The 206247-nt window shown below is 35.3% G+C and carries 191 protein-coding genes, 2 tRNA genes, 1 other RNA gene and 1 pseudogene (1 of these 195 only partly in view); 77 read left to right on the forward strand and 118 right to left on the reverse strand.

Going from position 1 to position 206247, the window contains the following annotated elements:
• The 9 genes from AC2A1G_RS09605 to AC2A1G_RS09645 form a co-directional block, all read left to right on the forward strand.
• Window positions 1-143, forward strand: partial view of an L-dopachrome tautomerase-related protein gene (locus AC2A1G_RS09605; protein ID WP_484046700.1) — the final stretch only. It extends 931 nt beyond the left edge of the window; only the last 143 of its 1074 coding nucleotides appear in the window; the start codon falls outside the window, past its left edge; its stop codon occupies window positions 141-143.
• A 54-nt stretch (window positions 144-197) separates the two neighbouring features.
• The gene (locus tag AC2A1G_RS09610; protein ID WP_484046701.1) at window positions 198-1133 is read left to right on the forward strand and encodes an NADP-dependent oxidoreductase; all 936 of its coding nucleotides are present in this window, start codon (window positions 198-200) and stop codon (window positions 1131-1133) included.
• Between the two features lie 174 nt (window positions 1134-1307).
• Window positions 1308-2438 carry an L-dopachrome tautomerase-related protein gene (locus AC2A1G_RS09615; protein WP_484046702.1) on the forward strand — a complete coding sequence of 377 codons (1131 nt, stop codon included), beginning with the start codon at window positions 1308-1310 and terminating at the stop codon, window positions 2436-2438.
• 12 nt (window positions 2439-2450) lie between these two features.
• A complete protein-coding gene (rclC, locus tag AC2A1G_RS09620; RefSeq protein WP_484046703.1) occupies window positions 2451-3011 on the forward strand; it encodes a reactive chlorine resistance membrane protein RclC in 561 nt (186 codons plus the stop codon).
• Between the two features lies 1 nt (window position 3012).
• The gene (locus AC2A1G_RS09625; protein WP_484046704.1) at window positions 3013-3426 is read left to right on the forward strand and encodes a cupin domain-containing protein; all 414 of its coding nucleotides are present in this window, start codon (window positions 3013-3015) and stop codon (window positions 3424-3426) included.
• A gap of 41 nt (window positions 3427-3467) precedes the next feature.
• Window positions 3468-4268, forward strand: a complete 801-nt coding sequence (budA, locus tag AC2A1G_RS09630) for an acetolactate decarboxylase (RefSeq protein WP_484046705.1) — start codon at window positions 3468-3470, stop codon at window positions 4266-4268.
• Window positions 4269-4288: 20 nt separating this feature from the next.
• A complete protein-coding gene (locus AC2A1G_RS09635) occupies window positions 4289-5284 on the forward strand; it encodes a YhdH/YhfP family quinone oxidoreductase (protein ID WP_484046706.1) in 996 nt (331 codons plus the stop codon).
• 1463 nt (window positions 5285-6747) lie between these two features.
• Window positions 6748-8007, forward strand: coding sequence for an NAD(P)/FAD-dependent oxidoreductase (locus tag AC2A1G_RS09640; RefSeq protein WP_484046707.1), 1260 nt, complete (start codon window positions 6748-6750; stop codon window positions 8005-8007).
• 305 nt (window positions 8008-8312) lie between these two features.
• Complete coding sequence (locus AC2A1G_RS09645; protein ID WP_484046708.1) at window positions 8313-9770, forward strand: OmpA family protein; 1458 nt, start codon at window positions 8313-8315, stop codon at window positions 9768-9770.
• Window positions 9771-9837: 67 nt separating this feature from the next.
• Here AC2A1G_RS09645 and AC2A1G_RS09650 read toward each other — a convergent pair whose 3' ends face one another.
• Both AC2A1G_RS09650 and AC2A1G_RS09655 read right to left on the reverse strand, forming a co-directional pair.
• A complete protein-coding gene (locus tag AC2A1G_RS09650; RefSeq protein WP_484046709.1) occupies window positions 9838-10293 on the reverse strand; it encodes a hypothetical protein in 456 nt (151 codons plus the stop codon).
• An 89-nt stretch (window positions 10294-10382) separates the two neighbouring features.
• Window positions 10383-10835: a PA2169 family four-helix-bundle protein gene (locus AC2A1G_RS09655; protein ID WP_484046710.1), complete on the reverse strand. Its 453-nt coding sequence runs from the start codon at window positions 10833-10835 to the stop codon at window positions 10383-10385.
• Window positions 10836-10977: 142 nt separating this feature from the next.
• On the opposite strand from AC2A1G_RS09655, the gene AC2A1G_RS09660 reads away from it, so the two are divergent.
• The 11 genes from AC2A1G_RS09660 (at window position 10978) to AC2A1G_RS09710 (ending at window position 16249) form a co-directional block, all read left to right on the forward strand.
• The gene (locus AC2A1G_RS09660; RefSeq protein ID WP_484046711.1) at window positions 10978-11148 is read left to right on the forward strand and encodes a lmo0937 family membrane protein; all 171 of its coding nucleotides are present in this window, start codon (window positions 10978-10980) and stop codon (window positions 11146-11148) included.
• Window positions 11149-11172: 24 nt separating this feature from the next.
• Window positions 11173-11643 carry a DUF2383 domain-containing protein gene (locus AC2A1G_RS09665; protein ID WP_484046712.1) on the forward strand — a complete coding sequence of 157 codons (471 nt, stop codon included), beginning with the start codon at window positions 11173-11175 and terminating at the stop codon, window positions 11641-11643.
• Entirely contained in the window at window positions 11615-11842 is a 228-nt protein-coding gene (locus AC2A1G_RS09670; protein WP_484046713.1) for a hypothetical protein, read from the forward strand. The genes AC2A1G_RS09665 and AC2A1G_RS09670 overlap by 29 nt, the downstream gene beginning before the upstream one ends.
• Before the next feature lie 14 nt (window positions 11843-11856).
• Window positions 11857-12126, forward strand: coding sequence for a hypothetical protein (locus AC2A1G_RS09675; protein WP_484046714.1), 270 nt, complete (start codon window positions 11857-11859; stop codon window positions 12124-12126).
• Window positions 12127-12140: 14 nt separating this feature from the next.
• Complete coding sequence (locus AC2A1G_RS09680) at window positions 12141-12488, forward strand: hypothetical protein (protein ID WP_484046715.1); 348 nt, start codon at window positions 12141-12143, stop codon at window positions 12486-12488.
• Window positions 12489-12510: 22 nt separating this feature from the next.
• Window positions 12511-12939 carry a hypothetical protein gene (locus tag AC2A1G_RS09685; RefSeq protein WP_484046716.1) on the forward strand — a complete coding sequence of 143 codons (429 nt, stop codon included), beginning with the start codon at window positions 12511-12513 and terminating at the stop codon, window positions 12937-12939.
• Between the two features lie 24 nt (window positions 12940-12963).
• Entirely contained in the window at window positions 12964-13149 is a 186-nt protein-coding gene (locus AC2A1G_RS09690; protein ID WP_484046717.1) for a hypothetical protein, read from the forward strand.
• A gap of 769 nt (window positions 13150-13918) precedes the next feature.
• Window positions 13919-14317: a CinA family protein gene (locus AC2A1G_RS09695; protein WP_484046718.1), complete on the forward strand. Its 399-nt coding sequence runs from the start codon at window positions 13919-13921 to the stop codon at window positions 14315-14317.
• 120 nt (window positions 14318-14437) lie between these two features.
• Complete coding sequence (locus AC2A1G_RS09700) at window positions 14438-15031, forward strand: hypothetical protein (RefSeq protein ID WP_484046719.1); 594 nt, start codon at window positions 14438-14440, stop codon at window positions 15029-15031.
• Between the two features lie 357 nt (window positions 15032-15388).
• The gene (locus tag AC2A1G_RS09705; protein ID WP_484046720.1) at window positions 15389-16000 is read left to right on the forward strand and encodes a DUF4142 domain-containing protein; all 612 of its coding nucleotides are present in this window, start codon (window positions 15389-15391) and stop codon (window positions 15998-16000) included.
• A gap of 21 nt (window positions 16001-16021) precedes the next feature.
• Window positions 16022-16249 carry a hypothetical protein gene (locus AC2A1G_RS09710; RefSeq protein ID WP_484046721.1) on the forward strand — a complete coding sequence of 76 codons (228 nt, stop codon included), beginning with the start codon at window positions 16022-16024 and terminating at the stop codon, window positions 16247-16249.
• 211 nt (window positions 16250-16460) lie between these two features.
• Here AC2A1G_RS09710 and AC2A1G_RS09715 read toward each other — a convergent pair whose 3' ends face one another.
• Window positions 16461-17213, reverse strand: a complete 753-nt coding sequence (locus AC2A1G_RS09715; protein ID WP_484046722.1) for an NUDIX hydrolase — start codon at window positions 17211-17213, stop codon at window positions 16461-16463.
• A gap of 579 nt (window positions 17214-17792) precedes the next feature.
• Here AC2A1G_RS09715 and AC2A1G_RS09720 point away from each other — a divergent pair.
• The 5 genes from AC2A1G_RS09720 (at window position 17793) to AC2A1G_RS09740 (ending at window position 27367) form a co-directional block, all read left to right on the forward strand.
• The gene (locus AC2A1G_RS09720; protein WP_484046723.1) at window positions 17793-20060 is read left to right on the forward strand and encodes a TonB-dependent receptor; all 2268 of its coding nucleotides are present in this window, start codon (window positions 17793-17795) and stop codon (window positions 20058-20060) included.
• A 9-nt stretch (window positions 20061-20069) separates the two neighbouring features.
• The gene (locus AC2A1G_RS09725) at window positions 20070-22361 is read left to right on the forward strand and encodes a glycoside hydrolase family 3 protein (protein ID WP_484046724.1); all 2292 of its coding nucleotides are present in this window, start codon (window positions 20070-20072) and stop codon (window positions 22359-22361) included.
• A gap of 423 nt (window positions 22362-22784) precedes the next feature.
• Window positions 22785-23663, forward strand: a complete 879-nt coding sequence (locus AC2A1G_RS09730; RefSeq protein ID WP_484046725.1) for an alpha/beta hydrolase — start codon at window positions 22785-22787, stop codon at window positions 23661-23663.
• A 206-nt stretch (window positions 23664-23869) separates the two neighbouring features.
• Window positions 23870-24898, forward strand: coding sequence for a nucleoside hydrolase (locus AC2A1G_RS09735; RefSeq protein ID WP_484046726.1), 1029 nt, complete (start codon window positions 23870-23872; stop codon window positions 24896-24898).
• A 12-nt stretch (window positions 24899-24910) separates the two neighbouring features.
• Window positions 24911-27367, forward strand: coding sequence for a glycoside hydrolase family 3 C-terminal domain-containing protein (locus AC2A1G_RS09740; protein ID WP_484046727.1), 2457 nt, complete (start codon window positions 24911-24913; stop codon window positions 27365-27367).
• 319 nt (window positions 27368-27686) lie between these two features.
• Here AC2A1G_RS09740 and AC2A1G_RS09745 read toward each other — a convergent pair whose 3' ends face one another.
• From AC2A1G_RS09745 to AC2A1G_RS09770, 6 genes are all read right to left on the reverse strand, one after another.
• A complete protein-coding gene (locus tag AC2A1G_RS09745) occupies window positions 27687-28382 on the reverse strand; it encodes an ABC transporter ATP-binding protein (protein WP_484046728.1) in 696 nt (231 codons plus the stop codon).
• Window positions 28376-29722 (reverse strand): DUF3526 domain-containing protein, encoded by a 1347-nt coding sequence (locus AC2A1G_RS09750; protein WP_484046729.1) that lies wholly within the window; start codon window positions 29720-29722, stop codon window positions 28376-28378. Before AC2A1G_RS09750 ends, AC2A1G_RS09745 begins: the two co-directional genes overlap by 7 nt.
• A complete protein-coding gene (locus tag AC2A1G_RS09755) occupies window positions 29722-31167 on the reverse strand; it encodes an ABC transporter permease (RefSeq protein WP_484046730.1) in 1446 nt (481 codons plus the stop codon). Before AC2A1G_RS09755 ends, AC2A1G_RS09750 begins: the two co-directional genes overlap by 1 nt.
• A gap of 185 nt (window positions 31168-31352) precedes the next feature.
• Window positions 31353-31706, reverse strand: a complete 354-nt coding sequence (locus tag AC2A1G_RS09760; protein ID WP_484046731.1) for a hypothetical protein — start codon at window positions 31704-31706, stop codon at window positions 31353-31355.
• Window positions 31707-31937: 231 nt separating this feature from the next.
• The gene (locus AC2A1G_RS09765; RefSeq protein WP_484046732.1) at window positions 31938-32279 is read right to left on the reverse strand and encodes a hypothetical protein; all 342 of its coding nucleotides are present in this window, start codon (window positions 32277-32279) and stop codon (window positions 31938-31940) included.
• 15 nt (window positions 32280-32294) lie between these two features.
• Complete coding sequence (locus AC2A1G_RS09770; protein ID WP_484046733.1) at window positions 32295-33155, reverse strand: GLPGLI family protein; 861 nt, start codon at window positions 33153-33155, stop codon at window positions 32295-32297.
• Between the two features lie 212 nt (window positions 33156-33367).
• Here AC2A1G_RS09770 and AC2A1G_RS09775 point away from each other — a divergent pair, with 212 nt between their 5' ends.
• From AC2A1G_RS09775 to AC2A1G_RS09795, 5 genes are all read left to right on the forward strand, one after another.
• The gene (locus AC2A1G_RS09775) at window positions 33368-34060 is read left to right on the forward strand and encodes a DsbA family oxidoreductase (RefSeq protein ID WP_484046734.1); all 693 of its coding nucleotides are present in this window, start codon (window positions 33368-33370) and stop codon (window positions 34058-34060) included.
• Between the two features lie 20 nt (window positions 34061-34080).
• Window positions 34081-34689, forward strand: a complete 609-nt coding sequence (locus AC2A1G_RS09780; RefSeq protein ID WP_484046735.1) for a DUF1877 family protein — start codon at window positions 34081-34083, stop codon at window positions 34687-34689.
• A gap of 78 nt (window positions 34690-34767) precedes the next feature.
• A complete protein-coding gene (locus AC2A1G_RS09785; RefSeq protein ID WP_484046736.1) occupies window positions 34768-35361 on the forward strand; it encodes a 5'-methylthioadenosine/S-adenosylhomocysteine nucleosidase family protein in 594 nt (197 codons plus the stop codon).
• An 84-nt stretch (window positions 35362-35445) separates the two neighbouring features.
• The gene (locus AC2A1G_RS09790) at window positions 35446-35958 is read left to right on the forward strand and encodes a DUF7935 family protein (RefSeq protein WP_484046737.1); all 513 of its coding nucleotides are present in this window, start codon (window positions 35446-35448) and stop codon (window positions 35956-35958) included.
• 25 nt (window positions 35959-35983) lie between these two features.
• Window positions 35984-36595 (forward strand): inorganic pyrophosphatase, encoded by a 612-nt coding sequence (locus AC2A1G_RS09795; RefSeq protein WP_262147541.1) that lies wholly within the window; start codon window positions 35984-35986, stop codon window positions 36593-36595.
• Between the two features lie 50 nt (window positions 36596-36645).
• Here the strand turns inward: AC2A1G_RS09795 and AC2A1G_RS09800 are convergent, their stop codons facing one another.
• A complete protein-coding gene (locus tag AC2A1G_RS09800; protein WP_484046738.1) occupies window positions 36646-37785 on the reverse strand; it encodes an aminotransferase class I/II-fold pyridoxal phosphate-dependent enzyme in 1140 nt (379 codons plus the stop codon).
• A gap of 79 nt (window positions 37786-37864) precedes the next feature.
• Between AC2A1G_RS09800 and AC2A1G_RS09805 the strand changes: the two genes are divergently transcribed.
• Complete coding sequence (locus AC2A1G_RS09805) at window positions 37865-38923, forward strand: M28 family metallopeptidase (RefSeq protein ID WP_484046739.1); 1059 nt, start codon at window positions 37865-37867, stop codon at window positions 38921-38923.
• A 248-nt stretch (window positions 38924-39171) separates the two neighbouring features.
• On the opposite strand, the gene AC2A1G_RS09810 is transcribed toward AC2A1G_RS09805, so the two are convergent.
• From AC2A1G_RS09810 to AC2A1G_RS09830, 5 genes are all read right to left on the reverse strand, one after another.
• A complete protein-coding gene (locus tag AC2A1G_RS09810; protein ID WP_484046740.1) occupies window positions 39172-39396 on the reverse strand; it encodes a hypothetical protein in 225 nt (74 codons plus the stop codon).
• A 33-nt stretch (window positions 39397-39429) separates the two neighbouring features.
• Window positions 39430-40290 carry an FAD-dependent monooxygenase gene (locus AC2A1G_RS09815; protein ID WP_484046741.1) on the reverse strand — a complete coding sequence of 287 codons (861 nt, stop codon included), beginning with the start codon at window positions 40288-40290 and terminating at the stop codon, window positions 39430-39432.
• 76 nt (window positions 40291-40366) lie between these two features.
• Entirely contained in the window at window positions 40367-40957 is a 591-nt protein-coding gene (locus AC2A1G_RS09820) for a hypothetical protein (RefSeq protein ID WP_484046742.1), read from the reverse strand.
• A 214-nt stretch (window positions 40958-41171) separates the two neighbouring features.
• Window positions 41172-42038 (reverse strand): sigma-70 family RNA polymerase sigma factor, encoded by an 867-nt coding sequence (locus tag AC2A1G_RS09825; protein WP_034757900.1) that lies wholly within the window; start codon window positions 42036-42038, stop codon window positions 41172-41174.
• Window positions 42039-42853: 815 nt separating this feature from the next.
• Window positions 42854-43645, reverse strand: coding sequence for a S1/P1 nuclease (locus AC2A1G_RS09830; RefSeq protein ID WP_484046743.1), 792 nt, complete (start codon window positions 43643-43645; stop codon window positions 42854-42856).
• A 172-nt stretch (window positions 43646-43817) separates the two neighbouring features.
• On the opposite strand from AC2A1G_RS09830, the gene AC2A1G_RS09835 reads away from it, so the two are divergent.
• The 3 genes from AC2A1G_RS09835 to AC2A1G_RS09845 are packed head-to-tail and all read left to right on the forward strand — an operon-like array spanning window position 43818 to window position 46882.
• Window positions 43818-44759 (forward strand): type VI secretion system baseplate subunit TssG, encoded by a 942-nt coding sequence (locus AC2A1G_RS09835; protein WP_484046744.1) that lies wholly within the window; start codon window positions 43818-43820, stop codon window positions 44757-44759.
• A gap of 60 nt (window positions 44760-44819) precedes the next feature.
• A complete protein-coding gene (locus AC2A1G_RS09840) occupies window positions 44820-45731 on the forward strand; it encodes a TssN family type VI secretion system protein (RefSeq protein ID WP_484046745.1) in 912 nt (303 codons plus the stop codon).
• A 5-nt stretch (window positions 45732-45736) separates the two neighbouring features.
• Window positions 45737-46882 carry a hypothetical protein gene (locus AC2A1G_RS09845; RefSeq protein WP_484046746.1) on the forward strand — a complete coding sequence of 382 codons (1146 nt, stop codon included), beginning with the start codon at window positions 45737-45739 and terminating at the stop codon, window positions 46880-46882.
• A 34-nt stretch (window positions 46883-46916) separates the two neighbouring features.
• Here the strand turns inward: AC2A1G_RS09845 and AC2A1G_RS09850 are convergent, their stop codons facing one another.
• Complete coding sequence (locus AC2A1G_RS09850; RefSeq protein WP_484046747.1) at window positions 46917-47570, reverse strand: metal-dependent transcriptional regulator; 654 nt, start codon at window positions 47568-47570, stop codon at window positions 46917-46919.
• Window positions 47571-47652: 82 nt separating this feature from the next.
• On the opposite strand from AC2A1G_RS09850, the gene AC2A1G_RS09855 reads away from it, so the two are divergent.
• Window positions 47653-48684, forward strand: coding sequence for a threonine aldolase family protein (locus AC2A1G_RS09855; RefSeq protein ID WP_484046748.1), 1032 nt, complete (start codon window positions 47653-47655; stop codon window positions 48682-48684).
• 40 nt (window positions 48685-48724) lie between these two features.
• Here AC2A1G_RS09855 and AC2A1G_RS09860 read toward each other — a convergent pair whose 3' ends face one another.
• Window positions 48725-49225, reverse strand: coding sequence for a hypothetical protein (locus tag AC2A1G_RS09860; RefSeq protein ID WP_484046749.1), 501 nt, complete (start codon window positions 49223-49225; stop codon window positions 48725-48727).
• A 344-nt stretch (window positions 49226-49569) separates the two neighbouring features.
• Entirely contained in the window at window positions 49570-50595 is a 1026-nt protein-coding gene (locus AC2A1G_RS09865) for a rod shape-determining protein (protein WP_484046750.1), read from the reverse strand.
• A gap of 241 nt (window positions 50596-50836) precedes the next feature.
• Between AC2A1G_RS09865 and AC2A1G_RS09870 the strand changes: the two genes are divergently transcribed.
• Window positions 50837-51487 carry an NAD(P)H-binding protein gene (locus tag AC2A1G_RS09870; protein WP_484046751.1) on the forward strand — a complete coding sequence of 217 codons (651 nt, stop codon included), beginning with the start codon at window positions 50837-50839 and terminating at the stop codon, window positions 51485-51487.
• Window positions 51488-51545: 58 nt separating this feature from the next.
• Here AC2A1G_RS09870 and AC2A1G_RS09875 read toward each other — a convergent pair whose 3' ends face one another.
• From AC2A1G_RS09875 to AC2A1G_RS09935, 13 genes are all read right to left on the reverse strand, one after another.
• Complete coding sequence (locus AC2A1G_RS09875) at window positions 51546-54392, reverse strand: VIT domain-containing protein (RefSeq protein ID WP_484046752.1); 2847 nt, start codon at window positions 54390-54392, stop codon at window positions 51546-51548.
• A gap of 88 nt (window positions 54393-54480) precedes the next feature.
• Window positions 54481-54978, reverse strand: a complete 498-nt coding sequence (locus AC2A1G_RS09880; RefSeq protein WP_484046753.1) for a hypothetical protein — start codon at window positions 54976-54978, stop codon at window positions 54481-54483.
• A 32-nt stretch (window positions 54979-55010) separates the two neighbouring features.
• Entirely contained in the window at window positions 55011-55937 is a 927-nt protein-coding gene (locus AC2A1G_RS09885; protein WP_484046754.1) for a DUF6438 domain-containing protein, read from the reverse strand.
• A 74-nt stretch (window positions 55938-56011) separates the two neighbouring features.
• A complete protein-coding gene (locus AC2A1G_RS09890; protein WP_484046755.1) occupies window positions 56012-57355 on the reverse strand; it encodes a S1 family peptidase in 1344 nt (447 codons plus the stop codon).
• Window positions 57356-57444: 89 nt separating this feature from the next.
• Window positions 57445-58698: a pyridoxal phosphate-dependent aminotransferase gene (locus AC2A1G_RS09895; protein ID WP_484046756.1), complete on the reverse strand. Its 1254-nt coding sequence runs from the start codon at window positions 58696-58698 to the stop codon at window positions 57445-57447.
• A gap of 63 nt (window positions 58699-58761) precedes the next feature.
• Window positions 58762-60477, reverse strand: coding sequence for a phospho-sugar mutase (locus AC2A1G_RS09900; protein WP_484046757.1), 1716 nt, complete (start codon window positions 60475-60477; stop codon window positions 58762-58764).
• 77 nt (window positions 60478-60554) lie between these two features.
• Window positions 60555-61178 (reverse strand): ATP-binding protein, encoded by a 624-nt coding sequence (locus tag AC2A1G_RS09905; protein ID WP_484046758.1) that lies wholly within the window; start codon window positions 61176-61178, stop codon window positions 60555-60557.
• A complete protein-coding gene (locus tag AC2A1G_RS09910; protein WP_484046759.1) occupies window positions 61179-61883 on the reverse strand; it encodes a GIN domain-containing protein in 705 nt (234 codons plus the stop codon).
• Window positions 61883-62266, reverse strand: a complete 384-nt coding sequence (locus AC2A1G_RS09915) for a hypothetical protein (RefSeq protein ID WP_484046760.1) — start codon at window positions 62264-62266, stop codon at window positions 61883-61885. The genes AC2A1G_RS09910 and AC2A1G_RS09915 overlap by 1 nt, the downstream gene beginning before the upstream one ends.
• Window positions 62267-62271: 5 nt before the next feature.
• Window positions 62272-63222 carry a glycosyltransferase family 2 protein gene (locus tag AC2A1G_RS09920; RefSeq protein ID WP_484046883.1) on the reverse strand — a complete coding sequence of 317 codons (951 nt, stop codon included), beginning with the start codon at window positions 63220-63222 and terminating at the stop codon, window positions 62272-62274.
• A gap of 23 nt (window positions 63223-63245) precedes the next feature.
• Window positions 63246-63677 (reverse strand): type II toxin-antitoxin system VapC family toxin, encoded by a 432-nt coding sequence (locus AC2A1G_RS09925; protein WP_484046761.1) that lies wholly within the window; start codon window positions 63675-63677, stop codon window positions 63246-63248.
• Window positions 63677-63925, reverse strand: a complete 249-nt coding sequence (locus AC2A1G_RS09930; RefSeq protein WP_484046762.1) for a DUF6364 family protein — start codon at window positions 63923-63925, stop codon at window positions 63677-63679. The genes AC2A1G_RS09925 and AC2A1G_RS09930 overlap by 1 nt, the downstream gene beginning before the upstream one ends.
• 52 nt (window positions 63926-63977) lie before the next feature.
• Complete coding sequence (locus AC2A1G_RS09935) at window positions 63978-64574, reverse strand: DUF4199 domain-containing protein (RefSeq protein WP_484046763.1); 597 nt, start codon at window positions 64572-64574, stop codon at window positions 63978-63980.
• Between the two features lie 131 nt (window positions 64575-64705).
• On the opposite strand from AC2A1G_RS09935, the gene ffs reads away from it, so the two are divergent.
• Window positions 64706-64802: signal recognition particle sRNA small type (gene ffs, locus AC2A1G_RS09940), an RNA gene on the forward strand.
• A gap of 64 nt (window positions 64803-64866) precedes the next feature.
• On the opposite strand, the gene AC2A1G_RS09945 is transcribed toward ffs, so the two are convergent.
• From AC2A1G_RS09945 to gyrA, 5 genes are all read right to left on the reverse strand, one after another.
• Window positions 64867-65553, reverse strand: coding sequence for a metal-dependent hydrolase (locus AC2A1G_RS09945; RefSeq protein WP_484046764.1), 687 nt, complete (start codon window positions 65551-65553; stop codon window positions 64867-64869).
• Between the two features lie 75 nt (window positions 65554-65628).
• The gene (gene menA, locus AC2A1G_RS09950) at window positions 65629-66561 is read right to left on the reverse strand and encodes a 1,4-dihydroxy-2-naphthoate octaprenyltransferase (RefSeq protein ID WP_484046765.1); all 933 of its coding nucleotides are present in this window, start codon (window positions 66559-66561) and stop codon (window positions 65629-65631) included.
• Between the two features lie 67 nt (window positions 66562-66628).
• Window positions 66629-67465, reverse strand: a complete 837-nt coding sequence (locus AC2A1G_RS09955) for a 1,4-dihydroxy-2-naphthoyl-CoA synthase (RefSeq protein ID WP_484046766.1) — start codon at window positions 67463-67465, stop codon at window positions 66629-66631.
• 355 nt (window positions 67466-67820) lie between these two features.
• Window positions 67821-68849 carry a tetratricopeptide repeat protein gene (locus tag AC2A1G_RS09960; RefSeq protein WP_484046767.1) on the reverse strand — a complete coding sequence of 343 codons (1029 nt, stop codon included), beginning with the start codon at window positions 68847-68849 and terminating at the stop codon, window positions 67821-67823.
• A gap of 21 nt (window positions 68850-68870) precedes the next feature.
• Entirely contained in the window at window positions 68871-71450 is a 2580-nt protein-coding gene (gyrA, locus tag AC2A1G_RS09965) for a DNA gyrase subunit A (RefSeq protein WP_484046768.1), read from the reverse strand.
• Between the two features lie 147 nt (window positions 71451-71597).
• On the opposite strand from gyrA, the gene AC2A1G_RS09970 reads away from it, so the two are divergent.
• On the forward strand, window positions 71598-71912 hold the full coding sequence (locus AC2A1G_RS09970) for a DUF4286 family protein (protein ID WP_484046769.1): 315 nt from the start codon (window positions 71598-71600) through the stop codon (window positions 71910-71912).
• A gap of 44 nt (window positions 71913-71956) precedes the next feature.
• Here the strand turns inward: AC2A1G_RS09970 and AC2A1G_RS09975 are convergent, their stop codons facing one another.
• From AC2A1G_RS09975 to uvrA (AC2A1G_RS10000), 6 genes are all read right to left on the reverse strand, one after another.
• On the reverse strand, window positions 71957-72247 hold the full coding sequence (locus AC2A1G_RS09975; protein ID WP_484046770.1) for a hypothetical protein: 291 nt from the start codon (window positions 72245-72247) through the stop codon (window positions 71957-71959).
• Window positions 72248-72355: 108 nt separating this feature from the next.
• A complete protein-coding gene (locus tag AC2A1G_RS09980) occupies window positions 72356-72850 on the reverse strand; it encodes an N-acetyltransferase family protein (protein ID WP_484046771.1) in 495 nt (164 codons plus the stop codon).
• 3 nt (window positions 72851-72853) lie between these two features.
• Window positions 72854-73366, reverse strand: a complete 513-nt coding sequence (locus AC2A1G_RS09985) for a DUF421 domain-containing protein (RefSeq protein WP_484046772.1) — start codon at window positions 73364-73366, stop codon at window positions 72854-72856.
• An 89-nt stretch (window positions 73367-73455) separates the two neighbouring features.
• Window positions 73456-73860 carry a hypothetical protein gene (locus AC2A1G_RS09990; protein ID WP_484046773.1) on the reverse strand — a complete coding sequence of 135 codons (405 nt, stop codon included), beginning with the start codon at window positions 73858-73860 and terminating at the stop codon, window positions 73456-73458.
• 237 nt (window positions 73861-74097) lie between these two features.
• Window positions 74098-74277, reverse strand: coding sequence for a hypothetical protein (locus tag AC2A1G_RS09995; RefSeq protein ID WP_484046774.1), 180 nt, complete (start codon window positions 74275-74277; stop codon window positions 74098-74100).
• 37 nt (window positions 74278-74314) lie between these two features.
• A complete protein-coding gene (gene uvrA, locus AC2A1G_RS10000; protein ID WP_484046775.1) occupies window positions 74315-77143 on the reverse strand; it encodes an excinuclease ABC subunit UvrA in 2829 nt (942 codons plus the stop codon).
• Window positions 77144-77339: 196 nt separating this feature from the next.
• Here uvrA (AC2A1G_RS10000) and AC2A1G_RS10005 point away from each other — a divergent pair, with 196 nt between their 5' ends.
• The 3 genes from AC2A1G_RS10005 (at window position 77340) to AC2A1G_RS10015 (ending at window position 79046) form a co-directional block, all read left to right on the forward strand.
• Window positions 77340-77909 (forward strand): Crp/Fnr family transcriptional regulator, encoded by a 570-nt coding sequence (locus AC2A1G_RS10005; protein ID WP_484046776.1) that lies wholly within the window; start codon window positions 77340-77342, stop codon window positions 77907-77909.
• A 139-nt stretch (window positions 77910-78048) separates the two neighbouring features.
• The gene (locus AC2A1G_RS10010; protein ID WP_484046777.1) at window positions 78049-78729 is read left to right on the forward strand and encodes a type 1 glutamine amidotransferase domain-containing protein; all 681 of its coding nucleotides are present in this window, start codon (window positions 78049-78051) and stop codon (window positions 78727-78729) included.
• 17 nt (window positions 78730-78746) lie between these two features.
• On the forward strand, window positions 78747-79046 hold the full coding sequence (locus tag AC2A1G_RS10015; RefSeq protein WP_484046778.1) for a putative quinol monooxygenase: 300 nt from the start codon (window positions 78747-78749) through the stop codon (window positions 79044-79046).
• Window positions 79047-79113: 67 nt separating this feature from the next.
• Here the strand turns inward: AC2A1G_RS10015 and AC2A1G_RS10020 are convergent, their stop codons facing one another.
• The 11 genes from AC2A1G_RS10020 to amaB form a co-directional block, all read right to left on the reverse strand.
• Complete coding sequence (locus AC2A1G_RS10020) at window positions 79114-79494, reverse strand: hypothetical protein (RefSeq protein WP_484046779.1); 381 nt, start codon at window positions 79492-79494, stop codon at window positions 79114-79116.
• A gap of 29 nt (window positions 79495-79523) precedes the next feature.
• Window positions 79524-79600 (reverse strand) — tRNA-Ala (locus AC2A1G_RS10025).
• Window positions 79601-79795: 195 nt separating this feature from the next.
• Window positions 79796-81208, reverse strand: coding sequence for an efflux transporter outer membrane subunit (locus AC2A1G_RS10030; protein WP_484046780.1), 1413 nt, complete (start codon window positions 81206-81208; stop codon window positions 79796-79798).
• 20 nt (window positions 81209-81228) lie between these two features.
• The gene (locus AC2A1G_RS10035) at window positions 81229-84375 is read right to left on the reverse strand and encodes an efflux RND transporter permease subunit (RefSeq protein WP_484046781.1); all 3147 of its coding nucleotides are present in this window, start codon (window positions 84373-84375) and stop codon (window positions 81229-81231) included.
• The gene (locus tag AC2A1G_RS10040; protein ID WP_484046782.1) at window positions 84375-85559 is read right to left on the reverse strand and encodes an efflux RND transporter periplasmic adaptor subunit; all 1185 of its coding nucleotides are present in this window, start codon (window positions 85557-85559) and stop codon (window positions 84375-84377) included. The genes AC2A1G_RS10035 and AC2A1G_RS10040 overlap by 1 nt, the downstream gene beginning before the upstream one ends.
• Before the next feature lies 1 nt (window position 85560).
• Complete coding sequence (locus AC2A1G_RS10045) at window positions 85561-86016, reverse strand: transcriptional regulator (RefSeq protein ID WP_484046783.1); 456 nt, start codon at window positions 86014-86016, stop codon at window positions 85561-85563.
• A 122-nt stretch (window positions 86017-86138) separates the two neighbouring features.
• Window positions 86139-86657, reverse strand: a complete 519-nt coding sequence (locus AC2A1G_RS10050; protein ID WP_484046784.1) for an N-acetyltransferase family protein — start codon at window positions 86655-86657, stop codon at window positions 86139-86141.
• A gap of 178 nt (window positions 86658-86835) precedes the next feature.
• The gene (locus AC2A1G_RS10055) at window positions 86836-87066 is read right to left on the reverse strand and encodes a DUF2007 domain-containing protein (RefSeq protein ID WP_056079956.1); all 231 of its coding nucleotides are present in this window, start codon (window positions 87064-87066) and stop codon (window positions 86836-86838) included.
• Between the two features lie 63 nt (window positions 87067-87129).
• Window positions 87130-88455: an L-lysine 6-transaminase gene (lat, locus tag AC2A1G_RS10060; protein WP_484046785.1), complete on the reverse strand. Its 1326-nt coding sequence runs from the start codon at window positions 88453-88455 to the stop codon at window positions 87130-87132.
• A 1-nt stretch (window position 88456) separates the two neighbouring features.
• Window positions 88457-88945 carry a hypothetical protein gene (locus AC2A1G_RS10065; protein WP_484046786.1) on the reverse strand — a complete coding sequence of 163 codons (489 nt, stop codon included), beginning with the start codon at window positions 88943-88945 and terminating at the stop codon, window positions 88457-88459.
• A 6-nt stretch (window positions 88946-88951) separates the two neighbouring features.
• A complete protein-coding gene (amaB, locus tag AC2A1G_RS10070; protein ID WP_484046787.1) occupies window positions 88952-90502 on the reverse strand; it encodes an L-piperidine-6-carboxylate dehydrogenase in 1551 nt (516 codons plus the stop codon).
• A 137-nt stretch (window positions 90503-90639) separates the two neighbouring features.
• Here amaB and AC2A1G_RS10075 point away from each other — a divergent pair, with 137 nt between their 5' ends.
• A complete protein-coding gene (locus tag AC2A1G_RS10075; RefSeq protein WP_484046788.1) occupies window positions 90640-90837 on the forward strand; it encodes a hypothetical protein in 198 nt (65 codons plus the stop codon).
• A 1-nt stretch (window position 90838) separates the two neighbouring features.
• Here AC2A1G_RS10075 and AC2A1G_RS10080 read toward each other — a convergent pair whose 3' ends face one another.
• Complete coding sequence (locus AC2A1G_RS10080; RefSeq protein ID WP_484046789.1) at window positions 90839-92701, reverse strand: endonuclease; 1863 nt, start codon at window positions 92699-92701, stop codon at window positions 90839-90841.
• A gap of 188 nt (window positions 92702-92889) precedes the next feature.
• Here AC2A1G_RS10080 and AC2A1G_RS10085 point away from each other — a divergent pair, with 188 nt between their 5' ends.
• From AC2A1G_RS10085 to AC2A1G_RS10110, 6 genes are all read left to right on the forward strand, one after another.
• Window positions 92890-94029 (forward strand): acyl-CoA dehydrogenase family protein, encoded by a 1140-nt coding sequence (locus AC2A1G_RS10085; RefSeq protein ID WP_484046790.1) that lies wholly within the window; start codon window positions 92890-92892, stop codon window positions 94027-94029.
• 255 nt (window positions 94030-94284) lie between these two features.
• Complete coding sequence (locus tag AC2A1G_RS10090) at window positions 94285-97218, forward strand: reprolysin-like metallopeptidase (protein ID WP_484046791.1); 2934 nt, start codon at window positions 94285-94287, stop codon at window positions 97216-97218.
• Window positions 97219-97414: 196 nt separating this feature from the next.
• Window positions 97415-97882: a pyrophosphohydrolase domain-containing protein gene (locus AC2A1G_RS10095; RefSeq protein WP_484046792.1), complete on the forward strand. Its 468-nt coding sequence runs from the start codon at window positions 97415-97417 to the stop codon at window positions 97880-97882.
• Window position 97883: 1 nt separating this feature from the next.
• Complete coding sequence (locus tag AC2A1G_RS10100) at window positions 97884-98456, forward strand: thioredoxin family protein (RefSeq protein ID WP_484046793.1); 573 nt, start codon at window positions 97884-97886, stop codon at window positions 98454-98456.
• A complete protein-coding gene (locus AC2A1G_RS10105; protein ID WP_484046794.1) occupies window positions 98453-99058 on the forward strand; it encodes a DUF4230 domain-containing protein in 606 nt (201 codons plus the stop codon). The genes AC2A1G_RS10100 and AC2A1G_RS10105 overlap by 4 nt, the downstream gene beginning before the upstream one ends.
• A gap of 13 nt (window positions 99059-99071) precedes the next feature.
• Entirely contained in the window at window positions 99072-99254 is a 183-nt protein-coding gene (locus AC2A1G_RS10110) for a hypothetical protein (RefSeq protein WP_484046795.1), read from the forward strand.
• Between the two features lie 15 nt (window positions 99255-99269).
• Here the strand turns inward: AC2A1G_RS10110 and AC2A1G_RS10115 are convergent, their stop codons facing one another.
• Window positions 99270-100244, reverse strand: a complete 975-nt coding sequence (locus tag AC2A1G_RS10115; RefSeq protein WP_484046796.1) for a dipeptidase — start codon at window positions 100242-100244, stop codon at window positions 99270-99272.
• A gap of 140 nt (window positions 100245-100384) precedes the next feature.
• Here AC2A1G_RS10115 and thrS point away from each other — a divergent pair, with 140 nt between their 5' ends.
• From thrS to AC2A1G_RS10150, 7 genes are all read left to right on the forward strand, one after another.
• Window positions 100385-102322, forward strand: a complete 1938-nt coding sequence (gene thrS, locus AC2A1G_RS10120; RefSeq protein ID WP_484046797.1) for a threonine--tRNA ligase — start codon at window positions 100385-100387, stop codon at window positions 102320-102322.
• A gap of 170 nt (window positions 102323-102492) precedes the next feature.
• Window positions 102493-102993: a translation initiation factor IF-3 gene (infC, locus tag AC2A1G_RS10125; protein WP_484046798.1), complete on the forward strand. Its 501-nt coding sequence runs from the start codon at window positions 102493-102495 to the stop codon at window positions 102991-102993.
• Between the two features lie 146 nt (window positions 102994-103139).
• Window positions 103140-104918 (forward strand): glycosyltransferase family 39 protein, encoded by a 1779-nt coding sequence (locus AC2A1G_RS10130; protein WP_484046799.1) that lies wholly within the window; start codon window positions 103140-103142, stop codon window positions 104916-104918.
• Window positions 104919-105002: 84 nt separating this feature from the next.
• The gene (rpmI, locus tag AC2A1G_RS10135; RefSeq protein WP_027385360.1) at window positions 105003-105200 is read left to right on the forward strand and encodes a 50S ribosomal protein L35; all 198 of its coding nucleotides are present in this window, start codon (window positions 105003-105005) and stop codon (window positions 105198-105200) included.
• A gap of 119 nt (window positions 105201-105319) precedes the next feature.
• Window positions 105320-105664, forward strand: coding sequence for a 50S ribosomal protein L20 (gene rplT / locus AC2A1G_RS10140; protein WP_262147379.1), 345 nt, complete (start codon window positions 105320-105322; stop codon window positions 105662-105664).
• Window positions 105665-105755: 91 nt separating this feature from the next.
• The gene (locus AC2A1G_RS10145; protein WP_484046800.1) at window positions 105756-106916 is read left to right on the forward strand and encodes a M28 family peptidase; all 1161 of its coding nucleotides are present in this window, start codon (window positions 105756-105758) and stop codon (window positions 106914-106916) included.
• 32 nt (window positions 106917-106948) lie between these two features.
• Window positions 106949-107878: a M28 family metallopeptidase gene (locus AC2A1G_RS10150; RefSeq protein ID WP_484046801.1), complete on the forward strand. Its 930-nt coding sequence runs from the start codon at window positions 106949-106951 to the stop codon at window positions 107876-107878.
• 46 nt (window positions 107879-107924) lie between these two features.
• Here AC2A1G_RS10150 and hisIE read toward each other — a convergent pair whose 3' ends face one another.
• From hisIE to AC2A1G_RS10210, 12 genes are all read right to left on the reverse strand, one after another.
• Window positions 107925-108512, reverse strand: coding sequence for a bifunctional phosphoribosyl-AMP cyclohydrolase/phosphoribosyl-ATP diphosphatase HisIE (hisIE, locus tag AC2A1G_RS10155; RefSeq protein WP_484046802.1), 588 nt, complete (start codon window positions 108510-108512; stop codon window positions 107925-107927).
• Window positions 108509-109261, reverse strand: coding sequence for an imidazole glycerol phosphate synthase subunit HisF (gene hisF / locus AC2A1G_RS10160; protein ID WP_484046803.1), 753 nt, complete (start codon window positions 109259-109261; stop codon window positions 108509-108511). The genes hisIE and hisF overlap by 4 nt, the downstream gene beginning before the upstream one ends.
• Before the next feature lie 120 nt (window positions 109262-109381).
• A complete protein-coding gene (gene hisA / locus AC2A1G_RS10165) occupies window positions 109382-110104 on the reverse strand; it encodes a 1-(5-phosphoribosyl)-5-[(5-phosphoribosylamino)methylideneamino]imidazole-4-carboxamide isomerase (protein ID WP_484046804.1) in 723 nt (240 codons plus the stop codon).
• 106 nt (window positions 110105-110210) lie between these two features.
• Window positions 110211-110789, reverse strand: coding sequence for an imidazole glycerol phosphate synthase subunit HisH (gene hisH / locus AC2A1G_RS10170; RefSeq protein ID WP_484046805.1), 579 nt, complete (start codon window positions 110787-110789; stop codon window positions 110211-110213).
• Window positions 110790-111884, reverse strand: coding sequence for a bifunctional histidinol-phosphatase/imidazoleglycerol-phosphate dehydratase HisB (hisB, locus tag AC2A1G_RS10175; RefSeq protein WP_484046806.1), 1095 nt, complete (start codon window positions 111882-111884; stop codon window positions 110790-110792).
• Window position 111885: 1 nt separating this feature from the next.
• The gene (hisC, locus tag AC2A1G_RS10180; protein WP_484046807.1) at window positions 111886-112911 is read right to left on the reverse strand and encodes a histidinol-phosphate transaminase; all 1026 of its coding nucleotides are present in this window, start codon (window positions 112909-112911) and stop codon (window positions 111886-111888) included.
• 4 nt (window positions 112912-112915) lie between these two features.
• Window positions 112916-114190 (reverse strand): histidinol dehydrogenase, encoded by a 1275-nt coding sequence (hisD, locus tag AC2A1G_RS10185; protein WP_484046808.1) that lies wholly within the window; start codon window positions 114188-114190, stop codon window positions 112916-112918.
• A 1-nt stretch (window position 114191) separates the two neighbouring features.
• Entirely contained in the window at window positions 114192-115049 is an 858-nt protein-coding gene (gene hisG / locus AC2A1G_RS10190) for an ATP phosphoribosyltransferase (RefSeq protein ID WP_484046809.1), read from the reverse strand.
• A 247-nt stretch (window positions 115050-115296) separates the two neighbouring features.
• Complete coding sequence (locus AC2A1G_RS10195; RefSeq protein WP_484046810.1) at window positions 115297-116394, reverse strand: glycosyltransferase family 4 protein; 1098 nt, start codon at window positions 116392-116394, stop codon at window positions 115297-115299.
• Window positions 116378-117052, reverse strand: coding sequence for a glycosyltransferase family 32 protein (locus AC2A1G_RS10200; protein WP_484046811.1), 675 nt, complete (start codon window positions 117050-117052; stop codon window positions 116378-116380). The genes AC2A1G_RS10195 and AC2A1G_RS10200 overlap by 17 nt, the downstream gene beginning before the upstream one ends.
• A gap of 10 nt (window positions 117053-117062) precedes the next feature.
• Entirely contained in the window at window positions 117063-117875 is an 813-nt protein-coding gene (locus tag AC2A1G_RS10205) for a 2,3,4,5-tetrahydropyridine-2,6-dicarboxylate N-succinyltransferase (protein WP_055986992.1), read from the reverse strand.
• A 108-nt stretch (window positions 117876-117983) separates the two neighbouring features.
• Entirely contained in the window at window positions 117984-118538 is a 555-nt protein-coding gene (locus AC2A1G_RS10210) for a C40 family peptidase (RefSeq protein ID WP_484046812.1), read from the reverse strand.
• A gap of 775 nt (window positions 118539-119313) precedes the next feature.
• On the opposite strand from AC2A1G_RS10210, the gene mobC reads away from it, so the two are divergent.
• Window positions 119314-121314, forward strand: a complete 2001-nt coding sequence (gene mobC / locus AC2A1G_RS10215) for a conjugal transfer protein MobC (RefSeq protein ID WP_484046813.1) — start codon at window positions 119314-119316, stop codon at window positions 121312-121314.
• Between the two features lie 185 nt (window positions 121315-121499).
• On the opposite strand, the gene AC2A1G_RS10220 is transcribed toward mobC, so the two are convergent.
• The 7 genes and pseudogenes from AC2A1G_RS10220 to AC2A1G_RS10250 form a co-directional block, all read right to left on the reverse strand.
• Window positions 121500-123353, reverse strand: a complete 1854-nt coding sequence (locus tag AC2A1G_RS10220) for an alkaline phosphatase family protein (RefSeq protein ID WP_484046814.1) — start codon at window positions 123351-123353, stop codon at window positions 121500-121502.
• Between the two features lie 82 nt (window positions 123354-123435).
• Window positions 123436-124104 (reverse strand): phosphonatase-like hydrolase, encoded by a 669-nt coding sequence (locus AC2A1G_RS10225; protein WP_484046815.1) that lies wholly within the window; start codon window positions 124102-124104, stop codon window positions 123436-123438.
• A 3-nt stretch (window positions 124105-124107) separates the two neighbouring features.
• A complete protein-coding gene (locus tag AC2A1G_RS10230; RefSeq protein WP_484046816.1) occupies window positions 124108-125262 on the reverse strand; it encodes a TIGR03364 family FAD-dependent oxidoreductase in 1155 nt (384 codons plus the stop codon).
• Between the two features lie 10 nt (window positions 125263-125272).
• On the reverse strand, window positions 125273-126589 hold the full coding sequence (locus AC2A1G_RS10235; RefSeq protein WP_484046817.1) for a DUF5690 family protein: 1317 nt from the start codon (window positions 126587-126589) through the stop codon (window positions 125273-125275).
• 4 nt (window positions 126590-126593) lie between these two features.
• Entirely contained in the window at window positions 126594-129419 is a 2826-nt protein-coding gene (locus AC2A1G_RS10240) for a TonB-dependent receptor (RefSeq protein WP_484046818.1), read from the reverse strand.
• 338 nt (window positions 129420-129757) lie between these two features.
• Window positions 129758-130333 (reverse strand): helix-turn-helix domain-containing protein, encoded by a 576-nt coding sequence (locus AC2A1G_RS10245; protein WP_484046819.1) that lies wholly within the window; start codon window positions 130331-130333, stop codon window positions 129758-129760.
• Between the two features lie 143 nt (window positions 130334-130476).
• Window positions 130477-131043, reverse strand: a pseudogene (locus tag AC2A1G_RS10250) (recombinase family protein).
• Between the two features lie 942 nt (window positions 131044-131985).
• Between AC2A1G_RS10250 and AC2A1G_RS10255 the strand changes: the two are divergent.
• Window positions 131986-132255 (forward strand): helix-turn-helix domain-containing protein, encoded by a 270-nt coding sequence (locus AC2A1G_RS10255; protein WP_484046820.1) that lies wholly within the window; start codon window positions 131986-131988, stop codon window positions 132253-132255.
• 315 nt (window positions 132256-132570) lie between these two features.
• Here the strand turns inward: AC2A1G_RS10255 and AC2A1G_RS10260 are convergent, their stop codons facing one another.
• From AC2A1G_RS10260 to AC2A1G_RS10275, 4 genes are all read right to left on the reverse strand, one after another.
• Window positions 132571-133908: a tyrosine-type recombinase/integrase gene (locus AC2A1G_RS10260; protein ID WP_484046821.1), complete on the reverse strand. Its 1338-nt coding sequence runs from the start codon at window positions 133906-133908 to the stop codon at window positions 132571-132573.
• Between the two features lie 271 nt (window positions 133909-134179).
• A tRNA-Ser gene (locus AC2A1G_RS10265) sits at window positions 134180-134264 on the reverse strand.
• 130 nt (window positions 134265-134394) lie between these two features.
• Entirely contained in the window at window positions 134395-135195 is an 801-nt protein-coding gene (locus AC2A1G_RS10270; RefSeq protein ID WP_484046822.1) for a Cof-type HAD-IIB family hydrolase, read from the reverse strand.
• A 118-nt stretch (window positions 135196-135313) separates the two neighbouring features.
• Window positions 135314-136186 carry an AraC family transcriptional regulator gene (locus AC2A1G_RS10275; RefSeq protein WP_484046823.1) on the reverse strand — a complete coding sequence of 291 codons (873 nt, stop codon included), beginning with the start codon at window positions 136184-136186 and terminating at the stop codon, window positions 135314-135316.
• A gap of 157 nt (window positions 136187-136343) precedes the next feature.
• On the opposite strand from AC2A1G_RS10275, the gene AC2A1G_RS10280 reads away from it, so the two are divergent.
• The gene (locus tag AC2A1G_RS10280; RefSeq protein WP_484046824.1) at window positions 136344-136940 is read left to right on the forward strand and encodes a hypothetical protein; all 597 of its coding nucleotides are present in this window, start codon (window positions 136344-136346) and stop codon (window positions 136938-136940) included.
• Window positions 136941-137028: 88 nt separating this feature from the next.
• On the opposite strand, the gene AC2A1G_RS10285 is transcribed toward AC2A1G_RS10280, so the two are convergent.
• The 4 genes from AC2A1G_RS10285 to AC2A1G_RS10300 form a co-directional block, all read right to left on the reverse strand.
• Window positions 137029-139659 (reverse strand): glycoside hydrolase family 3 C-terminal domain-containing protein, encoded by a 2631-nt coding sequence (locus tag AC2A1G_RS10285; protein WP_484046825.1) that lies wholly within the window; start codon window positions 139657-139659, stop codon window positions 137029-137031.
• A 60-nt stretch (window positions 139660-139719) separates the two neighbouring features.
• Window positions 139720-141195 (reverse strand): xylulokinase, encoded by a 1476-nt coding sequence (locus AC2A1G_RS10290; RefSeq protein WP_484046826.1) that lies wholly within the window; start codon window positions 141193-141195, stop codon window positions 139720-139722.
• Between the two features lie 14 nt (window positions 141196-141209).
• The gene (locus tag AC2A1G_RS10295; protein WP_484046827.1) at window positions 141210-141932 is read right to left on the reverse strand and encodes an NUDIX hydrolase; all 723 of its coding nucleotides are present in this window, start codon (window positions 141930-141932) and stop codon (window positions 141210-141212) included.
• Window positions 141933-142422: 490 nt separating this feature from the next.
• Entirely contained in the window at window positions 142423-143565 is a 1143-nt protein-coding gene (locus AC2A1G_RS10300) for a pseudouridine synthase (RefSeq protein ID WP_484046828.1), read from the reverse strand.
• Between the two features lie 100 nt (window positions 143566-143665).
• Between AC2A1G_RS10300 and aroB the strand changes: the two genes are divergently transcribed.
• Window positions 143666-144712: a 3-dehydroquinate synthase gene (aroB, locus tag AC2A1G_RS10305; RefSeq protein WP_484046829.1), complete on the forward strand. Its 1047-nt coding sequence runs from the start codon at window positions 143666-143668 to the stop codon at window positions 144710-144712.
• A 252-nt stretch (window positions 144713-144964) separates the two neighbouring features.
• A complete protein-coding gene (locus AC2A1G_RS10310; RefSeq protein ID WP_484046830.1) occupies window positions 144965-145657 on the forward strand; it encodes a porin family protein in 693 nt (230 codons plus the stop codon).
• Window positions 145658-145742: 85 nt separating this feature from the next.
• Here AC2A1G_RS10310 and purF read toward each other — a convergent pair whose 3' ends face one another.
• The 6 genes from purF to AC2A1G_RS10340 form a co-directional block, all read right to left on the reverse strand.
• Window positions 145743-147242 carry an amidophosphoribosyltransferase gene (gene purF, locus AC2A1G_RS10315; RefSeq protein ID WP_484046831.1) on the reverse strand — a complete coding sequence of 500 codons (1500 nt, stop codon included), beginning with the start codon at window positions 147240-147242 and terminating at the stop codon, window positions 145743-145745.
• An 84-nt stretch (window positions 147243-147326) separates the two neighbouring features.
• Complete coding sequence (gene purC / locus AC2A1G_RS10320) at window positions 147327-148049, reverse strand: phosphoribosylaminoimidazolesuccinocarboxamide synthase (protein ID WP_484046832.1); 723 nt, start codon at window positions 148047-148049, stop codon at window positions 147327-147329.
• Window positions 148050-148115: 66 nt separating this feature from the next.
• Window positions 148116-148814, reverse strand: a complete 699-nt coding sequence (locus AC2A1G_RS10325; protein ID WP_484046833.1) for a DUF3307 domain-containing protein — start codon at window positions 148812-148814, stop codon at window positions 148116-148118.
• Between the two features lies 1 nt (window position 148815).
• On the reverse strand, window positions 148816-149421 hold the full coding sequence (locus tag AC2A1G_RS10330; protein ID WP_484046834.1) for a SatD family protein: 606 nt from the start codon (window positions 149419-149421) through the stop codon (window positions 148816-148818).
• A 214-nt stretch (window positions 149422-149635) separates the two neighbouring features.
• A complete protein-coding gene (locus tag AC2A1G_RS10335; protein WP_484046835.1) occupies window positions 149636-150352 on the reverse strand; it encodes a DUF2490 domain-containing protein in 717 nt (238 codons plus the stop codon).
• A 74-nt stretch (window positions 150353-150426) separates the two neighbouring features.
• The gene (locus tag AC2A1G_RS10340) at window positions 150427-152238 is read right to left on the reverse strand and encodes a TonB-dependent receptor plug domain-containing protein (RefSeq protein ID WP_484046836.1); all 1812 of its coding nucleotides are present in this window, start codon (window positions 152236-152238) and stop codon (window positions 150427-150429) included.
• Window positions 152239-152652: 414 nt separating this feature from the next.
• Here AC2A1G_RS10340 and uvrA (AC2A1G_RS10345) point away from each other — a divergent pair, with 414 nt between their 5' ends.
• The gene (gene uvrA / locus AC2A1G_RS10345) at window positions 152653-155439 is read left to right on the forward strand and encodes an excinuclease ABC subunit UvrA (RefSeq protein ID WP_484046837.1); all 2787 of its coding nucleotides are present in this window, start codon (window positions 152653-152655) and stop codon (window positions 155437-155439) included.
• Between the two features lie 118 nt (window positions 155440-155557).
• On the opposite strand, the gene AC2A1G_RS10350 is transcribed toward uvrA (AC2A1G_RS10345), so the two are convergent.
• The 4 genes from AC2A1G_RS10350 to AC2A1G_RS10365 form a co-directional block, all read right to left on the reverse strand.
• A complete protein-coding gene (locus AC2A1G_RS10350) occupies window positions 155558-156310 on the reverse strand; it encodes a LytR/AlgR family response regulator transcription factor (RefSeq protein WP_484046838.1) in 753 nt (250 codons plus the stop codon).
• Window positions 156303-157943 carry a sensor histidine kinase gene (locus AC2A1G_RS10355; RefSeq protein WP_484046839.1) on the reverse strand — a complete coding sequence of 547 codons (1641 nt, stop codon included), beginning with the start codon at window positions 157941-157943 and terminating at the stop codon, window positions 156303-156305. Before AC2A1G_RS10355 ends, AC2A1G_RS10350 begins: the two co-directional genes overlap by 8 nt.
• 288 nt (window positions 157944-158231) lie before the next feature.
• Window positions 158232-160052, reverse strand: a complete 1821-nt coding sequence (locus tag AC2A1G_RS10360) for a T9SS type A sorting domain-containing protein (RefSeq protein ID WP_484046840.1) — start codon at window positions 160050-160052, stop codon at window positions 158232-158234.
• 626 nt (window positions 160053-160678) lie between these two features.
• Entirely contained in the window at window positions 160679-163978 is a 3300-nt protein-coding gene (locus AC2A1G_RS10365; protein WP_484046841.1) for a cytochrome c biogenesis protein, read from the reverse strand.
• A gap of 248 nt (window positions 163979-164226) precedes the next feature.
• Here AC2A1G_RS10365 and AC2A1G_RS10370 point away from each other — a divergent pair, with 248 nt between their 5' ends.
• From AC2A1G_RS10370 to AC2A1G_RS10380, 3 genes are all read left to right on the forward strand, one after another.
• Complete coding sequence (locus AC2A1G_RS10370; RefSeq protein ID WP_484046842.1) at window positions 164227-166746, forward strand: FtsK/SpoIIIE family DNA translocase; 2520 nt, start codon at window positions 164227-164229, stop codon at window positions 166744-166746.
• 205 nt (window positions 166747-166951) lie between these two features.
• Window positions 166952-167599 carry an outer membrane lipoprotein periplasmic chaperone LolA1 gene (gene lolA1 / locus AC2A1G_RS10375; RefSeq protein WP_484046843.1) on the forward strand — a complete coding sequence of 216 codons (648 nt, stop codon included), beginning with the start codon at window positions 166952-166954 and terminating at the stop codon, window positions 167597-167599.
• A 96-nt stretch (window positions 167600-167695) separates the two neighbouring features.
• Window positions 167696-168124: a hypothetical protein gene (locus tag AC2A1G_RS10380; RefSeq protein ID WP_484046844.1), complete on the forward strand. Its 429-nt coding sequence runs from the start codon at window positions 167696-167698 to the stop codon at window positions 168122-168124.
• A gap of 52 nt (window positions 168125-168176) precedes the next feature.
• Here the strand turns inward: AC2A1G_RS10380 and AC2A1G_RS10385 are convergent, their stop codons facing one another.
• Entirely contained in the window at window positions 168177-170735 is a 2559-nt protein-coding gene (locus AC2A1G_RS10385) for a M4 family metallopeptidase (RefSeq protein ID WP_484046845.1), read from the reverse strand.
• A gap of 207 nt (window positions 170736-170942) precedes the next feature.
• Here AC2A1G_RS10385 and AC2A1G_RS10390 point away from each other — a divergent pair, with 207 nt between their 5' ends.
• On the forward strand, window positions 170943-172397 hold the full coding sequence (locus AC2A1G_RS10390) for an LptF/LptG family permease (RefSeq protein WP_484046846.1): 1455 nt from the start codon (window positions 170943-170945) through the stop codon (window positions 172395-172397).
• 277 nt (window positions 172398-172674) lie between these two features.
• Here AC2A1G_RS10390 and AC2A1G_RS10395 read toward each other — a convergent pair whose 3' ends face one another.
• The 12 genes from AC2A1G_RS10395 to pepE form a co-directional block, all read right to left on the reverse strand.
• Window positions 172675-173145: a DUF3347 domain-containing protein gene (locus AC2A1G_RS10395; RefSeq protein WP_484046847.1), complete on the reverse strand. Its 471-nt coding sequence runs from the start codon at window positions 173143-173145 to the stop codon at window positions 172675-172677.
• A gap of 6 nt (window positions 173146-173151) precedes the next feature.
• Complete coding sequence (locus tag AC2A1G_RS10400; protein ID WP_484046848.1) at window positions 173152-175356, reverse strand: TonB-dependent receptor plug domain-containing protein; 2205 nt, start codon at window positions 175354-175356, stop codon at window positions 173152-173154.
• Between the two features lie 41 nt (window positions 175357-175397).
• Entirely contained in the window at window positions 175398-175916 is a 519-nt protein-coding gene (locus AC2A1G_RS10405; protein WP_484046849.1) for a hypothetical protein, read from the reverse strand.
• Between the two features lie 72 nt (window positions 175917-175988).
• Window positions 175989-176798 carry a 3-deoxy-8-phosphooctulonate synthase gene (gene kdsA / locus AC2A1G_RS10410; protein WP_262147239.1) on the reverse strand — a complete coding sequence of 270 codons (810 nt, stop codon included), beginning with the start codon at window positions 176796-176798 and terminating at the stop codon, window positions 175989-175991.
• A gap of 40 nt (window positions 176799-176838) precedes the next feature.
• Window positions 176839-177366 carry a DUF1697 domain-containing protein gene (locus AC2A1G_RS10415; RefSeq protein ID WP_484046850.1) on the reverse strand — a complete coding sequence of 176 codons (528 nt, stop codon included), beginning with the start codon at window positions 177364-177366 and terminating at the stop codon, window positions 176839-176841.
• 1 nt (window position 177367) lies between these two features.
• Entirely contained in the window at window positions 177368-178270 is a 903-nt protein-coding gene (locus tag AC2A1G_RS10420; RefSeq protein WP_484046851.1) for a hypothetical protein, read from the reverse strand.
• Complete coding sequence (radC, locus tag AC2A1G_RS10425) at window positions 178267-178944, reverse strand: RadC family protein (RefSeq protein WP_484046852.1); 678 nt, start codon at window positions 178942-178944, stop codon at window positions 178267-178269. Before radC ends, AC2A1G_RS10420 begins: the two co-directional genes overlap by 4 nt.
• A 14-nt stretch (window positions 178945-178958) precedes the next feature.
• Window positions 178959-179534: a murein L,D-transpeptidase catalytic domain-containing protein gene (locus AC2A1G_RS10430; protein ID WP_484046853.1), complete on the reverse strand. Its 576-nt coding sequence runs from the start codon at window positions 179532-179534 to the stop codon at window positions 178959-178961.
• Window positions 179535-179537: 3 nt separating this feature from the next.
• The gene (locus AC2A1G_RS10435; protein WP_484046854.1) at window positions 179538-180206 is read right to left on the reverse strand and encodes an ABC transporter ATP-binding protein; all 669 of its coding nucleotides are present in this window, start codon (window positions 180204-180206) and stop codon (window positions 179538-179540) included.
• Between the two features lie 69 nt (window positions 180207-180275).
• Window positions 180276-181442, reverse strand: a complete 1167-nt coding sequence (locus AC2A1G_RS10440) for a sensor histidine kinase (RefSeq protein WP_484046855.1) — start codon at window positions 181440-181442, stop codon at window positions 180276-180278.
• 3 nt (window positions 181443-181445) lie between these two features.
• Window positions 181446-182819 (reverse strand): D-alanyl-D-alanine carboxypeptidase/D-alanyl-D-alanine endopeptidase, encoded by a 1374-nt coding sequence (gene dacB, locus AC2A1G_RS10445; RefSeq protein WP_484046856.1) that lies wholly within the window; start codon window positions 182817-182819, stop codon window positions 181446-181448.
• A gap of 85 nt (window positions 182820-182904) precedes the next feature.
• Window positions 182905-183597, reverse strand: a complete 693-nt coding sequence (pepE, locus tag AC2A1G_RS10450; protein ID WP_484046857.1) for a dipeptidase PepE — start codon at window positions 183595-183597, stop codon at window positions 182905-182907.
• Between the two features lie 152 nt (window positions 183598-183749).
• On the opposite strand from pepE, the gene fsa reads away from it, so the two are divergent.
• Entirely contained in the window at window positions 183750-184403 is a 654-nt protein-coding gene (gene fsa / locus AC2A1G_RS10455; protein WP_484046858.1) for a fructose-6-phosphate aldolase, read from the forward strand.
• A gap of 129 nt (window positions 184404-184532) precedes the next feature.
• Here the strand turns inward: fsa and AC2A1G_RS10460 are convergent, their stop codons facing one another.
• Together AC2A1G_RS10460 and era are read right to left on the reverse strand one after the other, a co-directional pair.
• On the reverse strand, window positions 184533-184961 hold the full coding sequence (locus tag AC2A1G_RS10460; protein ID WP_484046859.1) for a DoxX family protein: 429 nt from the start codon (window positions 184959-184961) through the stop codon (window positions 184533-184535).
• Between the two features lie 68 nt (window positions 184962-185029).
• Window positions 185030-185905: a GTPase Era gene (gene era, locus AC2A1G_RS10465; RefSeq protein ID WP_262147215.1), complete on the reverse strand. Its 876-nt coding sequence runs from the start codon at window positions 185903-185905 to the stop codon at window positions 185030-185032.
• 287 nt (window positions 185906-186192) lie between these two features.
• Between era and AC2A1G_RS10470 the strand changes: the two genes are divergently transcribed.
• From AC2A1G_RS10470 to AC2A1G_RS10480, 3 genes are all read left to right on the forward strand, one after another.
• Window positions 186193-186756, forward strand: a complete 564-nt coding sequence (locus AC2A1G_RS10470) for a Crp/Fnr family transcriptional regulator (protein ID WP_484046860.1) — start codon at window positions 186193-186195, stop codon at window positions 186754-186756.
• Between the two features lie 129 nt (window positions 186757-186885).
• Entirely contained in the window at window positions 186886-187212 is a 327-nt protein-coding gene (locus AC2A1G_RS10475) for a DMT family transporter (protein ID WP_056030142.1), read from the forward strand.
• Between the two features lie 76 nt (window positions 187213-187288).
• Window positions 187289-187996 carry a T9SS type A sorting domain-containing protein gene (locus tag AC2A1G_RS10480; protein WP_484046861.1) on the forward strand — a complete coding sequence of 236 codons (708 nt, stop codon included), beginning with the start codon at window positions 187289-187291 and terminating at the stop codon, window positions 187994-187996.
• Window positions 187997-188049: 53 nt separating this feature from the next.
• Here the strand turns inward: AC2A1G_RS10480 and AC2A1G_RS10485 are convergent, their stop codons facing one another.
• The 5 genes from AC2A1G_RS10485 to gpmI form a co-directional block, all read right to left on the reverse strand.
• Window positions 188050-188817, reverse strand: coding sequence for a class I SAM-dependent methyltransferase (locus AC2A1G_RS10485; RefSeq protein ID WP_484046862.1), 768 nt, complete (start codon window positions 188815-188817; stop codon window positions 188050-188052).
• A 60-nt stretch (window positions 188818-188877) separates the two neighbouring features.
• Window positions 188878-189687 carry a type I methionyl aminopeptidase gene (map, locus tag AC2A1G_RS10490; protein ID WP_484046863.1) on the reverse strand — a complete coding sequence of 270 codons (810 nt, stop codon included), beginning with the start codon at window positions 189685-189687 and terminating at the stop codon, window positions 188878-188880.
• A 92-nt stretch (window positions 189688-189779) separates the two neighbouring features.
• Entirely contained in the window at window positions 189780-190208 is a 429-nt protein-coding gene (locus tag AC2A1G_RS10495; protein WP_262147206.1) for a BT0820 family HAD-type phosphatase, read from the reverse strand.
• Window positions 190209-190307: 99 nt separating this feature from the next.
• Window positions 190308-191288 (reverse strand): acyl-ACP desaturase, encoded by a 981-nt coding sequence (locus tag AC2A1G_RS10500; RefSeq protein WP_056030155.1) that lies wholly within the window; start codon window positions 191286-191288, stop codon window positions 190308-190310.
• A 140-nt stretch (window positions 191289-191428) separates the two neighbouring features.
• Window positions 191429-192970, reverse strand: a complete 1542-nt coding sequence (gpmI, locus tag AC2A1G_RS10505) for a 2,3-bisphosphoglycerate-independent phosphoglycerate mutase (protein WP_484046864.1) — start codon at window positions 192968-192970, stop codon at window positions 191429-191431.
• A 152-nt stretch (window positions 192971-193122) separates the two neighbouring features.
• Between gpmI and AC2A1G_RS10510 the strand changes: the two genes are divergently transcribed.
• A complete protein-coding gene (locus AC2A1G_RS10510) occupies window positions 193123-193590 on the forward strand; it encodes a hypothetical protein (RefSeq protein WP_484046865.1) in 468 nt (155 codons plus the stop codon).
• 62 nt (window positions 193591-193652) lie between these two features.
• Window positions 193653-193976 carry a translation initiation factor gene (locus AC2A1G_RS10515; RefSeq protein WP_262147200.1) on the forward strand — a complete coding sequence of 108 codons (324 nt, stop codon included), beginning with the start codon at window positions 193653-193655 and terminating at the stop codon, window positions 193974-193976.
• 1 nt (window position 193977) lies between these two features.
• Here the strand turns inward: AC2A1G_RS10515 and AC2A1G_RS10520 are convergent, their stop codons facing one another.
• The gene (locus tag AC2A1G_RS10520; RefSeq protein ID WP_484046866.1) at window positions 193978-194874 is read right to left on the reverse strand and encodes a leucine-rich repeat domain-containing protein; all 897 of its coding nucleotides are present in this window, start codon (window positions 194872-194874) and stop codon (window positions 193978-193980) included.
• Between the two features lie 52 nt (window positions 194875-194926).
• Entirely contained in the window at window positions 194927-197575 is a 2649-nt protein-coding gene (locus AC2A1G_RS10525) for an alkaline phosphatase PhoX (RefSeq protein ID WP_484046867.1), read from the reverse strand.
• A 463-nt stretch (window positions 197576-198038) separates the two neighbouring features.
• On the opposite strand from AC2A1G_RS10525, the gene AC2A1G_RS10530 reads away from it, so the two are divergent.
• Window positions 198039-198251 (forward strand): hypothetical protein, encoded by a 213-nt coding sequence (locus AC2A1G_RS10530; protein WP_484046868.1) that lies wholly within the window; start codon window positions 198039-198041, stop codon window positions 198249-198251.
• Between the two features lie 143 nt (window positions 198252-198394).
• Here AC2A1G_RS10530 and AC2A1G_RS10535 read toward each other — a convergent pair whose 3' ends face one another.
• Complete coding sequence (locus AC2A1G_RS10535) at window positions 198395-200242, reverse strand: cytochrome-c peroxidase (protein ID WP_484046869.1); 1848 nt, start codon at window positions 200240-200242, stop codon at window positions 198395-198397.
• Between the two features lie 134 nt (window positions 200243-200376).
• On the opposite strand from AC2A1G_RS10535, the gene AC2A1G_RS10540 reads away from it, so the two are divergent.
• The 3 genes from AC2A1G_RS10540 to AC2A1G_RS10550 all read left to right on the forward strand — a co-directional run bounded on the left by AC2A1G_RS10540 (window position 200377) and on the right by AC2A1G_RS10550 (window position 201893).
• Entirely contained in the window at window positions 200377-200751 is a 375-nt protein-coding gene (locus AC2A1G_RS10540) for an Ig-like domain-containing protein (protein ID WP_484046870.1), read from the forward strand.
• A gap of 18 nt (window positions 200752-200769) precedes the next feature.
• Window positions 200770-201624, forward strand: a complete 855-nt coding sequence (locus AC2A1G_RS10545; protein ID WP_484046871.1) for a nucleoside phosphorylase — start codon at window positions 200770-200772, stop codon at window positions 201622-201624.
• A 68-nt stretch (window positions 201625-201692) separates the two neighbouring features.
• Complete coding sequence (locus AC2A1G_RS10550; RefSeq protein ID WP_484046872.1) at window positions 201693-201893, forward strand: hypothetical protein; 201 nt, start codon at window positions 201693-201695, stop codon at window positions 201891-201893.
• A gap of 64 nt (window positions 201894-201957) precedes the next feature.
• On the opposite strand, the gene AC2A1G_RS10555 is transcribed toward AC2A1G_RS10550, so the two are convergent.
• A complete protein-coding gene (locus AC2A1G_RS10555; protein WP_484046873.1) occupies window positions 201958-202791 on the reverse strand; it encodes a hypothetical protein in 834 nt (277 codons plus the stop codon).
• Window positions 202792-202873: 82 nt separating this feature from the next.
• The gene (locus tag AC2A1G_RS10560) at window positions 202874-203701 is read right to left on the reverse strand and encodes a hypothetical protein (RefSeq protein WP_484046874.1); all 828 of its coding nucleotides are present in this window, start codon (window positions 203699-203701) and stop codon (window positions 202874-202876) included.
• Window positions 203702-203935: 234 nt separating this feature from the next.
• Here AC2A1G_RS10560 and AC2A1G_RS10565 point away from each other — a divergent pair, with 234 nt between their 5' ends.
• On the forward strand, window positions 203936-204235 hold the full coding sequence (locus AC2A1G_RS10565) for a hypothetical protein (protein ID WP_262147109.1): 300 nt from the start codon (window positions 203936-203938) through the stop codon (window positions 204233-204235).
• 121 nt (window positions 204236-204356) lie between these two features.
• Window positions 204357-205166 (forward strand): enoyl-ACP reductase FabI, encoded by an 810-nt coding sequence (locus AC2A1G_RS10570; protein WP_056079442.1) that lies wholly within the window; start codon window positions 204357-204359, stop codon window positions 205164-205166.
• A 309-nt stretch (window positions 205167-205475) separates the two neighbouring features.
• Here AC2A1G_RS10570 and AC2A1G_RS10575 read toward each other — a convergent pair whose 3' ends face one another.
• On the reverse strand, window positions 205476-206207 hold the full coding sequence (locus AC2A1G_RS10575) for a hypothetical protein (RefSeq protein ID WP_484046875.1): 732 nt from the start codon (window positions 206205-206207) through the stop codon (window positions 205476-205478).
• Window positions 206208-206247: the final 40 nt, after the last annotated feature.

Raw genomic sequence — 206247 nt, forward strand, 5'->3', positions numbered from 1 at the left:
TATGGATTGATGACAATGGATATCTATGGATTCCGACAGGTCAGCTGAATCGTTTGGCGGCATTTCAAAACGGAAAAAGTAAAGTGAAATTTCCTGTTGTGATTTATAAGCTAAAAATCAATGCAAAACCACAACGAAATTGAAATTATTTCAAGATTTAAATTCAAAAATAAATAACATTAAAAAATCCCAACATTATGAAAGCAATTGTATTAAAAGAAGCCGGAAACGTAGAAAATTTAGAATACGTAAAAGTGGTAAAACCAACCATTAACGAAGGCGAAGTTTTAGTAAAAGTTAAAGCCATCAGCATCAATCCTGTAGATGTAAAAAGCCGTGCCGGAAAAGGCGTTTACGGAAGAATAAAAACAGAAAATCCATTGATTTTGGGTTGGGATATTTCAGGAATTGTGGAAGAAACTAAAAGCTCAGATTTTAAAGTGGGCGACGAGGTTTTCGGAATGGTCAATTTTCCCGGACACGGAAAAGCGTATGCAGAATATGTTGTTGCTCCAGCCAATCAACTGGCTTTAAAACCTAAAAATATCTCTTTTAAAGACGCTGCGGCTTCCACTTTGGTTGCGCTTACGGCGTATCAGGCTTTGGTTCACAATGCGAATATTCAGGAAGGTCAAAACGTCTTGGTTCACGCAGCTTCGGGTGGAGTGGGACATATCGCAGTGCAGATTGCCAAACAGCTAGGGGCGAAAGTGACAGGAACTTCTTCCTCAAAAAATAAAGATTTTGTCTTGAGTTTAGGCGCAGATTCCCATATCGATTATCACGGTTTTGAATGGAAATCAGCGGGCAGAACTTTTGATTTTGTGTTGGATACAATTGGCGGTGACAATATCGACCATTCTCTTGAAGTGACCAAAGAAGGCGGTTCTATCATCAGTATCCCGACAGGTTTGAATGAGCAGGTGACATCAAAGGCAGAATCTAAAGGCGTAAAAGGCTATTTCATTCTCGTACAATCCAGCGGTGAAGATATGAAACAAATTGCTTCTTTATTGGAAAGTGGAGCTGTAAAACCTCACGTTTCAAAAATATTTCCTTTCGAACAAATGAGAGAAGCGCATCTGGAACAAGAAACAGGAAGAACCGTTGGTAAAATCGTGGTGACTTTGTAATGTCATAATTTTTTATTTGGGCAACTAATCCGCCTTCCACTCCCGCTTTTTTGTTATTGCGAATCAAGTGAAGTCATTCGTTGAACGAGTTGGCAATCGCAATAACAAAAAGAGCTCCGTTCAAGTCGGGTTGCTGCAATTCGACGTTTTAAAATTAATAATAAAATCATCAAAATGAACTTAAAAAATATAGCAGTATTAGCAATGGCATTGGTTTCATTGGCCGCCTGTAAAGAATCTTCCAAAAAACCTAAACAAATATCTAATAATGAAATTTCAACAGAAAAAAGTGCACAGTTAGAAGAGGTTTTTTCTGACAGCTTGTATCAGTTAACGGGTGTTGCCGTTGCAAAAGATAATCGGGTTTTTGTGAATTATCCTTATTGGCTGGACACACATTCTTATTCAGTGGTTGAGGTGAAAGATGGGAAACAGGTTCCCTATCCCGATGCAGAATGGAACAGCTTCAAAAAAGGCGAAGACGGACAAAACAAATTTGTAACTGTACAGTCTGTAGTTACCGATGACAAAGGATTTCTTTGGGTAGTAGATGCTGCCGGAATCGGACTTGGAAAAGTGTATCAGCATAGCAGTAAAGTAGTCAAAATCAATTTAGCCAACAACAAAATTGAGAAAATTTACAGATTTCCTGAAAATGTGGTGAGCGAAGATGTTTACATCAATGATATCCGCGTGGATAATGAAAATGGTTTTGCTTATTTAAGCAATTCAAATATAGGTGGAATCGTGGTTTTGAATATTAAGACAGGAGAATCGAGATTGGTTTTATCCAATTCTCCTTCCGTAAAATCTGACCCGAATTATCATTTTTCTCCTTTGGGAACAGAGCTTAAAAAAGGTGATGGTTCTTTATTAAAAGTGAATTCAGATGGTATTGCACTGACTCCAGATAATCAATATGTATACTACAAACCACTTTCAGATAACCGTCTGTACAGAATTAAAACCGATTTGTTGAGAGATTTTAAAACAAATGAAGCCGTTTTAAACAAAAATGTAGAAGATTTAGGCAAATTCATCACGACAGACGGGATGATTTTCGATAAAAAAGGAAACCTGTATTTGGGAGATTTGGAGAAAAATTCAATTGTAAAAATCACGCCGGATTTGAAAATGCAGACGATTGTAAAAGATGATGAAAAACTGATTTGGCCGGACAGTTACAGTATTTCTGATGATGGATATTTATACATTTCCAATTCTCAGATTCAGCTGATGCCTTGGTTTCACGATGGGGCAGCGCAGTTTAAAAAGCCTTTTAAAGTGTTTAGAATTAAAATTTAAAATGCATTTAAAATGAAAAATGTATTACAAATCATAGCTGATAGCCAAAGAGCGTTTATCAACTTTCTTAGAGTAGGGATTTTCGTTGTGATGGCTTGGATTGGCGGTTTGAAAGCTTTCCAGTACGAAGCAGATGGCATTGTTCCCTTTGTGGCAAACAGTCCGGTGATGAGTTTTTTCTATAATCATCCTGACGAATACAAAACGCACAAAAATAAAGAAGGCGAAGTAATTTCTGCCAACATCAAATGGAATTCAGAAAACGGAACTTACACTTTTGCTTACGGATTGGGAACTGCAATTGTTGCCATCGGTTTACTGACTTTGCTGGGAATCTGGTTTCCAAAAATAGGTTTGGCAGGTGGTCTACTCACTTTTGGAATGTCTCTGGTCACACTCTCGTTTCTCATTACAACGCCTGAAGCTTATGTACCAAACCTGGGAAGTTCTAAGCACGGATTTCCTTACCTGTCGGGTGCAGGAAGATTGGTCATCAAAGATATTATTATGCTTGCGGGCGGATTAGTGATTGCTTCAGATTCGGCGAAGAAAATTTTAAATAACAATCAATAAAATGAAAACTATATTATTAAACATAAGCCTGTTTTTTACAGCAACAGTTTCTGCACAGAACGTTCAGACATTTACCTTAAAAGAATTACCGACAAAACCGGTGAACGAGCTTCTCACAAGAGAAATGATTTCCGGAGAACAGGGAACTATCGGATATTTTACCTATAAAAAAGGAGCGGTGGTTCCGACGCATCAGCATTCCAATGAACAGTATTCTCTGATTACTAAAGGAAGCGTAAAAGTGAATATTCTGGACAAAGAATATATCGTAAAAGCCGGAGACGGAATTATCATTCCACCGAATGTTCCGCACGGTTTTACAGCGTTGGAGGATGATACCATCGATATCGATTTTTTCAGTCCGGCAAGAAAAGACTGGATTGAGGGAAAGGATAATTATTTTGAGAAAAAATAGATTTTTATCAAAAATTTTAGAAAACATCATTCCCAATTATTATGAAAAAAACAGTTTTTAATTTGTCTCTTTTGGTTTTGTTCTTTTCCATTTCGGGTAATGCACAACAGCATCCTGTTAAAATCAAGAAAAAATCTAAGGAGGAAAGAATCTGGCACTATTCGATGATTGACGCTATGCGCAGAGGAATTTATGAAGGAACTCATAGTGTGAAAGAATTAAAATCGCACGGAGATTTCGGATTAGGAACCTTTAATCATCTCAACGGAGAACTTGTTGCCCTGGATGGAATTATTTACAGGATTCCACCCAATGGAAAAGTAGAAGTAGTATCAGAAAACCTAAAATCCCCATTTACTTCGCTCACTTATTTTAAAGCTGATACTGAGAAAACCTTATCTTTCACGGGGAGTTTCGATAAATTGCAAGATAAAGTTCAGGAATTATTAACTACTCAAAATCTGCCTTATGCCATTAAAATTCAGGGAACTTGGGCAGAGATTACGGTGGGAGGGGCAGATCCCGTTTCTCCGGATGATACGACTGAGCTTGCGACATTAATGAAAGTGAGACCTCAGTACAAGGCAAAAAATATTAAAGGAACTATGGTGGGCTACTTTACCCCATCTTTATTAAGTAATGTTGATCTTTCTCCGTTCCATTTTCACTTTATTTCAGATGATAGAAAATTTGCTGGGCATCTGATGTCCGGAAATCTTGTAAACGCCGAAATTAAAATTTATTTTAATGAAAAAAGTGGCTATGATATCGAATTGCTTCGCGAAAACAATCGCTTTCGTCATTTGAAGTTTGAAGGTAAAGAAACTTCTTCTGTTTATTAAATTAATACAAAAAAATTATTATGATAAAAACATATCAGGCTTTAGAAACTGCAGAGCAGGAAGATGGCACGTACAGCTCAAAAATTGTAGATAATCAAATTGAAGATATTCCTGATGGAAAAGTATTGATAAAAGTAGAATACAGTTCGCTTAATTACAAAGATGCATTATCTGCAAAAGGAAATAAAGGGGTAACTAGAAAATATCCCCATACTCCCGGGGTTGATGCAGCCGGAACGGTTGAAGTCTCTTCTTCGTCACTCTGGAAAAAAGGAGATCATGTTTTGATAACAGGTTTTGATTTGGGAATGAATACCAACGGAGGATTTGGGCAGTACATAGTTTTTCCTGAAAGTTGGATTATCAAATTACCCCAAGATCTTTCTGCTGAAGAAGCTATGATCTATGGAACCGCAGGTTTTACGGCAGGTCTTTCTGTACAAGCATTATTTCGAAATGGAATCACACCTCAAAAAGGAATTGTTGCGGTAAGTGGATCTACAGGAGGAGTTGGTTCTGTGGCAGTTGCTATTTTAGCGAAATTGGGATTTCGGGTGGCGGCAATCAGCTCAAAAGAAGAAGCAATTCCTTTTTTGAAATCATTGGGTGTCTCTGAAATTATTTCAAGACAGGATTTTGAAGATAAAAGCGGAAAGGCTTTGCTTAAACCTCGCTTTTCGGCGGCTATTGATACGGTTGGAGGAAATATTCTGGCAACATTAATTAAGAGTCTCCATTATGAAGGAGTCGTTACAACCTGCGGAATGGTGGGCGGAGGAGAACTTAATACAATTGTTTTTCCTTTTATTCTTAAAGGTATTCAATTAATCGGAATTGACAGTGTGGAAATTCCTTTGGAAAAAAGGCTTCCTGTATGGGAAAATCTGGGAACTGATTGGAAGCCTCAACAACTTAATGATTTAGTAAAAGACATAAGTCTTGAAGAACTGCCCGAATTTATTGATAGAATATACAACGGGCAAATGCAGGGCAGAGCAGTGGTTAAAATTCAGTAATTTAATTATTATCGAAGCCATTAAATGGTATTTAAGATATAAAAATGAAAATAAGAAATATTATTTGATGCTTTAGAAATGAATCTTAAATAAAAGACAAGGAAACTAAAATTATATTAGAATTGTTTATTTATTATCAAAAACTTAAAATAAGCCAAAGGAGAAAAAACACTAGAAACTTAATGAGATTTCAAGCCACGCTTAGAATGCAAATGAAATCTATATATATTAAATTCTTGCACAATTAAAACCGACCATCTTAATCTTACTTAAAAAACTGAACTATTCGGTAACCTAAAAATAAAAGAACTACCGAAAGCTTCTAAACAGTTGATTTTCTAAAAAGAACAGATCCCTTTCGAACAACATATTTTTTATTTTCGTAACTTTTATTTCTAACTACGCATCCTTTTAATTTTATACATCTATTAGATTTATTTTATTACTTCAAATGCGTTGAAGAAAATAATAATATTTTGCCCACTTATGCTTATATTTCTGTAAATTTGATGAAACAAATTGAATCAAAAACCTACAAATTTGTCGGTGCGTAATTCGGTGAGTAGTATAGGCGTTTTATTTATAAAGTATTGAATATTAAAATATTTGAAGAATAGGTGGTGATCCCACTCTCTCCGCTAGTCGGAAGACCAAAATTCAGCAAAAGCCTTTAAATAATATTATTTAAAGGCTTTTTTGTTTTTTTTAGTATTAAAATAAAAGAGATTATGGCTCAATGACAAAACTTGAGGGTCTAGGCAAAAAGTTTTAATAATCTGAGCGGGAAAATGCAGTGAATGGACAAATTCTGCATATATTCCATATTCTGGATTTAAAAAAAGAAGCCGGTGCAGTAGGATAGTATAATGGCGAATTTATGGAAAATCAATTGGTTTTAAGAGGAGCTTCAAAAGCAACACAAAAAGTATTCAATAGAAATAACTACCGTAATTTTTTTCTACAAATCTGCAGTGGCAATTCATGGAGTTGGATTGGCAAAATAGAGAGAAATTCTAATTAAGTTTCTTAAAAACGCAGAAAATATATTTCCTGCGTTCTAATTTTATAAAATTCAAATTGTTAATTTCATGGATTTTCTTAGCCTCCGGCAACTCCGTAAATTTGTCCGGTAGTAAAAATGGCATCCTCAACTGCGAGTTGCACAAATGTTGATGCCAGTTCGTCTGGTAAACCCGGACTTCCAAAAACAGAATTTCTCCAAAGTTAACGGGTTTATCTTGTAGCTGACCTCTGCTCACTTCCAAGGAAGATCAAACCGGTTCGGGAGCAACACCGTTTACTCTTCTTCCTTTCGGGCCTAACTGTTTTGAATTGGTTGTCGTCACCTTCGTTAAGGCATAGAGCTTCTCAATTTTACTGTGTAATACCACATCTGAATTTATTTTACGGTTTAGTTTAATGATGGTCTTATTTTGGATTTATCTCATTTAAATAAATGTAATATGGAAAAGCATATTGTAATTGTAGGAGGAGGTTTTGCGGGTTTAAATCTCATAAAATCCATAGGAGACAACGAAAATTTCAGAATAACATTGGTAGATCGTAATAATTACCATTTTTTTCCTCCACTCATCTATCAGGTCGCAACTGCGTTTATAGAGCCTTCGCATATTTCGTATCCTTTCCGGAAACTTTTTTCAAAATATTTTAATGTAAATTATTTCATGGGCAGCTTAAAAAGCATTAATGCGGAAGAAAAGAAAATCATTACTGACGAAGGAGAACTCTATTATGACGAGCTGGTTTTAGCTTTAGGAACTGAAACGAATTTTTTTGGTCTTGAAAATGTGAGAAAGTATGCTTTACCAATGAAAACCATTGATGAAGCTCTGTATATTCGAAATCATATTCTTCAGCAACTGGAAGATGCGGTAAGGAGATCTAAGAAAGAAGACATTAAAAGTTACCTGAATATCGTTATCGCAGGCGGTGGTCCTACTGGAGTAGAATTGGCCGGTATGATTGCAGAAATGGCAGGATATGTGGGAGAAAAAGATTATCCTGAAATCGAATTTGGTCTTTCAAACCTTTATCTTGTCGATGCTTTGCCAACACTTCTTTCCCCAATGAGCGACAAAGCTAAAAAAACTGCTTACGAAAACCTTAAAAAGCTCGGGGTGAATATCAAACTTAACGTCTCAGTAAAAGATTATGTAGATGAAAAGGTGATTCTCTCGGATGGAAGCCATATCCCGACTAAAACTTTGATATGGACTTCAGGAGTTGTTGGAAGATCCGTTGAAGGGATTCCTGAATATTGCATAGGCAAAGGAAAGAGACTTATTGTAAATTCCTATAATCAGGTTGCCGGTCTCGATAATGTATATGCAATCGGTGATATCTGCTTCGATAAATACGATTCTGAATTTCCAAATGGTCATCCCCAGGTTGCTCAGGTAGCGATACAGCAGGCAAAAAATCTCGCCCGAAACTTTAAACTTTTATTTCATAAAAAACCATTAAAACCTTTCAGGTATAACGATAAAGGAAGTATGGCAATTATTTCCAAATATAATGCGGTTGTAGATTTGCCCAAATTTTCATTTAACGGTTTGTTGGCATGGTTTACATGGCTGTTCATTCATATTATTCCACTTACGGGATTCAGGAACAGGTTTCGTTTGGCTTTAGAATGGTTAAGGCTTTTCATAACAAACAATGCTTCTATCAGAATGATTATGAAGCCCAGAAAGGAAAATTGAATTATCATTAGAAAAAAAATAATTAATTATGATTTAATTTTTGATAAGTGTTATTAACCAATTGATAAACAGCTGTTTTTTTAATACATATTTTTAAATTTTTCTTAATTCTACCCATAAATAAACGTTTTTACAACTGTCTTATCATACCACAAACACATTTTTGGTATGCTAATTGAATAAAACATGACACATATGTAAAATGTGCTGATAAAGCACAATTTAACAAATTCTTATAAAGAACTCTCGTATCGTTCTCTCTGAATTTTACTTTATCGAATAATCAATAAATAATACATTATTATATGAAATCTACATTAGCATTTTTATCGCTTGCAATGGCGGTACCTGCTTCGCTGTGTGCTCAGGAAAACATAACAGCTGATTCTTTGAACGGATATCCAAACACATTCAGCTCTGGTTCTGCCAATGTGCAGAAGTTTACTCAATCGTCAAAAAGATTTAATGACTGGTCAATCTCTGCGGGTGCAGGTGTTCCATTGTTGCAGTCTGCAGACCTTACCTCAATTAAAAATGGAAATGGTAAGAATCTTTTCGGTTATTCAGCATACGTGAGTATTGATAAAGCATTATCTCATGCTTTCGGATTTAAACTTCAGTATGACAGAGGTGAAACAAGGCAGGGGTTTTTCAACACCAAAGATGCTGCTCCATCTAATGCAGCTGCTTTACAGCAAGTGGGAGCAAGAACACAATATGACGCAATTTCTATCTTAGGAGATATCAATTTCTCAAATCTAATGAGAAGAGTTGATAATAAATCTCCTTACAGATGGGCATTACACGGATATGCCGGGATAGGAACATTAGCGTACAGAGCATATCAGAAAGATGAGTTTGGTCAGCGACTAATGACCGAAGTTAAACCATTTAAGTTAAATTCTTTATTTGCGCAGGCTGGTGCTGGTCTTAAATACAAAGTAAGCAACAGAATCGATTTGGAAGGAAGGGTAATGTATGTAGTGACCACAGATGATCAATTTGATGGAGGTGGTGCTCAATACAGTGATATCAATAAGAGAGAAGATCAGGTTTCTGATAATTTCATTAATGCTACATTGGGTTTGTCTGTAAATTTAGGAAAACACGATTCACATCTGATGTGGCACGATCCACTTCAGGAAATCTATTATAAAATGGATGTTTTAGCAGAAAAAAATCAGGATATTACAGTTTGTAAGAAAGGAGATCTTGATAATGACGGTGTATGTGATGACTGGGACAGACAACTGGATACTCCTGCAGGAGCGAGAGTAGACGGGTCTGGTGTTGCTCTTGATGTAGATATGGATGGTGTAATTGACCTTTATGATAAATGTGTAACCGTTCCCGGACCTGTAGAAAACGAAGGTTGTCCTACAACAAGTCAGGGAAATGGTGCTGTTACAGAATCTGAAACTAAAATGGAAGGAATTGAATTCGATTTAAATTCAGACAGAATTCTACCTTCAAACACACCGATTTTGAATAATGCTGTTACTTACATCAATTCATCAGCAGGTTCTTATACAGTAATTGGAGCTACCGATACAAGAGGCTCAGATGCAGTAAACCAAAATCTTTCTGAAAGAAGAGCGGGTAGCGTAAAAGATTACCTTATCAAAAACGGAGTAGAGGCTTCTAAACTGAATGCTGTAGGAAAAGGAAAAAATGATCTGAAATATCCGGAATGTGATCCTGCATCAAAATGCCCGGAATGGAAAAACAGAGCAAATAGAAGGGTGTATTTTGAAGCAAAATAAAAATAATTAACTTTCTAAATTTGAGAGCTGTCACAAATATTTGTGGCAGCTTTTTTTTGTTTGAAAATTACTCTTTACACATAAAGACAACCTGATGACCCTGTATTTTTTCTGTGGGTTCTTTAACAAGAAAACGATGTTTATCTCTATCATATTTGATTACTGAAGCCCCATCCTTTACTTTCAGATACTCTATCTCAAAATTGTTGTTTACAAGTTCTTTTTTAAGCTGAAGAACTTCATTCTCAAAATGACTCACAACAGAAAAAACATGGCAGCCGGAATCTTTTAAAAATACTGTCAGTACAATTATTTTTTCTTCACTTCTGTGTAGGTTGCTGTAAACTCTCACATTTTCTTCCTCTACGTCACGATGACGGAACAAATCAAAATGCAGAGAAAGTTTATCATCAAGATGCTGAATATTGGAGGAAGACAGATTTTGAAGAGTATTAATGCTCAGTAACTGAGCAGAAGTATAGAGTCCTGCCTGTAAAGCCAAAAGAAGTAAAAATTTTTTCATATCAAAATGGTAAATTAATTAAATTTAATACTATGTTAAAATGACTGAAATCATAAAAAAAGCCGACTTCTAAAAGCCGGCTTACACATTTAATTTTTTAAATCCTCAAGATTTTCAAACTTATCATGAGATGCTTTAAGATGATGGAGCTGATCGAGAACTACTCTTGAACTTTCCGGGCAGAGACCGCCACCGTCTAAAGCGCTTTGATATGCGTTGATAGCAGCGTTTTCTCCGTATACTACATTGCCGAGTGTTGCATCTGCATTATCTCCGGCAAAGGTGTTTTTCACATCAATCCAAGCTCTATGAATTGCTCCTGCTGCAGATCCTGAATTATCAGGAGTTCCGCCACGTTCTGTGATGAGGTCGGAAAGTTCGTTTTTCATAGTAAGTGACTGCGAAACCATCTCGTCGTAATCACTTCTTAAAGCAGGATAATAATCCCACACTTTGTCTTCCACTTTAGAAAATCCTTCAATTCTGTCGTTGGTGATGTTCAGTAAGTCATTCAGTACTGAAACCGTTTTAGTATTGTCCATATTGATATTTTTTGGTATTCATCAATTTACAATTCGCATGCCCCAAAATGCCAAAAATACGCCTTGTGGTATATAAAGTTTTTATTTAAACCTAAAAAGGCAGACTAATTGTACAAGACAAATCATACCGAAAAAAAATATTATGAGAAGTTTACTTTGGCTTGTAGCCGTGATTTGTATCGTTGTCTGGATTTTGGGAATGGTAGGTATCGTTCCGGGAATGGATACCGGTAATTTAGTTCATGTTTTACTTGTTATTGCCATTATTGTAATCCTTATCAATCTTTTTACAGGAAGAAAACCATTAAAATAATTTTTAACTCTTAAAATTACAAAAATGGAAACAGCAGAAAATCAGGCAATCCTGAAAGATTTAGTTCAGATTACAAACGATAGAATTACAGCATTCGAAAAGGTTGAGGGTAAAATTTGGGAAGCTTATCCCGACATCAAGTCTGAATATGATAAGATGATTACCCAATCTAAGATTATGAAAAATGAGTTGATTGATATATTAAGGGAAAACGAAAAAGAGTACGACAGCGATTCCTCCACCATCAGAGGAAATCTACACAGAACGTGGATTGATATTAAAAATGCATTTCTGATAAACTCAATTAATTCTACGCTTGAAAATGTGGTTTTTGGCGAAAAAGCAGCTGTAGATTCTTACAGAGAAGCTTTAAAGAATAACGATTTAACTTCTTCAACAAAGAAAATTCTTGAAGATCATCTTCACGATTTGACGCAGACTTTAGAATACAGAAAAAATAATCAGGATGAACTATCAGGAAGCACTCAGGCATAAAAATAAATCCATAAAGGATGCAGATGAATCTGTTACGAAATTATATCACATTCTTATTGCACCTTCTGATACAAAGGAGAGCGTAGATTATATTCATCATTTTCTGAAAAATCCGAAAGCATGTAAAGACGATTCCTGCAAAGAATTTTCATCTGACGGAAATTTTGAAGTTGTAAGTGTGAGAAAAGATGATAATTAATAAAAATTTTAAAAATGGAAATAGATCAACACCTTAGAGCAGATTTACTAAAACCTTTAGAAAGCATCCAACTAATCGAAGTGAAATACGCCAAAAAAGAAAATTATGAAGGAAAGATTTTTGTTCTGGAGCAGGTTCCTTTAAAATTGATTCTTTCACAAAGAAATCCGAAAAATGCAGAAGAAAAATATCACGAAATTGACTTTGAAAAAGCACAGCAAATCGTGATCAGATTTTCAGATGACAAAATCAGCGTACATGAGGATAGTAATTTCACCAACTAAAATCCAGATATGTGATGAATCAAAAAGCATTTTTTAGAAAACAAACTGACATCGAAAGCCAGAAAGTAGATTTTGAAGATTTTTATGCTATGCATTCCTCAAAAGTTTATGGATGGATTCTTCAGTGGACAGATGATAAAAACACAGCAGAACAAATTTTGATTCTTACTTTTTGCAAAATGTGGAAAGCACGAAATTCGTTTGCTGATAAAGAACTGATGAAAGAATTATTTTACATTCCGTTTATTATTCAGGCAGGTAAAGATTTTTTTGGTGAAAGGAATATTGAATACAAATTTAAGTATAAACAGGGCTGCAGAATAAATTTTGCTGATAATAATGTGAGTAAAGAAACAATTTAATAAACTACTAAAATAATAAGAAATGCTGTACAACAAAATTGAAAAAATAGATTTCCTGCGGTTTTTTATAGGCAGTTCTCATGGAAAAAGTGCTGAACTGATTATCGATAAAGGTATATTTTACATAAGTGAATATTTCGGGTATTTTAAAGAAATCCTGCAGAATCCTGACAAAAAGTTTTCGGGAGACTATGAAAAAAAACTAATTTCTACTTTAGAAGAAATTGATATAAAAACCTGGAAAGAGAATTATTTTAATGACGCGATTTTCGACGGAACCGAATGGGAGCTTGAAATGAAAATTAATAATGAGCAGAAACATTATCACTATTCGGGTTATGAAGAATATCCGTCTGGAAAAGGAAAGTCTGATGTAATGAAATATTCGGCAGAATTCAGACAACTTCTCAAAACGCTGAATTCAATTTCAAACAGTGCCTGTTTTGCTTAAATAGACCATTAAAATAATTAAACAATGAACGTTAAAAGAACATTCGGTACAATTCTTACCATTCTTGGAATTATAGGATTAATGTACACAGGATATCAGCTGATACAGAAAAATGAAGCTTACACTACAATGGTAGTTATAGGAATTATAGGGCTTATTTTTTTCTTCTCAGGAATCGGGCTCGTAAAAAACACAAAAGATGAAAGCTGATTTGTTTTCATTAACAAAAAAAAATGTAGTATGAATTTTATAGAATTTACAAAAGAAAACCGGTTCTTTGATCCCGTTAATCTGCGGGTTAATTTCTAGAAGACTTTCGCATTATTTTTATAAAAATTAAAGCATCTTACAATCTGTAGGATGCTTTAATTATAATACAAACTTTAGTTAGTAGGATGAAAATACTTAAAAACTATTTAGAAATATATGACTTAGGCCATTCGTTTCTTAGTAAATATTTTATTAGAAGACAAACCAATTATTGATGGTTCAAATTTTTAAACATGGTTTATAGAACTTTGTGAGGATAATCATAAAAAATTGATATAAAAAACAGGTAGATTTGATAACAACTAAACACTAAAATCAAATTTATATGAAACTTTTATCTAACATTTTTTACCATACACAGATTTTTGAGATTCGATAATTTATAAAAATCAAATCTTTATCATTTTTCTTTATCTACCCTTGCTATCTTTTTATTCTGCTGTCTGTACCTGAAATCCAATAAGATTTAAAGATTATTTAGCCATTAGTTTACTGAATTATCTATCACAAATGATGTAAATTATTAAAACATCGAATAATGTGTGAGAATAGAACTTGATTTTTCAAATGATCTGAAAAACTCATCAGTCAGGCTTTTAGAAATTGAATTTAGTAACACGGTTAATATTTTAAAAGTATAAAATATTCATACTCAGTATATTTCACTGATTGAAATTTAAAATCAATCACTCAAACAAAATATTTAGTTATGGAACTCGATCAAAAATTATTGGAATTCATTGGGCATTCACTTATTGCTGCCAATGAAAGTATATCTGTCGCAGAAAGTGTTACCTCTGGTTGTCTCCAGCTCGCTTTTTCGCAAATGCAAACACACTCTTTGTTTTATAAGGGAGGAATCACAGCATACACTTTAACTGAAAAAATTAAGCTTCTTAACATCACCGAAGGCAATACTGTGGAATGCGATGGTGTCTCGGAAAATGTTGCGCAGGAAATGGCGTTAAATGTAGCAAAGCTTTTCGGTAGCGATTGGGGAATTGCCACAACAGGATATTGCAGTCCTGTAAGAAAATCTTCTTATAAAGTTTACGCTTACTTTTCTTTCTCGTATAAAGGTCAGATTATCAGTACAAAAAAAACTTGAACTTCACGATAAAACCGAGCAATTGTCGGCACAGCTGTATTTTTCAGAATTTATTCTAGGATGCCTGAAAAGCCGTCTCAATCAGAGTCTGATGTTAAAATAATTTCAAATAACATGATGATGCCTAAAAAAATACAAGGTGTTCCCAAACAACTGAACGGAAGCTTTCATGATACAGAAAGTGTAAAATATTATAAAAATCAAGATGCTGAGCTTGCATTTAACATTCTCAGACAACGGTTTTTAAATATCAATGAGTGGCAGAAATACTGTAGTGAGAGTTTTTCGGATTTCAAATTGTGTGATGATGCGGGAAAAATCGTCGAACGGCTTCCTGAAGTTGGAGATTATATAAGAATTGATGTTCCGGGCTTGGGAGGAAGTGAAGGTGATTCTTACGATTGGGTGCAGATTGTGATGTTGGATACGGCAGTACCTGATATGATGATGATGCAGTGCAAACCTTGCCAAAAGCCCATTGGAAGCAATGGTAGAGTAGCTCATTTTTATTCAAAATCCAGCACTTCAACATTTATAATTTCAAAAGGAAGAGACTATATAAAAGCGGGAATTTATGGAAGGAATGAAAAAACAAATGAAGGTGACGGTTTTTTTGACTGCATCAGAAATTTTTTCCTCTCTATCGGAGGAATGTTGGGTTTATCTAAAATGCAGTGGAAATGTCTTACAAAGGGATGGCTGGATTTTGAATAGAAAGTTGTAATATTTTATAAAAAACAGACCGTTGTAAATGAAATGAACGAATTATGAGATAAAATGTGAGCATAATTGTGTTGAGAGTAGCTTATTCAGAAAAATAATTCAAAATATTATTTAAGGCATAATAGTTATTAAAAGGAAATCAACAATTTTAAACCATTATCGCACTATATGAAAAATCCCAAAGTTGATTTAACTCTGGAATTTTATTTTTTTTAAATTTCTGAAATATTTTTTCTTAAAGTAACAAAATATACCACAAAAATCGTTTCTTCATTTCTTTGGCAGATTAATTGGTTATAAGAAACTTAACTATCGTTCGGTAGTCAACAACCACCAAATATAAAATTTATGAAAAATTCAATCATGACATTGCTTGCAGTCGCTTTTTTAGTGTCTTGCAACAAGAAAGAAACAACATCAAATGATGCTTCAATGGATAGTACTTCATCTTCCGGAATGTTAGATTCAGGTACTATGGTTGGTGATTCTGCAAATGTTTCTTCTACTACTTCGGCATCATCAGCGTTGAGCGATAAAGACAAAATGTTTGTGGACGCAGCCGCAAAAGGCGGAATGATGGAAGTAATGATGGGAGATCTTGCTGCTTCCAACGCATCAAACCCTGCCGTAAAATCTTTGGGGATGATGATTGCTCAGGATCATAAAAAAGCAAACGATGAGCTGAAAGCATGGGCAAGTTCTGTAAACTATATGCTACCAACTTCTATGGATGCAGACCAGCAGAAAAAACATGATGAGCTGAAAGCAAAAAAAGGTGCTGATTTTGATAAAGCCTATACCATGATGATGGTTGAAGATCACAAAAAAGATATTGCAGCTTTCCGTAAGGAAGTAAGTGAAGGAAGCGATGCATCAGTAAAAGGTTTTGCAGAAAAAATTCTTCCAACTTTGGAAAATCATTTAAAAGAATCTGAAAAGGCTTGGGCTGCAGTTAAGTAAGTCAAAAAGAGAAATTAGATTATGGAAAATCACTCAGAAAATATCAAAACAGCCTCTAAGTGGTTGCATGATAAAATGAAAGAGAAATTTGACAGAGATTTTAATCTTGAAAGAGAAGTGACGATGCACGAAGAAAACGGAGACGTGAAAATTGCACTCACCCCCGATTCTTCCACGGTTTCACAAGAGGAACTACTTAGTCTTTCTCTTTTTGTAAATCAAATCAATAACAAGGAGGTCGATTTATAAAATTTAAATCGTACCGTTCAAAGAATTAATTTTAAAAATAGAAAACGAATGGAAATATTTTCATTCGTTTTTTTTAGCTTAAACCAAATCAGACACAAAAAATGTTTTTTTTAAATACAAATTGTAAACGTGGTGTTTTGAATTTAATTTTAAATGTTTTCCAACGCCTTCATCATATCAATTCCCTTTAAAGAAATTACTTCCCGTTTTTCTACCAATTACTGAGTCCATTTTCTAGAGCTTTGTTGTAGTTTTCTTCATCGAAAGAGTAGAGGTCTGGAGCTTTATGTGCCCCACCCATTCTTTTTTCATCCAATTTTCTCAAAATTTTCAAATTTTTTATTTTTCTGTAGAAATTTCCTCTGTTCAGTTCTTTTCCAAGAATAACTTCATACAATTTCCGAATTTCAGAAAGGGTGAATTTTTCCGGCAGAAGGTTATAACCAATCGGTTTATGTGAGATTTTTTCTCTTAAAGTCAACAGGGCTTTTTCAATAATTTCATAATGATCCATAGCCAAATCAATTTCCGGAAGTTTGCTTAAATATACCCATTCGCAGGCTTCGCTGAATTCATCAGCAACCAGATTGAAATTATCCGGATTATATAATGCATAATACCCTATAGAAACAAATCGCTGCTTATGAAAAAGGGTTTCATCAAAATCTTCAAAGTAAAATTCACTTCTGTTTTTCTTTCCAAAAACCCCAAACTGCTGTAAGTATAGATCTGCAACGACTCCTGCACGGTCTTTTAAAATTCTTACAACGGCTTCACTCAGATCTTCATCTTTTCTCACATATCCTCCAGGTAAAAGCCACATTTTTCTGTAATTCATTTTGATCAGCAGTACTTTCAATTCATTTTGATCAAATCCGAAAATTACGGGATCAAGGGATAAATTAGGTAAAAAGAGTTCTTTCGCCTCGTTCGATTTGTTAATTAATTGTTGTTTAGAATCCATTCAAGAGTTTAGAAAAAGCTTAGTAGACAAATTTAATGATAAAATTCTCAAAGATGTTCTAAAAATGGATTCTTGATTAACTTTTTGGGGACTGAATTGAATGATTTTTATCATTACTTCGTATAGAATCAATAAATTATTTATTGAGAATTGAAAAATAAATTATTGATTAACAATTGATTAATTCAAATATTAATTTTTATTAACATTTTTTTTGGTAAATCAGCTGAAAGAATGTACTATTGTAATGATTCGAAAAGAATCAATGAAATTAAACACTTTCTGAGAAAGAAATTACTTTCAAGAATTGCTCTTTTGGAGCAAAATGATTAACAGGCAACCCGTCTGTAATCGAAATATTGCGGCATATTGTAAGAGTTACTTTTAATTAAACTGCGATAAAATGAATGCTGACAAAAGCCGGCTAAAATAACAATCAATCCGGTGTTGAAATTTAGAAACGGTCATCCAACAAAAAATTGGATGCAGGTATTTTTATGTTTTAATCTAAAAAAAAATAATTAAAACTAAAACGCTGAAAATTAAAGAATTAAAACTATATAAAGAACGACTTATACAATGAGAAAATCAACTTTAAAAATCTCAGCATTAGGGCTTTTGCTTTCCTTTGCAACAGCATTCGGACAAGAAAAAACTGATACTCTTGCAGTAAAAAATGCCATAAATGCCGCAACCAAAACTGAAGAAGGCTTAAAAACCGTGACCTCATCTTCCAAAGAAGACAACAACAGAAACGTCATGTTGAACGCAGCCAATAACACAAGTCCGAGAGACGTGAACATCGGTCTTCCATCAACTGTGGGCGGAATTACAATTCTTGAAAACGATTTGCCTGCAGTATATTTCTTCTGGCCAGAACTTCCCAACAAAACGTGGAGACAAAGTGTAGGCTTGGAAAAAACGGGACTTTTGAAAATGGATCAGCTGGCAAATACAATGGGAGACCTTGGTTTTGCAGTGAACTCGTATTCTCAAATAGGAACTAAAGATTTAAAAGTCAAAGGGAAATTCACGACCAGTACTTTTGGATGGTTGCAGGGCGATGTGAATGTTTCCGGACCGATTTCTAAAAACGGCTGGACTTACACTGTTGGCGCTTTTGCAAACTTCGACCCGAGTACTTACAAACTTGGTTTTACTAGAAATGTTGACGAAACTAAAATTTTCCGAGCAGGTGCTACCAAATATTTTAACGATGACAAAGGAAAGATTTCAATTCAATATAAATACGCAGATTCTTACAGTATTACCAATTATGCAGTTTTCCAGTACGGAGAAAACGGAAAAGTAACCGAACTTGATAATTTCAGAATTGGTAGAGATTCTTACGTGGTAAGAGATGGGCAAATCAAAATGAAAGACATTCTTTCCGGAAATACCTATTGGGCAAATATGGATGGAAATGACAGTAGAAATACGTCTCATAACATCGATATCTTCGGTAACTATTTGCTAGATAATGGATGGAATTTCAAATTCTCAACAAGAGCACACTTTGCTACAGCGAAATCTTCTAATATCATTCCATTAAGTATTTTTAATGCTAATGCGGCTTCAGGTTACACGATTGCGTCAACAGGTCAGGCTTACACCGGAGCGGTCGGAACTCAGTTGGCGATGCACACGCCAGCGACTCCGATTACCAATATTGCAGGACGTTTTTCTTTGAACAAACAATTAGGAAATCACAATGTGACGTTTGGAGTTTTAGAACAGTATTATAACATCGATAAATTCACGTCCAACAGGTCATTTTTCTTCCAGACCGTCGAGCCGCAACCTCAAAGATTGATTGGTTTAACTACGGATGCAGATGGTTTCTACAACTACAATGCAGGTGGAGAATTCCACAGCGGAACAGAAAATAAGCTATCAGTTTACGGAACCGATGAATGGAAAGTTTCAGATAATTTCAACTTGAGCTACGGTTTACATTTGAAAAATCACATCATTGACGGAGAATATTCTTTGACTCCGAGAACAGTTGGATTTAATTTTACAGACCCAAGTCAGTTTAATCAGATTAGCCAAAGCTTTTTCCAGATTGGTGGTAGTTTGAATGCAACTTATAACATTACTAAAAACTTTGGAGTTATCGCAAACGCTTTATACACCGAAGAAAACAGAAGACTGGAAAGTTATTCTCAAGCCTTCGAGCCAAACACCAACAAAATTAAAAGTCCGTTGGGAGCTTTGGGAGTTTTCTGGAATACAGATTACATTCAGTTGATTTCTCAGGCGACTTATCTTAAAAAGAACAACAACCTAAACAGATACAACTTGGTGAATCCGGCGAATACGACTCAGGCTCAAAACGTTACGGTTTACTATGATATTCAGACGATTGGATGGACAACCGATTTTGTGGTGAAACCTTTCAAAGGATTTAATCTGCACTATTTATTGACTTTACAGAATCCGGTGTATAAAAAATTCAATTTTAATGCGTTCGGAACGGCTTACGATTACAATGACAACAATGTTTTGGGAGTTGCCAAAGTGTTGATGGAAATCGACCCAAGTTATACCATTGATAAATGGAGATTCTGGGCAAGTTTCAGATATTTCTCAAAACAATATGCCAACCTTACCAACGCTTTATACTTCGCACCAAGATGGGAAACTTTCGGTGGGGTAAGTTATACAGTGAATAAAAATATCAACCTTGGCGCAACAGTTATCAACTTTCTGAACCAAAGAGGAGCAAGCGGAACTATCAACGGTGCCGAATTGATTACAGACGCCAATCCATACTACGGAAAACTGTTGACGGGAACTTACATTATGCCATTAACAGGTCAGTTCTCTGTAAGCTTTAATTTCTAAAATGAAAAAATGAAAAAATCAGTATTCAATATAGCCGCATTATTTCTAGGCGTAACTGCTTTTTCTCAAAATATCCAAACCGTGACCAATTCCAAAGGTCCGGTATTGGGGTATTCTGCAGATTCTGGTGTCAAGATTTTGACGGTTGGCGGAAATAAATTTAAAGATTTAAATAAAAACGGAAAGCTCGACAAATACGAAGACTGGAGACTTCCTGTTGACGAAAGAGCAAAAGATTTAGCTTCAAAAATGTCAGTTGAGCAGATTGCAGGATTGATGCTTTACAGCAGCCACCAATCTGTTCCGGCTCCTGCAGAAGGTTTCAGAGCAGGAAAATACAACGGAATGTTCTACAAAGAAAGTGGTGCAAAAGCTTTTGATTTGACAGACCAACAAAAGAAATTCCTAAAAGACGATAATCTTCGTCACGTTTTGGTAACAACTGTAGAATCTCCCGAAATTGCTGCAAAATGGAGCAATAATATTCAGGCTTACATCGAAGGTTTAGGTTTAGGAATTCCGGCCAATAACAGTACAGACCCAAGACATTCTGCAACGGTAACGGCAGAATTTAATGAAGGAGCAGGCGGACAGATTTCACTTTGGCCAGATGGTTTAGCAATGGGTGCAACTTTCGACCCTGAATTGGTAAAAAAATTCGGAAACATTGCCGCGCAGGAATACAGAGCGTTAGGAATTTCAACGGCTTTATCTCCCCAAATCGATTTAGGAACAGAACCTCGTTGGTACAGAATCGCTTATGTTTTTTCTGAAAGTCCGGAATTGACAGCAGATTTAGGAAGAGGTTACATCGACGGTTTCCAGACAACCATTGGAAGTAAAAATGGTTGGGGAAACAAAAGTGTGAATGCAATGGTAAAACATTGGCCTGGAGGCGGACCTGAAGAAGGCGGTCGCGACGGTCACTGGGCGATGGGAAAATACGCAGTTTATCCGGGAAATAATTTCCAGAATCACGTAAAACCTTTTACGGAAGGAGCATTCAAGCTCAACGGCGGAACCAAAGAAGCTTCTGCGGTAATGCCTTATTACACGATTAGTTTTAATCAAGATACCAAAAACGGAGAAAACGTCGGAAACGGTTACAGCAAATATTTAATCACCGATTTACTTCGTGGAAAATATAAATATGACGGTGTAGTTTGTACGGATTGGTTAATAACAGCAGACGAACCAAAATCTCCGGGAGGATTTGCGGGAAAACCTTGGGGAGCAGAAAAGTTATCAATTTCTCAACGTCATTATAAAGTTTTGGAAGCGGGAGTTGACCAGTTCGGAGGAAACAATGACAAAGTTCCTGTTTTGGAAGCGTATCAAATGGGCGTGAAAGAACACGGCGAAAAAGCATATCGTGCAAAATTTGAGCAGTCAGCCGTTCGTTTGTTGAGAAATTTCTTCAGAACCGGATTGTTTGAAAATCCTTACGTAAACACAGAAGAAACCAAGAAAATCGTTGGTAATCCTGAATTTATGAAAGCAGGTTACGAAGCTCAGGTAAAATCTATCGTAATGTTGAAAAACAAAGCCAATATTCTTCCAATTAAAGAAAGAAAAACGGCTTACATTCCAAAGAGATATTCTCCGGCAACGTTCAACTGGTGGGGAATTTACACCGGTCCATCTTTGGAATATCCTGTCGATATCGAGAAAGTGAAGAAACATTTTAACGTCACAGACGACCCTGCAAAAGCAGATTTCGCATTGGTTTTCGTGAAAAGCCCGCACAGTGAAGAAGGCGGTTACAGCGACGTCGACGCCAAAGAAGGCGGAAACGGTTATGTCCCGATTTCTCTTCAATATCAGACTTATACAGCAACCGAAGCTCGTGAAAAAAGTATCGCAGCAGGCGACCCTGTTGTTGCGCCAAATGTACACGACAGAACCTTCAAAAACAAAACTTCTACAGCAACCAATTTCACAGATTTGTTGGCCATAGAAAATGCTTACAAAGCAATGAACGGAAAACCTGTAATCGTTTCCATCACCGCTTCAAAGCCAATGATTTTTAACGAATTCGAAAAACACGCAGACGCAATTCTGATGAATTTCAATGTGTCAAATCAGGCAGTTGTAGATATCGTAACCGGAAAATACGAACCTTTAGGATTGCTTCCGCTTCAGATGCCTGCGAATATGGCGACGGTCGAAAAGCAGAAAGAAGATGTTCCTTATGATATGGAAACACACAAAGATTCCGAAGGTCACAACTACGATTTCGGGTACGGAATGAACTGGTCAGGTGTGATTAAAGACGTCAGAACTCAAAAATATCATAAGTAATAGTTCATCAAAAAATTAGTTAATTGATTTCTTGAGACCGGGCATTACGTTCGGTCTCATTTCTACAGTAATAATTTGGGCAGCTATTTCCGCCTTCCACTCCCAAACCTAACGAAGTGGTTCGACGAAGTCAATCTTTTTTGCAAGACGATTTCAGTTAAATAGAGCTTAAAGTTTATGCAAAAAAGGATTTTCGTTCAAGTCGGGCTGCGTGAGATTCGCTGTTAAAACTGACATTCAAAATCAACCGCATTTTTGTCTTTCCGTAGGAATCTCAATAATGATATTGGAATGTACGTCTAGATTCCTACGGAATGACAAACAACTGTCTTTGCTGAGTGAAACGCCTTTGCTAACTTAAAAACGACGAATCAAATAAAGAAAAACCTTTGCGCTCTTTGCGTTAAAAAATTTAAAATCAAAATGAAAAAATTCATCATAGCAAGTTTATTTCTTGCAGGATTAACGAGCACCAACGCTCAAAAACAAATTCCATTATACAAAGGAAAAGCTCCGGGAACAGAAAACTGGACGCAGAAAGAAGCACAGCAATTCAATGAATTGTTCAAAACAGAAGTTGTTTTCAATGTTACGCAGCCTTCAATTTTAGTTTTTGAAGCTGATAAAGCAAAAGCGAACGGAACGGTTATCGTTATCGCTCCGGGCGGTGGTTTCCAAAGTTTATCAATTAATCGAGAAGGAATTGATGTTGCCAAAAAACTAGCAGAAAACGGAATCACGGCAATCGTTTTAAAATACCGATTATTGGAAACAAAATCCAACGACCCTGCCAAAGAAATGATGGAAGGCATCAAAGACCGAAAAGCATTCGACGCAAAAACAGCTCCAATCAAAGTAATGGAAGGAGAGGACATCAAAACAGCAATTTCCTACATCAGAACCCACGCAAAAGAACTGAATATCAATCCTGAAAAATTAGGCGTTATCGGATTTTCTGCAGGTGCAAGTGTAATTTTGGAAAGTGTTCTTCACAGCAAAGATGCTACTACATTACCCAACTTCGCAGCTTCGATTTATGGCGGACCAAGTCAGGAGATTTTAGATACTGAAATTCCAAAATCATCTCTTCCAATGTTCATTTGTGCTGCAAGTGATGACCAATTAAAGTTAGCTCCAAAATCAGTCTTGTTATACAGCAAATGGCTGGAAGCAGGACAACCAACCGAACTTCATATCTACGAAAAAGGTGGTCACGGCTTCGGAATGGGAAAACAAAACCTTCCTGTTGACAAATGGTCTGATGTATATCTGGATTGGCTGAAGTTCCACAAATTTTTATAGCATTTGATTAAATCATAAAGATTGTACTGACTTCAATCTCACGCAGATTGAGCAAATTTTGCAGATAATAAAATTAAGAAATCTGCTTTATCTGAATAATCTGCGAGAGATTCAAAATACCATTTTGTACAGTCCCGAAGGGACGATTTTCTAAAGGATAGGATAAAATCCTATAAAAAAATCATCACCATTTTTTTAAATAAGCAATGAAATCAATTTTTAATATAGTTTCTTTTTTTGCGGCAATGGCTGTGTCCGCACAGTCTACTGCCGTGATTTCAGAAATGGATAAATATGTAAAACCTCGTTATCGTGTCATCGTCGACAATGATTTTAGCGGCGACCCGGACGGATTGTTTCAACTCGTTCATCAGATTCTTTCGCCTTCTGCGGAAATCAAAGGAATTATCGGCTCACATTTAAAACCGAATGACCCTTTTGATAAATCAAATATCACTGCCGAAAATGCGGTAAAAAGAGTGAATGTAACGTTAGAAGTGATGAATCTTAAAAACAAATTCAATGTTTTTCAAGGTTCAAATGACCAATTAAAAGATATCAAAACGCCAAACATTTCTGAAGGTGCAAAAGCAATCGTTGCCGAAGCGATGAAAGCCGATGAGAAAAATCCTTTGTTCGTGGTTTGTGGCGCAGGTTTAACGGAAGTTGCAAGTGCTTATCTTATGGAACCAAAAATCGCCGACAAAATAGTTGTCGTTTGGATTGGCGGTCCAGAATATCTGGATTTATCAACTCCGCCTCCTGGATTTACACCTTTAGAATACAATCTCGGAATCGATATTAAAGCGGGACAAGTCGTTTTTAACGAATCCAATTTAAACATCTGGCAAATCCCGAGAAATGCTTACAGACAAACTTTGATGTCTTACGGAGAACTTGTAACCAAAGTAAAACCAGAAGGAAAAACCGGAGCTTACTTAACCAAGAAAATCGAAGATTTAATGGAAAGAGTTCAAAAACTGAATTTCCATATCGGTGAAACTTATATTATGGGAGATTCCCCTTTGGTTTTGGTTACGGCTTTACAGTCTTCATTTGAAGCAGATTCTTCATCAAGTTCTTATGTCTTGAAAAACGCTCCGAAAATCGATGACAACGGTTTGTATCAATACAATCCAAAAGGAAGAAACATCAGAGTTTATACTCAGCTCGACACAAGATTGATGTTCGAAGATTTCTACACAAAACTTAAATTATTCAACAACAAAAAATAAAAATATAGAATTATGAAGAAGAATATATCAACGCTGATAGGACTTTCTCAGAAAGCAAAATATGCAGGAATGTTCGTGGCATTATTAGCAGCAACTCCTTTAGCAAAAGCTCAAAATAATCCAACCGTTACAGTTGGTGGAAAAACATTTAAAGATTCTAACAAAAACGGAAAACTGGATGTTTGGGAAGATACAAGACTTTCGGTAGACAAAAGAATTGATGCGATTATCAAGCAAATGACCAATGAGGAAAAAGTAAATCTCTTGATTGGTACTGGAATGCCCGGAATTGAAGTTCTGACTGGTCCTGTTGGAGATTCAAAACAAGGTTTAGTTCCCGGAGCAGCTGGTGGAACGGATTCTTTTGACAGATTCGGGATTCCTGCGACGATTGTTGCGGACGGACCTGCAGGTTTGAGAATTCAGCCAACCAGAGAAAATGATTCAAAAACCTATTACGCAACAGCTTTTCCTGTAGGAACAGCTTTAGCTTCAACTTGGAACAAAACTTTGTTGGAGCAGGTTGGAAAAGCGATGGGAAATGAAGTGAAAGAATATGGTGTTGACGTTCTTTTAGCGCCGGCTTTGAACATTCAAAGAAATCCATTGAACGGAAGGAACTTTGAATATTATTCTGAAGACCCTTTAATTTCAGGGAAAACTGCAGCTGCGGTTGTGAATGGAATTCAGTCTCAAGGTGTGGGAACTTCTATCAAACATTTTGCTGCGAATAACGAAGAAACCAATCGTTTAACCATCAATGCTCACGTTTCTGAAAGAGCAATGAGAGAATTATATCTGAGAAATTTTGAAATCACCGTTAAAGAATCTCAGCCCTGGACGGTAATGTCTTCTTACAATAAATTGAATGGTGTTTACACTTCAGATTCTAAAGATTTACTGACTCAGGTTTTGAGAAACGAATGGGGTTTCAAAGGAATTGTAATGACCGATTGGTTCGGAGGTTTCCCAGGATTTGAATCCATCAAAGACGGCGGACTTTCTGATGTGGTTAAGCAAATGAACGCAGGAAATGACTTGTTGATGCCGGGAATTCCAGCTCAGAAAAAAGTATTGTTGGAAGCTTTAAACTCAGGGAAATTATCTCAGGAAGTTGCTAATATTAATGCAAAAAGAATCTTGGAATATGTTTTCAAAACACCAACTTTTGCACAATACAAATACAGTAACGAACCTAATTTAGCTCAAAATGCTGAAGTGACGAGAAATGCTGCCGCTGAAGGAATGGTTTTACTTAAAAATGAAAAAAATGCTTTGCCTTTTGCTAACAAACAGAAAGAAGTTTCCTTATTCGGAGTAACTTCTTATGCTTGGATTACAGGTGGAACGGGAAGTGGAAGTGTGAACAACAAACATACGGTTTCACTTTTAGAAGGTCTGAATTCGGCAGGTTACAAATTAGACAAAGAACTGGTTGATTTGTACAAACCTCACGCAGAAAAAGAAGCAGCCGCAGAATTAATCGAAAGAAAGAAAAAAGGAATTCTTGGTCTTCCGGGAAGATTGTCTGAAATGAAAATTGATGATGCTTTCCTTGCTAAAAAAGCAGAAACTTCAGAAATTGCTTTTGTAACTTTAGGCAGAAACTCTGGTGAAGGCGGTGATAGAGTAGTGAATGAAGATTTCAATCTGGCGACAGAAGAAATCGAAATGCTGGACAAAATCTCAAAAGCGTTTCACGCAAAAGGAAAGAAAGTGGTTGTGATTTTAAACATCGGAGGTGTAATTGAAACTGCTTCCTGGAAAGATAAAGTGGATGGCATTTTATTAGCTTGGCAACCTGGTCAGGAAGGCGGACATTCTGTTGCCGACGTGATTTCAGGAAAAGTAAATCCTTCAGGAAAACTGACAATGACTTTCCCGGTAAATTATTCAGACCACGCTTCTGCAAAGAATTTCCCTGGAATTCCTGCGGATAATCCGAAAGATGTGACGTATCAGGAAGGTGTTTATGTTGGATACCGTTATTTCAATACGTTTGGTGTGAAACCTTCTTATGAATTCGGTTATGGGAAGTCTTATACGGATTTTGCTTATTCAAATACTAAAACAAATTCTAAGACTTTTAATAACAAATTAGAAGTTACGATTGATGTGAAAAATACAGGAAAAGTTTCCGGAAAAGAAGTGGTAGAACTTTACGTTTCAGCTCCAGGAAAAAATATCGACAAACCAAAATCTGAGTTGAAAGCTTATGCAAAAACCAAAGATTTGAAACCGGGAGAAACTCAAACGATTACTTTGACTTTGAATCCAAAAGATTTAGCATCATTTGAAACTGCAAAATCAGCTTGGATTGCAGAAGCTGGAAATTATAAAGTTTCTGTTGGAGCATCTTCTTTAGATATTAAACAAACTGTGGAATTCTCTGTTCCAAAGGAATTGGTGGTGGAGAAAGTTCAGCATATTTTGCCTGCTGATGATAAGTTTGAGGATTTGAAACCGTAAAGAGACACTTCTACAAGCTCAGTTTGACATCGCTAATACTAAGTTTTTTAGCAATGTCAGTCTGAGCGGAGTCGAAGACTTTTCAATTTAGAAAAAAAATCAATATTAAAATTGACTTTTAATGATAATGAAATTTTTTGAGGATTTATCGATAGTTATAAGATGTTAATCAGACTTAATTTTCAGTTTGAAAAATAGAAAAGTGCCACTTTAAGAAAAGTGGCACTTTTTTTTATCGAAAAAAAGTATCAACAAATAACTTGTAAATGATTTTACAGCATTAAAGCTTCAACTTATATCAAAAATTTTAAGATGAGTTTTAAATAGTTTTTAAATACAATTCCTGCAATTCCTCAGCAGAAAAGGCTTTTGACGGAAGATTTTGCACCAGTTCACCCTGTTTCATAATTCCGATATTGGTAGCGACACTCACAGCGTTGAAAATATCGTGGGTTGCCATTAAAATTGTGCGTCCTTCTTTTCCCAATTGACGAATGATTTCTGTAAATTCTGCAGTAGCAATCGGGTCAAGTCCGCTGGTAGGTTCGTCCAAAAGAAGAACTTTGGCATCTTTGGCGAGTGCGATGGCAATTCCTACTTTCTGTCTCATTCCTTTTGAATAACCGCCGAGAGGTTTTTCGTGAGCGATTTCCTGCAAACCGGTACGTTTTAATAATGTCGAAAGTTCGTTATTATTATAATTAAAACCTGCAATTTTTGAGAAGAAATCAAGATTTTCAATTCCGGTAAGATTCTGGTAGAGCAATACGGTTTCGGGAATATAAGCCAGATGTTTTTTGATTTTTTCAGGATGTTCCTTCACTGAAATATTATTGATAAATGCATCACCTGTAGTAGCTTTAATTAAACCTAACAGAATATTTATGGTTGTACTTTTTCCTGCGCCGTTTTGACCAAGAAGAGCGAAGATTTCACCTTCCTGAATTTCGAGATTTAAAGATTTTAAAGCTGTAAAATCGTTGTATTTTTTATGTAGATTGATGGTTTTTAACATAGCTTTCTGAATTTGATTTGTGAAAGAATTAAGAATAATGAAATGAAAATAAAGTAAGGAAGAAACACACCTAAAAGATTCGGTTTGCCAGAATCTGTAAAGGTTTTCACGGTTTGTTTAGTCCAGTCGATGGTTTTTCCGTTTACATTTTCAAAAATGGATGGATAGAAATACAGTCTTTGCTTTTCGTGGAAATTTTTCAAACCAATGGCATAGTTTAATTGGTTTTCCATTGCGGTTTTCGCAATTTCGCTTTGAATCAACTGTGTTTGAATGTTTGGTAAAAAATAACCTAAACAAATTGCAACATTGTTTCTTCGAAGCATTTTTTCATGATACTGTTTGGATGATTTTTCAGATTCCACATCTGCCATATGTTGCATTGCATAGTACCAGATGTAAGAATAACCGCTGTTTTCAGCAATTGTATATTGACTGAACTGCGGATAAATCGTATGGAATTTTTGCATCGTAGGAACTTTTGCTTCATCCCATTTGTTGTGATAACCTTCACGCTGTTCAATTTGCGCCTGCAAACCTTCATTCACCGGAATAAGTTTCTGAATCAACATATTTCCCGTCATTGGAATGATGAAATTCATCCCCATCCAGAAAATAACCAAAGCTAAGGCATTCCAGGAAGAAGATTTTTGATAACCTATTATCCAACGGCAAAGTGCAAACCAGAAAATAAGATAAAGTAAACCTGCCAAAGTGAAGAAAATAAAAGCTGAATCTACGGGAATTTTAATGTAAATAACGGCAACGATTAACAATAAAAAATAAACCGAACTTACTGCCATTAAACGAATCAAGAGTTTAGCATCAATCAGTTTTCGTAGATTTTGACTTTGAACAGAAAGCAGTTTCCAGGTTCCTTTTTCCTGATCTTCAGAAATGATGTTGTAACAAAACGCAATAATAACGAGCGGAAAAAGAAAAACCAGCACAAAAGAAAAGTCGAAATTCCCGACCGCTGCATTTGCCGGATTGAAAAAATCCGAATTGTTTTTCTGTTCCTCCAAATTCCGTATCGTCACGCCTTGAATAGAGGGATTTAAATCTCTTAAACCGATATTCAAAGCGGCCAGTTTTGGCATTTCATTCACCAGATTAAATTTCACATAATACAGCAAGAGACCAATATCGTCGCTGTGCAACGCTATATTTTTATCAAGGCTGTTTTTTTGATACGTTGCACTTTTCGCAATGATATCTTCGTTTCTGTCGAGGAATTTCTTACCGGTGTACAAAGAACTTAAACCTGCAAAAAGCAGAATCAGCAAAGAAATAAGGTAGGCTTTGTTGCGGTAAAACTGTTTATATAAATAATGTTTCATTAGATTAATTTTAAATTTTTAGCGCTTAATTCAACCATCAAAACACAAACTGTAAACCAGAAAATAATCGCCGCCAACGGAAGATGCTGATTGCTTAAACTTTCTTGTAGTGAAGTGAATTCATACTGGAAATCGGGAAATTTCTGCCAGTTCTCGTGACCTACCATAGCTGGTTTTTCGTCTTCTTTTGGTTTAATGTTGCTGATGTGTTCAATCTGAAGGTCATTCATCTGTTGAGCGAGTTTGTAACGGTAACTTTCCGCTTGATTCTGAAATTGCTGATACGCAAAATAATCTGTACCAGAAGCGGTCATCGAAACATTTTTTATCGCCATCACAGGATTCATAAATCCAAAAATTTCATTCAGCTTCTGCTGTTGATTATATTGATTCTGAAGCTTTTTCAAATGGTCAACATATAGTTTCGCACTGATTCTTTCGCCCTCTTTCATCACAATTCCGCCATAATTGACAGGAAGTTCGTCGGTAGTTTTTACATTGTATTTCGCCAGTAAAGAATCTTTAATATGTTTAAAATGCGGATCGTTGGGATTATGACTGTCGCCAACTTTCAAAACATCTTCTTCCACCTGCGTTTCAAAGGCAATTCTTGATGGAGTAGGATAAAGATTCTGCGCGGCGAACTGAACTCCTTTAGGTAAAAAAATCACGAGAATCAACCACGAACCAATTAAGCTAATTAAAGCCGATGAAGAAGCTTTACTTTGTGCAGAAATTAGAACCGTCAACGTACAGAAAAAGAAATAATATACCATATACGCCAGAAAAATCACCAATAATCTTGATAAAATATCAGCAAAATCACTGGCTTCTGCTATCGTTCCAATAATGAGGATAACCGGAATCACAGGAATTAAAAATACTAAAGAAAACTGCCAAAGTCCGAGAATTTTCCCCCACAAAATGGCTCTTGGAGAAGCGCCTTGAACAGTCAGGATTTTCAATGTCGCATCTTCTCTTTCACGGACAATCAATCCAAATCCAAGAAATAAAATAATCAAGGGAACGATTGCCTGAAGAATAAATGCCGAACTGAATGCTCCGAAACGAACGAGAATTCCTGAACTTCCCGCTTCAGAAAGATTGGCGGTATTTTGTTTGTGAGCTTCAAGGAAAATAACGTTTCCGAGATAATCATCCAGACCATTATCAAAAATACTCATCGGATGCCCGATTCTGAAGACCAGATAGCCGTAATGCGCCATTCTGTGTGGGTGTTTGTCGGGTCTGTGTTCCCAGTTTTCGCGCGTTTCTTTGCGGTATTCTTTTACTTTGGAAAAAGTTTCCGTGTATTTTGTAAATCCGATTCCGATGCTCAGAAAGCAAAACAGGAGAGCGGTAACGGCGATGAGCAGGTTTTGTTTGCTTTTAAATAAATCCTGCCGGGTTTTTCTTACAATGAGTTTCAAGTTTGAAAAAGCCATAGTTTAAAATTAAATCAGTTGTTTATAAAATGAATATATAGCTGAAATATATCCAGATATGATTAATCACGTAATGTAGATAGTTGGTTTTCAATAAATAAATAGAGTTTGTATTTCAGAAAATTGAAATACAGAAAACATCTACAAAATCTAAAAAGATATACTGAAAAGTAGCAGTTAAGAAATTAAGCTACAGAAATTGAAAAGCTGGGTGGTGCTCTCGATGAGAAATAATCGAGGAGGCAGCGATAGGTTTTTGCCTTTGCTTGAGGCGTTTCACTTTTGTTCAGTGTATTGAAAGCGAAATCCAGATTTTGAATTTCAGGAAGAAGACTTGCAGTCATATGTAAGTGCAAATCACACTGACATTCATCGTCCTGAGAAATAGTTTTCGATTTTTCTCCTTTAGAATGTTTTTTGTCAGCAGTTTTAGTGATCGAATGATTGGCGTGCTCTAAACAAACACTGATTCCGCTGACATTCGATAGAAAGATCAGCAACAGTGAAAAAACAAAAAAGGTTTTCAGTGTTTTCGGCATAAGAAGCAACAAAAGTAGGAATTATATTTTAGAATGCTTCTTTTGTAAACAAAAAATAATCTAATTAAAATCATAGTATTTACTATCGGCTTTACTTACTTCCTGATATGATTTCAGTTAGAAAAAAGCTGTAATTTAATTAATTACAGCTTCGTTTTGTCTTTTGCAAATTTTGAAATTTTGATTCAGAATGAGCGTTATGATTTAATGTATATGAGATGCAGAATTTTCTTATAAAGTCAGCTTCTTTGTTTTCGTATTAAAAACCATGTAATCTTCATCTTTTTTTGAATCTAGTTTTTCTAATTCGTTGAGTTGTATTAGTTTTAAATTTTTTGGCTTGTAAATTTTCACATCATTGGTCACATAATCCACAATTACTTTTTCTGCTTGATTAAAAGTAAGGTTGGGTGAAGCAAAACTAACGTTGCAAGTATAAATTACAGTGCTATCTTTTTTATTTACAACTCCCGAGTCTCCTGTGATTTTAAGTGAATCATCTTCTTTCTCCTGTGCAAAAATCAAAGTCGAAACAGTAATCATCACACCTCCCAAAAGTAGTTTGACATTCATCATAAATAAATATTTTTAAGGTTTATATAATTCAAGGTTTAAAAAATTGTTGGTCTTTTTAAGGCCTTCTTTTCTGCCCTTTTCAGCTTCTCTCATCATCTCTTCCTGAGAATAGCTTTTGCCATTAAAACTCATCGATGCAACCACACCTCCAGAATTGGATCCCATCGTTTGGCGCATATCCTTTACAGGATCTTTCTTATAATCCTGCCAGAATTTTTTGAATTTTTCTTCGTCTAAAGCAATTTCTTTTCCCAATCTGGCTTTTCTTTCAGGTTCATCAGAAGAAACTTTTTTGGTTCCAATCAAAACAAATGAATGATCAGTTTTAGAATCTTCAATCTTTACAATGAGCCCGGGAAGTCCGTAAAATTGGTGAGGACCATCCTGAATTGGCAGTTCGGGAGCAAACCATGCAATCCATTCTCTACCTGCAAATTTTGTTGTCGCTTTCTGTACTTTATAACCTAAAACTTCAGATTTTTCTGTGGAAACTTTCCATTCCGGTTTTTTTGAAATAGTAACAGCCAATGGGGTAGAGCCCGGTGTAGTTTTATAAACTGTTTCATAAGAAGGATATTTTTTGGTAACCTCAGACCTCACTACAGGCTGTGGCGTTCCTCGCATATCGATATGATTTCCTCCACCTGCCATCATTTGTTTTACAGAAGCATTCAGAATAGAGTCTGAGGCGATTTTTTTCTGACTTACAAATCTTGAACCTTCAGGTTTTGTTTCAAGAACCATGTTTTCAACAGTTACTTTATCTCTGTTGAGAGAATCTATTTTAAATTTGTATTCGTAAATAAATTGAGTAGACTGAGCAGAGAGCATTCCTGTCATCAAACAAAAAACTGCAGTAGAAAGTATTTTCATATAATATTTTTATATCACTTTAATTAGGAATAAAAGTAAAAAATTATTCCAGCAAAATCACTGTTCATTGAAAAAATAACAAATTTTAACCTTTAACTTAAAAATTTTAGAAAAACAGTATTGAAATTTAACAAATACCACACAAGTCATTTTGAAAAAACCGTGAATCCAGCAACATTATTTTTATCTTTACCTTTTAAAAATTTAAATAAATGAAGATTGAAATCTGGTCAGACGTGATGTGTCCGTTTTGCTACATTGGAAAAAAGAATTTTGAAAATGCTTTGGCTGAACTTCCGTTTAAAGATAAAATTGATGTTGAATGGAAAAGTTTTCAGCTTGATCCAAGTCTCGAAACAGGTGTGGCTACTACAACTGCAGAATATTTCAGAGATAAAAAAGGCTTTCCTGAAGCGCAGGCAAAACAGATGACCGCTCAGGTTACCGAAATGGGAAAATCTGTGGGGATTGACTTTAATTTTGAAAATGCTATCATTACCAATACTTTTCCTGCACATAAGCTCATTCATTTAGCTAAAAAAAACAATTTAGGAGCTGAAATGGAAGAAGAGTTATTTAAAGCTCATTTTCTTGAAGCAAAAAATATTGGCGATGAAAAAATACTTATCGGTTTGGGCGAAAATTTAGGTTTAAAATCTGAAGATATTTCAGCAGCACTTTCCAGCGAAGAAATAGATTTAGAAGTAAAACATGAGATCATCGAAGCCTCCCAGCTCGGCATTTCCGGTGTTCCCTTTTTTGTAATTGATCAAAAATATGGCGTTTCGGGAGCACAGCCTGTCGAAACTTTTAAAGAAGCAATTACACAGGCTTACAACGAAATCACAGTTACTCTGAGCAACAATAATGATGCTTCCTGTGGCGAAGACGGCTGTGAAATTTAAATTTGTGAAGCATAATAAACATGGGACTTGACTTGACACTGTTCTCAATTTCAAACAAAGCTAATTTTGTAATTGATAAAGCAAAATTGAATGTTGACTATGCAAACGATTTTGACAAAATTCAAGATACTGAACTTTTGAGATTGCATCTTAAAATGGTTCAAACAAACTCTGATGAAAATATAGAGCATGTTTTGTTAGAGCTCATCGAAGATTCCAAAATCGTTTTGTCGCATTATCCAAACAATAAAATTCAAAGTTATCAATTCTACAGTAAAACCAGAGGTTACGAAACCTTGAATTACCTTCTTGCTGAGTATTTCAAAGAAAATGGTGTCAATTTTATCTATGAAAAAATATTCTATTCTGGAATTGAGATCAATGAAGACCAGTATTCGAATCTCCAATATTTCGACAGTTTTAAAACTGAGGAAATTTCAAACATACTTCAACCAATAAATTTTTCAGATATTGAAAAGTTTTACGATTATCATAAAATTGAAGAAATGGTTTATAAAGCCACCCCGCCTGAAAAATTAGAAGATTTAAAAGCTGAATACGAAGATTTAAAGACATTTTTTAAAAATTCAACAGAAATGAAAGCTTTCCTTGTTATTAAGATCGATTAATACTTTAAAACCGACATATATTCATAATCTTATTTAAAATAAACTTCACCTTAACCTTAGCCTCTGCCTCAACCTAACATGATTCAATTTAATAAAGACCATCAATATCCTTTAGAAGATATTCTTTTTGTCTTCGCACTTGAATTCGAAGCCAAAGAAATGTTTAATCATACCCGAAAACTCATCACAGGAATCGGGAAAGTGACAGCTGCCATCAATCTCACGAAAGCCATTCACGAAAAACGACCGAAACTGATTGTAAATCTCGGATCTGCGGGCGGTTTTGGTTTTAAAAAAGGAGATGTGGTTTGCTGTACAAAGTTTATCCAGCGCGATATGGATGTGCAGGGACTTGGTTTTAAAAAATTTGAAACACCGCTTTCCAATATTCCAGTAATTCTTGAAAACGGTATCGAAATCGAGAATCTTCCGATCGGAATCTGCGGAACCGGCGACAGTTTTGAGACCAATCACATCAACACAGAATACAACGTCATCGACATGGAAGCTTATTCACTTGCTTTGATTGCGTGGCAGGAAAATATTCCGTTCATTTCACTTAAATATATTTCTGATGATGCCAACAGCGATGCCGCCGACGATTGGGCTGTGCAGGTACATCTTGCTGCGGAAGCTTTTAAGAATATTTTATTCAGGGAAGAACTGCTATAAATCTCAATTCAACTGATCTTTCGGGGCAAATAAATCAATTACTCATTTTTAAGAGAAAATATCGTAATTTTGTACCCTCAAATTATGACTGGACTTATAGAATATTTACCGTACGCTTTTGCTCTGATTGTAGCGATACCTTTTTTGGTTTTGCTGAGGCAGTTTGTGTACACTTACATCAACCTTAAAAATAAGGAATTACAGATGTTGAGCATAAAATCAAATTCAGAAAACAAATCACATTCTTATGAAAGAATGACGCTTTTTCTGGAAAGAATAAAACCTTCCAATCTCATTCAGAAATTTGATAAAGATTTGGCGATACACGAGTTTATCTTTCTTACAGAAAAATCTATCACAGAAGAATTTGAGTATAACGCTTCTCAGCAGCTTTACATCACAAAAAATTCATGGAAGAATATTGTTGATTCTAAAAATGCTGTTATAGAGCTTCTCCACAAAACTTACGACGGCATAAATAATAATGCCTCATTAAGCGACTATAAAACTGTTTTTCTGATGAATTTCATGGGCGAAAACGACTACATCGCCGATACCATCGAAGATCTCAGAAAAGAAATCATACTTATTGCATAAACTAAAAAATAATAAATTTATAATAATGACTCAAAAATTTACTGCACACCCTTGGCATGGAATTTCTGCAGGGGAAAATGCACCTGAAACCGTAAATGTTTTTGTAGAAATCGTTCCTTCAGATACAATTAAATACGAAATCGACAAAGAAACAGGTTTCATGAAAGTAGACAGACCTCAGAAATTTTCAAATATCATCCCTGCGCTTTACGGTTTTGTTCCACAGACGTACTGTGACCAAAGAGTGATGAAACTTGCTGTTGAAAGCGGTTCAACAGACGTTACAATGGGAGATCACGATCCTTTGGATATTTGTGTTTTAAGTTCGCACAATTTCAGTTCAGGAGGGATTCTGATGGAGGCAAGACCAATCGGTGGTTTTAAAATGATCGACGGCGGCGAAGCTGATGATAAAATTGTAGCAGTTTTGTTGGGCGATCATGCTTTTGGTCATTTCACAGATATTTCTGAACTTCCGGAAGCTGAAGTGAACAGATTGATGCACTACTTTTTAACCTACAAAAACTTACCAAACGAACCTGCAAAATGCAGAATTGATCAAGTGTATGGAGCTGTAGCTGCAAAAGAAGTTATAAACGCTTCAATGGAAGATTACAATGATAAATACGCAGGTTAATCTCTGATATTAAATATTTAAAGCAGGCAGTATTTGTCTGCTTTTTTTGTTTAAAGATTTGATTTCAAATGTTGCATTGCATCAATAATAATCTCATCTTTTTTCACAAAACTAAACCGTATAAAATCTGAATCCTTCTTATTTTGATAAAACGCAGACAAAGGCAAACACGACACTTTTTTTTCAACAGTAAGCCATTTTGAAAACTCTACATCGGTCATTGTTTTGGAAATATTTCTGAAATTAACAGTCTGAAAAAATCCTCCCTGTGATTTTTCATTTAAAATAAATGGTGTTTCGGCAATCATTTCACAAAAAACATCTCTCTTATTCTGCATAATTTTTCGGTTAACTTCCGGATCAAAAACATCGAGGTATTTTGCAATTGCGTACTGACACGGCGCATTGGTACTGTATGAAATATATTGCTGATGATTTCTAAATTTTATAAGTAAATCTGGCGCGGCCAAAAGATAACTCACTTTCCAACCCGTTGAATGAAACATTTTCCCGAATGAAAAAATGCTGAAAGTTTTTTTTCTTAATTCAGGATGTAAAAAAGCGCTGTAATGTGAATGCTCATCATAGCAGTAAATATCATAAATTTCTTCAGAAATCACGTAAATATTTCTCTCTTTTATTAAATCATAAAGATTTTGCCAATCATCTTTACCCCAGATTTTTCCGGTAGGATTTTGAGGTGTGTTGACGATGATTGCTTTTGTTTTTTCAGAAATAAGAAGCTTTAATTTCTCCCAGGAAATACTGAAATCATCTTCAACTTCATAAAAAACCGGAACGCCACCGTTAATCACGATTGAAGGAGCATAAGTGTAGTAAGAAGGCTGAATAATAATCACTTCATCCCCAAAATTTAAAATTGACTTTAAGGATGTGTACAGGGCAAAAGTAGAGCAGGGAACAATATTCACTTCCTCTTTCGAAATCAATACAGGATTTTGTCTGGAAGCATTAAATACAACAATTTTCTCGATAAGTAAAGGGTTTCCGGCAAGAGATTCATAGCTGTGTGAAATGCTGTCGGCAGATTCCTTTAAATAAAATCTGAGTCTTTCATCCACCTCAAAATCGGGCAATCCCAGAGACAGGTCGTAGCTTTGATTTTGCTTAGCAAGAAGCGACATCTCTGTAAAAAACGAATAATCAGTAAATTGTAAATTTGTTTCCATAGTTTCAATCAAATATATAAAAAAACTTAAGTTGTATAAGATTTTAGATATTTTTCTTAATTTTAGACAAATATTTTACATGAATAAAATTCTCTTGCCGCTTTTTTTTGCGGTTGTTCTTTCCTCTTGTGGCAGTACAAATTCTACTGCAGTAAAAACTGATTCCGCAACTGCTTCTGTAAGTACACCTAGTGGAAAAGAAGGCAAAGCTTATAAAACGGCATATCAGAGCATCAGTTTAGAAAGCCTTAAAAAAAATCTTACAGTGATTGCTTCTGATGAGATGGAAGGCCGTGATACCGGAAGCAAAGGACAGAAGAAAGCCGGCGAATACATGATTAATTTCTATAAGCAAAACGGAATTTCTTTCCCAAAAGCGCTTGGATCATTTTATCAGAAAGTTCCTGCGGCATACATGGCAAAGCGTGGTGGCGGAAGTCTTCCTGATTCTGAAAATATTTTAGCCTTCATCGAAGGAAGTGAAAAACCTGAAGAAATCATCGTGATTTCGGGACATTACGATCATGTTGGAAGCAGAAATGGGGTAGTGTACAATGGTGCCGATGACGACGGAAGTGGAACAGTTGCCGTAATGGAAATTGCAAAAGCCTTTAATGAGGCAAAAAAAGCAGGACACGGCCCGAAACGTTCTATTTTATTTCTTCACGTGACAGGAGAGGAGCACGGACTTTTCGGTTCTGAATTTTATACCGATAATCCTGTTTTTCCTTTAGCGAATACGGTTGCAGATTTAAATATCGACATGATCGGTCGTGATGACCCTGAGAATCGTGGCAAACAGTACGTTTATGTTATCGGTTCAGAAATGCTGAGCTCACAGCTGAAAGTGATCACTGAGGCGGCAAATAAAAACACCAACAGCCTTGAATTAAATTACAAATACGACGATCCTGCTGATACTGAAAGATTATATTACAGATCAGATCATTATAATTTTGCGAAAAACAATATTCCGGTAGCATTTTTCTTTGATGGAATTCACGAAGATTATCACAAACCAACTGATGATGTTGAGAAAATCGATTTTCCTTTGCTTCAAAAAAGAACTCAGCTTGTTTTTGCTACGGCTTGGGAACTGGCGAACAGAAAAGACAGAATTATAGTAGATAAAAAATAATAGTTTTTTAAGTATATAATTAAAGATGGATGTCCGTTTTAAATCACAAATATAAAATTAACATTCACTTTGTCATTGACTACGTCGAATCTTCGATTTCCGTAGGAATCTCAACGCACTTGAAAATAAAGCAGTTTAGATTCCTGCGGAATGACAAATAAACTGCTAAAACTATGATATTATTAGTAGTAGACATCACTTCAAATAAGTCTGTAAAATAAATTTTGCAGACTTTATTTTTATTTAAATTACAATTCCAGCGTCAGTATTTTCTCAATCATTTTCTGATTTAAACTTTCAGGCATAGAACGCATCAGGAAATTTCGAAGAGAATTACCTTTCACCCACTGCGAAATTTTTCCAATCTTCCAGCTGTTTTTGACAATGTAATCGACCTTTTTTCTTCTGATTTTCTGAAATTCATCAAAAATCAAATTTAAATCCTGACTTTTTTCCAAAAGTTTTCCAATCACATAAGCATCTTCCACCGACTGGCAGGCGCCCTGTCACATATTCGGGGTCGTGGCGTGAGCTGCATCGCCAATCAGACAGAGATTTTCAGCATACCATTTTGGAATAGGAGTGAGGTCGATAATATCGTTTAGAATTACATTTTCAGTTTTTGTTGATTCTAAAATTTCTAAGACTAAGGGATTGAAATCTTTAAATTCTTGAGTGAGATTATGGTTTACTTTAAATTGATTTTCATTGACCAAAGCATACCAGTATACCAGATTTCCCGAAAGTTTCACAAAACCGAAACGTTTTCCTTTACCCCAAATTTCCAAAGCATGATGATGGTCTTTTTCAGGAAGTTCAAAAGTGGTCAGTCCGCGCCAGCATTTTTGCCGAGCATTTCTGATGTTTCCCGTTTTTAAAATCTGGTTCCTGACTTTTGAGTGAATGCCGTCTGCTCCAAAAACAATTTTACTTTCAACCGCATTTCCGTTTTCAAATTCTAAATGATAATTTTCTTTCCTTGAAATCTGTTTTAAAGAATGATTTAATTTTATCTTTTCAATGCCAATATTTTCAGCTAAAATTTTCTGAAGTTCTGCCCTGTGAATCGCAACATTGCAGGAATTGAATTTCTTTTCCAAAGCCAAAACATTCGTCGTAGAAATAGTTTTCAGCTTTTCATCGGTAATCGAAATTCCATGAATTTTGTTTCCGGCATTTTCAATTTTCTCTTTTAAACCTAATTTCTCAAAGATCTGCATCGCATTTACAGCCATCATAATTCCGGCTCCGACAGGTTTTATTTCAGGAGCAGATTCGTAAATGGTAAAATCAAGATTGTGTTGCTTTAAGATATTACCTAAAGTTAAGCCACCAATTCCTGCTCCGATGATTGAGATCTGATTCATTTAATAATTTTCATTCTTTGTTTAGATGCCACGAATGCACGAATAATTTATAAAAATTCGTGCATTCGTAGCAAAATTATTTTAAATCTTTCAATTCGTCTAATAACTGATTTTGTTTATTGATAAAATTATCTAAACTGTCCGTTTTTAAAGGATGAGCATTTTGATATTTTTCGATTTCTGGAAGTGTTTTTCTGATTTTGAAGATAGTATGCTGATCTTGAATAATGCTTGTATTCTTATTAATTTGTACAATTAAATCTTTAATTTTCTTTGTTTTTAAATCATATCTTTCAGAACTGAATTTTATATCTCTCTCAATTTCTTTCTTTACCAAAGAATCAGTAATCGATCTGGTAAGCTGTTCTGCGTCATTATAATAACTGTCAGATTTATTGATTATATTTTCATATTCAGAAATAACAACATTTGTATTTTTAAATACATTTTCAATTTTTCGCTCCAAATCCTGCAACTTTTTATCATTTTTCAGCATTTCAGAATAAATATCCAAAACCAGATTTCCCTTTCCACGAGAACCTTTCAACGAAATTGAAGATGATGATTCTACATTTTCTACAACATTATCTTCTGAAGGTTTATTTTCAGGTTTTTCGGAACAGGAAAGTACTAATAAAAATAGGGCAGTTGAAAGTAATTTCTTCATGATTAATATTTTTAAAATATGGTTTAAAATTGTATATTTTCTCGCAAATCTTTCAAATCATGGAAATTTTCTCACAATAAAAAAATCTGCAAAATCCTAAAAATCTGCGTGAGACCTCAAGATATCCAAATTAGTTGAACAAACTTCAAAAATTGTTACAAAAAAACGGAGCCTGAAAAATTCAGACTCCGCTTAATAGTTATAAAAACTAAAATTATTTACCCAAATAAGATTTCAAAATCTTACTTCTGGTATTGTGTTTCAGTCTTTTAATTGCTTTTTCTTTAATCTGACGAACTCTTTCTCTCGTAAGATCAAAAGTTTCACCAATTTCTTCCAAAGTCATTGGATGTTTTCCGTTCAATCCGAAATACAGTCTTACCAAATCAGCCTCTCTCGGCGTCAAAGTGTTCAAAGCTCTTTCGATTTCAATCTGAAGCGATTCAAGCATCAAATCCTTATCTGGACTTGGAGATTCACCTGAACGCAAAACGTCGTATAAGTTAGAATCTTCACCTTCCACCAACGGAGCATCCATAGACAGGTGTCTTCCGGAGTTTTTCATTGATTCTTTGATGTCTTCCTCGCTCATATCCAAAACTTCAGCCAGCTCTTCGGGTGAAGGTGGTCTTTCGTTTTCCTGCTCAAGGTGTGCGTACGCTTTGTTGATTTTGTTGATCGAACCGATTTTGTTCAATGGCAATCTTACAATTCTCGACTGCTCTGCCAAAGCCTGTAAAATCGACTGACGGATCCACCAAACCGCATAAGAGATAAATTTGAAACCTCTGGTTTCGTCATATCTTTTTGCAGCTTTCATTAATCCTAAATTCCCTTCGTTGATCAAATCGGGAAGAGAGAGTCCTTGGTTTTGGTACTGTTTAGATACAGAAACTACGAAACGAAGGTTGGCTTTAATTAATTTCTCCAATGCGACTCTATCGCCTGCACGGATTTTTTGTGCCAAATCTACTTCTTCGTCTGCTGTAATCAGTTCTACTTTACCAATTTCCTGCAAATACTTGTCTAATGAAGCGGTTTCCCTGTTGGTAACCTGCTTGGTTATTTTTAGTTGTCTCATTTATTTTATGCTCAAAAATAGAGTTGCTATTATATTATACGTTTGAAACAATAAAAAGGTTACACCAGTTACAAAAATATTTTATTTAATTAAATTTTAGTACGAAAATAAGTTGTAAATTATTACGCTTAGAATATCTCAACCCTTCTTAATACTGAGTTTAATTTTTAGGAGCTTTATCCCGCTATCCACTGTATCTTTTTGGTGGCCGCCTCCATTGCATTCCGTCATCCACCAAAAAGGATGTCGCTTCTATCGGGGCTAGTTACAGTGGGATCTCAGAATTACATAAGTTTCAATCTACACTGATAATAAATAATTTTTTTGTTGAAAGCAAATAGGCTTTAGATAAATTCATTATTCATAGAATATCCACCCAGTTTGTCATCCTGTAAGGATCTAAAATTGAATCTCTAATACTATGTTGAGATGCTTTGACTTCGTCGAACCCAAAGGTTTCAGCATGACAAAGCATGCGTAAAATCATTACTTGAAAAAAAAGCGAAACCAAAGTTCCGCTCTATAATTTAAAAGTAAATTTAAATCTACTTTTTTAAATTCAACTTTCATAAAATATCCACAAGGTTTGTTATCCTGTAAAGATCTAAAATTGAATCTCGAATACTGTGTTGAGATGCTTCCAGCATGACAAACTAAGTGAAAAATTGTTACATTTAAAGCAAAAAAGCGAAACCGAAGTTCCGCTGTAATATTTTAGTGATAATTTAAAATTCACCATTGAGAATTCTCTATTCACTTTTTAATCATTCAAAATTGAATATTGACAATTGACAATTCACCCTTAAAATTCACTTTTAAAAAAGATCATTCAACAATTTTGCAAGTCTCAAACCTCCTTTCAGAAGCTGAACTTCCATAATATCATTAAATTTATACTGATAATCGTAAGACAATTTTGAGTCATTTTGCGTTTGTGCATAGATTTTATTGGCAATCTGATGAGAATCATACAACCAGTTTTCTAAAGTTCCAGACTGAATTTGTTTTACTTCATCCCTGGTTTTAATATCCAAAAGTTTTGCATACTCTGTGTAGCTGTATTTTTGAGAATCTACCAGTTTTCCATCCCAAACCGAATGTAGATTTGTTTTTTCTCCAAAATAAGTAACATTGATTTTGTTTCCTCCCAAATCTTCAGATCTTCCGGTGTGCATCGGCTGAGCTAAATCTCCCATCATGTGAATCAGGAAAATCAAAGCAATTTTTCTGTCCTTTTCAGACGTTTTTGCATCTTTAATCTGGCTTGATAAAACTTTAATTTGTGAATACAAATTTGCTCCTGCCTGAGCTTTCAAATCTTTTTCAAATGCTGTAAAATCTGTTTTAGGATCGATGTTTACGTAATGCCAGGCTGAAGCCTGCTTCCATGCTCCTGTTGTATCAGATTTAATAAAATCTGGCCAATTTGCCCAATATGCCATTCTTTCCTGTCCCAACATTTTTCTGAGTTCTCTTTTCGCCTTTCCGGAAAGATGATTTTCTGCAATCTCTGCAATCACTCGGTGCCCCGTCAATCCCCATGCATACGAATAGACCGAACTTGCAACGAATGCCAAAAGCAAAACTTTAGAATAAATACTTTTCATTTCTTAATTATTTTCAGACTGCAAAGATAATGTTCATCAAATTAATATTCACCGCATGAATAAAAATTCACAGTAAGATTAATTATTTGAAAAAATTTAGAAAAAAAATAATCTAAACATTTTTTAAATTTAGAACTTATCTTATCTTTACGATACCAAACCCAACTATAAAATGTATGAACACGGCATTCTGGAAATGCAATACAATAAACTGCAGACTGACTTCAGAGCTGAGGCTGTTGCGGTAAATCTGATGAAATACCACAACTCACTTTCTCTGGTTTTTGTAGAGCGCCTCGGAATTAATGACAGAGCTTATCTCAAAGATATCAAGACCATCACTAAACAGTATCTTGGTTTCGATGATGAAATTTACAATATAAAAACCTACAGAGAAGGGATTTACGACTATTTACCTGAAGGGATTTTTCATCCGCCATCACTCAATTCAAAACGAAGTAATGTAGAAAGTGTCGTAAAAGAAATACGTCGCCAAAAAAAGGTTGAGGATGATGCACGTAAATTTTTCCGGCCTTTTGAACTTGAAGTTTTCTTTACAGAAATTACCGCTTTACTGAAAGAGCAGGAGTTTGATCTCAGCAGTCAAACCGATTCTCTGATCAAAACATTCAGCGAACTTTGGCCTCTTATAAAATCACTCGACAGAAATTCAGCATGTATTTTTGTGTACATTCTTCCTTTTATGCACAAAATAAGGGGCGACAAAAAACTTTTTGAGCAATGTCTCAGTGCATTTTTGGAAATTCCCGTTGAAGTAACTTTTCAGGCAAGGATTTTAGAGAAAATTGAGGAAGAAAACAATTCTGTTTTTCTGGGAAATTCCCGTTTAGGATTAGATTACATTCCAAGTGGAAGACATTTCGACGGAGAACGGAACTGGGTGGTCAATATTGGTCCTATACCATACGATCGAATGAAAGATTTTGTGGAGGGAAGCCGTTTCAAGAAAATTCTTACCGCATTTTATGAATATTGTCTGCCTTTGAATACAGATTTTAAAGAAAATTTTGTAACAGAAAAGCAACAGTTTTCATTTGTGCTGGATGAGGAAGAAGAAAACCAGACGAGGCTGGGATATTCTACATTTCTCTGATTTTATTTACTATATTTACAAGACCAACAATACACAAACTTAAAATTTGAAAAAGAAATTATGGACGTTTCTTCAGTAAAGGGTATTTTTTTACGATACATTCTATTGCCGCTCATTGCGGTCATTATGATGTTTATTCTGGGTATTATTACCAGAAACAAACCTGCGGTAAAGATTCGTACCGTTATTATTTACATTCTTCTGTGCAGTCTCTGCCTTGCACTTCCTGGTTTCTTAGGTTATGCAGGCAACACATTTAATCCTTACGGATATTTAATCTCTCAACTGATTTATTTGCTTTTAGGGATTCTTCATGTCAATCTTCTGCACCGTTTTTTCAGAAAACACTTAAAATCAAATCTGTTTATTATTCTTTTTGAGAGTATTTTGTCTTTGACCTGTACTTTAGCTGGAGGTTATTTATTTGTATTGCTTTTCAGATGGGTGAGCAAAGACACCGGTTATCCGATTATGTCGGCTACCAGCTTGATCACATTCTATGTTCCACTGGTATTTTATTATTGCTATGTACAGTTAATCAGCATTCCGGTGGATATTTACAGAACGTGGCATTACAGTCCGGACCAGAAACTGCCGGATTTTGACGGCGTAGATTTTGACCGTCTCATGGTTTTAAATGTGGAGCTAAGCAAAAATCTTGAAGACAGCAACAGATTCAGAATTAAAGCTAAAACACTTCCTACAGGCATACATTTTGGTGATTGGTTCTACAGGGTTGTGGATGATTATAACCATAAAAATCCGGGATCTGTTATTCATTTAACTGATACTTCAAGGGAACCTTATTACTGGATATTTTATATTAAAAAATCATTTTTCAGCTTTAGAAAATATGTTGATTTTGAAAATGATATCAACACCAATGGTATCAAAGAAAACGATGTAATCATCTGTAAAAGAGTGATACAGCATCAGGAAGAAGGCAAGCTAAATAACAACACAAAATATTAATCACAATGATACAGCCAATTAAACATCCTGCCATCAATTGGGTAGACGGCATGAAGGTTTCGCAGAGACATCTTAATGAGCAGGATAACCATCTTTTAGATAATATCAGAGATTCCAATTCAATAAAAATCAGCAATTATAATTACGGATTGCTTCCGATTTCTAATGAATATACAGATAAAACGGTTTTTGATGTTCATAATACTGCAACAAACGACGTTCAGCTGACCATCAAAAACTGCAGCGCAGTTACCGCAGCCGGTTACCGTATTGAACTGAAAGACAGAAAAGTAAGCGTGAAATCTCTTGCGAAATTTATTAATTTTGAAGAAAACAATACTGACGGAGAATTTTATATATTGGTATCGGTAAATCCTTTTGATAAAGTACCTTTCGGAGATATTGATGCAGAAGAAATACCACCAAGACATCCTTATTCTCAGCCTAATTATCATATTGAGCTTTTGCCTTTACAGTCAGTAAATCAAGGGTTTGCCGGTGGTAATTATCTGGTGATCGGAAAGGTAAACCTAAAAGGAAATATTGCTCAGGTTGACAGCAATTTCATCCCGCCGTGTACTTCTGTTCAGAGCCATCCATCATTGCTGGAATACTACAATAGTTTTGCAAAATACATTGGTAATCTGCAGCAGTATTCATTTAAAATCATTCAGAAATCTTCACATAAAAACGCCAATACAGCATTGGCAATCAACGTGAAAAATCTGTGCACAACGATGGTCAATACATTTGCTGATGTGTATTTTCAGTTTAGAAATGTAGTTCCTTATGAGTCGCCGATATTTTTAACTGAAGTTTTCTCCAAACTGGCTCTTAAAATTTACAATTCCACTCAGATGATTGTTCCCGCAGAACTTGAAGAAATGCTGAACTACAGTCTGGAATGGAGCGAAATTGCACCGCACACACTTTTAAATCAGCTCTCCATCGTTGCTGAAATCAATTACGATCATCATAATTCCGGTGAGCATCTTCAGCAGATCCAGCTTTTGATGAGAAGTCTGGATACCATTTTCTCTAAACTCAGCGAATTGGAATACATCGGTCAGCGCAAGGAAAATATTATTGTTACCGAGCAGGAAGTCAGCTCAAACAACAATCCGAAGCGGGGTTGGAGTGTTTTAGACTAAATAAAATAACAGGGGCATTTGTAAAAAATGTCCCTTACTTTTTGACCAGAATTTTTTCAGTTGCCTGTCTGCTCAGAATTTCTTTAGAATTATTGATTTCAATCGTCATTGATTTGTCGAAATTTTCTATTTTGAGAACTACAATTTCGGTAGTCAGCAATAAATTCTTGTCTGTAAGATAGGTCAGAAATCCATCATCAGATAAAGTCAGGGATGTGAAAATTACTTTATCTCCAACCACACAATTGGACAGTTGCATTAAATCCTGAGCAATAATATTTCCCTGTTTGTCGGGAATTGGCTCGCCGTGCGGATCGTACTTAGGATAATTCAGAATTTCATCCATTTTATCGAAAAAAACCTGTGAGTGTACATGTTCCAGTTGCTCGGCAATTTCGTGCACATTTTCCCAGCCAAAATTCATTTTCTGTACCAAAAACATTTCTGTAAGACGGTGTTTTCTTACAATCAATGCAGCTTCACGCATCCCGGTTGGCGTTACGCTTAACGGCTTGTACGTTTCATAGATAACCCAGTTTTTTTCTGCAAATTTCTTCATCATATTGTTGGTACTTGGCATTTTCACATTCAAAAATTTGCTCAGTTCATTGATGGTCACTTTGTTATTGTCATCCACGAGATGAAACAGAGCTTTCAGATAATTTTCTTCGGTAAGGGTTGCTTTCAAAATGTTAGAAACTTAGTAATACAAATCTAACAAAATAATATTTTATGAATAAAAATTTATAATTAAATTTTATCTTTACTTGATGAAAATCTCTTTTAAAAACGACTATTCTGAAGGAGCTCATCCGGCTATTTTACAAGCTTTAGTGAATTATAATGATGATCAGCAGGCAGGTTATGGCGAAGATATTTATTCCTTAAAAGCCAAAGAATTAATCAGGAAAAAGCTGAAATCTGATCGATCTGAGATCTATTTTGTTTCGGGCGGAACTCAGGCTAATTTAATTGTAATTTCTTCAATTTTAAAACCTTACCAAGCAGTTATCTCAGCTACAACGGGACATATTTTAAACAATGAAACCGGAGCAATTGAAGCTACAGGACATAAAGTTTTAGGAATAGAAACTGCTGACGGTAAACTTCGTCCATCAGATATTATTCCTGTTCTTGAAAATCACAAAAATATTCCGCATCAGGTAATGCCGAAACTGGTTTACATTTCAAATTCTACAGAGTTGGGAACGATTTATCAGAGAAAAGAATTAGAAGAACTTTCAAAATTTTGTAAACAAAATAATCTTTATCTTTTTATGGATGGAGCGAGGCTTGCACAAGCATTAACTTCGGAAATTAATGATTTAAATATTGAACAACTCGCTGATTTGACGGATGTTTTTTACATTGGAGGCACCAAAAACGGAGCTTTGTTAGGAGAGGGGATTGTGATTAATAACACCGCTTTACAGCAGGATTTTGCATTTAATATAAAACAAAAAGGAGCTCTTTTGGCTAAAGGAAGACTTCTGGGAATTCAGTTTTTGGAACTTTTTAAAGAAGATTTATATTTTGAATTAGGTCAAAACGCCAATACTCAGGCTATGAAAATTAAAAATTTTATGACTGAAAAAGGAATTCAATTTTTAAGCGATACATCGACCAACCAGATTTTTCCAATACTTGAAAATTCTGTGATAGAAAAGCTTTCAGAGAATTTTGAATTTTATGTGTGGAAGAAAACAGATGAAACTCAATCGGCGATTAGGCTTATAACATCTTGGAATACAAAAGATTCTGCAACGGATAAATTCTTAGATAAACTGAACGAAGTTTTATAAAAAAACTCAGCCAGTGAATAATCAATTGGCTGAGTTTTTTTTATTTTAAAAGTCTGCTGATTTTTTCACAATCTACAGATTCCAGTTTTTGATCTTCGGGATAAGAAATTTTCTTTTCGTTGGCATAAACCATTTGTCCGCCGTTATCTTTCTGATCACCTATACCTTCAAAAAGTGAATTATTTTTCTGTAAAAAGTAAATATCACGTTTGCTGGTAGTTCCTTCAGAAGCGAATTCGTAGGTCAGCTTTAGAGTATCTCCAGATCTGAAACCGGTGACGTCACCTTTAGAGCTGTCTTTTTCATGACTCTTGTAAGCAAGTTTACCAATCAAGGTTCCGAGATTATCGTCAATGCTTGCAACAACCGTGTCTTTGCCAACGACCTGCATGTAACAGAAGGTTTTGCTGCCCAATGTATCAATTGGTTGCGCAGCAATTTCTGAAGAATCGGTTTTTACCGGATTTTGTTTTGTAGTTTCTTTTTTTTCGCAACTCATAACAACGATGCTAAGAACTCCGACAAATATTAATTTTTTCATTGTAGTTGATTTCTTTAAGATTGGTTGAGCTAATTTAGGTAAGATATTAATGATAGACAAATTGATTTTTGCAGATATTTATGTGTAAAAACCGAGTTTTCAAAAAGTCCTATAATTTATATTATGTTAACTTTTATATTTAACGTGCTTTTCATCTAAAATGAAAAGCACGTTTTATTACTTATAAATGTCAATAATTGATAATCAGCTCGAAATTTAGAAAAATTTAGAATGCTTTAAAAATATCCAATACATGCGAAACAAATCTTCTAATTCTAATTTCAGAATGAATTTTAAATTTTGGAGAATTTGAAAAATTAAGCTTCAAATAATGAGAAATTAAATTATTTCATCAAAAACCTAAATTTATTATTATTTTTAAGCGCAATTCCGGTTCCACGAACTACGGCTCTCAAAGGATCTTCGGCAACAAATACAGGCAATTCTGTTTTTCTGTGAAGTCTTTCTGCAAGTCCGTTCAGCAATGCACCACCTCCTGCGAGAAAAATTCCTGTTTTGTAAATATCGGTTGCGAGTTCCGGCGGAGTTATTGAAAGTGTTTCCAGAATAGCATCTTCAATTCTCATGATGGATTTGTCTAAAGCTCTGAAAACTTCTTTATAACCGACCATTATTTCTTTCGGTTTACCTGTGATCAAATCTCTCCCCTGCACGGCGATATCATCTAAATCAAAATCCAGTTCTTCCAGTGCGGAACCTACTTCAAGCTTAATTCTTTCCGCAGTTCTCTCACCAATATTCAAATTGTGCTGTGTTCTGATAAAATAAGAAATATCATTCGTAAAAACGTCGCCGGCGATTTTTAACGATTTATCAACCACAATTCCTCCCAACGCAATGACGGCAATTTCGGTAGTTCCTCCGCCGATATCCACAATCATATTTCCTTCAGGACTTTCTACATCAATCCCCGCCCCGATGGCTGCTGCCATTGGTTCGTAAATTAAAATTACTTCTTTTGCATTAACTTTTTGGGCAGAATCTCTCACTGCTCTTTTCTCGACCTCCGTAATCCCTGATGGAATACAAATCACGATTCTCAATGCCGGTTGTATTAATCTTCCCTTGATTTGAGTAATCTGTTTGATAAATTCCTTGATCATGTGTTCAGACGCGTGAAAGTCTGCAATGACGCCATCTTTCAGTGGTCTGATTACCTTTATATCTTCGTGCGTTTTACCCTGCATTAATTTTGCCTGCGTTCCCACAGCGATTGCTTTCCCCGTCAAACGGTCGATTGCCACAATTGAAGGCTCATCGACCACAATTTTATTATTGTGAATAATCAGGGTATTAGCCGTTCCCAGATCTATTGCGATCTCTTCTGTAAACATATCAAATAACCCCATCTTACATTAATTTATAGGCGATAAATGTACGGCTAATACTTTTATATACCTTCCAAAATAGGTAGTCTGAGAAGTTAAACATAAGTTAAAAAAAATCACGACGATATTGAATGAAAATATTTATTGAGAAATCATTGAATCAATTTTTTTTTTTCGGAATGCTGATTGCAGTAATCACCGAAGATTCTTTTCTACTTTGAATCTTTTTTCATAAATTAGATAAACCACAAATTTCTCACTCATGAAAGCATTAGTTATTGGTGCAACCGGCGCTACAGGTAAAGATTTGGTACAGCAACTTCTTAATGATCCTGATTATACGGCTGTAGATATTTTCGTCCGAAAACCGCTGGGAATATTTAATGACAAACTTAAAATTCATGTGGTAGATTTTGATCAGTCTGATCAGTGGAAAAATTTGGTTAATGGTGATGTTGCCTTTTCATGTCTTGGTACAACATTGAAAGATGCAGGAGGTAAAGAAGCCCAATGGAAAGTTGATTATGATTATCAGTATAATTTTGCAAAATCTGCCAAAGAAAATAATGTTGAAGATTTTATTTTAGTTTCGGCTTACGGTGCAGATTCTAAATCAAAAATTTTCTATTCCCGTATGAAAGGCGAACTCGAAAATGCCGTAAGACAGCTTCATTTCAATAAAATCACTATTTTTAAACCTGGAATGCTTGAAAGAAGAGATTCTGAAAGAAACGGCGAAGTTCTGGGCGGACGAATTATTAAATTTGCCAATAAAATCGGACTTTTGGAAAGCCACAAACCTTTACCAACACAAATTTTGGCAAAAGCCATGATCAATTCTTCTAAAATTAAAAGCAGCGGATACTCCAGTATCAAGCTTGGAAATATTTTTGCATTTGCTGACAAAACTTAGATATTAATTATTTAAAACAAAAATGCCGAAGAATAGTCTTCGGCATTTTTAATTCAGTTTAAAACTCAAATTCTCCAATCAGAATTTTGCTGTCACTTTCAGGTTTGTTTTCTTTCTGATTCTGGAAAACAGCAATTTTTCTTTCCTGTCTGCCATCAGAATAATGCAGGTAAACTTCAGCCATAATCGTAGTTGGTCCTGATAAAATATTCTGTCTTTCACCAAAGAAATTGGTTTTAATCTTATATTTTCCTTTAATGGCATTCTTCAATAAAAACTGTTCAGGGCCAAAACCTTGTGTGAAATCGTTGCTCAGTCTGCCACCAATTTGGGTAGATTTATGAGAATACGAGCAGTCCTCTCCTTTCGGATCTGTTACCCAAAGATCGATGTCGGTATTGTCTTTATTCCAGTTGATGACTACACGGATGTCTACAGGCAAATCAGCTTTTAAACGGTCATCAATCTTGCTTCCATCCACATTTTTGTTTTGTTTGAGGATGTTGTTGATTTCCATAATTAAAATTTCCTCAATACCGTTGTCTCTCGAAGCAATCTCGTCTGTAAATTCCTGATATAATATTGACTTGTAAATATTTAAAGCTTCCTGAGGTCTTTTGTTATCAACCAAAGCCAATGCATAATCTCTGTGACTTTGGGCATCAAAAGGTCGCCACTCCAGGATTTTTTGGGTAATCCAAAGTTCTTTATCATAGTGACCACGCTGTTTCAGAAGGTAAGAAATGGTTTTGTACAGTTCTTCATTTTCAAGATCAAGCTCCGCTAAAGTACTTAAAACTTTTAATGCCAATACCTTATCTCCTTTTTTAAACAGCAGTTTTGAAATATCAAAATAGTAGGTCACCTGCTTTTCATGTTTTGATCTGTTCTCAAGATATTTTTGATAAATCACTTCCGCAGACTGAAGATTTTGGAAATCTTTCATATATTCTGCAGTGCTTTCTACATCAATTAATGTAATTTTTCCTCTTGGTTTTGCTTCAGACTCAACCATTTTATCAGAACTTGAGACTTCCATTGCCATTACACTATTAGCTTGTGGTACACGATTAGGAATTGGTTCCTCCATTTTTGCATTAGGCCTAATTTCAGGAATAGCCTGATTGGAAACTCTAGGATATTCCTTTTTCTCAACTGGTTTAAAATCTGTATTCCACCATGTTTTTAGTTCTCTTGTTTTGTCGAAAGCTTTAGATAAAAGATTTCTTCTCTGTTCTAAAATTCTTCCTTTATTTTGAGAAACAATCCTTTGGTATTCTGCTTTTAATTCCTGTGGTGGCGTAATTTTATAACGGACATAATCATTGATGTCGTCTAAAACAATCAAACTGGTGTTTTTGCTTACAACACCAAACTGCTCGCTGATATTTTTAATTTCGTTTCTGTTTTTGGATGGATTTATTTCCAACTCATCAATCTTTCTTTGAGCCCAGAATTGCGCAATTTGCCAGTTTTCCGTTGGAGAAGCGTTGGTAAAATCTACGGGAACTTCAAATTTTTCACTTCCGTTTGAAAAAATAGCTGTCAGTTTTCCTAAATTTCCTGATGTAATACCGAAAATATTCACCGGCTCATTTACTACAGAGCCAACATTCGGAAAAACTTCCTGAGTGTTCGGATTTTCTTTAAACCCTAAAAACCTGACAGGCAATTTTTTAAACTTTTTCAATGCCGACTGCGTATCAGTTTCATTCAAATTAATGAAATTCCCACCCGATTGAGCTGAGAGCATTTTCAATAAATTAAAATCTGAACTTGGCGTACTCGTGATGCTGTTTAAAGGCTTTTTAAATCTAATAGATAAATCTCCAAAATTAGAAATACCATCAGAAAAAAGGAGATACTCTTCTACTCCATTTACTTCTTTCAAAGCTCCGAAGTCAGTTCCGCCATCGTATTTTAAGTTTAAAATTGTTGCTTTTAAATCTGCCCAGTTTCCCTGAGAGACAGAAAAATCTCGTGAAACTTCAACAGTATTACTTAGAACAACCAAAGAAACTGTAACGTTTTTATTATCTGCAAAATAAGCATTTAGAAAATCTAATTCCTTGTCACGGTTTCTTTTTGATCCGCTGTAAGAATTGTCCCAAATGATGGCGATTTTCTGAGATTTTGGCTTTTCTTTTTGTGGAAAATCAACATTGACATTGGCTGCAAAATAAGACTGTTCACCCGAAGCTTTCTGCAACAGAACATTTGAAGTCTGATTTGTCTTTGGAATATTAACTTTTAAACTTTCATTAGGAGTAAAATTCTCTTTTGAAATAGCGGCAATCCACTGATTTCCCTGTTTCTGAAAAGTAAAACTTCCGTCGGGGTTTTCGATGATTTTTGGGGTTGATGCTCCGTCATTAATCCAGACTTTCATTTCAAATTTCGGAATACTGACTGCATTCGCAAAACTCATAAAATACTGATATTCAGAAGCTGTATTTTTCAATTCCTGATGATACGTGATCTGAATGGTTCTGCTTCCCTTTTGTGGTAAAGGATAAATTCTCGTTCTGAAATTATTACCCTGAACTTTCTCAATAATTCCTGGATCTACATTTCTTTTTTCAATGCTTTCGAAAACTTCTTTTGCCCTTTCTTTAGGCACTGGAACGGCATTTCTGAGTTTTCCGTTAATGTCTAAGGCATATCCGCTCACACTCACTCCATCCGGAAGCGGAAACGTAAGTGTTCCTTCCAGTAATCTGTTGCTCGGATTGTAAAATGTGTAAGTAGCCGTTGTCGTAGCAAGATTTCCCAATATTTTGGTTTCAAATTTTGCATCCTGTAGAATGACCGGATGCTTTTTTTCGCCTGCAACTTCAAGAGTAGGAATTTGCGCAAAAGCCGATGTAAAAGCCAAAGTGGCTATTAAGCCTATAATTTTTTTCATATTTGATTTTTAATTTTATTAAAGTCAAAATCTTGTTATCATTAAGAATTGACGAATATCAATACCTTTTTCAGACAAGAATTCACTATTATTTCTTTGTTTTTTTTGCTGGTTTTTTGGTGGATTTTTGTACATCAGCAGACGCTTCTACAGGTTGATATTCTTCCATACTTGCTACTTCAGGCATCGGTTCGTCATTATCAATTTTTGCTGTAGGAATAAGTTCTGCAGTATCATTTTTTAGAGTGAAAATATAATTTCCTGTCAGACTTTTGGGTTCTTTGCAATCGCCTGCCATATCCGCAACACCTGGAGAAAATTCAATGATATTTGGTTCGTAGACATTGTAACGGCCATCCATGTGGAAACAGGAATTTCCGGTATCAAATTTTTCATTATCAAATTGCAGAAAATGAAATTTACTCTGTTCAGATGGCAAATTAATCTTTTTTGCTTTTTTCAAAACGGCTTTTCCATCTGCTGAGATTGATTCAATTTTCCATGTCGTTTTTTGGAAAACATTGGTTTGAGCACTTAATTGTACTGTCAATACAAATGCTGCTGCTAAACTGAAAACTTTTTTCATAATTGTTTTTTATTTTTATTAAAATTTTGTGATTAGTATTTTATCCATTTTTGATTTTTCCTTAACGTAAACAATTGGTCGTATACACTTTTTAAACCATAAGTTCCTATTGCTCCGTAATCATCTATCGTTTTTACTTTGTTGTCTGAATATGTAATTTTAAGGTTTACAGTTTGATCATCAGTCCAATTGACAGAATATCTGTCTTTTAGCGAAGGGAAATCTATATACTGCAAAGTACTTATTAGCTTGTCATAGTTTTTCTGATCAATAACGGTGTGAAATTTTCCTTCAATATTCTCAGACCAGTTTTCCATGTCATCTGTGAAATTAAAATGCTCTGCAATGAATGTCGCATTTCGGTTTTGATCAATCGTCAGTTGAAAAACAGGACAAGTTCCGAAACATCCTGAAGTAGAAAACTCGATCTTTTTTATGGGAATATAATTTTTATCATTAGAGTTATACTCGATAAATTCATCAAATTTAAATTCTAATAATTGTACAGAAGGTTTTTTTTCAAATATTCTCTGTTCCCAATCTTTTATAACAGGTTTGTAGATCTGAAGCAGATTCTTGCTGTTTGTTTTTTTAATTTTAGGAGTAATAATATCATTGAATCCTTGCGTAAGACTAACAATTTTATAATTATTATTTCCAAAATTCATCAGTGCAATTGGTGTGTAACTGCATGATTGATTTGCCGATTCAAAACAGGTATGATTATCGCCCAAAATGAGAAGATCTGTGTACCCGTTACCGTCAAAGTCAGTCTTATAAAAACTTTCATTAACATTTAATTTTTCGGCAATTTTTTTATTTTCAAAAAATACAATGTCCTTTGTAGTGAAATCAGCAATTTTTTTCACTTCATAGTTTTTGAACGCAGAATCTGTTCTTCTGATAATAGCCTGCACATCTTTCTGAGACTGTAACTTGTCTATTTCAGTGTTATGCAATGGCTTATTTTTTTCGCCACAACTTATCACAAAAAGAAAAGACGAAATGAAAAACGTTCTGTAAAACCTCATGATTATTGAGCAGCAGTTTCAGCTTTCATAGTTAAAAAAGGAAATGAAGAGCGAATTTGCTTAGAAACAATTCCAAAATTAAAACCTTGAATTTGATCTATTCCACTGAAATTGACGGCAATCAACTGTCCACAATTATTAAAAACGGGAGCTCCGCTGGCGCCGTGTGTAGAAGTTACGCTGTACTGAATTTTCGTGCCGTCAGATTCTTTACTGATTTGCCCATTGTACAGCTGAACTTTCATACCGGAATTCGTCAGTGCCAAATCTTCTCCCAGCGGATAGCCAATCATAACAGCTTTCTCGCCTGGTTTTAATGATTTGTCATCGGTAATAGAGTTCTCAAGATTGATAACATTTACAACCGTATTAGGAGTTGTTTTATTAGAAAGTTGAAGAATTCCTAGATCCACGCCTTCTTCATCAGCCACTTTTTCAACCGTACACGGCAGCCACTCGTCTGTGGAATCGTGGAGTGCAACAGCAATATCGAGGGTTTTCATATAAACCTGAATTTCATCCTCAGAAACATAATCTTTTTGAGGAATTGAAGCTGCAATATCAACGGGCTCAGCAATCGTATCAACTGAGGATGCATCTGACGAACTTACAAAATCTTCGCCCGAATTCCCTTCTGAACCTTCATCATAATCTCCGCCATCTCCCTCTCCATCGTACTCTGATGAAGCATTTCCCCAGTTGGAAGCAATGAAAGTTTCATATCCGTCTTCGGAAATATCTGTCGTTAAAACAGAAGCTATTTTCCTTTTGAAATTTTCGGTATTGGTCTGGATTCTTTCTCTGTTTTCAGAAGTGTTCCAGGGTTGAAGTACGTGGCTGTTGGAAATCATATTTCCGTTTTTATCAACGAAAAAAGCAGTTCCGTAAAGGGTTTCTTCGGTAGCCTCAGGTACATTGAGCTGAATTTCTTTGCCTTTAATTTTTGCAAAATAGCCGTAACGGTGTTTTACCATCACTACAGCATCTTTGTATGCATCGTAAATTTTGGTATCGGTATCTAGGCAGGCATTTGCCACAATTGGCTCTGCTGTCTGGCTTTCTTTGTAAAATTTATATCCGAAATATGAAATTCCACCCAGAAGAATAATTCCGCCAAGGCTGAAAAAGGCTATTTTGTAAGGGTTTTTCTTTTTATTTTCTACCGGAACATTTGGTTGAACAGGAATTGTATTTTCTAAAACTTCTTCTGTAGGTTTTTCCGAATTTTCATCCTGAATTTGGTTTTCTAACTCAGAGGGTTCTGAAAATTCATTAGTTTGCGAATTATTATCAGATTGTTTTTTTTCATTAGAATCTTCGTTAGATTCTTGATTTTCATTAATCATTTGCGATTTTTATTTAAATTAAATTTTCAAAAAAAATGTTGATTCTACAGAATAGAATCAACATTATAAATTTAGAATTTTTTTTTAATTTATTTCAAATTATTTAAAGCTTTTTCAAGTTTTGGCATCATCAGAGAAATTTCATCTGTAGCCAGACCTCCTACAGAAGCTCTGAACCAAGGCTCAGATTTAGCTTCACCAAATGCAGAAAACGGTACTAACGCTACTCCAGCTTCGTTAATTAAGTAGAAAACCAAATCTGAAGAATTTTCGATAATGTTTCCATCAGGTTTTGTTTTCCCAATGTAATCTAATTTTATAGTCAAATATAAAGCTCCCATCGGCTCGATAGATTCTACGGCAAGACCTTTAGTTTTTAAATCCTGAATTCCTATGTGAAGAACTTTTAAACTTACCTCCAATTTACCTTTAAAATCATCGATAAATGTATTTACATTTTCTACATTCTGGAAATATTTTGCGGTAGCTTCCTGTTCCGGTTTTGGTGCCCAGGCTCCAACGTGAGTTAATAAAGCTTTCATTTTGTCAATTACATGAGAAGGACCAAATCCCCAACCTACACGCACTCCTGTTGCAGCAAGACATTTAGAAATACCTTCAATGTAAATGGTAAATTCTCTCATTTCAGGGAAAAGTGAAACGGGATCAACATGTTTTGCACCGAAAGTAAGATTAGAATAAATCTGATCATACATTAAATATAACGGCTTTTCGTCTGCTCCTCTTTTGCTGTTTTCCTCCAAAATCATTTCGCAGATCTCTCTTAACTGAGCTTCTGTAAACATCGTTCCTGTAGGATTCAACGGTGAGCAGAGTGCTAGAAGAACAGCACCATCCAAGTGTGGTTTCAATTCTGCAGCAGTGGGTAGGAAATTGTTTTCAGGAGTAGTTTTTACTTCAACTGCATCTGCTGAAGTAAGATATGCATAATGATTGTTGTTCCAAGACGGTGTAGGATAAATCACTTTGTCTCCTTCGTCAACGATGGTTTTGTAAACTGCATAAATCAACGGTCTTGAGCCTGCTGTAATTAAAATATCATTAGCTGAATAATCTAAATTCCATCTCGTTTTCAAGTCTTTTGAAACTTCATTTCTTAAAGACAACAATCCGTTTGCAGGTGGATAATTGGTTAAATTATTCTGATATGCTTTCTGAATTTCTTCTTTTAACTCTGCAGGAATCGGGTAAAGATTAGAATTCAAATCGCCAATCGTAAGATTTGCAATTTCTGCTCCTTTCGCCTTTAAATCATTTACTTCATTACCAATTTTTACAATCTCAGAACCAATGAGGTTCGCCGCTAATTTTGAAACTTTCACTTTACTTTTTATTTAAAATTTATTTTAATGTTGTTGAGGGAATATTAAGTATTAACATTCTATTTAATCCAGTTGTAAATCCGTTTTAATCTGTTGAATTTTTGCTTCCAGATTTTGAATTTTTTCTTCAAATTCTTCTTTTGATGCCAAAGAATCTTTCACTGAAACGTAAAATTTAATCTTTGGTTCAGTTCCTGAAGGTCTTACGCAAACTTTTGTCCCGTCTTCTGTATAATAAATCAGAACATTAGATTTCGGAATATCATTCATTGTTTTCGTAGCATTTTCAGCAACTACAAAATTGGTCTGTTCCTTGAAATCTTTTACTTCAGCAACCGGCGATCCTGCCAATGATTTTGGTGGATTTTCACGGAAATTCTTCATCATATTCTGAATTTCTTCTGCCCCATCTCTGCCCTTTTTTGTAATATTAATCAATCCTTCGTAATATAAACCAAGATCCTGATAAATTTCAATTAGATATTCGTACATTGTTCTGCCATTGGCTTTGCACCAAGCGGCGATTTCACACGCCAAAACAATACTTCCGCAAGAATCTTTATCACGAACGAAATCTCCTGTCATAAATCCGAAACTTTCTTCTCCACCGCAGATGAATTTTTCTTTTCCTTCAAAATCACGAATCATTTTACCAATCCATTTGAATCCGGTCAGTCCAACTTTACAGTCAACCCCGAATTTCTGGGCAATATCAAAGAAAATATCAGAAGTTACAATCGTAGAACCGATGAATTCTTTTCCTGTAATTTTTCCTGCTTTTCTCCATTCATTTAAAATGTAATAAGTTAAAATCGTGTTGCATTGATTTCCGTTAAGAAGTTGAATTTCTCCTTCCAGATTTCTCACTGCAATTCCTAATCTATCGCCGTCCGGATCTGTTCCTATTACGATGTCTGCGTTGGTAATTTTAGCCAAATCCATCGCCATTTCCAAAGCTGCAGGCTCTTCCGGATTCGGAGAATTTACAGTTGGGAAATTTCCGCTAGGGATCATCTGTTCTTTTACCAGATCGATTTTTTTAAATCCTGCTTTTTCCAAAGCTTGCGGAACCGTCGTGTAAGTCGTCCCGTGAATAGATGTGAAAACGATATTTAAATTTTCTTTTCCAACATTCTGGTAAGTTGAATTTTCAATGCAGGCATCGATGTAAACTTCGTCCTGCTCCTCTCCAATCCATTCAATCAAATCATCGTTTCCGTCAAATTTAATTTCGTCAAATTTTACAGAATAAACCTGATTAATGATCGCTTCGTCGTGTGGTGGAACAATTTGCGCACCATCATTCCAATATACTTTATAACCGTTATATTCAGGTGGATTGTGGGAAGCTGTAAGAACGATTCCTCCATTACAGTTTTTATCACGAACAGTAAAAGACAATTCCGGAGTTGGTCTGTGATTCTTAAAAAGCAATACTTTTATTCCGTTTGCCGTCAAAACATCAGCTACTAATTTCCCGAATTCTTTTGAGTTATGTCTTACATCATAAGCGATGGCAACTTTGATTTCCTCGCCTGGAAATTGCTTTAACATATAATTTGCAAGTCCCTGTGTAGCTTGACCTAATGTGTATTTATTTAAACGATTGGTTCCAACACCCATTACACCTCTCATTCCTCCTGTTCCGAATTCTAATTCACGGTAGAAAGAGTCTTCCAGGTCTGGGGAGTTGCTATTAATTAAAGCCTGAACGGCGTCTTTTGTTTCCTGATCGAATGTGTCGCTAAGCCAAAGTTGTGCTTTTTCTAATGTTGTCATATTTGTATTGTTTTTTGGCAGGAAGTTGGGAGATATATGCTGGAAGCTTTTCTCCTCCAACTAACGCTTTTATTTTTCTATATTATTATTAATGAGTTGAGTTTAAAATTTAAATTAGGTAGTTTTTCTTTTAGAGAATTTATTTTCAGTTGTAAATCATATAAGTCAAAAGTTAAATCTCCAAAAATTTCTTTACTAAGTTCAAAATTAATTTGTGTATATTCATCTACAATTTCAGTATCTACAAATTCTTTAAAAACTGTAACTCCTTTCTCAAAGATAAATTGAGCTTTTTGATTGCTATAAATTGTTTTCAATTCACATTTTTCTGAAACAGCATTCATGGTGTTCATTCCCACCCTACAAAATTCATCTCCAACAGCCAAATGCTTTTTTTGGTTGCTACAGGCTCCAATTTTTGTCATAATACATTCAGCTTTGGTTAAGTCCCAAGAGTTTTCCAAAGACATTCCTGCATTGTATTTTATACTTAATGAAGGTCCATCTATATCAATAATAATTTCAGTACAATTGTTATCAAAGTATTCATCAATTGCATGACAGACTGCACCAAATACGAGAGAATTTAAATTATTTTCCTTAAAGCAATCTTCAAAATACATTTTAGGACGAATTCTCACATGATCTCTAGAATCAATATGAGTTAGGATTTCTTCTTTGTATAACTTTTTTCTCTTCAATTACTGTAATTTTTTATTCTCCACCTTCGTTGTTTTCTCCACTTTAAAAGCACGAATTGGATCGTTGTAATATACAAATTTTGAAGTATTTTGAATATTTCCTTTTAAAGAATCTTTTACATTGACCTCGGCGTAATTTCCATTTTTGGAATCTATTTTTAAATTTTCAATTCTCCAGTACGGCGCAATCAGGCTTGCTGTATCCGAAATTTTGATGACTGCATCTTTGGTTTGCCCTAAAAAGTTGGCGCGGCTCCGGTTCAGCATTTCCACTTCGGCCCTTCTGGTGTTTACAGAACCCATGAAAGTTGCATGGTTTTTAAGATTTAATCTGAAATTATCTGTTTTAATTTCACTTGAAATATTCATCTCAACAGAATCTGCAATAGAAACTTTTTCAAGATTGTATTTAGAATAAATGATGACATTGTAGAAATCGACGCCTTTTGTTTTTCTGTTTTCCTTGATTGAAAGCGTTTTGTCATTCACTTCCACATCCAGATTATCGGCAATGTTGGGATAAGTTTCAATCTCAACATAATTTTTGTTTCCCCGCGCATAAAAAACACGGAATTTCCCTTCCATGTCAAGATTTACAAATTCTTCAACATTTACTTCCTTATTTTCGATGTTGCCCTCAGGTGAAATTTTTCCACACGAGATTACCAACACTGAAATTAAGATTGAATAAGCAACTTTTTTCATTATTTACTTTTTTTATAAAGCCACGTCAATGGTTTACCTTCTATATTTGTAAGAAGGAGATATTTATTTTCGACGACAGAATAATTAAATTTAATGGGTTCAGGCAGATCAGAATATTGCATGATGACCGTACTGTTTTTCAAAGTGTAAGTCCCCTGACTGTTATTTTTGCTTCCCAGAGATGAAAAAGACAGATCATTTTTAAATTCCAGCGTGCCGGTTCCGTTCTCATTTTTGATATTATTCAACATTTTAGCATCAACAGTATTCATTTTCCCTTCATTGATACTGATGAATTCCCATTTGGAAGTAATGGGTTCACTTGTTTTTGTTTCCGAACACGAAAATAATAAGAAACTTAAAATGACAAGGCTAAACTTCATACAATTTATATCACTTCATCAATATTATAATTCTTATGCTCACGGTTGGTTCGGATAATCATTTCGCCTAAAAATCCTGCGATGAAAAGCAAAGTTCCCATCAACATCATTGTTAATGCAATGAAAAACCAAGGATTATTCGTAATCAAATGACCGTAAATTCCTCTTGCAACGTCAATTAGTTTTGAAACTCCCAGCCAAAAAGCTGAAAGAAAACCAACGATGAACATAATTGTTCCTACTGCTCCAAAGAAATGCATTGGTCTTCCACCAAAACGGCTTACAAACCAAAGTGTTACCAAGTCTAAGAAACCTCTGATAAATCTTTCAGTCCCAAATTTTGATGTTCCGTAAGGTCTTGCCTGGTGCGGAACTTCTTTTTCGGTAATTCTTCTGAAACCTGCATTTGCCGCCAAAACAGGAATGTAACGGTGCATATCTCCATACACGTCAATTGATTTTACAACCTGTTTTTTATAAGCTTTCAAACCGCAGTTGAAATCGTGAAGATAAACTCCGGAAACCTTTCTGGCTGCTGCATTGAACAGTTTTGAAGGAATATTTTTGGTCATCACATTGTCGAAACGCTTTCTTTTCCAGCCGGAAACGATGTCGTAATTTTCTTCCATTACCATTCTGTAGAGTTCCGGAATTTCTTCTGGAAAATCCTGCAGGTCGGCATCCATTGTGATTATTACATCACCGTGAGTTCTTGCGAAAGCGGCATGAAGCGCCTGAGATTTTCCGTAGTTTTTAGAAAATTTGATCCCGTGAATCTGAGGATGCTGTACTTTCAGATTCTCAATAATGCTCCACGAAAGATCTGTGCTTCCGTCGTCTACAAACCAAACTTCGTAGGATAAATTGCTGGTTACACACGTTTTATCGATTCTTGAAAAAAGTTGTTCCAAAGAATCTTCTTCGTTCAGCAACGGAATGACTATAGATAAATTTATATTATTCAAAGTGAATGTCTTCTTTATTTTATTATTAATGCTTTTTTAATGTGGAGCAATGCTTCATCAGGTGCGAAAACAGTTATTTCAGATGTTGAAAAATCTTTCATGTCACGGGTAATTATTCCTTCCAAATTTTCAATTTTATGCGCACAGAATATCTGCACGCCATCTTCATAATCTTTATGCTGAGATTTTAAAGCCAATTCTAAAATAGCTTTATCTGATGCTACAATCTCAATAATATCCAGAATTTCTGCTAATGCTTCTCTTACTTTTTCTTCTGAAAATACTTTTTTCAAAACATAATGCGAAGTTAAAATTGATTGAGAAGACGCAAAAAGTTTAATTTTTTTATTATCAGCATAATTAAAAATTAGATTTGCATTATCTGCAAAAGGTTCTCTGCCAGATAAAAAATCCAAAATCAAATTGGTATCTATAAAAAAATTCATTATAAATTATGCTTTTCTTTGTAATATTCATCCAAAGCTTTGTCATAATCAAAATCTTCGTTCAGCTTAAGACTTCCTGCAAGCTTTTTTACTTTCGGAGACAGCTCATCTTCAGTATATTTTTCACTCACTAAGGTCTCCAGATATTTCTGAACCATCTCAGAAAGGCTTCGCTGCGTACCTTTAGCGTACTTTTTTGCCTTTTCGATGACGCTCTTTTCTATTGTTAATGTTAATTTAGTTGTCATTACACGTGTATTTTAAGCAAATATACGTATTGTACAATATATCTGCAAAATTTTACGCTTCTTCCCCGTCTTCAGGCTTTGATTTTGTTCTGAAAAACGCTCCGAAAAACAAAGACAAAACTAAGTAAAATATCAGTATTCCTCCAAAATATCCTGCGAAATGACTTGATGTAAGCATATCTTTTCCTTTCACTGCCTCGTCGCTTACTCTTTGAAGGGTTTCTTTATATTTTTTCTCCAGTTCATCGATGTCTTTCTGATGTTTTAAAACTTTTTTTGCAGAAGTATATTCTGCATTTAATTCAGTTCTCTGTCTTTCAACGTATTGATAGTTGAGAAGTTTTTTGGCATCCTTATCAATGAAATTTAAGAAAAGAAAAATAGTGATTATTGATAAAAAACCACCGATAAACATAGGATAAAATGCTCTTTTGAATGCATCTTTAAAAGTTACATATCTGTTGTTGTTCCAAAAAGTTTTTACTGACCAAAAAGCGGTTCCGGCATAAAGAATGGGCAAAGCAAAAGCATTCACTTTCAGTGATATATCAAAATAATTGATTCCTGAAAAAAAGACATAAACTACAAAAAAGACAATCATTGTAGCAATAAAAAGGATGATTCCGAAGGTGGTAGGACTTTTAGTCATGTTTAAAAATTTACAAAAAGATGAAAAATTATTAACTTAAATTTCAGCAGATTAGCCTTAATTTAGTGGGTTTTCATCGGATTTTTCTGTTATACAGTTTTGAGGTTTAATATTAATTCCTATATTTGCAACGGCAAGTCCTAAACAACCAGCTCCTGAGAATCCTCCAGGGTGGGAACGCAGCAAAGGTAATTGGTTGAGCGGTGTGATTTAGGTAGCTTGCCATTTTTTATTTTTTAAAAAGAGAGATTAAGATGATTTTATTTAAATTACTTAATCTCTCTTTTTTTTGTTATATCTCGAAACTTTCTCCGAGTTTTGGTAAAACCAATTCTACATTTTTATCTGCAAAATGCTTTTGCGCTTCTTCATGATTAATTTCTATCGGAGCAAAAGTATCAAAATGACAACCAATTACTTTTGGAGTTTTTAATAATTCTGCTGCTGCAAAAGCTGCTTTTCTTGCACACATCGTATAATGACCGCCAATTGGAAGAATAGACAAGTCTAAATTCCCGTACAAAGCAGGAAACAACTGCATATCAGCCATCACTCCTGTATCTCCAGCCAAATACACATTTTTACCTTCAGGAAGTCTGAAAATGTACCCTACAGGAACGCCACCATAACTTCCGTCAGGGAACGAACTTGTGTGATGAGCCGGAACCATTGAGATTTTCAAATCATCTATTTTTGCCGAACCTCCAAGGTTGACGTCAATTGTATTTTTTGCATTATTAAAATACCCGCAGATTTCCGGAACTGCAATGATTGCAGCTTCTGGATGATGCTCTAAAACTTCTCCCACATCAGCGATGTGATCTCCGTGAGCATGAGTCAATAAAATATAATCTATTTTCTGAGCTGTAATATCGAATCCTGATTCTGCCTTTTTGTAGTTGTAAAAAGGATCACACAGAATTGTTTTGTCTTTATAAGTGAACAAAAAACAGTTTTGTCCTAAGTATTGTATTTTCATTTTAAAATTTTTTATTGCACGAATTTTTTCGAATTTCACAAATATGATTTGTTGTCATTTTGTGAATGAATAGGTTTAAAGACCAAAATAATTTAATCCCAAAACCGTCAGAACAGCCATCACCAGCGTCAAAATTCCTACCTGCTTCAGAAAAGGATCAAGCTCTCTCGGCGTTTTTACTGCCATGATTTGCCTTCTTATCTTCATCATCGGTAAAAGTAAAATCATCACGATAAAAGCGTAATATTGCTGTGTCTGTAAGAATCCCTGAAGACAGAGAAATACAAAAACTAAGATGATTGGCAGCTGAAGAAGTACGATTTCATAAATCATCGCATTTTTAAAGCCGATTCTCAAAGCAAAACTGTTTTTACCTGATAATCTGTCGCTTTCGATGTCTCTCATGTTGTTTAGGTTTAATACTGCCATACTCATCATCCCAATCGCTGCTCCGGGCAAAAGAATATCCCAACTAAAGGTTTTGGTAAACAGAAAATAACTTCCGCAAACCGAAACCAAACCAAAGAAAATGAACACAAAAAGGTCGCCCAATCCCATGTATCCATAAGGCTTTTTGCCGACTGTATAACCAATTGCAGCTAAAATACAAGCCACACCCAAACCGATGAAAATATAAAATTCATTCATGTTTTCAGGGATAAATGCCAGGTATAACAATGCTAAAGTTGCCACAAACGATAAGACAGAGAATAAAATCACTGCATTTTTCATTTGCTTTGCTGTAATTTTTCCTGAAGCAACTGCTCTGGCTTCGGCTTCTGTGGCTCGTTTTTCATCAGTTCCTTTTATTCCGTCGCCATAATCGTTGGCATAGTTGGAGAGAATCTGATAAAGTAAAGTTACCAAAAGTGCCAGTGCAAATATTTTCCAGTCCCAAGTTCCGCCCTCGCTGTAGAGTCTCCATTTTGCGATGAAGGATCCCATAATGATTCCGCTCAGAGATAGCGGTAAAGTTCTGAGCCTTGCGGCCTGTATCCAATCTTTCATATAACTGATAAGTGATAAATGATAAATGATGCTGTAATCAAACATCAATTATCATTTATCGATTATTTTAAGAGATCCACTGATCTTTTCCGAAATCCGGTTTTCTTTTTTCAAGGAAGGCGTTTCTACCCTCTTTTGCTTCTTCGGTCATGTACGCCAAACGGGTTGCTTCGCCAGCAAAAACCTGCTGCCCCACCATTCCGTCGTCTGTAAGATTCATGGCAAATTTCAGCATTCTGATGGAAGTCGGAGATTTACCTAAAATTTCCTGAGCCCATTCGTAAGCAGTATCTTCAAGTTCGTCGTGAGGAATAACGGCATTCACCATTCCCATTTCGAAAGCTTCCTGAGCTGAATAATTTCTTCCTAAAAAGAAAATTTCACGTGCTTTTTTCTGACCCACCATTTTAGCCAAATACGCTGAACCATAACCACCATCAAAACTGGTTACATCAGCGTCAGTTTGTTTGAAAATTGCGTGCTCTTTGCTCGCTAAAGTCAGATCACAAACCACATGAAGTGAGTGGCCGCCACCTACAGCCCATCCCGGAACAACAGCAATTACAGCTTTAGGCATAAAACGGATTAAACGCTGAACTTCCAAAATATTTAAACGGTGTCTCCCGTCTTCTCCAACGTAACCCTGCTGACCTCTGGCTTTTTGATCACCACCGCTGCAGAAAGCCCAGACTCCGTCTTTTGAACTTGGTCCTTCTCCTGAAAGCAAAACCACACCAATGGATGGATCTTCTGAAGCATCATAAAAAGCATCATATAGTTCTGAAGTAGTTTTTGGTCTGAAAGCATTTCTGATTTCCGGTCTGTTGAAGGCAATTCTTGCCACGCCGTTGCATTTTTTATAGGTAATATCGTCGTATTCCTTCACGGTTTTCCAGTCGATCATTTTGTAATAATTTTGCCCAAAGATAAGGATTTAACAAGAAAATTTGGGTGAAAATTTAATGATAATCGTTGGGAATTGGATTGAAAATTAATTTAAAATCAATCAATCAGGTTATTGGCTAGGCTCTAAAATTTAAACCAATCACATTTTAAATTGCTTCATTTTTTATGAATATAAAATATGACTATCTCATAAGGTTCCTGCTGCGTTATCCTGGACAAAAATCCAGCTGTAAAATGCGTTCTTAAAAATTTCTGGAGTATAATCATTATGCTAAATTTTTAAACATTTAAATAGTGCAAATAAAAAAACCGATACATCTCTGCATCGGTTTTTTAGTGAAATCTTTTTAAGATTATTTTGTCTGCTTTGCTTCCAATTCAGTAAGTTTAGCTTTCATAGCTGCAGCTTTCTCTGTATTTTTTGTGATGGTGTAGATATCTTTTAAAGTAGATACAGCATCAATACTTTCCGGTAAAGCTTTATACCATTGCTCTGCATAAGGCAATGCTTTTGCAAAACGGCCTCTTCTTTCTTCAATCAGTTTTGCACCTTCAGTTTTGTTGGTTCTGTTGGTTTCATTGATTTTTTTGACAGCCGCATCTTCATCGCCGATGATTGTGTACACCAAATTCATGTATGCATTAGAGTAATCAGGCTTCAACTCGATTGCTTTTTTAAGGGCAGTTTCTGCTTCTGCTACTGTTGCAGGATTTTTTGATTGAATTACGCCTAAATTGTACCAGTTATCTGCATTATTAGGGTCTTTTGCCAATTGTTCTTTGATTACGCCTGCAAATTTGTCATTATTCCCTGAAGCGTAATAAGCTGTTCCCTGAAAGTCTTTAAGCTTGGTATTATTCGGAAATTTCGCCAAACCTTTTTCAATTAATGCAACGGCTTTATCATTCTCTTTTGCATTAAGATATAAAGTAGCTAAAGTTTCGTACAATTCGTGCTCAACAGAAGGTGTTTTTTCTTCCTTAAAATCCGTAAAATCTTTAGATTTGCCTTTCAAAGTTTCCCACATTGGCTTTTCGAAAGCTTGAACCTCACCTTTTTTATCCTTTGCAGTATAAGTAGTTTGTTGACCAGTGTAATTAGCGGCAATCAACTGCTCATAAAGCTTTGTAGCTTCAGGAATATTACTGTTTACTGCGTAGCTAATTGCTGCATTATAAAGATAGGTCTTGTCGTCCTGTCCACTTGCTTTTAAAAGTTCATAAACTTCTACAAATTTCGGAGCAGCTACTGCATAATTTTTTGCATTGAAAGCATCCATTGCCGCTTTATTGGCAGCCTGAAGTTTTGCATTTACATCGTCTTTCTGTGCAAACGAAAGAGAAGATGCCAGAATCGCAATTCCTAAAATCAGCTTTTTCATATTATTTTTATTTTAAAATTATTATTCTGAATCAACATTCTCAGTGTTATCTTCCGGGGTTTCGTTTTCCGGTAAATTTTCTGCTGGGTTCTCTTGGTTATCAGTTATAATTTCGTTTTCTCCTTCCAGTTCTTCATCTTCAGGAACGTCTTTATCCATTGCTACTTTTGCGATGGCAGCGATTTCGTCATTTTTCTTCAGGTTGATCATTCTTACACCCTGAGTATTTCTACCCATCACTCTCATCTCATCCATTCCCATTCTGATGGCAACTCCGGATTTGTTGATGATCATTAATCCGTCTTCGTCTGTAACGTTTTGGATGGCGATAAGATTTCCTGTTTTATCGGTGATATTTAATGTGATAACCCCTTTTCCACCTCTGTTGGTTTCTCTGTAGTCAAGAACTGCAGTTCTTTTTCCGTAACCTTTTTCAGAAACTACCAAAACAGTTTCGTTTTCAAGGTCATTGGCAACGATCATACCAATTACTTCGTCGTTTTCTTCCAAAGTAATTCCACGTACACCGATAGAACTTCTTCCTACTTCTCTTACTTTTTCTTCAGGGAAACGGATACATTTACCGTTTTTCGTAGCAATCATGATCTGAGATGTTCCGTTTGTTAAATAAGCACCTAACAACTGGTCATTATCTCTGATTTCAATAGCATTTACACCATTTACTCTCGGTCTTGAATACGCTTCCAGAGAAGTTTTTTTAATGGTACCGTTTTTAGTAACCATCACCACACTCATTTGATTGACGTATTCTGTATCTTTTAAATTATTGGTTCTGATGTAAGCTTTAATTTTATCATCAGGTTCAATATTAATTAAGTTCTGAACCGCTCTGCCTTTAGATATTTTTGATCCTTCCGGAATTTCAAAAACTCTCAGCCAGTAACATCTTCCTTTTTCTGTAAAGAATAACATGTACTGGTGGTTGGTTGCAGAAACGATATATTCAAGGAAATCTGAATCTCTTGTCGTAGCTGCTTTGTTACCAACGCCTCCTCTGCTCTGAACTTTGTATTCTGAAAGCAACGTTCTCTTCACATAACCTGCGTGAGAAATAGTAAGAACAACTTCTTCGTTCGGGATGATATCTTCGATAGACATTTCACCGCCTGAGTAGTCGATTTCTGTTCTTCTTTCGTCGCCGTATTTTTCTTTTACTTCAATTAACTCATCCTTAATGATTTGGAATCTTCTTGATTCGTTTGCCAAAATATCTTCCAGGTTTGCAATTTCTTTCATAATTGCATCGTACTCATCACGGATTTTGTCAAGCTCCATTCCTGTCAGACGTGCAAGACGTAAGTCAAGAATTGCCTGAGCCTGGATATCGGAGAGTTCAAATTCCGTCATCAAACCTTCTTTCGCAGCCTGCGGATTGGCAGAATGGCGAATGATGGAAATGGCTTTATCCAAAGCATCCTGAGTTCCGATCACTTTCATGAAACCTTCAAGAATATGAGCTCTTTCCTTCGCTTTTCTAAGCTCGTACTGAGTTCTTCTTACAATTATTTCATGTCTGTGCTCTACAAAATGGTGAATAATATCCTTAACATTCAACTGCTCCGGTCTTCCGTGTACCAGTGCGATATTGTTGACACTGAAAGACGTCTGAAGTGACGTATATTTATAAAGCATGTTTAAAACCACATTCGGAATCGCATCATTCTTTAATTCATAAACGATACGCATACCTCTTCTGTCAGATTCATCTCTGATTTCGTAGATTCCAGGGATTTTTTCGTCTTTTACCAACTCTGCAGTTCTGGCAATCATCTCGGCTTTGTTAACCTGATATGGAATTTCGCTTACAATAATCGCATTTCTGTTATGAACTTCTTCAAAACCTACTTTAGCTCTCAAAACTACTCTTCCTCTTCCTGTATGGAATGCATCTCTCACGCCGTCGTAACCGTAGATGATTCCACCTGTCGGGAAATCGGGAGCGATAATGTGCTGCATCAGTTCATCGATGGTGATTTCTCTGTTATCGATGTAGGCGCAGATTGCATTAATTGACTCAGTTAAATTATGTGGCGCCATGTTCGTTGCCATACCAACAGCGATTCCTGAAGTTCCGTTCACCAAAAGGTTAGGGATTTTTGAAGGCATTACGCTTGGTTCAGTTAAACTGTCGTCAAAGTTATTTTGAAAGTCTACCGTTTCTTTATCAAGATCAGATAAAATCTCGTCGGAAATTTTCTTAAGTCTTGCCTCGGTATAACGCATTGCTGCAGGCGGATCTCCATCCATTGAACCGAAGTTACCCTGCCCGTCAACCTGTGGATAACGTAAGCTCCAGTCCTGAGCCATTCTTACCATGGCATCGTAAACTGAAGAATCGCCGTGAGGGTGATATTTACCTAAAACATCTCCTACGATTCTGGCAGATTTTAAATATTTTCTGTTTGAAAAAACCCCTAATCCATACATACCGTACAATACCCTTCTGTGTACGGGTTTAAGGCCATCTCTCACGTCCGGAAGTGCTCTGGAAACAATTACCGACATAGAATAGTCGATGTAAGATGACTTCATTTCATCAACGATGTTAATAGGAATCAGTCTTTCTCCTTCTTTTTGCATATAAAAGTTTATTATTATGATAATCAGAGCGTTATTTACACATCTGAAAATTATTTGTTTCGGTTAAATTATAACGTGCTAATTTAAGAAAAAAATACCGATTTTTGTCTTAGAATTGTATCTAAAATATTAAATAAATCATAAAATATGAGTGTTCTCAGTATCACATTTCACTGCCCAAAAGACAACCTCGAAGAATGGACAAAATACGTTGATGACGAATTATTTGTAATGACAGAAAATCTTCTCGACGTTAATAAATACATTCTTTCTGAGGTGCAAAGCGACTTTATTGAAGAAGGCAAAAACTATAATCTACTTTTGATTTTTGATGATTCAGGCTTTCGTGAAGATTTTATCAAAAGCGAGCTTCAGAATATCGCAGACCGTATTGAAATGAAGTTCGGACAGGATATTATGATTTTTAATACTTTCCTCGATCCTATTAAAAGTAAAATATAGAAAAAACGAAACCGACTGCTTCACTGAAACAGTCGGTTTTTATTTTAATGATTGATTACAATTACGGTTTGCCTTGGCGGAACAGGTCTGTAATACGGTCTCACTGGTCTGTGATGCACCACCGGACGGTAATACCTATGCCTAACAGGTTTTCTGTAATGAGAAACATATCTGGCAGGTCTTCTGTGATGATGAGCTACTCTTTTATGATAATGTTTCGCAGATTTATAATGATGTTTTTTATATTTATGATGTCTCTGAGCATCTACAGTATTGAAGCTGGCAGAAAAGACAAGCAGGAGAAATGCTCCTAAAATTTTCACAAAACTCTTCATAATTCCATTGTTTTTAAATTTCTGAAAAAAAAACTAACAATGAAAATGCCAATAATTGCTTATGGTTAAAAATAAAGCAATATTTAAGAAACTTTAATATGTTTTATGTTAAAAAACAACTTCGCTTCTCTTCTCCAGCATTACCAAATCTTTCCATTCTCCATTGAGTTTGCCTACTTTCTTTCTTGTTCCGATGGTTCTGAAACCAAATTTCTGATGGAATTTAATTGATATTTCATTTTCCGGAAAAATATTCGCCTGCAAAGTCCAGAAACCGTGTTCTTCGCTGTCAACAATCAGTTTTCTAAGTAACATCGAGCCCAAACCTTTGCCTTGATATTGATCATCAAAATAAATACTGATTTCAGCAACGCCTCTGAAACAGTCTCTTTTACTGATAGGCTTCAACCCACACCATCCAACAACTTCACTTTTATCATTTTCCAAAACCCAACGGCAATCATTCAAAAACTCCATATCCCAGGCTTCTTCTGTGGGAACGCTGGTTTCAAAAGTAGCAATTCCGCCTTCAATTCCCTGCTGAAAAATTTCTAAAACTCTTTTTTCATCACCGGGACGCATTTCTCGTAATTCGTAATACATTTTTTAAAGATATTTTCTTTTATTTTTCCTTTTAATTCTTGTGTAATGGGTTTGTTCGCCGGTTTTATCCATTGAAATTACACTTATATTTCCGTCAACTTCCAGAATAGAAAGTTTCACATTTTTTATTCCGTCAACACCATGTTCTCTTATGGATTCTTCCAATTCATCTTCAGTAATTTTCACTCTGTTTAAGGCAGGCTCATCCAGTTTCCCATCTCTAATAAGAATGACAGGATCTTCCTCCAGAAAACTTTTAAATTTCGGATTTTTAAACATAATGCTTTTCAGAATAAAATTGGCTGCAAAAAGTACCAATGCTGCAATAATACCGCCCTGCAAAGAAGTGTCTGGTCCCACCATGGCATTCTGCACGGCGTTTGAAATGAGAAGAAGCAAAACCACGTCCCCCGCATTAAGCTGAGATAACTGGTTTTTTCCAAACACACGGATTGCGGTGACCATGAAAAGGTAAACACAGAGCGAACGTAAAACGACATTCAAAATTTCTTCCAAAATTCAGATTTAAAAATCAAAATTAAACAATTGACACCAATAAAAAAACTGCCCGTAAAGGCAGTTTCAAAATAGTATGATAAAGTCATTTATCTGTTGTTGATATCTACTCGCACAGGCATTACAAAGCTTGAAGCCAGCATTTTTTCGTTCATTTTTGAAGAATCAATTCTGTAGTGCAGATTGCTTAGGATTTTTTCAATTTCTTTGCTTACTACTTTGCAATCTCCTTTTGAATGTACATTTACAATTTTACCTTCTTCCGAAACATCAAATTTCACCTCAGAATTTACGATACCCTGCTGGTAATCCTGATTGGTGAAATCAAAATTAGCCATCAGTTGGTTTCTGATTTCATTAAAAGCATCAGTTTTATTTAACTGAACTTCTTTAATTGTATTGTCTGAAGATACTTGAGCTTTTGCTGTGTTAAACATTGCTGCAAATGCAAATACGAAAACTGAAGCTGCGAATATTTGAAATTTATTTTTCATATGTCTTTGATTTTTAGAGTTAATTATTATTGTTTCTTATTTTCTAATTCAAAGATATATAAATTAATTCATATAAATTTTACATTCAGTTAATATTCAGTTAACATTAAAATTTAAAATATTGATTTTCAGTTATTTAAATTTTTAAAATAATTGAAAAGTTAACATTGGGAATTGTCTTCTAATGCTTTTTCATAGAAAAACTGCAACTTTCGCTGCAGTTTTAATCTTTTCAAATTATTTGTTTTGTCCTGGAGCAAATATCCTTGCTGATTTTGTGCCATATATTTTTTTTGCCTGACCTGGCGGAATTAGTTTCGAATGAGTACCTCTTGCGCTGGTTGTAGATCTAATCAAACACGATGTAAGTGAAAGTGAAAATACAAAAACTACAATATAAATTTTAATCGATTTCATAACTACATTTTCGTTGAAAAGACAAAAATGATACGAACTACATCTCCTTCTTCAAATACTTCCCTGTCAAAGATCTTTTAGATTTAATGATCTCTTCGGGAGTTCCTTTGGCAATAATCTCTCCGCCGTGCTTTCCGCCTTCGGGACCGACGTCGATAATGTGATCTGCAAGCTTAATCACATCCATATTATGCTCGATGATGATGAATGAATTTCCTAATTCTACCAGTTTATTAATGGCATCCATCAGAATTTTAACGTCTTCAAAATGAAGTCCGGTTGTGGGTTCGTCAAGAATATATAAAGTATTTCCGGTTTGTCTTTTTGCGAGTTCGGTTGCCAGTTTGATACGCTGTGCTTCCCCACCGGAAAGCGTTGTAGACTGCTGTCCCATCGTGATGTAACCCAAACCGACATCCTGCAAAGTTTTCACTCTTGCAAAAATTTTCGGAATCGGCTGAAAGAAATCTACAGCTTCATCAATCGTCATTTCCAATACGTCAGAAATTGATTTTCCTTTATAACGGACTTCCAGTGTTTCTCTGTTGAAACGTTTTCCGTTGCAGGTCTCGCAGTGAACATAAACGTCGGGTAAAAAATTCATTTCAATCACCTTCAAACCACCTCCCTGACAGGTTTCGCATCTTCCGCCTTTTACGTTGAATGAAAATCTTCCGGGCTTGTAACCACGGATTTTAGATTCAGGCAATTCCGCAAAAAGGTTTCGGATGTCTGTAAACATTCCTGTGTAGGTCGCTGGATTTGAACGGGGCGTTCTACCAATCGGAGTCTGATCTACGTCTACAATTTTATCGATATTGTCAAGACCTTCAATTTTTTTAAATGGCAAAGGCTCCTGAACGGCTCTGTAAAAATGTTTGTTCAGAATCGGGTACAACGTTCCGTTGATCAGCGATGATTTTCCGCTTCCCGAAATTCCGGTGACAACCACCAGTTTTCCTAACGGAATATCAAGCGTTACATTTTTAAGATTATTTCCTGTAGCGCCTTTTAAGACGATGCTTTTCCCATTTCCTTCTCTTCTGACTTCCGGAATGGCAATTTTTCTTTTACCATTGATATAATCAGCTGTGATGGTATCGGCTTTCAGTAAATCTTTCGGTTTTCCCTGCCAAAGAATTTCGCCTCCAAATTTACCTGCTCTAGGACCAATATCCAAGACTTCATCGGCTTCCATGATCATGTCTTTATCGTGTTCCACCACCAAAACAGAGTTTCCGATGTCACGGAGATTTTTCAATGAATTAATCAGCCTTTCGTTGTCTCTCTGGTGCAATCCGATACTTGGTTCATCCAGAATATAAAGAACGTTGACCAATTGAGAACCAATCTGTGTTGCCAGACGGATTCTCTGGGATTCCCCACCGGAAAGGGTTTTTGAACTTCTGCTCAGACTCAGATAATCCAAACCGACATCCAGTAAAAATTGAAGTCTGGTTTCAATTTCCTTTAAAATTTCGTGAGCGATAATTCCGTTTTTTTCTGAGAACTTATCTTTTACTTCTCTTAACCAGTCTTTTAAATCTGAAAGACTCAAACCGTTGATTTCTGCGATATTTTTTCCGTCAATTTTAAAACTTAAACTTGATGGCTGAAGACGTGCACCTTTGCATTCCGGACAGGTTTCTTCTGTTGTAAAATGTCTTTCCAGCAAAATCGCTTCGTAAGATTCTCTCTCCTCGATCAGTTCTTCCATGAAAGGAATTAAACCATCAAAACTGACTTTAATTTTTTTGGTAATTCCTGCATATTTTAAATCTTTACTAAATTCTTTATGGCAGCCGTTGTACATATAATTCAACGCTTCAGCCGGAATATCTTTGAACGGCGTCGACAATCCCAAACCAAATATTTCAAGAATATTTTTAATCTGAGAAAGAATATATTTATTGGATTTAATATCTTCCAAAGGCAGCAAACCTCCCTGATTGATTGATAATTTCGGATTTTCAACAAAATAATCAGTGTTGATTTTTTTGATGGTTCCTAAACCTTTACAACTCGGGCAGCTTCCTTTCGGAGAGTTGAAAGAAAACGTATTTGGTTCAGGTAATGCTAATGAATGACCTGTTTCGGCATCCATTAAATTCTTAGAAAAGTATTCAATATCCGTACTTCCTAATTTTTGAATTCCAATCAAGCCTTCTCCCATTTCCATGGCAGTTCGCAACGATTTTTCCATTCTTGCTTCGGAAGCTGATTCACCGATGATCCAACGGTCGATAACGATGTCGATGTCGTGGGTTTTGTAACGGTCGAGTTTTAAATCATACTCAATATCCTGCAGTTCGCCGTCAATTCTTGCCTGTCCGTATCCTTTTTTTGCCATCTGTACGAAAAGCTCGTGATAATGCCCTTTTCTGGAACGCACAACAGGCGCCATCAGCATAATTTTTTCGCCTTTGTAATTTTCTTTGATGGCATCTAAAATCTGATCTTCGGTATAGCTTACCAGTTTTTTTCCTGTCGTCTGAGAATAGGCATCGGAAACTCTTGCGAATAAAAGACGCAGATAATCGTACAGTTCTGTAACGGTTCCTACCGTTGAACGCGGATTTTTGTTGGTTGTTTTCTGCTCAATGGCAATTACAGGAGAAAGTCCTTCAATTTTATCAACATCAGGACGTTCCAATCCACCTAAAAACTGTCTGGCATAAGCAGAAAATGTTTCGATGTAGCGACGCTGTCCTTCGGCAAAAATCGTATCGAAAGCCAACGAAGATTTGCCACTGCCTGAAAGTCCGGTAATCACGACCAATTCGTTTCTCGGAATTTTGACATCAATGTTTTTAAGATTGTGTTCTCTGGCTCCGTAAACTTCTATATATTCTTTAGATTCGCTCATAATTTGGAGTGATTTTACATGAAAATCACAAGTGGCAAAAATACGGAATTTTATGGAATTTATTGTCCTAAATGCTATGCCGATTTTTACGATTCCAAGATCTGTATTTCTTGATTTTCAAATGCAAATATTAAAGAATCATTATCTTTTATCCTGATGAATTTTATTTAAATTTACATTTTACTAATTAACATTCATGAAAAGACTGCGGGAACATATAGAAGAAATTACATCCATCACAGATGATGAATTTGAATTCATCAAAACATTTTTTACGCATAAATATGTCCGTAAAAATCAGTTCCTGCTTCATGACGGTGACGAAGTACAGTATGAATTTTTAGTTTTAGATGGAATTTATAAAGTCTTTTATCTCGATGAAAACGGAAAAGAGCACATCGTGCAATTTGCGAAAAAAAACTGGTGGATGACCGATTATACGGCTTTCTTTAAACAAAACAGCTCAACCATGTTTGTAGAATGCCTCACAGATGGCGAAGTTCTATGCCTTACTTTGGAAGGAAGAGAAAAATTATCGTCAGAATTTCACAAGATGGAACATTTTTTCAGAGTAAAACTCACCAATGGCTACATCGCTTTACAGCAAAGAATAAGACTTCTGCTATCAAGCACGCCTTTGCAGCGGTATGAAGAATTTTCAAAATTATATCCAGATCTCGTACAACAAATTCCTAAAAAATATATTGCTGAATATCTTGGCATGAGTAGGGAAACTTTGAGCAGGCTTTATGCTAATGAAAAATAATTTGTTCGAACTTTAAAATATTAAGTGTGATTTTAGTCACACTTTTTTTGTGACTTCCCTCCTTCTATTGAGGCTTTGTATCGACCTACATTTGCTTTAGAAATTTAAACAAAAAATCATTCAATTAAAAATTTTAATTATGAAAGCAAAAGTATTAATCATTGTTTCTAATGCAAATGCAATTGGATCCAACAACAGAAGAACAGGAACTTTTTTACCTGAAGTAGCACATCCTTACGCAGAATTTGAAAAAGCAGAATTCCAGGTTGATTTTGCAAGTTTAACGGGCGAATCACCGTTTTTGGATGCGTTAAATTTAGCAGATGATCCTGAAAATTTAAAATTTCTGACCGGACAAGGTTGGGAAGATATGCAGAAAGCTGCAAAACTTTCAGATGTTGATGTCAATAATTATGATGCAGTTTTCATTCCAGGCGGTTTGGCTCCGATGGTCGATATGCCGGAAAACGATGAATTGAAAAAAGTAATCGCTGGAGTTTATGAAAGAAACGGTATCGTAGGAGCTGTTTGTCATGGTCCTGTTTCTTTGCTCAATGTAAAATTAAGTGACGGAACATATCTTGTCAACGGAAAAAATATCACTTCTTTCACGACTGAAGAAGAAGATAATTATGCGAGAGCTGATGTCCCTTTTGACTTGCAGACTGCTTTGACTGAACAAGGCGCTATTTTTCACGCAGCGGAAGCATGGTCGGCCAACAGTATTGCTGATGGAAATTTGGTAACCGGGCAGAATCCTGCTTCAGCAAGAGGAGTTGGAGAAAAAATGGTGGCTCTTTTAGAATCTAAAAATTTTTAATTTAAAACTAAAAAAAGATGAACGAACAGGCATTTTACGTATATGCCAAATGGCAGGTAAAAGCAGGAGAATTGGAAGCGGTACTACAGATGATGAAAGAAGCTTCACAAAAAAGTTCTGAAGAAAAAGGAAATCTATTTTACAAAATCCATCAGAGCAAAACCGATGAAAATACTTTGATTTTATTTGAGGGTTATGAAAATGAATCGGCAGTAGAACTTCACAGGAATTCTGAGCACTATCAAAATTTAGTTGTAAAGCAAATTATTCCTTTGCTTGAAAACAGAGAGGTTATTTTAATGAATCATTTATTCTAAAAATTTAATATTCCACAAAAAAACCACAGTTAAAAAAAACTGTGGTTTAAATATTTTTAGCAGATAATTACTTTTTATCTTTCGTTCCTTCCCAAGTTCCGCTTCTTGCAGGTGCCGGAAGACTGATGTCCCAGGCTCCGTTACCTTTTTTCTCTACAGTCAGTGTACCGTTGAAATTTCCTTTTGCAGGTACAGCAAGTTCTGCAACCAACTGACCAGATCTGTCCAGACGACCGATAATTGCAAAGTTTTGATTGCTGTTGATAGAATGCATCGTTCCGGTTACTTTTCCGTCATCGGCAACTACGAAGTTCCAATCTCCTTTATCATTAGTTCCGGTGTAGGTACCAGACCACGTTCCGACGTAATCAATAAGGGTTAATTCGTCATCAGAGTTACAACCGATGAACATTACAGCCATTAACACAAGTAAAAAAAATTTCTTCATAAGATTACAAGGTTTGATAAAGTTTTTTTTGGTGGAGAATACGGGGATCGAACCCGTCACCTTTAGACTGCCAGTCTAACGCTCTAGCCAGATGAGCTAATTCCCCGTTATTCCGTGCTTTTTACACGAAGCGGTACAAAAGTAAGTAATTAAACCATATATACAAATAATTTGTTAAATTTTATTGAAGATCTACCTAAAATTAATGCTAAATGCTTAAGATTCATCAAAAAAGAAAACGCACACTCCGAAAAGTATGCGTTTAAAACAAGATTAATATAAAAATCTAACAACAGAAAGATTACTTCCACCCGCCACCTAAGGCTTGGTAAAGGTCTACTGCCGCTTTCATTTTGCTGTATTGGGCATTTGAAATATTCAATTCTGCATTTAATGCATTTACATTCGCTGTAAGCACTTCAAGATAGTTTGCCATACCGTAGTTGACCAATTCCTGAGAATAGTCAACTGATTTTTTATAAGATTCCAGTTCTTTTTCTTTTAAATCAATAAAAGAATCCTGAACAGAAAATACTCTGATGGCATCAGAAACTTCTTTTCCGGCTGTAAGAATGGTTTTTCTGAAATTCAAATAAGCCGTTTCTTTATTTGCCAAACTAACTTTGTAGTTGGTTTTAATTTGTCTTTTGTTTAAAATTGGCTGTGCTAAACCTCCAATTAAACTTGCAAAAAGTGAATTAACGCTGAACAAATGATCAATATCCACCGACTGTAATCCTCCACTTCCTGTAAGTTTAAGCGTCGGATAAAACTGTGCTTTTGCGGAATTTGTCAATTCAAAAGCATTCATCAGATTAAATTCTGCCTGCATTACATCAGGACGATTGGCCAATAAATTGGCAGGATAACCCAGTGCGAAGTTTTCAGGAAGTGTCTGGCTTTCCAAAGTCGTTCTTTCAATCGCTTGTGAAGGCTCGCCCATCAAAAGACTAATTGTGTTTTCCAATTGCTGAATCTGCGTATCGATATCGATCAACAGAGACTGAGCATTATAAACCAAAGCCTGACTTTGCTGAACTGCAACCTCCGTCAAAGTTCCTGCTTCTTTTAAAGCTTTAGTGGTTTCAAGATTATCTTCTCTGATTTTTATAGTTTCGTTAATAATCTTTTTCTGATTGTCTAATGTCAACAATTGAAAATAACCAGATGCAATCGAAGAAACCAAATTACTTTTTACAGCCTGATGCGCTGAAACATTTCCTAAATAAGTTGCCAGCTGCGCTTTTTCCTGAGCTTTTAATTTTCCCCACAAATCAGCTTCCCAAGCGATACTTCCGGTAATATCAAACTGATTGACATATCTTCTTTCCCCAATGATCTGCCCAAACTGCGTGTTCAGTGACTGAGTCTGAAAAGTATAACCCGGACCAACGGTTAATGTCGGCTGATAGGCTGCTTTGCTTTGTCTCAGGTACGCTTCTGCAGAAGTAATATTCTGCAATGCGATTCTTATATCTAAATTATTTTCTAAGGCTTTTGAAATATGTTTCTGAAGAACAGGATCAGTAAATATTTCTTTCCAGGAAACATTTGCCGTGCTCGTGCTGTCTTGTGGAAGCATATCTGTTCGGAAGAGTTTTTCATCTACCACAGCTGAAGGTCTTTCATACTCTTTTTGTACATGACAAGAAGTAAGAACTACAGCGGTAAGCACCGATAAAGCCGTTCCTTTTATTATTGATAAATTTTTCATTATTTAAATCTTAAAGATTTTTATTCGGCTAAATTGATTTCTTTCGGTTTAATTGGTTTGATTTTTTCCTGCAAAGTCTGGAAAACTACGTACAAAACAGGAATTACGAAAACTCCTAAAATAGTACCTATCAACAATCCAATTGAAGCACCTGTTGCGATTGATCTGTTACCCACAGCACCAATTCCGCTTGCTAAAACCAATGGTAATAAGCCGAAGATAAATGCTAATGATGTCATTAAAATTGGTCTCAATCTCGCTTTTGCGGCATTAATGGCAGATTCAACAATAGTTTCACCGTGATGTCTTCTCTGAACTGCAAATTCGATAATCAAAATCGCATTTTTAGCCAATAATCCGACCAACATAATCAATGCAATCTGGAAGTAAATGTTGTTTTCAAGACCCATTATTTTCTGTCCGAAATAGGCTCCCATTACACCAAGAGGAAGTGAAATTACCACTACCAAAGGTAAAATATAACTTTCGTACTGAGCAGAAAGAATAAAATAAACAAACACCAAACTTAAAGCAAAGATCAATAAAGTTTGAGATCCTGAGCTTAATTCTTCTCTGGTAAGACCAGTAAATTCTACATCATAATTCTGATCCAGTGTTTCGTTAGCTACCGCCTGAACCGCTGTAATCGCATCTCCTGAGCTATAGCCTGCTTTGTTGGCTCCGGTAATTTTCACTGACGTGAACAAGTTGTATCGACCAACAGATTGTGGTCCGTACGTTTTTGTCAAGCTCACAAACTGTGAAATTGGCGACATTTCTCCGGAACTCGTTTTCACATAATACTGATTAAGATTCGCCGCATCCGCTCTGTCTTCCGGAAGCGCCTGAATCATTACTCTGAACTGTTTTCCGTATTTTGTAAAGTCGGCGCTGTAAATTCCACCAATATAACCCTGCATTGCAGATAGGATGTCGTTTACAGAAACACCTTTTTGTTTAGCTAACGGAACATTAATTTCCATTAAATACTGAGGATATTTTGTATTGAATGATGTTTGGGCAAATTCAATTTCGGGTCTTTGCATTAAATTTCCGATAAATTCATTCGTTTTAGCATCCAACTGTGCAAAATCACCTCCCGATTTATCTAAAAGAACCATTTCAAAACCTGCACTGTTACCGAATCCCGGTACACTTGGAGGCTGGAAGAATACTACTTTCGCGTCGGGAACTTTTCCTGCTAAACCAAATAATCTCTTAGTAATTTCATCAGATGATAATCCATCACCTTTTCTATCATCAAAAGGTTTCAATTTTACGAAAGCAAGACCATTATTACTACCGTTTCCTGATAATAATCCTCTACCTGTAGAAATAGTTACATTCTGAATTCCAGGAATTTTCAAGGCTTCTTTTTGTAAAGTTTTCAGAACGGTGTAAGTTCTTTCCATCGATGCTCCTGGCGGCAGCTGAACGTCTGTAAAGATAATTCCTCTGTCTTCCGTTGGTACGAAACCTTTTTTCATGCTTCCGTTTGCCCAATAGATAATTCCTCCAGTAACAACAAGAATAACTAAGGTTACCCATTTGTGTTTAATCAAGAAATTAAATCCTCTACCGTAACGTTCTGTAGCGGTTTTAAAACCAATATTAAATTTATAAAAGAACTTTTTAATGAAATTTAAATCTTTATATTCTTTATGATGCTCGTCATGAGGTTTTAAGAATAATGAACATAAAACCGGACTCAATGTCAATGCATTCACTGCCGAAATTATAATCGCAATAATTAAAGTAATACCAAACTGCTGATAAAACACACCGGTAGGCCCTGTAATAAATGTTACCGGAATAAATACCGCTGCCATTACCAAAGTAATTGAGATAATCGCTCCGGTAATCTCATCCATCGCCTCAACCGTTGCTTTTTTAGCATCAGAAATACCATTTTCCATCTTGGCGTGAACGGCTTCGACGACGACAATCGCATCATCAACCACAATACCAATTGCCAATACCAAGGCAAATAGCGTTAAAAGGTTTAATGAATATCCGAATAAATTCAGGAAAAAGAATGTTCCTACAATTGAAACCGGAACCGCAATTGCCGGAATCAATGTTGATCTGAAATCCTGTAAGAAAATATAAACTACAATAAATACCAGGATAAATGCTTCAATTAAAGTATGAATAACTTTTTCAATAGATGCATCCAGGAATTCATTGGTATCAAAGTTAAATGTATATTTTACACCCTCAGGATATGAACTTTCATTTTCTTTAAGCTGTTTTTTAATGTTTTCAATAATCTCCTGAGCATTTGATCCCGGAGTCTGGAAAACCCCCATACTGATGGATGGATTGTCTCCGTTTTCACCCACTCCTGAGTAAGAAAGCCCACCTAACTCTACTTTAGCAACATCTTTCAGCATTAAATTCTGTCCGTCCGGAAGAGATTTAATAATGATATCATCATATTGTTCCTTTTCACTGAATTTTCCGACATATTTAATGATGTATTCAAAAGAACTTCCGCTGTTTTGTCCTAATGATCCGGCCGCCGCTTCTCTACTCTGATCGTTGATTGCGTTGGTCACTTCGGTTGGCGTAATTCCATAAGCTGCTAATTTTGCAGGATCGAGCCAAACTCTCATTGAATAATTTTTACCTCCAAAAACGTTGGCTTCACCTACTCCATTAATCCTTTGGAGATTTGGAATAACGTTGATATTCAAAAAGTTTTGAAGATAAACGTCATCGATATTTTTGTTTTCAGAATAGAAAGAAAGGTACATCAATGCACTCGTCTGCTGCTTCTGAGTAACAACTCCGGAACGTGTAACTTCACTTGGAAGTAATGGGCTCGCTCTGGAAACCCTGTTTTGAACGTTTACTGCAGCAATATCTGCATCAACACCCTGTTTAAAAAACACCTGAATTTGTGCAGAGCCGTCGTTTCCTGCAGTTGAAGTAATGTAATCCATTCCTTCAACCCCGTTGATCTGCTCTTCTAAAGGAACAACGACACTTTTCATTACGGTTTCGGCGTTGGCTCCTGTGTAAGTTGCTCTTACACTCACTGTTGCCGGTGCAATATCCGGATACTGTGTCACCGGAAGGGCAGTAAGTCCCAAAACCCCGAGTATTACAATCAGGATGGAGATTACTGTGGATAAAACCGGTCTGTTAATAAAGTTTTTTATCATTAGAATTTCGGTTTTATAGATTTCACGATTTCGTCAGTAGTCGTAGGCTGTGGTTTTACCGGAGTTCCGTTTTTCAAAGTTCCTGTACCCGCTGCCACTACCGCATCACCTTGTTTTACACCATCTTTTATTAAAGCTAGATTGTCGATTCTGTCTATGATATTTACCACAGCATTTTTAGCGGTGTCTTTATCCACTTTATAAACATAAACGATTCCCTGTTGTTCGTAAGTTGCTCCTTCAGGTACAACCAAAACATTGTTGTAATATTTTGGAAGTCTTATTTTACCGCTGTTTCCGTTGCTTAAAAGTTTTGAAGCATTGGTAAATGAAACTCTGAACTGAATGGTTCCTGTCGTAGGATCAATTTGTCCGGTGATGGCTTCCACTCTACCTTTTTCAGGATATAAACTTCCGTTCGCCAATTCAAGCTCAACCATCGGAATATTCTTAATTTTTTCAGACATTGAAGCTCCCGGAGATTTCTCAAGGAAATCAAAATACTCTTTTTCATTCATTGAAAAATAAGCATAGATTTCTGAGGTATCTGAAACTGTCGTTAAAGCAGTCTGATCAGAAGGTCCAACCAAACTTCCCACTCTTAAAGGTAATTTCCCGACAACACCGGAAATAGGTGCACGAATAATCGAATAATCTACGTTAGCAGCAGCACCTTTATAATTGGCATTCGCCTGCTCTCTCGCAGCTTTTGCCTGCTGAACCTGTGCCTGAGCCTGAGCGAGATTGGCCTGAGCAGTCTGAAGCTGAACATTACTGATGATTTTCTTGTCAACCAACGGTTTCAGTTTGTTAACTTCTACCTGAGCGGCATTTACGGCTGCCTGAGCTGCTGCGATGTTGGACTGTGCTGCACCAACACCTGCTTTTGCTGCGGCTGCAGTTTCATTTAAAGTATTAGTTTCCAGACGGAATAATGCCTGACCTTTGGTCACATATTGTCCTTCATCTACCAAAACCTGAGTGATGTAACCCTGAATTTTAGCACGGACATCATTGTTGACCTTACCCTGAATGCTTGCCGGAAAAGTCTGGTAGCCCGTGATGTTTCTGGTTTCAACCTTTACCACCGGAAAAGCCTTTGCAGCATCCTGTTTAGGCTCTTCTTTCTTGCAAGACGCCAAAGAAAGCGATGCTACAGAAAGTATGATTAGTTTGTTGTTCATTTTATAGTTTATTAAGAGATTCCTGTATATTTGATATGCTTTTATTTAAGAGTGCTTTGTAAACATCTATTCTTTCATCATCTTCTTTGTGTTCTGCTTTTCTGAATTTTTTCAGATCATCCATCAGTTTTAATTCATCCTGCATTTTCTGGACAATTCTTTCAAACCTTATTTTCTTATAATCATCGTTGGCAAAAAAATAGCGTTTCCTTTCATCCATTTTATTGATATCAACGATTAATTCTGAATTTAGAAGTAAGACAAGACTTGTAGAAACTGAACTTTTGCTTGCTGAGAAGACCTCAACAAACTCATCAAAAGTAATTCCCACCTTATCAAAATCGAAAATCAGGTAGGAATATATTTTTGAAGCCAAAGGAGGTAAATTGAGAACAGTTCCGTAAAATTTTACGGCATCCTGAAATATTTTCTCATCAACCTCTAAACTTTTTTTCATTGTAGAAAATTTTGAACAAATGTAGAAATTAGTTCGAAACTAAACGAACAAACTTGATAGAGTTTATAAATAAAGTGTTTGATAAAGAATCAATGAAAACAGATTTAACTTTTACTGTTTTTTTAAATCAACACTTTTTCAAAAGCTTTTCTTACGCCTCCTGCAAGATAAACTTCACCACAATAAGTATAACCTTTAGACTCTAAAATTTTAAGCATCGCATCGTTGTCATAATTCGTATCAACTTTTATACTCAAAACATTTTGAGACCTTGTGAACTCTTCAATGTAATCGAAGAGTTTTTTCGCCAGTCCCTGTCCGGCAAAGTTTTCTGAAACAGCCACTCTATGCACAACTACAAACTCTCCGGTTGTAAGCCACGCTCCTTCAATAGAGCTGTAGGCAGGCTCATCATTAAATATTAATGCTACATAAACCGCCACTTCATCATCGACTGTAAGAACAAATCCAAAACCTTTTGAGACATCGCTTTCTATCGTTTGCAAATTGGGATAACCGTTCTGCCATTGCTTGCTCCCATCTTTTCTTCTACGTTCGATCGATTGCTGAATAATTTCCCAAATAACATCAATGTCTGAGGTATTTGCTTTTCTAAAATGGATTTCGTTTTTATGAGTCATATAAAGTTTTTATTACAAACTTGAAAATTGGGAAATAACACAATTAATGCCAAAAATTTCACATTAAAAATTCATTAAGAAATATATTAATCAAACATTGGCACTAAAAAAAACCGAAAACTAATATGAATTAATTTTCGGTTCCGAAGTAGTAAAATTTAAAATTATGAAATTGTTTTCATTTATTTTCACTTTGCTGAAGATAAGCATCAATAACATCGAATGCTTTTTTCTCATCCTGCAAGTCAACCATTACCTTCAACGATGTTGCTGTGGGCGTTGTTGTAAAGGTTAGATAATTGTTTTCTGTTGCATTGGCAATTTCCGCTTCATCAAGTTTAGACTTAATCAACTGAATTTCTGCCGGCTTATCGCTTTCAAATACTGATACTCTCGTGTTACGTTCCATATAATATACATTTTGAGTATCTAAATATAGGACGTTTTTTTCAGAATTCCAAATTTCGGAATTTTAAATTTTATTAATATTGTTCTCGATTTTGTCTAAAGCAATCTGAATTTCTTCTTTTGTAACATTCAAATGTGGTCTGAAGCGGATAGACTGATCACCACATGAAAGAATGATTAAACCATCATCGTACAGTACATTCCTGATTTTATCTCTGTGCTCGCCGGATGGCAAATCTATTGCACACATCAAACCTTTTCCTCTTGCGTTAGACAGTTTTTCAGGATATTTTTGTGCTAATTTCTGCAAACCTTCCAAAAGATATTCACCAACGGTATTGGCATTTTCCAAAAGATTTTCTTTCTCAATCACTTCCATTACCAATTGGAAACGGAGCATATCAATTAAATTTCCACCAAAAGTAGAATTGATTCTTGAGCTTTCTCTGAAAACATTATTCGGGATCTCGTCAAATTTTTCTTTATTTGCCAAAACACCGCAAACCTGCGTTTTCTTTCCAAAAGAAATAATGTCCGGTCTTACACTTAAATGTTCAAAAGCCCACATTTTTCCGGTGATTCCGATGCCTGTCTGAACTTCGTCAAAAATTAACAGGACTTCATGCTCATCACAGATTTTTCTCAAACCAACAAAAAATTCGTCTCTGAAATGATTGTCTCCACCTTCAGCCTGAATAGGTTCAATAATAATACAGGCCACTTTATCCGGATTTGAAAGAATAGCTTCTGTAATCTGAATTAAAGCGAGATTTTCATTTTTAATGGTTTCCTCTAAATTTTCTTCGGTGATTGGAAAATGTAATTTAGGATTCAAAATTCTTGGCCAGTCAAACATCGGGAAATACTGATATTTTCTTGGATCTGAAGTATTAGTTAAACTTAAAGTGTAACCGCTTCTTCCGTGGAATGCCTGTCTGAAATGGATGCAGATGCCTGCTTCGATGTCTAAACCTTTTTCGAAATTTTTTCTCGTTTTCCAGTCGAAGCACGCTTTCATAGCATTTTCAACGCCCATAGCTCCGCCTTCAATAAAGAATGCGTACTGAAGTTCTTTAGGCATCACTACTCTTTCGAAAGTTTCAAGAAACTGAGCATACTCTTTAGAATAAACATCTGCCAAAGTAGGTTTGTTGACTGCCATTTTTCCCAGCCATTCAGATTTTTCTACTAAATAAGGATGGTTGTAACCGATGGAAGCCGAGCCGAACATTGAAAACATATCCAGAAAATTTTTCCCTGAAACTGAATCATGAATCCACGATCCGTGAGAGTTTTCAATATCCATTACAAAGTCGAAACCGTCTGCTAAAACGTGTTTACCGACTGTTTCTTTTATTTTATTTGTTTGAATTTCAATTATGTTATCCATATTAATTTAAATTGTTATTGATGAATTTTAAAAAATATTGATTGTTTATTTTCGTTTTTAAAGACCACTTTCCGTTTTTTAAATCAAAAAGCACATAATAAGTTTCCTTTTTTCTGTATTGAACAAATGCTTGATCCTTATTCTCACTAAAGCCAATATTGGAAAAACGGAGCGATTCCTCATCCTTAGTGTCTGTCATAATAATTTTTTTCTCTGTAGAGAAATTATTATTAATTATGCTTTTGATTGCCTTATTTTTAATAAAGTTTTTACAGGTACTTTTTTTTAGAAATAAAAATTTCCTCATGTACATTCTGTATTCTTCATCATCAGAAATCTCGTAGCCCACGAAATAAACTTTGTTATTAATTTTAAGTTCTTTTTCAGGAAAACTGTTGATTATTAAAGAATAAATTTCTTTCTCATCTGCATCTTGAGCAAAACAAAAAATAGATAATAAGAAAAAAACAGTCAATAATAATCTCTTCATTGTACTTTATAAATCAAATTTAATTCCCTGAGCCAATGGAAGACTTGCGGTGTAATTGATAGTGTTGGTTTGTCTTCTCATATAGTATTTCCAGACATCAGAGCCTGATTCTCTGCCTCCGCCGGTTTCTTTTTCACCACCGAAAGCTCCACCGATTTCAGCACCTGAAGTTCCGATATTCACGTTGGCAATTCCACAGTCTGAACCTGCGTGTGAAAGGAATAATTCCGCTTCTCTCAAATTTGTAGTCATAATTGCCGAAGAAAGTCCCTGAGGAACATCATTCTGAATCGCAATCGCTTCTTCCAAAGTTGAATATTTAATTAAATATAAAATCGGTGCAAACGTTTCGTGCTGAACGATTTCGAAAGAATTTTCAACTTCTGCGATGCATGGTTTTACATAACAGCCGGATTCGTAATCTTTTCCTTCTAAAACTTCTCCTTCAACGACAAATTTTCCGCCTTCTGCTTTGCATTTTTCAATAGCCAATTCATATTGATTTACTGCTTCAACGTCAATAAGCGGTCCCACGTGCATATTTTCGTCTAAAGGATTTCCGATTTTTAACTGTCCGTAAGCTTTTGCCAGACGGTTTTTCACTTCATCATAGACAGATTCATGAATAATCAGTCTTCTTGTAGATGTACATCTTTGTCCGGCAGTTCCCACGGCTCCAAAAACTGCCCCGATGATTGACATGTCCAAATCGGCATCTTTAGAAATGATGATCGCATTATTTCCACCCAATTCAAGGATTGATTTACCGAATCTTTCAGCTACTTTAGAAGAAACCATTCTTCCGACTCTTGTAGAACCGGTAAATGAAACCAAAGCAACACGTTTGTCATCCACCAATTTTTGTCCGATCTCATGATCTGCAACCAATACGCTTGAAATTCCTTCGGAAAGATTGTTTTCCCTTAAAACTTCATTCATAATATTCTGGCAGGCAATCGCACAGAGAGGTGTCTTTTCTGATGGTTTCCAGATGGTAACGTTTCCACAAATCCAGGCTAATGCTGTGTTCCACGCCCAAACTGCAACCGGAAAATTAAATGCTGTAATAATGCTTACGATACCAAGCGGATGATATTGCTCGTACATCCTGTGACCAGGTCTTTCGGAATGCATGGTGTAGCCATGAAGCTGTCTTGATAAACCAACTGCAAAGTCGCAGATATCAATCATTTCCTGAACTTCACCAAGACCTTCCTGCAGAGATTTTCCCATTTCGTAGGAAACAAGTTTGCCGAGGTCGTCTTTATAATCTCTTAATTTCTGCCCGAGCTGGCGTACGATTTCGCCTCTTTTTGGTGCGGGCATTGTTCTGAATTCCAGAAAGGCTTTTTGGGCAGATTCCATTACTTTGTCGTAATCTTTTTCACCCGATAATTTTACTTTTCCTATTAATCTTCCGTCTGCCGGAGAATAACTTTCTATTGTTTTTCCTGATGCAAAAAATTTACCTCCAGTAGAAGTTCCTTTGTTTTCATCTTTGATTCCTAAATTTTTTAATGATTTTTCAATTCCGAAATCTTTGACTTTTTTTGACATAAAAATTTTACTTTTCGTTTTGCCTAAGATAAAAAAATATCCCGTACCAGAAAAAATTTATAAAATTTAAAATCAAAATTATTTGGAATGATTATAAACATGTTTATCTTTGTGCAGTAATCATTTGAAATTCAGAGATGGAAAACAACAAGGTACTTGATGAGGGAACTGAAGAAAAGAAAAAATCCAAATGGAAGCAGCTGGTGAAGAAATTCGGCGTCGGCGGCATCATTTTCTTCACAGTAAAAGGGATCATCACTTCTATCCTGATTTATTTTCTGGGTAAAAATTTCTGGACTGTGATCAACAATTACTTCGCAAACCTATTCGGTTAATCTACTTCTTTATAAATTTAAAAGTTTTCCCATCCAGATTAAGGATGTAATTTCCGCTGGCAAGATTCTGTACCGAAATATTTTTCCTGTTTTTAAACGGATTGTGTTCAGTATAAATCAATTTCCCTGAATAATCTAGAATCTGAGCCTTTTTCACATTCTCTACATTTCCACTGACAGAAATATAATCAGAAACAGGATTTGGATAAATTTTGAATTCATTATTCCCTGAAACCAAATCAGAAACTGAAAGCGTACCCAAATTCTGACAGTAATTCACACCATAAGAATCCCACTCACCAATTATGAAACTTGTATTCGGTTGTGTGACAGTATTTTTTCTGTATAGAGAAACATCACCAAGTGAATTGCTCACAAACCTGCTTCCAATGGCATCTACCGTCGTTGATTTATAATTTAATTCCACATACTGAGTTCCGGAAAAAGTCATAGCATCTCCCGCGGTAAGGAAATCTGCATTGGTATTGGTATAACATGAAAGTGAAGCTTTGGGATTTAAGATCACATAACTTGCATTGTTAGGAATTTTCCCTTCGAGTTCAAAACTGTTCCCATAATAATAAACAGGAACGGTGCTGTTGTAATATTGAACACGGATGCTGTAATTATTCAAATCAACTTCGTGACCGGTTTTGTTTACGATTTCAATTGCTTTATTGTCACCTGTTCCTTCTATATATTTTGTAATGTAAAGATCTTTTGAATTGGTATCTGTTGCAAGAGTGGAAACTGCTACAGAATTACTGTCCGCAGACAGCAAATATCCTGCATCGTAAGCTTTAACAGTAAAATTATACGTTGTTGAAGCAGTAAGATGATCAATGATAATCGAATTTGATTTTGTTGTCGTAAGATATGTTCCGTTTTGAAAAATATTGTAACCAATAACATCTGTACTCGTGCTTGGCGACCATGATAAGTTAGTAAAACCAGCACCAGTCAGCGTAGAATTTAAGTTTGACGGAGCCTGAGGCGCAACATTATCGGGTGTCTGCAACCAAATTGCGTTAATCCATTGCGGATTATCAACAAAAGGGTTTCTATTATTCTGAATAGCAAAAACTGCATTATTTCTGTCAATTTCCCTTTGAGAAACAGGATCCTGCTGATGCCATTGCAACAACATGGTGATATAGCCCGGCTCAAAAGCACGCTCGGCAGTCCCGTCAAATGCAGATCTGTCCATTGCAGGATTTATATTTGTAGAAGTATTAAAGGAAGACAATTTATCTTCATATCTCACTGCAAAATAAAGAAGCATTCTGGCAATATCACCTCTGAACTCAGCGATTGGTTCATAGACACGGTTGGTATAGGCATAATTCGGGATTGCACTGTTAGACATTCTCGAAGTATTTGAAAAATTATAATGATTTGTAGAATTTCCTATTCCATAAGGGTAATTATTCCTTAACTGATTAATTCTCGCATCCGTAGGAATTACAAAATGTAAATCAGAATACATCGGATAATTACTGTTGAACGTACTTTGTGGAACTGCATGCTCTCTGTTGTAGCCCAAGCCCTCTGCACCGGAAGTACTGATAAGGTTTGCCGAAGTATATTCGTAAGAATCTGGTCCCGCAGGGATTTCAGAGTAGATATCCAGCAAAATTGTTGTATTGCCCGGTCCGTGATCGTAATATTTATCTAAATCTGTCTGATTGTAATAATTTGGCAAATCACCATAATGCCAGTTGATATTTTTGGCTGAAATAATATCGTGCAGTTTCGTTTTTAAAGCATAGCCTGTAAGACCCGTCGTTCCGTCGTAATAACCAGCCGGAGCTTGGGCTGATAAAATAGCAGATAAAAACACAGCAGAGAATAAAAATTTCTTCATATCTTAAAATTGGGTTGCTAAGGTAAGATTTTATTGCAATCTATATATTATGTTAAGTATTAAAAATATATTAATTAAAACATTAAATCATTGATAACAAATTATTTAAAACTAAAACATACTGTCCTCTATAAATATTTTGCTATTTCGTCAATTTATTTATCTTTGGGCAGAAACTTTTTACAGATATGAACACAGAAACAATGGATAACATTAAAATGATAGCCGAAACGGCGAAAGACTTTGCTGAGAAAAACATCAGACCTAATATTATGGAATGGGACGAAAGCCAGACTTTCCCTAAAGAATTGTTCCACCAATTAGGAGAAATGGGTTTTATGGGAATTGTAATTCCTGAAGAATATGGCGGTTCTGGTCTTGGATATCATGAGTATGTAACCATCCTTGACGAAATTTCTCAGGTTGACCCTTCTATCGGTCTTTCTGTGGCTGCTCACAACTCACTTTGCACCAATCACATCTACGAATTTGCCAATGAAGAACAAAGACAGAGATGGTTGCCACAACTGGCTTCAGGTAAAGTGATCGGAGCCTGGGGATTGACAGAACACAACACAGGTTCAGATTCAGGTGGAATGTCTACAACCGCTGTGAAAGATGGCGACGAATGGGTAATCAACGGAGCAAAAAACTTTATCACACACGCAATTTCAGGTGATATTGCTGTTGTTATGACAAGAACCGGAGAAATCGGAGCAAAAAATAACTCTACTGCATTCGTTTTAGAAAAAGGGATGGCTGGTTTTACTTCAGGTAAAAAAGAAAACAAGCTTGGAATGAGAGCTTCAGAAACAGCTGAGCTTATTTTTGATAACGTTCGTGTTTCAGATGCCAACCGTTTAGGTGAAGTTGGAGAAGGTTTCAAACAGGCGATGAAAATTTTGGACGGTGGTAGAATTTCTATCGCTGCATTGAGTTTGGGAACTGCAAGAGGTGCTTACAAAGCAGCTTTGAAATATGCTAAAGAAAGAAAACAGTTCGGTAAATCGATTTCAGAATTTCAGGCGATCAACTTTATGTTGGCAGACATGGCAACTGAGATTGATGCCGCAGAACTGTTGATTCAGAGAGCTTCTACATTGAAAAATGCGAAGCAAAAAATGACCAAAGAAGGTGCGATGGCAAAACTGTACGCTTCTGAGGCTTGTGTAAGAATTTCAAACAACGCCGTACAGATTTTCGGTGGTTACGGTTATACAAAAGATTTCCCTGCTGAGAAATTCTACAGAGATTCTAAATTGTGCACCATTGGAGAAGGAACTTCAGAGATCCAGAGACTGGTAATCGGAAGAGATATTACAAAATAGTCAGAATTTAATTTGTTATAAATGAAGACCGTCTTTTTTAAGGCGGTTTTCTTATTTTAAGGTAATTCACGATTATTACAGCAATTTTGAAATTTTAAATTTAATTTTTCTCATACATAAATGATTTAATTTAAAGTTAGTGTAATGCATTGCATATAATTTTAAACGAATTATCTAAAATTTTCTTAATTACTTTTGTTTTTGATAATATAATTTTTATTAGCTTTGATTCTCCACAAACAAAATAGGATTTATATGAAAAAACAACTATTGTTGATTGGAATGCTTACATCATGCATTTCATTCGCACAAACCGACCGACTTTGGACTTCAACATCCGCAAAAGCAAATGCTGAAATTGTTGAAAACAAAACTTCTCTTCTCAGTCCAAAAATTTTCACTTTAGATTTTAACGGATTAAAAAATGCCCTTGCAAAAGCTCCAAAAAGATTGTCTGCCGGAGAAAAATCTGAAGTCATCATCTCTTTTCCAAACTCAGAAGGCAGAATGGAAAATTTCAAAGTCAGAGAAAATTCAAACTTTGACCCTGTTTTGGCTGCGAAATATCCAAACATCAAATCTTATGTCGGTGAAGGTCTGGAAGATTCCAGCTCGACAATTTATTTCAGTATTTCACCTCTTGGTTTGTCATCTATGGAAATTTATGGCGACAAATCAGCCGTTTTCATTGAACCTTACACAAAAGACCTTTCGACCTACGCTGTTTACAGAAAATCTGATAAAAAATCTGATTTAAATACTTTTGAATGTACTGTTTTAGACGTAGCCCAAAAAGGAATTTTAAATAATGAAAATGGTTTGGCTCTAAGACCAAACGCCGATGATGCAAAATTGAGAACTTTCAGATTGGCCATGTCAACAACCGGTGAGTACACCACGTATTTTGGAGGAACAAAAGCCAACGCCTTAGCCGCAATCAACAACACGATGACCCGAGTGAACGGCGTATTTGAGAAAGATTTTTCTGCAAGAATGGTTTTAATCGCCAATAACGATGCTGTAATTTACACCAACGCTTCTACAGATCCGTATTCTGCAGCAGCTCAGATGAGCAACTGGAATTCTCAGTTACAATCTACTTTAACTTCTGTCATTGGAGAAGCCAACTATGACGTCGGACATTTATTCGGAGCTTCCGGAGGTGGCGGAAATGCCGGATGTATCGGATGTGTCTGCGTGAACGGTTCTAAAGGCAGTGGTTATACATCTCCAGCCGACGGCATTCCTTCAGGAGACAATTTCGACATCGATTATGTAGCTCACGAACTCGGTCATCAGTTTGGAGGAAACCACACTTTCTCGCACGGAAACGAAGGAACCGGAGTTAATATGGAACCTGGCTCAGGATCAACGATCATGGGTTATGCTGGAATTACCGCTCAGGATGTTCAGCCTCATTCAGATTCGTTTTTTCATGCCGTGAGTATTCAGCAGATTACGAATAATATTAAAGCTAAAACCTGCCCAACCAGCACCAACACAGGAAATGCAATTCCTACAGCAGATGCAGGAGCAGACTATACGATTCCGAAAGGAACACCGTTTATGTTGACAGGTACAGGAACTGATGCCAACGGAGATGCTTTGACCTACATTTGGGAACAGATGAACAACGCATCATCTTCTCAAACAGCAGCCAATTCAGCAGCCAGCGCAACCAAAGCAACTGGACCAACCTTCAGATCATGGACTCCGCAGACAATTCCAACCAGATATTTCCCGAGAATGGCTTCTGTTTTAACGGGAGCAACAACGACGGCTGGTTCAGAAATAACTGTTGAAGCTTTATCCAATGTTGCGAGATCTTACAATTTCAGATTTACTGTTCGTGATAACAAAGCGGGAGGTTCAGGAAATAATTCTGACGACGCGGTAATTACTGTCAACGGAACTGCGGGACCTTTCACTGTAAGTTCACAAAACTCTGCAACATCATACACAGGCGGAACTTCACAAACTGTTACATGGAACGTTGCCGGAACTACAGCAAACGGTGTGAATGCTGCCTACGTAGATATTTTATGGTCAACCAATTCGGGAACAACATGGACTATCCTTCTTTCGGGAACTCCAAACGATGGATCTCAGGCGGTAACCATTCCGAATGCTTCTACTACGACAGGAAGAATTATGGTGAAAGGTTCAAATCATATTTTCTTCGATGTCAACAATGCGAATATTACTGTAAATGCAGGTTCAGGAACAATAGATACTACTCCACCGACAGCACCAACATTGGCCGCTTCAGGAACCACTTCTACCAGTACAAATCTTTCTTGGTCGGGTGCAACTGATGTGTTTGGTGTAACGGGTTATGATGTTTACCAAGGATCATCCTTAATTGGCTCTACAGCTTCCACGACTTACGCAGTGACGAGTTTAACACCTTCCACAACTTACAGCTTCAATGTTAAAGCTAAAGATGCGGCAGGAAATGTTTCCACTGCAAGCAACTCTGTGAGCGTGACAACTTTGGCGGGAACTTCGGTTTCATATTGTTCAGCAGCAGCGACCAATACTTCAGATGAAAGAATTGGAAATGTAAAATTCGGAACCATCAACAACACTTCCACAGGAACTGCTGGATACGAAAACTTCACTGCGATCTCCACGAATGTGACCAGAGGTACAGCGTACACAGTTTCAATAACTCCGGTTTGGACTTCAACTAAATATAATGAAGCATATGCCGTTTACATCGATTACAATAAAGATGGTGATTTCACAGACAGCGGCGAACTGGTTTGGACTAAAACAGGTTCACAAACATCTCCGGTAACCGGATCAATTACAATTCCTGCTTCTGCAGCATTAGGAACAACCAGAATGAGAGTAATGATGCAGTACAATTCTGTGCCTTCTTCATCTTGCGGTTCTTACACGTACGGTCAGGTTGAAGATTATACTTTAAATATTGTTTCGTCCGGAAGAACAGGTGAATCAGATACTAAAGATTTGTTTACAGATATTAAATTGTATCCAAATCCTGCAAGAGATATTTTAAATGTTTCTAACACCACCAACGAAGAGTACAAAATTTTCGACATGGGCGGAAAAGTAATCCGTTCAGGAAAACTGGAAAGAGGTTCTGTGAATGTAAGCAGCTTAATCAGTGGTGCCTACGTAATTCAGATTGGAGAAATTTCAAAAAGATTTATTAAAAAATAAAATCAGTTTATTTAACCTTAAATTGAGAAGTTGCTCTGAAACGGGCAGCTTTTTTTTATGGGTAATGAGTAATAAGCAATGAGTAATAATTGAAAGCACTTGATTAACTAAAATTTTCTACATCCGACATCCCTCATCCGGCACCCGACAGAAATTTCATAAAATTACTATCTTTGCTTTAAATTTAAAAATATTCATGGAGAAGATCGATAGCCTTAATCAAGTGGCAGAATTTCATACAACTTTCAAAGCACCAATTTTAGATACCCCTCAAATCCCTTCAGCAGACCGTTGCAACCTTAGAGTTGAACTTTTACAGGAAGAATTAAACGAATTAAAACAAGCCATCGCAGACAATGATATCGTTGAAATTGCTGATGCTTTATGTGATTTGCAGTACGTTTTGAGCGGTGCCGTTCTTGAATTTGGTTTAGGCGAAAAATTCGTTGAGCTTTTCAATGAAGTTCAGCGCTCGAATATGTCTAAAGCCTGCGAAAATGAAGCTCAGGCTCAGGAAACAGTTGATTTTTACAAAGAAAAAGACGTGGAATCGTTCTACGAAAAATCAGGTGAGAAATACAATGTTTACAGAAAAGCAGATCATAAAGTTTTGAAAAGCAAATACTACTCTCCTGCCGACCTTACACAAATTTTAGAAAAATAAAATGAAAAAATTAATTACAAAAATATTTGCTGCATCTGCTCTGTTTTTAGCTGCTGAGCAAATCAACGCTCAAAAAGTTGTCGTAAACAGAGAAGTGGAAACTACCGAAGACGGGAAAATGCTTTTGGGACATCAGCTGAAATCTCAGTTTCTGAAAGAGCCGTATTCTACATGGTTTGTGAAGGAACGTGACGAATATGCTTTAGACCAAAACGCAATCAAAGATTTAAGGAAAGCAAAGCTTACAAGCTACGATCTTATTGTTTTTATGGGAACATGGTGTGAAGACAGTCATCGAGATTTCCCACGTTTGATGAGAATTTTAGATGAACTGAAATATCCAGAAGGAAAACTTACGATCATCGCCGTTAACAGAAAAAAAGAATCACCTACCGGCGACGAAAGCCTGTATAACATCCAAAAAGTCCCTACGATTATCGTACAGAAATATGGCAAGGAAATTGGTAGAATCATAGAAATGCCTACCACAGGATACATCGAGAGAGACCTGGTAGATATTTTGAAAAAAGATGACAGCTCTGTTATCAAAGAAATTTTTAAACCAAAGTCTTGAGAAATATAAAAGTACCTATCGCATTTTTAGCAGGAATTATCTTGATGGTAGTCCTGTTTTTTAGTTTTAAATCTTGCTTTACGCCAAATAACAAAAAGGAAACTTCAGATTATTACCTCATTACCAACCAGATTACCAAGATGAATAAAATGGTGGTGATGGAGCAAAATACATCCGAAATACAGAAAACAAAGTACAGTTACACTTTTTTGGGTGCGGAAATGACGAGCAACAACATCATTACCTACACCAAAACCAATGCGCAGGTTTCTTACGATCTGAATAAAATGAAAATGGAAGTTGATTCTATCAATAAAAAAGTGATTATCAAAGAACTTCCCGATCCGGAAATCAGAATTACGCCAAGCGTGGAAATTCAGTCAATGGATGATTCATTTGTAAACAGAATTACTGAAAAAGACATCAAAAGTGTTACTCAAAAAGCAAAGGCTTCAGCGGTAAAATCTATTGATCAGAATAAACTTCGTGATGAAGGGAAGGTTCAGCTTTTGGAAAATTTAAACAATATCTTTGTTTTGGCAAAGGCTTTGAATTATAAAATCGAAGATCAGACCGGAAAACTCGGTGTTCTTGGACTTTAAAAAATTCAAAATCATGGATTCAAAAGAAGATAATAAAAAGAAAGAATCTGCAAATTCTGCAGAAACCAAAAAACAGAATGAAGATTTCCGCGATATTCCGGCATCTTCAGAAAAACAAAATCCTTCTGATGTTGATAAAGAGGACGTACAAAAATCCTCAAAAAACAAATCAGGAAAAACAGATAATACTAAGTGAAAGCTTAGTATTTTTTTATGCCCACAATCTTTTAATAAAATCTAAAGCATTCGTGTGACTGATTTTATTCATAATTTCAGACGAAAACCCTTCGCTTAATCTCTTATTAATAGAATTATAAGCTGTAGCATTTTCAAAATCTTTAAAGAAGAAAGGATAACGTGATTTGTCCGGATGATTTTTGTCGTAAAAGAAATCGCCACCGTAAGCTAAACTATCCATTGCATCTGAATCTAAACCGTATTGAATATGGTTGTAGAATCTTTCCGGATGCTGTACATCAATGTAATCTTTAATGAAATTTAATCCAATCAAACCTTTTCTGGTGATAATTTCTTGAACTAATTCGTCAGGAAGATTTCTGTTGTTTCTGTAAACCGATCTAAAATTTGAATGACTCGCCAAAATCGAAATTTTATAATTTCTCTGATCAATATAATTCAGAATATCATAAGCCAGCTGATCACTTGTATGAGCAAGATCTATCGCAATTTTCTTTTCATTTAAGTAATCTATCAATACTTTTCCGTCAGTTTTTAAACCTGCTTCAGAATTATTTCCACCTCCGAAACGATTTTCAGAATGATGAGTCAAGCCGATATACAATAGATTTTTTGTGTTTTGAATGATTTTTTCTAAATTCTCAAAACCTTCATCCAAATGAAAATCTTCCTCACAAAAAGAAGAAGCGTTTTCTACTGAAGCCAATATCCCAACCTTATTTCGGTTTTCCGGTTCATCATAATTATTAAGATTAAAATGAAAAAAATTAGAATTTGAGATGAGATCTTTAAAAATTTCACTTTGATGTAAAGCTAAAATAGTACTGTACTTGGCGGTTGGGGCATAAATTGCCATTGTCTGCAGTCTTACATTTCCATCTTTCAGAAAAGGTAAAGAACAGCCCAATTCTTTGTCATCAAGCTTAGCATCTGCTCTCAATAAATAATATAACAGGTCGCAATGCAGGTCGATATTGAAGTCATTCATAATTTGTGTTTTAAATATTTGTTTTAATTAAAATTGATTTTATGCAAATTTCAACATTAATTCTTCATTCAAATATACGGTTTTGTACGGTTTTAAATAAAAAAAACGTATTTTTGCATCCTAAAATTTCTTAGTATAAAATGATAAAAATTACACTTCCAGACCAAAGCGTCAGAGAATTTGAAGGAGAAGTGACTCCTTTGGATGTGGCAAAATCTATTAGCGAGGGATTGGCTAGAAATACCATTTCCGCAGTTGTAAACGGTACACAAGTAGAAATCACCACACCTATAACCACAGATTCTACCTTACAGCTTTTAACATGGAATGATGATCTTGGAAAGAAAGCTTTCTGGCACTCTTCTGCCCACCTTTTGGCGCAGGCTATCCTTGAATTTTATCCAAACGCTAAGTTAACGATTGGTCCTGCCATCGAAAACGGATTTTACTATGATGTAGACTTCGGTGATGAGAGTTTATCTGATAAAGATTTCGAAAAGATCGAGAAAAAAGTTTTAGAAAATGCAAAAAAAGGATCAACATTTTCTTTGTATCCTGTTTCTAAAGAAGAAGCTTTAAAAACGTATGCTGACAATCCTTATAAAGTAGAATTGATTTCAAATCTTAACGATGGGGAAATTACTTTTGTAACACACGATAATTTCACAGATCTTTGTCGTGGAGGGCACATTCCGAATACAGGAATTGTAAAGGCTTTTAAAGTTTTAAATGCTGCGGGTGCTTACTGGAGAGGAAATGAGAAAAACCCTCAATTAACAAGAGTGTATGGTATTTCTTTTCCGAAACAGAAAGAATTAACAGAATATCTTGAACTTCTAGAAGAAGCAAAAAGAAGAGATCACAGAAAATTAGGTAAAGAATTAGGGATTTTTGCTTTCTCTGAAAAAGTTGGTCAGGGATTACCTTTGTGGTTACCTAAAGGTGCTGCTTTGAGAAAGAAATTAGAAAATTTCCTTTCTGTTGCTCAGAAAAAGGCAGGTTACGAATTTGTAATTTCGCCACACATCGGTTCGAAAGAACTGTATGTAACTTCTGGTCACTGGGATAAATATGGTGCAGATAGCTTTCAGCCGATCAAAACTCCAAATGAAGGTGAAGAATTCTTGCTGAAGCCGATGAACTGCCCGCACCACTGTGAGATTTACAAAACTTCACAATGGAGCTACAGAGATTTGCCAAAAAGATATGCAGAATTCGGGACTGTTTACAGATATGAGCAAAGTGGAGAGCTTCATGGCTTAACGAGAGTTCGTGGATTTACTCAGGACGATGCGCATTTATTCTGTACTCCGGATCAGCTGATGGATGAATTTAAGAAAACAATTGATTTGGTTCTTTATGTTTTTGGTTCATTAGGATTTGCTGATTTTACAGCTCAGATTTCATTAAGAGATCCTGAAAATAAAGAGAAATACATCGGAATTGACGAAAACTGGGAGAAAGCAGAAACAGCAATTGTAACTGCAGCTACAGAAAAAGGTCTGAAAACCGTTACTGAATATGGTGAAGCAGCATTCTATGGTCCAAAACTGGATTTCATGGTGAAGGATGCTTTAGGTAGAAAATGGCAATTAGGAACAATTCAGGTGGATTACAATTTGCCTGAAAGATTTGACCTTTGGTACACAGGAAGCGATGGCGAGAAGCACAGACCGGTAATGATTCACAGAGCGCCGTTTGGTTCTATGGAAAGATTTATTGCTATTCTAATAGAGAATACAGCAGGAGATTTCCCGTTGTGGTTGGCTCCGGATCAGTTCATTATCCTTCCAATCAGTGAAAAATTTACAGATTATGCGAAAAAAGTTTCACAACTTTTAGAAAATCACGATATTAGCGGATTAATTGACGAACGAAACGAAAAAACGGGTAAAAAGATCCGTGACGCAGAATTGAAGAAGATCCCATTCATGATTGTTGTAGGCGAAAATGAAGAGAATGATGGCACAATTTCTGTAAGAAGACGTGGCGAAGGTGATTTGGGTGCGATGAGCATTGAAAACTTCGTTACTTACTTTAAAGAACAGTCAAAGACAGGATTTGAATTTAGCGTATAGCTTTTAGCTGATGGCTACTGGCGAAACGAAAATTCGATATAGAAAACGCAGTTAGGAGAAGAATTCTCTAATTGCAATAAAAGAAAATTAACCAATAAAATTATAATACAATAGCACAAAGATTTAACAACAGGGGCCCACAAAGACGTCCTGTACAGGAGGACTTACACTTGATCAACGATAAAATTCGTGTGAGAGAGCTTCGTTTGGTGGGCGATAACGTAGAGCCGGGAATTTATCCTATCGATAAAGCAAGACAAATTGCTGCAGAACAAGATCTGGATTTGGTAGTAATTTCCGATAAGGCAGAACCGTTTATTGCAAGAATATTAGAATACAAAAAATTCTTATACGAGCAAAAGAAAAAGCAGAAGGAACTGAAGGCTAAACAAATAAAAGTGGTTGTAAAAGAGATCCGTTTCGGGCCTCAGACAGACGAGCACGATTATGAGTTTAAGAAAAAACATGCCGAAAAATTTCTTGAAGAAGGTTCTAAACTGAAAACCTACGTATTTTTTAAAGGCCGTTCTATTATCTTTAAGGATCAGGGGGAAATTTTGCTTCTAAAACTTGCTCAGGAATTGGAGCACGTAGGAAAAGTAGATCAACTTCCTAAACTTGAAGGGAAAAGAATGATTATGATGATGAGCCCTAAAAAATCTGCGAAATAACAGAACTAAGTTTTCAAAACTATATTAAAACCTCAATTTTTTGAGGTTTTTTTATGCTATTCTTTTAAACTGTCTTGATCTTAAAATCCGTTTTTGTTAATTTGCACAACAATTTAATTTCGCAATTTTATTCAAACTAAAACCTGATGAAATCAGTTTACTATTTCTATTTTTTAATAATTTTAGTATTGTTCTGTTTAGGATGTGCATACTATTATCCGTTTATCTCTGATGACAGTCTGATTTCTCTCCGTTATGTTCAGCGTTTTTTGGATGGAAAAGGACTTTCATGGAACGACGGCCATCCCGTTGAAGGTTATTCTAATTTTCTGTGGGTTTTGCTTGTTTCATTTCTGGGAAAAATGGGATTGGATTTAATATTGGCTGCCAGGATTTTAGGTATTATTTGTTCAATCGGAACTTTAATTGTAATTTTTAATTATTTAAGGAGCAGATTAACAGAAAAAGAAAGTGTTTTTATTCCAATTATTTTACTAGTAACCACTCCATGCTTTATGGTTTGGGCAATAGGCGGATTGGAACAGCCGCTCTATATTTTACTTTTGACATTAGTTTTGACAGAAGTTTCAAAAATTATAGATCAAAATTTTAAAAGACTGTTTTTCTTATCATTTTGGCTTGGACTTTTGGCTATCACAAGACCGGATGGCTTTCTTTTCACCTTAACAGCCACAGGATTTTTATTTTTAATCAATATAAAAGATAAAACTAAAATTTTAAAAATCATTTTGACTGCTGGCGCAATTCCGACGTTATTTTTGGCAAGTCAGTTATTGTTCAGATACAGTTACTACGGTGAGTTTGTTCCCAACACAGCATTAGTTAAAGTGAAAATTACGTTGCATCACGTTCTACGAGGCGGATTTTATAATTTAAAAGCTTTTCTGGGGACATTTATTCTTTCTGCAACAGGATTGTATTTCTTGTGGTTGTCAGTTTTCAAAAAGAAAGATCTCTTCGCCGTATTTTTGTTGCTCAATGTAATAGCGTGGGGATTGTATATCACTTTGGTAGGCGGAGATATTTTTCCTGCTTACAGACAATACTACGTCGCTGTTATCTTATTTATTTTTGCAATTAGCTGTGGTTTAAAATACATCAGTTTCAAGCAAACCAATAATATTCAAAAGTATGTTATTGGCTTTATCTTAATTTTAAATGGCTTTTTACAACATTTTATTCCTGCCAATCACAATGCAGTTGAAGAACGATGGGAATTTGTAGGAATGAAGCTTGGCGAAAATTTAAAAGAAAGTTTCCCTAAACAAACCTTAATTGCAGTGACAGCAGCAGGGTGTATTCCCTATTCTTCACAACTACCTACGGTTGATATGTTTGGTTTGAATGATTACTACATTCCCCGTCATCCGCCTGCCAACTTTGGAAACGGATCTTTAGCACATGAACTTGGCGATGCCAATTACGTGATGAAGAGAAATCCTGAGATTATTATTTTAAACACCGGAAATCGTGCTGAAGATGTGCAGTTTAATATCTCTCTACAGCTAAGGAAAAATAATTTGTTCAAAAAAAGATATATTGAATCAACCATTCATGATGGTAATACCCCATACACTTTATACTTTAATAAATATTCACAAAATACAGGAGTTAAAAGATCAGAAAACGAAATAACCGTCCCTGGATATTTGTTTTCAAGCAATAAAGATTCGTTTTCAGTTTTTAAAAATGGTGAAATTTTAAAAGTTTTGGAAGCTTCCAGGATTTATTATTTAAAACTTGATGATATTAACGGAACGAATTGGTTTTTAAAAAAGATAAATAATCAATCAAGCGATGATTTGAAATGTACTTTTATACAACATGGTAAAGAATTATTGATAGAACTTCGACCTTCCAAAAAAATATTATTAAAATCTCTCGTTTTAGATTCGGGGGTTTAATATATTTTGTATCTTTGCAAACCGATATTTCTGTATAGAAATTCACAATCCGATATTGATAACAAAACATAAAAAAGCAGAACAATGCCAAAATTAAAAACGAAATCAGGTGCTAAGAAGCGTTTTGCTCTTACTGGTTCTGGTAAGATCAAAAGAAAAAATGCTTACAAAAGCCACATTTTGACTAAAAAAGAAACAAAGCAGAAGAGAAATCTTACTACTACTTCTTACGTAGCGAAAGTGGACGAAAAAAGCGTTAAGCGTCAATTAGCAATTAAGTAGTTTTTATAAATCCTTATTCGGTTTATAAGAATTCAAACAAATTCAACAATTTAACCCTGAATTGCAGCCCAAAAGTCTGATGAAATAAGCAGCGCTGAATTCAAAAAAACAATTACATTATGCCTAGATCAGTAAACTCCGTAGCTTCAAGAGCTCGTAGAAAAAAAGTATTAAAGCAGGCTAAAGGTTTTTTCGGTAGAAGAAAAAACGTTTGGACTGTAGCTAAAAACGCGGTAGAAAAAGCAATGTCTTATGCTTACCGTGGTAGAAAAGAAAAGAAAAGAAATTTCAGATCTCTTTGGATCACTCGTATCAACGCGGGAGCCAGAGAGCACGGAATGTCTTACTCTCAGTTTATGGGAGCTCTTAAAAAGAACAACATCGAGCTAAACAGAAAAGTTCTTGCAGATCTTGCAATGAATCATCCAGAGGCTTTCAAAGCTGTTGTAGATCAAGTAAAATAATTTAAACTATTTTGTTATCAATATAAAATCCTGAGTTTTTTGCTCGGGATTTTTTTATTATCTAAATTTGTTCTAAGTAATAAAATTTAAAGTGAAAAAAGTACTTTCCATTCTGTCTTTAGGTATTCTCGGTGTTTTCCATGGGCAAACTTTTATTCAGGCGTATCAGGACAGAGCCAATCAGGTGACGCAGACGAATGTCACCAACCTCCTGCAGCAGTTTTCCAACCTCGGAATCAAAACCACGGGATCAGTTGCCAATGACAACACCTTGACATGGCTGAAAAACCAGTATCTGGCTTACGGATACACGGCAGGTCAGATGACGGAAGATACTTTCACCATCGGGAGCAGTACTTCGAAGAATTTGATCGTCACCAAAACAGGAACTTTATATCCTGATATTTTTGTGATTATCTGCGGACATTACGACACGATCAACAGTCCGGGTGTGAGCGACAATGGCAGTGGAACTTCAATTTTGCTGGAAGCTGCAAGAATTTTAAGAAATGTTCCTACAGAATACTCGGTTAAATTCATACACTTTTCTGGGGAAGAACAAGGTCTTGTGGGGAGTAATCATTATGTGAACAATGTGGTTTTTTCTAATAATGTACGCCAGCTGAATTTAAAAGTAGTTTTCAATATTGATCAGGTAGGAGGCCAGTTTGGAACTGCAAACAATATGATCACCTGCGAAAGTGATCAAAGCGGACAAACTGCCAACAATGCACCATCTCTTGCGATGACCCAACAGCTGGCCAACTGCACGACGCTCTACTCGCCTCTTATGGTGAATATGTCTAACGCTTTTGCGTCAGATTACGTGCCATTTGAAAACAAGGGAGATATTATAACCGGTTTCTACGAAACTCCTGTTAGTGGAAATCAGCACACAGCGAACGACACTTTTGCCAATGTGAATCCTGTGTATGTTTTTAATGTTGGGAAAGCTGCCGTGGGAGCGCTGCAGCATTTCGCAGTTGCTACTACGGTTCTTGCGGTTGATGAAGCTCAGAAAAATTCAGATCAGATTAAAATTTATCCAAATCCTGCGAAAAATATTTTACACATTGAAACTTCTTCTGCAATTAAAAACTTTACTGTTGAAATTTCTGATATGAGCGGAAAATTGGTTTTAAAATCTGAAAATCAGAATGAGATTAATATTTCAGGAATAAGTTCAGGAAATTATATGTGTACAATAATTCATAACGGCGAAAAAACATCCAAGAAAATTATTATCGAATAATTAATAATTTCACATAAAATATTTAAAAACAAATGATAAAGAAAATTCAGTCAATCCTGCTTTTTTCCCTTGCTATAGGTGGCTTTCAGGCTCAAAATGCAGTTCCTGCTTACCAAACCAGAGTTGAGTTGATTTCAGAGAAGAATATTGTTACCAATCTTAAAGAATTTGAAGGTTTGGGAATAAAAACCACAGGTTCTAAGGAAAATGACAATGCATTTAACTGGATTAAAAACAAATATCTTTCTTACGGATTTACCGAAGACCAGATTTCTGAAGATCCTTTCAAAATGGGAAAAGCAGAATCTAAAAACCTGATTATTACCAAAAAAGGAACTGTACATCCCGACAAATACATTATCATCTGCGGTCATTTCGACAGCATCAACGGGCCGGGCGTAAACGACAATGGCAGCGGAACTACCATCATTATGGAAGCTGCAAGAATTTTAAGAGATGTGCCTACCGATTATTCAATAAAATTTATCCATTTTTCAGGTGAAGAACAGGGACTGAAAGGAAGCAAACATTATGTTGATAATGTAGTTTATAAAGATAACGTTCGACAGTTTGATACTAAACTGGTCTTTAATTTGGATCAGGTTGGTGGTAAAAAAGGACTTTTCCACGACACCGTTTTTTGTGATGAAGATCAGGGAGGAACGTCTAAAAATAATAAAGCCTCAACAGATGCGACGAAAAATTTAATGAAATATGTTGCACTTTATTCGCCTCTGAAAGCTGATATTGATCCTGCAGAACACAGCGATTACATTTCTTTTGAGAAAAAAGGCGAAGTGATTACGGGTTTCTTTGAATATCTCCGAAGTGAACTTCCTCATACACCGGATGACACTTTTGCCAATACAGATACAAGATATGTTTTCAATATCGGAAAGGCTACACTAGGTGCTTTGCAGCATTTTGCAGAAGCTTCAAAGGTGGACAGTGACAAAAAATAATCTTTTTAGTATTTTCATAAAAACCTGCATTTTTTGCAGGTTTTTTCTATTGATTTCTATCCAACAGAATTTTTTCAATTTCATTTAATGAAAAGTTTTTGGCTTTCAGTAAAATTAAAAAATGATACAGCAAATCTGCAGCTTCATTTTTAAATAAATTGTCATCATCATCTTTTGCTTCTATCACCAGTTCTACAGCTTCTTCTCCCACTTTCTGAGCGACTTTATTGATGCCTCGTTGAAATAAAGAATAGGTGTAAGAATCTTCAACCTGATCATCAATTCTCTGTGCGATTTTATCTTCCAGTTCATACAGAAAACCTTTAGTATCTTTCTCACCAAAACAGCTGAAAGTTCCGTTGTGGCAAACAATATTCGTTGGAATGACTTTAATTAAAACTGTATCGTGATCACAGTCTATCTGAATATTTTCTACTGTTAAAAAATTCCCAGACTCTTCACCTTTCGTCCATAATCTGTTTTTTGAACGGCTGAAAAAAGTAACGATTCCTTCATCTTTTGTTTTGTTAAAAGCTTCTTCGTTCATGTAACCCAGCATTAAAATCTGCAAAGTTCTGTCATCCTGAATAATTACCGGAACGAGTCCGTCTGTTTTATTAAAATCTATTTTCATCTTACACTAATATTTCTTTTTTTCAATTCATTTTTTAGGTCATCAATTCGAATTTCTCCAAAATGAAAGACGCTTGCTGCTAAAGCTCCGGTAGCTTTTGTAAGTTTAAAAACATCTTCAAAATCTTCCGTTTTTCCAGCTCCACCCGAAGCAATCACGGGAATATTTACATTTTCTGAAATGAGTTTAGTCAATCTCAAATCAAATCCGTTTTTAGTTCCGTCGCCATTCATTGATGTTAATAAAATTTCGCCAGCTCCTAATTCTTCAACCTTTTTTGCCCAATCCAATGTTTTCAGAGGAGTCATTTCCCTTCCGCCTTTCACAAAAACCCAGTCTTCATCATTGACAAATTTCGTGTCAATCGCCACGACGATGCACTGACTTCCAAATTCTTTTGCCAGTTCAGAAATCAGATAAGGATTTTTTACTGCTGAAGAATTGATGCTGATTTTATCAGCTCCGGCTTCCAATAATTTTCTGACATCTTCAACAGAAGAAATTCCACCTCCAACAGTAAAGGGAATACTCAGTTCTTTCGCAATATTTTTCACCAATTCGACGAAAGTTTTCCTTTCTTCAATCGTTGCCGTAATATCCAGAAAAACCAATTCGTCAGCCCCTTCATTTTCGTATTTTTTAGCTAAATCAATAGGATTTCCAGCATTTCTCAAACTTTCAAAGTTGATTCCTTTTACGGTAGTTCCGTCTTTGATGTCGAGACAGGGAATTATTCTTTTTTTAAGCATTTATTTAAAATAGTTTTAAAATTGATATTTTATAATTGATAGGATTTTATCCTATCCCTGATTAAGTCGTCCCTTTGGGACTTGAAAGTAATTACCGGAAATTCTGGATTTGTATCAACGTCATTCATTTTCAATAAACTTCTGTAGTTCTTTTAACTGAATTTTTCCTTCATAGATTGCCTTTCCGATAATCGTTCCGGCACATCCGATTTTTTTCATCAGATAAACATCTTCAATACATGAAATTCCACCACTTGCTACTAACTGAATTTTTGTTCTATCTAAAATTTCCTGATACAATTCTGTAGCAGCACCTTCCAGCATTCCGTCTTTTGAAATATCTGTACAAATCACATTTTGAATGCCATTTTTCTGATAATCAAGAATAAAATCAATCACATTTTGATCACTTTCTTCGAGCCAGCCCGAAGTTTTTATTTTTTTGTTTTCACAATCAGCACCGAGAATAATTTTCTCCGATCCGTATTTTTCAATCAATTGAAAACAAAATTCAGAATCCTGAACGGCGATGCTGCCAATCGTAATTTGTTTTGCACCGGAATTGAAAGCAATTTCAATATCATTTTCAGATTTCAATCCGCCACCAAAATCAATGTGTAATGATGTATCTTTAGAAATAGTTTCCAAAACTTTCTGATTGACGATATGTTTTGATTTTGCACCATCCAAATCCACCAGATGAAGAAACCGAATTCCAAAATCTTCAAATTCTTTGGCTACTTCAAGCGGATTTTCATTATATATTTTCTTGGTATTGTAATCACCTTTTGACAGTCGCACACACTTTCCGTCGATGATATCTATAGCGGGAATTATTTTCATATGTAGTTCTTTATTGTTTTAATAAGTGATCACGAATAGTTGGAAAAGGTTTGCAATCGCACCTTTTTCATGAATATTTCTATTTCCAACCACGGCGATTTCATTTTTAAAGTTTTAAAAAGTTTTTAAGCAACTGATTCCCGAACTTTCCCGATTTCTCAGGATGAAACTGTGTCGCAAAGAAATTATCTTTCTGCAACGAAGCACTGAAAGGCAAAATATAATCACAGACCGAACTCGTATCTTCTGATAATTCACAGTAATAACTGTGAACGAAATACAGGTCATTTTCCTCCGAAATTTCTGAAAATAAAGGAGATTTCAAATCTGAAACGGTATTCCAACCCATGTGTGGAACGAGATTCAGTGGAGGGAACTTTTTCACATCGCAGTTGAAAATTCCCATTCCAACCGTATTTCCTTCTTCATTATTTTTACACATCAGCTGCATTCCGAGGCAAATTCCCAAAACAGGTTGACTCAATGACGGAATCAGTCGATCCAAACCTTTCTCTCTTAAAACTTTCATCGCGGAAGAAGCTTCACCAACGCCAGGAAAGATTACTTTTTCCGCGTTTTTTATCAATTCAAAATCATCTGTAATGATTGAATCAAAACCCAGTCTTTCCAAAGCATTCTGAACGGAATTTACGTTTCCGCCGTTGTATTTTATTACTGCGATCATTTATAAGCTTCCTTTAGTTGATGGTAAATTGTAATTTTCGTCGGTTTGATTGACTGCCATTTTTATCGCTTTTGCAAACGCTTTAAAGATTGATTCTATTTTGTGGTGCTCATTTTCACCTTCAGATTTGATATTTAAATTGCATTTTGCAGCATCTGTAAACGATTTGAAAAAGTGGTAAAACATTTCCGTGGGCACATCGCCAATTTTTTCCCTTTTAAAATCAGCTTCCCAAACCAACCACGGTCTTCCACCAAAATCAATGGCAACCTGAGAAAGACAGTCGTCCATCGGAAGCAGAAAACCATATCTTTCAATCCCTTTTTTCTTTCCTAAAGCCTGTAAAACTGCTTCTCCGAGGACAATTCCTGTGTCTTCAATTGTGTGATGCTCGTCAACATTCAGATCTCCGTTTACCTTAATTTTTAAATCTAAATTTCCGTGCTTCGAAATTTGCTCGAGCATGTGATCAAAAAAATGTAAACCTGTAGAAATTTCAGAATTTCCACTTCCATCGAGATTCACTTCGACTTCGATTTCGGTTTCGTTAGTCGTTCGGTAAACTTTTGATTTTCTTGGAATCTTTTTTAAAAACTGATAGATTTCGTTCCAGTTTTTTGTGGTTAATTCTGCATCCTTATTTTCAGATTCATTAATGAAAATACTTTTTGAACCTAAATTTTTTGCCAACTGAATATCGGTCAAACGATCTCCGATGACAAAGGAATTTTTCAAATCATAATTGCCATAAATGTATTTTCGCAACATTCCGATTTCAGGTTTCCTGTTTGGGGAATTTTCATGTTCAAAACTTTTGTCAATTAAGATATCACTGAAAACAATTCCTTCATTTTTAAAAGCTTTTAACATCTTATCCTGAGGTTTTATAAAGTCTTCGAAAGGAAAACTCTCCGTTCCCAAACCATCCTGATTGGTGACCATCACCAGTTCGTAGTCGAGTTCTTTTGCAATTTTGGCTAAATTTTGAAAGACGAAAGGATAGAATTCAAGTTTTTCCAAAGAGTCAACCTGAAAATCTGTTGGCGGTTCCAAAATCAGTGTTCCGTCGCGGTCGATGAATAGTACTTTTTTCATTTTAAATATTTTTCAGAACATTTATTAGTCTTTTATTTTCATTTCGGCTTCCAACATTCAGTCTGATGCAGCTGGGAATCTGAGGAAATCTTTTGCTGGATAAGACTTCATTTTCAATCAGCGTATTATAAACTTTTTCAGCATCTTTAAATCCAATCAAAAAGAAATTGGCATCTGTAGGAAAAACTTTTGAAATGCATTCTAAATTTTTAAATTCATTTTTTAACCATTCACGCTCTCGTAAAATTTCATCTAAATTATTTTGAAAATCTTCAATCTGATCTAATTTTTCAAGGATTAAATTCTGACTCAGAATATTCACATTGTATGGAGATTTTACCGTGTAGATTAAATTCGTGATTTCCTCTGAGGTATAAGCAACTCCAACCCTCGCACCAGCCAATCCCCACGCTTTGGAAAAGGTTTGTAAAACGATGAGATTAGGATATTCATCGATCAAATCTAAACAGGATTTTTGTTCTGAAAACTCAATGTAAGCTTCATCAACGACAACAATTCCATCAAAATTTTTGATGTAAAATTCAATATAACTAATTGAATTTCCGGTTGGATTGTTGGGCGAACAGAGAAATAATATTTTAGGTTGATTTTCTTTATTTATATTTAAAAATTCTTCCTTTACTATATCAAAATTTTCATTCAGATTTAGCTGTAACACGTTGTTTTCATTGATTTTTGCATAAAATCCATACATCGCGAAAGATGGATTCATCACCAAAACAGAATCTTTTTTCGGTTCGCAGAAAATTTTAATAATTAAATCTATCAGTTCATCACTTCCATTTCCGATGGCAATTTGACTTGGTAAAATGTTTTTTAAAGCTGAGATTTTTTCTCTCAAATTCCTGTGCGTGGAATCCGGATAGCGGTTAAATTCCCCAAACGGACTCTCATTTGCGTCCATCAGCAAAGGGTTTTCGAATAGATTATTGTCTCTGAAACTGATGTATGGTTTAAGTTCCAAAATATTTTTTCTAACTAAATTTTTAATATTTATTGTTGTCATTATTTTATTTTAATCTGATGGATACTGCATTTTTGTGAGCTGAAAGACCTTCTGCTTCCGCCATGAGTTCAATAGTTTTTCCTAAATTTTGTAAGCCTTCTTTAGATAAATTCTGAAAAGTAATTTTCTTCACAAAGCTGTCTAGCGAAACTCCGCTGTAGTTTTTTGCAAAACCGTTTGTAGGCAGCGTATGATTGGTTCCGCTGGCATAGTCTCCTGCACTTTCACAGGAATAATTTCCGAGAAAAACTGAACCTGCGTTTTGAATTTGGGCAATATATTTTTCGAAATCCTGAACTGCTAAAATCAAATGTTCCGGAGCGTACAGATTGCTGAATTCCAAAGACTCTTCGACAGAATCCAATAGAATAAAATGGCTGTTATTCAACGATTGCTGAGCAAATGCGTTTCTGGGAAGTTGCTGAATCTGTTTTTTTACTTCTTCAACGGTTTCATTTAAAACTTTTAAATCGCTTGAAATAAAAATGACCTGGCTGTCGCTCCCATGTTCCGCCTGAGACAACAAATCTGCTGCACAAAACTGAGGAACCGCATTTTTATCAGCAATGACCAAAACTTCGCTCGGTCCGGCAGGCATATCGATGGCGACTCCAAAACTTTGGGCATAATCTTTTGCTGTAACCACAAACTGATTTCCGGGGCCAAAAATTTTATACACATTCGGAATTCTGTCTGTCCCGAAAGTCATCGCAGCAACCGCCTGCGCTCCACCTACTCTAAATATTTTTGAAACTCCGCAAAGCTTTGCTGTATAAAGAATTGCCGGATTGATATTTCCGTTTTTATCTGGAGGTGAACACAAAATAATCTCTTTGCAACCCGCCAGTTGAGCAGGAATTGCGAGCATTAAAACCGTAGAAAACAAAGGTGCAGTTCCCCCTGGGATGTAGATTCCCACTTTTTCAATGGCTCTGTTTTCCCTCCAGCAGATCACGCCTTTTGTCGTTTCGATTTTTTCAACTTCAACTATTTGCGAAGCGTGAAATTTGGTAATATTTTCTTTGGCAATCTGAATAGCTGATTTTAAATCTTCTGATATTGAATCTTCCGCAATGTCGATTTCAGCAGGACTCACCTGTAATTGTGTGATTGTTGAGAAATCAAATTTCTCTGCATAATTGATCAATGCCTGATCACCATTTTTCTCAACTTCAGCGAAGATTTCTTTAATGGTTTCTGAGATTTCCTGTCTTTTGAAAGCCGGTCTTTTGGTTAATTCAAACCACGTTTCTTTCTTTGGATTTTTATAAATATTCATCTTAAATTACCATTTTATCGATTGGAATGATTAAAATATCCTGTGCACCTTTCAGCTTTAGTTCATCGATGACATCCCAGAAACGTTCTTCGTCGATAACGGAATGAATGCTGCTCCAACCCTCTTCAGCAAGCGGAATAACCGTCGGACTTTTTAAAACGGGAAGTACATTTGAGATTTCTGAAATCTTATCATTGGGAACATTCATCAGAATGTATTTTGAATTTTTAGCCTTTAAAACCGCTTTAATTCTGAAAAGTAATTTGTCTAAAATTTTCTCCTGAGAAGAATTAAGATTGATATTTTTTGCCAGAACAGCTTCAGATTTTAGAAGTGTTACCGTTTCACGCAATCCGTTTTTAAATAAAGTGCTTCCAGAACTTACGATATCACAGATTCCGTCTGCCAGTCCGATGTTGGGCGCAATTTCCACGGAGCCTGAAATCACATGAATATCAGCCTGAATGTTATTTTCGCTTAAATATTTTTGAAGCGTGTTGGGATAAGATGTGGCAATTTTTCTTCCCTGAAAATACTGTGGCTGATCGCTGTCAATATCTTTCGGAATGGCCAGAGAAACACGACATTTTGAAAAGCCTAATTTCTGTACAATTTCATTTTCTTTCTGTTTTTCTGCCAGAAGATTTTCTCCAACGATGGCGATATGAACTACTCCGTCTTCCAGATATTGTGGAATATCTGAGTTTCGGAGATACATAATTTCCAATGGAAAATTGTCTACCAAAACCTTCAGCTGGTCTTTGCCGTTGTTGACAGAAATGCCGCAGTCTTTGAGAAGCTGAAGAGATTCTTCGTATAACCGTCCGTTTTTCTGAATGGCAATTTTTAATTTACTCATTACTTTTTTAAAGTTTTTGTCTGAGTAAATGAAGTTGATTTATGAAAATTTCACAGAAATGTGGAAACAAAAAAACCGTCCTTACTCAGACGGTTTTTAATTTATTTTTTATGAATTCAACACAAAATATCAATCACTTCCGCCTTAGCTGAGATGATGATAATGATGAAGTGTTGAGAAATTCGGTTTCATTTTTTTGAAATATTGTGATACAAATGTAGAGTTTATTTTTAAACCTGCAACAGTTTTATGAAATAATTCTTTGATAAAGATTCATGAGTTCGTTAGCAATCGGCTCGTCATTAAATTTTTGAACAAAGTCAAAACCCTTATCAGCACGGCGTTTACGTTCAGATTCATTTTCCCACAGAAACTTTATTTTCGCCTGAATGTCAAGGTAACTTTTTGGATTAATATACACGGAATCGGGACCTCCGGCTTCGGGAAGACAGCTTGTATTGCTCGTAATCACAACCGTTTTCGAAAATAATGCTTCGATCACCGGAATTCCAAATCCTTCAAAGAAACTTGGGTAGACAAAAATGTCGGCGAGTTTATAAATCACCGCCAGTTCATTCATCGAAACGCCTGTTAAAAACTGAATATCAATTTTATTTTTATCAATTTCCTTTTCAACAATTTTGAAATATTTCGGCTTTTTAGTTCCAACCACTACCAAAGGAATTTGCGTTCCCCGAAGTGCTTTTACAACATTCAACAAATTTTTTCGTGGCTCGATAGTTCCTACATTCAGAATAAATCTTTCAGGAAGCTGAAATTTTTCTTTAATCTCTTTAATAAATTCTTCAGATTGATTTTCTTTAAAAGCATGATGACAACCCTGATAAATCACTTCAATCTTGCTTTCCGGAACTTTTAAATAATGAATAATGTCATCTTTAGTCTGCTCAGAAATCGCAATGATTTTATCAGCAGACTGTGCGGCTTTTTTAAACTTCCAGAAGTGAATTTTTCTGTCAATCCATGTGTAATACTCCGGATACCTTTCGAAAATCAAATCGTGGATGGTCACTATTTTTTTAATCGGTTTGCTGTTCCATTTCAGAGGCAGTTCGCCGGATAGGCCATGAAAAATATCTGCACCGGCATTCTGCGCATCTGTTCCCGTCTTAAACTGTCGGGACAAAGTTCCCTTCGAAGTTTTGAGATGTGAGATGTTGGAACGTTTTAAAATTTCGGTTCCTTTTTCCGAGGTCTTTTTACTGATCAGAATGTATTGATTTCCAGGATAATATTCAGAAAGAATCCTTACCAGATCCCGTGAATAATTTCCTAATCCTGACATGCTTGAAAAGATGCGTTTTGCATCAAATGCTATCTTCATCTTCTGGTTTTATAATATTTTGAGTCAATTGTTTTTTCTTCCAGTGCTCAGATTTGTCACCGTAAAGAAAAAACTTGCCCATTTTATATTTGAACTGCATTTTGTTGTCGTAATGAGGTGCCAAGAAACGGTGAGGAATATTGGGATTTTCAGCAAGACATTGTTTCACAGAGTCCGTATACACTGTTGGTCCGGTTGTTTTATGAACATTGTGAGGGTACGGATTATTTTTGATGTTATCCAGAATATTCTCCAGTGTTTTCTGTAAAAATGGGTGTCCGGCTGCGTAAACCAGACCCCATTGTACGTAGTATGTCGGCGGAATTTCATCCGTAACCAAAGCCACATCGTCTTCACGGATAAGCTTTCGCAACGGGATGTTTATTCCACTGTCTACATCGAGGTAAACACCACCTTTTTTATACAGAATGGCATACCTGAAAAAATCTGCTTTGGCAGCTCCAATGGTTAATCTGTTATAAGCTTTAGAATATTCCGGAGGAAACTCATCTTTAAAAAAGCTCTGAATTCTTTCATCATCGTAAAAATGATATTCGTATTCAGGGTTTTTTCTGAGCATTCTTTTAATGTAAAACCTTGTGATCCAAGGTAATTTACTTGTTTTAAAAGTCTGAAATATTTGCTTCGGAATTGCCATTACAGAATGATTAAACAGCTACATTATTCTCTCTCAAAGCGTCATTTAGAGACGTTTTTTTATCTGTAGATTCCTTTCTCTGACCAATGATCAATGCACATGGAACCTGATATTCTCCCGCAGGATATTGTTTTGTATAACTTCCCGGAATTACCACTGAACGTGCAGGAACTCTTCCTTTAATCTCAATTGGAGTTTCTCCTGTAACGTCAATAATTTTGGTGGAAGCTGTCAATACAACATTAGCTCCCAAAACTGCTTCCTTTTCAACGTGAACGCCTTCTACAACGATACATCTTGAACCAATAAAACAGTCGTCTTCAATGATTACGGGTGCTGCCTGAAGTGGCTCCAAAACTCCACCAATACCAACACCACCACTCAGGTGAACGTTTTTACCGATCTGTGCACAACTTCCAACAGTTGCCCAAGTGTCAACCATTGTTCCTGAATCTACGTAAGCTCCGATATTTACGTAAGACGGCATTAAAATAACTCCTGGTGCAATGTATGCTCCTTCCCTTGCGATTGCGTGTGGTACAACTCTCACTCCTTTTTCTGCATAGTTTCTTTTCAAAGGCATTTTATCGTGAAATTCAAAAGGTCCTACCTCAATGGTTTCCATTTTTTGAATCGGAAAATACATTACAACTGCTTTCTTCACCCATTCATTTACCTGCCATCCATTTTCAGTAGGTTCTGCGGTACGAAGCTCGCCTTTATCAACCAAAGAAATAACCTCTCTGATTGCCTTTTGGCTGTCTTCATTTTGTAATAATTCTCTGTTGTCCCAGATGTTTTCGATAGTTTGCTGTAATGACATTTTTTATTTGAATTTTGTTAAAATAATGAGTTCAAAGATACAAAAGTTTTAAGCTAAAATATATGTTTGAATTTTGCCTAAAAATATGTTTTGCTGAAAAAATATTGCTTATAAAACACGTTGTGCATGAAGATAAGCCTTATTCCAATATTTTTCGTTTAAAGATGAAATGATTACACCTTTAGAAGTTGAAGCGTGAATGAATTTTACTTCGCCGTCGCTTTCTATACTGTGAACGATTCCTACGTGAGAAACCTTTGATCCTCCCGCAGTTGCAAAAAACAGAAGATCTCCGGGTTTGGTGTCTGAAATATTAATTTTTTTTCCGAAATCTGCCTGATCTGCAGATCGTCTTGGAAGTTTTAATCCATTTTCATCAAAAACTTTTGTGGTCAGTCCGGAGCAGTCAAATCCTGATGAAGTATTTCCGCCAAACTTGTAGGGACTTCCCAGGTAGTTTTCGGCATCCTTGATGATTCTCTTTACAGATGACGAGATCTTGCCATCAAAATCTGAATCGAGTTTTCTTAAATTCTCGGTTTTTGTAGGTGATTTTGTTGTTGATTTGTTATTAGAAGCTATATTTTTTGAGCTTCCGCAGGATATTGCCAGCATTGAAGCAGCAGCAAGAATGATAAGTTTTGCAGAGAAATTTTGTTTCATTTTCATTAATTATCAAAAACCTCTCAAAGATAATAAATTTGGATTGTATAAATAAAAAAAGCATCGTATCTACGATGCTTTTCAGCGAAGAGAGAGGGATTCGAACCTATCTTCTCAAAGCCCTACTCTATCTATGTTTCTCATTTTTACAAATTCTACCTGCCATTATTCTGCCACAGTTTTTTTTATAGTATAAAAAAAACAATATTTTCATTTATCAATATAAATAAATTATTGAGTAATTTAATTCATAGCAAATATATAAATATTTAACATAATAAACATTTATCTTAGAACGTACAAGCTTTTAAAAGAAATGGAAAAAATTCGAGAATAAGAATTATATCATTAACTTCCAATACTGTTTGAACCTTGATGCGTTTTTCTTTTTTATCGAACACTATTATAATAAAAGTGTTTTCATCAGTACTTATAATAGTGGTTTTGGTGACAACAAAAGTTGTGCTTCTGCAGCCGTTCTCGGTAACAATTTTGTATTTTAGTTATCGATTAAGCCCTGATAAATTAATTTCTACGTACATTTTAATAGAGATTGTTTTGTATACACGGTATTATTGCAATTTAATTCTCAAAATAGTGAATAGAAAACAGAAATCCCATCCTAATTTAGTTTAATAATTTGTTTTAAATTTCATTGTAACTTCTCATAAAGTATAATGAGATAATGACAGAAATGTAAAGCCATTCAACGGCAATAAACACAATTCCCACAGCACAACATTACTTTCGACCTTGATAATTTAAAATAGAAATTATGCAGGGAGAGGATGATTTGAGAGGTTTAGCTAAAATTATGGGATTCATGAGAGCAGTAAGTATTATACTGGTCATAATGCATTTTTATTGGTTTTGTTATGTGTTCTTTTTAGAGTATGGATGGGTTTTAGAGATTATTAATAAGATATTATCGAATTTTCAGAAAACAGCAGGATTGTTTTCTCATCCGTTATACACTAAAATCTTTGCAGTAGTCCTTCTGGCATTAAGTTGCTGGGGAACGAAAGGTGTCAAAAACGAAAAAATCACCTGGAAAAAGATAAATGCTACTTTAGTAATTGGGATACTACTTTTCTTTTTTAACGGTTTGCTACTTAATTCTCTTTTTAAGTATTCTACACTTCTCTACATATTAACTACATGCTGTGGTTATATCAGCTTAATGATGTCTGGGGTTTGGATCAGCCGTCTTTTAAGAACAAATCTGATAGAAGATGTTTTCAATAATGAAAACGAGAGTTTTCAGCAGGAAACAAAACTGATGCAAAATGAATATTCGGTAAATCTTCCTACAAAATTTTATTATAAGGGTCAATGGAATGATGGGTGGATTAATGTTGTTAATCCTTTCCGGGCGAATATTGTCTTAGGCACACCCGGTTCCGGAAAATCTTATGCAATCATCAATAATTACATTAAACAGCACATAGAAAAAGGCTTCTCAATGTATATTTATGACTTTAAGTTTGATGACCTTTCTACAATTGCTTACAATCACTTACTTAAGCATACATACAAGTACAAAGTAAAACCAAAATTTTATGTTATTAATTTCGATGACCCCAGCAAAAGCCATCGTTGTAACCCTCTGAATCCTGATTTCATGACAGATATTTCTGATGCTTATGAAGCTGCTTATACAATCATGCTGAATCTCAACAGAAGCTGGATTCAAAAACAAGGTGATTTTTTTGTTGAGAGTCCGATTATATTATTGGCTGCTATTATTTGGTTCCTGAAAATCTATGAAAATGGAAAATACTGCACATTTCCTCATGCAATTGAATTATTGAACAAAAAATACGCTGATGTCTTCACCATTTTAACGACCTATCCTGATTTAGAAAATTATCTTTCTCCTTTCATGGATGCATGGCAAGGAGGCGCACAGGATCAGCTCCAAGGACAGATTGCTTCTGCAAAAATACCTTTATCGAGAATGATTTCTCCACAACTTTATTGGGTGATGACAGGAGATGATTTCACATTGGATATTAATAATCCTAAAGAACCCAAAATACTTTGTGTGGGAAACAATCCGGATCGACAAAATATTTATTCTGCCGCATTGGGTCTTTATAACTCCAGAATTGTAAAGCTTATCAATAAAAAAGGGCAGTTAAAAAGCTCAGTTATTATTGATGAGTTACCAACCATCTATTTCAGGGGATTAGATAATCTTATTGCTACAGCCAGAAGTAATAAGGTCGCTGTTTGTTTAGGATTTCAGGATTACTCACAGCTTATTCGTGATTACGGAGATAAAGAAAGCAAGGTCATTCAAAACACGGTTGGAAATATTTTCAGTGGGCAGGTTGTAGGAGAAACCGCTAAAAATCTTTCTGAAAGATTTGGGAAAGTACTCCAGAAACGACAAAGCTTAAGTATAAATAGAAACAATACCTCCACCTCTATTTCAACACAGTTAGACAGTTTAATACCAGCTTCCAAAATTTCGACTTTAACTCAGGGAATGTTTGTAGGAGCCGTGTCAGACAATTTTGATGAACGTATTGAACAGAAAATCTTCCATTCGGAAATCGTTGTAGACAATGAAAAGGTTGCATCTGAAGCGAAGTCATATCAAAAAATACCCCAGATAATTAATTTTGAAAATGAGTTCGGAGAAAATACAATGAAAGAAGAAATACATGCAAATTACCAGAAAATCAAATCAGACATTTTATCTATCGTAAAAAATGAAATTGAGCGAATTCAAAATGATCCTCGACTAAAGCATCTTATACAAAAAGACTAGAAAATAAAGTTTTGAAAAAAGAATCGTTTTGTGAGACTAAATTGATAATTAAAAAGACAAAAAAAAATATTGAAGTTCAAAATTACAATGGAAACGGATCAATATTCAAATTATATATTTTTTTTTGTAAAAAAAAGTACAGACCAAAGTTCGGCCTGTACTCCAAAAATTAATTATTCTAACTATTAGTTTTTGATAAATGTTTTCTGTGATCTTTTTGCACCTTCTTTCACAATAACAAAGTAGGTTGCATTGGAAAGATTTGAAATATTTAATTTTTCATTATAATCGCCTGTAGATAACTGTGCATCTTTGCTGAAAACCACCTTACCTGAAAAATCGATTATCTGCAGGTTAATTTCACTTTCATTAGATTTAAATTTCACTGTCAGTTCGTCTTTAGCCGGGTTAGGATAAATTGCAAGATCAGAATTGCTTTTGACCTGTTCTGTAACCGCTAAATTTCCAAGGTCACATGCAGGAATTCTGTTCGTTCCGTCAATTCCCCACGAAGTCATTACCGGAATACAAAGCCAGTTGAGTACGGTTGGGAAGTGGTCGGTTTGCCTTGGTGTATTCAGATAATTCTGAATAGTAAATGTTTCTGATGTCTGAAGATTTCTTGTAGGTGAACCTGTAATTGTCGCATTATTACCCAAAGGTCCTGAATCTGTCAAAGTATTTCCTGATGCTTCAGTCATTTTGTAGTTCGCCAAAAGATCAGCGTAGAAAGGATGCGAGCTTGTTATATCCTGATTAGCCCACTGTACAATGGCTTCATTGGATAATTTGGCATTCCAGATTCTTACATCTTTGTAAGATGCAGAGAGGTTGACACCATAAGTATTCGTACCGTCCTGATTGATGGTTATTGGTAAATTAGAAGTGATGTCTCCAATATTATTCATTTTTCCTACAGTTACCGGAACTCCGTCGTCATACATGGTGGCAAGGCCGTCTCTGTCGAAAGTTACAGCGATATGTTTCCATTGGTTGGTCAACAGTTTTCCTCCGGTCAGATCCAGTCTGTTGCTGCCGTCACCTATATTCATTTTAAAGGTCTGTCCTGAATATCCTGAGATGACAAAACCTTTGTTGTACCCATTATTCCAGTTTTTATTCCCGATGAATACCGGATCACTTGTATAATTGGCATTGGGTTTAATCCAAAATTCAATCGTAAAATCCTGTGTAGTTCCGAAATTAAAGCCACTCTGCACGGATGGCTTCGCATAGGTTCCTGCAGGTAAATTCAGACGGTTATAGGTTGGTGTATTCTGAACCTGGGTTTTGCTGATCTGTTGAGGAACAAACGAAGGATTGGAATAAATTGAAAAAATATCCCGTTCTGTAAGATTTCCTCCACCATGTGAGCTGCCCTCTCCACCGTGATCAGTGGTAACTACCACCAGCCAGTTTTCGTTATTATACGTGCTTCTGTTTTTCATTGCAGTGAGAATCTCACCGATGTAGGTATCGGTAGTCTGAATTGAGTTAACATATTGAGTTGATGTGGAAGAAAAACCATATGAATGTCCTGCGCCATCCACATCGTCAAAGTCAACAAACAGTACATCAGGATTATCATTCTGCAGTGCATTGACTGCTGCATTTTTTACAGCAAGATCAGTAGAGAAGTTGGTTTTGACATCTGCGGTATTGATGATATTGTTGTTAATAGGTGCCCAGTGAGCCAGTGAGATGGTTCTTAAATTGGAATTGTATGTTTCAATTCTTGTTAAAAAATCACGGTAATTAACGTAGTTGGGATTGGTGAAATTGTTGTCCGGCACATTATGCTTATCGACGCCAACCCCTGTCAGCATAGAGCTCCAGCCGTTGCCGCTGATGGTGGGTGCAAGTGTAATGGCATCTAAAGAATAAATTGCAGTCGGCAGCAATCCCTGAATGTTCGGAGTGTTTGATGACATCATCACGTCAGGCCTGCAACCGTCTATCCCAATAAACAGGACTTTTTTGGTCTGTGCACTCATCAATGCACCAGTCAAAACCAAAAGAGAAAGAAGTTTTGTTTTCATAATAACTATTTTAAAGATTTAATTTTTGTAATTGAATTAAAACTGACTATACAATTACTTCAGTAATCAGTTTTTTGAAGAATTAAAAAAGAATATGTTCAGCTTCTGAAAGATTGTTTAAAATATGATCAGGAAATGCCTTTTCCAATTGCGCTCTGGTTTGAGCACCGCTCAAAACGGCAATGGTCACTCCGCAGCCCGCGTTTTTGCCTTCCTGAATGTCGATAGCAGAATCTCCTGCTTTTAAAACCTCTTTCGCATCTGTAATTCCAAATTTTTTCATGGCAAGAATGATCATTTCAGGGCTCGGTCTGCTTTCAGAAACATCATCTGCAGTAATCAGAGCGTCGTAGTGAACATTAATTTTCCAGTTGAGTTTTGTGAGCAACTGACTGGCAATTTTATGAGTGTAACCGGTATTTAAAACTACTTTTTTACCTTTAGATTTTGCTTTCAACAAAAATTCTTCAACACCAGCGATGGGTTTAACGTTGAGATCATCATAGGCAAGTCCCAGTTCATTAGAAAACTTTTCGAATATAGCTTCGGTATCTGCTGTATTTCCACCTATGTTTTCGAGTAAGTTTTTAATTGCTTCTGCTTTTTCCATTCCGGCACATATTTCAAGCACTTTATCTAAGGTCACTTCGTATCCATAGTCATTCACGGCCTTTGTAAGCGTTTTATACACTACATTGTCTTCATCGATCGTTGTTCCGGCCATATCCAGAACCAATAGTTGTATGTTCATTTTTTAAGAAAAAATTGTATTGATATTAAATTTTGAATAACCGCCGCTTCCGGTCATTCCTTTTCCACCGATGCCTGTTACGATATGAATGTTGGGCGAAACATTGTGCTCGAAAATATCTTTGGTTTTACACTGAGAATAAATTCCGAACCACCTTCTCTGAATTTCGTAGGTTGGCAAATCGATGATTTTTTTAGCTTCATTGATCATAAATTCGTCGATATCCATATTTAAATCATAACCAAGATCATCAGCATTTTTGGCGTCCGCATATTCGTGAGAGTCACCGATAATTACTGAACCATCCAAAGCCTGTTTAAATAAAATGTGAATCCCGAATTTCTTTTCAAATGAATTTTTGTTTTCAACTTCCTTTATTTTAACAAAAGATGCACATTCGCTGAAAGACTCATATCTTCTGATTGACAGCCCCGTAAGTATATTACCCGGCAGTGAATAAATCCCCTGCGGTTTGGTCTGAAGCATCTGCAGTTTGCTGACTTCTAAATCACTATTATTGAAAACTTCGGGATACAGTGTTTTAAATTCATGTCCTCCGCAAATGATGATTTTTGAAGATTTGATTTTCTTTCCGTCTGCAGTGGTAACGGTACATAGAGAATTATTTTCAGTGGTTTCTACGACTGTTGTATTATAAAAAATATCCAGACCTTCCTGAGTGTTCAGATATTGATGAAGCTTGACAATCATCTCTCCGGAATCCACTGAGATCTCCTGTGGAAAGAACAGTCCTCCTTTACAGTAATCAGATCTCAGGCCGTCGAATTTCTGAATGCACTCGCTTTTCGAAAGAATGACCGATTCGTAATCATTGTTTTTGTTGATCTGAGCCAGTTCTTCAATCAATTGCAGTTCTTCATCATTTGAAGCGATGTAAACCGAACCATTTTGTCTTACAGTCAAATCCGATTTGGACTGCAGATCTTTGTAAATGTTCAGACTTTCCTTTCCGAAATTCTGCCATTTAATGTCCATTCCGGAAGGAACGACCTGTCCGAAATTTCTTACTGTTGCGCCTTGTGGAACAGAGTTTCTTTCCAGAATCGCCACTTTAAGTTTTTTCTGTAATGCATGGTAAGCGTGGAATGTTCCCAGAATTCCGCCACCTACAACTATTAAATCATATTGAGTATTCATATGTATTATTTTAAATTTTAAAAGCATCAAAACGAATTGCGTGTGATGTCTCTTCGTCTTCAGCATTTGATTTTGATCGAGACTTTTTTTGAAATGCTAAAAAAGCAATGAGTGAAAAAAGCAAAACGACGGCGGCGATGATATAATTAAGATGAATATAAAACTGAAGCCACGACCGGTCCTGTGATCCTAAATTTTTCAGAAACAGAACGGAAACACTTCCCAAATATCCAAATGCGTCGACGAAATAAATGAAGAAGCCTACATTTCCCTTAATTCTAAAAGCCGCAATCATCCGGTCGAAATAAATTCCATTAAAAGGAATATAGCAGAGATACATCCCGAAACCTGACACCGTCATCCACAAATACGGCGAAATAATCTTGCCCTGAAATAAAATCGTTGAGAATGCTACCAAAATAATTCCGACAAAAAGAATGTAATGATAGTAAGCAAAGGCTTTTCTGTTGTTTTTTACTTTGACCATAAAACCGAGAATCAATAAAACCATAATTGAGATTGGAATTTCGGTTAACGTGAAAACCGAACTGTCTGCAGAACCGCTCATCTCGTCCCAAATCTCACGACTGAAATTGTCCCGGAAATCCCTTAGAACAGTCAGGCCGATGTAAAGTATCGTGATGCTGACCAATGGAAGGAAAAAATTTTTGACCAAAGACATTCTTTCCTCTTCACTCAGTGGTTTTCTTTCTTTTTTCAGAACGATATCTTCTTCAGTAGGAGCCGGAATTTTATTCAGTAAAACCGCAAAAATAATAAGTGGAATTACAAAGATTAACCCTGTTGCAAAAGGCATCCAGAATTCTGAGATTGCGAAGCTGTCCATTAAAAATTTTCCGGCAGATTTTACCACACCTGAAGAAACTACAAAGCTTGAGCAGAGAAACAAGCCAATAATTTCTGTGGTTTTTCTTCCTTCAATATAGGAAAAAACAATTCCCCAGATCATGCCCAAAGGAATCCCGTTGATGAACATGAATAAAATATTGTATGGTGCGGGAACGACTGCAAATCCCAATAAAGCAAGCTCGGCAACCCCAATAAAAATCAGAAGAAAAAGGATTCGTTTCTGAGGTTTCAGTTCTGAAATGAATTTAATTCCGATAAATTTTGAAATAAAATACCCGACTGCCTGTGCAATGATGATTAAAATTTTATAATCGAAACCGAAAAATTCAAGATTACTGAATGAAGCTACAGCAAAAGGTTTTCTGAACGCATACATGCAGAAGTAGACCCCGAAAGCAGCGATGGCCGCTTTCAGAGTTACATTCAATGTACTGTTTTTTGATGGAGAATTAATCATCGTTTTAGAAATTAAGTTTTACTCCGATATTTCCTCTTACACCATAATATTCTACCTGTTCAGGTCTTTGCTCGTCTTTTCCGAAATGATAGATTAACGGTTTGTTCAGAATGTTGTTGATATCGGCAAAAACAGTGATATGCTTATTGATTTGATAAGAAGTTCCGAAGTCAAGATTGCTGTATTTTCCGTAGTAAGAATCATAAAGATCTTCTTCAGCATATTCTACTGCAAATTTTCCCTTGTGGTTGTAAGCCAGCCTTGCATTGAATCCTTTTTTCTCGAAGAACAGTTGAATATTATACAGTTCTTTCGCTTGATAAGGTAGTTTTACCATTCTTCCGCTTGGTTTTTCCATTTCAGATGTCATGAAGGTAGCATTCAGCTGAGTTCCGAAATACTGCAGGAATCCTGGCAAGAAGTCAAACCTTCTGTTAATTCCCAATTCGATTCCGCCTAACCATGCTGCTTTTCCGTTGTTGGGAGCGCTAAACTGTACGCCATTAATTCCGTTGTAATTTCCGATAAAAGAATCCTGAAAAATAGGATCAGTAATCGATTTATAGAAAACACCTCCGCTCAAAATCCCGACATTGGAGAAATAATATTCACCCATTAAATCAAGGTTGACAGAGTAGGTCGGGTTCAGGTTCGGATTTCCACCTTTAAATTCGTTGTCTGCTTCAATGTAAGTTCCTCCCGGAGTAAGATCACCAAAATTAGGTCTTGAAAATGTACGTGTTGCAGCAAACCGCAGGTTGGTCTTATCGTTGATCGTATATTTTAGATGCAACATTGGTAAAACTGCAAGGTAGTTTTTGACATTTTCAACGGGTGTTAAAACATCTTCAACAACATTATAACCCTTTACTTTGGTATGGGTATTTGATAATCTCAGACCTCCTAAAACGGTAATTTTGTCATTGATTTTATACGTTCCCATTCCGTAAGCATCCGCATGTTTTTCGAAAACATCGAAATTTCTTCCTAATGCTTTGTTATATTCCAATGCCTCAGAATCGGTTTTATTGATGGTTAAATTTCCCTGATTCTGAAACCAGAACTGATCCATCCCGCCTGTAGAAAGTACAGGTCCGAAAGTGTTTCCGATATTCGCATTCATCTCGCTCAGATACTTCGTTGCTCCAGGTTGAGTCGTGATATGCTGATTGAAATCTGACAGCAACGGAGCTGTTCCGTTCGACCAATTGTAGAAAATATCAGAGAAGCGAGCGTTACGTTCTTTATCACGGTATTTTAAACCATACTTTAAAGTTAACTCATCCGAAACATTGATTTCGTGGTTGAAACCCGCAACTATTTTATCTTTCTCCTGAACATACACTTTATAAAATTCCAGATCGGTGAATCTCATTTGAGAAGCATCCATTTTGAAATTCGGGTTGCTGTAAAAACCAAATAATGCATCAGGATCTTTGTAGTCTAACTTTCCGCCATCTGCTTTCCAGTAAGCTCTAGGCCCATTTCCATTATCTGAAATATAATTTGGATTAATTCCTATACCGTTTTGTGTGTATTTAATAACATAGTAAGAGTTATTCTGCTTATCCGGAATATTACCGTATTTAAAAAGATTGTTGTAGTACGAAAGATCCCAGTCGATTTTACTTTTGTTCAGCTGATGAACTCCGCCCAAAGAAACCGAAGTCAGTTCTGTGATCAGTAAATTGTGAATGTTTTGAAGCTCAACTCTTGCCGTGTTGTTAGCAGCACTGAATTTATCAAATCTTACTCTGTGTTTGTAATGCGTTTCATCATCAGAAAGTGTTCCATACATTCCTTTCAGATACAAGGTGCTTTTCGGAGACAAAACATATTCTAAAGCAGCATTCGCTCCGGTCGTTTTTCTTACTCCATTATAATCACGAAGTTCCATTCTGAAAACGCCTTCGTCACCGCTTCGTCTTGCTTCAAAATTATCCGTTGACCAGTTTCTGATGAAATGTGAAAAATTAACAAGATATCCGAACTTTTTGTCCTTCGTTCTTCCTCCATAAAGCAGCCCCAGATTATAAACACCTTTGTCAGACTTTGCATTGTAACCCGTGCCTAAAGTTCCTCTGAATTCCGTTTTCATCGGTGGAGTTTTGGTAATGAAATTGACACCGCCGCCTATTCCATCTGCTTCCATATCCGGTGTAAAAGATTTGTTGACGTGTACGTAAGAAATCAATTCTGTAGGGAAGAAGTCGAATGCTGTCGCTCTCGAAGTGGTTTCTTCTTCAGCCGTTGGCAGTCTGTTTCCATTGATGGTTGTAGAAGCCCAAAATGGTGGAAGTCCTCTTAGAGAAACAAATCTTCCTTCTCCCTGATCACGCTCAATGGAAACACCCTGAACTCTCTGTACGGTTTCTGCTGCGTTTCTGTCCGGTAGTTTTCCGATACCGTCTGAGGCGATGACGTTTGAAATATTGATTGCATTTTTTTGCATATTCAAGGCACGGGCTTCACTGTTTTTCAAAGATCCGGTGACTACAACTTCATCAATATTCTTCTGTTTTTGAAACATTGAAATAATTCCCAATTCTAATGACTGATCTGATATCAAATCAACCGTCATATTTTGAGGTTCATAACCGATATATGTAAATTGTAAATCGTAGTGACCCGGTTTCAAATCATTAACAGAGAATTTTCCGTCAACATCTGTGATTACAATTTTTGAGCTTCCATTAATTTTAACCGTTGCGCCCGGAAGTGGTTGATTATTATCTGAAACTGTTCCGGTGACAATTTGTTTTTGTGCCGATACAAATATCGTACAGCAAGCAAAAAGAGGAAATAAAGATTTTTTTATAATTGTTTCCATTGTTTACATATATTAAATTTCTATTGCAAAACAACTTAATAATTTTAATATATGTAAATTTTTAATATTAATTTATATTTAATAAATAATGGATGATTGTTAATTCAATCTTACGGATTTACAACACCTAATACATTGAAATTTTGGTATTAAAATGTTTTAAAATATTGTTTAATAGGGAGTTATTTAAATAAATGAAAAATGAACTGCCTGTGAGCAATTCATTTTGTTTGATCTTGTAATGTGGAATTTATGTTAACAATCTTAAATATGAAAAAAACTGAATTTTACTATTTGTAAACTTTTTTCATAAAAAATGTAAAAATCATCTAATTTTTTTAGTCTTTTTCTGAGTAGAAATAAAGCACGAGCATCATACAATCTTCATCGGAAATACTGACCGGAACGTGTGGTAACTTTCCATTGAAATAAAGCGAGTCACCTTCATTAAGCTCAATTTCTTCATTATCAATGATGTATTTTACTTTACCTTTTAAAATATATTTAAATTCCCAAGCATCTGTGATTACTTTATCTCGTTTTGAATTGGGTTCTAAGGTCAATAAAACCGCTTCAAAGCCTAATGAATGAAGGCTTTTGCTGAAAATATGCATGTACTTAAAACCTTCAGCTTCCACTTCTTTTTCGATAACCTGCTGATTTTCTTTAGGTACAAAAATGAATTTTGCATTAGATTTTTTCTCAACTCCTTCAAAAAAATAACTGGCATCAATATCCAAAGACTGTATCAGTTCAAGGAGAACAGGCAATGATGGAATTGTTCTGCCATTCTCTATTCTGGAAACCAAACCATTGCTCACATGTGCCTTCGAGGCAAGATCGTTGATGGTAAGATTGTTTTTTTTCCTTATATCTTTTAATCTTTTTCCAATACCTATTAAAAAGTCACTCATTTTTATTTACTGTTTCAAGCTTTTTTATTTATAATGACTGTAAAAATAACAAATAAATAAATCTGAATATAAAAAATGTTACAAATAGTAAACATTTCTTAAATTAAATATTATAAAAATAATTATTTTTTAATTCCCATATTTTATTTTTCTTCATCTGTCTGGTGATCCAGTATTTTAACATACTGATAAAATGTTGTTCTAGTCAGTCTAAATGCATTATAAAAATTTTCCGGACGTTTTGTGGGATCTTTATAAATGGAGCGCAAAATTAACAGTTTGGATATTGTTTCCGCAGTATAGCCCTCTGGTCTTCCTCTCGCTATCTCAGACTGCAAGCTTACATTGGTTCTTTCTCTTATCAGCTCCCTCTCGTACTCAGCCAAAGAAGTGATTAGATTTAAAAATAGTCGCCCATTAGTAGTGTCAACACCATCTCCAAGACCTTTTATTATAACTCCTTTATCACTCAAACTTAAGACAAGATCAATACTATTTTTTAAACTTCTTCCTAATCGGTCAAGTCTCCAAACATAAAGCTCATCGCCCGCTCTGAATTATTCAATCATCTTATCAAGTTCAGGGCGAATCTTTGTGGCACCAGAAATTTTCTCCTGATAAATTTTTTCACAACTGGCTTTTTCTAAAGCTTCAATCTGCAAATCCAAATTTTGATCTTTGGTTGAAACTCGGGCATATCCTATTTTCATAATTTGTTACATTAAACTCATACTTTGTAAGTTTATGAAACTTTGTTTAGTGATATGAGATTTTGAGAAAGTTAATTGAAAAAAATAAGATTTCAAAACTTACATTTTTTTTAATCTCAAAATACTACCGAAATTTCCAGAAATAAATTTTAAAGAATATTCAAATGTCAACTCAAAAAATTTGTGAAATCATTTCTTAATCTTCAACAAATGTTTCGAGATCTCTTCATTTATAATTACAAGACAACAGTAGCCAAATAAAGACTTTCTATATCAATACTGATTTTTATTAGTTTTTTAAATTAAATTGCAATAGACACAAACTAAAAGAAATTATTTGTTTAAAATGAGTTTTGTAATTCTTGTCTAATCTGGCTCAAACGAACCAAATCATCGATAAAAGTGTTTGAAGATACGCTCGTCTTGGTCACATAACAGGATTATTTGATTCTATAATTCTTTGCAAATCTTCCACTAGATGTTTCGATATTTCTTCGGTTATGGATACAAGACCGAAACAGCCAATTTAAGACTTATTATTCCAATACTGATATTGCTGTTATTTTTACATTAATATGTTTGCAATACGATACCAGTGTTATGTAGTAGTATCCAACATAAAATTTTGTACTATCAAATATCATTTTTTATTTAGTCACTTTCCATTTACATTCTCTTTGAGAAGGAGAACTAATAGCAGTGGAAATAAGGAATTTTAATTCACATATTCTAAACAGTCTTTATTTTACGACTAGAACGATTGGCAAGCGACAATACTTTTGTCACTTTTTTATTTTTATTCAGAGATTTCATAAGTAAATATGTATGATAGACATAAGAAAGAAAAAAAAATGACAGATAAAGCCATAATAAGCTAATAGATTCATGGAATAATCTATATCAAGTAAATTATACTAATTTTTCATTCTAAAGTTAAATCATATGGAAAATATTACAAAACAAGATTTAGATAATTTAAAGAACGAAATTATTTCAGAAATAAAACATCTTCTTAAAAATGATTTTAACCAGCATGAAAAAAGTAGTATGGATTGGGAATGGTTAAGAAGTAAGGCAATTAGGAAAATTTTAGAGATTTCTCCTGCCACTCTCCAAAATTTAAGAATAAGTGGAAAAATCAGATCAAAGAAAATAATGGGATCTTACTACTATAACAGTAAAGATTTAAAAAGTTTATTTGAAAACAACTAACTATGAATGACTATTGGTACAGTTTCATGGAAAGATTTTCTTGCGACGAAAGATTAAGTGTTATTCATATTGCACTTCTAACAGCAATTACTTATATGGGTATAAAACAACGTCGAAAGAAGAAAATAATCGTAAGCAGAAGCAGGCTTATGAAGAATTCTCATATCAAAACTATCCCCACTTATCACAAATATTTTAAAGAATTACAAGAATTTGGCTATTTCATCTATACACCGTCTTACCACCCTGCTGTTAGAAGTTTTGTAATAATAAACAAATGAAGAGGAGTTTTTCCTAAACTCCTCTTCATTCGCTTTACAAATTAGAAACTCCCAAGATTTTATTTTTAAGCTTTTCATAGTCTTGAAGCAATTGAATTTCACTTTCGTTTAAAATCTTTTTTATTTGAATATCTTGTACTTTGTTTTCTTGATTATTTTTTAGTTTTATTTTAAGGTTATTCATTTCATTATTAATCAACTCCTGAGTTGTTAAAGCATATTCTTCAGTTTGAGTCACCGAATGATGTCCTAATAATTCTTTAACGACATTGATTGGAACACCATTTTTAAGGGTAACAGTACTTGCAAAAGTTCTTCTGGCTTTATGTGTATTAAGCTCTGAATCAATTCCACATAAAGTAGCGATTTCTTTTAAATACTCATTCATTTTTTGATTTGAACGAACTGGTAATACAAGATTTGAATCTTGACAAAGTAGATGCCCCTTATATTTTTTCATAATTATAATAGCGTTTTCCAACAAAGGAATGTCAGTACGTGACTTTGATTTTTCCCTGTTTGACATAATCCATAAACTTCCATCGGACTCTTCTTTTATTTTAGTGTATTTTAATTGTTTAACATCAATATAGGACAATCCTGTATAACATTGAAATACAAAGATGTCTCGTACAATTGAAAGACGTTCCGTATTAAACTTTTTATTTTCCAATATTAAAAGTTCTTTAGTGGTTAGAGGTCTTTTGTCAAGTTTAGTTTTTTTTGACTTAAATAGTATGAATGGATCTTTTTGAATTATATCCTTTGCAACAGCTCTTAAGACAATCTTTTTAAAATTAGCTATATATTTGAGTGTTGTATTATTTGAACATCTGCGAACGGTCTTTAAATAAAATTCGTAATCGGTCACGAAACTATAATTAAGCTCTCTAAAATCAAAATCATCACGATTGTATTTGAATTTCATAAATTCCTTGACATGGGATCTTGCAGTAACATATCTCTCATAAGTACCTTTCGAGAATCCGCCTGTAGAGATTAAAGCAAAAATTTCATCATTATGATTTTGGAATTCTTCAAGAACTTTAGCTTTTTGATAAGATTTTCCTTGAATATAATCAATAAGTTTGGCAGCAGATATTCGCTCAGAACTGTTACTTAGCTTTGTTTTAAAATTGTGAAGTCCAGTAATTATTGAGTCTAAAAAATGATTTAAAGATTTAGCATCTTCTTTAGTTCCAACTGCTCTTTCGGTTTTCTGGTTCCATCGGTCAATTCTCCATTTCCTTTTAGTTGAAATGTCTTTAGAAATAACGTCTACTGTGATTCTCAGGTATACAAATCTAAGATGATCATCTTTCTTCCATGGCGTTTTTAAGAAGAAATTTACGCCAAAACTTTTTTCTAACATAATTCGATTTTTTAAGGTTAATAAAATTCGAATTAAATCACTCAAAAATCAAGATATTAATCACCTTTACATGTTAACTAACAGATAGTTATACACGTTTTTATGGCAGTTATTTTGCAGAATTAAAACTGCCATGATTTTGCCATAAAGATTATGAGCATTATTGAAAATTTTTCAACTCCGTAAAATAAAAAAAGAGCTGTAATTAATTAAATTACAGCTCTTTTAATGAATTTTAAGCGTTTTTGAAAATTTTAGTTTTCATACTCTGCGGAGAGAGAGGGATTCGAACCCCCGGACCTGTTACAGTCAATAGTTTTCAAGACTATCGCAATCGACCACTCTGCCATCTCTCCTTAAACTCCGATTGTATCGTTGTTTTCAGTGGTGCAAATATATAATGTTTTTAAATTCTGACAAAATATTATTTAAATAAAATTAAAACTAATATTTATTAACACACCTTTGTATTTGATATTAAGATATTTAAATTTCTCCAAGATACTCTTTTATCGTTTCCATAACTCCAAAATGATCATTAGAACAGGCTTCAAATTTAGCTGCTTCTTTTACTGATGGATGAGCATTTTTCATCGCGAAAGAATAATGTGCATTTTTAAGCATTTCGATATCATTGAGATAATCGCCGAATGCCATAGTTTGTTCTGGCAGAATGTTGAGAGATTTCTGAAGTTTTTCTATAGCATTTCCCTTGTTGGTGTGTTTATTCATAATATCCAACCAATTTTTACCAGAAACCACTACTACCAAATCTTCATTTTCAAACTTTTTTAAAGCCGGATACAGAAATTCTTCTGAGCTATGAGGATGATAAACTGCGATTTTAAATACAGAATCGTCAACGGCCTGAGTAAGATCTTCTCTCTTCTGATTCTTGATGTAATATTTGCTGAAATAGTCCGCAAAATCCTGATCATTACTCTCATAATACGAACTGTCTTTTGCACTCAATACTGCTCTCGCATCGGGAATTTCCCGGATTGTTTTCACAATTTCTGCAATGGCATTTTGATTTAAACGGTCAGCGAAAATTTCTTTGTTTTGATAAACAACATAGCCTCCGTTTTCAGCAATGAAGCCCATTTCATTCTCAATTTCTCCGAAATATTTTGTAATACCAGACATTTGCCTTCCACTTGCGGGCACAAAAAGAATGTTTCGTTTTTTGAGTTCCTGATAAATCTTGGGGAAATCAGGGCTTACTTCATATTTAGAATTCAGAAAAGTTCCGTCCATATCGGTCACAATCATTCTAATATCATTCATTTTCATATTTTTTCTGTTCAAAAAGTTAGAATTCTTACACAAATATATCTTTTAATATTGACTATTTGATTTCGTGTATGTTAAGAATTTTCTTTAGACTAAACTTTATTCATGATAATTATTCGATAATATGATTAAATTCTTTTCGATATTGCGACGGACTTTTGTTGATATATTCTTTAAAGGTTTTATTGAAATAACTGAAATTATTAAATCCAGATTCAAAGCAAACATCAGTAATACTCAAAGGATGCTCTGCCAATAGTTTTAGAGCATGCGTGATGCGGTATTCATTCACGAATTGAGTAAAGGTTTTATTGGTGATTTTTTTAAAATAGCGGCAAAAAGAAGGCACTTTCATGGCTGCAAGATTGGCAACTTCATCCAATGTAATCTGATCTTTAAAATGATCTTTTACATAGTTAAATATTACGTTAATTCTCTCATTATCTTCAATTTGCGTTTGGAGATAATATTTTCCTGCATTCAATATTTTATATTCCTGTGTGGTTGCCAAAATTTCTATAATTTCCAGAAACTTTAAAAGTCTTTCTAAAGAATTTAAATCGTGCATTTCACTAAGTTTTTCGCCAATATCTTTTTTAATTTTATCTGAGAAAACAATTCCCGATTTTGATTTTTCAAGTAAATTAACAATTCTCTGCATTTCTGGAATTCCCCATATTGTTTCGCCTAAAAAATCAGGTTTAAACTGGATTACAATTTCGTAATCATTATTCGTGTTTTCATTCGTCATACCACAATGCGGAAGATTACTCCCAATTAAAACCAAATCTCCATCCGAAAAATAAGAAATATTGCTTCCAATCTGTCTTTTTCCTGAACCGCCACAAACGAAGATAAGCTCAATTTCAGGATGATAATGCCAAACATGAGATTTTAAATTTTCATTCTTTTGAAATTTCAAACTCGTGAAACTGCTTCCTATATTAGGTTTTACGGCTTCAAACGTTGGATTAGAATGCTTCATAATTGACTTGGTTTATGTATGTAAAATTAACAATTATATTTAATTAAATTAATTTAAGGGTTAAAATAACACATAAATATGAAAATCTGCTTGTAACATTGAAACAGAATCTGAAGTAATTTTGCAATGTAAATAACTGATAATAAAACCATAAATTATGAAAAACGTACTAAAATCTGTTTTGCTTACCGGTTTTTTGTTAATCTCGGCAAGCTTGATGAGTAAAGACAAAGATTTTTCTCTCTCTTTTGGATCAATCTCTGCCACAAATTTGAATTTTGAAGTTTCAAATGCACAAAATATTTCTCTGTCTATTTACAGTGAAAAAAGCGGAGAATTATTTTCTGAAAATTTAGGAAATTCTGAATCTGTTGTAAAATCTTATGATCTGAAAACTCTGGAAATGGGAACTTACTTTTTAGTTGCTGAATCTGATCAGAAAGTTGAAAAATACAAAATCAATATCAACTACAAAAATGAGGTTACACTTGATAAAAAACCAGTTTCTAAAATCAAAAAACCTGTATATATAGTAACGGGAAATGTTGTAAAAATGACAATGGAAACTATGCAAAACTCTGCGGTTATTTCTGTTAGTGATTTTGCAGGAAATGTATATTACAACGAGACAAAAAATGCAGAAGGAGGAAACCTTTCTTTGACCTTTGAATTAAACCCTTTCAATGCTAACAAATACATCATTACGGTGGAAGATGAAGGCAATGTTTTCAATAAAATAATCACTTTGAATTAATTTTTCAAAGTAATAAAAATCTTTATATAGTTTCTTAAATCAGGTTTTGACTGAACTCTCAGTACAAAACCTGATTTTTTTATTGTCTTTATAAAACTTTTATATCAATATTTTGCAGTGATTTGTCATCAGAAGAACCTCCATACAAAATAGTGTAATCTCCGGATTTCAAAATCAATCCGTCTGATTTTTCGTCATAAAATTTGAAAGAATCTGAATTGATTTTAAGTTCAATATTTTTTGTTTTTCCGGCTTCAACAGAAATTCTTTCAAAAGCACGCAATGTTTTTAAAGGAGCATTAGGATCGTTGTTCCTTTTTAAATAAACCTGTACGACTTCGTCACCATTGCGGTTAGAAGTATTTTTGACAGTAATATTTAGAGTGAAATTTTGTTCTTTTTTAATTTTTTTTGATGAAACTTTGGCTTTCCCATATTTGAAATTTGAATAAGTTAATCCGTACCCAAAAGAATACAACGGAGATTCTTTCATATATCTGTACGTTCTGCCTTGCATATCGTAATTTTCAAAGCCTTGTTTCTTGTTATCTGTCAAAGCATTATCTAATTGATTTAAGGTTTTATAGAATGTCACAGGAAGTCTTCCTGCAGGATTATAATCTCCGAAAAGCACATCTGCAACGGCATTTCCACCTTCTTGTCCGGAATACCAGGAGCATAAAAGGGCATCATAATTTTTTTCGTCCTGCTCAAGAGCTAATGCGCTTCCTGTAGATAAAACAAAAATGACTGGCTTCCCGGTTTTCTTTAATTCAGAAAGCATATCCCGCTGAACTTTAGGTAAGTCGATTGAAATTTTATCTCCTCCTTTAAATCCTTCGGCGTTCACCATCATTTCTTCACCTTCAAGATCTGGCGATAAACCTCCTGCAAAAATAATAGCATCTGCATCTTTTACTTTTTCGACCACTGCAAGAAAATTCAGAGGATCTTTTTTGTAAATATCCAACGTGATATTGATAAGTTTTCCTTTTTGAATATGTTTTAATTCAACTGAATATTCTTTGTTTTTTTCAACTTTTAGAGCAACTTCAGTAGGTTTCGAAGCATTTCCGCCTTTACGGCTCAGTACTTCTTTCCCATCTACAGACAATACATATCCGTCTGAAGCAATTGGCGAAAGAAAAACTTCACCATCCAGCGGACTTTTAAAAATTCCTGAAATTTTTGTCGAGGTATTTTCAAGGTTCACTCCCTGCGCAAGCTGAGTTCCGCCCGAATTGTTGTAATTGATTGCTGTATTGTTGATTATTTCTGCGGCAGGATTTCCTTTAAATTCATTATTGTTAAAAAATTCAACTTTCATTCCCTGTTTTCCATCTTTTCCACTTTTAAAGCTATTGTAGAGAGATGTTTTTGATGAAGGATCTACCAAATCGCATCCTCTTTCGTAAATAATTTCTGCGTTTGGAATTTTCTTTTTAATTCCTTCTAAAATAGTGATAGTATAAGAAGGCGTTCCGTTGTAATTTCCCAGCTGCATAATTCCGTCATCAGCATTGGGACCTACCACGGCGATTTTCTTTATATTTTTTGAAATCGGTAAAATCTTATTTTGATTTTTAAGCAGCGTCATAGATTTTTGAGCCATTTTCAAAGCCTGCAATCTATGTTCGGGGGAATCTACCACAGACATCGGTATTTTACTCCAGGGGTTTGCATCTTTAGGGTCGAGCATTCCCAATTCCAGCCAACCGTTAATTACTCTTCTAAGCGAAATATCAAGTTCCGATTCTTTGATTAATCCTTTTTCTAATGATTGTGTTAGACTTTTGTATGAGCTGCCACATTCTACATCCGTGGTGTGTTTCACAGCATCTGCGACCGCAGATTCAGGGTTGGGATGTGTTGCATGCGCTTTTTTCTCATAAAAATCAGACAAAGCACCACAATCTGAAACCACCATTCCGGTAAAATTCCAGCGGGTTCTGAGAATATCGGTTACCAAGAAATTATTGGCACAACAAGGCTCGCCATCAAAAGCATTGTAAGCACACATCACTTCACGTACATTTCCCTGTTTTACCAAAGTTTCAAAAGCTGGGAGATACGTTTCCCAAAGGTCTTTTCTCGATACTGTTGCATTGTAAGAATGCCTGTTCCATTCCGGGCCGCTGTGAACTGCGAAATGTTTGGCTGTAGCATGTGTTTTAAAATAGTTAGGGTTGTTTCCCTGAAGGCCTTTTACCGCAGCGAGTCCTAACTGAGCGGTGAGATAAGGATCTTCACCATACGTTTCCTGGCCTCGTCCCCATCGTGGATCACGGAAAATATTAATATTCGGAGTCCAGAATGATAATCCGTGATAGCGTTTAATCACGTTTTTTTCGGCAATATCCTGATTGTATTTTGCTCTTGCTTCATCAGAAATCATTTCAAAAGTTTTCAAATGCTCCGGAACATCCCATGTTGCAGCCATTGCAATTGCCTGTGGAAAAACAGTTGCATTTCCTGCTCTGGCGACACCATGTAAAGCTTCATTCCACCAGTCATATGCAGGAATTCCTAATCTGTCAACAGCTTTAGAAGAGTTCATCATCATTCCTATTTTTTCTTCAGGAGTTAAAAGACTCAGTAAATTCTCAACTCTTTCAGCTCTTGAAAGTGAAGGATTTTGAAAAGGATATTGATAAACTGATTGAGCATGAAGATTTTGGGTTAAAAGGACGAAGCCCAAACCGATGATGAATTTTTTCATATTTAAATTTTTAGTATTTGATCTCTGACGGAATGTTTTATTTAAAACTGAAATTTAATTTTAGTTTAAATGCTGTTTCCACCGCTCAAAAGCTTCCAGATACTGCGACCGTTTTTCTGCCTGAGGTTCGATGACAGCGATCTTATCAAGCGATGCAAATGCTTCTTTGGAATTTTTGTAGAAACCAATTCCCATTCCGGCAGCGCGTGCTGCTCCTACAGCTCCATCGGTATCGTATAATTCAATCACCGCATTGCTGATTCCGGCTAATGATTTTCTGAAAATAGAGCTTAAAAACATATTGGCATTTCCGGCGCGAATTACGCTGATGTCCATTCCCATATTTCTCATGATATTCATTCCGTATTCATAAGAAAAGACAATTCCTTCCTGAGCAGCTCTCAAAATATCGCCTTTAGAATGAATGTTAAAATTAATTCCGTGAATCGAACAGTTCGAATCTCTGTTTTCTAAAACTCTTTCCGCTCCGTTTCCAAATGGAATAATACTCAAACCTTTTGCTCCAACCGGAGAAAGCGATGCCAAATCATTCATATCTCCATAAGAAGAAAGCGAGGTGGCAAAATTATGTTTTAACCAGGAATTTAAAATCCCTGTCCCGTTGATGCACAATAAAACACCCAATCTGATTTGTTCCGGAGTGTAATTGACGTGAGCGAAAGTGTTTACCCTCGACAAATCATCATAATCCAAATGATCCAAAACACCGTAAACCACACCCGAAGTTCCTGCTGTAGAAGCAATTTCCCCTGGATTGAAAACGTTGAGTGATAAAGCATTATTGGGTTGGTCTCCCGCTCTGTAAGAAATGGGAGTTCCTTCTTTTAAACCTAATTCTTCAGCCGCACTTTTTGACACAGTAGACTGAATTCCAAAAGTTGGAATAATTTCAGGGAAAAAGCTTTCAGGAATGCCGAAGTAATCGATTACATCTTTTGAAATACAGTTGTTTTTAAAGTCCCAGAAAATACCTTCAGACAAACCTTCAATCGTCATTCCGATTTCGCCGGAAAGTTTCATTGCGATGTAATCTCCGGGAAGCATTATTTTATCAATCTTTTCAAAGATTTCAGGCTCGTTTTCTTTTACCCAAGCCAATTTTGAAGCGGTAAAGTTTCCTGGTGAGTTCAAAAGATGTGACAGACATTTTTCTTTTCCGATGGTTTCAAAAGCTTTTTCACCGTAAGGCACTGCCCTACTGTCGCACCAGATAATCGAAGGTCTCAAAAGATTTTGATCTTTATCTACCAAAATCAATCCGTGCATCTGCCAGGTAATTCCGATTCCTTTGATGTCTTCTGCATTGATTCCCGAATGCTGCATTACAGATTCGTGTGCCAATTTAAGATTCGTCCACCAATCTGCAGGATTTTGCTCTGCCCAACCGGGTTTCACTGCTGAAATCAGCATTTCTTTTTTTGGAGAAAAATCTGATGCCACTACTTTTCCGCTTGATGCTTCAATAAGGCAAACTTTTACTGATGAACTTCCTATGTCGTATCCTAATAAGTACATATCCGGTTGAAATTTTATTTGATGAGTTTAGTATTATTTTTCTTGTAAATTTTCTGATCAAAACTGTAATATCTCGCAGCGCGGTGTGCCACATTTGTTTCAATTTCATCCAGTTGAATGATATAATTGAACGACGATATTTTTTTGTGAAAGTTTTTGATGTCGATGTATTTTTCACTTATTGCGCTGTAAAGTTGATACAACTGTCTAATGGTGAATTTCTTTGGCAGAAGCTCAAAAATAATGGTAAAATCAGATTCTATCCACTTTCGGATTTCTATTAAAGATTCTTTGATGATTTGATTGTGATCAAAAGGCAAATCGGGAACTTTATCTACCGGAAACCAATCTACAGTTTCATATTTACTGCTATTGATTTTTCTATCTATTTTACAGAGTGAAAGATAAGCAACGGTAATAATTCTATCAATGTGATGGTTGTATTCTTTGTCCATCCACTTTACATCTTTTTCGCTGGCACGGTTGGGATCTGCAAAGCATTTAAACTGCTTCAGGACCATTTTTTTAATGCCCGTAAGCTCAGTAAGTACACGCTGTGCAGCATCATCTACTCCTTCATTATTCATAATGAGACTTCCCGGAAGTTTTCTGTGCTGCTCATCGGGAACACTTTCAAAATGACGCTGTACCAAAAGGATGTTGAGTCTGTTTTCGCTGTCAAAGCCAAAAACAACACAGTCTACCGAAACGTAAGTATGTATAAAATTTGGAATCATGGATGTAATTAACAATTTCGTAATCTCACAAATATAGAAATTCGGATGGATATAAAAAATTTATATTAAATTACATTCTGTTTATCAATATCTTACATATCGATTTTGTATGATATTTATTGAGTTAAAAGTATGATAAGCTTATGGTTTTACGAATGATAAATATTTAATAATTTCTATTCATTTACAATCATTTAACATTATTGATTTTAATTAAAAAATGTATTTTTAAGATGAAATTATATATGATAATCAAGATTCTTATTCAGATTATTAAATAAATTTAAATCCGGTTTAAAATCTACTTTTACCCTATTAAAACAGCGGTTTTAAGTCATTATAAATCCCCAAATTGATGAGCGAGTTATTGTCATTCTGAATTTGAATTATAAAATCTTTACGAATTTGGTTTTTACTTTTTGCAAAATATCTTTTAACAAAAAAAAACTGTCCCAAATGAGACAGTTTGTATTTTTACTTTAAATTTTTATTAAAGCATTTTCAAATTATTCACTTCCAATTCTGTAAGAATTCTCCAGTGACCTCTTTTGATGTTTTTCTTCGTCATTCCTGCAAACATTACTCTATCCAAAGCTTCAACTTCATAACCTAATCTTTGGAAAATTCTTCTGATTACACGGTTCCAGCCGATGTGAATTTCAATTCCCACTTCATTTCTCGGCTTACCCTCGATGAAAGAAATCTGATCTACTTCTGCAATACCTTCATCCAAACGGATACCTTCAGCGATAAGCTTTAAATCTTCATTCGTAAGTTTTTTATCCAAAGTAACATGGTAAATTTTCTTGGCATCAAAAGATGGGTGCGTAAGCTTTTTCGTCATGTGACCGTCATTCGTTAACAAAATAACTCCAGTCGTAGAACGGTCTAATCTTCCCACCGGGAAAACTCTGTAAGGAGAAGCGTTTGCCACCAAATCCATTACCGTTTTTCTTGCTTTATCGTCTTTTGTAGTAGAAATATATCCTTTCGGTTTATTTAAAAGGATGTAAACAGGTTTCTCCGGAGTGATATTTTGTCCGTCAAAAATTACTTTATCAGATTTCTGAACCTGATAACCCATTTCTGTAACTACTTTTCCGTTTACTTCTACCAAGCCTTGCGTAATCAATTCGTCTGCCTCTCTTCTGCTGCAGATTCCTGAATTTGCGATAAATTTATTCAGACGGATGGTGTCTTTATGAATATCTTTATCAATCTTGCTCAGTCTTCTTTTTTGTACAAATGATTTGTTTTTATCTTCACTGCCTTCTGCTCCCGGTCTTCTTCCGTATTTCAGGCTGCCTCTCTCATATTTATCTCTGGCATCAAAACTTTTAGGCCTGCTGCCGCCTCTGCTTGGTGCAGATTTTTTGAAAGGTTTTTTATCTTCGCTAGAATTGGTGATAAAATCTTTTTCCTCAGTTTTTCCAAATTTCTTATCCATTCTGTCCTGGTAGCTTGTACCTGAACTTTTTCTGGAATCTGAGTTTCTTTCGCCAGCTTTCGGGAAAGATTTTTTGAAAGATCCTGATCCTGAATTTCCTGATTTTGAAGCACGAGGACTGTCTGAATTTCTTGTTGAAGATCTAGGTTTTTTAGGTCTCCCCGAATTATTGTTGTCTCTGCTCATTCTAAATATTTTTGCAAAGATAGTAATTTAGTTACGAGTTAAAAATTAAGAATCATAACTTTGTAGCTTAGTATAGCTTTTAATATCAAAAAATCATACGATGATTACTTTCTTAGACGAAAATTTCTCACAGATCAATCAATTTCTGACCGAAAAACCTTTCAGTAAAATCTTTATATTAGTTGATGAAAATACTCATGAGTATTGCCTTCCATTATTTTTAGGTAATTTGGAAACCGAACTTTCTTTTGAAATTCTGGAAATTGAGGCTGGTGAAGAAATGAAAAACATTCAGACAGCCAATCAGCTTTGGGAAATTCTCACAGAGATGAATGCAGACAGAAAAGCTTTAATCATAAACCTTGGTGGTGGTGTAATCACAGACATGGGCGGTTTTGTGGCATCTACTTATAAAAGAGGTATTCAGTTTATCAATATACCTACAACACTGCTTTCTATGTGCGACGCATCGATAGGCGGAAAAACGGGAATCGATCTGATACATTATAAAAATATGGTAGGAACATTTTCTTTCCCTGAGCAAATTTATGTTTATCCTAAATTTTTGGAGACACTGCCTGCAAAAGAACTGAGAAGCGGATTTGCCGAAATGCTGAAGCATGGTTTGATTGCAGACAGGAAACATTGGGAAGATTTAATTCTGTTAAATGAAATAGATGCTGTTGGTGTAGAATCTTTCATTCAAAAATCAATGGAAATCAAGCAGGAAGTCGTGAATGCAGATTTCCTTGAAAAAAATGTGAGAAAAACTTTGAATTTCGGACATACCATTGGTCATGCGGTTGAAAGTTTATGTTTGCAAAGCGAAAATCCTATTCTTCATGGGGAAGCTGTGGCATTGGGTATGATTTGTGAAACCCACCTCTCCTATCTTGAAGGTTTGATTTCTAACGAAGATTCAGATTTAATTATAGAAAATATTCAGAAATATTACAGTTTTATAGATTTGAATGATTTTAAAGAGGAAGATATTTTTAATCTTTTATTAAATGACAAGAAAAATGCAGATTCAAAAATCAATTTTTCTTTACTTTCAGGCATTGGCTTTTGTGACTTCGATCACGAATGCAGTACAGAAAATATTCATAAATCAATTGAATTTTATAAAAAACTGAGCGGATTTTAAGTTTTAAACTAAAATTTTAAATCATCTAATTAACTAACAATTATTCATAACATATCAATTTAAAACTATTTAAATTACTGATTTTTAATTAAATACATATTAAGCCATTTGCGGAAGCAGGTGGTTTTATTTTTTGGTATCAATAAAAATTTAAATTTTGGCAAAGTATTTGGAAGACACCACACGTCTTATCAAAAAAAGACGGATAAAATTTAAAATAAGAATTAGTAAAATATTAAAAAATTTAAAGTTATGAAAAAGTTAATCTTAGGAATTGCAGTAATGTCGACAACATTGGCATTTGCACAGACAACACCAAGTTCAGGTTCATCAATGTCTCCAGTGAGATTTGGTTTAAAAGCAGGTATGAACGTTGCTTCACTATCTAAAGATGCAGGTCTTGAAGACCAGAAATCTAAAATCGGTTTTAACGCAGGTGTTTTCGCAAACATTCCTGTTGCAGAATCATTCAGCATCCAGCCGGAGGTTTTGTATAACCAATTAGGAGCTAAAATTGAAAGTAGAAGTGAAGCTACTTTAGCTGGTGTAACTACAAGAGACGTAAGATCTTACTCTACAAATTTAGATTACATTACAGTTCCATTGATGTTCCAGTATAATTTTGTACCTAATTTTTACCTTGAAGCAGGTCCTGAGTTCGGATTTATGATCAGTGCTAAAGAAAAAGGTGACAGAACTGTTACAACTACAAGTGGATCAACTACATCCACTTCAACTTCAAGCTATTCAGATGATATCAACAAAGATAATCTGAACACTTTTAACTTTGGTGTAGGTATTGGTGCGGGATATTATTTCACAGATAATATCGGGGTTACAGCAAGATATGTTGCCGGTGTAACAGACGTTGCTAAAGACAGACCAAGTGGAGATGATGCAATCAGAAACAACAACTTCCAGGTTGGTTTGGCATTCAAATTCTAATCAGAAACAGTCTTAATTTCAATAAAGAAAGGTCAGGTTTTCATTACGAAACCTGACCTTTTGATTTTATTTAGAGATAAAAAAATTAACTGAATAATTCGATCTCCTCACCTTTTGCTACAGGATATTCTTCCGTAAAACATCCGAAGCAATGGTTGGAAGAACCTAAAATTTCCTTTAAATTATCTGTACTCAAAAATTCCAGAGAATCTACACCCAAATAATCTCTTAACTGCTCAGTAGACATATTTGCAGAGATCAAATCGTCTTTTGAAGGGGTATCAATTCCTAAATAACAAGGTGCAATAATCGGCGGCGAAACACTTCTGAAGTGAATTTCCTTTACACCTGCTTCTTTCAAAATTTTAACCAATCTCTTTGAAGTTGTTCCACGAACGATAGAATCGTCGATGATCACTACTCTTTTTCCTTTGATTTCAGAAATAATTGGATTCAGTTTCAGATTCACAATTCTTTCTCTCATTTCCTGAGTAGGAACGATGAAACTTCTGCCGATATATCTGTTTTTAATCAAAACCGGACGGAAAGGTATGCCCGAAGCCTTGGAAAAACCAATCGCCGCAGGAACTCCCGAATCAGGAACACCAATAACGATGTCCGCTTCCACAGGAGCCTGTTCCCAGATTTTCTCACCTGATTTTTCTCTGATTTCGTATACATTAATGTTTTCAAGTGAAGAATCGGGTCTTGCGAAATAAATATATTCAAAAGAACAGATTCGCTGTTTTCCCTTTGCTTCATCAGCCATATAAGAATGAAGTTTTCCAGGCTCGTTTTCGCTTGTATAAACAATTTCGCCAGGCAAAATATCTCTCACATATTGAGCTCCAACAGCGTCTAATGCAACAGATTCTGAAGCTACAACGTAAGAATTTTCGCTGGTTGCTCCCAAAACTAAAGGTCTGATTCCGTTGAAATCCCTGAATGCGAAGAATTTATTTCTCGTCATTCCTACAACTGAATAAGCTCCTTCGATTTTTTCCATCGTCGCTTTGATAGCTCCACGAAGTCCCAGGTCAAGATTTTTCTGAATCAGTCTTAAAATTACCTCAGAATCTGAAGTTGCCCTGAAGACTACGCCCTCAGCTTCCAATTCTGTTTTCAGCTCTCTCGCATTGGTTAAATTACCGTTGTGAGCGATGGAAAGTATAATCTGGTCATATTCGTTTTTAGCAAAAAATGGCTGAAAATTATATTTCTTTTTGTCTCCCGCAGTCGTATATCTTGTGTGACCGATTGCAGAATTTCCCATAAAAGTTTCCGGTTCCTGGATTTCTTTATAAACATCCAATACCAAACCTTCATCTTTCATATTGGTGATTTTCCCGTCTTTAAGAACAGAAATACCACAAGCTTCCTGACCTCTGTGCTGAAGCGCAAAAAGCCCGAACTGCGAAAGAGAAAACGTGTCGAGATCGTTATCAGAATACATTCCGAAGATACCGCACTCCTCATTCGGAGCGTCCAGTCTTTCTTCTTCCTGCGTTCTGAAGAGATTTCTTCCGTAGGTTTGAGTCTCAAACTGTTTTAAATATTCACTTTTATGAATGTCTAAACTTTTCATTTCTATTTTTCTAAATTTGTTGGACGCAGGATGTTGGGTGTTGGATGAAAATTATCTCGCATCCAACATCCCGCACCCATCATATTACTTGTTAAGTACTGTTTTCAGTCTGTTGTAGATCTCAACGTAAGCTTCTGTAACTTCCCCAAGATCTCTTCTGAATCTGTCTTTATCCAGTTTCTTCATCGTGTCTTTGTCCCAAAGTCTGCAGGTATCAGGAGAAATTTCGTCAGCTAAAATGATTTCGCCGTCAGAAGTTTTTCCTAATTCGATTTTGAAATCAACCAAAATGATATTCATTTTATCGAAAAGTTCGATTAGAATTTCGTTGATGTCTGAAGTTAATTCATACATTTCGTCAAGCTCTTCGTAAGTAGCTGCACCTAGGAAAACAGCGTGGTGATCGTTGATAAGCGGATCTCCCAACTCGTCTTTTTTGTAGCAGATATCGAAGATGGTAACCGGAGATTTAATTCCTTCTTCCACACCTAATCTCTGAGCCATGCTTCCTGCAGAATAGTTTCTTACCACCATTTCCAAAGGAATAATTGAAACTTTTTTTACCAGCTGCTCTCTCTCGTCTATCTGTTTGATGAAATGAGTTTTAATTCCTTTTTCATTCAAATATTCAAAAATAAGGGTTGTGATAGCGTTGTTCATTTCGCCTTTTAAATCTACAGATCCTCTTTTTTGAGCGTTGAATGCTGTTGCATCGTCTTTGAAACGTACTACAACTTCTTCAGGATTTTCGGTTGCAAATACTTGTTTTGCTTTCCCTTCATACAACATTTCTAGCTTTTGACTCATAATTTTTACTTTTTTTACTTTTAGAAAACCTTGAATCAAAGGTTTTCGGTTATTATTAGATTTATATTATTCTTTAACTAAAATTCCTGTTAAAACGGCCAGTCCAAAACTCAGCAATGTACCTATTAATATATATTCTGTGAGTTTTCGCTGTTTTGCCTGTGCCAGATCACTGAATCTGAAAACAGATTTTGCTGCGACCATAAAACCTACACCTTCCCAATGGTTTACCATAATAAATGTGAAAACCAAAAGACGTTCTAAAATTCCTATATATTTTCCTGCGTTGGACAGAGATTCGGTTTGAAGACTTCCTGCCTGTTCGTTCACTGGCGTCCATGATGATAATAATAATTTAATGAAAATTGAAGCGGGCGATGTTAAAAACAAAGCTGCCATTAGAACTTTCAAAAAATCTTCGTTCTTCAGAAAATCAAAATCAAATTCATTAAAATAAAAAGAAACTCCGCCGATAACTGCTACATGAAGCAACTGATCGATGAAAAACCATCTTTTTTTTGTCTGAATATTCTGAAAACTGAGTTTACACGCGTCAATAATTAAATGCGTAATTCCTACCAAAACAGCAATCCACCAAAGCTCAAGATTCCAAAGGAAAATAAAACTTAAAACCGTATGAATCAGAACGTGAAGATACAGATATGGACTTTTCAGTTTGCGGTTTTCTTTATCTGCAACCCAAGAGTTTGGCTGAAGAAGAAAATCTCCGAGTAAATGTGCCAATATGAGTTGAATAAAAATCATCCTACAATTCTGAAATTTTCTTTTTAAAATACTGGTTGGTTTCTACGATAAGCTCGTAGTTGGCGCGCTTCAGTCTTTGGCTGATTGAAGATTGCGAAATGGTAAATTTTTTGGCAAGATCTTCCTGTGTATTATCCTGATTCATAATCATTTCATGAATGATTTCTGAGGTGGCCATCGTCCAGCTGTCAAAGTCTTTAGATGACCATTTCAACAGAATGTTAAGGTCTCTGTCTAAAGAATCGTTTGAAGTTTTGATGGATACGGTGTGGCCGTCAGATTTCAGGTCGTTTAGCAATCTTCCGGAATTCACATAAGCCGTTCCGTTGGACTCGGTAATTTTTTCTGATGAAAAATTTTCTTCACCAATGCCAATCGCCATTCTTACATCTAAATTTTCCTGACTTTTTATAAGGGATTTAATGGCTAAGAAACGCCAAAAAACGTCATCGATACTGCATTTAAGCTGGAACTCATCACCTCTGTAAATTTCCCATGTGTGTGGACTGTTTCCCCATTTCGCAAGGAGATTTTTCAGTTTGGTAATCCAAACTTCTGTGTCTGCATGTTGAGAATTAATAATATCACCAGTGATGACCGCTATCATTTTGCAAATATAAGCATTATTACTTATAAATAAAAAATATAAGCAAAAAGACTTATAATTGATTGTTATTAGCGATTTTGCTTATGAATGAATTTGAGACTTGATGTTTGAAAATTGAGATTTTAAACAAATATGTTACAAAAAAAATATAAGCAAAAAGACTTATAATTAATCATTATTAGCTTTTTTGCTTATATTATATTTTTAATCAAAATTAATCTGCTCCAGGGAATTGATAGGTTTTTACAGGATGATCTGTACCGTCAATATTAATATTTAAGGCTAAATAGACAAAATGAAAATTCTCATTTTTGGTTGCTCCAAACTCTCTTTGCCAGAGATAACCTCCCAAAATTCCGAAATTATCATCTATCTGATATCCCATTCCTCCGTACACACGATTTCTTGCGAAAGATGGTTTATTAGGGCTTACAACAAACATTTCATCATACACATTGGCAAAAACAGTTTTTGGTTTTACCGATTTTGCATTTAAAGGAACGGTTACATTCAGCCTGTATCTGTATCTCCATCTTTCTGAATCTACATCTTTAATAGGATCATGAAACCAGCTTTTTTCAGCTCTTAAACGGTTTTCAAACTTCACTCTTCCGAGTTTAAAGTCGATTACATCCTGCAACCAGACTCTGAATTCTTCTCTACTGATACGATGATCTGTGTAGGTAGCATATCTACCCAAACCTACAAATGGCTTATGATTTTTAGTAAGAAAATATCCCAAACCTCCTTTTACTTCATAATAATCGGGATAGTAATATTCCTGTATACCTCTCGACTGAAGCTCGGCGTATGCAAAAAATTTAGGATGAAATTTATAGGTAAGCGTCAAAGCATTAAAACTTGAAACATGTTCCTGTGCATTAGCAAACATACCCCCTAAAATCAAACCCAGACCGAAAAAGAATTTCATTACAAAAAATTTTTGCAAAAATATTGCATTTAACAAAACTGTAATATTAATAATCATTCATTATTCGTTAACATTCAGTTAAAGTTAAGGGTGTACGAAAATCCTAAGTGAAACCATCTTTCCGGCATCGGAACACCGAAAGTTTCTGTGTATTTTGTATTGGTGATGTTATTAATCAAAACATAAACAGAAAGGTCATTTTTAGTAAAGCTCAATTTCTCATCTAAAAGCTGGTAGCTTCCGAAATTCAATCTTTCGTTGTAACGGTATACCAATTCGTTGGTAAAGTATTTCAGGAAATGATTTTGTAATTTTCCTACAAACTGGTGTTTCAGATTATCAAGGTTGTATCTTGCAAAAACAGATTCCGGATTTCTAAGTTTATTTTCTAAGAAAGTGTAACCGACGGTGTATCTCAGCCAGTCTGCTACTTTGTGATTGAGTTCCAGTTCTATACCTTTTACATTGCTGTCACCTACATTTTTCGCATACCAAACGGGATCTGTAAGACTTATTTTCGTCCAGTCGATGGTGTTGTTTCCTTCTCTCATAAATCCGCTGGCTTTTGCTAAAATATTTTTGGTCTGATACTGATAACCGATTTCGGCATACACTGCATTTTCAGGCAAAAGATTTGGATTTCCCTGTTCTGTTTTACTTACATAAAACAAATCTGTAAACGTCGGAACACGGTGAACTCTTGAGATATTTCCATAAACTTTGCTGTTTTCAAGGAAAGTATAGCCTACATCGATTCCCGGATAAAAGAAATTTCCATCTGTAGAATAATTTGCCCACGAAGCTCCCGGACTGATGTTTAATTTTTTATCAAAGAAAGAAAAATGATGCTCAAAAAACACCTGTGTTACAAATCTTTCACGATGACCTAAATTATTACTTGCCAGAAATTCCTTTCTCAGTTCAACTCCAAGACCAGTAGTTCCCAAACTTGAATTATAACTTGTATTCACTTCTCCACCCACATTGTTTCCAATATGCATATTTCGGTAAATTTCAGGCTTGGCTCTGTTGAAAACATACATATCCTGCCCTCTCCGCCAGTATACATTTGAATTTAATTTAAACTTTCCAAAACTCTGCTGATGTGCTAAACTCACGATTGAAGCCTGCAATTCTTCATATTGTTCTGTAGCTAAAGGAGAAGAATAAAAACCGTTCGCTCCAAACTTCTTCTCTGAAATTCCCGCCTGAAGTCTTAAACTTCCGTTTTTTATTTTAAGCTGATTTTGGTAATAAGCGTTGCGGATTTCGTAATCGGTATTGTATCGGTATCCCTGAGAAGAATTACTGTTGACCTGAAGTAAGTTTGAGAATTTTTCGTTTCCGAAATTGGCATTCAATCCCATTCCGTAGGTTTCATAATCTCCTGCATCAGCGCTTATTTTTACTCTTTTTCCGGGTTCTGATTTTGTAATGATATTAATAGCTCCAGCGTAAGCATTCTGCCCGAAACGTCTTGCTGCAGGTCCTTTTATGACTTCAATTCTTTCCACATCATCCAAATCAACAGGAATATTCAAAGAATTGTGTCCCGTTTGCGAATCATTCATTCTGATTCCGTTGATGAGAATAAGCACCTGCTCAAAAGATCCGCCTCTGAAACTTACATCACTCTGTACGCCGTTGGCTCCACGTCTTCTGACATCCATTCCCGGCACCAGCTGAAGAACTTCGTCAATACTTTTTGCCGGAGAAGCCAAAATATCAGCTCTCGTAATTACCGAAATATTCTGATTGGCAGATTTGTAAGGCGTTGCAATAAATTTACCCTGAATTTCCACAGAATCAATCTCAGCACTTTTTTCTTGTGCAGAAACCGAGAAATAGGCAGCTGCAGCAAAAACAGTCATCAGTTTTTTGATCATATTTTATATAGTTTAGTTTGAAGCAGCCAAAATTAGGGACTTCATTCAGACCACAAAATGATACTTGTCATGGAAGTTTTAAATTTATAATAAAAAGATTTGAGTATTATTTATGCAGTTTTGCACAGTTTGTTGATTTAAATATTTTCATTAATTGGAATTTATGATTGAGATTTAAATTTTGAACACAGAGCTCACAGAGTTTTTTCATCACTAATGCCTTTTAAAGTTTCACAAAACGGAGTTTCGCCGATTCAGATAAATTTGAATATATAATTTAGGCAAAGCCGTTAACTTATAAAAGATCTCAGAGTTTTTAGATCATAAGCAAATAAAATATTCGTATAACTTTATTAAAACAAGCAACTTTAAGTCTGCTCAGAATTTCGTATTTTTGCTAGTCTTAATTTTACTATGGCTATAACTACAGATATCGATATCAAGAAGCAACTTTTCGTAAAAAACGCGCATCTCAACAATCTGAAACACATTGATGTTTTGATTCCTAAAAACAAATTGGTGGTCATCACAGGAGTTTCGGGAAGCGGGAAATCTTCATTAGCTTTCGACACAATTTATGCCGAAGGACAGAGAAGATATGTTGAAAGTTTAAGCTCTTACGCTCGACAGTTTTTAGGGAAATTAGAAAAACCGAAGATTGACGACATCAAAGGTTTGGCGCCTTCCATTGCGATACAACAGAAAGTTATTTCTTCCAATCCGAGGTCTACAGTGGGAACTTCTACTGAGATTTATGATTACATGAAACTTCTTTTTGCGAGAATAGGGAAGACTTTTTCTCCGGTTTCAGGTGAAGAAGTAAAAAAAGATTCGGTAACTGATGTTGTAGATTATATTAAAGCCGCTAAAAAAGATACTGCATTTTTATTAACAGCCCCTTTTGATTTTGACGCTGAAAATTTTAAAGAAAATTTAAATATTTTAAAGCTGGCAGGTTTTACAAGACTCGAAATCAACGGAAATGTAGCCGGAATTGAAGATTTAGAAAGCTTTGGATTTACGCCTGAAAAAGGAATGATTATCAATTTGGTCATCGACCGTTTTTCTTATGAGGAAGACGAAAGTTTTCTACAGAGATTGGCAGATTCCATCCAAATGGCATTTTATGAAGGAAGAGGTTATTGTGCTTTAAAAAATATTGAAACGACTAAAGTTCAGGAGTTTTCAAACAAATTTGAGCTCGACGGAATGGAATTCGTAGAACCGAATGTTCATTTTTTCAGTTTCAATAATCCTTTTGGAGCATGTCCGACCTGTGAAGGTTACGGAAAAGTGATTGGTATCGATGAAGATCTGGTTATCCCGAACAAAGCTTTGTCTCTTTTTGAAGATGCTGTTGCATCATGGAAAGGCGAAAGCATGAGCGAATGGAAGAAAGATTTCATCAAAAAAGCCGGCGACTTCCCTATCCATAAGCCTTATCATCAGTTAACAAAAGAACAGAAAAATTTCCTGTGGAAAGGCGATGGAAAAAGCACTTTCCCTTCCCTGAACAATTTCTTCAAAATGTTGGAGGAAAATCTGTACAAAATTCAATACAGAGTGATGCTTTCAAGATACCGTGGAAAGACACTTTGCCCGACCTGCGAAGGTTTGCGTCTGCGTGAAGAAACAACCTGGGTAAAAATCGACGGACACAATATCCAATCGATGATTGAGCTTCCTTTGGATGAACTTTTTCCTTTAATTGAAGGCTTAAAACTATCTGATCACGATAAAGAAATTGCAAAAAGACTTTTATACGAAATTACGACCAGAATTGAATTTTTGCTGAAGGTTGGTTTGGGATATTTAACTTTAAACAGAACATCCAACACCCTTTCCGGAGGCGAAAGTCAGAGAATTAATTTGGCGACAAGTTTAGGAAGTTCTCTGGTTGGATCAATTTATATTTTAGATGAACCGTCCATCGGACTTCATTCAAGAGATACAGAAAATTTAATTGGAGTTCTGAAAAATCTGCGTGACCTCGGAAACACTGTAATTGTTGTGGAACACGATGAAGATGTGATGAAAGCAGCAGATTATATCATTGATATTGGTCCTGAAGCAGGATATTTGGGTGGAGAATTGGTTTTCGCAGGCGACTACAAAGAACTTAAGGATGCAGACACTTTAACCTCAAAATACCTTACCGGTAGACTTGAAATTGAAGTTCCGAAAAAGAGAAGAAAGGCCAAAGAATTTATCCATATAAAAGGAGCAAGACAGAATAATCTTAAAAATATTGATGTGGATATTCCGCTTGAAAATCTGGTGGTGATTACCGGAGTTTCAGGGAGTGGAAAATCTACTTTGATGAAAGAAATTCTCACCAATGATGTGCAGATTCAATTGGGAATGGGTGGAAAAAAGGGAGACTACGATTCGGTAGAATTCCCTTTAAAAATGATTAAAAACATTGAATTAATTGATCAAAACCCAATCGGAAAATCTTCAAGATCAAATCCTGTTACGTATCTTAAAGCATACGACGACATCAGAGATCTTTTTGCTAAGCAAAAAATGTCTAAAATGATGGGTTACAAACCAAAGCACTTCTCTTTCAACGTCGATGGCGGAAGATGTGACGAATGTAAAGGAGAAGGCGTAATCAATGTTTCGATGCAGTTTATGGCCGATATTGAATTGGAATGCGAAACCTGCAAAGGCACACGTTTTAAAAACGAAATTCTTGAAGTGAGATTTGATGAAAAAAGCATTTCAGACATTCTTCACATGACCGTTGACGAATCATTGGAATTTTTTAAGGAAAATAAAGAAGACAAAATTGTAACAAAACTAACTCCGCTTCAGGATGTTGGTTTAGGCTACCTTCAGCTTGGGCAGAGCTCTTCTACTCTTTCTGGAGGTGAAGCACAAAGGGTAAAACTGGCTTCTTTCCTTGTGCGAGGTGTGACCAATGATAAAACCTTGTTTATTTTTGATGAACCTTCTACCGGACTCCATTTTCATGATATTCAAAAATTATTAAAATCTTTGCAGGCTTTGATTGATTTGGGACATTCTGTGATTGTTATTGAGCACCAACCCGACATCATTAAATGTGCAGATTACATCGTAGACATCGGCCCCGATGCCGGAAAGCATGGCGGAGAAGTTGTTTTCACAGGAACTCCTGAAGAACTGGCAAAAAATAAGAAGTCGCATACCGCAAAATATGTGGCGGAGAAATTATAGGATTTATCTCAATAAATTAAAAAAGGAAGCAGATTTTGCTTCCTTTTTTTGTTGTTTCACAGTCATTTTTAAAACTTTGATTTCTTTTTTTATTATTTGACTTAAGATGAAACCTATGCTATATTTTAAATTGATCTTTCACTACTTTCTTCTTATCTCTAGACATGGGAATTTCATCTTTGTTTGTGAGGAGAAGTATATTTCCTTCAGATTTTTTTATACTTTTTATAAAGTTTTTATTGACCAAATGAGACTGATGACAGCGGATAAAGCCATATTTTTCTAAAAGACTCTGATACTCATACAAAGAAGTTGTAGAGACGATTTGTTCCTGATTTTCTAAAATAATCGTAGTGTAACTATTAGAACTTTCGCACCGGATAATATCATTCACTGCAACAAAATGTATTTCTTTCAAAGAAGAAACTGCTATTTTATGAGTGGCTTTATCATTTTCATTCTTTAAATATTCTACAAGATTCTCAAGAGATTTATTTACTTTTTTCTCTGAAATTCTTTTTTTTGCTTTCTGAATAGATACATCAAGTTCATTAAAATCAATAGGTTTTAGCACATAATCTAAAGCAGAGAATTTCACAGCATCTATACCATATTGAGAAAATGCGGTTACAAAAATAACTTCAAAATCATAGTAATTTAACATTTTTAAAAGTTCAAAACCATTTTTTGCGGGCATTTCGATATCAAGAAAAATAAGGTCAGGAGAAAGTTCCAGAAATAAATCGTAAGCCTGATCCACTCCATTAGCAGAAGCAACTACATCAATCTCATTTGGAAATCTTTTCTCCAAAATCAGTTTTAAATTTTCGACTGCATTTTTTTCATCATCTACAATGATTGCTTTAATCATTATTTAATAAATTTTTATAGATTATTAATGTCTTAGTACCGTAGTTATTGCATTCTACAAGGTAATTAATTTTCACTTTATCTGATGCTGAATTAAATAACGCAACACGATCTTTTGTAATATTAATTCCTTTTCCCGAAAATTTTTGATCAGTATGAAAACCTTTTCCGTTGTCTTGTATTTCAAATACTAAATTTCTACCTTTTTTAAAAATCTTGAATGAAAGTTTTCCATTTTCGTTTAATATCGAAATGCCATGTCGTATTGAATTTTCTAATATAGGTTGTACAAGCATTGGCAAAACTTCAGTGGTAGCCTCAGAAATTTCCGCATCAATGAAAATGTCAAAATTGAAAGAAAATCGAAGTTGTTCCAGAGAAATATAATGTCTTAATGCTTTAATTTCTAAAGAAAGAGGAATCACATCTTTATCACTAAAATCCAGAATAGCACGCATTAGTTTTGAAAAGTCAGTAAGATAAGCATTAGATTTATCGATATTTCCAGAGTTTATCAAACCTTGTATCGAATTTAGGGCATTAAATAAAAAATGAGGATTAAGCTGAGCAGACATAAATTGAAGTTTTGCTTTCTGCTCTCTTTGTAATCTCTTCATTCTTTTGTTTCTAAGAATTAAAAATATAAAAGCAGATAAAGTTATTACAAAAATGAAAAAGGAAATTTTCAACCAAATATTTTGAAACCATTTCGGCTCAGAGAAAAACTCTTTTGTAATATATTTTTTTTCACCTCGATATTTTACCTGAAGAACGTATTTTTTTCCGGGTTTAAAATCATGTAGAATAATAAAGTCGTTTGCTTTTTTCCATGTCTCAGAGGTAGGCTCACCATTTTCTAAAAGCCTGTACTCAAGCATATCTTTGGTATCAGCGGAATTTTTTGGACGGTAGAAAATCGCAATCTTGGTTTTCTCATCTACTTTTACAATGGGCTCTTCATATTTTGCGGAATGCAAACTTGGCCAGTCTTCGTAAAAACTATAATTGATTTGCTTCTTGTGAGAAAGTGCTTCTTCTACAAAAGTTTCTAAGGAAACTCCGTTGGGATTATGAATACTTGAACAGACAAGTGGCACAATATCATCCTTAACTTTATGTATGATACAATTCAAGAACGGTTTTTCGCCTTTTGTTCTGAATGAAATTTTCACCACATCATTTTCATTCAGAATTTGGTCTAAAATTTTATAAGCTTTTAAATTTTCACTCTTTTGTAAACGGGTAGTTTTGTCATTAATGCTAAAACCAGATTCTATATTTCTCCACGAATATAAAATCTTGTCATTTTTAAGAATTTGGAACTCCAAATTTTCAAAATCATACTGTCTAAGTTTGGTAGAATCAGCTACTATTTCACTAAAAGCTATATTCCGTATCAACGAATTAGAAACTGTGATTGAAAGTTGTTTACCATAAACATTTAAAATCTGATCTTTCCAAGGTGCTTTTATAAATTGAACATTTTTATCGGAACTTGTTTTTTGGGGTATAATAAAATTATTAGAAATTACAATCTGTGTTTCTCTTAGGGCAATTAGATAATTGTGCCTTTCTTGAGAGAATACTAAAATACTTTGTACAAACAAAAGGATTAAAAAAAATAGTTTTTTCATTACTGCAAATTTAAAATGATGAGCAAACTTATCAATCATTTTAAAGCTATTTCTTTAGTTTTTGAATTGGGTAGATTTTATTCTGTAATCTGTATCTAAGTTGCAATATCTGTTATGCTGTTACATGCACAAACTATTTTAAAACCATATCTTAAATTTTCTTTTATAATTTTAAATAGATAATGTCATGATTGCAATATTTAGCTTAAAAGTTACGGGAAAATCAGATTTTTAAAGTTTGTTTGTTTTAGTATAATGTAAAAGGTATAAAAAAGTGACTGCTTTTTATTATTTTACAGTCATTTTAAAGATTTTCATCTGTTCTCTTTTTTCAGAAATCACTTCCAACAGATAATTTCCGGCAGAAAGTTTTCCCTGCATCTGAATAAAATTAATTTTCTTTTTTTCCAAATCTCTAACAGCAATTAGTCTTCCTGACATCTCTGTAATTTTAATTGAAGCCTTTTGTGTCTGAAGAATATTCCCTTTTAAGTAGAAATTTCCATTGTTTGGATTGTCATAAAGTGCTATGTCTACAGACTTTTGAACTTCAGAAGCTGAAAGTGTATTTTTTAAAACAAATTTTACAATATATCCCAATGGTCTGTTGGGGTGAGGATCAAACATCGTAGGAAAAGCAGACCCCGGAGTCGTTACGTCAGTCGCAATACTGGTGTATCCATAAATCACGAGCGAACCGTCACTTAAGAACTCTGGACTATACTCATCTAAATAGGATGTGTTACCTTTATGTAAAAAATAAGAACAATATTTCATATTTCCAAGATGGTCAAATTCCGTAAAATACGAATTATATGCATTCGGAGAATTTTGTGTTAATGATGTACGAAAAGCACCGGGAGTTGCAATATTATCGGTATTCGCATATTGCCTTCCCGTAATTACAATTCTGTTGTTAAGTAAAGCCAAATTGTCAAATAAATTGGCTGTATCTTGATTGTTGCTCCCAAAATAAGTTCCCCAAACCCTGTTTCCTGTAAAATCAAATTTGGTAAGAAAAAGGTCAGATGGTCCTGTAATATTCATCTTGTATGCTCCCGGAGTAGCATAATATCCGGAGTTTGCCAGATCATCTGAAGCTCCACTGATGTATATTCCTGTGCTATTGACTTCAATTTCATTTGCAGAAGCAGAAGCACTGACTCCGGGAGAACCAAAATAAGTTCCCCACACCTTGGTTCCGTTAGAGCCATCAAATCTCATCAACATTTGCTTAGCAATAATATCCGGTTGGAAGGTTCCTGCTGTGGTCATTCCTGTAATAGTATTATTAGCACGGGAGGTGAGCATGTAGAGATTGCTTCCTGAAACTTCAATATCTGCAAGTGCTAAAGGAATGTAGGTTCCCCATATTTTCTGACCTGCAGAATTTAGTTTTACCAGGTATGTATTTATTGGGCTTGCAGAAGAAGAATTATAGAACTGCTGGTAAACTCCGGCAGTGCCCAAATTCGGTATTTCCTCATTAGTAGTTCCCAGTACAAAAATATTTCCGTCTTTCGAATCCATTCTTAAACTGAACAATTGTGTAAGAAAGGTGTTTGGAAGATATGTTTTCCAGAGCGTTGATCCTGCGGGATCAACTTTAGATAACAATAATGTAATATTATTTGAAAGAGGGTTTGCGGAAAGCCATACTCCGGGTGTAGAAAGATTATTTACCTGGCCGGTAAAGTATTCGAGATAATATTTGTTATCATTCCCATCGATGCCGACAAGGTTTTTTTGACTGGTAGTTGGCGTAGCTAAAAAATAACTGCCATACTGAAATTGTCCGGCAGAAGAAAATTTCACTAAGTAATCATTAGAAGAAGTGGATGACACAAAATTGTTTCCTCCAGCGGTAACATATTGATTGTAGTAATTAAGTGTATAACCTGTTTCTTGTTTGGTCTGCCCATTTATGTATATAGCATTCTGGCTGTCTTTTTGAAAAACACACCCCATCATCAAATTTTTCTTGCTTTGTAGTATTGTATGTGAACCTCCCACATATGTTCCCCAATCAAGGTCGTACGGAAATGTACTTTGAGCTTTGATAGAAAACAAGGAAAAGATTATGAAAAGATAAGTAAATATTTTTCTCATTGAGGTGAATCTGCATCAAATTTATTAAATATTTATCAAAAATTTGATAATTTAATTAAAAGATTACAAATTTTACATAAAGGAATTTTACATTAATTAGGTTTCATTTTGCTGGCATAAACTTTATCCACAAAAAAATGTGGATAACCTGTGAATTTTAACATTTAATTTACATGTTGTATTAAAATTATTCCTACTTTTACTATGTAATAAAAATGAAATGAATCTTTTTCTTGCCTTTTTCGATTTCGAAATCGCAATTAAATTTGAAATAAAAATTTAAGCACAGCACCGTCGGCTGTGCTTTTTTGTTGTTGTCTAACTAAAAAAATGAGATGTATTTATCTACTGGATCCGCTTCTAAAGAGCGGATTCTTTTATTATTAAATTACAGGAATAAAAAAACCGATAAATAAATTACCGGTTCCTGAAAAATGAAAAATTAATATGGATATGAACAGTTGGGAAATGGAACAATTGAATTTGTAAATTCAATCTCATCATTTGCTCCGCTTGACTTGACAAATATAATAACTATTTAGACTAAATAAAAATAAATTTAATGATTTTTATAAAAAAATCCTGAAGAAAAATCTTCAGGATCTTAAAACACATTTTCAAACTTTCTATTTTTTGGTCAGTGCCTTAAATTTTATATAGGAAACTACTGAAAGTACAACCATTGTTGAAAACCCAATATACACCCACGCCGGAATCGGAACAGGATCTCCTGCTGCGTATGAGTGTAGACCTGCAAGGTAATAATTTACTCCAACGTAAGTCATCAACATCGAACAGAAAGCAAACATGGTTGCTACGTGAATTGCCCATCTGCTTCTCAGCCCCGGAACCAATCTCATGTGTAGCACGAATGCGTAAACGATAACCGAAATAAAAGCCCACGTTTCTTTTGGATCCCAGCTCCAGTATCTTCCCCAAGATTCATTCGCCCAGATTCCTCCAAGGAACATTCCTACTGTCAATGCGAAAAGACCGATTGTGGTTGACATTTCAGCAACAATTGCCAGTTCTTTCAAGGTAGAATCGTTGTGAACTTTAAACATTTTTTTACTTGAAATAATGTAAAAGACCAAAGAAATTACTGCAATAATCATTGATAATGAGAAGAAACCGTAACTGGATATAATTATGGCAACGTGTACAATCAACCAATATGATTTCAAAACAGGAACCAATGGCGTAATTTGAGGGTCTAATGAAGATGCACCGTGTGCAAACCCCATCATAATTACCGCAACCATATATCCTGCTGCAGGAATCAATGCATTTGAGTTATTTTTTGGAGCTTTAATTTTATCAGCTTGATCATTATTTCCAAATCCGAAGTAGAACATTAAACCGGCAGTAATTCCAACCCAGGAAATAAAGATAATGGCTTCATACCCGTTACTCCAAGGAGCATGACCGGAAATATACCATCTTCCTATCAATCCTAAAAAGTGTAGGAAATAGCCAATAATTCCGATGTAAATAAAACCTTTAATGATTTTGTTTAAGATTTTATTAGGCTTAAATAATTCAACAAAACCTAAAACCAACAATAAACCTCCAATTAAAGTATAGAAAATCAAAAGCTTAAAATTGATGTCCGTTTTATTCATAAAAACTTCCAAATCAACTTTATTCTGAGACGGAACAACAGATTTCCCCCATTTTTGCTGATAATCTGAAAGCTTTTTCAGTTCGGCATCAGCTTTACTCCAGTTTCCTGTTTTTTGAGCCTGCAGCACTTCTGCAAAATAAGGTCCCATCACTTGCTGAGATTCTGTATCCGGTTCCATTTTTTGGTTCAACCATGAATTCCATGTGTGATTCGCATCATTTTTTACAGGAACAATTCTCATAAACTGTCCGCTGAAGAAACCGTTAAAAATCTGTACTCTTTCGTTTATTTTGATAATTTGCTTATCGTATTCAGATTGCTCCGCCGGTTTTTTTCTGAAAGCCGTGTTATATTCTGCATCCAAAATATAAGTCAGATTTCCGTTGGCATCGGTTGGGAAAAGATTCATTAACGAAGTATAACCGTCTTCATTCGCTTTTGTCAGTTTCAAAAGTTCTTTACCACCTTTTGCATCCACTTTAATCAATGGAACCATCGTCCAGCTTGGTGTATCAGTATTAATTGATATAAACCATTGTTCTGCTGTCAAAAATTTACCGTCTGTACCTTTGAATTTATCTTTCTGATAAAGTTTTCTTAAAACATCAATAGCTTCGGTATTAATCGGAACAATTCTTCCCTCAAAATTCTGTACCAAAAGATACCCGAATTTGTCTGCGTGTTCTTTACTGATTTTGTTTTTCGAAATGATTTCGTCTGGAGAAATATTTCTCATACTCGTCAAAGGTGTAGCAGCTGAATTTTGTCTTGGCTGAGCCATTTCCGGAGCGACTTCATGCGTGTGACCATCTCCTTCTGCGTGCACATGCTCTTTGCTTCCGTCAGTTCCATGCATATCAATTTTTTGAGCATTTAAACCTAAGCTTAAAAGTAGCACAAGAAGCAATGTCGCTTTTTTCTTGCTGATGTCTTTCAGCATTTTATTAAGCTTCCAGAAATGAGTTCCTTTCCAGAAAAACATCACAAACATTCCTCCGAATAAGAAAGCATAACCAATGTAAGAAATTAAAGTTCCCCAGAAATCGTGGTTTACAGAAAGTAAAGTTCCCATTCTATCCGGTGTATAACTTGCCTGGAAAAAACGGTAACCTTTATAGTTCAAAACATTGTTCATATAGATTTTATAAGGTGTTTCTTTGCCTTCGTCAATGATTTTCACATGACTTTCGTAGGCGCTCGGAGAAGAACTTCCAGGGTAAGTTTCCATCACGAAATCGTCTAGTTTGATATTAAATGGAGTTGTATATTTTTTTGGTCCGAAGCCAAGCATAATGTTTAAACCATCCATCGTTACCTGTTTGTAAGCATCAGGATTTCCTCTTTCTACAGATAAATCAACAAGCTGATTTGTTTTTGGCCCCTGAATTTCAACTGTAAGCTGATCCGGAACATTCTGATCTTTCTTTCTGTCGCCTTCTACGGCAATTAGATTTCCTTTTTTTAAACCTTCAGGAACTACAAGTTTTAATTCATTAATCGTATACAAACTTCTTAAAACCAAAGGCTGAAACTGATTTTTCACAGTACTTCCTGTAGCCTGAGTAGCCATGGTCATGTAAGCCGCATCAACAGGCGTTTTAATCAATAATTGTCCGTTGTTGTTGGCAAATTCAACGGCACCTTCAATCGCTCTTCCAAATGATACCAAAGTTCCGTTGATAGATTTGGTTTCCCCCTGCTTGATGTAGATATTCTGTCTTCCGGTACTGGCTGTAGAAACCAAATGAAGGTATTCAGCACCCTGAGTATTAGGTACTAAACTGTCTTTTTTTCTTTGAATGTATTCTTTAGCAACAACTTTTATTTTCTTGTTGTGAAATTCATAATTGGCTTCAAAACTTTTGTGAAGCGGAGACATCAGATATGGAATATCCTGATACGTTAAAATATCGCCTTTTTCTTCAATCTGAATTTTAAAGAAATGTTTATCAGTAACAATTTCATTAGTTGTTTCTCCCTCACGGATGCTCATTTGCCCTTCAAAACTGATGTATCTTGTAATTGCACCACCAATAAAAATTAAAATAAATGAAAGGTGAAAAACCAAAACAGGCCATTTTTCTCTTTTCCAAAGACGATATCGGGCTATGTTTCCACAAAAATTGATGATAAGCATTACCATCACAAACTCAAACCATTTGGCTTCATAGATTAAAGCTTTGGCAGTAGGAGTTCCGTAATCGTTTTCCAGAAAGGTGGCGTAGGCCATAGAAAAGGCATATACGAGTAAAAGTACTGCCATCGTTCGGGTAGAAATCAGTATGTCTGTTAACTTCTTCATTTTATTTTTTACTTGACATGCAAAAATAAGGATGATTAGACGAAAGGCAGAGAAAAAAAACTGTTTTTTGTCAGTCAAAGCCTATTGAAAGCTTGTTTGGAATCATTCTTAATAATTATTTTAAATCCTCATTATCAGTAAAAATATAGAAGCTGTGCAGTAAAATTTAGATAAAAATCTACAAAATTGACTTACCTAAAAGCAAAACTTTAAACTAAAAAAACATTAAATTTGCCCACATTGAAGCTATGGAAAAGAAAACACAAAAAATACAGCCCGCCGCGCAGGAGCAATCTAAAATTTTGTCTAAACCGAGAATCTTTTTCGGTTTGTTGTGCATTGTTTTTGCCGGTATTCTCACAATATCATTTATTTCTTATTTAATTAATTGGAAATCAGATCAAAGCCAAGCCGGAGCATTGCTTGATAAAACCATAAAATCATCAAATATTTTCGGGAAACTGGGGCAATGGCTGGGGAAAATCTTCATCTACGAAAGCATTGGAATTGCAGCATTTATTGTAGCATTTCTCTTTGTGGTTTTTGGAACAATGATCCTTAAAAAGAAAATTTTCAAACCTTGGATGACGTTTGGCCATTCCCTGTTTTTTATCTGCTGGCTTCCTATCTTTTTTGGTGCTGTCACCAAAGGTCAGAGTGTACTTTGTGGTGTGTACGGATATCAGATTATGGATACAATGATTTCAATGATTGGTTCTGTAGGTCTTTGGGTAGTTTTGTTTGTAAGCATAGCTTTGTATTTTATACTTGAATTTAATTTAAGACCAAGCTCAATCAAGAATAAGCTGGATTCTATCAACGAAAACACCATCGGAAGAGTAAAAGCCATGATGCCAAATTCTGATGAAGACTTTGATGCTGATCAGGAATTGGTAGTGGAAGAAGAGGTTCTGCAGGAGCCAAAAATTACCGTACAAGAGGTAATTCCCACTCCGAAAAAGACAGAAATTATTCCTGAAATTAAGATTGAAGAGCCAAAACTTGATGCAATAGTAACGCCTAATCAAACTTCTTTTACTGAAGAAAAAGAAGCGAAAATTGATTTTTCAAGCCCGGTAAATCTTACTGTTAGTGAACCTGTTTCGCTTCCGAAAACGACTCCTCAGGATGCTTTTGATGTGAAAGTAAATTCTAATAATTCTGTTGACGATATTTCATTTAAAGTAGAAGTAGCTCCTGTAATTGATATTGTAGATGATGCAGATAAACAGTCTCAGGATCTGGTTGACAGACATGGTTTATACGATCACAGATTAGATTTGGCTAAATTTCAAATGCCTCCAATTGATTTATTAAAAGATTATGGCAACGAAGAAATTTCAATAAACAAGGATGAATTAGAAGAAAATAAAAATAAGATTGTAGGACTTCTAAAAAACTTCAATGTAGGAATTGCTGAAATTAAAGCGACCATCGGACCAACAGTTACTTTATACGAAATTGTTCCGGAAGCGGGAATCAGAGTGGCTTCCATTAAAAAATTACAGGATGATATTGCTTTAAATCTTTCCGCTTTAGGAATCAGAATTATTGCACCAATGCCGGGAAAAGGAACGATTGGAATTGAGGTTCCGAGAAAAAATCCTACCATGGTTTCGATGAGATCGGTAATCGCTTCGCAGAAATTCCAAAACACGGATATGGATTTGCCAGTAGTTTTTGGTAAAACGATATCCAATGAAGTGTTCATGGCAGATTTATCTAAAATGCCCCACCTTCTGATGGCAGGTGCCACAGGACAGGGAAAATCTGTTGGTATCAATGCCATTTTGACTTCCCTACTCTACAAAAAACATCCAAGCGAATTGAAATTTGTGATGGTAGACCCGAAAAAAGTGGAACTTTCTCTGTATTCAAAAATTGAAAGACATTATTTAGCTAAACTTCCGGATTCTGATGATGCGATCATCACTGATACAAATAAAGTAATCAACACTTTAAATTCACTTTGTATCGAGATGGATCAACGTTATGACTTGCTCAAAAATGCTTTCTGTAAAAATTTAAAGGAGTACAACAAAAAATTCAGCGAAAGAAAATTAAATCCTGAAAATGGTCATCGTTACTTACCTTACATAGTTTTGGTCGTTGACGAATTTGCAGATTTAATTATGACTGCAGGAAAAGAAGTTGAACTTCCGATTGCAAGATTGGCGCAGCTGGCAAGAGCGGTAGGAATTCACCTGATTGTTGCTACTCAAAGACCATCAGTGAACGTAATTACAGGTATGATTAAAGCCAATTTCCCTGCGAGAGCGGCTTTCAGAGTAATTTCAAGTGTAGATTCAAGAACGATTCTCGATTCTACAGGTGCAGATCAGCTGATTGGAAAAGGAGATATGCTTTATTTTAACGGAAATGAAATTTTAAGACTTCAATGTGCTTTTGTTGACACTCCGGAGGTTGAAAAACTCGCAGAATTTATTGGAGAACAAAAAGGTTACGCTTCAGCATTTATGTTGCCTGAGTTTGTTTCAGAAGACGGTTCGAGCAGTGTTGCAGCATTTGATCCGAATGAAAAAGATGTTTTGTTTGAAGAGGCAGCAAGAATTATTGTTTCAACGCAACAGGGTTCTACTTCAATGCTTCAGAGACAGCTTAAATTAGGATACAACAGAGCCGGAAGAATTATGGACCAACTGGAAGCAAGCGGCTTAGTTGGAGGTTTCAACGGGGCTAAAGCAAGAGAAGTACTCATCAGTGATCTTCATTCTTTGGAACAGTTTTTGGAAGACCTGCGAAATTAAAAATTTAACTTTAAAATTTGAACCATTAAGATAGTTGAAAGGTTTAAGGTGGGTTAAGATTTATCTTTGATTTTTATGAAGTGAATGTAAATATTCAATATTAAAAGTCTTAAAGTTTAGAATAAATATTTATACTTTTTTAAGGCTTTTGAGTTTTAACCTCAAGCTAAAAAGAAAGTCTAAAAACAGAACGGAAATTAGAAAAATGAAAAATCTATTATTAAAAATAACTGCAGCGGGTTTAATTATCATCAATGCAGGAATGTCTCAGGCTCAGAAAATCGATGCGAAATCGAAAAAAATACTGGATGATGTGACAGCCAATTACAACGCCAAGAAAAATTCTTACTTTAAATTTTCTTTCGGAAGTGGAATGAACGGAAAGGTAAGTAAAACCGAAACGGGAATCTACTACTCTGCCGGAGACAAATACAAACTGAAAATCATGGAGACGGAGCAGATCTTCGACGGAAGTAAGATTTACAACATCAACACTGAAGATATGGAAGTAACCGTCGCCAAACCCAATGCAGGCGGACAAATGTTCTCACCAATCAATTATCTTACCAGTTACAGAAATGATTACAACGTGACGTACAACGGCAAAAAGACGATCAATGGTGTGAGTGCAGATTTCATTAAATTGACTCCGGTAAAATCAAACGGATTGAAGCATGTTTATCTCTACATTGATTCAGCAAAGAAACAGATGCTGAAATTGGAGCAGTACGGAAACAATAAAGACATTGCTGTAATAGCGATACAGGAATACAAAGAAAACCAGCAGCTTGATCCGCAGATGTTTTCTTACGACAAAAATAAATACAAAAACTATCTGGTTACAGAATTATAAAACAGAAATCCCGCAGTTGCGGGATTTTTTTGGTTGTAAATCGTAATATTTCAATACTTTTGGAGTTTTAAGTCTAAATCACATTAAACCAATTTTATGAAAAAATTGTTCACTCTGACCTTAACAACTGCATTATTGATGCAAAGTTGCAAAGACGATTGCTACACAGCTCCAGATACCACAGTTTTTGAATTTGTAAATACTTCCGGCGAAAATCTAATTCAAAACGGAACACTTACCGGGTCAAAAATTGTAATTCAACAGGACAACGGAAATGGAAATTTTGCAGGAATTAATGTTGAAATTCGTGAAGACAAGAAAGTAATACTCAAAAATGTCGGACTGTTTGAAGGAACCAGAAACTATAATGTTTATCTCACCACAGATCCTGTAATAACTTTTAACTTCAGAATAAGCTCATCAAAATTGACAGGCGAATGCGATGGATATAAAATAGATAATCTAACTTTAGAAAACATCACAGCAACCAAAGAAAACGGATATTACAAAATAACAGTAGATTAGTTTAAAAACAAAAATGCCTGCGAAATTCACAGGCATTTTGTATTTGAAAGATTTACTTTTTAATGATTTTAAAACTCTGCGTTTTATCTTTTGTAACCACTTTCAGAATATAATTACCTTTTGTAATTTCCGTTAAATCAAGTCTGTTATCAGAAGATTTTTCAAGTGGATATACATGTATAAGCTGACCAGCCGTGTTGTATAATTCAGCATTTTTTACATCAACATTTTTGCTGTTGCTGATGGTAATGATTCCTGATGTAGGATTTGGATATACTGAAAGACCTTTTAGTTTTTCGGTTTCCTGAACACTTAAAGTAGCAAAATTACAATTGTAGACGTAAATTTCGTCGATGTACCAACCGTCATAGCCTGTACATCCGTCTGTTCCCATTTCAAATCTGAATTTGATGTTAGATCCGGCTACTACACCAAGTGTTGAAAGGTTTATTTTGCTTTGTCCCCAATTACTTTCGATTTCGCCGCCATCAACTCCAGTGAAAGCTGGTTGTCCTGCTAAAGGATTGTCATTTGTGCTGCTTGTTTCAAAAGTTGTATTATAAGGATTTAATGTAAATGCAGAAGCAGGAACAATCGTCCAGGCTCCTCCATTAAGACTGTATTTAATATTTCCCCCATCATACAATCTCTCTGTACCTACAGAATGATTGAATGCCATCTCATAATTTCCTGAGGTATAATTTGGAAATGTAATCATTGGACTTTCAAGTCGCAACAGACCGTTTTGGAAATTGCCGTTACAGTTTCCAAGATAAGGATCAATTCCGTAAATGGCTTTTCCGGCTCTGTTTTTTGGTAAATCTGTGGTAATCACCCAGTTTCTTGCTGTCCAACTTGGGGTAGATCCCACGTTTGTAACAGTCCAGTTTCCAAGTCCGTTCTCCCAATTTTCCTGAAATAATGGAGCTGCTGTTGCATTAGTACATAATTCCGGGGCAGCTGTAGGTAAAACCCATGCAAAATTACATTGAGTAACCACTGAAGATCTCAGTTTTACCGCCAGCATTGCATTCTTTAAATTCTGAAGTTCTCCTGCTGTGAAAATCTGCCCTGAAGCTCCTGCCGGTGTCGTTGTAGTAGAAAGTCCCTGAAGATTGATACCAATCAAATCATTGAACGAACTTTCTAAAGCGTCTGCAAAAGCTGCATAGTTGCTGGTAGATGTAAGATAGACATTCTGAGTTCTCCACCACAAGTGCGCTGCTTTTGTAAATCCTATCGGAGTAATTGTGTAACCACCGTATGTACCGCCGTCAACTAATAAAGAATACAGACGGTTTCCTACACCGGAATTGATGTGTACACCTCCAGCATCCGTAGTTGCGCAGTGATAATAATTGGCATCAAGCATATTTCCTGGATTACCATTACAATTCGGGTTCCACATATCTCTTATTGAGCCACCAAAAGCTGTTGTTTTTTCTCCCATTTTCCAGCGTTGGTTTCCGGAACAGGTAGCAGTAGTTCTCACTGTCAGGATTTCATTTGCATCCATGTAATTATTCAGCAAGTCAATTGTTTCGCCCCATACATCAGAATAAGATTCATTCAGAGCTCCGGATTGATACTGATAAATCAAATCGCTGGTGTACTCTGTGTATGCATGCCCCCATTCGTGTGCTACTACATCATCTGATGCAGTACCAGTACAGTAATTGGCGGTAGCTCCATTCCAATTGGCATTTGGACAGCTGATATTAGGATTGTTATTGATGGTAATCATGCTGTGGTCTGCACCATCATAAGACACAAAATTGAAAGCATTTTTAAAGAAATTATAAACATGCTCCGAAGTAGTAACTTCACTCTGTTGCCATTGATCCAGTGTTCCCGGTAGGGCATTTCCTTCCTGCCATTTTAGATTTGCAGCAGTTTGGCTGGTTTCGTAAAGTTTTCTGTCAATTAAGTTATGAATTCCCGTAAACTGGTCTACCAACTTTCCTGTATGAGCATCAATGAATAAGAATTCACGCACATCATTTTTGTTGGTCACTTCAATTTCGTAAGCTAAATATGTAGTGATAGACTCTCCCTGAGCAAGACCTTTTGGAAATAGTAAAAGTCTTTGTCTTCCGATTTCGAGTGGTAAATCTTTGAAACCTAATTTTTGGTCTTTTACAAGTGACTTCGCCTTTTCTATTGCAACATCTTTTGTAATTTCCGGAATTGCGGTATCATTAATATTGGGGATAATATTTCCATTGATGGATGTAAGCTCTTCATTTTTATTAAAATGAAATTTCAGAACGCCATCATATATTGGAACTCCTTTGTAAATCTGAGCATACACAACATTCTTCAAGCCATAATTATCTGTAAATTCTTTTACTAAAACTAAATCCTGTGGAGAATTTAAACTAAAAATTCCGAAATTATCCTGAATAAAACTTTGAGCTTTTTCTGCAACACCTCTTCCTTTCAACTGAAGATTTTGTGCGTTTGCAAATGAAATAAAACTTGGCGTAGAATTGTTTGTATTATAAGAAATTGATGCTTTTGTATCGGCAACAAAACGAGAGATATCGTTTGATTTTTGCGCAGTAGCTAAAATAGACGCAGCTGTAAATACAGTGCAGATCATTTTTTTCATGTATGTACCAGTTTAAGATTTAATTTGGCAAATATACAATTTGAATATATTTATAAATGAATTTATTTTAACAAAATTTAAAATTGACACACTTTTCAATAAAACTTATTTATAGCAAATTTGTTTCTAAAGTAATTTTTCTGAAACAAAAATTCAGTCATTACATTTTATCAGTATTAATCTTTTGTTTTTTTATAAATTTGCTCTATGTTTAAAATTTTAGACCGATACATTATTAAGACCTTTTTCGGGCCTTTCTTTTTTATATTCAGTGTGCTGTTTTTTATTTTTATTGTCAACATTGTCTGGATTCAGCTGGGGCAGTTTATGGGTAAGGGGTTAAGTACATTTCAGATTTTAAAACTGTTGTTTTATCTCGGAGTCAATGTAATTACGATGGTTTTGCCTCTTACTATACTTTTGGCGAGCATCATGTCTTTCGGAGAATTTGGTGAAAGATATGAACTGGCTGCCATGAAAGCTGCAGGAATCTCATTAACCAGAGTGATGATGCCACTATTTGGTGTTGCAACCGTTCTGGCAATCATGTTGTTTTTCTTTTCAAATAATGTGGTTCCTGATTTTCAGCGGAAGGCAAAAAATATGCTTTTTAATATCGCTCAGGCAAAACCGGCACTTAATTTTACACCCGGGCAGTTTATTGATCAAATTCCAGGATATATGGTGAAATTTGATAAAGTGGAAGGTGAAAATACAGAAAAACTGGAAGGAGTTTTTATTCACAAGAAAGCCAATACTTTCGACAATCAACAATCTATTGTCGCTGAAAAGGGAGAATTTGTACCGGCAGCCAACCGTGCTTACTTAAAATTACTTTTATTTAACGGTTATATTTTTGAAGACAGCTATGCCGGAAAAGGAGAAAATGTGCGTGTGAAACAACCTGATCAAGCGATTAAATTTGATACATTAACGGTGCATTTCGATATTGCAGAGCTCATTAATAAAGCTATTGAAAAAGAGCAAATTACGGATGATTATCGATTCCAGAGTTATACGGAAGTGAATTCTACCATCGCAACCACACAAAAAAACAACAACAGACTTGCCGATAATATGACTTCTGAACTTATTTCCCAAACCAGCTCGGTGGTGAGCTATATGGATAAGAACAAAGTGAAAGCTCCTGTGAAAGCACAATACAAAATTGACACAATTAAATCTGCTAAAAAACTCGATCTTATTTTTAATGGGTACAATCGTTTGGATAATCTTAAGAGCAGTCTTGAAAACAAAGACAATGAGCTGAATCCAAGCATAAAGTACTTCAACAAAGTCATTATTTATCAACAGAGGATCCTCACCTACTCTTTCACCTGTATAATTTTCTTTATGATTGGGGCAAGTTTAGGATCGATCATCAGAAAAGGTGGAATGGGTCTTCCTGTGATTATTGCCATCGTTATATTCATCATATTTTATGTAATCAATGTTGGTTTTGAGAATGCAGCGTGGGGCGGGAAAATAAATCCTTATTTAGCAGCGTGGCTTCCCAATATTATCCTGTTTCCTTTCGGAGTTTGGATGACGTATAAAGCGCTTACCGATTCTCAGTTATTTGATGCAGAAAAATATAAAGTTTTGCTAAAACCGATTACCAGAAAATTTGCCAAACAGAAAGAACATAAAAGGTATCAATAGAATTTGGATGGCATAAAGTTTGTTTAATTACAATCATAATTTCATCATTCACATCATATTTAAATTGAAAAAAATCCTCAGAAAACAGATATTTCTGAGGATTTTTTATGTTTATATTTTAGTTTACAATCGATGAAACTTAGATTTAGATTTAAATCATCGTATCAAAAATCTCTACCCTAATTATAAATTTTTAAGAATAATCATAAAAATAAAAAATCCGCCTTAACAGATTGTAAGACGGACTTTTTGTATTGTATGGTTTAGAAAAAACTTCTTATTTTATTTCCTGCTGAACTTTACCACAGCTGAGCATCGAACTACCGTAATAAGGATTTACGATTTTACTTTCGTTGCTTAACCAACCTGCATCAGCCATCGGGCAATATTGAAGATAAACCGTTTTATCTGCTAATTTGTATGTCTTCGAAATATCAATCATCTGATCTGAAATATTCTCAAACTTTTCACGCTGAGCTTTGATATCTTTTGTCGCTGAAATGAATTTGGCGTTATCTTTTAATTGGCTCATAGTCGCTGCACTTAAAGTGTTTGAGTCTATTGCTGACAGTGATTTAAGAAATTCGGCGGCTGAAATTGCCGCTTTTGTGGAGCTGTCTGATGCCAAAGCGTTTTTTACAGCGATATAATTCTGATAAAGCTTTGAAACCTGCGCATTTTTCTTAGTCTGACCAAAAAACAGTGCTGAGCAAAAAGCCAAAGCAAAAACTAAAAATTTTGTTTTCATATTTTATTATTTAATTTTAAACTCAAGTTTTACATTAAAAAATCTTCCTGTAAGTCTCACCGGAACCGGATACATCAAACTTGTATTGGAATCTGTAATCCATTGGTTAGAAACGGTATTGTTAATATTGAAGGCATTAAAAACCTGAACTCCTAAAATCAGTTCCTCAAAATTACCCCAGAATCCATACGTTTTCTTTTTGTCTTTTCTATCGATGAAAACTTTAGACAAACCTAAATCTACTCTTTTGTATGAAGGTAAAGTCTTCTGATACTGATAAGGATCTGTGAAAACCGGAGCTCCATTGGGTAATCCCATAGCATAAGTTAGGGTTAAATTTACACGCATCGAAGGAAATTTCGGCATATAATCCTGATAAAACATCGCAAATCTAAATCGTTGGTCTGTCGGTCTCGGAATGTTTCCTCTTCCGTCAATATTTTCGAAAACTCTTGCATAACTTGCCGATAACCAGCTATCAATTCCCGGAACAAATTCTCCGAAAAGTCTGGTGTCGATACCATAAGCATAGCCTGTTGCATTATTTTCACCTGAATATCTGATCCTCACATTATCCATGTAATAAGGAATCAGATTGTCCATTTTTTTATAGTACAATTCTGTTGTCAGCTTGAAAGGTCTGTCTTCAAAGGTAAACTCGTAATCGTTTTTCAGAATCGCCTGAATTGATCTTTGAGATTTAATATTTGAATTAAAATTTCCATTTAAATCTTTAATTTCCTTGTAAAAAGGTGCCTGGTAATAAATACCTCCAGATAAAGTGAAGAGCATATCTGCATTCCATTCCGGTTTTATGGCAAACTGTGCTCTGGGCGAGAAAATCGTTTCATTATTAAAACTCCAGTGCGCTACTCTAGCTCCGGCATTGATGAAAACCTTGCTGGCACCCCAATAAAACTTCTGAGAATACTGCCCGTAAACCGAAACTCTCGTTGGCTGAATGTGATTTTTCCCTGAAATACTGTAAAATAAATCTAAATCTGAAGCATCAGGAAATCTGGGATCAAAAGGCATTGTCGGAACACTGTAACCTGAAGAATCCACCAGTTTCCATTCGTTGGTCAAATCCTGAAGATTTTCTTTTTCAAATTTAAATCCAAACTCAATATCTGTGTTTACGTTTGGAGAAAATTTAGTTCTCAACTGAGTTCCGTAGGTTCTTACAAACAGATCATTTCTAGCATGCTCAATCTGTCCGCCCACATCGTAGGAAGTCACCGGAGCTCCTGTAATCGGATCAAAAGTCTGCAAAATATAGCTCGATGCAATCGTATAATATTCTCTTTCACGGTTTTGGTAAGCGAAACTATCCAATGTAAATCTCCACTTTTCTGATGGTTTGTAGTTTAAAGAAACCGTTCCCATCATGTTTTTGTAAGCATCGTTTTCTCTACCGTTATAAAAAACGTTTAAATTGATTGGCTGACTTACAGATCCAAAATTGACTTCCCTTTCTTTAGGAATCATTTCGTAATCGTTCTTAGAATAAAATCCTATGAACGAAAGTGATAATTTATCGTTGAAATGGTAGTTGATGTAAGACTGAAAATCGTAATATTTCGGATTAAAATCTGTGTCTTCATTTAAAGTATTCAGAACCAGATTGGTATTTCTGTATCTTCCTGAAAATAATGCGGTCAGTTTTTTATTTTTTGAAGCTAAACCAGCGGTCAGTCTTCCACCGATTAAACTTGCTTCACCGGAAACCTCAGATTTTTCAGGCTCGCGGTAATAAATATTTAATGCTGACGACATTTTATCACCATATCTCGGTTCAAAACCACCTGCTGAAAAATTGACCGTGGAAACCATATCGGGATTAATGATACTCAAACCTTCCTGTTGAGAATTTCTGATCAAAAAAGGTCTGTAAATCTCAATATCATTGATATAAATAAGGTTTTCATCGTAATTTCCACCACGCACCATGTATTGTGAAGAAAGTTCGGTGTTGGAGTTGACGGAAGGTAAAGTTTTAATCAAACCTTCTATACCGCCCGAAATACTCGCCACATTTTGTGCATCTCTTGCCGAAATTCTTACCGAAGTAAGATCATTTGTTTTCCCTTTATCTTTTTTCTGGAATACAACTTCCTCAATATTGGTGACTTTTACAGTGTCTTTCTTTTTTACCTGCGAAAACGCAAGTATCGGAAGGATAAGACCGAGTGGTAGAACTAGTTTTTTCAATAGAAATGCTTTAAGATTTCGGAACGTGAAATTATTAAATTTTATTTTATAAACTGACTTTTAAGAAAAATTTTTGACCATTCATCAACAAATTCGGCAGGAAGTTTTTTTTGTTTAACAGCTGCAATACACAGGATAATGTCTTGATCTCCTTTCACAAAATAATAAACCTGCGATTCTGTACCCGAAGAATCCTTGTAGGCATCAGCTTCCATAGTGAAAAGTTTAAATTCTTTTTCTCCCTCTTTGTTTTTTGAAATCTCGGTAATTGTGAGATTATTGACTTTTTCTTCAGCCATTTTTTTATGGTATTCAAATAAAGTCTGTAGAGGAAGTGACGCTGTATTTTTCATCGTCAGCTTCGTGATGATGACGCTGTAATTTTCCCAGTTTTCGTTTTCAGGAATGTATTCCAGCACTTTCATCTGCATATTTTCCTTGAAATTTGCCAATTTCAGTTTATACTTTTCCGGAAAATCTATCTGCAAAGAATCTGTTTTCTGAGCCGAAGACCAAAAAAATATTGAAAATAAAAACAGGAAAAAAAGTTTTTTAAACATAAAAAAATCAGAATTTATCGTAAAAGTCTTTGTAGAAACCAGCGAACATCCAGCTTCCATCATCCCGCCAATCTACAAAATCGCTTCCCTTACTCTTGTCAGTTTTTGAAGTAAATCTTCCAAAAGATCGAGTCTCAGCATATTGGCTCCATCAGATAAAGCAGTTTCCGGAGTTGGGTGGGTTTCAATGAAAATTCCGTCTGCGCCCACGGCAATTCCTGCTTTGGCAACAGTTTCTATTAATTCCGGTCTACCGCCTGTAACTCCTGAACTTTGATTAGGTTGTTGTAGAGAATGCGTAACATCCAAAATTACGGGAGCATAATTTCTCATCGTAGGAATTCCTCTGTAATCTACGATTAAATCTGTGTATCCGAAAGAATTTCCTCTTTCAATAATTGCTACTTTTTCGTTGTTGGAATCTGTGATTTTTTCGACCGCAAATTTCATTGATTCCGGAGAAAGAAATTGTCCTTTTTTAAGAGAAACACATTTTCCGGTTTCAGCTGCTGCAACCAAAAGATCGGTCTGGCGAACTAAGAATGCGGGAATTTGAAGAACATCAACATATTGTGCTGCCAAAGCTGCATGTTCATTTTCGTGAATATCTGTTGTGGTGGGAATATTGAAAGTTTCACCAACTTTTTTTAAGATTTCCAGAGATTTTTCTTCACCAATCGTAGTAAAAGAATCTACTCTGCTTCGATTCGCTTTTTTAAAACTTCCTTTAAAGATATAAGGAATTTCATATTTGTTGGTTAATTCCAAAACTTTTTCGGCAATTCTGAGCGCCATATCTTCGCCCTCGATAATGCACGGGCCGGCGATTAAGAAAAAGTTTTTGGAATCTTTGTGGTGTATGTTTTCTAAGTACTGAATCATTTTTATTTAATTAAAAAAGTTCAGTAAAAATACATAAAAATTAAGTCATTTTTTTGATGACCTTCTCAAAAGTATTCAAATTTCTGCTGGTAAATTGATCTTTCATGCTTTTTTTACCTAAAATCTTACCGAAAGTCGAATCTAAAGTATTTCCTTTCGGAACCTGCCAGTAGAAAATTCCATTTTCAATTTTTGCATCTTCATTTTCAGCTTTCAAAGAATTTTCAAATTCAGCCATTAAAGTTTTCTCAAAATTTTCATTGCAGACAAAACCATAAATATGCAAATTGTCATTCTTCTGAAAAGGATTGCTGTTCCAAAAATCCTCAACATCATTCTGACTTTTAATGAAAAGAAAAGCCTCATACCTGAAATGTTGAGACATGGCTTTTTCAAGAATTAGTTTTAAATCAGATTCCGTTTTATCAGAAGAAAAAATAATATTTCCTGAAGCCAAAACTGAATTTACATTAGTCATTCCCGCATCCACAAAGACTTTGCAGACATCAGCCATTTTCATGTTGGTTCCTTTTACGTTTACGCCACGGAGAAAAGCACAGTACTTCATTTTAGATTTTTAAATATTTTTTAATTAAAAGTTTTGCCAATTCTTTTTTACTGTTTAAAATATAAGAATAAGGTTTCATTTCCGGTCTGAAGCCTCTGAAAAATTCGTCTAAACTGGGAAGATCGCCACCTTCAAAATCAAAGATTTTAATATCAATCGTTCTTTTCATCATATAATCAATAAGTACTGATGCTCCTGAGAATTTCACGAAATTCGGATCATTAAAAGTTCCCAAAAGCGCAACGGTTTTATTATCCTGATACGTTGCAATAAGATTTATAATTTCTTTCTTAAAATAAAAAGCATGAAATTCCAGAATCTTTTCTGAATAAAATCTTGAAAATAAACTGATGTATTTTTCAACATCGTTTATTTTTCCGCCACCCTTTATGTTTTCTCTGATAAAATTTTCAGCCTGTTTAAAACTGACAGCTTTAATTTCCGTTTCTGTCTCAAATTCCGGATCAAGCCTTAACTTTCGCTTTCTTTTGGGTGAATATCCTGAATAAACCTTTTCATACGAATTAGGCATCATCAGATAGTTTTTCTTAGTCTTTAAATTTGGCGAAAGTTTGTTGCCGTCATTGAAAGCATATAATCTCACAACGTATTCATCCATTAAAAATTTAAAAAACTGATCATTCAAGTCCTGTGAATTTTCCTTCGAAAAAATTCCAAGCTGCTGACAAAGCTTAGGATTCTGCACGATTTTAAAGCCCAATTTCATCACAAACGGAATCGGCATTACCGCTTCATAATCTCCATAAACCAACAGTTCCCATCTTTTACCAGATGTAAGATCTAAAAACTGTTTTGTCACAGAGTATTTTCTTTGTGCAGAATTTTCCAGGCATTGAGAATATTTCTCAAAATCAATTTCTTGGTATTTTACTCTTTTAATCATATCAAACCTTCATCTGCAAAACTTAAATAAGAGTTTTGAGTTATAATTAAGTGGTCTAAAAGCTGAATAGTTAAAAGATCTCCCGCTTCTTTAATTTTTTTTGTAATACTGATGTCTTCCTGACTTGGTTTTAAATTTCCTGATGGATGATTATGCGAAACGATAATTCCCGTAGCGAAATGATCCATTGCAATTTTAAATAAAATCCTGAGATCAACCAAAGACTGACTGATGCCGCCTTGAGTGAGCTGTGCAAGATGTACCACTTTATTGTTTTGGTTTAAAAATAAAGCCCAGAATTCTTCAGTTCTCAAATCAGATAAATGAATTTTCAAGACATCATAAGCCGCTTTGCTGCTTGTGATTTGTGGCTTATCGGGAATTTCCTGTGCAGCTCTTCTTCGTCCGATTTCCAATGCTGTTGCAATAGAAATGGCTTTTACTTCACCAACGCCTTTAAATTTTGTTAAATCTTTAATAGTCAGTAAACTCAGCTGATGCCAGCTGTTATCCACCGAAGCCAATATTTTTCTAGCTAATTCTACTGCCGTTTCGTCTCTGCTTCCGCTACCCATAATGATGGCCAAAAGTTCAGAATCGGAAAGTGAATTCTTACCTTTCAGTAAAAATTTCTCTCTCGGTCTGTCATCTTCTGCTAAAAATTTAATAGACATCTGGTGAATTTAAATTAATAAAAAGCATACAAAATTATCGTCTTTGCGGCACCGTCGATATACTTTGCCGTTTGCTTAAGTGCTTTTGGTGACAGCATTGGGCAACCCAAACTCAGGCAGGCCGGATCTTCAGATTCTGCATCCGGTACGCAATCTAAAGAGTGAATTACGATAGCGCGGCTTCTCGCATTGCTGTTGGTTTTATCTAAACCGTCCAAACGGTATGATTTCCCGAATTGTCCGGAATAAGATTCTTTAATTTCATATTTCCCCAACGAAGATTGATAGGAATTTTCGGTATTGCTGAATTTCAGCTCTCCGTACACTCTGCTGTTTGAGCCTGATCCGTGCGAAACTATTGCCGACTGCAGAATTTTATCTTTCTTGAGATCGTAGACAAAATATCTGTATTTTCCCGATTTTATTTTAAAATTAATAAAAACAGCCAAATCCTGATTGTAATTTCTGTCTTTAATAAAACTTTTCACCTCAGTAATTTTCTCTTTTGGAATCTGCACAGCGGAAGTCTGTGAATTGCCTTCACAGCTTGCCAAAAACAAAATCAGAAAGAAAAGAAAATTTCTAAGCATATTTTATTCTACAATTAAACCGTCTACCATCACGAGTTTTCTGTCTGTAATTTCTGCAAGATTTGGATTGTGAGTCACGATCACAAAAGTTTGGTTGTATTTATCTCTCAAATCAAAAAACAATCTGTGTAAATCGTCTGCATTTTTAGAATCTAAATTCCCCGTCGGTTCGTCTGCAAAAATAATTTTTGGAGAGTTGATTAATGCTCTTGCAACTGCTACACGCTGAGCTTCACCACCAGAAAGCTGGCCCGGCTTATGATCCAGACGGTGTTCTATTTTCAGATCATGAAAAATAGATTCTGCTTTTTCTATAGACTCTCTTTCATTTGCTCCAGCGATTTTTGTAGGAATCAAAACGTTTTCCAGTGCAGTAAATTCCGGTAAAAGCTGATGAAACTGAAATACAAAACCAATATTCTGATTTCTGAATTTTGAAATCTGCTTATCGGTCATGTTGATGAAAGATTCACCCGCAATTGTGATTTCGGTACTGCTGTCTTTAGGAATTGTAGGACTATCTAAAGTACCCAGAATCTGCAGAAGCGTAGACTTTCCAGCACCGGATTCCCCAACAATAGAGACTACTTCACCCGCTTTGATGTGAAGGTCTACCCCTTTTAAAACTTCTAAACTTCCGTATGATTTACGAATATTTTTTGCTGTAATCATGCTTCAAAAATAGTGATTTTTTTTGCTTTTTGTATTTTGCTTTTGACAATAAATTAATGATTGCTTAAATTATTTTCTGATTGAAATTCTGAAGGTCGTTCCTTTCCCGATTTCTGTCTGAGAAATTTTAATATCGCCATTGTGATACTCCTGCACTACTCTTTTTGCAAGACTTAAACCTAAACCCCAACCTCTCTTTTTTGTGGAATAACCAGGTTTGAAAGCATTTCTCGCCTGATTGTGCGTCATTCCGCTTCCATTATCTTTCACTTCAATGAGAATATTTTTATTTTTGCCCAGCATCCAGATTTGGAGTTTTCCTTCGCCTTTCATAGCATCAACAGCATTTTTAACAAGGTTTTCAATTACCCAGCTGATCAGAATTTTATTATGCGGAACCAAAATCGGATAATTTGGAAGATTGAGACTGAAATCTACTTTTTTTGAAATTCTTGTTTTCAAATAATCGTAATTTTCTGTGATTGTTGCATTCAGATTCATATCATTCAGCTCAGGAACTGACCCTATTTTCGAGAATCTTTCGGAGATGGTTCTCAGTCTTTCGATATCTTTTTCGATTTCTTTTACGCCATCAGAATCGGGCGTTTCAAGTTTCATAATTTCCATCCAGCCAATCATCGATGAGAGCGGCGTACCTATTTGGTGTGCCGTTTCTTTCGCCAAACCTGCCCAAAGATAGCCTTCATCAGTCTTTTTAATAGTTCTCAAAAACCAGAAAATAAAAGCGAGATAAGCAATGATGAAAAGTCCTAAAAAGTAAGGGTAATATCGTAAATCGCTGAGCAACTTTGAGTTATCATAAAAAACCAACTGTTTGTCACCTTCGGCAATTTCAATTTCGAAAGGTGCGTAGTTGCTTTCCATTTTGACGATAAGCTTTTTCAACTCTTCGGGATTGTCTAAAATTTCCTGCGGAATATTTCTTGAACTTCCTTCAAAAATAAAGGGGTTTTTATTTTCGTCAGTTAAAATCGTAGGAATCTGATCGTTTTCGGTTAAAATTGCAAACACCAATTCCTGGGTTTCAGAGCTTGTCTGCTTGTTTCCCTGCATAATTTTTATTGCAGTGGCAAATACCTTAATTCGTTCCGCTTCCTTATTTCTGAGATTATTAATCAGGATATTGGATGAAACGATAAGCGCCACAACGATCACGGTGAGTATGGTAAAGACAATCCAGTTGCTGATCCTGGCTAAAAAAGGGCGGTTTTTCATTTGTTATTTTAAAACATTAAGAATTTTCTGCAGTTCTGAACTTCCGCTTTCCTGATAATTATTGATGATAATGGCGTAAACATATTTTTTTCCGTCTTTAGAAGTATGAAAACCTGCATAGGATTTTGTGTCGCGCATCGTTCCGCTTTTCATTTTCATGCCGTTATCCTGAGTGGGAAATCCATCGTAATAGGTTTCAAACCACGGTTGTTTTTTAGCATAAATCAAAGCCTGAACTTCCGCTTTTGCAGAGACATAGTTTTGAGGTGAAAGCCCGCTTCCATCAGCAAAATTAATCATATTGGGATTGATTCCTTTGGATTTCCAGAATTCTTTCAGATAAGAAATTCCGCTTTTAAAACTAGGATTGCCTTTTTTTTCTTTGCCTAAGGTTTTAATTAAATTTTCCCCATATAAATTCACGGATTTTCTCAAGAACCAGTAAACAATTTTGTCTAAAGTCGGCGATTCGTAAATGAGAATTACGTTTTTTTCAGGAGTTTTCAAAATTTTCTTTCCATCAATTTCCAACTGAGTATTTGTAAGTACTTTGCCTGAAATTATAATTCCTGAATCTTTCAGCCACTTCTCAACTTCCACACCTAACTGCAAAGGAGGATTGGGAACAGAACCTGAGACCGTTGTCACTTTTCCTGCAGGCAGATTTCCGTTAATTAAAGCAACATCAGAATATGGTGCAGTAAAAATCAAACTTTGATCGGAGCTTCCGGTCGCTTTCAAATCGTTCAGCCACTTTACATCTTCCAATGGATAAGAAAAGTTCTTAAAATCTGTTCCGTTGATGTTGATATCAAACTGATTTTCACGCCAGTTCAATCCCCAGACTCCTGCTCCGTAATAATTCCCCAAATCATCCCAAGGCCAGCCTCCGGGAATCGTCTGATGGTCAAAATAAGAATCATCTATAATCAAATCACCTGAAATTTTTGTAATACCAGATTTTTTAATGGCATCCAAAAGTTTTTGTTTAAAATTCTCAGGTTTATACCCTTCATATCTCCAGCTGCCTAAGGTGGGATCTCCGTTGGAAGTGATGAAAAGATTTCCATTTAAATTTCCTCCTGAAACGGTTCCTGAATAGGAAGATGTTGTTTTGTAGGTATATTTTTTACCTAAAACTTCCAGAGCCGCAGCCGCCGTGAAAATTTTCTGCGTTGAAGCTGTTGAAAGTCCTTTACTTCCCTGATATTCGTAAATCAAATTTCCACTTTCATCAGCTACATAAAATGATAAATTCGATGAAACTGCTGTTGAGGAATTCATCAGATTTTTTGTTGCATCATCGAGCTTTTGGCTGATATTCTGAGCAAAAAACAGTTGTGTGGCAATGGTAAAAGCAGCAATGGTAGTTCTCATTTGATGATATTTAATTATACTGGATAATGCATCAGTTTCGCTCAGCATAACAATTTTAATATTGTAATTTTCTAAAGTAGTTAAATTACAAATTGGTTCCTATTTCAATTTCATAGGGCTCTTTTCCCTTTTCAAAAATTCTGGTCAGTTCGCTTCCTTCAACTGTAATTTTATCACCGTGTCTTCTAATCCAGTTTCCTTCCCGAAGTCCGACAACTTTGATGTTATTTTGAGTCAAAAATTCCTTAATTCTTGTTTCTCTGGTTTCTCCATTATGTTTTAGTTCAGGATTTGGATCCAGATAATGTGGATTAATATTGAACGGAACCAATCCCATGCAATCGAAACTTGGTGGATAAACAATCGGCATATCGTTGGTGGTTTTCATATTCTGTCCACCGATATTGCTTCCTGCACTGCAACCAAGATAAGGTGTTCCGCTTTCTATGTTTTGTTTTAAAACTGACATAAGGTTTTCTTCATGCAACGTTTTAACCAAAAGAAAAGTGTTTCCGCCACCCGTAAAATAGCCTTTTGCATTGTTTAAAGCTTCCGTTTTATTTTCAAATTCATGAAGACCTTTTACTTTGATGTTGATAGTTTCAAAGAAAGATATTGCTTTGTCAGTATAATCGTCATGCGAAATTCCGCCGGGTCTGGCAAAGGGAATAAAGACAATCTCGTCGATCCCTTTGTATAATTGGATTAATTCTTCTTTTAAATATTCCAGGTAATTTCCACCGAAAAGCGTGGATGTCGAGGCAAGGATAATGTTCATTTTCAAATTTAATTACATTTTTTCCCGAGAAAAAAGTGTTTGAGAATAATTCTGTATTAACAAAGATACTTAAAACTGATAATTCATAAAGCATAAGAAAATTCATTTCATCGGATTGTTTATCTTTGTGGAATAAACCTAGATTTAACGAAATGAAATTTTTTATCGACACTGCAAACCTAGAGCAGATTAAAGAAGCAAAAGACCTTGGAATTCTGGATGGTGTAACAACCAATCCGTCTTTGATGGCAAAAGAGGGAATCCGTGGTGCTGAAGACATCAAAAATCACTACAAAGCAATTTGCGAGATTGTAGACGGAGATATTTCTGCAGAAGTTCTTTCAACAACTTACGAAGAAATGATCAAAGAAGGAGACGAACTGGCAGCAATCCACCCGAATATCGTGGTGAAAATCCCGATGATTAAAGATGGTATCAAGGCTTTGAAATATTTTTCAGACAAAGGCATCAAAACCAACTGTACCTTAATTTTCTCTCCAGGACAGGCACTTTTGGCTGCAAAAGCTGGTGCAACTTACGTTTCTCCGTTTTTGGGAAGACTGGATGATATTACAACAGACGGTTTGAATTTAATTCAGGAGATCAGATTGATTTTTGATAATTATATGTATGATACTGAAATTCTTGCAGCTTCGATCCGTCACTCAATGCACATTATCGACTGTGCGAAAATTGGTGCAGATGTGATCACTTCACCACTTCCTCCGATCTTGAGTTTGTTGAAGCATCCATTAACAGACAGCGGTTTGGCTCAGTTTGTTGCAGATTCTCAGAAATTAGCGTAATGATTTGAGATTTGAGGTTTGAGATTTGAAATTCTTTTTGAATTTTAAATGTTGGAAAATCAGATTATATAAAATAAGAAATCCCGAAATTGTATAGTTTCGGGATTTTTTTATGTTTTTGAAAATCTTTTACCAGTCTGAAGCCCGTCTGCGCTTTTCAATCATGCCGTCGACTGAAAATCTTCCTGCACCGAGTGTGATAATGATAACGTAAATTGAGAGATAAAGTAAACTCAATTCTCTTTTATCAAAAGGGTCGGCGCCGTGAACAACAAACGCGGCAATTCCCATGGTGAACAGAAGAAAACCCGCAGCTATTTTTGTAAACAGTCCAAGAATTATGAATATTGAACAGACAAATTCTGCGAAAACGGTAAGTCCCAGTGAAATTTTCGGACCTAAACCTAAAAAATCATAGAATTTGATATCGCCTCCTTCAATCAATGTCTGAAGTTTCGGATAACCGTGCGAGATCATAGCAAATCCTATGAATAATCTCACGACGAGAAGCACAATATCCAAAATAAGCGGACTAGTTTTTAAATTTTGATAGCTCATCTACTTAAAATTTAGTTTAAAGATAGCAAAAAATGTACTAATACAACGATGGATATTGAGTTTTTAGTTTATCTGTAACCAAAATTCTTTAAATCCCTGTCGTTTTTCCGCCAGTCTTTTTTCACTTTTACAAAAAGATTTAAGTGAATTTTTTTGGAGAAGAACTTTTCCAGATCAATTCTGGCTTCAGTTCCAACTTTTTTTATCGCCTCGCCTTTGTGACCGATGATAATTCCCTTCTGAGTGTCTCTTTCAACGTAAATGATAGAATCGATGAAGATAATTCCCTCTTTTTCCTTGAACATTTCTGTAACAACTTCCACAGAATATGGAATTTCTTTATCATAATTCAAAAGAATTTTCTCTCTGATGGCTTCATTGACGAAGAAACGCTCAGGCTTGTCGGTGTACATATCTTTGTCGTAGTACGCCGGACTTTCGGGCAACATTGATTTTAATTTTGGTAAAATAACGTCAATATTGAAAGCATTCAGTGCAGAAATAGGAAGAATTTCAGCTTTAGGAATTCTTTCATGCCATTCAGTAGCTATTTTTTCCAAACCTTCCTGATTGGTCTGGTCGATTTTATTTAAAAGTAGTAAAACCGGAACCGGAATTTTATTTAGTTTATCAATTAAAAATTCTGACTGTTCAGATTTATCGGTAACGTCAACTATGAAAAGAAAAACGTCTGCATCCTGAAGAGAATCTTTCACAAAATCCATCATTTTTTCCTGCAAACCGTATTTTGGATCCAAAACTCCGGGAGTATCAGAAAATACAATCTGTAGGTCTTCTTCATTATAAATTCCAAAAATTCTGTGTCTGGTTGTCTGAGCCTTTTGCGTTACAATTGCCAGCTTCTCTCCCATCAGTTGATTCAAAAGGGTAGATTTTCCGGCATTTGGCTTTCCAACAATATTTACAAATCCTGCTTTGTGCATATAAAAAATTTAATTCGCATTTTATTACGATTTGCAAAGTTAGTAAAAACAAAATTGGTCTTTGGGTGAATATTCATTTTAGATGTTTAAAAATGATTAATTTTGGGGAGAGCTGCGGGTTGCGGGATTCGAGCTACGAGATAAAAATGCGCGTTGTCAAGTGCGGGATGATTATTCAGATTAACATTTTAATATGAAAAAATTTACTGAATTAGAATACAAATCGAAATCCCGACGGGAAACCGAATCTTGCATCCCGAACCACGTAACCCGTAACCCGAACCCCAATGACCATAGAAAATATTATAGATAAAATCTACCCGCTTCCTGAAAGTTCAAAGGAAAATTTGATACAGAATATTACAGAAGTAACTTATCCTAAAAGTTTCTGTTTAATGAAAGCCGGTAAAGTTGTTCCCTACATTTATTTTTTAAAAAAGGGAATTGCCCGTGCTTACGCGTCATCAGAAAATAATGATATTACATTCTGGTTTGGAACTGAAGGCGAACCTGTTGTTTCCATGAAAAGTTATGTGGAGGGAAAGCCCGGTTACGAAAGCATTGAATTGCTTGAAGATTGCGATCTGTATCAGCTTGAAACTTCAAAATTAAAAGCTTTATTTAATGAAGACATTCACATAGCCAACTGGGGAAGAAAATTTGCGGAACGTGAACTTATAAAAACGGAAGAACTGATTATTTCAAGACAATACAAAACAGCTTTGGAACGGTATAAAGATTTGGTGCGAGATAAACCTTATCTTTTGCGGAGAGTTCAGCTCGGGCATATTGCATCGTATTTGGGAATGTCGCAGGTGAGTTTGAGCAGGATTCGGGCGGAGATGAAGTGATTGAGTTGGAGGGTTTGAGAGTTTTAGATTTTGAGAGTTTGAGGGTTTTAGAGTAAATACTTTTTTTAACAATTGTAAAATTTTAAATGATTTTAAAACCTCAATTTTGCGGGATAAATTTATTTAAAAATGAACTGGATTATTTTAATCATTGCTGGATTATTTGAAGTTGCGTTTGCTTCATGTCTCGGGAAAGTAAAGGAAACTTCAGGCAACGAAATGTATTGGTGGTTTGGTGGATTTCTAGCTTGCCTTACGATCTCGATGCTTCTTTTGATCAAAGCGACAGAAACTCTTCCCATTGGAACCGCTTATGCTGTTTGGACAGGTATCGGAGCTGTAGGAACTGCTTTGGTTGGAATTTTGGTTTTCAAAGATCCCGCAACTTTCTGGAGGATATTTTTTATCTGTACATTAATTGGCTCTGTGATTGGATTGAAGGCGGTTTCCCATTAGTCTTAAAAACTTAAATAATTTTTAATTTTTGTCACCTGTACAAGAATAGTTTTCTTTGTAACTTTAAACAAAAATTATGAAAAAAACTTTACTCTTTTTAACATTTTTGAGCAATCTTATTATTGCTCAAAACCCTGAGCTTTTTAGCAACAGCTGGTATATTTCGCAGATGGATATCAATAATCAGACGATGGCTGTCCCTGCAATTCAATTACCAATTGGAGCATCCAATTTTCAAAATTATGGAAGTACTTATAATTTCAATTCAAGTTTTTACAATACTGCAGCTGTTAATCTTACATTCAATACATTAACTGATAATTTTACAAAATTGAGCGGTGCTTGTACATTAGCAGTTTATTACGGAACAAATGCTGCGATCGTTCAAGCATTTGATGGAAGTAACTGTAATTTTTATTTTGATCCTGCAGGAACTGTTTATAATTACCAGATTGTAAATAATGGAAGTTCTAAAACACTTATCATAACAAACACGACAACAGGAAACAAAATTTATTACAACAACGATTACGTTTATTTGGGAACAAAAGATAATATCATTAAGAAAAGATTCAAAATTTATCCAAATCCTGCGAAAGATTTTTTAGCGTTAGAAAATATTGACAGAAATTTAAATTTAAAGATTTATGATGTGTCGGGTAAACTTATTTATGAAACTTTGACTTCAGGTCAGTCAGTTAGAGTTGATATCAGTCATTTTCAAAAAGGTCAGTATATTTTGATGATCGAAAATTCCAGGCCTGAATTTTTTATAAAAGATTAATTTCAGAAATCATACAACAAAAAAACGGCCTCAGAATCAGAAGCCGTTTTTCTTTATTTTTTTGAAACAATGGGTAAAATTTCGTTTTTTCTTAAACCGTATTTTTTGATTTCTTCATCAGAAAACTGTTGGGAGTAGAAATTGATTTCAGTTTCAAATCCTGCTGATTTTAGACGGTCAAAATAATCCATTCCGTACCAGCGGACGTGATCGTATTGCCCGAAATGTTTCTGTCTTTCTTTCGGATCTGTTATGGTAAAATCTTCGTAGGTTTTTTCGAGAGAATTCTTCATCGGAACCTGTAAAATTCCCCATCCACCGGGTCTCATTACGCGATATAATTCACTCATCGCCTTAGTATCATCCTGAATATGTTCCAAAACGTGATTGCAGAAAATAATATCAAAACTTTCATCCGCAAACGGAAGATCAAGAATATCAGCTTTCACATCCACGATTGGCGAAAAAAGGTCAGCAGAAATATAATCCAGATTTTTCATCTTTTTAAATTTCCTCAAGAATTCCTGTTCCGGTGCGATGTGCAGAACTTTATAGTTTCTCGTAAAAAATTCTGTTTCATTCTGAAGATAAAGAAACATTTGGCGGTGTCTTTCCAAACTTAAAGTTCCCGGAGACAAAGCATTTTCACGCTGCGTTCCATATCCGTAAGGAAGAAATTTCCGGTAAGATTTCCCATCGATAGGATCAAAAAATTTGTCGCCTTTAAAGAACTGATAAATCAAAGGTCGCGCCCAAACGCTCATCTGAATAAGCATAGGACGAGGGATTTTATTGAGTAAAAGCTTGGTTAGTTTTTTCACTGTTTATGTTTAAAGAAAGCTGCTGAGCAGCAGAATATTGGTAGAAAGTTTAAAAGAAAATTAAAAATCCAGTTGAAAAGCTTTCTCCTCATCACTTACAATTCCCAACGCTTCATAAATATAATCGAAAGTCGAAAGTAAAACGGGTTTACCGTTGATCACCGCAACATCATGCTCAAAATGTGCAGAAGGTTTGTTATCTAAAGTAGTAACCGTCCAGCCATCGCTGTGGAATTTCACTTTTTCAGTTCCAAGGTTAATCATTGGTTCAATAGCGATAGTTAAACCATCTTTAATGACTTTCCCACTACCCTGTCTTCCGTAGTTTGGAACCTGCGGATCTTCATGCATTTTTCTTCCAACACCGTGACCGACTAATTCCTTTACCACACCATAACCCTGTTTCTCACAATGATTCTGGATGGCATAAGAAATGTCTCCAATTCTTTTTCCTCTCACACATTGCTCGATTCCTTTGTATAAAGATTCTTTAGCAACTTTCAGTAGTTTTTTAGTTTCAGGAGAAACTTCTCCTATTTCAAAGGTGTAAGCGTGATCTCCTACAAAACCGTTAAGAATAGCACCACAATCTACAGAAAGTACGTCACCTTCTTTGATTTCTTCCTTGCTTGGAAAACCGTGTACCACCTGATCATTAGGCGAGATACAAAGTGAATACGGAAAACCACCGTATCCTAAAAATGCAGGCTCAGCACCGTGATCTTTGATAAAATCGTGAGCTAACTTATCTAAATGAAGCGTAGTAATTCCCGGTTTGATTTCTTTAGCAATCATTCCCAAAGTTCTGGAAACCAGTCTTGCGCTTTCTTTCATCAGACGAAGCTCGTCTATATTTTTTAAATGAATCATTAATTCTAAAAATGTAGCAATCTAACAGTGTATCAGTGTAACAATAGCTGATTGGTAGATTGGTAAATTGGTAAATTGTTACATTGGATTGTTTACCAAAACAAACCTTTCTTTTTTTCTCTTTTCAGTTTTGAATAGGCTAAAACTTCGCCTCCTTCCACGCGGAATTCTATTCTTTCTGTGATGATGTTGTAGATTTCTCCCCAACCTGGGAAACCACCGATATTTCGGTCGTCGATGAACCAGTCGGCATCAATTTTTCTGGATTGTGTGGCAGAATCAAAAACTTCACCTTCAAAACTTGAGTTCACGGCGTAAAATTCAACGCCGTTTTTTCTGCAGAATTCGATGGCGTCTTCCAAAGCCTGACCATGTCGGTATGTCCAGAGAATCAGTCTGTAACCTTCAGATTGAAGTTTTTTTAAGGTTTCAAAAGCAAAAATTTTTGCTTTACCTACCGATGGATAGGCATCTTCCACTACTGTTCCGTCAAAATCTACTGCTATTTTTTTATTATTCATCTTTTATGTATGATTTAGCTCGGCAAAGATACTAAATAAAATAAAAGAGTGCTACATCGCTGCGGCACTCTCTGTTTATAAAAATTGTTAAACTATTGTCTATTTTTTCACCCAGTTGAATTCAAACTGTAGATCCGGAGTTGAAATTCTATCTGTAATCTTCTGAAGTCTTGACGGAAGTTTCATTAAATATTCCTGAGCTTTTTCTGCTTTTTCAGTAAGACCTGTGATGTGTTCAATTTTCCATTCATCCAAAAGATCTTTCATAATGTTGATATAATCCTGACCTGTATAAACCATACATCTTTGAGCTGCATCTGAGAAATGTCCCCAAAGTTCGCCCGCTGCCTGACCGGACTGTCTCATCATGTGAGCCGGCATTACGATTTTTTTACGCATCATATCTTCAAATGCCAAAATCATTTCCGAAGGATCCAATTCTAAAATTTTTGCAACAAAATGCTTGTAAGCTTTTGCGTGCCTCGCTTCATCGGCAGCAATTACACCACACATTTTAGCTAACTTTCCGTTTCCGGTTTGTTTTGCTAAAGTTCCTACCCTTCTGTGCGAAACGTTGGTCGCTGTTTCCTGAAAACTTGTGTAAACAAAGTTTCTGTAAGGATCCATGCTTGTTCCGATATCAAAACCATCACTTATTAAGTATTGGGTAGTGATTTCCATCTGTCTCATGTTTACTCTTCCACACAAATACAGATATTTTCCTAGCAAATCGCCGTGTCTGTTTTCTTCAGCCGTCCATGATCTGATCCAGCTTGCCCAGCTCGGTCCGCTTTTTTCCTGATCAATTCCGTCAACGCTCATTAACCAAGATTCGTAAGAAGGCAATGCTTCTTCCGTGATACAGTCGCCGATAAGCGTTACAAAAAGATCATAAGGCATCTCCTGTGCGAAGGTCTGAATTTCTTCTAAATCATATTTAAAATCAGCGCTTGACGGATCCGGTAGGTAGTCTGACGGCTGCCAAATTTTTTCAATTGGGGTTAAAAATTTATCAAGGAAAGAACCAACTTCTTTTTCCAAAATTCCCATTACTTCTTTCCTTACCAAGCTTTGATACATTCTAAATTGATTTATATGAGTTGCAAAGATATAACATAATTTATTATTTGTAACATAATAACGACAACGTTATGATGATTATCATGAAAGACCGCTATTCTGATAACGGTCTTTTTACCTTTATATTGCTGAGTTTATTTTTAATTTACAAGAATATTTCCTGTCATAATTGCTGGAATTTCCACACCCATCACTTTTAAAATAGTTGGTGCAATGTCTCCAAGTTTTCCTGCTGTAAGATTCCATTCATGGTCTTTATCCATCACAATTAACGGAACCAGATTGGTTGAGTGCTGTGTATTTGGCGAGCCGTCGGCATTTTTCATTACATCAGAATTTCCGTGGTCTGCCAAAATGAAAACTGCATAATCATTTTCGTAAGCGGTTGTAGCCACCTGTTCGATACATTTATCCACCGTTTCGGCAGCTTTGATTGCAGCATCAAAATCTCCTGTGTGCCCCACCATATCAGTATTGGCGAAATTTAAACAAATAAAATCTGCAGATTGATTTTTAAGTTCAGGTAAAATAACGTTGGTAATATCGTAAGCCGACATTTCAGGTTTCAAATCGTAAGTCGGAACGTCTTTCGGGCTCGGACAAAGCAATCTTCTTTCTCCATGGAATTCTTCTTCTCTGCCACCGGAAAAGAAAAAAGTAACGTGAGGATATTTTTCAGTTTCAGCGATTCTGATTTGCGTTTTGCCGTTTCTTTCCAAAATTTCGCCCATTGTTTCTGTAAGAACATTTTCATCAAAAACAACTTTTACATTCTGATATGTTTTGTCGTAATTGGTCAATGTCACATAATACAAATCCAGTTTTCTCATCTGATAATCCGGCATATCTTGCTGACAAAGCACTTCTGTGATTTCACGGCCTCTGTCTGTACGGAAGTTAAAGCAGATCACCACATCGCCATCAACCATTTTCGCCATCGGAACAATGTTTCCAACCTGAGTTTCTTTCGTAAGAATAATAGGTTTGATAAATTCGTCTGAAATATTATCATTATATGAATCCTGAATTGCAGACAAAGCATCAGTGGTTCTAAACCCAATTCCTGAACACATCGCATCGTAAGCCAATCTCACACGTTCCCATCTTCTGTCTCTGTCCATCGCAAAGTATCTTCCGGTAACTGTTGCAAGTTTACCTGTAGTTTCAGACATGTGCTGCTGAAGTTCCTGAATAAAACCTAATCCTGAATGTGGATCACAGTCGCGGCCGTCTGTAAATGCGTGAACATAAACGTTTTCATTTAAACCAAAATTTTTGGCTGCGGTTAAAAGTCCTTTTAAATGATTTATATGCGAATGCACACCACCGTTTGAAACCAGACCGATAAAATGGACTGCTTTATTTTCTCTTTTAGCATAATCAAAGGCGTCAACAATTACTTTTTCGTGGCCAAGAGTTCCTTCTTCTACTGCCATGTTGAGTTTTACAAGATTCTGATAAACTACTCTTCCGGCACCCAGATTCATGTGACCTACTTCAGAATTTCCCATCTGTCCTACAGGAAGACCTACGGCAAGGCCGCTTGCTTCGAGGGTTGTATGTGGAAATTTCTGGAAACAGCTGTCCATAAACGGTGTGTTGGCCTGTTCAATAGCCGAAACTTCAGGTTTCAGACCGATTCCCCATCCGTCAAGGATTGCTAATATTGCTTTTTTTGACATTCTTTGAAAATTTTAACAAAACAAATTTATCCATTTATTAATGAAAATCCGAATTTGTGGTGCTTAAATTTTGATTAAAAGCTGTTAAACTCAAGATTAAAAACATTTCTAATTGTAATATTATTATATTTAGTAATTACTAATTTTAAGGTATGATAAAAATTAAAAAATACATTGTTCTCAGTTCAGCATCATTTCTTTTTGCCTTTATATCATGTAATTATCATGAAAAATCGAATAAAATTAAGATTGTATCAGAAAATCCATCTGATTTACAAAACATATTAGATGTTTCTAAATTCAAACCACAAAACGTTAAATTTCAACACATTTATATTGATAACTCTAAAGGTATTCTTGCGGGACCTTCTGATAGTTTTATTCAAGCTGAAATGCTTTATGATAAAAAGAAAATTGATTCTTTAAAAAACACTGTAAGTAAGTCAGAATCTGACTCACAAATCACTAACATTGATGTTTTTTTGAACAATTGGTTCGACAGCAAAACTTCTGATAAACTTGTTAAAGATCAAAAAGAATTAAGAGTTTATAATGATTTCCTCTTTAATACAAGTGGGAATATTGTTATATTAGAAGACAAAATTCTATATAGAAAATAAGCTTTCCAATTAGAATAAACATTCTACATTCTTTTTTGAAGAGAATTTTTTAATTTTGCCAAATGGATTTAAGAGACCAACTAAAAAACCTTTTCCCTGAGCACGAAGAGCAGGATTTTGAAATGCCGCAGGAAGCTTTTAAACAAAAAGAACCTCTGGTTTGTAAATTTGAAAAGAAAGGCAGAAACGGAAAACCTGTAACCGTAGTTGAAGGCTGGGAAGGCAGTGAGGAAGATTTGAAAAAAATTTCCAAAAAAATAAAAACCACCTTAGGAATCGGTGGTTCTGAAAAGGATGGAACGATTATCATACAGGGCGATAACCGTGATAAAATAATGGATATCCTTAAAGAAATGGGCTTCAAGACCAAAAGGGTCGGCGGATAATCTAGAAGTAGATCTGGGTTTCCGACATTTTTTTTCTGAGGTGTTCTACCTCATCTTTTTTCAATGGATTACCGTTGAGAATTAATGTTTTTAAGTTTTTAAGCTGGGTAATTTCCTGTGGAAGTGATTCCAGATTATTATTGGCGAGATTTAAACTCGACAGTTTTTTCATGTTCTTTATTTTCGGGGAAATTTTTGTGATTTTGTTTTCTCCGATGTTTAAAAATTCTAAGTTTTTTAAATTTAAAATAGATTCAGGAATTGCCGTAATTGTGTTTTTCTGAAGTTCAAGGTATTTTAATTTCTTTGGAAATTCAGAATCATTTAGGTCGTTGATTTGATTTGAAGAAAGATTTAAAAACTGTAAATTTTTTATCTTATCAACATCAGAAACATTGCTGATCTGGTTGCTGTGAAGATTGATTTCTTCCAAACCCGAAATTTTGGTAAGAGCAGGCGGGAAAATATTCAGATTATTGGCATCAAGATAAACCGACTTCAGATTCTGAAGTTTAGAAAATTCGGGGTTAATGGATGTCAGCTGATTTAAGTTCATGGAAAACGTCTTCAGTTTTTTTAATTCTGCAATTTCATCCGGAATATATTTGATGTTATTTTCATTTAAATATAAAATTTCCATTTCCTTTAAAGTAAAAAGAACCTCATCAATTTTTTCAAAATTGTTCCCCATTAAATTCAGAAAGAAGATTGAATTTAATTTTGAAATCTGTGGCGGAAGATTAAAAAGTCCTTTATCTCTGAAACTCATGCTGTACACAGTTTTATCAGAGTTTAAAGCGGCTTCGATATCTGTATAAGTTGGAAATTTAACCGGATCAATCTGTGCATTCAGTTCAGATAAAAATGATAAGGAAATTAAAACTAATAGCTTCTTCATAATAAAAAAGGCCACCGGAAAAACTTCCGGCAGCCTTGTGTAAAGTATTAAATTATTTTTTAAGAATCTTCGCAGTCTTCTGGAATCCTTCCGCTTCAATATTTAATATTAAAACTCTTGAAACGTTCAGCTGACTGGTAAAGTCTAAATCTAACTGGCTTGTAGAACCATTGTATTTCTTCTTAAACACGATCTTTCCGTCAACGCTGTAGGCAGTAATTTCTAGGTTTTTCAACGCTTTTGGAGAATTGATTTTTACAATTCCTGATGTAGGGTTTGGAGCCACTGTCACTTCAGTTTCTTTTACAACCTCAGTAGTTGCCAAAGTTCCTGTAGTTCCTAAGAACTGTGAAAGTGCAACGACCACAGTAGCAGATTTACCTTTGTAATCAATTGTATTACCTGTTGCATCAATATCTGTATCAATAGTTGAATTTGGATGCTGGATAGAGAAGAAACCAAATTTTTTGTCCGGTGTAAATGTAAGACCTGTAGGCTCAGAACCTGCCGGCATTGAAGCAAACAATCTCACGTTCGGGTTTGCCTGTGTGTGATCCGGACCAACTACCCAAATGTAGTTTTTACCACCATCCTGAAGTACCCAAAGATTCCCCAATTCGTCAAATGTAAGGTTGTCGTTTCCGTCACCCCAAGATTCAGTTTTGATTCCCTGAGCAGTGTTGAAAGAATAAACGGTAGATGAACCTCCGACGAAAGTTTCAACGTTTGAAAGCGTCATTCCGTTATCTGTCATTCTGTAAACCTTATCTAAACCTTTCGCAGTAAAGTAAATTTTACCATCAAGCGGACTGATTTCCACATCTTCCACTCCGTTGAACATTGTTCCGCCCAATGACTGAGCCAATGCCTGTGTATTATTCTGGTCTGCCTGGGTTTTGTTTGGAATCTGAATCCACTGTCCTGTAGTTGCTACCGGATCTCCTCCACTTAAACCATTTGTTAATTTTAAAACATAAAGGTTTCCTGAAGCAAAATTGTTTGGAGTATCCATCACATATTTATAAACCATGTGCGTTCCACCGTCTTCACCGTAGTATGCTACTGTTCCTGCATCATTTACCACTACGTTTTCGTGGTTCATGATTCCCATTTGCCACAGTTTATCTTTTGTTCCGTTGGTATTGTGAGACATTACCTGAGCTGTAGCAGGATTGATCTCTACTAACCAACCGTAATCTTTGTAACCATCGGCATTGATATCATTTGAAGTAACAGATTCTTCAGCTGTAACTACAGTTCCCCAAGGTGTAATACCTCCCGAACAGTTTCTGATCGTCTGAACCAAACTTGTATCTGAAAAACTTACCGCTCTCGATCTTGACAATTGCCAAAGTTTTGTAGTGGCATTGTAATTTACTTCTGCCATTGTTACTCCACCAGGATTGGTTTCATGGTTTACAGATAAATAACCATCTACACTGCTGCTGTTTTTAGCAACGTAAGCTGTAAAGTCGTTAAGACCTCCTACCAAACCTCCGCCTTCAGTGTAAGAATCACCTTCTTTAAGGATCAGCTGGTATTTATGCTCAGCAGGAATAATCAGTTTTGCAGTCTGAGTTGTCGGAACAATTGAGGTAAAACAGCTGATATGTGCTCCATTATTGCAGGTTGCAGGCGGAGCTACGATAGTTGAGTTTTTGATGTAGGCATCCATTCTCAGATCTGAACTGGTCAGATCTCTGTTATGAACTTCGATAGCGATTCTGTTGGTTCCCTGTACAAATTTATTTTTCGGAATTACAAATGTGTTGTAAGTATTTTCTGCAGCTCCGTCGATGATTGTACTTGAGAAAGTATCGTGAGTAATTACACCAGCCGGCATATTGTCTCTTACAACTTCCTGTCCGTTCAGATAAACCACGATTCCGTCGTCTCTCATAACGCCCAATTCCATATTGGCAGAAAGGTCAGCTAAATTGGCTGTGAAATCTTTAGCAAAATAAGCAGTCGCCAAACCTGTATTGAGCGTTGTAGCTACAGGATCTCCGTAACCTAATGGCCCATTTCCTGTTGCCCACGCAGAAATATTATAGTTGGAATCTTTCCACTGTGATGCCTGAGGCTGATTGTCGTCTTTATAGCTCCAGGATGAACCCTGAATCAATACAGAACCCAATGGCTGAGGCGGAACAATCGTTTTAAGATAAGCATCAATCGTTAAATCTGAACTTCCTGCACTTCTGTTGTGCAATTCGATAGAAATTCTGTTGTTTCCCTGTACAAATTTGTTTTTTGGAATGGTAAATACATTGATTGCGGTTTCTGCTGCTCCGTCAATAGTTGTACTTGAAAAAGTTCCGTGAGCAATCACTCCCGCAGGCATATTGTCTCTTATTACTTCTTCGCCGTTAAGATAAACCACGATTCCGTCGTCTCTTCTAACGCCAAATTCCATATTGGTAGTAAGATCAGCTAGATTTACCGTGAAATCTTTTGTAAGATAAGCGGTATCAACTCCCGAAACGAATGCTGTCGTTACAGGATCTCCGTAACCCAATGGTCCGTTTCCAGAAGCCCATGCAGAAACGTCATAAGTTGTGCTTTTCCATGTTGCAGGAAGAGCAACATCAGCATCATTGAACTTCCATGAACTCTGCAATCCGAAGATTGTCGTCTGTGCCTGTACCATCGATGTAGTAATCAAAGCCAAGGCTGCGATCGTAAGTAGTTTTCTTTTCACTTTTTTATTAAATTATCATTTTTCAAGTGCAAAACTATCTGTTTCCCGATGGGTTTGCGTTACGCTACCTTTAATTAAACAGCGGTGAATATTAATAAAACTGAAAGCGAATGTTACGCAGGTTAAATTAGTATTAAATTTAAAAATTCATCATTTGCAAAACTTAAATTTTTGTGTGGGAACATTAGTGTTTAATTTAGTAAATAACTATTGACCTGTTTTTATAGTTGACTTCGTGTAATCTACGGTTCCGAATGAATCTAAACATTTTATGAATAGCGTCGGGCTTTAGCCCGATGATTCAAATGACGCCACAATAAAGACTTCAGCCAAAACAGAGATCTAAATTTTGGCTAAAGCCGTTCTGATGTTTGTTAAATCAAAAACGGGCTAAAGCCCGTTCCTATTGATACCGAATTTGTGGTTAAATTATATTCTTGCATACCACAAGAATATTTTTACATTGGCGAAGTATATTCTCGCGTTGGCGAGTTCAATTGTTGCATTGTCAACGAATATTTTTGCTTTGGCAAACTATATTCTCACGTTGGCGAATTCAATTCTTGTTTGTGTAAATTATATTCTTGCTTTGGCGAACAATATTCTTACATTGGCAAACTATATTCTTGCATTGGCGAATTCAATTCTTGTATGTGTAAATTATATTCTTGCGTAGGTAATCAATATTCTTGCATCCCAAACTTATATTCTCGCTTTCGAAAACTATATTCTCGCTTCCTAAAGTTATATCCTTGCAACCCGAAACTCTAATCCCGTATCTTTAAATTATAAATTTTAATAATCTGAATCAAAGGATGATTATTTTTTCTTCACATCAGTTTTAGCCTTACTGATATCCGTCAAAGTGTTCAGAAAACTGATCAGCTGCTTTTTCTCAGTTTGAGTAAGATCGAGTTTATCGGCTGGAAGCGTTTGGTTTTTCATGGGTAATCCCAAGCCTTCTCCTCCACCTTCATTATAAAATTCGACTACTTCTTCCAGAGTGTTAAAAGCTCCGTTGTGAAAGTAAGGTTTCGTTAAAGCAATATTTCTTACAGTCATCGTTTTGAAAGAATTCTCATAAATCCATGAGTTTTCTTTTTTGACATTTGAATTAATTCTTCCCTTGTCATCATCGAGTTCTATAGGAAAATAGACGATTGGTTTCTTCGTCACCCCTAAAACTTCAGATTCATTTTCATTGAAAAACGGTGGCACCAATCCTGAAAAATGAGGAGCAAAATGACAGGTGGCACAGTTCGCTTTTCCCATAAAAAGGTTAAATCCTTTTTTTGCATCATCAGAAATTTCTTTTTCATTTCTCATAAAACGGTCAAAATCACTTTCAAAAGAATACAGTGAAGCCACAAATGAACTCAAAGCTTTCGAAAAATTCTGTTTTGTGATTTTTTTGTCTTTAAAAATAGTTGAAAACGCTTTTTTGTAATCATTATTCGAATTTAATCTGGCAACAATCTTTTCGTAATCTGTGTCAAACTCCTCTTTATTGTAAATCACGTGTTCGGCTTGCTGCTCAAGATAAAAAGCGCGCATATCGTAGAAAAATCTCTTGGCAAAAACAGCATTGTAAAGTGAAGGGGAATTTCTTAAGACCGTCTTTCCTTCCAAATTGCTCAATGATTTTGACTTTAAATCGGTGTACGCATTCTCTGGCAAATGACAGCTTGCACAACTCATTTTTCCATTGGCGCTGAAACTGGTGTCATAAAATATCTTTTCGCCCAAATCTTTCAATTCCTGACTGTCTTCAGAAAGTTTCAGTAAAGTATAAAAATAAGGATCAAAAAAATCAGCTTTAAAAAAGTTTTTGTTGGAAACATTCCATCCTGAAAAGTTTTTGAGGTCATCCGGTCTGCCATCCCATTTACCCAATTCTTCATACAAAGGCTGAATGAAGTTTTTATAAAATTCAATCCGGTCAAAAGTTTCAAAATCTTTATTTTTTCCTAAATACTGAATGGTTTGATCTAAAATCAGAATGGCTTTTTCGGTTTTGAAACTTTTAAAATAAACATCATCCAAAATATAATTTTTCATTCCCAGAAAAGCGTGAGAAGACTCCTCAGAAATATTTAAAGACCCCGGCGTATCAAAACCAGTCACTCCCAAACTGTAAATCCGGATCAGTTCGATTCTGAGGGGTAACGTTTTGTTGGTTCCTTTACTTAATCCGTTTTTCAGTGCACTCAGATAGAAATTGGCGTAACTGTTATAAAGGAAATTGGTAATGGTTTTTATTTCTTCTTTTTCATTTTCGGCTTCATCAGAAAAAATCAGTTCATCCAAAACCTGCAAACCTTCCGGAGGCAAAGTAAAAGCAGTGGTTCCTGCCGCTTCAATGTGAAAAAGCGGAGCAGCATTGAGATGGGTTTTGGTAAATTCCGGATAATGGTAAGCAACGAAAAATTCGATTTCCTTAAAAGAATTTCTGGTATTTCTGATGGTTTCACGAAGTTTTTCGACTGATATTTTATTTTCAGAAAAAAGTTCGGCATCATTTTTCAGATATTCCAGTTCGATTTTGAAATTGGTAAGACCTTGGTTTACAAAAGTATTTTCGGTAGCAGTTCCTTTATCTGCATATTTGAAAGACGCAGCAAGAAATATAATCATAAAAGCAGAAACAGATAAGAGGAATAGTCTCACAATATTTTTATCCGCAAATGTAGTCTTCCAACATTACCTGAATTTTAACTTATAATTAAATTATTTTCACATTGATTTACAGGAATCTTTTTACTATTTTTAGCTTTGCAAAAACAATTCAGAAACAAGATTGAATGAAAAAAAAACAATGTTTATCAACGATCATATTATCCTTTTTGTTTCTACAAAGCTGTAATTATGATAACCGCTATTGTGAAATAAAAATAGACTCCCCAAAAGAAAATCAGATATTCAATAGTGGCGATGTCGTCAATGTTCGCGCAACAATATTAGATGACGGAGATGCAATAACAAGAGAAGAATTATTGGTAATTTCGTATCCCGGTAATGATACAATAATCAACTTCGAAGAGACGAAATTTACATTTAAGTATACCATCAATCAAAATTTTACAGCAGATCCTAATAAATCATATAAAATTGAAGTAAGAGCCGTTGGCGGACATGGAAATCTGGCATCAGAATCTGTTAATATAAAGAGTAACTAAAAAAAATATAAATAAAATATGCTTAATCAACTTGCAGCTTCAGAACTTATTCTCAATGAAGACGGAAGCATCTACCATTTAAATCTTTTACCAGAAGATATTGCCGAAAAAATTATTCTCGTAGGCGATCCCGACCGTGTCGCAAAGGTTTCAAAACATTTCGACAAAGTAGAAATCAAAAAAAACAAAAGAGAATTTTATACCCATACAGGAATTTTAAGAGGAGAAAGAATCACCGTAATGTCTACAGGAATCGGTACTGAAAACATAGATATTGTAATGAATGAGCTCGATGCTTTGGTGAATATTGATTTAAAAAGGAAAGAAATCAAATCTGAAAAAACATCGCTTAAACTCTTCAGAATGGGAACCTGCGGAAGCGTAAATCCCGATGTGGAAGTCGATAATATGTTGGTTACTCAAAATGTAGTTGGTCTCGACGGACTGATGAATTTCTATAAAGATTATCAGTTTGAAAATGAATTCTCGAAGAGTTTTTATGAAAAATTTCCTTACGAAAAGATAAAACCGATGCTCTATTTCTCAGAATGGTCTGAAGAATTGGGCGAACTCTACAAAGACGCAAAATATCACGGAAATACAGCAACTTTCCCGGGCTTCTATGCTCCACAAGGCAGACAATTGCGCCTGCAGGCAACAGACGAGCAGTTTCTTGAAACTTTAAACGATCTGGGAATTACCAATTTTGAAATGGAAACTTCTGCTATCTACGCTTTCTCTCAACTTTTAGGTCATAAAGCCATTACCGTAAATAATGTCATTGCCAACCGTAGAAGAGGAGAATTTTCCAAAGACCATCACGCTTCAGAGCAAAATCTGATTGAATGGGTTTTGGAAAGGGTTGTAAAATAATTTTTTAATTCCATAATAAAAACAGTCAATCTTCGTTCAATACTGAGTGATAAATTTAAAATTAAACTATGAAAGCTAAATTTTCAATCCTCCTTGCTGTATCGTTTGTTCTTGCAACCTTTGGTTTCATTGCAGACGGAGACCGTTTAGAGCCAAGTATGATGATGAGATTTACAGAATTTTTTGCAATGACAGGAATTCTGTTTATTTTGACATCGCTGGTTTATTTTCCCTCAAGATATGCTTTGAAATATATTAGAAAAGATTAATAACAGTTAGGATTAAAATAACAAAAAAGGATTTCACAATTTGAAATCCTTTTTATTATCATGATTACGGACAGTTTTTTTCGTATTCTTTCACGATGTCAATGTACATCTGGGCTTCGTGCAGAAATAACTGCCTTCCTATATATTCCATTCTTTCTTCCCGGTTTCCGTCAATTTCATGAGAAGCTTTTTTCACCTCTTTACGGTAGCTGATCATATCTTCTCTCATTTTTTTTGTAAAAGCTTTATCATACACTTTTGCCCGTAAATCATCCAGATACTTTGTAAAAGCAGGACAGTCTTTACCGGCAACTTTGTAGGCATTTGCAAAATTATCAAGACTTCTTTCTCTGTTGAACAATTTTATGTCAAGAGGCGTAACCGCAAAATTTTCCTGATTATTTTTAAGATAAAATGTGGAGTACGCATACTCACAAGTGCCTTTTACAATTTTATTGCTGCCCGGAGAAGTCTGACAGATAAAATTGGCTTCTCCATATACATTTATTTTACCTTCATACACCAAAGGCATGTACATCACCTGCTTCAGATCTTTTAAAACGTTATTTTTGTCGAAAACCCTTATGGATAATCGTTCGAAAGATGCAATCTCATCATTCTCTTTATCAAGCAGTTTGAAACCTACGATGTCCTTAGAATTCATCGTCATTTTCTGTCCATTTTCAGAAGTCTTGTATTCGATCTTCACATTGGTGTTCTGCTCTCCTCCGAAGAAGCTTTTAAAACTGCTTAACTGCGGAAGAGTGATTCTTTTAAACAGTACGGTCATTTTGCTGCCATCAGCTTTGGTAATCTCTACAGGTGCATAGTCACTTTTCTTTTGTGCCGTAATCTGCATTGCGATAAAAAGTAATAGTAAAGGAATTATCTTTTTCATTGATCAGTTTTAAGTTCAGTTTTTATAAGAGTACCTTGAGGTATTATTGAATTTAATTTAAAGTTCTACTGGTTAATCTAAATCAGTTCGGACAATTTTTTTCGTATTCTCTGACGATGCCTCCATAGAAATCCAGATAAGCCTGAAGCATGTACTGACCTATCAGTTCCTGAGTTCCGTTGTACCCTAACTTTGCACTTTTGCCGTCCTCATAGGCTTTTTTTCTTACACCTTTGAATCTTTCATTGATTTGTTTTTTGAAATCCTTATCATCAAGTTTGCTCTGAAAATTATCCATATATTTTTGAAATTCCGGACAGTTTCTGCCTGCATATTTGAAGGCTTCAACCATTTTATCATAAAGTGAGCCTGCAAAAAGTCCCATTTTATCGTAGTCTACAGGCATTACGGCAAAATCATCCTTAGCATTTTTAATATATATTTTTGAGTAGACATAATTACAGGCTGCACCTGTGCAAATGGTAAGATTTGAACCGAAAATCTGTAATTTTCCATCATAAAGTAACGGCTGGAACGATCTTTTTTTCTTGTCTGAAACCTGACCGTTTTTATCGATATATTTCATGTCGAGCCTTTCAATGGCATTCACTACATCATCATGGTCATCGTAGATTTTCACCAGCTTCACTTCATTTGCTCCAAATTTCTCATCGGCTGACGTTTTCGTTTTTTTATAAACAAAATTGTAAATATCATCTTTATCGAAAAACCCCGGATAGGTACCGTTTGGATAGGTATATCCTACGAAGAAGGCGTCAACTTTAGAACCGTCAGCTAAAATAAATTCAGCTTTGGGAAGATCTTTAGACTGCTGTTTGCCATAGTATTGCTGTGAGAAAAACTGTGCACTGTAAAAGCACATTGCAAGAATAGATAATTTTAGTTTCATTGATTATTAGTAATTTAAATTAAAGTCTTTACAGATATTTCGTGATTCAAACATAGAGAAAAAATTATGATTATTTTATGCTCAGGATAAATATTTTACGAAAGCCATGCTGTCTGTGAATTAATTTAACGGATAAGACAAAAAAAATAAATTATGAAAATTTTAACATCGCATCCATTTTTTAGGAATGCTTATTGTTTAAACAAAAACATAACACCTTAAATATAAAATAAAATGGAAAATCAAGATTACAACAAAGCAGAAAACGCAGTAGACAACACCAAAGATTCTTTGAAAAATGCTGCAGACAACGCAAAATGGAAAGTTGAGGATTTAGCAGACAGAGCTAAAGATTATATCAACGAAAGAAGAAATAACGACGAAGAAGCGACAAGCGAAGGCTGGCTTGAAAGAGCAAAAGAAAAAGCCGGAGATACCTGGGACGATATTAAACAGGGAGCCAGCGATGCATGGGAAAAAACCAAAGATGCCGCAGAAGATGTGAAGGCAGAATGGAACAAGAAAACGAATTAAAATTCAGTCGTATAAATATTTCAAAGAAAAACGATGTCTTTTTTACTAAAGGCATCGTTTTTTATTATGCTTTAAACACAAATATTCGTTACATTTGTGGATTAATAAACATTAAAATACTATGTCATACGGTTTACTTAAAGGCAAGAAGGGAATTATATTTGGAGCCCTTAATGAACAATCAATCGCTTGGAAAGTTGCAGAAAGATGCCATGAAGAAGGTGCAGAATTTATCTTATCAAACGCTCCAATTGCCCTGAGAATGGGAGAATTGAATGCTTTGGCAGAAAAAACGGGTTCTGAAGTGATTGGTGCAGATGCTACATCTATCGAAGATCTTGAAAAACTTTTTGATGCTGCGGTTGCAAAATTTGGTAAAATCGATTTTATCCTACACTCTATCGGGATGTCTATCAACGTGAGAAAAGGAAAACATTATACAGAAATGAACTACGACTGGTTGGAAAAAGGTTGGGATATCTCAGCGGTTTCTTTCCACAAAGTGATGAGAGTGGCTTACGAAAAAGACTGTATGAACGAATGGGGAAGTATTTTGGCATTGACTTACATTGCTGCACAGAGAACATTCCCTGACTATAACGATATGTCTGACAACAAAGCATATCTTGAAAGCATCGCAAGAACTTTCGGAAACTATTGGGGACAGAGAAAAGTACGTGTAAACACGGTTTCTCAATCTCCTACTCCAACGACTGCAGGAAGCGGTGTGAAAGGTTTTGGCGGATTTATGGGTTACGCTGAAGATATGTCTCCACTAGGAAACGCTACAGCATTAGAGTGTGCAGATTACTGTGTAACATTATTCTCAGATTTAACGAAAAAAGTGACCATGCAGAATCTTTTCCACGACGGAGGTTTCAGCAGCTCAGGAGTTACTCAGAAAGTGATCAGCAAGTATGATGTTGAATAATTATGAGTGATGAGTAATTGGTAATAAGTAATTTTTCAATTATATATAGATCCGGAACTTTTTGTTTCGGATTTTTTTTGACCCAAATTGCTATTTGATCTTTCATAATTTTCTACTAAATTCACTACTTGAGCAGACCTTACTATGAAACTACAGTTATAGCGAAAGGAAGGTTTGAATTCTTGAAGTTATAAGATTTTATCAAATCGTTGGCGATTCTTATTAGGAAAATTGATTTATTTAAAATGCCGGATTATCAAGATCTTCTTTAAGACCTTTTTTCCATTACATAAATAGCACTTAAAATTGCTATTCCAAAATAGTATAATAATCTGTCGCATACAGTTCGTCATCAAAATATGCATAACCGATGCGAATGTAGCCATCAAAAGCTGGACGGATTCTGGAATCGAATTTTGTTAAAGGTTCGTCATTTTCCGTAGCATAATACCAAGTGGAAATCGTTCCGCGTGAATTGAAGAAATCTGCATTTTTTACCGTAGGTTTCAGCATTGCAACTAGTTCTTCTCTCTTCGTATTTTTATCAATGTAAAAACCATTAATTTTCACAAAACCGTCTACCGCAGGAATTTGCATTAAGAGTGAATCTCTATTGCTTGGAACATAACTTGGTTTGTGCTTTTTAAAAATTATTCTGTATTTTCTTATGACTTGTAAAGTATCTCCGGTTTTAGTGATAACACGTTTTCTGTCATTATAAGATTTTCCTGGATTATCATAAACTACTTTATTGCTTAAAGTAAATGGTAAATTGTCATAATAAAACATAGCTAGATCTTCACCTTTTGGTTTTCCTAAAATTTTAAAGATGCTTTGAATAGTATCTGATTTTAAATTGATATCATTATAAAAAAGTTTATAACCTCGAACTTCAAAACGGGTTTTTTGTTTTTTATATTCTTTATCAGCATTTATCTTAACTTCTGGTTTTGAAGTTGCCTTTTCATTTTTCTCTTGACCTTGGCCGGAAAAGTTTAATAATAATAATAATAATAATATATAAAAAAGGAATTTCATCATAAATTAATCTTTATCTCTCAAACTGTAGTAATAATTAATA

This window comes from Chryseobacterium sp. HNCC26DJ240, from assembly GCF_057180485.1.

Coding starts and splice junctions, on each gene's coding strand:
- AC2A1G_RS09610 (WP_484046701.1), top strand. CDS start 198: ATGAAAGCAATTGTATTAAAAGAAGCCGGAAACGTAGAAAATTTAGAA.
- AC2A1G_RS09615 (WP_484046702.1), top strand. CDS start 1,308: ATGAACTTAAAAAATATAGCAGTATTAGCAATGGCATTGGTTTCATTG.
- rclC (WP_484046703.1), top strand. CDS start 2,451: ATGAAAAATGTATTACAAATCATAGCTGATAGCCAAAGAGCGTTTATC.
- AC2A1G_RS09625 (WP_484046704.1), top strand. CDS start 3,013: ATGAAAACTATATTATTAAACATAAGCCTGTTTTTTACAGCAACAGTT.
- budA (WP_484046705.1), top strand. CDS start 3,468: ATGAAAAAAACAGTTTTTAATTTGTCTCTTTTGGTTTTGTTCTTTTCC.
- AC2A1G_RS09635 (WP_484046706.1), top strand. CDS start 4,289: ATGATAAAAACATATCAGGCTTTAGAAACTGCAGAGCAGGAAGATGGC.
- AC2A1G_RS09640 (WP_484046707.1), top strand. CDS start 6,748: ATGGAAAAGCATATTGTAATTGTAGGAGGAGGTTTTGCGGGTTTAAAT.
- AC2A1G_RS09645 (WP_484046708.1), top strand. CDS start 8,313: ATGAAATCTACATTAGCATTTTTATCGCTTGCAATGGCGGTACCTGCT.
- AC2A1G_RS09650 (WP_484046709.1), bottom strand. CDS start 10,293: ATGAAAAAATTTTTACTTCTTTTGGCTTTACAGGCAGGACTCTATACT.
- AC2A1G_RS09655 (WP_484046710.1), bottom strand. CDS start 10,835: ATGGACAATACTAAAACGGTTTCAGTACTGAATGACTTACTGAACATC.
- AC2A1G_RS09660 (WP_484046711.1), top strand. CDS start 10,978: ATGAGAAGTTTACTTTGGCTTGTAGCCGTGATTTGTATCGTTGTCTGG.
- AC2A1G_RS09665 (WP_484046712.1), top strand. CDS start 11,173: ATGGAAACAGCAGAAAATCAGGCAATCCTGAAAGATTTAGTTCAGATT.
- AC2A1G_RS09670 (WP_484046713.1), top strand. CDS start 11,615: ATGAACTATCAGGAAGCACTCAGGCATAAAAATAAATCCATAAAGGAT.
- AC2A1G_RS09675 (WP_484046714.1), top strand. CDS start 11,857: ATGGAAATAGATCAACACCTTAGAGCAGATTTACTAAAACCTTTAGAA.
- AC2A1G_RS09680 (WP_484046715.1), top strand. CDS start 12,141: ATGAATCAAAAAGCATTTTTTAGAAAACAAACTGACATCGAAAGCCAG.
- AC2A1G_RS09685 (WP_484046716.1), top strand. CDS start 12,511: ATGCTGTACAACAAAATTGAAAAAATAGATTTCCTGCGGTTTTTTATA.
- AC2A1G_RS09690 (WP_484046717.1), top strand. CDS start 12,964: ATGAACGTTAAAAGAACATTCGGTACAATTCTTACCATTCTTGGAATT.
- AC2A1G_RS09695 (WP_484046718.1), top strand. CDS start 13,919: ATGGAACTCGATCAAAAATTATTGGAATTCATTGGGCATTCACTTATT.
- AC2A1G_RS09700 (WP_484046719.1), top strand. CDS start 14,438: ATGCCTAAAAAAATACAAGGTGTTCCCAAACAACTGAACGGAAGCTTT.
- AC2A1G_RS09705 (WP_484046720.1), top strand. CDS start 15,389: ATGAAAAATTCAATCATGACATTGCTTGCAGTCGCTTTTTTAGTGTCT.
- AC2A1G_RS09710 (WP_484046721.1), top strand. CDS start 16,022: ATGGAAAATCACTCAGAAAATATCAAAACAGCCTCTAAGTGGTTGCAT.
- AC2A1G_RS09715 (WP_484046722.1), bottom strand. CDS start 17,213: ATGGATTCTAAACAACAATTAATTAACAAATCGAACGAGGCGAAAGAA.
- AC2A1G_RS09720 (WP_484046723.1), top strand. CDS start 17,793: ATGAGAAAATCAACTTTAAAAATCTCAGCATTAGGGCTTTTGCTTTCC.
- AC2A1G_RS09725 (WP_484046724.1), top strand. CDS start 20,070: ATGAAAAAATCAGTATTCAATATAGCCGCATTATTTCTAGGCGTAACT.
- AC2A1G_RS09730 (WP_484046725.1), top strand. CDS start 22,785: ATGAAAAAATTCATCATAGCAAGTTTATTTCTTGCAGGATTAACGAGC.
- AC2A1G_RS09735 (WP_484046726.1), top strand. CDS start 23,870: ATGAAATCAATTTTTAATATAGTTTCTTTTTTTGCGGCAATGGCTGTG.
- AC2A1G_RS09740 (WP_484046727.1), top strand. CDS start 24,911: ATGAAGAAGAATATATCAACGCTGATAGGACTTTCTCAGAAAGCAAAA.
- AC2A1G_RS09745 (WP_484046728.1), bottom strand. CDS start 28,382: ATGTTAAAAACCATCAATCTACATAAAAAATACAACGATTTTACAGCT.
- AC2A1G_RS09750 (WP_484046729.1), bottom strand. CDS start 29,722: ATGAAACATTATTTATATAAACAGTTTTACCGCAACAAAGCCTACCTT.
- AC2A1G_RS09755 (WP_484046730.1), bottom strand. CDS start 31,167: ATGGCTTTTTCAAACTTGAAACTCATTGTAAGAAAAACCCGGCAGGAT.
- AC2A1G_RS09760 (WP_484046731.1), bottom strand. CDS start 31,706: ATGCCGAAAACACTGAAAACCTTTTTTGTTTTTTCACTGTTGCTGATC.
- AC2A1G_RS09765 (WP_484046732.1), bottom strand. CDS start 32,279: ATGAATGTCAAACTACTTTTGGGAGGTGTGATGATTACTGTTTCGACT.
- AC2A1G_RS09770 (WP_484046733.1), bottom strand. CDS start 33,155: ATGAAAATACTTTCTACTGCAGTTTTTTGTTTGATGACAGGAATGCTC.
- AC2A1G_RS09775 (WP_484046734.1), top strand. CDS start 33,368: ATGAAGATTGAAATCTGGTCAGACGTGATGTGTCCGTTTTGCTACATT.
- AC2A1G_RS09780 (WP_484046735.1), top strand. CDS start 34,081: ATGGGACTTGACTTGACACTGTTCTCAATTTCAAACAAAGCTAATTTT.
- AC2A1G_RS09785 (WP_484046736.1), top strand. CDS start 34,768: ATGATTCAATTTAATAAAGACCATCAATATCCTTTAGAAGATATTCTT.
- AC2A1G_RS09790 (WP_484046737.1), top strand. CDS start 35,446: ATGACTGGACTTATAGAATATTTACCGTACGCTTTTGCTCTGATTGTA.
- AC2A1G_RS09795 (WP_262147541.1), top strand. CDS start 35,984: ATGACTCAAAAATTTACTGCACACCCTTGGCATGGAATTTCTGCAGGG.
- AC2A1G_RS09800 (WP_484046738.1), bottom strand. CDS start 37,785: ATGGAAACAAATTTACAATTTACTGATTATTCGTTTTTTACAGAGATG.
- AC2A1G_RS09805 (WP_484046739.1), top strand. CDS start 37,865: ATGAATAAAATTCTCTTGCCGCTTTTTTTTGCGGTTGTTCTTTCCTCT.
- AC2A1G_RS09815 (WP_484046741.1), bottom strand. CDS start 40,290: ATGAATCAGATCTCAATCATCGGAGCAGGAATTGGTGGCTTAACTTTA.
- AC2A1G_RS09820 (WP_484046742.1), bottom strand. CDS start 40,957: ATGAAGAAATTACTTTCAACTGCCCTATTTTTATTAGTACTTTCCTGT.
- AC2A1G_RS09825 (WP_034757900.1), bottom strand. CDS start 42,038: ATGAGACAACTAAAAATAACCAAGCAGGTTACCAACAGGGAAACCGCT.
- AC2A1G_RS09830 (WP_484046743.1), bottom strand. CDS start 43,645: ATGAAAAGTATTTATTCTAAAGTTTTGCTTTTGGCATTCGTTGCAAGT.
- AC2A1G_RS09835 (WP_484046744.1), top strand. CDS start 43,818: ATGTATGAACACGGCATTCTGGAAATGCAATACAATAAACTGCAGACT.
- AC2A1G_RS09840 (WP_484046745.1), top strand. CDS start 44,820: ATGGACGTTTCTTCAGTAAAGGGTATTTTTTTACGATACATTCTATTG.
- AC2A1G_RS09845 (WP_484046746.1), top strand. CDS start 45,737: ATGATACAGCCAATTAAACATCCTGCCATCAATTGGGTAGACGGCATG.
- AC2A1G_RS09855 (WP_484046748.1), top strand. CDS start 47,653: ATGAAAATCTCTTTTAAAAACGACTATTCTGAAGGAGCTCATCCGGCT.
- AC2A1G_RS09860 (WP_484046749.1), bottom strand. CDS start 49,225: ATGAAAAAATTAATATTTGTCGGAGTTCTTAGCATCGTTGTTATGAGT.
- AC2A1G_RS09865 (WP_484046750.1), bottom strand. CDS start 50,595: ATGGGGTTATTTGATATGTTTACAGAAGAGATCGCAATAGATCTGGGA.
- AC2A1G_RS09870 (WP_484046751.1), top strand. CDS start 50,837: ATGAAAGCATTAGTTATTGGTGCAACCGGCGCTACAGGTAAAGATTTG.
- AC2A1G_RS09875 (WP_484046752.1), bottom strand. CDS start 54,392: ATGAAAAAAATTATAGGCTTAATAGCCACTTTGGCTTTTACATCGGCT.
- AC2A1G_RS09880 (WP_484046753.1), bottom strand. CDS start 54,978: ATGAAAAAAGTTTTCAGTTTAGCAGCAGCATTTGTATTGACAGTACAA.
- AC2A1G_RS09890 (WP_484046755.1), bottom strand. CDS start 57,355: ATGATTAATGAAAATCAAGAATCTAACGAAGATTCTAATGAAAAAAAA.
- AC2A1G_RS09900 (WP_484046757.1), bottom strand. CDS start 60,477: ATGACAACATTAGAAAAAGCACAACTTTGGCTTAGCGACACATTCGAT.
- AC2A1G_RS09910 (WP_484046759.1), bottom strand. CDS start 61,883: ATGAAAAAAGTTGCTTATTCAATCTTAATTTCAGTGTTGGTAATCTCG.
- AC2A1G_RS09915 (WP_484046760.1), bottom strand. CDS start 62,266: ATGAAGTTTAGCCTTGTCATTTTAAGTTTCTTATTATTTTCGTGTTCG.
- AC2A1G_RS09925 (WP_484046761.1), bottom strand. CDS start 63,677: ATGAATTTTTTTATAGATACCAATTTGATTTTGGATTTTTTATCTGGC.
- AC2A1G_RS09930 (WP_484046762.1), bottom strand. CDS start 63,925: ATGACAACTAAATTAACATTAACAATAGAAAAGAGCGTCATCGAAAAG.
- AC2A1G_RS09935 (WP_484046763.1), bottom strand. CDS start 64,574: ATGACTAAAAGTCCTACCACCTTCGGAATCATCCTTTTTATTGCTACA.
- AC2A1G_RS09945 (WP_484046764.1), bottom strand. CDS start 65,553: ATGAAAATACAATACTTAGGACAAAACTGTTTTTTGTTCACTTATAAA.
- menA (WP_484046765.1), bottom strand. CDS start 66,561: ATGAAAGATTGGATACAGGCCGCAAGGCTCAGAACTTTACCGCTATCT.
- AC2A1G_RS09955 (WP_484046766.1), bottom strand. CDS start 67,465: ATGATCGACTGGAAAACCGTGAAGGAATACGACGATATTACCTATAAA.
- AC2A1G_RS09960 (WP_484046767.1), bottom strand. CDS start 68,849: ATGAAAAAGCTGATTTTAGGAATTGCGATTCTGGCATCTTCTCTTTCG.
- gyrA (WP_484046768.1), bottom strand. CDS start 71,450: ATGCAAAAAGAAGGAGAAAGACTGATTCCTATTAACATCGTTGATGAA.
- AC2A1G_RS09970 (WP_484046769.1), top strand. CDS start 71,598: ATGAGTGTTCTCAGTATCACATTTCACTGCCCAAAAGACAACCTCGAA.
- AC2A1G_RS09975 (WP_484046770.1), bottom strand. CDS start 72,247: ATGAAGAGTTTTGTGAAAATTTTAGGAGCATTTCTCCTGCTTGTCTTT.
- AC2A1G_RS09980 (WP_484046771.1), bottom strand. CDS start 72,850: ATGTATTACGAATTACGAGAAATGCGTCCCGGTGATGAAAAAAGAGTT.
- AC2A1G_RS09990 (WP_484046773.1), bottom strand. CDS start 73,860: ATGAAAAATAAATTTCAAATATTCGCAGCTTCAGTTTTCGTATTTGCA.
- AC2A1G_RS09995 (WP_484046774.1), bottom strand. CDS start 74,277: ATGAAATCGATTAAAATTTATATTGTAGTTTTTGTATTTTCACTTTCA.
- uvrA (WP_484046775.1), bottom strand. CDS start 77,143: ATGAGCGAATCTAAAGAATATATAGAAGTTTACGGAGCCAGAGAACAC.
- AC2A1G_RS10005 (WP_484046776.1), top strand. CDS start 77,340: ATGAAAAGACTGCGGGAACATATAGAAGAAATTACATCCATCACAGAT.
- AC2A1G_RS10010 (WP_484046777.1), top strand. CDS start 78,049: ATGAAAGCAAAAGTATTAATCATTGTTTCTAATGCAAATGCAATTGGA.
- AC2A1G_RS10015 (WP_484046778.1), top strand. CDS start 78,747: ATGAACGAACAGGCATTTTACGTATATGCCAAATGGCAGGTAAAAGCA.
- AC2A1G_RS10020 (WP_484046779.1), bottom strand. CDS start 79,494: ATGAAGAAATTTTTTTTACTTGTGTTAATGGCTGTAATGTTCATCGGT.
- AC2A1G_RS10030 (WP_484046780.1), bottom strand. CDS start 81,208: ATGAAAAATTTATCAATAATAAAAGGAACGGCTTTATCGGTGCTTACC.
- AC2A1G_RS10035 (WP_484046781.1), bottom strand. CDS start 84,375: ATGATAAAAAACTTTATTAACAGACCGGTTTTATCCACAGTAATCTCC.
- AC2A1G_RS10040 (WP_484046782.1), bottom strand. CDS start 85,559: ATGAACAACAAACTAATCATACTTTCTGTAGCATCGCTTTCTTTGGCG.
- AC2A1G_RS10045 (WP_484046783.1), bottom strand. CDS start 86,016: ATGAAAAAAAGTTTAGAGGTTGATGAGAAAATATTTCAGGATGCCGTA.
- AC2A1G_RS10050 (WP_484046784.1), bottom strand. CDS start 86,657: ATGACTCATAAAAACGAAATCCATTTTAGAAAAGCAAATACCTCAGAC.
- AC2A1G_RS10055 (WP_056079956.1), bottom strand. CDS start 87,066: ATGGAACGTAACACGAGAGTATCAGTATTTGAAAGCGATAAGCCGGCA.
- lat (WP_484046785.1), bottom strand. CDS start 88,455: ATGGATAACATAATTGAAATTCAAACAAATAAAATAAAAGAAACAGTC.
- AC2A1G_RS10065 (WP_484046786.1), bottom strand. CDS start 88,945: ATGAAGAGATTATTATTGACTGTTTTTTTCTTATTATCTATTTTTTGT.
- amaB (WP_484046787.1), bottom strand. CDS start 90,502: ATGTCAAAAAAAGTCAAAGATTTCGGAATTGAAAAATCATTAAAAAAT.
- AC2A1G_RS10075 (WP_484046788.1), top strand. CDS start 90,640: ATGGAAAACAACAAGGTACTTGATGAGGGAACTGAAGAAAAGAAAAAA.
- AC2A1G_RS10080 (WP_484046789.1), bottom strand. CDS start 92,701: ATGAAGAAATTTTTATTCTCTGCTGTGTTTTTATCTGCTATTTTATCA.
- AC2A1G_RS10085 (WP_484046790.1), top strand. CDS start 92,890: ATGAACACAGAAACAATGGATAACATTAAAATGATAGCCGAAACGGCG.
- AC2A1G_RS10090 (WP_484046791.1), top strand. CDS start 94,285: ATGAAAAAACAACTATTGTTGATTGGAATGCTTACATCATGCATTTCA.
- AC2A1G_RS10095 (WP_484046792.1), top strand. CDS start 97,415: ATGGAGAAGATCGATAGCCTTAATCAAGTGGCAGAATTTCATACAACT.
- AC2A1G_RS10100 (WP_484046793.1), top strand. CDS start 97,884: ATGAAAAAATTAATTACAAAAATATTTGCTGCATCTGCTCTGTTTTTA.
- AC2A1G_RS10110 (WP_484046795.1), top strand. CDS start 99,072: ATGGATTCAAAAGAAGATAATAAAAAGAAAGAATCTGCAAATTCTGCA.
- AC2A1G_RS10115 (WP_484046796.1), bottom strand. CDS start 100,244: ATGAATGACTTCAATATCGACCTGCATTGCGACCTGTTATATTATTTA.
- thrS (WP_484046797.1), top strand. CDS start 100,385: ATGATAAAAATTACACTTCCAGACCAAAGCGTCAGAGAATTTGAAGGA.
- AC2A1G_RS10130 (WP_484046799.1), top strand. CDS start 103,140: ATGAAATCAGTTTACTATTTCTATTTTTTAATAATTTTAGTATTGTTC.
- rpmI (WP_027385360.1), top strand. CDS start 105,003: ATGCCAAAATTAAAAACGAAATCAGGTGCTAAGAAGCGTTTTGCTCTT.
- rplT (WP_262147379.1), top strand. CDS start 105,320: ATGCCTAGATCAGTAAACTCCGTAGCTTCAAGAGCTCGTAGAAAAAAA.
- AC2A1G_RS10150 (WP_484046801.1), top strand. CDS start 106,949: ATGATAAAGAAAATTCAGTCAATCCTGCTTTTTTCCCTTGCTATAGGT.
- hisIE (WP_484046802.1), bottom strand. CDS start 108,512: ATGAAAATAGATTTTAATAAAACAGACGGACTCGTTCCGGTAATTATT.
- hisF (WP_484046803.1), bottom strand. CDS start 109,261: ATGCTTAAAAAAAGAATAATTCCCTGTCTCGACATCAAAGACGGAACT.
- hisA (WP_484046804.1), bottom strand. CDS start 110,104: ATGAAAATAATTCCCGCTATAGATATCATCGACGGAAAGTGTGTGCGA.
- hisH (WP_484046805.1), bottom strand. CDS start 110,789: ATGATCGCAGTAATAAAATACAACGGCGGAAACGTAAATTCCGTTCAG.
- hisB (WP_484046806.1), bottom strand. CDS start 111,884: ATGAAAAAAGTACTATTCATCGACCGCGACGGAACACTGATTTTGGAA.
- hisC (WP_484046807.1), bottom strand. CDS start 112,911: ATGACAACAATAAATATTAAAAATTTAGTTAGAAAAAATATTTTGGAA.
- hisD (WP_484046808.1), bottom strand. CDS start 114,190: ATGAATATTTATAAAAATCCAAAGAAAGAAACGTGGTTTGAATTAACC.
- hisG (WP_484046809.1), bottom strand. CDS start 115,049: ATGAGTAAATTAAAAATTGCCATTCAGAAAAACGGACGGTTATACGAA.
- AC2A1G_RS10195 (WP_484046810.1), bottom strand. CDS start 116,394: ATGAAGATAGCATTTGATGCAAAACGCATCTTTTCAAGCATGTCAGGA.
- AC2A1G_RS10200 (WP_484046811.1), bottom strand. CDS start 117,052: ATGGCAATTCCGAAGCAAATATTTCAGACTTTTAAAACAAGTAAATTA.
- AC2A1G_RS10205 (WP_055986992.1), bottom strand. CDS start 117,875: ATGTCATTACAGCAAACTATCGAAAACATCTGGGACAACAGAGAATTA.
- AC2A1G_RS10210 (WP_484046812.1), bottom strand. CDS start 118,538: ATGAAACAAAATTTCTCTGCAAAACTTATCATTCTTGCTGCTGCTTCA.
- mobC (WP_484046813.1), top strand. CDS start 119,314: ATGCAGGGAGAGGATGATTTGAGAGGTTTAGCTAAAATTATGGGATTC.
- AC2A1G_RS10220 (WP_484046814.1), bottom strand. CDS start 123,353: ATGAAAACAAAACTTCTTTCTCTTTTGGTTTTGACTGGTGCATTGATG.
- AC2A1G_RS10225 (WP_484046815.1), bottom strand. CDS start 124,104: ATGAACATACAACTATTGGTTCTGGATATGGCCGGAACAACGATCGAT.
- AC2A1G_RS10230 (WP_484046816.1), bottom strand. CDS start 125,262: ATGAATACTCAATATGATTTAATAGTTGTAGGTGGCGGAATTCTGGGA.
- AC2A1G_RS10235 (WP_484046817.1), bottom strand. CDS start 126,589: ATGATTAATTCTCCATCAAAAAACAGTACATTGAATGTAACTCTGAAA.
- AC2A1G_RS10240 (WP_484046818.1), bottom strand. CDS start 129,419: ATGGAAACAATTATAAAAAAATCTTTATTTCCTCTTTTTGCTTGCTGT.
- AC2A1G_RS10245 (WP_484046819.1), bottom strand. CDS start 130,333: ATGAGTGACTTTTTAATAGGTATTGGAAAAAGATTAAAAGATATAAGG.
- AC2A1G_RS10255 (WP_484046820.1), top strand. CDS start 131,986: ATGGAAAATATTACAAAACAAGATTTAGATAATTTAAAGAACGAAATT.
- AC2A1G_RS10260 (WP_484046821.1), bottom strand. CDS start 133,908: ATGTTAGAAAAAAGTTTTGGCGTAAATTTCTTCTTAAAAACGCCATGG.
- AC2A1G_RS10270 (WP_484046822.1), bottom strand. CDS start 135,195: ATGAATGATATTAGAATGATTGTGACCGATATGGACGGAACTTTTCTG.
- AC2A1G_RS10275 (WP_484046823.1), bottom strand. CDS start 136,186: ATGAAGCATTCTAATCCAACGTTTGAAGCCGTAAAACCTAATATAGGA.
- AC2A1G_RS10280 (WP_484046824.1), top strand. CDS start 136,344: ATGAAAAACGTACTAAAATCTGTTTTGCTTACCGGTTTTTTGTTAATC.
- AC2A1G_RS10285 (WP_484046825.1), bottom strand. CDS start 139,659: ATGAAAAAATTCATCATCGGTTTGGGCTTCGTCCTTTTAACCCAAAAT.
- AC2A1G_RS10290 (WP_484046826.1), bottom strand. CDS start 141,195: ATGTACTTATTAGGATACGACATAGGAAGTTCATCAGTAAAAGTTTGC.
- AC2A1G_RS10295 (WP_484046827.1), bottom strand. CDS start 141,932: ATGATTCCAAATTTTATACATACTTACGTTTCGGTAGACTGTGTTGTT.
- AC2A1G_RS10300 (WP_484046828.1), bottom strand. CDS start 143,565: ATGAGCAGAGACAACAATAATTCGGGGAGACCTAAAAAACCTAGATCT.
- aroB (WP_484046829.1), top strand. CDS start 143,666: ATGATTACTTTCTTAGACGAAAATTTCTCACAGATCAATCAATTTCTG.
- AC2A1G_RS10310 (WP_484046830.1), top strand. CDS start 144,965: ATGAAAAAGTTAATCTTAGGAATTGCAGTAATGTCGACAACATTGGCA.
- purF (WP_484046831.1), bottom strand. CDS start 147,242: ATGAAAAGTTTAGACATTCATAAAAGTGAATATTTAAAACAGTTTGAG.
- purC (WP_484046832.1), bottom strand. CDS start 148,049: ATGAGTCAAAAGCTAGAAATGTTGTATGAAGGGAAAGCAAAACAAGTA.
- AC2A1G_RS10325 (WP_484046833.1), bottom strand. CDS start 148,814: ATGATTTTTATTCAACTCATATTGGCACATTTACTCGGAGATTTTCTT.
- AC2A1G_RS10330 (WP_484046834.1), bottom strand. CDS start 149,421: ATGATAGCGGTCATCACTGGTGATATTATTAATTCTCAACATGCAGAC.
- AC2A1G_RS10335 (WP_484046835.1), bottom strand. CDS start 150,352: ATGAAATTCTTTTTCGGTCTGGGTTTGATTTTAGGGGGTATGTTTGCT.
- AC2A1G_RS10340 (WP_484046836.1), bottom strand. CDS start 152,238: ATGATCAAAAAACTGATGACTGTTTTTGCTGCAGCTGCCTATTTCTCG.
- uvrA (WP_484046837.1), top strand. CDS start 152,653: ATGGCTATAACTACAGATATCGATATCAAGAAGCAACTTTTCGTAAAA.
- AC2A1G_RS10350 (WP_484046838.1), bottom strand. CDS start 156,310: ATGATTAAAGCAATCATTGTAGATGATGAAAAAAATGCAGTCGAAAAT.
- AC2A1G_RS10355 (WP_484046839.1), bottom strand. CDS start 157,943: ATGAAAAAACTATTTTTTTTAATCCTTTTGTTTGTACAAAGTATTTTA.
- AC2A1G_RS10360 (WP_484046840.1), bottom strand. CDS start 160,052: ATGAGAAAAATATTTACTTATCTTTTCATAATCTTTTCCTTGTTTTCT.
- AC2A1G_RS10365 (WP_484046841.1), bottom strand. CDS start 163,978: ATGAAGAAGTTAACAGACATACTGATTTCTACCCGAACGATGGCAGTA.
- AC2A1G_RS10370 (WP_484046842.1), top strand. CDS start 164,227: ATGGAAAAGAAAACACAAAAAATACAGCCCGCCGCGCAGGAGCAATCT.
- lolA1 (WP_484046843.1), top strand. CDS start 166,952: ATGAAAAATCTATTATTAAAAATAACTGCAGCGGGTTTAATTATCATC.
- AC2A1G_RS10380 (WP_484046844.1), top strand. CDS start 167,696: ATGAAAAAATTGTTCACTCTGACCTTAACAACTGCATTATTGATGCAA.
- AC2A1G_RS10385 (WP_484046845.1), bottom strand. CDS start 170,735: ATGAAAAAAATGATCTGCACTGTATTTACAGCTGCGTCTATTTTAGCT.
- AC2A1G_RS10390 (WP_484046846.1), top strand. CDS start 170,943: ATGTTTAAAATTTTAGACCGATACATTATTAAGACCTTTTTCGGGCCT.
- AC2A1G_RS10395 (WP_484046847.1), bottom strand. CDS start 173,145: ATGAAAACAAAATTTTTAGTTTTTGCTTTGGCTTTTTGCTCAGCACTG.
- AC2A1G_RS10405 (WP_484046849.1), bottom strand. CDS start 175,916: ATGTTTAAAAAACTTTTTTTCCTGTTTTTATTTTCAATATTTTTTTGG.
- kdsA (WP_262147239.1), bottom strand. CDS start 176,798: ATGATTCAGTACTTAGAAAACATACACCACAAAGATTCCAAAAACTTT.
- AC2A1G_RS10415 (WP_484046850.1), bottom strand. CDS start 177,366: ATGAAGTACTGTGCTTTTCTCCGTGGCGTAAACGTAAAAGGAACCAAC.
- AC2A1G_RS10420 (WP_484046851.1), bottom strand. CDS start 178,270: ATGATTAAAAGAGTAAAATACCAAGAAATTGATTTTGAGAAATATTCT.
- radC (WP_484046852.1), bottom strand. CDS start 178,944: ATGTCTATTAAATTTTTAGCAGAAGATGACAGACCGAGAGAGAAATTT.
- AC2A1G_RS10430 (WP_484046853.1), bottom strand. CDS start 179,534: ATGCTTAGAAATTTTCTTTTCTTTCTGATTTTGTTTTTGGCAAGCTGT.
- AC2A1G_RS10435 (WP_484046854.1), bottom strand. CDS start 180,206: ATGATTACAGCAAAAAATATTCGTAAATCATACGGAAGTTTAGAAGTT.
- AC2A1G_RS10440 (WP_484046855.1), bottom strand. CDS start 181,442: ATGAAAAACCGCCCTTTTTTAGCCAGGATCAGCAACTGGATTGTCTTT.
- dacB (WP_484046856.1), bottom strand. CDS start 182,819: ATGAGAACTACCATTGCTGCTTTTACCATTGCCACACAACTGTTTTTT.
- pepE (WP_484046857.1), bottom strand. CDS start 183,597: ATGAACATTATCCTTGCCTCGACATCCACGCTTTTCGGTGGAAATTAC.
- fsa (WP_484046858.1), top strand. CDS start 183,750: ATGAAATTTTTTATCGACACTGCAAACCTAGAGCAGATTAAAGAAGCA.
- AC2A1G_RS10460 (WP_484046859.1), bottom strand. CDS start 184,961: ATGAGCTATCAAAATTTAAAAACTAGTCCGCTTATTTTGGATATTGTG.
- era (WP_262147215.1), bottom strand. CDS start 185,905: ATGCACAAAGCAGGATTTGTAAATATTGTTGGAAAGCCAAATGCCGGA.
- AC2A1G_RS10470 (WP_484046860.1), top strand. CDS start 186,193: ATGACCATAGAAAATATTATAGATAAAATCTACCCGCTTCCTGAAAGT.
- AC2A1G_RS10475 (WP_056030142.1), top strand. CDS start 186,886: ATGAACTGGATTATTTTAATCATTGCTGGATTATTTGAAGTTGCGTTT.
- AC2A1G_RS10480 (WP_484046861.1), top strand. CDS start 187,289: ATGAAAAAAACTTTACTCTTTTTAACATTTTTGAGCAATCTTATTATT.
- map (WP_484046863.1), bottom strand. CDS start 189,687: ATGATTCATTTAAAAAATATAGACGAGCTTCGTCTGATGAAAGAAAGC.
- AC2A1G_RS10495 (WP_262147206.1), bottom strand. CDS start 190,208: ATGAATAATAAAAAAATAGCAGTAGATTTTGACGGAACAGTAGTGGAA.
- AC2A1G_RS10500 (WP_056030155.1), bottom strand. CDS start 191,288: ATGTATCAAAGCTTGGTAAGGAAAGAAGTAATGGGAATTTTGGAAAAA.
- gpmI (WP_484046864.1), bottom strand. CDS start 192,970: ATGTCAAAAAAAGCAATATTAGCAATCCTTGACGGATGGGGAATCGGT.
- AC2A1G_RS10510 (WP_484046865.1), top strand. CDS start 193,123: ATGATAAAAATTAAAAAATACATTGTTCTCAGTTCAGCATCATTTCTT.
- AC2A1G_RS10515 (WP_262147200.1), top strand. CDS start 193,653: ATGGATTTAAGAGACCAACTAAAAAACCTTTTCCCTGAGCACGAAGAG.
- AC2A1G_RS10520 (WP_484046866.1), bottom strand. CDS start 194,874: ATGAAGAAGCTATTAGTTTTAATTTCCTTATCATTTTTATCTGAACTG.
- AC2A1G_RS10540 (WP_484046870.1), top strand. CDS start 200,377: ATGAAAAAAAAACAATGTTTATCAACGATCATATTATCCTTTTTGTTT.
- AC2A1G_RS10545 (WP_484046871.1), top strand. CDS start 200,770: ATGCTTAATCAACTTGCAGCTTCAGAACTTATTCTCAATGAAGACGGA.
- AC2A1G_RS10550 (WP_484046872.1), top strand. CDS start 201,693: ATGAAAGCTAAATTTTCAATCCTCCTTGCTGTATCGTTTGTTCTTGCA.
- AC2A1G_RS10555 (WP_484046873.1), bottom strand. CDS start 202,791: ATGAAAAAGATAATTCCTTTACTATTACTTTTTATCGCAATGCAGATT.
- AC2A1G_RS10560 (WP_484046874.1), bottom strand. CDS start 203,701: ATGAAACTAAAATTATCTATTCTTGCAATGTGCTTTTACAGTGCACAG.
- AC2A1G_RS10565 (WP_262147109.1), top strand. CDS start 203,936: ATGGAAAATCAAGATTACAACAAAGCAGAAAACGCAGTAGACAACACC.
- AC2A1G_RS10570 (WP_056079442.1), top strand. CDS start 204,357: ATGTCATACGGTTTACTTAAAGGCAAGAAGGGAATTATATTTGGAGCC.
- AC2A1G_RS10575 (WP_484046875.1), bottom strand. CDS start 206,207: ATGATGAAATTCCTTTTTTATATATTATTATTATTATTATTATTAAAC.